Genomic DNA, 201,141 nt, shown 5'->3' with positions numbered 1-201,141 from the left:
GGCTCATGATGTCCCTCTGGGATGCGCTCCGGATGAATATGATGATCTCATATCAGGAACTTGTTCGCACCTTCCTTAGCAATTAAATATTAACTGGTATTAATCCTGTCGTGTTGGCGGGTTTTTAATGTTTTGTGCTACTAAAAATCGAGGGGTTAACAATTCGTGCCACATAGGGAGTACACACCAGTATAAACACCGGTGCGTAATCATCACGTATATAAATTATATTATTAAAACTACACACCGGTATAAAAACCGGTGTGTGATCATCACATCTATAAATTAATTATTAAACTGGCGAAATAACGCTTTGCCTTTTAACAGACGCGCGCCGAGCCATCCGCCGCATAATGAAAGTAATAATGCGCCGCAGACGGGCAAAATAATCCACACGCGCCAGTCCGGTTCCCACGGAAAATCGAACACCTGGCTTTGCAGCACCGCCAGCGCAGTTTCCGCGCCGATCGCCGCCACCAGCCCGGAGACCATACCCAGCATGGCAAATTCACACCAGAGCGTGGTGCGCAGCAGTTTTTTGCCCGCGCCTAAGGTGCGCCAGACCACCAGTTCCTGATGACGTTGACGCATTCCGACCTGAACCTGCGCCAGTAACAACAGCATGCCGCAGGCCGTGACCAGCACCACCATCACCTCCAGCGCCCGACTGACCTGCTCCAGCACCTGACCGACCTGTTTCAGGATCGCGCCGATATCCAGCAGGCTGATGGTCGGGAACTCGCGATTAAGCTGCGTCAGCATACCGTTGCCATTTTCCCAACGGAAGCTGGTAAGCCAGCTCTGCGGCTGCCCGTCCAGCGCGCCGGAGGGGAAGATAAAGAAGAAGTTAGGCCGCAGACTTTCCCAGTCTACTTTGCGCAGGCTGCTGACCGTCGCGCTAAAGTCCTGGGTATCGCCCATAAAGGTCACACGATCGCCGAGTTGTATATTCAGCCGCTTCGCCAGCCCTTCCTCTATCGAGACCTCTCCCGCTTTTGGCGGCCAGCTTCCGGCGGTAATCGGGTTATGATCCGGGCGCGTATCCTGCCACGTCAGATTCAGCTCACGGTTAAGCGCTTCGTCCTGATTTCCTTCGGTCGGCAGACCATTAATCTCCGTCAGTCGCGCCCGCACGATCGGGAAGAATGCCTCCGGGATCACCTGATGCTCAGACAGGAAGGCCTTCAGCGGCACCACCTGTTCAGAAGCGATATTGATGAGGAAATAGTTCGGACTTTCCGGCGGCAGTTGTTGTTGCCAGCGATCCAGCAGATCGCCGCGCAGCACCAGCAGAAGCGCCAGCAGCATAAAAGAGAGCGAAAAAGCCGAGAGCTGGCTTAACGTGGACCACGGCTGGCGCAGCAGTCGGCTTACGGCCAGGCGCAGAGGCAGCGATGTCAACGTCATACCGCGCAGCACGTTCAACAGCATCCAGCCCAGCACACCGCAAAGTAGCGCCAGCACCACCGCGCCGGACAGCACCGCCCACAGCAACATGCTGCCGCCCATCAACCCCGCAAGCAGCGCGACGACGACAACCGTGACCACCGGAAGATACACCTTCAGCGGCCAGACACGCGCAACCACATCACGCCGCAGCACACGCAACGGCTGCGTCGCCAGCAACAGACGATACGGACGCAGTCCAACCAGCAAAGAAATGATGATCATCGTTCCCAGCGCCCACAGCCACGGCCAGAGGCTGGCTGGCGGCAGAACGGCGGGTAACACCGGTTTAAGCAGCACCATTAGCACGTTCTCGAACAGTAACCCAATGGCGCCTCCCGTCACGGCGGAAAGAGCCAGCAGCATCCCCCACTGCCCGACGATCAGCCTGCGCAGTTGCGCCCTGCCCGCCCCCAGCGTTTTGAGGATCGCAATCAGATCGTAGCGGCTGCGGCAGTAGTGGCTCATCGCCACCGCCACGGCCGCTACTGCTAACAGCAACGTTAACAGCGCCGACAGCAGCAGGAACTGCTGCGAGCGTTCAAGCGATTTGCCCAGCGCGCCTTCATCTTGTTCCAGCCCGTACCAGCGATGTTCAGGCTTAAGCTGCGGCAATAGCCACTTTTCATAGCCGTCCAGCTGCTGCGGCGTACCGCCAAACTTATAGCGCCACGTCACGCGACTTCCCGGCTGTACTGCGCCCGTTTTTTCAACATCCGCAATGTGCATCATCAGGCGTGGAGCCATCTGGAAAGGGTTAAACCCGGAATCCGGCTCCTGTACCACCTCGCCAGCAATACGCAGCGTGGCGTCGCCGACGTCGATGCTGTCACCCGTTTTCAGGTTGAGGAGCGCCATCAGTCTTGGCGCCAGCAACACGGAACCCGGCTGCGGTTTTAACCCCGGCGGATTCGTTTGCAGCTCACCGTACATCGGATAAACGTCATCCACCGCTTTGACGCTGGCCAACTGCGGCGTATCGTCCGCGAAGGTCATGGTGGCGAAAGTCATCTGTTCGCCCACTTTCAGACCGCGTTTGCGCGCCTCATCGATCCACGCCAGCGGCACCTCGCGCGAACTGCGCAGCGCCCGGTCTCCGGCCATAAAATCACGGCTTTGCTGACTTAAACCCTTTTCCATGCGATCGCTGATATTGCCCAGCGCCAGCACGCAGGCCACCGCCAGACTCAGCGCCAGCCAGACAATCAGTAAGGAAGGTGAGCGCCATTCGCGCCAGAACCAGCGTGCAATCATGCCTCCTCCTGCAACTGCCCATCCACCAGGCGTAATCGTCGGTCGCAACGCGCCGCCAGCTGCGGGTCGTGCGTCACCAGAATCAGGGTGGTGCCATGTTCGCGATTAAGCGAAAACAGCAGGTCGGCGATTTTATCCCCGGTCTGCCGGTCAAGGTTTCCCGTCGGTTCATCGGCAAACAGCACGTCCGGCCGCCCGTTGAACGCTCTCGCCAGCGCCACACGCTGCTGCTCGCCGCCGGAAAGCTGGGCCGGAAGATGATCAAGACGTTTCCCCAGGCCTAACTGTTCCAGCAACGCTTTCGCGCCATCGCGGCTTTTCCCGCTGTTCTCTCCCCGCAGCAAGGCGGGCAGTTCAACGTTTTCCAGGGCATTCAGCGTGGGAATCAACATAAAAGACTGGAAAACAAAGCCGACATGCTGCGCGCGCAGCTGCGCCCGCGCCTCTTCATCCATCGTGTGCAGAGACTGCCCAACCAGATTCACCTCGCCGCTGCTGCCATCATCCAGCCCGGCCAGAATCGCCAGCAGCGTCGATTTCCCCGATCCTGACTCGCCGATCAGCGCAATAGTCTCGGCGCGTTTGACAACCAGTTCAACTCCGGTAAGGATGGAAAGCTCATGCTCACCCTGACCGACGGACTTCTTAAGACGATGAACTTCAACAATGTTTTCCGCTGGCATTTGCCCTTCCTGTTTCTGGTCCTGTTAACGTTCCGCGCCGCCGCAGCGGACACGTTATTAATTCTGGGTGACAGCCTGAGCGCCGGATACCGCATGTCCGCCAGCGCGGCCTGGCCTGCGCTGCTTAACGACAAATGGCAGGACAAAACGCCGGTCATCAATGCCAGCATTAGCGGCGACACCTCGCAGCAAGGCCTGGCGCGTCTGCCTGCGCTGCTGAAGCAGCATCAGCCCCGCTGGGTTCTGGTCGAGCTTGGCGGCAATGACGGCCTGCGCGGTTTTCAACCTCAGCAAACCGAGCAAACCCTGCGTAAAATTCTGCTGGATGTGAAGGCCGCAAACGCCGAGCCGTTGCTCATGCAAATTCGTCTGCCCGCAAACTATGGTCGCCGTTATAATGAAACCTTTAGCGCCATCTACCCACGGCTTGCTAAAGAGTTTGATATTCCGCTTCTGCCCTTTTTTATGGAAGAGGTTTATCTGAAACCACAATGGATGCAGGACGACGGTATTCATCCTAATCGCGACGCCCAGCCGTTTATTGCCGACTGGATGGCGCAACAACTGACCCCATTAGTTAACCACGACTCGTAAATCAACGGAGATCCTGACAGGTAAAGTTATGCAAAAATCGGTCTTAATTACAGGATGTTCCAGCGGAATCGGTCTGGAAAGCGCTCTTGAACTGAAACGTCAGGGTTTTCAAATTCTGGCAGGTTGCCGTAAACCCGATGACGTCACGCGGATGAACAGCATGGGATTCACCGGCGTGCTGATCGACCTCGACTCGCCGGAAAGCGTGGATCGCGCCGCAGACGACGTGATCGCCCTGACCGATAATCGTTTATATGGGATCTTTAACAATGCCGGATACGGCGTGTATGGCCCGCTTACCACTATCAGCCGCGCGCAGATGGAGCAGCAGTTTTCCGCCAATTTCTTTGGCGCGCACCAGCTCACTATGCGCCTGCTCCCTGCTATGCTGCCGTACGGCGAAGGGCGCATTGTGATGACCTCATCCGTGATGGGGCTGATCTCCACGCCAGGGCGCGGCGCCTATGCCGCCAGCAAATATGCGCTGGAAGCCTGGTCTGATGCGCTACGCATGGAGCTGCGCCACACGGGTATTAAGGTCAGCCTGATCGAACCCGGCCCGATTCGTACCCGGTTTACCGATAACGTCAACCAGACCCAGAGCGACAAACCGGTAGAAAATCCGGGGATTGCCGCGCGTTTTACGCTCGGGCCAGAAGCCGTTGTCGCTAAAGTCCGCCATGCTTTTGAGAGCGACAAACCGAAATTACGCTACCCGGTTACGATGGTGACGTGGGCAGTCACGCTGCTGAAGCGCGTGCTGCCGGGACGCGCGATGGACAAAATTTTGCAGGGTTGAGTTGAAGCGCGCGCGTCAGCCCCCATGTAAAAGAGAACCAGACATAAAGAGAGTGACTCCATGTCCGTACAAAATATTGTCAATATTAACGAATCTAACCTGCAACAGACCCTCGAACAGTCGATGACCACCCCGGTTCTGTTCTATTTTTGGTCTGAACGCAGCCAGCATTGTCTGCAACTGACGCCAGTGCTGGAAAGCCTTGCCGCACAGTACAACGGCCAGTTTATCCTCGCGAAACTCGACTGCGACGCCGAGCAGATGATCGCCTCCCAGTTTGGCTTGCGCGCTATTCCTACCGTGTATCTGTTCCAGAACGGTCAGCCGGTCGACGGCTTCCAGGGGCCGCAGCCGGAAGAAGCGATTCGCGCGCTGCTCGACAAAGTGCTGCCGCGTGAAGAAGAGCTGAAAGCGCAGCAGGCGATGCTACTGATGCAGGAAGGCAACTACATTGAAGCGCTGCCGCTGCTGAAAGACGCCTGGCAGCTCTCTCATCAGAACGGCGAGATCGGCCTGCTGCTGGCGGAAACCCAGATTGCCCTCAACCGTACGGAAGACGCCGAAGCCGTGCTGAAAACCATTCCGTTACAGGATCAGGACACCCGCTATCAGGGCCTGGTCGCGCAGATTGATTTACTGAAACAGGCGGCCGACACCCCGGAAATCCAGCAACTGCAACAGCAGGTTGCGGACAATCCAGAAGATGCGGCGCTGGCGGCGCAACTGGCGCTGCAACTGCATCAGGTCGGGCGTAACGAAGAGGCGCTGGAGTTATTGTTCAGCCATTTGAAGAAAGATCTCGCCGCCGCAGACGGTCAGGCGCGGAAAACGTTCCAGGAGATCCTCGCCGCGTTAGGCACCGGCGATTCTTTGGCGTCGAAATTCCGCCGCCAGCTGTACGCGCTGTTGTACTAATCCGCTGCATTTTGCCCGATGGCGCTACGCTTATCGGGCCTACAAACGCTAAAAATACCGATCCCCCCGGCATCACATCTTCTTTAAATGCGTCACCACCAGTTGGTGGCGCGAATTATAGAATTTCCGGTAGGTTAAATAGCAGGCGATAATGGTCGACAGGCTTGCTGTGGATAGCAGCATAAAAGTCACCATTATCTGATACTTAATCGCTTTTACCGGATCGATACCGGCAAAAATCAACCCGGACATCATCCCCGGTAAGCTCACCAGCCCAACCGTTTTTGCCGAATCAATGGTCGGGATCAGCGACGCGCGAATACTGTCGCGAATAAGCCCCGCAGACGCCGTTTTCGGCGTTGCGCCCAGACTGAGCTTCTCCTGAATTTGCTGCTGCTCGCTGCTGAATCGCTGGCCCAGATTGTTGTAGCACAGCCCTACCGCCACCATCGCGTTACCCGCAATCATGCCGGAAATCGGGATCACCTGCATCGGCGTAAACTCGATAGATCCTGACAATACCAGTACCGCCAGCGTCAGCCCCGCTCCGGTCGTAATCGCAATAAACGACGAGGTAAACGCTTTATCAATATATTTACTGCGTTTTTGCGCGTTATACGCCGCGTTAAAACAGATAAACAGCACCATCAATAATGTCAGGATGGCGTGATTGACGCCAAAAATGTATTTCAGAACATAGCCGACGATAACAAGCTGGATTACCGCACGGGCAACGCTCCAGAGAATATCTTTTTCCAGCGCCAGTTTCTCTTTGTGGCTAATCAGAATAGCCACAACCACCAGCATCATCGATAACGCCAGCGACTCATTCGTTATATTATGCTCGTTCATAGGTAGCTTCCTGCATTTCTCCGGCATGAGGCTGAAGCGTAATCACATTATCCGCATGATTAATTTCATCTTTATCGTGTGTTACCCACAGCACGGCAATATTTTTATCGCGAACATAGCGATGAATAATGTCATTCACATTCTCTTTATTGCGCTCATCCAGCGCACTGGTGATCTCATCCAGCAGCAGAACCTGCGGCAGAAACTGTAAATTACGGATCAATGAGATACGTTGTTTTTCCCCGCCGGAAAGCGCCGTAATGTTTTTCTGTAAAATGGTTTCCGGTAGCTCAAACTGCGCCAGATCGGCGAGAAAAGCCTTCGGTTCCGGCGTTTTGTTGCGAATCTGCCAGGGAAAAATCAGGTTGTCATACACCGTATCGCCAAACAGCACTGGCGTCTGGGCGCAATAAGAGACCTGCTGGCGGTAAGTTTCGGGCTTAAGCATGGCAATCTCTTCGCCTTCGAACAGGATATCCCCCGTATCCGGGCTGATTAATGACGCCACAATCTTTAGCAATGTGCTTTTACCGCACCCGGATGGGCCGGTAATCAGTTTAAATTCCCCGGCATTCAGCATGAAACTGATGTTATTGAGAATTTTCGTGGCGCCAGCCTGGTATCCCACCTTTCTTAGCTGGAGCAAAGGGCTGCTCTCTTTCATCTCACATCCATTTTTCACATCTTTAAAGTAAACAGTGTATCCCTGTAATTTATAAGAGGGGAACTCACTTTGATTAATCGGGTATAATTTGATTAAACAGACCGCAAAGACCGTTTTTTTACATGGACAGCACGACAGGAGGTTTATCAATGCTTATTTTTATCCCTATTCTCATTTTCGTGGCGTTGGTGATAGTCGGCGCAGGCGTCAAAATTGTCCCACAGGGATACCAGTGGACCGTGGAGCGTTTTGGCCGTTACACCAAAACCCTGCAACCAGGCCTGAGCCTGGTAGTGCCGTTTATGGACAGAATTGGTCGCAAGATCAACATGATGGAACAGGTACTCGATATCCCGTCGCAGGAGGTTATCTCAAAAGATAACGCCAACGTCACCATTGACGCGGTGTGCTTTATTCAGGTTATCGACGCTCCGCGCGCGGCCTATGAAGTCAGCAATCTTGAGCTGGCCATTATCAACCTCACCATGACCAACATCCGTACCGTACTGGGGTCAATGGAGCTGGATGAAATGCTTTCCCAGCGCGACAGCATCAACACGCGCCTGCTGCACATTGTCGATGAGGCCACCAATCCCTGGGGCGTCAAGGTTACGCGTATTGAGATCCGCGATGTCCGTCCACCGGCGGAATTGATTTCATCCATGAACGCCCAGATGAAAGCAGAACGTACCAAACGCGCCTACATTCTGGAGGCGGAAGGGGTGCGCCAGGCTGAAATTCTGAAAGCTGAGGGTGAAAAACAGTCGCAGATCCTGAAAGCGGAAGGCGAACGCCAGTCTGCCTTCTTACAGGCTGAAGCGCGTGAACGTTCCGCTGAAGCGGAAGCCCGCGCCACCCAGATGGTCTCTGAAGCGATCGCCGCCGGGGATATTCAGGCGGTGAACTACTTCGTGGCGCAGAAATACACCGAAGCGTTGCAGCAGATTGGTTCGTCAGGCAACAGTAAGGTTGTCATGATGCCGCTGGACGCCAGCAGTCTGATGGGCTCCATTGCCGGGATCACCGAACTTATCAAGGACAGCACCAGCGAACGGAACAAATCATGATAGCGATGATTCTGGTTCACCCGCATATTTTCTGGCTGAGTCTTGGTGGGCTACTGCTGGCCGCCGAGATGCTGGGAGGGAACGGCTACCTGCTGTGGAGCGGTGTCGCCGCCGTGATTACTGGCCTGGTGGTCTGGCTGGTGCCGCTCGGCTGGGAGTGGCAAGGCGTTATGTTCGCCGTATTGACGCTGCTGGCGGCCTGGCTGTGGTGGAAGTGGCTGGCACGGCGCGTGCGTGAGCAAAAACCGGCTGACAGTCACCTTAATCAACGCGGGAAACAGCTGGTAGGCCACCGCTTTATTCTGGAAACCGCGCTGGTCAACGGACGCGGCCACATGCGCGTCGGCGACAGCTCCTGGCCCGTCAGCGCCGACGCGGATCTGAGCGCCGGAACGCAGGTGGAGGTGATTGCCATCGAAGGGATAACGTTGCGCATTAAGGCCGTGTGATCAACGGCGGGCTTTACCTTTGTGATGACAGCAGCCGGAAAGATTATCAATGATCGGGCAATCGGCGCTGTCATCACCCGGGCATGACTCCGCCAGGGTCAGTAATTGCGTGCGCATAGCCTGCAATTCGCTGATGTGGCGTTCAATCTCAGCGACCTTTTCCAGCGTACGTTTTTTCACATCTGCGCTATGGCGCCCCGGATCGTTAAACAAATTCACCAGTTCACCGCACTCTTCCAGGTTAAAACCGACCTGACGCGCCTGACGCAACAGCGTTAACTCGTTTAAATGCTGCTGGCTGTAAGTGCGGTATCCGTTTTCACTGCGCAGCGGCGGCGTCACCAGCCCTTTCTCTTCATAAAATCGAATAGCCTTGCTGGTTAAGCCTGTTTTTTTCGCAACATCGCTAATATTCACATCTCCCCCCGCAGAGCATGTTGATGCCGAAGCTCATTATAACCCACATCGCCCCCATGCTATCACGGGGTGGAATGCCCCTGGCGCCTGTGCAATAAATCCTTAACAATCCTACTGTTATGTGCGATCTCGCTCACACTTATGGCTGTCTTGCTTGCAACATATTGATACAGATCAAAGGTGCATTAATTATACATCTTTCAACCTTGAACTTGTGGATACATCTTCTATATAAACGCGAATGATAATGATGATCATTTACATACTCATAAAGGTTCTCACATGTTGCCACGGATTAGCCAACGGCCATTTATTCTTTCGGCCCTGACATTATGCGTTTCAGGTGCTGTTTCAGCAGCCACGACAACTACAGCACAACATCATAAAGTATCGGATGACGACACGTTAATCGTCACCGCTAACCGCTCAGAAAGTAGCCTTTGGGAAAGCCCGGCCACGATTCAGGTTATCGACCGCCAGGCCATACAGAACTCCACCAGCGTGTCGATTGCGGACGATCTACAGGACATCCCCGGCGTTGAAGTTACTGATAACTCTCTGGCAGGACGCAAACAGATCCGCATTCGCGGCGAAGCCTCTTCACGCGTATTAATTTTGATTGACGGCCAGGTCGTCAGCTATCAGCGCGCCGGGCAAAACTACGGCGCCGGCTTGCTCATTGATGAATCGTCGCTTGAGCGTATTGAAATCGTTAAAGGCCCCTACTCGGTGCTCTATGGCTCGCAGGCCATCGGCGGCGTGGTGAACTTTATTACGAAAAAAGGCGGCGATAAGCCGCTCGGCGGAAGCGTCAAAGCCGTTTACAACTCCGCGACCGCAGGCTGGGAGGAGTCGGCCGCCGCCTGGGGCAGCATCGGCAACTTTGACTACCGCATTAACGGCAGTTATTCCGATCAGGGCAACCGCGACACGCCTGACGGCAGATTGCCCAACACCAATTTCCGCAACAACAGCCAGGGCGTCTGGCTTGGCTACAATCTCGATCGACATAAATTTGGACTATCACTCGATCGCTACAAAACGTCTACCCAAACCTGGATTAGCGATGCGGATAACCAGTATGACGAATTCAGCGTCCGTATTCCGAAACTGGAACGCGAAAAGGTCGGCGTTTTCTATGACTATGATGCCGATGGCGATTACCTGAAAAAAATCCACCTCGACGCTTACAGCCAGACCATTGAGCGTAAATTTGAGAATCGGGTAAAAACCACCCAGGTCATCCCAAGCCCGATGATTCAGGCGCTGACAGTCAGCAATCAGACCAACACCAATGATAAACAGTACACGCAGGGTGTGACGTTACAGAGCAACTTCTCACTGCCAGCGAACAACGAGCTGGTTATCGGGACGCAGTATCAGCACGACAAAGTGAAGCAGGACACCAATAGCAGCACGCGTCAGACAGCGGCAACCGGCGTCTTCGATATCCAGACCAATACCCTGTCACATATTGAGGCTGAACAAGGTAACGCCTCAATATTTGCGCAAAACGACTGGCGTTTTGCCGATGACTGGACCTGGACCGTCGGCGCACGTCAGTACTGGCTCTCTTCTAAACTGAACCGTAGCGACAGTCTGAGCGGCACAACCTGGCAGTCATCCGGTGGAAAGTCAGCGCATGACGATGAGTTAGTCACCTCAACCAGCCTGCGTTACTCCGGTTTTGATAATCTTGAGCTACGCGCAGCCTATGCTCAGGGATATGTCTTCCCGACGCTGGTTCAGTTGTTTATGCAAACGTCTGCGGGCGGCAGAATCACCTATGGCAATCCTGACCTGAAGGCTGAGCACTCCAATAACTATGAACTGGGTGCGCGTTACAAAGGCAATATGTGGCTGATTGACGGGGCGATTTACTACTCCGAAGCCAAAGACTATATCGCCAGTCTCGCCTGTTCAGGGCAAGCAATTTGTAATGGCAGCAGCACCTCATCCTACTACTACGACAACATTGACCGCGCCAAAACCTGGGGGATGGAGCTGACGGCGGAATACAACGCCTGGGCCGTATCGCCTTATCTGAGCGGCAACCTGATTCGTCGTCAGTATGAAGGCGACGTGCAGAAAACCTGGGATACCGGCGAACCGATGCTGACAGGCCGCGCAGGTCTGAAACACACGCTGCTGCTCAATGCCGCGAATATCACTTCCGATCTCTTCATCCGTGCGGCATCCAGCGCCAAAGACAACACGGGAGAGACTGAAATTCGCTATCCGGGCTGGGCGACGCTTAACCTCGCCTTTAATACTGAGTTTGGTCCGCAGGATCAGTATCAGGTCAATCTGGCGCTGAACAACCTGACCGATAAACGTTACCAGACCGCTCATGAATCTATTCCAGCGGCGGGCTTTAACGCAGCGATTGGTTTTGCGTGGAATTTCTGACGATGAAGAGACTTGTCATTGGCTTGCTGGCGCTGGTTAGCGCCTTCAGCGTGCAGGCGGCCGAACGACTGGTGGTGGCGGGCGGTTCTCTCAGTGAGCTTATTTTTGCAATGGGCATCGGCGATCGCGTTGTCGGGGTGGATGAAACCACCTCTTATCCCCCCGAAACCGCTGCACTGCCGCATATTGGCTACTGGAAGCAACTGAACAGTGAGGGCATTTTATCGCTGCGCCCGGACAGCTTTATCACCTGGCAGGACGCGGGCCCGCATATTGTGCTGGAGCAGTTGCGCACCCAGAAAGTCAACGTTGTCACCCTGCCGCGCGTTCCGGCCACCGTTGACCAGATGTACGCCAATATTCATGCCCTGGCGAACACGCTCCAGGTTCCTGAACAGGGCGACGCGCTGGTTAACCGCATTCGCCAGCGGCTGGATCGTGTGCAGGACAGCGTGAAGGCGAAAGGCGCGCCGGTTAAGGCGATGTTTATTCTTTCTGCGGGGGGCAGCGCCCCGCAGATCGCCGGTAAGGGCAGCGTCGCTGACGCGATTCTGACCCTCGCTGGCGCGCAGAATGTCGCCCAACATGCGCAATATAAAAGTTACAGCGCGGAATCGCTGATTGCGGCAAACCCGCAGGTGATTGTTGTGACATCACAGATGGTCGAGGGCGACATCAATCGCCTGCGCGCCATTGCCGGTATCACCCATACCTCCGCCTGGAAAAATCAGCGGATCGTCGCCATTGATCAGGCGTTGATTCTGGGGATGGGTCCCCGCGTCGCTGACGCCGTTGAAACTCTGCACCAGCAACTCTGGCCTCATTAAATGGATTTGGCATTACAATTATGAATACTCAACACACGCTGGATCTCACTCCACATTTCGCGCTGGAGGGGAACCAGCCCTTTAAGGATCGTCGGGCCACGATGCCATGGCGTGGTGCGATTCCTGTTGCAAAAGAGCAATTGTCGCAAACCTGGCAGAACGTCATCAGCCAGACCGTTCCACCGCGCAAAAGACTGGTGTATTTACATATCCCTTTTTGCGCAACCCACTGTACTTTCTGCGGTTTTTATCAGAACCGCTTTGAAGAGGATCACTGCGCACGCTATACCGACGCCCTGCTACGTGAAATAGAGATGGAAGCCGACAGCACGCTGCACCAGTCAGCGCCCATTCATGCGGTGTATTTCGGCGGTGGAACGCCGTCTGCGCTGTCGGCCAGGGATCTGGCCAGGATCATCACCACGCTGCGTGAAAAACTGCCGCTGGCGCCGGATTGCGAAATCACTATCGAAGGTCGGGTACTCAACTTTGATGATGCCCGCGTTGATGCCTGTCTTGATGCGGGCGCCAATCGGTTTTCTATCGGCATTCAGTCTTTCAACAGCAAGATCCGCAAGAAAATGGCGCGCACCTCGGACGGCCCAACCGCCATCGCCTTTATGAACGGTCTGGTGCGGCGGGATCGCGCCGCCGTGGTGTGCGATCTGCTGTTCGGTCTGCCCGGTCAGGATGCCGCCCTGTGGGGCGAAGATCTGGCGATAGCCCGCGATATCGGGCTGGATGGGATCGATCTGTATGCGCTGAATTTGCTTCCCAATACGCCGCTCGGTAAAGCGGTTGAAAGTGGCCGGACGACCGTTCCTTCCCCCTCAGCGCGTCGCGACCTCTACCTTCAGGGCTGCGATTTTATGGATAGCGCGGGCTGGCGTTGCATCAGCAACAGCCACTGGGCGCGTACCACCCGAGAACGCAACCTGTACAACCTGCTGATCAAGCAAGGCGCTGACTGCCTCGCATTCGGCTCCGGCGCAGGCGGTTCGGTCAACGGCTATTCCTGGATGGTGGAGAGAAACCTTTCCACCTGGCATGAAACTATCGCCGCCGGGAAAAAACCGTTAATGATGATGATGCGTACCGCCGAACGCGGCTTTCAGTGGCGCCATACGTTACAGGCGGGGATTGAAACGGCGCGCGTACCGCTTGATGAACTGACGCCTCACGCGGAGCAACTGATTCCATTACTGACCCAATGGCACAACGCGGGGCTGACCCGCGATGCGTCAACCTGCCTGCGTCTGACCAACGAAGGACGCTTCTGGGCAAGCAATATTTTGCAGTCTCTTGACGAGCTGATTCAGGAACTTAACGCACCGCGCATCGCGGTAGATAAACCATAAAAGGAGTAACTTATGAGCCATGTCTCTTTACAGGATTTTTTGCGCACTGAGCCGGACGGAACGCTGGAAGCGATCGCCGCACAGTACAACACCACGCTTTTAGACGTAGTCAAAAACCTGCCCTCTCATACCCTGGTCAGCGGCGATAAATTCGATACCGTCTGGGACACCGTCAGCGAATGGGGCAAAGTCACAACCCTGGTGCACACCGCCGATGTCATTCTCGAATTTACCGGTGAACTGCCCTCCGGCTTCCATCGTCACGGTTATTTCAATCTGCGCGGTAAAAAAGGCATGACCGGCCATATCAAAGCGGAAAACTGCACGCACATCGCCTTAGTGGAGCGCAAATTTATGGGCATGGACACCGCGTCTATTCTGTTCCTCAACCAGGCGGGCAGCGCCATGTTTAAAGTCTTCCTCGGTCGCGACGAGCATCGCCAGCTACTGGGCGAACAGGTTGACGCCTTCCGCACCCTGGCCTCCTCTCTGAAGGAAAACGCCTGATGACGCCGTGGTTACTTTTCGGTGCCGGCGGTACAGGCGTGGGTGCCAGAACGCTTGAACTCGCGCTGGCGCAACAGCGCCCGGTCGTTGCCGTGATTCGTCACCCGGAAACCGCGGCCCTTTTGCAAAGCAAAGGCGTTCAGGTATTTATTGGCGATGCCTGCGACGCAAGCGTCGTGTCCTGCGCCTGCCATGCCGCAGGGCCGGAGGCGCTTGTCATTTCATCAATGGGGGGAAACCAGGATTATCTGGCGCACAGAACCGTTATTGATGAAGCGGAAAAAGTGGGCATCAAACGCATGATTCTGGTGACGTCGCTGGGATGCGGCGACAGTTGGGCATTTTTATCCCCTCGCGCGAAAGCCGCATTCGGCCAGGCCGTGCGGGAAAAAACGCTGGCGGAAAGTTGGCTGCAAACCAGTCAACTGGATTATGCCATCCTGCGGCCTGGCGGTTTACTGAATGGCGATGCAACAGGTAAAGCGCAGCGCTACCAGGGACAGGAGTGCCACGGGTTTGTGATGCGTGCGGATGTCGCCGCCCATATTCATGAACTGGCCTGCGCACCTGCGCTTAACAATCAGATCTACAGTCTGGTTGAGCCTGAACTAAAGCCGGTGTGATCCCCTCGCGGCGCGGACATCCGCGCCGCAATGACGTTATGGAGATTCGAGTGTTCAAGGATTCACTCTCTTCCCTCAGTGTATTGACGGGGCTTTCACTCTTGCTGATCGCACTGGTGCTGTTCGGCGCCAGCCAGGGCGCGCTGAACATCAGCTTCAGCTCGCTGTTTAACCAAGAGTACCGGGATATCTGGCTGAACATCCGTTTGCCCCGCGTTCTGTTGGCCGTGCTGGTTGGCGGCGCGCTGGCGACGGCGGGCGTGATCATGCAGGGACTTTTTCGCAACCCGATGGCCGATCCGGGGTTGCTCGGCGTCAGCAGCGGCTCTGCGTTAATGGTCGGCGTCGCGATCGTTTTCCCTCTTTCGTTTCCCGTCGTTCTGGCGCTCTATGAACAGATGATCTTTGCCGTCGCCGGCAGCGTGGTGGTCTGCGCGGTTATTTTTCTGATCAGCCTGCGCCACGCTCACGGCGGCATGATGCAACTGCTGCTGGCCGGGATTGCGATTAATGCGCTGTGCGGGGCGGCTATCGGCATACTGAGCTATGTTGGCGACGAACAGCAATTACGTCAGTTGACGCTATGGATGATGGGCAGCCTCGGTCAGGCGCAGTGGCCGACGCTACTGGTGGCCAGTTCGTTCGCGCTGCCCGCCATCGCCGCCACCGCCTGTCTTTCCGGGACGCTGAACCTGCTGCAATTAGGGGATGAAGAGGCGCACTATTTGGGGGTAAACGTAAAGCGTAAACGTCAGCAGCTGTTGTTGCTCAGCTCCCTGCTGGTGGGCGCTGCCGTTTCGGTAAGCGGCGTGATTGGCTTTATCGGTCTGGTGGTTCCCCATTTAATTCGCATGATCATCGGCGCAGACCATCGCTGGCTCATTCCCTGCTCTACACTTGCAGGGGCATGTTTGCTCCTGGTTGCCGACACGCTGGCACGCACGCTGGTACAGCCTGCGGAGATGCCGGTCGGCCTTCTGACCAGCCTGATTGGCGGCCCCTGGTTCCTGTGGCTCATTCTGAACAGCCGGAGGGTGGTATGATTGATGCCCAAAATCTGGTTTACAGCATTCATGGACGCCGTTTAACGGACAATGTTTCGCTGACTCTGCCTGGTGGTGAAATCGTCGCTATTTTAGGGCCGAATGGCGCCGGGAAATCCACGCTGCTGCGCCAGCTTACCGGGTATCTGAAGCCCGACTCTGGTCGCTGTACGCTTCTGGGCAAGCCGCTGACCGAATGGCCGCTGACGGAACTGGCGAAGACCCGCGCGGTAATGCGCCAGAACAGCCACATGGCGTTTCCGTTCAGCGTTCGGGAAGTCATTCGCATGGGCAGGCATCCTCATCGGACGCATAATCCACGCGATGAAACCGAGCACATCATGGCGTTGTGCGATTGCAGCCAGCTGGCCTCGCGTGATTACCGGCAGTTGTCGGGCGGCGAACAGCAGCGGGTACAGCTGGCGCGCCTGCTGGTTCAGCTCTGGGAACCCGAGCCCTCGCCCAAATGGCTGTTTCTGGATGAACCCACCTCCGCGCTGGATATTCACCACCAGCAGCATCTTTTCCGTCTGCTGCGCCAACTGGTGCGTGAACGGCAGTTCAACGTCTGCTGCGTGCTGCACGATCTCAATCTTGCCGCACGCTATGCCGACCGGGTGGTGCTGATGGCAAATGGCCGCCTTATTGATAACGGCAGGCCGCTGGAGGTGCTGAAACAACAGGCGCTGAAAACGCTTTACGGCGCGGATATCACGGTTTTAAACGATCCATCAAATCTCTCACCGCTGATCGTCCTCGATCGGTAAAACTTGCGGAGCATCGAATGCTGATGCTCCATTTTCTGTAACAATTGCCTGTTATAAGTGATCGCTTTCTCAATTCTGACTCTTTCAACTGGTAATTCTACGCGGGTAGATTTATTAATCTGCGGTAAAAATATAATATCTACGCGAGTAGAACGTGAAGAGTATAAACCTGCGACTTATGTCGACAGCTAACTTCAAGGAGTTCTTATGAACACGCATTCATCCTCTGTTCCCCTGACGGACGGCCAACAGGCAGCTCAGGAACGACTGGAAACCCCCGAGGGGCGCCGCGAATTCTGGCGAGCGACATTTTCCTGCTGGTTAGGCACGACAATGGAATATGCCGATTTTGCGCTGTATGGCCTCGCCGCAGGCATTATCTTTGGCGACGTCTTTTTTCCTGAAGCCACACCAGTTATGGCGCTACTTTCCGGCTTCGCCGCCTATTCCGTCGGGTTTATAGCACGCCCCATCGGCGCGCTGTTGTTCGGCTGGATAGGCGACCGTCATGGCCGGAAGACTGTCATGGTTATCACTATCGGGTTAATGGGCATGTCGACCATGTTGATCGGTTTAATTCCCAGCTACGCCCAGATTGGCGTTTGGGCGCCGGTATGCCTGGTCATCTTACGATTTTCCCAGGGGCTGGGCGCCGGGGCAGAGCTTTCAGGCGGCACCGTCATGCTCGGTGAATATGCCCCAGTTAAGCATCGCGGACTGGTCTCCTCGATTATCGCTCTGGGCTCAAATAGCGGAACATTGCTGGCTTCTTTAGTCTGGCTCATCGTACTGCAAATGGATAAAGACGCCTTGCTAAGCTGGGGATGGCGCATCCCTTTTCTTTGCAGCTTCCTCATCGCCGCCGCAGCACTGTTTATTCGCCGCCATATGCGTGAAACGCCCGTCTTTGAGCGTCAAAAAGCACTCCTGCAAGCCGAGCGAGAGAATGCGCTTCGCCAGGGTCAGGAGATGCAACAGTATGACACCCGTAGCTTCTGGCAACGCACCAGAGCGTTCTGGACCATGGTCGGATTACGCATCGGCGAAAATGGCCCCTCCTATCTGGCCCAGGGATTCATCATTGGCTATGTTGCCAAAGTGCTGATGGTTGATAAATCTGTCCCCACTGTTGCGGTATTTATCGCCTCTATTCTGGGATTTGCCATTATTCCGCTGGCGGGTTGGCTTTCTGACCGATTTGGCAGACGTATCACTTACCGTTGGTTCTGTCTGCTACTGATTCTGTACGCATTTCCGGCATTCATGCTGCTGGATTCTCGTGAACCGTGGATTGTTATCCCGACGATCATTACCGGAATGGGGCTCGCTTCGCTGGGCATTTTCGGTGTTCAGGCTGCATGGGGCGTTGAGCTTTTCGGTGTGACCAACCGTTATACTAAAATGGCTTTCGCAAAAGAGCTGGGGTCCATTATGTCTGGCGGTACGGCGCCACTTGTCGCCTCGGCGCTGCTCTCATTTTACGGACACTGGTGGCCTATCGCCGTCTATTTCACCCTGATGGCCGCAATTGGGCTGGTGACGACTTTCTTCGCGCCAGAGACTCGTGGGCGGGATCTCAACTTGCCCGAGGATGCAATTTGAGGCCAGAGAACGTGAGGTGCGCGTTCTTTACCAAAGATTTTTGGGTCATAACGCCTTATGCTGTCTGGAAAAAAGATCACTCTGAACTCAATCAGGTAGGTGCCTTGTGACCCAATCACATTCACAACGCGTAACACGTTCTGATGTTGCAAAAGAAGCGGGAACATCTGTCGCTGTTGTCAGTTACGTTATTAATAACGGTCCGCGCCCCGTCGCCGAAGCGACCCGACAGCGCGTATTGCAGGCCATAAAAAAAACCGGTTATCGACCTAATGGTATAGCGCGCGCCCTGGCTTCAGGCAGCACGCAAACCTATGGACTCATTGCGCCAGACATCTCTAACCCGTTTATCGCCTCAATGGCGCATGCCCTGCAACGTGAAGCATTTTCTGATGGGAAAGTGCTCCTGCTGGGCGATGCGGGCGACAACAGCGGACGTGAGCGTGAACTGATTAACAATATGCTACACCGTCAGGTCGACGGGCTTATCTATACCAGTGTTGACCGGCATCCCTATATTGAGCTGATTCAGGAGAGCGGAACCCCCTGCGTCATGCTGGATCGCGTGGACACTGGGTTGAATGTCAGTGTTATTCAGGTAGATGAACAACTGGCGGCCTGGCAGGTGACGAAGCATCTGATTGATCACGGTTACCGCGATATTGGCATTATTTGTGGTCCGCGTGAAATGTTGAACACCCAGGATCGTATCCGGGGATGGCAGCTAGCGCTGGAAGAGTCATCGCTAATTATCAACCCCTCCTGGATCTTTTCGACTAACTATACCCGCGCCGGAGGTTACGAGGCGACAAAACGCATGTTGCAAGGTAAACCACCGCGCGCGCTGTTCGCAACCAATGAACAGCAGGCGCTTGGCTGTTTACGCGCTCTGGCAGAACAAGGATTACGCGTTCCACAGGATGTGGCGCTGGTCTGCTTTAACGCAACACAAGAATCGGCTTACAACGTACCTTCCCTGACCGCCGTCCGACAGCCTGTCGATAAAATGGCTCGTGCGGCAATTGATATGTTGAAAAACTGGGATGGAGAAGTTCGCCGCGTTGAATTTGAGTTTTTTTTACGAGTGGGAGAGTCGTGTGGCTGCCAGGGACATGAAGTACAACCTGAAACCAGATAAAAATAAATCTATGCGCGTGATTATCGACTGCGATCCGGGTAATGGTATTCCCGGCGCCAATATCGATGACGGCCTCGCGCTGGCACTCGCCATTGCCGCGCCGCAAATCTCTCTGGAGATGATCACAACGGTGGCTGGTAATACACCGGTAGAAATCGGATATGCAGTAGCCAAAGATTTCGTTCAACAATTAGGTGTACCCGTTTCTGTCTACCGTGGCGCCGCACGCGCGCTCAGAGAAGATCCGCAGCCCTGGCGGGAAAAGCTTGATCATGGTGTAGACCAATATGGCTTACGCCAACTCTGGGCTGACGTCCCCGTTCCGCAGACATACCAGACCACGAAGCCTCTTGCGCCTGAGGCGATAGGTGAGCTGATATGCAATAACCCCGGTGAGATAACGTTGGTCGCAACAGGCCCACTCACCAACGTCGCCATTGCTCTACAGCTCTATCCGCAGCTCGTTCATGCGGTGAAGAATATCGTGATCATGGGCGGAGTATTCAATGTTCCTGGCTACCTGAAAGACACTAATTTTGGCCTTGATCCAGAAGCAGCTCATGCCGTACTCACCAGCGGTGCGCCGGTCACATTGGTTCCGATGGATGTCACGACAAAAACCCAAATGCTTCATACCGATTTGGATCGTCTGGCTGCGGCAGAAAACGTTCTTGGTCGCTATCTGGAGAAAACCATTCGCCCGTGGATCACCTACTCTATGCAGACCCGCAATCTGCCTGGCTGCTGGATCCACGATGTTCTGACGATCGCCTGGTTGCTTGATCCCTCGCTCGCCGCAACGACAGAAGATTTTCTGGACGTCTCGCTTGAAGGCCTTACTCGTGGTATGACCTGTCGTTATGGACGTGACACATTACGCCTGGACGTGGGAATACCCGAGCCCAAAGGCGCGATGATAAAAATTCTACAGACTATCGATAACCATCAACTTCTTTCGCTGATTGAACACTACATCCATCGCTACGGCGCATAGCGATGCTGCACAGAAAAAGAAGATATTCGCGCAGTGTGTAAGGTTATGTTTTTCTGGAGGAAAAATGAATACGTTAGCACTCATCCTCTCTGGTGAAGGAGAACCAATTTTAATTACATTATGCAAAATTTGCGTCGCTTTTTTCCTGGGAGGAATCATCGGGCTTGAAAGAGAATCAAAGGGAAAGCCTGTCGGGTTTAAAACATGTGTGATTATTTCAGTAGCCAGTTGTGCCCTGACCATTGTTTCGATTCAATCAGCGGAGTATTACGCTGAGATTTCAATGAATATCCGTAGCGATCCTATGCGCCTGGCCGCACAAATCATCAGTGGCGTGGGTTTTCTCGGTGCCGGGGTTATCCTCCATCGCCATGATGATGCGATATCCGGGCTAACAACCGCAGCCATCGTCTGGGCTTCTGCTGGCATAGGAATTACCAGCGGAGCCGGTTTTTATCTTCATGCCCTGCTTGCCACAGGGTTATTTCTGCTGGCTATAAAGCTCAGTTATTTTGTGATCTTTTTACAAACAAAAAACCAGCTCCCCGGCAAAGTAAAAATCCGCATTATTCTTGACGAAAAATCAGGGCTACAAACGCTGGTAGAAAGTATTAATCAGCAAAAAAGCATTATTGAGACCATTACTATCCGCGATGTAAAAAAGGGAAAAATAGAGGTCAACCTTAAGGTTGTGATCAGAAAAAAAATAACCTTGCCCGAACTGTACAGCAACCTTTCTACGCTCGAACACGTCTGCGCTATCGCGCTGGAACACTGAAAAACACGAGTATAAAACAAACTTCTTGACCTTCCCCTTGATGGAAGGTTTACCCTTTATCACAGTCAGTTAATCCTGTCATAAAGGAGTGTGTTATGTCTCAAACTATCGACCTGACCCTGGACGGTCTGTCCTGTGGTCACTGCGTCAAACGCGTGAAAGAAAGTCTTGAACAACGTCCTGACGTTGAACAGGCGGACGTCACGGTAACCGAAGCGCACGTTACCGGCAGCGCCAGCGCCGAAGCGCTTATTGAAACCATTAAACAAGCCGGTTACGGCGCGGAGTTAAGCCACCCAAAGGCTAAACCGCTGGCGGAGTCATCAATCCCGTCGGAAGCACTGACAGCGGTTCCCCCTGAGCTTCCGGCAGCGACGGCCGATGATGAAAGCCAACAGCTGCTGTTAAGCGGCATGAGCTGCGCCAGCTGTGTTTCCCGGGTGCAAAACGCATTGCAAAGCGTACCGGGCGTCACACAGGCACGGGTAAACCTGGTGGAACGCACTGCGCTGGTAATGGGCAGCGCGTCCGCCGCAGATTTAGTGCAGGCGGTAGAGAAAGCTGGCTACGGCGCAGAAGCGATCGAAGATGACGTTAAACGCCGCGAACGCCAGCAGGAAACCGCACTCGCTACCATGAAACGCTTCCGCTGGCAGGCGATTGTCGCGCTGCTGGTCGGCGTGCCGGTGATGGTCTGGGGGATGCTCGGCGACAACATGATGGTCACCGCCGATAACCGTAGCCTGTGGCTGGCAATCGGCCTGGCGACCCTTGCCGTGATGGTTTTTGCGGGCGGACACTTCTACCGCAGCGCATGGAAAAGCCTGATGAACGGCACCGCCACGATGGATACGCTGGTGGCGCTCGGCACCGGGGTGGCCTGGCTCTACTCGATGAGCGTCAACCTGTGGCCGCAGTGGTTCCCGATGGAAGCGCGCCATCTCTATTATGAAGCCAGTGCGATGATCATCGGTCTGATCAACCTCGGACACATGCTGGAAGCCCGCGCGCGCCAGCGCTCTTCTAAGGCGCTGGAAAAATTGCTCGACTTAACCCCGCCGACGGCGCGCGTGGTCACTGATGACGGTGAAAAAAGCGTACCTCTGGCGGATGTACAGCCGGGCATGTTGCTGCGTCTGACCACCGGCGACCGTGTGCCGGTAGACGGTGAAATCACTCAGGGCGAAGCCTGGCTGGATGAAGCGATGCTCACCGGCGAACCGATCCCGCAGCAGAAAGGCGAAGGCGACAGCGTTCACGCCGGAACCGTGGTGCAGGACGGCAGCGTGCTGTTTCGCGCAAGCGCAGTCGGCAGCCATACCACCCTGTCGCGCATTATTCGCATGGTGCGCCAGGCACAGAGCAGCAAACCGGAAATCGGTCAGCTTGCCGATAAAATCTCCTCGGTGTTCGTGCCAGTCGTGGTGGTGATTGCCCTGGTGAGCGCAGGTATCTGGTATGTCTTTGGGCCGGCGCCGCAAATTGTTTACACGCTGGTGATCGCCACCACCGTCCTGATTATCGCCTGTCCGTGTGCGCTGGGTCTGGCGACACCGATGTCGATTATCTCGGGCGTGGGGCGAGCAGCTGAATTTGGCGTCCTGGTACGCGACGCCGACGCGCTGCAACGCGCCAGCACGCTGGACACCGTGATATTTGATAAAACCGGTACGCTGACGGAAGGTAAACCGCAGGTCGTCGCCATCAGGACATTTGGCGATACCGATGAGGCGGGCGCCTTACGTCTGGCGGCCGCGCTGGAACAAGGCTCCAGCCACCCGCTGGCGCACGCTATCCTGGAAAAAGCCGCCGACGCCGCCCTGCCTCAGGTGAATAACTTTCGGACGTTACGTGGCTTAGGCGTTAGCGGCGAAGCGGACGGGCATACGTTGCTGTTAGGCAATCAGGCGCTGCTGAATGAACAACAGGTTGTCACGACCGCAATGGACGCTGAAATTTCAGCACAGGCTTCTCAGGGGGCAACGCCCGTATTGCTGGCGATTGACGGAAAAGCCGCGGCGCTGCTGGCGATCCGCGATCCGCTGCGCAGCGACAGCGTCGCAGCGCTTCAGCGCCTGCACCGCGCCGGGTATCGTCTGGTGATGTTAACCGGGGATAACCCGACCACCGCCAACGCCATTGCCAAAGAAGCCGGGATTGATGAGGTGATCGCGGGCGTGCTGCCGGACGGTAAAGCCGATGCGATTAAGCGTCTGCAAAGTCAGGGACGTCAGGTCGCAATGGTCGGCGATGGCATCAACGACGCACCGGCGCTGGCGCAGGCGGATGTCGGCATCGCGATGGGCGGCGGCAGCGACGTGGCGATTGAAACTGCGGCGATAACCCTGATGCGCCATAGCCTGATGGGCGTGGCGGACGCGCTGGCCATCTCACGGGCGACCCTGCGAAACATGAAGCAGAACCTGCTCGGCGCGTTTATCTATAACAGCATCGGCATCCCCGTTGCCGCCGGGATTCTGTGGCCGTTCACCGGCACGCTGCTTAACCCGGTTGTGGCAGGCGCGGCAATGGCGCTTTCCTCAATTACCGTGGTGAGCAACGCCAACCGGTTGTTGCGCTTTAAACCAAAAGAGTAAGGCGCCTTATCGCCGGGTGGCGCTAACGCTTATCCGGCCTACGCAGCACTCTCATCGTAGGCCGGATAAGATGCTTTTGCGTCGCCATCCGGCATTTCACGCATTGCACCTTCCAGAGCCACACGCTAGCATGGTTTTCCACTAAGGGAGGGCGTATGGATCTGTTATACCGGGTAAAAGCGTTATGGGCTGCACTGCGCGGCAACCATTATACCTGGCCTGCCATCGACATCATGTTACCCGGCGATCGCTGTTTTCATCTTGTGGGCAGTATTCACATGGGAACGCGCGATATGGCCCCCCTTCCGGCAAAACTGCTTAAAAAGCTCAGGCAGGCGGACGCGCTGATTGTTGAAGCCGATGTTTCAGGCAACGATTCGCCTTTTACCGACCTGCCTGCCTTTGCCGACCTGGATGAGCGAATTAGCGACGAGTTACGTCAGCGCCTGCATAAAATCACCCATGAACTGGGCATTTCCCCTTCTCTCTTTTCGACCCAGCCGTTATGGCAAATCGCCATGATATTGCAGGCGACTCAGGCGCAACAACTGGGGCTGCGACCGGAATACGGTATTGATTACCAGTTGCTGAAAACGGCAAAACAGGCGCAAAAACCGATCATCGAACTGGAAGGCGCTTCCAGCCAGATCGATCTGCTGTGCCAGCTCCCTGATAACGGACTGGCGCTACTGGATGATACCCTGACGCACTGGCATACCAACGCCAGACTGCTGCAACAGATGATGAGCTGGTGGCTGAAATCGCCCCCGCAGAATAATGCTATTTCATTGCCGAATACCTTCAGTCAGTCGCTGTATGATGTGCTGATGCATCAGCGAAATGTCGCCTGGCGGGAGCGTCTGCATGCCATGCCGCCGGGTCGGTATGTCGTGGCGGTCGGCGCGCTTCATCTTTACGGGGAAGGCAATTTGCCTGCGCTAATGCGTTAAAAAAATGGCCAATATTTCTATTGGCCCGTCAAAGAGGAATTTCATCGTTATTATTATGCCAGGACGTAGCGCCCTAGTTATGTCGATTGTCGCTCAAAGTCACCATCCTGCCAATACTATTGCGCAAGATGGTACTATTTTTTAGACCACCATCAGGCGTATGCTTTAAGGGTATTTTGTCTGGGCCAGGAATAATTGCTATGACACCCGCCGTAAAATTACTCGAAAAAAACAACATTACTTTTCAGATCCACGCCTACGATCACGATCCGTCAGAAACCAATTTTGGCGATGAAGTGGTGCGCAAATTAGGCCTGAATCCTGATCAGGTTTACAAGACGCTGCTGGTTGCCGTAAACGGCGATATGAAGCACCTGGCGGTCGCGGTAACGCCCGTTGCCGGACAGCTGGATCTGAAAAAAGTAGCGAAAGCGCTGGGGGCTAAAAAGGTCGATATGGCCGATCCGATGGTCGCCCAACGGACGACAGGTTATCTGGTCGGCGGCATCAGCCCGCTGGGGCAGAAAAAACGGCTGCCGACGCTGATTGACGCACCGGCCCAAACGTTCGCCACCATTTATGTTTCCGGCGGCAAACGCGGGCTGGACATCGAGCTGGCGGCGGGCGATTTAGCCAAAATTCTGGATGCGAAATTCGCCGATATCGCTCGCCGGGATTAAGCGATTTTAGAATGATTGCCTGATGGCGCTACGCTTATCAGGCCTACAAACCGCATTGACCCGTACCGGCACTACGCCCTGTTACTGCCAGCTGACTTCGCCCTTCGGCTCATACGCGCTGGCATCCAGCGGTGAGTTCTTCTGCACGTACTCTTTCAGCACTTCCGCATCAATAAACCCGGTATTCACGTATCCCGGTTTATTATCAATTTGCGGATACCCGTCGCCGCCCGTCGCATTGAAGCTCAGCGTCGCCATCCGGTAGGTTTTCGCCGGATCAACAGGCTCGCCTTTAATTTTCAGGTCATGAAGTTTGCCGTCTTTCGCCACAAAACTGACGTTCGCAAACTGCGGATACGCCCCGGAATCCGGCTTCATCTGCGCGACGGCGGTCAGGTAATCAATTACCTCTTTACCGCTCATGTCGACATAGACCACAACGTTGCCAAACGGCTGCACCTTGAGCACGCTTTTATAGGTAATGTTGCCGCCTTCAATGGAGTCGCGAATCCCCCCGCCGCTCATCACGCCGAAATCGGCGCTGGTGCGCGCGATTTGCGCGGCCAGAATCAGATGGCCCATATTAGTCTGCACAAAGCGAACTTTGTTGCGATCCCCTTCAAGACGACCATTGACGCTGCCAATCTTCACGTCCAGCTGCGCTTTACCTTTGTTCTGGAATGGCGTCAGAAGCGAGAGCATTTGCTGATTTTCTGAAATTTCCGGGGTGTAAAGTACGCGCTCACTTTTCCCGTTATCCCAGGTGACTTTCTTCTTCAGGTTTACCGGAATGAGCTGATAGTTGACCATTTTCATCTCGCCGTTACGGAACTCAAAGTCCGCGCGGCCAACGTATTTCCCCCACTCATGCGCCTGCACAATCCAGATGCCGTTCTGCTTATCCGGCGCGCAAGGCGTACCCGGCACATAATCAACCTGCTTTTTGTTTTCGGACGCCATGCACACCGGGTCCTGTGAGTGACCACCCACAATCATCGCCAGCGAGCCTTTTGGCAGACTACGCGCCATTTCAACATCGCCCGGCGCGTTCGAACCGTGATCGCCGTTGTCATAGTGCCCCATGTGGGTAGTGGCGATAATGATGTCCGGCTTTTCATTCACTTGCAGTTCCTGAATCACCACCTTCGCCTCTTCGGCCGGTTTACGGAACTCGATATCGGTGAAGAATTCCGGGTTACCGATCTTCGCGGTGTCGTCCGTCGTCAATCCGAGGACGGCGATTTTCAGATCCTGGCGTTTAAAAATAGCCCAGGGCTTGAACAGACGTTCTCCGGTACTCTTTTGGTAGATATTGGCGGAGAGGAAGGGGAATTTGGCCCACTTTTCCTGCTGACGCAGCACGCTGAGCGGATTATCAAACTCATGATTACCGACGGCCATCGCATCGTAGCCAATCAGGTTCATACCACGAAAGTCAGGTTCCGCGTCCTGCAAGTCGGACTCCGGTACGCCAGTGTTAATGTCACCGCCGGAAAGCAGAAGCACGCTGCCGCCTTCAGCCGCAACCTCTTTGCGAATGCCGTCCACCAGCGTTTTTTGCGCCGATAAACCGTACTCGCCGTATTCGCTGCGCCAGAAATGGCCGTGGTGATCGTTAGTATGCAGGATGGTGATTTTATAGGTTTTATCTTTTTCATAAGCCTGAACAGGCTGGCTTGCCAGCGTAAACGCGGCAAACAATGCCAGCGCCACACCCCGTTTCAAAAATTTCATGCTTCTCTCCCTGACTCAATATCAACCGCTGAAATTACAATGATCTGAAATAATAGTCGAAAATGTTTTCAGAATTGAGACTTCCTTCAAACACCGTCCACAGGTATGTTAGTCGAGTAATAATTACAAATTCGATTATCCCCAACATCGCAAACAAAACAGAAGTGACATTCTATGGCAATGAGTGAACCAACCCAGCCGTTAGCGGGCGCCTCTGCTGCGGCGACTAAAGCACGCACCTCGTTTGGCATCTTAGGCGCGATCAGCCTGTCTCATTTGTTGAACGATATGATCCAGTCGCTAATTTTAGCGATTTACCCGCTGCTGCAATCAGAGTTTTCCCTGACCTTTATGCAGATAGGGATGATTACCCTGACCTTCCAGCTCGCCTCCTCCCTGCTCCAGCCGGTCGTCGGATACTGGACGGATAAATATCCCATGCCGTGGTCGCTCCCCATTGGGATGTGCTTTACGCTGAGCGGTCTGGTACTGCTGGCGCTGGCGGGCAGTTTTGGCGCCGTGCTGCTGGCGGCGGCGCTGGTCGGCACCGGTTCTTCGGTATTTCATCCAGAATCTTCCCGCGTGGCGCGTATGGCCTCCGGCGGACGCCACGGGCTGGCGCAATCCATCTTCCAGGTTGGCGGCAACTTCGGCAGTTCGCTGGGGCCGCTACTGGCTGCTGTCATCATCGCGCCATATGGCAAAGGTAATGTGGCCTGGTTTGTATTGGCCGCGTTGCTGGCCATTATTGTGCTGGCGCAGATCAGCCGCTGGTATGCCGCGCAACACCGGATAAGTAAAGGAAAACCGAAGGCGACCATCGTCAATCCGCTGCCGCGCAATAAAGTGATACTCGCCGTTAGCGTGCTGTTAGTCCTGATTTTCTCCAAATACTTCTATATGGCGAGCATCAGCAGCTATTACACCTTTTATCTGATGCAAAAATTCGGATTATCGGTACAAAACGCACAGTTTCATCTGTTTGCCTTCCTGTTTGCCGTTGCGGCTGGAACGGTAATCGGCGGGCCTCTGGGTGATAAAATAGGCCGAAAATATGTTATTTGGGGCTCAATTCTGGGTGTAGCGCCGTTTACTCTCGTTTTACCCTATGCAACCCTGCACTGGACGGGGATTTTAACCGTGATAATTGGTTTTATCCTCGCATCGGCCTTTTCTGCCATCCTGGTGTATGCGCAGGAACTGCTTCCGGGGCGTATCGGTATGGTTTCTGGGCTCTTTTTCGGTTTCGCGTTCGGTATGGGAGGCCTTGGCGCTGCGGTATTAGGCCTGCTCGCCGACCACACCAGTATTGATTTGGTCTACAAAATATGTGCTTTCCTGCCACTTCTGGGGATACTGACCATATTCTTGCCTGACAACCGACATAAAGCCTGATTTTCCTGCGGCCAAAGGTAAACTTTGGTCGCACTCTCTTCCAGTCACCGTAAGCCTTTAGCTCACAGACACCCCGCCAGTTTTCCAATCCGTGCCTTTTTTATTCTAAATTCCACTTTTCATCAAATTTCAACAATTATTCATAAACATAAACATCGAAATTGTCATAAACTATTACCTGGAATTTTGGTTTCTCTGGCGCCATCGTTTGTGAGGCTGTGCGAGCGATGACGCCAGGGCGACCAAAAATGGATCAACATAACGACCAAAGGAGACGGAATGCATCACGCCACCCCGCTTATTACCACCATTGTTGGCGGCCTCGTGCTCGCTTTTATACTCGGCATGCTTGCCAATAAACTGCGTATTTCTCCTCTGGTGGGATATCTGTTAGCGGGCGTTCTTGCGGGGCCATTTACTCCGGGTTTTGTCGCGGATACCAAACTTGCGCCTGAACTGGCGGAGCTTGGCGTAATCCTGCTGATGTTCGGCGTCGGGTTGCACTTTTCATTGAAGGATCTGATGGCGGTAAAGGCCATCGCCATTCCCGGCGCGATCGCCCAGATAGCCGTGGCGACGTTGCTGGGTATGGCGCTTTCAGCGGTGTTGGGCTGGTCGCTCATGACCGGTATCGTCTTCGGGTTATGTCTTTCAACCGCCAGTACCGTGGTGCTGCTGCGCGCGCTTGAAGAGAGACAGCTTATTGACAGTCAGCGCGGGCAAATCGCCATCGGCTGGCTGATTGTGGAAGATCTGGTGATGGTTCTGACGCTGGTTCTTCTGCCCGCCGTGGCGGGAATGCTGGAAAAAGGCGATGTCGGTTTCGCGTCGCTGGCGGTCGATATGGGTATCACCATCGGTAAAGTGGTGGCGTTTATCGCCATTATGATGCTGGTTGGGCGCCGTCTGGTGCCGTGGATTATGGCACGCAGCGCCGCCACCGGCTCCCGTGAACTGTTTACCCTTTCCGTGCTGGCGCTGGCGCTGGGCATCGCCTTTGGCGCCGTCGAGCTGTTCGATGTCTCCTTTGCGCTGGGCGCTTTCTTTGCCGGGATGGTGTTAAACGAATCAGAATTGAGCCACCGCGCCGCGCACGATACGCTGCCGCTTCGCGACGCCTTTGCGGTCCTGTTCTTTGTCTCCGTCGGGATGCTGTTTGACCCGTTAATCCTGATTCAACAGCCGATGGCGGTACTGGCTACGCTGGCCATTATTATCTTTGGTAAATCGGTTGCCGCTTTCTTCCTGGTTCGCCTGTTCGGGCACTCGCCGCGCACCGCGCTGACCATCGCCGCCAGCCTGGCGCAGATTGGTGAATTTGCCTTTATTCTGGCAGGTCTGGGCATGGCGTTGGATCTGCTGCCGCAGGCAGGGCAGAACCTGGTGCTGGCGGGCGCGATTCTGTCGATTATGCTCAACCCGGTGCTGTTTGCGCTGTTAGAGAAATACCTCGCCAAAACGGAAACGCTGGAAGAGCAGACGCTGGAAGAAGCGATCGAAGAAGAGAAGCAGATTCCGGTGGATATCTGCAACCACGCGCTGCTGGTCGGTTTTGGCCGCGTCGGTAGCCTGCTGGGCGAAAAACTGATGGCGGCAGGCATTCCGCTGGTGGTCATTGAAACTTCACGTACCCGCGTGGATGAGCTGCGTGAGCGCGGTATTCGCGCCGTACTGGGGAATGCCGCTAACGAAGAGATCATGAACCTGGCGCATCTGGACTGCGCTCGCTGGCTGTTGCTGACCATTCCGAACGGTTACGAGGCCGGTGAAATCGTGGCCTCCGCCCGCGAGAAATGCCCGCATATTGAGATTATCGCGCGCGCGCATTATGACGATGAGGTGGAATACATCACCGAGCGCGGAGCGAATCAGGTGGTGATGGGCGAGCGTGAAATTGCCCGCACCATGCTGGAGCTGCTGGAAACCCCACCCGCAGGCGAAGTGGTGACGGGTTAAACGGCGTGATGCCGGATGGCGGTGTAATCACCTTATCCGGCCTACGATTTTCTTGTAGGCCCGATAAGCGCAGCGCCATCCGGAAATAACTCAGCGATCCCAGTAAGACTCTTCGAGGCTGTCTTCCCGTTCCGGCAGACCGCGCGTCAACCGCGGGGAATGCTGGTTCAATACCTGATAACTCACACGGTTCGCATACTTACACACCTGCGCCAAAGACGAATAGGTCAGCCAGGTGAATTTATGCTTGCTGGAGTTAGGCACATTGGTGCGGTGATAATTATTGGCGGTAATATCATGTAACAGCGCCGCCAGCGCGCCGTCTCCCGCGCCATTGGTGTTCATAATTTTTTCCGGCCCGCCCATGTACGGGGCGATGTGCGAGTAGACCCGCAGCGGATGGAGACAATCTTTATGCCGCATCGCACGGCTGAACTCATACTGATTAAACTCGGCAATCGCTCCCGGCAGCAGCGGGTGCTGGGTTTTGCGTTTCGCTTCATCTTCGGTAAAGCCCGCCATATACAACCCAATCGGCCCGGCGGTACACAGCACCAGATCCACCCAGTCCAGCGCCTTATCAGACGCCAGCAGCGGATCGTTCTCGCCGGTTAACGCTTCCGCCTCTTCTTCATTCATCGCCAGAATGGAGACATGCTCTTTGAGGAACGCCTGCCACCACTGCGGATTATCGGCGATAACAAACTTCGTCCCCAGGGTCAGCACCACCGGCACATTATGCTTTTTCGCGTACTCAATGGCTTTCATGGTCGCTTCCGGCATCGGCTCGCCCGGTTTACAGCGCACCAGATAGGAGGTCAGCACCAGCGCAGATGCGCCCGCAATCACCGATTCCGGGATGCTCTCCGCCCGAAGCTGGTTCATGTGGCCGGGACTGATGGCGAAAGTACGCTCGCCGGATTCGCCAATCAGCGTAAAGCAGCGGCCAATGGGGCCATCAACCCCTTGCAGGTGGTTGAGGTCGGTACGGCTCGATGTGTTACATAAATAGCGATAGGCGTAGCTGCCAATCTCAATGTTGCTGCACATCACGCCCAGCAGAACGGAGCGATCGTCCGCCAGCACCGAGTAGTTGTGCATGGTGTTACCAATGGTGCCACCGGCAAACTGGTGGGTGATCAGGTTTTCACGCACCAGCTCCTGATACAACGCTTCTGCGACATCATCCTCAATCACCAGAGAATGCCCGGCGCTCAATCCATAACGTTTCACAAAGTCATCATCGACTTTCGCTTCAATATCCACCAGCGTCTGATCGATACCAACCACCCATGACGCGCTGGTTTCATTTTCAGCCTGAATTTGTTGCAACAGCGGGTCACGGGCATTAACGGGGAAATAGTGTTTGGATTTACGTTTACCGGGAAATTTCATGATTGTGTTTACAGGTGGATAACTGAGCGGTGCATGGTAGCACATTCCCCCCTGCCCGCGCGACGAGGCGCGGAGTTTCAATATCGGACGGTGAGATCGCAGTTTATTGGCGATCGCTTTCTACAATGGAGGCATTTCACAAGGAGAGCGTTATGAAGCCAGAAAACAAAATTCCCGTTATCGATCTTATTTCTGCGCAGATGAGGGCCGTCATCAACGTTCATCAGGCGGAGCTGCCGCCGTGGCCTGCGGATGACATTGCGGCGCAGCGCCAGCACTACACCCGCGAGCGCCGGTTCTGGAACGCCGGAGCGCCGCAGATGGCAACGCGGGCGGCGGCGGTTCCCACATCCTACGGCGAGGTCGCCGCGCGTCTGTATTATCCACAGCACAACAACAGGGCAACGCTGTTTTATCTGCACGGCGGCGGATTTATTCTCGGCAATCTGGATACCCATGACCGCATTATGCGGCTGCTGGCGAGCTATACGCGGTGTACGGTCGTCGGCATCGACTATACGCTCTCTCCCGAGGCGCGTTTCCCACAGGCGATTGAGGAGACCGTCGCGGCATGTCGGTTCTTTCATCAACGCGCCGATGAATACGCATTGAACATGGCGCAAATCGGTTTTGCCGGGGATTCCGCAGGCGCTATGCTGGCACTCGCCAGCGCGCTGTGGCTGCGCGATAAGCAGATTGTATGCGGGAACGTGGTCGCCACGCTGCTGTGGTATGGTCTCTACGGGTTACAGGATTCGCCCAGTCGCCGTTTGTTTGGCGGAGAATGGGACGGCTTAACCCGTCAGGATCTGGAGGGGTATGAAAACGCCTATCTGCGTGACGAGCAGGATCGCGAATCCCCCTGGTATTGCCTGTTCAATAACGATCTGACCCGCAATGTGCCGCCCTGTTTTATTGCCGGCGCGGAGTTCGATCCGTTACTTGATGACAGCCGTCTGCTGCACCAGACGCTCCAGGCGCATAATCAGCCCAGTGAGTACCGGATGTACCCCGGCACGCTGCACGCCTTCCTGCACTATTCACGCATGATGAAAACCGCTGACGATGCGCTACAGGATGGCGCGCGTTTCTTTATGGCGCAGTTAAAATAGCCTCAGAGGTACGGTTCGGTCAGCTTCAGCATCATATCGATGTGTTCCGGCGCGGCATTGAGCGCCGGAATGTATTCGTATTTTTTACCACCCGCCTCAAGGAAGATTTCCCGGTTTTGCAACGCGATCTCCTCCAGCGTTTCCAGACAATCCGCCGCAAAACCCGGACACATCACCTGAATATGCCCGGTGCCTTTTTCGCCCAGCATTTTCAGCGTTTCGTCAGTATACGGCGTCAGCCACGGCTCGCGGCCAAAGCGCGACTGGAAGGTCATCATCACTTTTTCTGGCGCCAGACCAAGCGCGGAGACCAGTTCACGGGTAGTATCGCGACAGCGTTGCGGGTAGTCGTCGCCTTCGTCAGCGTAACGCTGCGGGATGCCGTGATACGAGAGCAGCAGCAAGTCCGGCTCGCCATGTTGGGCAAACGAGGCACGGGCGCTATTTGCCAGGGCGGTGATATAGCTATTGTCATCAGCGTAGTCACGAATAAACGAGACGCCTGGAATACTGCGTTTACGCGCCAGAATACGCGCCAGTTCGTCCCAGACGGCCGCCACCGTCGAACAGGAGTATTGTGGGTAGAGTGGCAGCACCACGATGTGATCGACGTGGTTCGCCAGCAGTTCATCGACCGCGCTTTCCAGCGACGGCGAACCGTAGCTCATCCCCAGCGCAACGGGCGTATCCGGGAGACGCTCTGCCAGCGCCTGCTGTTGTTCCCTGCTGTAAACCAGCAACGGCGATCCGCCTTCCTGCCAGATAGACTGGTACAGTTTTGCGACACGCGGCGCGCGCAGCGGCAAAATTACACCACGCAAAAGCGGCCACCACAGCAGGCGAGAAGTATCCACCACGCGCTCATCGCTTAAAAATTGCTTCAGATAGCGTTTAACCGCTTCAGGAGTTGGGGCATCGGGAGTGCCGAGGTTAGCCAGCAGGATACCGGTTTTCGTCTGACGCATTACCGCCTCTTATTGATTCAAATTGTTGATAATTGTAGCGGAAAAGCGAGGAAGAAGAACTAATTGCTGTGAGAGGTAAGATGAGAATTTGCCTGATGGCGCTGCGCTTATCAGGCCTACAAGTCCGTAGGCCCGATAAGCGCAGCGCCATCGGGCAATTTACGGATTAACCGAGGATTTTTTCAAGGTCGGCACGCACATCGGCAACGGCCTGAGTACCGTCCACTTTCGCGTATTTAGTGTTACCCGCTTCCGCTTCTTTCTGGTAGTAACCAATCAGCGGCGCAGTCATCTGATGGTATTCCACCAGACGCTTACGAACGGTCTCTTCCTGATCGTCTTTACGGGTGGTCAGCTCTTCGCCGGTCACATCGTCCTTGCCTTCCACTTTCGGCGGATTGAATTTGATGTGATAAACACGGCCAGACGCCGCGTGCACGCGACGGCCCACGATGCGGTCAACGATCAGCTCGTCCGGTACGTCGAATTCGAGAACATAGTCAACCGCAATGCCCGCTTCTTTCATGGCGTCAGCCTGCGGAATTGTACGCGGGAAGCCGTCCAGCAGGAAACCGTTGCGGCAATCGTCCTGCGCGATACGCTCTTTTACCAGCGCAATCACCAGCTCATCGGTCACCAGCTTGCCGGCGTCCATGATGTCTTTCGCTTGTTTACCCAGCTCGGAGCCAGATTTCACGGCGGCACGCAGCATGTCGCCAGTGGAGATTTGCACAATACCATATTTCTCCATGATGAACTGAGCCTGAGTTCCTTTACCCGCGCCCGGAGCGCCAAGCAGAATGATACGCATTACGAAAATCCCCTTAAAGGTTGTCGATATTTTTTAAAAAAGCGCTAAACGATACCACCATCACGCAATTCGCTCAAGGAAGGCGCCCTGCGCTGAAACGGTTAACGGCGGGAAAATGAAGAAAAAGAGAGGATAAAATAAAAAATGCCCGATGGCGCTGCGCTTATCGGGCCTACATAAGCAACCTGCTCGTAGGCCGGATAAGCATTAGCGCCATCCGGCATGACGCGGTGCCGATTAAGACACCAGCAACTGGTTCATACGACGGATAAACTGGTTCGGATCTTCCAGCGTACCGCGTTCGGCAAACAGCGCCTGATCCAACAGCAGCTCTACCCACTCGTTAAACTGCGCTTCGTCCTGGGTATCCGCCGTGCGTTTCACCAGTACGTGATCCGGGTTGAGTTCAAAGATGTATTTCACTTCCGGCACGGCCTGACCGGCAGCGGCAAACAGCTTCGCCATCTGGGTACTCATCTCGTCAGCGTCGGTGGTGACAATGGCCGGAGTATCGGTCAGACGATGCGTCAGACGCACCTCTTTCACACGATCGCCCAGCAGGGTTTTCACGCGCTCAACGAACGGCGTCAGCGCTTTTTCCGCTTCTTTTGCGCTTTCATCGACTTCATCCGCCAGTTTTTCCAGCGATTCGTCAACTTTAGATACGGACTGGAACGCCTTACCGTCGAACTCGGTCAGGTAATTCATCATCCACTCATCAATGCGATCGGAAAGCAGCAGCACTTCGATGCCTTTCTTACGCAGCAGCTCCAGGTGCGGGCTGCTCTTCGCCGCCGCGTAGCTGTCTGCCGTGATGTAGTAGATCTTCTCCTGCCCTTCTTTCATGCGGGAGATATAATCTTCCAGAGAGACGGTTTGTGCGGAAGAGTCTGTATGCGTTGAGGCAAAGCGCATCAGTTTCGCGATGGCTTCCTGGTTGGCATGATCTTCCGCCGGGCCTTCTTTCAGCACCAGACCAAACTGTTTCCAGAAGGTCTGGTATTTTTCCGCATCGTCTTTCGCCAGTTTTTCCAGCATTTGCAGAACACGTTTGGTCAACGCGCTGCGCAGGTTGCGGGTAACGGTGCTGTCCTGAAGGATTTCGCGGGAAACGTTCAGCGGCAGATCGTTGGAATCAATCAGACCACGCACGAAGCGCAGGTAGTTCGGCATAAACTGCTCGGCGTCGTCCATGATAAAGACGCGCTGTACGTACAGTTTCAGCCCATGCTTGTGATCGCGGTTCCACATATCCCACGGCGCCTGAGACGGGATGTACAGCAGGCTGGTGTACTCCTGCTTACCTTCCACACGGTTGTGGCTCCAGGTCAGCGGGTCGGTGAAGTCGTGAGCAATGTGCTTGTAGAACTCGTTATACTCGTCGTCTTTGATTTCTGACTTGTTACGCGTCCACAGCGCCTGCGCCTTGTTGATTTTCTCCCAGGAGACGATCGTTTCACCGTCTTTTTCTTCCTGTTTTTCAATCTCTACCGGCAGTGCGATATGGTCGGAATATTTACTGATGATGGAGCGTACGCGCCAGTCATCAAGGAACTCGTCTTCGCCTTCACGCAGGTGCAGGGTGATTTCCGTACCGCGATCGTCTTTAGTGATATCCGCGACGGTGTACTCACCTTCGCCCGCCGATTCCCAGAACACGCCGTTTTCCGGCTTATCGCCCGCCGCGCGGGTACGCACGGTCACTTTATCCGCGACGATAAACGCAGAGTAGAAGCCGACCCCGAACTGGCCGATCAACTGGCTGTCTTTCGCCTGATCGGAACCCATGGATTCGAGGAAAGATTTAGTGCCGGATTTCGCAATGGTTCCCAGATGATCGATAACGTCATCACGGTTCATCCCCACGCCATTATCGGCGATGGTCAGCGTACGCTTATCTTTATCGAAGGAGACACGCACACGCAGCTCGCCGTCGCCTTCATACAGATCCGGGTTCGACAGCGCGCGAAAACGCAGCTTGTCCGCCGCATCTGAGGCGTTAGAGATAAGCTCACGCAGGAAAATTTCTTTATTGGAGTACAGAGAATGGATCATCAGGTGCAGAAGCTGTTTTACTTCTGACTGAAAACCACGAGTTTCTTGTCCTTTCATTGGATAAATACCTCAACAATGCCATTTACAAGGTCAAAATGCGTTGAGGGAGAGATGGGGACGGGAAATGAGTTTTCAAGCGGGAGAACGCGAATGTTCTCCCGATTGATTAAAAACGAATCTTATGACGCCCGGCAAGCGAGTGGGACAGCGTGGTGCCGTCGACCATTTCCAGTTCGCCGCCCACCGGTACGCCGTGGGCGATACGGCTGGCTTCAACGCCATATTGCGCGCAAAGTTCGGCAATATAGTTCGCGGTAGCCTCCCCTTCGACCGTCGGGTTGGTCGCGAGGATCACTTCGCTGAGCTGTTCTGACGCCAGACGCTGCTCCAGACGATCGAGACCGATATCGTCCGGCCCGATACCATCGAGCGGCGACAGATGCCCCATCAGCACGAAGTAGCGGCCAGAGAATTGCCCGGTCTGCTCAATGGCGTAGATGTCCGCCGGACTCTCCACCACGCAGATTTGACCGTTTTCCTGACGACGCGGATTCGAACAGATATTGCACACGTCCTGCTCAGTGAAGGTGCGGCAATCGGCACAGTGGCCGATTTCCGACATCGCCCGGGTGAGCGCTTGCGCCAGACGCATCCCGCCGCTGCGGTCACGCTGAAGCAGCGTAAACGCCATGCGCTGCGCTGACTTCGGGCCAACGCCCGGCAGACAGCGCAGTGCTTCCATAAGCTGAGTTAACAGCGGGCTGGTTTGCATCAGAACGGCATCTTAAAGCCAGGCGGCAGTTGCATACCGGAGGAGACAGACGCCATCTTCTCTTTCTGGGTCTCTTCAATGCGACGCGCCGCATCGTTGAACGCCGCAGCGACCAGATCTTCCAGCATCTCTTTGTCGTCTTCCAGCAGGCTTGGGTCGATTTCCACGCGACGGCAGTTGTGCGCACCGTTAATGGTCACTTTCACCAGACCTGCGCCAGACTCGCCGGTGACTTCCAGTTTGGCGATTTCTTCCTGCATCTGCTGCATTTTTTCTTGCATCTGCTGGGCTTGCTTCATCAGGTTGCCCAGACCGCCTTTTCCAAACATAAGCTCTCTCTCTTGATGGTTTACAATCGCAAGCCGGGCTTACGATCAAATGGGGCGAATACTCTCTTCATCCAGATCCGCGTCAAAGAATCGACGCAGCGTCTGAATGTTGTTATCCGCAATAATCGACTCACGCGCCTGCGCAAGTTTCTCTTCATAAATCGCCTGACGCCACTCCAGCGGCGTTCGCACCGCCGGATTATCATCTTCAACGATGGTCAGTTCAACTGTCGTTCCCGTCAGGGCGCTCAATGCTTCCGCCAGCTTTTGCTGCGCGCCAGTGGAGTTAAGGTGTCGCTGCGTGGAGCGCAGATGCAGGCAAATGGTATTGCCGTTCTCCTCTTTCCAGGCGTTTAACGCCACCTGTTCCACCAGCTTCGGCAGGAAGAGCTGGCTAATTTGTGCCGCCCACGGATCGCGTTCAGTCGCTTCCGCGGCCAGTTTGGTCGCCAGTTCCGGTGTTTTTTCATGCTCCAGCGCCTTTTTCAGCGCTTTCGGCGTGGCCACAACCTCTTTTACTTCCACCACCGGATTGGTCGCCTTCCAACGGTAGGCTTCTTTCTTCGTCGGCGTCTGTTCCAGCGCAGACGGCGCCGGACGCGCCTGAACGCGTTCAGAGACAGAGGCTAATCTTTCCAGCGCAGCGTTATTTACCGGCCGCGCGCGGGAAGCGGCTGCCGGTTCACTCTTTTTTGTTTTGGTTGCTCCCTGAGCACGCTGAAGCTGGTTGCGCGCCGCCAGCACCTGGCTGGTGGCATCTGGCAACGGCACCTCCTGGCGTACCGGAGCGGATTGTTGCGAAGGCACCTGCGTCGGCGTCATCACCGCCGTTGGCGCGACCGGCGCAAAAGATTGCTGCGGTCTTTCCGGTTCCGGCAGCGGCATACGTGGGTGGAATGCCAGCGCGCGTAATAGCGTCATTTCAACGCCCATCCGTCTGTCCGGCGCGTAAGGCAATTCTTTGCGACCAATCAACAGCGTCTGGTAATAGAGCTGTATGTCCGCTGGCGGCACGGTTCGTGCCAGTTCACGCATGCGCTGCTCAATCGCCGCCATATCGTTACCCAGCGCGGCAGGCGACAGCTGCACCATCGCAATGCGGTGCAACAGCCCCAGCATTTCGATCAGCAGCGATTCCCACTCAATACCGCGCGCGGCGGCATCATTCACCAGCGACATCACGCGCTCGCCATTGGCGGCAACCACCGCCTCGACCAGCGAAAGCGCCTGGTCATCATCCAGCGTGCCGAGCATCGTGCTCACCGCCTGGGTGGAGACCTGCCCGTCACCGCTGGCGATCGCCTGGTCGGTCAGGCTGAGCGCATCGCGCAGGCTGCCGTCCGCTGCGCGGGAGAGCAGTTGCAGCGCGCGCGGCTCATGCGCGATATGTTCTTCATTAAGGATATGCTCAAGCTGATGGCGAATTTGTTCGACATCCAGCGCCTTGAGATGGAATTGCAGGCAGCGCGACAAAATCGTCACCGGCAGCTTCTGCGGATCGGTGGTCGCCAGCAGGAATTTGACGTGCGCGGGCGGTTCTTCGAGCGTTTTAAGCAACGCGTTGAAGCTGTGCCGCGAGAGCATATGCACTTCGTCGATCAGATAGACCTTAAAGCGGCCGCGCGCGGGTGCGTACTGGACGTTATCCAGCAGGTCGCGGGTATCTTCCACTTTGGTGCGCGACGCGGCGTCGATCTCAATCAGATCGACAAAACGCCCCTGCTCGATTTCCCGGCAGTTGTCACATACGCCGCACGGCGTGGCGGTGATGCCGGTTTCACAGTTCAGTCCCTTCGCCAGCAGACGGGCGATGGAGGTTTTACCGACGCCACGGGTGCCGGAAAAAAGATATGCGTGATGAATACGCCCTAACGACAAGCCGTTCGCCAGTGCGGTCAGCACATGTTCCTGGCCGACGACGTCAGCAAAGGTTTGTGGGCGCCATTTTCGGGCTAAGACCTGATAACTCATTGGCTGGCTCTGAAACGCTGGAAGGTGGATTCATGGGGGGAATGCTAACACAACCTCGCAAATACAGCGAGGTTGTGAGGCTTTATTCGCGACGCTCACCCTTTTGGGCCGCCGCAAGCGGCGTTCAAAACGCAAATGCGTTTTGTCGGGCACTGGCCGGAACCAAAGTGGCGAATAAGATAGCCTGAATCAGTGCCCCGGGAAGGGAACCAGGCTATAACAGGTAATCCCCTGTTTTGCCAGACGCTGCTCACCACCCAGATCGAACAGATTGATGATGAAAGCGGCATCGGTCACTTCCCCACCCAGACGACGGATCAGCTTCACAGTCGCTTCGATTGTGCCGCCGGTCGCCAGGAGATCGTCCACCACCAGCACTTTATCGCCCGGTTTGATGGCATCAACGTGGATTTCAAGCTGATCGGTGCCGTACTCCAGCTCATAGCTTTCAGCGATCGTTTCACGCGGCAGTTTGCGCGGTTTACGCACCGGAACAAACCCGACGCCCAGGCCCAGCGCGACCGGCGCGCCAAACAGGAAGCCACGCGCTTCGGTGCCGACAACTTTGGTGATGCCTGCATTTTTGTATCGTTCAACCAGCAATTCAATGCTGAGCGCATAGGCTTTCGGGTCTTCCAGCAAGCTGGTGACATCACGGAAAAGAATGCCCGGTTTCGGGTAGTCGTGAATGCTTTTAATGCTATTTTTGAGAAACTCAAGCTGCTGTGCAGTCGCGGTCATGGATATATGCCTGCTATTACGGTGTTACTCACGGCGCGAATTAAGGGGGTCAAAGTAACGATTGTTTAACCTTTAACCGTCTGCGCCTGTGCTCGAAAACGGTCGAATTTACTGGCTGCGTAAGACAATTGCAACAGCGATTATTGCGCTTCAGTGCTTTTGTTGCTTTTCATCAATCACCGGTATCCGCCACATAAAAATCAACAGGCAGGCCAGGATCGCCAGCAGCAGTATTCGTACCCACATCATATGCACCAGCCAAAGCGAGATACCGAATGTAATCAATATCAATGCAATAGCGCGTGGTTTCGCCCCCGGCGGCATCGCGCGATGCTTTTGCCAGTGACGCAAATAGCCGCCAAACCAGGAGCGGTAAAGCAGCCAGTCATGAAAGCGCGGCGACGAACGGGCAAAACACCAGGCCGCCAGTAAAATAAACGGCGTAGTAGGCAATAGCGGCAACACGACGCCCAGCGTCCCTAACACTACCGCCAGCCAGCCAATGATGATTAAAATAGTACGTTTCATAATGACAGTACGTAGCACACAAGGCTGCTACTGTAGCATAACAGTTATCATTTTCATCGGAGTGTTACATTGAAAACCGCCATGCTGTTACACAGGCTGGAAAGCCAGCTCGCCAGTCTGCGCCAGCAGAGCGCGCCGCTGGCACAGCATGCGACGCTCAGCGCACGCTTTGACAGGCATCTTTTTCGCACCCGCAGCACGCTATTGAAGGCGTATCTGGATGAAGCCAGAACCAACCTTGACGCGTTGCGCCATGCGGTTGAACAACAGACGCTGCCGCAGATTGCCTGGCTGGCGGAACGCCTGGTGTCACAGATTGAGGCGATAACACGAGAAACCGCGACCTGGTCGCTCAGGGAGTGGGACAGCGCCTCCCCGGGGCTGGCGCGCTGGCAACGTAAACGCGTAAAGCATCAGGAGTTTGAGCGTCGTCTGCTGGAAATGACCGAGGAGCGTAAAGCCCGTCTGGCGCAGGTCACCGGCTTCACCGAGCAGCAGACGCTGCACCGGGAAATCGAGGCGTTTGAAGGCCGTCTGGCGCGCTGTCGTCATGCGCTGGAAAAAATAGAGCGCGTACTGGCGCGCCTGACCCGTTAACCACTGGAGAAAATATGTCGCTTGAGAATGCCCCGGACGACGTCAAACTGGCCGTCGATCTGATCGTCCTGCTTGAAGAGAATCAGCTGCCCGCGCAAACCGTGCTACGCGCGCTGGAAATTGTGAAGCGTGATTATGAAAACAAACTAAAAAACGCGGAAGACGCCTCGCAAAGCGATTAAAAGGGAGCTGGTGCGTCCTCACCGTCAATGTCAGAGTCTGCGTCGGGACACAATGACGACGGACAGTTCATGGAACGACTTTCAACCACGCCGCATGATGCGGTATTTCGGCAACTGCTGACGCAAAAAGCGATCGCGCGGGATTTTTTACAGATCCATTTACCTGACACCTTTCTTCGCATCTGCAATCTGGATTCCCTGACGCTGGAGTCAGGAAGTTTTGTCGAAGAGAACTTACGGGCCAGCTATTCAGACATCCTCTACTCCCTGCAAACTACGCATGGACCAGGCTACGTTTATGCGCTGATTGAGCATCAAAGCAAACCCGATAAATTCATGGCGTTTCGCCTGATGCGTTATGCCATCGCCGCCATGCAGCGGCATCTTGATGCCGGGCACGACACGCTGCCGTTAGTGGTTCCCTTACTGTTCTACCACGGGTCAATTAGCCCGTGGCCCTACAGCCTGAACTGGCAGAATATGTTTTGTGAGCCCGCGCTTGCCAATAGCCTTTACAGCAATGAATTTGCGCTGGTGGACCTGACCGTAATGCCGGATAATCAGATCATGCGGCATCGGCGAATGGCGATGCTGGAGTTACTGCAAAAGCATATACGTCGACGCGATCTGGCCGAATTACAGGATCAATTAATCACGCTATTAACGCAGGAACACCTGACCCGTAGCCAAATCAGCGTGCTGATACACTATATGTTGCAGGTTGGGAATACCACGGACCCCGGCGCGTTGATCCGCAAACTGGCCAGCTGCGCCCCCCAGTATAAGGAGCAACTGATGAGCATTGCCGAATGGCTGGAAGAGAAAGGCAGAGCAGACGGCCTGCAAAAAGGAATGCAACAGGGAATGCAGCAAGGACGGCAAAAGGGCTTAGAAGAAGGTCGTCAGGCCGAAGCGCGCAGCATCGCTCTCAAAATGCTCGACAGCGGTCTGGCCCCCGATCTGATCACCCACCTAACCGGACTCTCGCCAGAAGAGCTGTCTGCGCTCTCCCATTAGAGACACTCAGGGCGGCCTGGCCGCCCTGAACAGAACTTAGCCCACCGATGGCGTCGGATCGTCGCCTTTGATTTCGCGTTTAACTTCCGTCACTTCGTCACCTTTCTCATTGCGCAGATGCACTTCCAGCTGGTTAAAAGCGATGTCGATGTTATTTTCACGGCACAAACGATCGATGGTCCGGTTCAGCTCATCCACCGTATGGCTGCGATCGCGCAGTTCACGCACGTACAGACGCAGTTCATGATCGAGCGTACTGGCGCCAAACGTGGTAAAGAACACCGCAGGTTCTGGCTCACGCATCACTTTCGGGTGCTCCGTCGCCGCCTGCAACAGCACTTTTTTCACTTTGTCCAGATCCGAGCCATAGGCGACGCCAAGGCGGATCACCAGCCGGGTGGTGGTGTCGGACAGCGACCAGTTGATCAATCGTTCGGTCACGAAGGCTTTGTTCGGAATGATCACCTCTTTACGATCGAAGTCGGTAATGGTGGTCGCACGAATACGGATCTTGCTGACCGTCCCGGAGAAGGTGCCGATAGTCACCGTATCGCCAATGCGTACCGGGCGTTCAAACAGGATAATAATGCCAGAGACGAAGTTACCGAAAATCTCCTGCAAGCCGAAACCAAGACCAACCGATAACGCCGCCGCCAGCCACTGTAGTTTGTCCCACGATACGCCAAGCGATCCGAATACCGTCATCGCGCCAACAGCAATGATGATGTAGTTGAGGATCGTGGTGATCGCATACGAAGCCCCCTGGCGCATTTTCAGTCTGGAAAGTACCAGAACTTCCAGCAGGCCAGGTAAGTTACGGATCAGCGCCCAGGCCACCATTGACACAATAATGGCAAACAGCAGGCTGCCCATCGTAACGTTTTTAACCACCGCAGCGCCCGCTTCTGTGCCGTTGTAGTGCCAGAGCGTGATGCTGTCGAGATAGCTGAACACGGTGATCAGATCGGACCAAATCGCCCAGAACATCACCCCGAACAGGGCAATCATCAGCAGCATGGTGATGCGCAGCGTTTGCTGGTTAACCTGTTCCAGCGCAATGGTCGGTTCTTCCTGCGGCTCCGCGCCTTCTGCCCCCTCTTTCACCAGATTCTGACGACGCGCCAGCGCACGGCGCCAGGCAATACGACGCGCCGCGACGCTCAGGCCGCGTAACACGGTCTGATACAGCAGGTTCCAGATAATCACCAGATAGACGGTTTCAATCCAGCGCCCGGACAGGCGTAGCGTGGTATAGAAATAGCCCGTCGCGGTCAACACCATCAACGCGACGGGAATGATGGAGAGCACGGTAATCGTGATCAGACGTAAACCATGCGACTCCTTATCACGCCAGCTATCGCGGCACATTGGCCACACCAGCAGAGTAATAAGCAGAAGGTTGAGGAAAATCACCACCTGCCCCAGCACATCATCCATCAGGTGCAGCGGAGAAAGTTCAGCGACCACCGACCAGAAATGCAGCGGCAGTAGCGCCAGACTGATGCGCACAATCTGACGGCGCCAGTGGCTGGTCAATTTCGCCGGCATGCCGAAGTGCCGAATGGCAACGCCCTCTTTCTCCAGCACCTTCCAGCACAGACCGAATACCAGCCAGAACAACGCCAGCTTTTTACTGAACGCCCATAACAGGTCGCTAATATTCAATTGCATGGTGAGGAGGATCAGCCCCACCGCAAGGATTATCAGACAAACCGGCAAGGCGCGAATCAGATCGATGAAAATCGCTTTCGGCGTATTGAGCTGGCTGTCGTTACGCAATGATCCCACCGCGGCCGCCAGCTTCTCCTGGTACGCTTTAAGCCATTTCAGTCGCCAGCGAATCACTCCGGCGATCAGCAGCAAAGGCAGCCCCGCGAGGAATGCGATGAATACCGCAGGCCAGGCCTTTTCCCAGTTCACCGTAATTTTCATCGACCTGAACTGATCTTTCAGCGTTTGCGGGAAGGCTTTAATCCAGTCCCAGTCCATCGGGCGGTTACTGTTAACCCAAAAGATTTGCTGAGTCAGGATCTCTTTAAGGTTTTTCGAGACGCTCATTAGCTGCTGTTGATTGATTTGCAGGTTAATGGCCATCATCAGCTGATTGCCCAGTTGCTTATTCAACTGATCCAGTAATTCCCTGCGCATATCAACCACTTGCAGCAGCGCATCATGCACTTCGTCATTAACCTCGTCAGTGTGCCCTTCTTCCAGTTTGGCCACAAAGGCGTCGTTCTGGAACAAAGCGTCACGCTGCTGGTTAACTTCAAACTGCTCCAGACGCAAATCCGCAATCCGGTTGGTCATATCGACAAGTTCATCTGCCGACGGCAGCGTTTGCTGCTGCTGATACAAGATACGCGACAACAGCAAACTGCCTCTCAGCACCGCAATCTGCTCTTTGATATTGCGCTCTGATTGCAGCGCGCGATCAAGCCAGTTTTTGACTTTGATGTTCTGCTGCATGAGCGCGTTACCGTTTTCGGTTGCCGTGATCAAGCGCTGGCTCAGTTGATGATTGACATCCAGCTCCTGCTTCACAAGAGGGTTAGCCTGAATACGCGCCGTTTCATCCGGCGAGATCGCCTCCTGCGCCGTCTTCTCGGTTAGCGTCAGACGTTTGCTGTTGACCGCTTCCTGCAAAAGCTGGAGCTGGTGTTCCAGTCGATTGGTGTTCGCCGTGACGTAATCGCGCTGCTTTTGCAGGGTATCCTGCAAAACCGTATTGCCTTCCAGACTTTTGCGCTGCTGATCGATTTGCGCGTTAAGCAACGCCTGTTGCGCCTGTAGCAGAGCCTGTTGACTCGGGCGCAATGCGCCGTCCCCGACACTGGTGCCGTCCAGTCGATTACGGATTTGCTGCATTTGCTGCGACGCGGTATACATCGCGTTTTGTACACGCTCAGGCTGCGTCTGGAGCGAAACCAGCTGACTATTGTAAGTCGCCAGATCGTTTTGCGAGTTCTGCAAATCGTCCAGCACCTGCGCAACCCGAAGTTCCAGCTGGCGCAGCGAAAGCGTGCTCAACGTTTTTCGCGTTTCGTCGTCATTATCCACATCGCTGAGGGCATTCATCGCGTCCGTCGCCTGACGCATTTTTTCCGGCGCCTGCGCGACTTTCTGACGTAATTGCGTGGTATCCTCTTTTACCCGATCGATTTTATCAAGCGTGGCGAGCGTATCGATGAGATCCTGCTGAACCAGTTTATCCAGCGCCGAGAGGTCTTTCTGTTTACCCAGCGCATCCAGCTGGCTTTGCACGTCCGCTTTCGACGGCAGATCGCCATTCGTTTGCGCACGGGCAAACGCCGACGACTGACCGCACAGCAATAACACAAAGAAAATGATTGAGATAAAAACAAGATGCGATGAACGTTTATAGAGCTGCAACATAGTCATGGGAGTGAAGGTTTCTGAACCGGAAGAATGACCGGAAATAGTCAAGCCGCAAGAATATCACGGCGGTGACGGACAGAATAGCGGAACGGAAAATGTCCAGGATAATTCCTGGAATGATATCAGGGGCTTTCGAGGGCAGGCGCCGCTCTCAGCGTCGGGCAAAGCAGATACATTTCCAACAAGATGGCGACGTAATCTCGCGCTTCTTTTTTCAGATCAAAGGATTGCGGCGCAAAGAGCCAGTTTTCCATGATGCCGGAAATATAGCCGCGCATTAATATTGCCGCACGACGCGTCATCAGGTTTCCCGGGAGCATTTTTGCTTTAATACAATGTATTAGCGTTTGTTCAATGCGGTCATAGCTTTCCACGCAGATGCTTCGCTGCGCCTGTTGCACTACCGCCATTTCACCCACGAATTCGCATTTGTGGAATATAATTTCCATCAATAAACGTCGGCGCTCTTCCGTCACGGTTGCTTCAAGAAGATGGACTAAAATTTCTCTTAATACTGATAGTGGATCGTCGGGGAATTTTGCCTGATACTCAATCTCAAGCTCACCAATATTGGATTCTGATAGCTCCCAGATTTCACTGAATAAATCCGACTTGTTTTTGAAGTGCCAATAGATTGCACCGCGTGTGACGCCAGCGGCTTTTGCAATCTCCGCGAGCGAAGTGGATGATACCCCTTGCCGCGAGAACAAACGCAGAGCTACATCCAGGATGTGTTGCCGAGTTTCCTGTGCTTGTTGTTTGGTTTTTCGTGCCATATGTCGGTGAATTTACAGGCGTTAGATTTACATACATTTGTGGATGTATGTACCATAGCACGACGATAATATAAACGCAGCAATGGGTTTGTGGACTTTTGACCATTGATCAATTTGAAATCGGACACTCGAGGTTTACATATGAACAAAAACAGAGGGTTTACGCCTCTGGCGGTCGTTCTGATGCTCTCAGGCAGCTTAGCGCTAACAGGATGTGACGACAAACAGGCCCAACAAGGTGGTCAGCAGATGCCAGAAGTTGGGGTTGTGACGCTCAAAACTGAACCTCTACAGATCACTACTGAACTCCCGGGTCGCACCAATGCATACCGTATTGCGGAAGTTCGTCCTCAGGTAAGCGGAATTATCCTGAAACGTAACTTTACGGAAGGCGGCGACATTGAAGCGGGTGTGTCTCTCTATCAGATTGATCCTGCGACTTACCAGGCGGCTTACGAAAGCGCCAAAGGCGATCTCGCTAAAGCGCAGGCGGCTGCAAATATCGCTCAGTTAACGGTTAAACGTTATCAGAAACTGTTGGGTACGAAATACATCAGCCAACAAGACTACGATAGCGCGCTGGCAGATGCGCAACAGGCGAATGCGTCTGTTGTGGCGGCAAAAGCGGCCGTTGAAACCGCACGCATTAATCTGGCGTATACCAAAGTGACCTCCCCGATTAACGGCCGGATCGGTAAATCATCCATAACGGAAGGCGCGCTGGTACAAAACGGCCAGGCTACCGCCCTCGCGACAGTACAGCAACTCGACCCGATCTATGTGGATGTAACGCAGTCAAGCAACGACTTCCTGCGCCTGAAACAGGATCTGGCGAGCGGCAAACTGAAGCAAGAGAACGGCAAAGCGAAAGTCGAGCTGGTCACCAGCGACGGCATTACCTATCCGCAATCCGGTACGCTTGAGTTTTCTGACGTCACCGTCGACCAAACCACCGGTTCGATTACGTTACGCGCAATCTTCCCTAACCCGGACCATACCTTACTGCCTGGTATGTTTGTTCGCGCACGTCTGGAAGAAGGCACCAATCCTGATGCATTGCTGGTTCCCCAGCAGGGCGTTACCCGTACGCCACGCGGTGATGCCAGTGCATTGGTTGTCGGCGCCGATGACAAAGTGGAAACCCGTCAGATCGTCGCAAACCAGGCGATTGGCGATAAGTGGTTAGTCACTGATGGACTCAAATCGGGCGATCGCGTGATTGTTACCGGGCTGCAAAAAGTGCGTCCTGGCGCGCAGGTTAAAGCGCAGGAAGTCACCGCGGATAATGAACAGCAAGCCGCAAGCGCTAACCCGTCTGAACAGTCTAAGTCTTAACTTAAACAGGAGCCGTTAAGACATGCCTAATTTCTTTATCGATCGCCCTATATTTGCGTGGGTGATCGCCATTATCATCATGTTGGCAGGGGGCCTCGCGATCCTCAAACTGCCGGTAGCGCAATATCCAACGATTGCGCCGCCCGCAGTGACGATCTCCGCGACTTACCCTGGCGCTGATGCGAAAACCGTGCAGGACACGGTGACGCAGGTTATCGAACAGAACATGAACGGTATCGATAACCTGATGTACATGTCCTCAAACAGTGACTCCACGGGTACCGTGCAGATCACCCTGACCTTCGAATCCGGTACGGATGCAGATATCGCGCAGGTTCAGGTGCAGAACAAACTGCAACTGGCCATGCCGCTGCTTCCTCAGGAGGTTCAACAGCAGGGTGTGAGCGTTGAGAAATCATCCAGCAGCTTCCTGATGGTTGTGGGCGTCATTAACACCGACGGCACCATGACCCAGGAGGATATTTCTGACTACGTTGCGGCGAACATGAAAGACGCCATCAGCCGTACGTCAGGTGTGGGTGACGTGCAGCTGTTTGGTTCGCAGTACGCGATGCGTATCTGGATGGACCCAACGAAGCTGAACAACTTCCAGCTCACGCCAGTAGATGTGATTAACGCGATCAAAGCACAAAACGCCCAGGTTGCGGCCGGTCAGCTTGGCGGTACGCCGCCGGTGAAAGGCCAGCAACTGAACGCCTCCATCATCGCACAAACGCGTCTGACCTCTACGGAAGAGTTCGGTAAAATTCTGCTGAAAGTGAACCAGGACGGCTCCCAGGTTCGCCTGCGCGATGTAGCAAGAATTGAACTGGGCGGTGAGAACTACGACATCATTGCGAAGTTCAACGGACAGCCTGCGTCTGGTCTGGGGATCAAGCTGGCGACCGGTGCGAACGCGCTGGATACCGCAAACGCCATCCGTGCAGAACTGAAGAAGATGGAACCGTTCTTCCCGTCAGGGATGAAAATCGTTTACCCGTATGACACCACCCCGTTCGTGACGATCTCCATTCACGAAGTGGTGAAAACGCTGGTAGAAGCCATCATCCTCGTGTTCCTGGTCATGTACCTGTTCCTGCAAAACTTCCGTGCGACGTTGATTCCGACAATCGCGGTGCCGGTGGTGCTGTTAGGGACATTCGCCGTGCTTTCGGCGTTCGGTTTCTCGATAAACACGCTAACAATGTTCGGGATGGTGCTCGCCATCGGCCTGTTGGTGGATGACGCCATCGTGGTAGTAGAGAACGTCGAGCGTGTAATGTCCGAAGAAGGATTGCCGCCGAAAGAAGCCACGCGAAAATCAATGGGCCAGATTCAGGGCGCGCTGGTGGGGATCGCGATGGTGCTGTCAGCGGTATTTATCCCGATGGCCTTCTTCGGCGGGTCTACAGGGGCTATTTATCGTCAGTTCTCCATCACCATTGTGTCCGCAATGGCGCTGTCAGTGCTGGTGGCACTGATCCTGACGCCAGCCCTGTGCGCCACCATGCTTAAGCCGGTTGCCAAAGGCAGCCACGGGTCAACCAAAGGTTTCTTTGGCTGGTTCAACAACATGTTCGAGAAGAGCACGCACCACTACACCGACAGCGTAGGCAACATCCTGCGCAGCACCGGTCGTTATCTGCTGCTCTATCTGATCATCGTTGTCGGCATGGCTTACCTGTTCGTTCGTCTGCCAAGCTCCTTCTTGCCGGACGAGGACCAGGGGGTCTTCCTGAGCATGGCGCAGCTGCCAGCGGGCGCAACCCAGGAGCGTACGCAGAAAGTTCTCGATGAGATGACCGACTATTATCTCACCAAAGAGAAAGATAACGTTGAATCCGTCTTTGCGGTTAACGGCTTTGGTTTTGCTGGTCGTGGTCAGAACACCGGTATCGCGTTCGTCTCGTTGAAAGACTGGGCCGACCGTCCGGGGGATGAGAATAAAGTCGATGCGATCACCGGTCGCGCGATGGGCGCATTCTCCCAGATTAAAGATGCGATGGTGTTCGCCTTTAACCTGCCAGCGATTGTCGAACTGGGTACGGCAACGGGCTTCGACTTCCAGTTGATTGACCAGGGCGGCCTCGGTCATGAAAAACTGACGCAGGCGCGTAACCAGCTGTTTGGCGAAGTTGCAAAACACCCGGATCTGCTGGTCGGCGTTCGTCCGAACGGTCTGGAAGATACGCCGCAGTTCAAGGTCGATATCGATCAGGAAAAAGCGCAGGCGTTGGGTGTTTCCATTAGCGATATTAACACGACGCTAGGCGCAGCATGGGGCGGTAGCTATGTGAACGACTTCATCGACCGTGGTCGTGTGAAGAAAGTTTACGTCATGTCTGAAGCGAAATACCGTATGTTGCCGGAAGATATCGGAAACTGGTATGTGCGCGGTAGCGATGGTCAGATGGTGCCGTTCTCAGCCTTCTCCTCCTCGCGCTGGGAATACGGTTCACCGCGTCTGGAACGCTATAACGGTCTGCCTTCAATGGAAATCCTCGGCCAGGCGGCACCAGGTAAGAGTACCGGTGAAGCAATGGCGATGATGGAAGAGCTGGCAAGCAAACTGCCATCCGGCATCGGCTATGACTGGACCGGGATGTCTTATCAGGAACGACTGTCCGGCAACCAGGCGCCTGCCCTGTACGCCATTTCACTGATCGTGGTCTTCCTGTGTCTGGCGGCGCTGTATGAAAGCTGGTCTATTCCGTTCTCCGTTATGCTGGTGGTGCCGCTCGGGGTTATCGGCGCGCTGTTGGCGGCAACCTTCCGTGGCCTGACCAACGACGTTTACTTCCAGGTGGGCTTGCTCACAACCATTGGGCTGTCGGCGAAGAACGCGATACTTATCGTCGAATTCGCCAAAGACTTGATGGATAAAGAAGGCAAAGGTCTGATAGAAGCAACGCTGGAAGCGGTACGTATGCGTTTACGCCCGATCCTGATGACGTCTCTGGCGTTTATCCTCGGTGTTATGCCGCTGGTTATCAGCTCTGGCGCAGGTTCCGGCGCGCAGAACGCTGTGGGCACCGGCGTAATGGGCGGGATGGTCACCGCAACGGTTCTGGCTATCTTCTTCGTTCCGGTCTTCTTTGTGGTGGTACGCCGCCGCTTTAGCCGCAAGAGCGAAGACATTGAGCACAGCCATTCGGTAGAGCATCATTGATTCATCTCCTGTGAAAAGGCCGCGCAAGCGGCCTTTTTTCTGGATAAAAATCATAAAAAGCGCTTATTGTTAGTTTGTTTATTCACCGTAGAATAAATAAGACATATAATCCCCAGCGTGCTAAAGGCTATTCTTAGAGAGTCTGATCATTTCTTATTTTTTCCGTTAATTAAGAAATCATTAAGATTATTCCTGGTATATCGTGAGTGTAACAGCCTTCTTAACAATCGTTGTTAGCACAAATGACGATAACTCAATGATTGCAAAAACAATAAAAAGATCGCCTCATTTCAGGCATCGTCTTTTACGGTTAAAATGTAAAATTGCGTTGGGGCAACATACTTTTACCTAATTGTAATTTTTCGTAATAGGACGATGAAATCTTTTTTAGAGTGGATTATAGTTAAAACATCAGGAGAAGAGCGCAAGTTCCAGGTCAGTTAGTTGTATCCATCCCGAAAGGTGTTCGGTTAGTTCAAGCCACTAAGAAGGGGATGCGTTATGGATGAGTACTCACCCAAAAGACATGATATCGCACAGCTTAAATTTCTCTGTGAAACCCTGTATCATGACTGTCTTGCAAACCTTGAAGAAAGCAACCACGGTTGGGTTAATGACCCTACTTCGGCAATCAATCTTCAGCTCAATGAACTGATAGAGCATATTGCAACCTTCGCACTTAATTATAAAATTAAGTATAATGAGGACAATAAGCTGATTGCACAGATAGATGAATATCTGGATGACACCTTTATGTTGTTCAGCAGTTACGGCATTAATGCGCAGGATCTGCAAAAATGGCGAAAATCAGGAAACCGCCTGTTTCGCTGCTTCGTCAATGCCACCAGGGCGAATCCTGTTAGCTTGTCATGTTAAAAATTATTACAATCATAGGTAAGATTTATGTCCGATAAACCATTAACGAAAACAGATTATTTGATGCGTTTACGACGCTGCCAGACAATAGACACGCTGGAACGTGTAATAGAGAAAAATAAATATGAATTGTCTGACAATGAATTGGCTGTATTTTACTCAGCAGCAGATCACCGTCTTGCAGAATTGACGATGAATAAGCTCTACGACAAGATTCCCACCTCCGTGTGGAAATTCATTCGCTAATTTTTGCATAACGCTATGGAGAATACGTTCGTTCTGCCTGACCGAGGGTTTCCCTGTATTTACCGTTAATTCCTATTTTTCGTCTCGTGATTTAGATCACATCAAGGTAACGGGAACGTTCCCTTAAAAGGCGTTGCGCTTTACTGTACTGCGGCAGTTAATCCACAAACAGAAGAGTGCATAATGAGCGAAGAAAAGCAGAAGATGATTGCCGGTGAGTTATATTGCCCGGCCGATGAGACATTGCGCAACGACCGCCTGCGGGCGCGCCAGTTGCTTCATCGATACAACCACTCCGCACCGGACGAGAAGAATGCGCGACAGGCTATTCTGAGCGACCTGCTAGGCCAGAGCGACGGTGCGTATATTGAGCCCTCCTTCCGCTGTGATTACGGTTACAATATTTACCTCGGCAAAGCATTTTACGCTAACTTCGACTGTGTGATGCTGGATGTCTGCCCAATTCATATCGGCGACAATTGTATGCTCGCGCCTGGCGTGCATATCTATACGGCGACGCACCCGCTGGATGCCACAGAACGCAACAGCGGTAGGGAACTGGGTAAACCTGTAACCATCGGGAATAATGTCTGGATCGGCGGTCGCGCCGTGATTAACCCTGGCGTCACCATTGGCGACAACGCCGTTGTCGCATCGGGCGCCGTCGTGACCAAAAGCGTTCCGGCCAACGTTGTGGTCGGTGGAAATCCCGCGCGAATCATTAAAACGCTGTAAAGCGAATTGTAACTGTTATGATAAATTGTGGTTAATCTGTTACTTTTTTCATGAAGTTCGCCCTTCTAAAATGGGCTGTTCCCTGAATGTTACAGAAATCACAAAGGCAAATGATGACAGAAATACAGCGCCTGCTGACGGAAACGATTGACGATCTCAATGCTCGCGAGAAACGCGACAACAGACCGCGTTTCAGTATTAGTTTTATTCGCAAACATCCGGGGCTGTTTATTGGCATGTATATCGCCTGGTTTGCCACGCTGGCCGTCATGCTGCAATCAGACACGCTGGTGGATTCAGTGTGGCTGCTGGTCGTATTATTCGTCCTGTTGAATGGTTTTTTCTTTTTTGATGTCGCCCCGCGTTATCGCTACGAGGATATCGACGTGCTGGATTTCAGGGTTTGCTATAACGGAGAATGGTATAACACGCGCTTCGTTCCCCCTGCGCTGATCCACGCTATTCTTCAGTCACCGCATGTTGGCAGCGACCAGAAAGCACAATTACAGAAGATGATAACGCGTAAAGGCGAACTCTCTTTCTACGATGTTTTCACGCTCACTCGCACAGAGGCAAGCCGTTAGTTTTCTCACTGTTGCAGATGTAAAAAGTGCGTACCGTCCCTGGCACGCACTGTAGTCCCTGCAATGTTGGCAAATCATTAACGTCTTTTTTTACGACCCTGCACCGCTTTAAAACGTGGATTGGATTTGCAGATCACATATAAACGCCCTTTGCGTTTAACTATCTGGCAGTCCGGGTGCCGCTGCTTTGCGCTACGCAATGAATTCAGTACCTGCATCTTATCCTCGCTTAGCGCCAATAAAATTTCCGAAACGTTTCTGGAAACGTGCTGCGCTGCCTTCGTTATCAAAGGTTTTTTGTTTTCCGGTGTAATAAGGGTGTGATTTAGAAGACACCTCAATGGTGACATACGGATAGGTCACGCCCTCAAGCTCAATCTCACGCTCGGTTTTGATCGTTGACCCCACCTTAAAGTATTCATTCGCACTGGTATCGTGGAACACCACGGTGCGATAGGCAGGATGGATATTCGGTTTCATGACAGCCTCAATATTATGTTATAACGTAACAATAAAATACGCCGCAAATTGCCGCTTTTCAACCCTCATAATGATGTGGTTATCCTTCAATATTGTACATTTTAAGTCGAAACAAGCCCTTATTGAGCCAGAAAGAGCAAAAGCAGTTAGAATAACGTGATTAAACGAAGGGCTTTTTTACGTTCAGATATACTCGCCATATGCTGCATCAATAAGGATATCACCGTGACAACACGACATTTGGTCAGCCTGGTCACAGGGGTGCTCATTCTGTCTGTCCTTGCCCCTGTGGGATTAAGCCTCTGGCTCGCTCATCGCCAGGTTGAAAAGAAATTTATTGAGGAACTTAACGTCTATTCATCACGCGTAGCCTTACGCGCTGACAAAGTTGCCTCCCAGAGCAAACTGGCGTTAGACCAGCTAAACGCCTTTCGCGGTACGCCTTGTAGTAATGCGCATTTACTGACAATGCGCCGAATATCTTACAGTCTGCGCTACATTCAGGAAGTGCTATACCTCGACCAAAATATGCCTGTTTGCTCATCGCTGGAGCAAAAAAGCGCCCCCTTCGTTTTCCCCAAACCGGAAAAAATCACCCAGGACGGCTACCGCATATGGCTTACCTCGCAAAATGATTTAGGGCTCAAGCGCTTTATGGTCGCTGTGGGTAAAGAACACTATGTGGTCATGATGGACCCCGCCTCCTTCATTGATGTGATCCCATTTAGTTCATGGCATATTGATGCCGCTATTATTGGCGAAGCAAATAACATCGTGGCCGCCAGTAGCAATCGGCTCGATCCCGACATTATTCGACAATTGCAGCAGTCGCCCGGTCAATACCGGGAAGATCGCAACAGTGTCTACACAATTCAGCGCTCTCCTGAAATGAACATCGCCATCGTGACCTGGGCCTCCACGCTGCCGCTACAAAAGAACTGGTATCGCCAGGCTTTTACCTGGCTGCCGCTGGGGATGATGGCGAGCCTGCTGGCGGCGGCGTTTATTCTGCGCATTCTTCGCCGCTTACAATCACCACGCCACCGTTTACTGGACGCCATCCATAACCGTGATATTAAGGTGCATTATCAGCCGATTATTTCGCTGAGTAGCGGGAAGATAGCAGGCGCGGAAGCGCTGGCTCGCTGGCCGCAAACCGACGGCAGCTACCTTTCGCCGGAAATGTTTATTCCCCTCGCAGAACAAACGGGGCTTTCCGAACCGCTCACCCACCTGATTTTAGAGACCGTTTTTGAGGAGATGGGAACATGGCTGCGACAACACCCTGAGCAGCACATTTCTATCAATATTGAGGCAACGACCCTTGCGTCAGAGAAACTTCCGGTACATCTCAGCCAGTTGCTTAACCGGAGTCAGATTTCACCGTCGCAAATCGCGCTGGAGCTGACCGAGCGTGAGTTTGCCGATCCCAAAACCAGCGCGCCAGTCATTGCCAGATACCGCAAAGTCGGTCACGCGATTTATCTTGATGACTTTGGCACCGGCTATTCCAGTCTTTGCTACTTACAGAATCTGGACGTGGATATTCTGAAAATCGACAAGTCCTTTGTTGATGCACTGGCCTACAAAAATGTGACGCCGCATATTATTGAAATGGCGAAAACGCTGAAGCTGAAAATGGTGGCGGAAGGTATTGAAACGGCGCATCAGGAGGACTGGTTACGCCAGCACGGCGTGCAGTATGGTCAGGGATGGCTTTACAGCAAAGCGCTGCCCGCCGCAGAATTTATTTTGTGGGCGGAAAAACGGATTTAGAATGGGGACGGCTGGCGGCACGCCGCACAGCCTGTCGCTTCAGTCATCCAGAATGGGAGAGAATCCGCCGTAAATCATGCGCTTGCCATCAAAAGGCATGGCATCGCCAAACTCTTTCATTCGTGGGTCTGACATCATTTTCTGATTCGCCGCGTCGCGAACCTCTTTCGAAGGGTATTCAATCCAGCTAAACACCACCTCTTCGTGATCTTCCGCTTTCACCGCCATGCGAAAGTCGGTCAATTTGCCGTCCGGCACATCATCAGCCCAACACTCAACGACGCGTAACGCCCCAAACTCTTTAAAGAGAGGAGCCGCTTTTGCCGCCATTTCCCGATACGCCTCCTTGTTTTCAGCAGGTACGGCAACCACAAAACCATCAACATACTTCATGAGAAAAACCTCCGAAGCGTACTGCGCGGCAAGCCAATTCTGGCCGCGTCAGTCGTTGTTAAGTCTAGTCGCCATCGCGTTACTCTGCTGTGGGCGAATGACGAACCCGAATGCGTGCCGGGGTTGATAGCGAAACCACGGCAAGCAGATCTGAATCAGCGGCCCGATAGCCAGCGCATACAATACAGTACCGACGCCCAGCGTCCCCCCCAGCAACCAGCCGCTCAGCAATACCGAAATTTCAATCGCCGTGCGGATGGCGCGTATCGACCAACCGGTGCGCGCGTGAATCCCGGTCATCAGGCCATCTCGCGGGCCTGCGCCGAAACCGGCCCCAATATACATGCTGGTCGCCAGCGCGTTGACCACTACAGCGGAGATCAACAGAACACTGCGGACCAGCAACGACTCAAAAGCGGGCAGTACGGCCAGCGCAACATCCGCCGCCAGCCCAATAACGATCACGTTGCTGATGGTGCCAAGGCCCGGGCGTTGACGCAGCGGAATCCACAGTAATAACACCAGCACGCCAACGGCAATAATCACCATGCCAATGTTCATTGACAGCAAATTCGCCACGCCAAGGTGGAAAACGTTCCACGAATCGGCCCCTAAGTCCGCACGCACAAACATTGCGGTCGATACGCCATAAAGAGCCAGACCGGTATACAGTTGAATCAGACGACGCAGCATTCTTCCATTCTCCCCGTTCAGATACCTTTCATCTTCACCGCAATTGGCACTATGATTAATGTCCAGTTTTAAAAAAGTGGACTGCTATGTCATCACGCCGCTATGGAAGCCAGTCTCTTCAGCGCCTGCTTGGGCACTGGCAGGAGACCCCCTCACGTACTCCTGTCTGGCGTCAGCTGGCGGAGGCCCTGCGTCTGCTGATTCTTGATGGCCGACTGGCGCTCGATAGCCGACTGCCCGGCGAACGCGAACTGGCCGCCGTATTGAAGATCAGCCGAACCACCGTCGCCAGCGCAATGGCGCAACTTCGGGAAGAAGGTTATCTGGAAAGCCGTCAGGGTAGCGGCTCGCGGGTGATCTTACCGGATGCCATTCACCCTGTGCCCACGCGCGGTGGAGCCAATATGGCATTGGATCTCTCTACCGCCGCGCTCAGCGCAGGCCCTGAAATTCACCAGGCTTACCAGCAGGCGCTTTGCGCAATGCCGCAGCATCTGCTGAGTTCCGGGTATCTGCCGCAAGGCCTGCTCTCTTTACGTGAATCTATCGCCCGGCACTATTGCGAGCGCGGCTTGCCAACCCGCCCTGATGAAATCATGGTGGTCAATGGCGCCGTGAGCGGGCTGGCGCTGCTCCTGCGACTCCTGACGGGCCCGGGCGATCGCGTGGTGGTGGATCACCCGACCTACCCGCTCGCAATCGCCGCGATTCAGGGAGCCTCCTGTCGCCCCGTTGGCGTCTCATTGCCCGAACAGGGTTGGGACACCGCCGGTCTGATGGCGACCATTGCGCAAACCGCGCCGAGAATGGCTTATCTGATGCCGGATTTCCATAATCCCACCGGGCGCTGTATGGATGCCGCCACGCGGCAAGCGGTCGCGGATATTGCCGCCAGAACGCATACCACGCTGGTTGTGGACGAGACGATGGTTAATTTGTGGTACAACGCCCCGCCGCCGCCCCCACTCGCGCATTACAATGCCGACGCGCCGATTATTATGCTGGGATCGGCAGGAAAAAGTTTCTGGGGCGGGTTGCGTCTGGGGTGGGTTCGCGCCTCATCACGGACAATCGCCGCGCTGGTACAAACCCGGGATACGTTTGATTTAGGATCGCCGGTACTGGAGCAGTTAGCGACCGGCTGGCTGCTTGATAATGCCGCCAGCTTTCTTCCTGACAGACGGCAGTTGCTGTCCCAACGACGCGACCTGTGTTGTGAACTGATGCACGCGCATTTTCCTGAATGGCGCTTCAGGCAGCCGCAGGGCGGGCTCTCTTTTTGGGTGGAGTTACCCGACACGCTGGCCACGCTCTTTGCAACGCGCGCCGAAAGCGAAGGGATTCAACTGGGCACCGGTACGCGTTTTGGCCTCGCGGGTGCGTTTGATCGTTTCTTACGTATGCCGTTCACCCTGCCGGATGAAACACTGCGATCGGCTTTTCAGACATTACAGCCGATATGGGACAACCTGCGCTCACAAAACAGCGCAGGGAAAATACGCAAAATTATCTAATATGGCCTGTCATCGTCGTTTTATTGCTGGCGTGGGACGGGGAAACCTTTCAGGGAAATAATGAAGTTCTCGCCGTCTTTCTTTATTTTTGCCCCGGCATCGCACCAGTCGGAGGCAATACGAAAGAATTCATCACTACCAACATTCCAGTTAAGACGAACATGCTTCACATAGCCGGAACGCAGTAATTCGCAGGCTTCGCCATAATTACTGGCGATTGAGAGTTGTTGTTTCATTTTTTCTTCTTGAGTAATCTGCGTAATGCTTTGATTTCTTTAGGAGTAAGCGGATCATCCACGGATTCTTCCGTATGCTGACTGTCGATATCACTCGCCGAGACTCCCGCCTCTTCTGCGGCCTCAAATGCAATCAGCAGCAGTTTTTCTGTGGTGATACTTAAGTTCTCATTATTTGCTTCGGCATAATGGCGAAGCTTCTCTTTTAACGTCTCATCGATTTTGACATTTAGTACAGCAGTAGCCATCGTAAAGAGTCCTTGTAAACAGGCAAAACACGTCGTGTGCGACACAGCTATCGTCACCGCGTGAATATCAGGGCACAAACTGATTAATAACGTCCCGATAACACTCTGCCAGCATTTGATGACAAAATAATGACGTTAATATGACAAGAGGAGGAAAATGAAGAGGTTGCCGGACGGCAGAATTGGGTGGGGGCCCTGCCAGCTACATCCCGGCACACACGTCATCTGCTCTGGCTGCTTCCTTCCGGACCTGACCTGGTAAACAGAGTAGCGTTGCGGGAGAACCAACAGAGCCCCCATTGAGAGCGTTGTTAACCAACGCGCAGGCGCATTATCACTGCTGGCCCCTGTAAATGCAACCCATCCAATATCGGATGCTGTTTTCTTGCGCAATGAGGCTTCACTCCCCGGCGATTCACGATTATGCTGGAAGATTATCGCAGGAATGAATGATGGACAGACAAGACACTTTCCCCCAACGCGTCTGGCAAATCGTGGCCTCAATCCCCGAAGGGTTTGTCACGACTTATGGCGACGTCGCCCGCCTCGCCGGTTCACCTCGTGCCGCGCGTCAGGTCGGCGGCGTATTAAAACGATTGCCGGAAGGCAGCACCCTCCCCTGGCATCGGGTCGTGAATCGTCATGGCGCCATCTCCCTGACCGGGCCAGACCTGCAACGCCAACGTCAGGCGTTACTGTCAGAAGGCGTGGTGGTCTCGGGGAGTGGGCAAATCGATATGCAACGATATCGCTGGATTTATTAACCCTCTCCGGCCGGAGAGGGTTGTCCTGTGAGAGCTTAGTACTGTGTCGGCGCCGGTACGGCGGAAGACGGGTTCACCTGCGTCGGCGACGTTGACGGTACGGTTGTCGCTGCGCCGCCGCTGGCCTGAACAGGCACTGCCGTTTGCTGAACCGGCACCAGCGTCAGATCCGCTTTCGTGCCGCCCTGATTAATGACCGGCTGTACGGTATCGGTAATAAAGACCAGTTTGTCATTAATCGTCACGGCAGCGCTCAACAGAATCCGCGCATTTGGCTGGATGTCAGCCGGGTTAAACGGCAGTACAAAGCTAAATGGCGACTGTTTCCCCTCGGTGCGCACCGCTTTCTGCGACAGCACTTTCGACGGCGCATCCGCCAGTGAGGCATCAGACAGCGTCACAGTCAGTACGGCATCCGGTGGCAGAGCCACTTTCTGACGGATCCAGACGGTACCGGAGACATTAGGTTGCTGAATCGTTGACTGTGTAGCCACGCCAGAAGTATTTGGGTCAGGCGCAGGCGTCTGGATATCTGCGCTTCTGTCTGCGCAGGCTGCCAGAGCAACCGCAACCGCTAAACCACTTACCATGTGCACGAGTTTCATTAAATTCTCCTTATCATCAATGCATCAGCGGGAGGTGCTTTACCCGCCGGAAGAGTGGTTAACAAAGACATAACGTGACTAAGTGTGGCATATCTCACTTATTTTTGCCTGGAATTAGTCCGTAATTCAGACTATTGCACCCATCGGACCACTTTCAAAATTGCGTTATACTCTGCCTACCTCGCTTCGGCGCCGTTGTTACCTGGAGAGCACGTATGAGTCAGGCACTGAATAATTTGCTGTCATTGTTAGATCTGGAAAAAATTGAAGAAGGACTCTTTCGGGGCCAAAGTGAAGACTTAGGATTACGTCAGGTTTTTGGTGGTCAGGTGGTCGGTCAGGCGCTGTATGCCGCCAAAGAGACCGTACCTGAACAACGTCTGGTTCACTCTTTTCACAGCTACTTTCTGCGCCCCGGCGACAGCCTGAAGCCCATTATTTACGATGTGGAAGTTCTGCGCGACGGCAACAGTTTCAGCGCGCGTCGCGTCGCCGCCATCCAGAACGGGAAGCCTATTTTCTATATGACAGCCTCCTTCCAGGCGCCGGAAGAGGGATTTGAGCATCAGAAAACCATGCCAGACGCCCCTGCGCCGGAAACGCTGCAATCGGAGACGGAGATCGCCCGTTCATTGGCGCATCTGCTGCCGCCCGTGCTGAAAGAGAAATTTATCAGCGACCGCCCGCTGGAGATCCGCCCGGTAGAGTTCCACAACCCGTTAAAAGGCCACGTTGCGAACCCGACGCGCCAGGTCTGGATCCGCGCCAACGGTACGATACCGGATGATATCCGCATTCATCAGTATCTGCTGGGTTATGCTTCCGATCTGAATTTCCTGCCCGTCGCGCTGCAACCCTACGGCATCGGCTTCCTGGAGAAAGGTCTGCAAATTGCCACGATCGACCATTCAATGTGGTTCCATCGCCCTTTCAACATGAACGAATGGTTGCTGTACAGCGTAGAGAGCACCTCGGCTTCCAGCGCCCGTGGTTTTGTTCGTGGGGAGTTTTACACGCGGGATGGCGTGATGGTCGCGTCGACCGTTCAGGAAGGCGTGATGCGCAATCGCAATTGAAAATGGCCGAATGGCGACGCACAAGCGTCGCCTCCGGCCTGTTGATGATCAGGCGTTATACGCATTCTCGCCGTGGCTGTTGACGTCCAGACCTTCGCGCTCCTGCTCTTCCGGTACGCGCAGCCCAACGGTGATATCCGCCAGTTTGTAGCCGATAAACGCCACTACGCCAGACCAGACGATGGTGATAGCGATACTCTCCAGCTGTACCAGCAGCTGATGCCCCATCGTTACGCCTTCGGCAAACCCTACACCGCCGAGCGTGGTGGATGCAAAGATCCCGGTCAGGATACACCCAACGATGCCGCAAACGCCGTGGATGCCAAACACATCGCAAGGATCGTCCACACGCAGCAGACGTTTAAGCATCGTCACGCCCCACAGACCCGCCAGCCCCGCAACGACACCGAGAATCAACGCGCCGCCAACGCCAATGTAACCACAGGCTGGCGTTATGCCGACCAGTCCCGCGATAGCGCCGGAGCAGGCGCCCAGCAGAGACGGTTTACCGCGCAGCGCCCACTCGCCGAAAATCCACCCCAGAATAGCGGCAGCCGTTGCCACCACGGTATTAACAAAGGCCAGTGCAGCAATCTCGTTCGCCATGCCCGCCGACCCGGCGTTAAAGCCAAACCAGCCGATATAGAGGATCGCGGTGCCGGTGAAAACCATCGGCAGGTTATGGGGTTTGAACGCCTCTTTACCAAAGCCGACACGCTTGCCAATCAGATAAGCGCCCACAAGACCAGCAATCGCCGCATTGATATGCACGACCGTACCGCCCGCAAAATCCAGCGCGCCGTGAGAAGCCAGCAAACCGCCGCCCCAGACCATATGCGCAATCGGGATATAGGAGAGCGTCAGCCACACCACCACGAAAATCAGTACCGCAGAGAAGCGGATACGTTCAGCCAGCGCCCCCACGATCAGCCCGACGGTAATGCAGGCGAAAGAGCCCTGGAAAGCAACGTGAATATACTGGTAGAAACTGCCCATCACTGCCGTGAGCTCAATATTTTTCAGCATCACCCAGTTGAAGTCGCCAAAGAAGTTGTTCCCCTCGCCAAAGGCCAGCGAATAGCCGTAAACAACCCACAAAATACAGACCAGCGCGAAGGTGACGGCAACCTGCGTCAACATCGACAGCACGTTCTTTCCACGGATCAATCCGCCATAGAACAGAGCAATGCCCGGAATGGTCATGAACAGCACCAGCGCGGTGCAAATCATCATAAAGGCATTGTCGGCTTTATCCACAACCGCCGGAGCCGCCATTGCCAGACCTGGAAGCAAAGCCAGTGAAGCAAGGCCAGTTTTCATCGTTGCTATCTTCATCTTTTCGTTCCCTATCACTGTGTGCCAGGAGTTACAGTGCCGCTTCGTCGGCTTCGCCGGTACGAATACGAATGACACGTTGCAGCTCAGCGACAAAAATTTTGCCGTCGCCAATTTTTCCGGTGTAGGCCGCCTTGCTGATGACCTCAATGACTTCATCAAGCTGGTCGTCGGCAATCGCCACATCAATCTTCACTTTGGGCAGGAAGTTGACGCTGTATTCCGCACCGCGGTACAGCTCGGCATGACCTTTCTGACGCCCGAAGCCTTTCACTTCGGTGACTGTCAGCCCTTGAATACCAATCGAAGACAGTGCTTCACGGACGTCTTCCAGTTTGAACGGTTTGATTACCACGGTAACCAGCTTCATAGATCCCCTCCTGTCAGAATTCGATAATGTCTGCCGCTTCACGATAGGGATATTGCAAGGGGTGTGCCAGAAATGAAAAACGCGGGATAATTCAGGCTTGTAGGGTGCGGCCGGGGAAGGAAAAGAAAAAACGCACTATAACGGTGCATGGTACGTTACATTTTTGCACCAGATTGTTGATTGCCGGATGGCGGCGTAAGCACCTTATCCGGCCTACAAGAACGCATTGTCCGTAGGCCTGATAAGCGCAGCGCCATCAGGCGCTGAGCGATTCCTCACGCGCGCTGGCCGCCAGCTCTTCACCGGCAAGCTGTAGTTGGTACATCTGCCAGTAACGCCCTTGCGCTTCAAGCAGTTGTTGATGCGTACCGCGCTCGACCGCCTGCCCGCGATGCAGCACCAGAATGGTGTCCGCATCGACAATGGTTGACAGGCGGTGTGCAATCACCACCAGCGTGGTGTGTTCACGCACTGCCGCCAGCGCTTGCTGAATCGCCTGCTCAGTACCGGAGTCAATGCTGGCGGTGGCTTCATCCAGAATCAGAACCTGCGGCGTATCAACCAGCACCCGCGCCAGCGCCAGCAGTTGTTTCTGCCCGACGGACAGATTATTGCCCTGCTCGCCCAGCCGGGTGTGGATACCCTCGCTCAGACTACGCGCCAGCTCCGCCAGTTGCACGGTTTCCAGCGCCTGCCAGACCTGTTCCTCAGAAATATCGCGCCCCAGCGTGACGTTTGCCAGGAACGTATCCGCCATCACCACCGGGTCCTGCTGCACCATCGCGACTCCCTGACGTAAAACCCCGTGGCTCAGCGTTGACAGCGAACGACCGTCAAGGCGAATGTCTCCCTGTGTAAGCGGATAATACCCCATCAGCAGGCTGGCGAGGGTACTCTTGCCGCTGCCGGTATGCCCGACCAGCGCCACAAAGCTGCGCGACGGAACGGAGAGCGTAATGTTTTGCAGCACCAGATTGTCGTCACGGTAGGCGAAGGAGACATCATCAACGTCAATCCTGCCCGACTGCAACGGACGCTCATCCCGACCATAATCCTGGCGTGGGCCGTCCATCAGTTCGAATACGCGCTCCCCCGCCACCGCAGCCTGTTGCAACATCGACTGTTGGGTCGTCAGTTCAATCAATGGCTCGTTCAGACGCCCCAGATAGCTGATAAAAGCGTACAACACCCCGACTTCAATGGTGCCGCGCGAGGTAAAGCTAAACAGCATCAGTAATCCGCAGAGGATCAGCGCGGAAAAAAGGCTGAGCAGCGGGCGCAATAAAAAGCCGTCCAGTCGCAGGGTCTGCATCCGCGCCATATAGTGCGAGCGGCTGGCCTCCCCCATTCTCTCGCCGAACCGCGCCTGCTGGCGGAACTGCTGAATGACGCTCATGCCGTTAATGACTTCATTGAAGCCATCATTGATGTCCGCCAGATATGCCCGCACGCGGCGCACAATCGGCGTGCTATAGCGCTGGTAAATCACCATCACCACCAGCACCGCCGGGAAAATCGCCATCGCGACCAGCGCCATCCGCCAGTCGAGGCTGAACATGGCGACCAGCATCGCGCCAATTAACGCCGCGCTACGCAGCACCGTCGCCACGACCGTAACGTAAAGGTCGCGGATGACTTCCGTATCATTGGTCACGCGAGAGATCAGTTGCCCCACCGGCTGCGTGTCAAAGGCGCTCAGTGGCTGGCGCAAAGCGGCATCCATCACATCAGTACGCAGCTGTTGCACTACGCCGACGGCCGCCTGATTAAACAACAGCGACTGCGCATAATGCAGCCCCGCCGCCAGAAACTGTAAGCCAATGTACGCCGCCACCAGCCCCGCGACCGTGCCCAGCGGCAGGTGGCTCTTCGCGACCATATTGTCGATAAAGTAGCTGATAAGTAACGGGCCGCTGACTTCCGCCGCCGCCGCGATCCACAGCATCACCACGGCGATGGCAAGCGGTTTACGCCACGGCGAACCATACGCCAGCAGCCTTTTCAGGGTCGGCCATAACTGTCCAAAACTACGCATCTGCCGTCTCCTCGTTGATTTCAGGAGCGTCAGTCAGCGCCGCCTCCAGTTGCTGATAGCGATACATATCGCGATACCAGCCCGTTTGCAGCACTAATTCATCGTGATCGCCACGCTGGGCGATATGGCCATGCTGCATCACGATAATCTCGTTGGCTTCCGTCAGAGCGGATAAGCGGTGCGCGCTAATAATCACGGTGCGCCCCTCTCCCCACTGGCGTAAATTATGCAGAATCTGGTGTTCGGTACGGCCATCCACCGCCGACAGCGCATCATCCAGAATCAGGATTTCCGCATTGAGCAGTAACGCGCGCGCAATAGAAATGCGCTGTTTTTGCCCGCCGGACAGCATGACGCCGCGTTCGCCCACTTCGGTGTCATATCCTTGAGGCAGACGCAAAATATCCTCATGCACGCTGGCCAGCCGCGCCACCTGTTCAATCTCTTCCTGCGTCGCGTTTGGGCGCCCCAGCGCGATGTTATTGCCGACCGTGTCGGAGAACAGGAACGGCGTCTGGCTGACGACCGCCAGGCGACTGCGCCAGCTATCAAGCTGCAAGCGCGTCAGCGGAATATCATGAAAACGGATATCCCCCTGCGTAATATCGAAATGGCGCTGAATAAGCGAAAGAAGAGTGCTTTTCCCCGCGCCCGTCGGCCCGCAGATCCCCAGCATCTGCCCTGGCTCAAGCTGGAATTGTACATTTTCCAGCGCCGGATGCGCGGTTTGCGGGTAGCTGAATTCACGAATGGAGACCGTCAGCGCTCCCCGACCTTCCGGCACCGTCTCCGTTCCGTCGTTGACGACCGGCGCTTCCGCCAGCATCGCGCGGATACGGCTGTACGCTGCGCTACCGCGTTCCACAATGTTAAACATCCAGGCCAGCGCTAACATAGGCCAGATCATCAGCCCGAGGTACATCATAAAGCTGGTCAGTTCCCCAAGCGTCAGCGTACCGTGCACTACCATCCAGCTTCCGCCGCCGATGGCGAGCAGATTAGCCATGCCGATGGCAATATAAATCGTGGGATCAAAACGGGCGTCGATACGCGCTACCCGCATGTTTTTCTTCCCGGTATCTTCCGCGTCCGCCGCAAACAGCGACGACTGTCGATCTTCAAGGCCAAAAGCTTTGATCATGCGAATGCTGGTCAGGCTCTCCTGGGTACGATCGTTCAGACTGGAAAACGCCGCCTGCGCCAGTTTGAAGCGGTTATGCAGACGGTCGCCGTAGCGCTTGATCATCAGCGCCATAATCGGCATAGGCAGCAGCGCGAACAGCGTCAGTTGCCAACTGAGCTGCGTTGACATCACGATCAGCACGGCGCAGCCCATCACCAGCGAATCCACCAGCGTGAGCACCCCTTCCCCGGCGGCAAAGACGACACGATCGACGTCGTTAGTCGCGCGCGCCATTAAGTCGCCGGTGCGGTGTCGCAGATAAAATTCCGGGTGCTGGCGACTGAGCTGGCGGTAGTAATCTTCACGCAGTTCAACCGCCAGTTGATAAGAGGCGCCGAACAGCAGCACGCGCCAGACATAGCGCAACAAATAGACGATTACCGCAATCATGGCCATCGTGCCCACCCACATCAATACCTGACCGGTAGTGAAATGTTGCGCAGTGACGCCATCCACAACGATCCCGACCACTTTGGGCGGGATCAACTGAAGGACAGCGATAATGATAAGCAAGGCCACGGCGCCGAGATAGCGACGCCACTCCCGACGGAAGTACCAGCTTAATTGAGCAAATAATCGCACGCGTTATATCCTGACATGATTTCCGGCAATATTTTCCGGGAGAATTATTCAATAGGCAGAGCGGTTGTGTACTTAATCTGTTCCATCGCAAAGCTCGACGTTACGTCTGACAATCCCGGAACACTGTTCACCAGACGTTTGTAGAAGTCGTCATAACGCTTCATATCTGCTACCTGAACCCGCATCAGATAGTCGTATTCCCCGGCCATACGCCAGAACCCCAGCACTTCCGGCATTTCGGTGACCACCGTCACGAAGCGGCTGTACCATTCACTGCTGTGATGCTGGGTTTTGATCAGTACGAACGCCGTTAACCCCAGGCCCAATTTCTCTGGGTCCAGCAGCGCGACTTTACCGAGGAGAATGCCGTCGTCTTCCAGACGTTTCAGCCGTTTCCAGCAGGGTGTGGTGGTCAGATTAACGGCATCGGCCAGCGCCTGCAAAGAGAGGGTGCAGTCCTGCTGCAACAAAAGCAGCAGCTTACGGTCAATTTTATCTAACATACCCACCCCACAGAGAAGATTTTTCTCCCTACATTCTATTTTAAAGGTGAAATGGCAACAATTTTTTCCGTGCTTTTCGCTAATCTGGGCACAAAATGACAAATGGAAATTAATGATGAATAGCACCTGGGTTAAAAACGCCATTAATGAAATTAACGCTGACTATCAGCGTTCAGCCGACACGCATCTGATCCGGTTGTCGCTACCGGCGTTTCCGGGCATCCAGATCTACCTGAAGGATGAAAGCACCCATCCGACCGGCAGCCTGAAGCACCGTCTGGCGCGTTCATTGTTCCTGTATGGGTTGTGTAACGGCTGGATTAAAGAAAACACGACCATTATTGAATCCTCCTCCGGTTCAACGGCGGTTTCCGAAGCCTGGTTCGCCCGACTGCTCGGCCTGCCGTTTATCGCGGTAATGCCTTCCTGCACGGCAAAACGCAAAATCGAACAAATTGCGTTTTATGGCGGTCGCTGCCACTTTGTCGAAAGCGCCTGCGAGATTTACGCCGCCTCTGAGCAACTGGCGCACGAACTGAACGGTCACTATATGGATCAGTTCACCTATGCCGAACGCGCCACCGACTGGCGCGGCAATAATAATATCGCCGACAGTATTTTCCATCAGATGCAGCGTGAGCCGAATCCGGTGCCGAAGCATATCGTGATGAGCGCGGGGACGGGCGGCACGTCAGCGACAATTGGCCGCTATATTCGCTGTCATGGGTATGACACGCGCCTGATGGTGGTTGACCCGGAAAACTCGGTCTTCCTGCCCTACTGGCAGAATCGCGACGCTACATTGCGCAGCCCGGTGGGCAGCAAAATTGAAGGGATTGGCCGCCCGCGCGTGGAACCTTCCTTCATCCCGGATGTGGTGGACGAAATGCTGCGCGTACCCGACGCCGCCAGCGTCGCGACCGCGCACTGGCTGGAAACGCAATTGGGCCGTAAAGTGGGCGCCTCCACCGGCACTAATATGTGGGGAACGTTGCAGATCGCGGCCAGAATGCGCGACGCCGGAGAGACCGGTTCTCTCGTCACGCTGCTGTGTGACAGCGGCGAACGCTATCTCGACACCTATTACAATCCCCAGTGGGTTAACGATCACATTGGCGATTTAGCGCCGTGGCAGGCGGAAATAGCCCAACTGCTGAACGTCCGTTAAGCGGCATAAAAAAAGCCAGGCTTTACGGGCCTGGCTTGCTGGAAAGGATCGCTCATTCGGGGGAATAAGGTAGATGCGGATTATCCAGCCAATGCGTTAAAAAGTGAGAGACCGCCTGATTACGACAATGGCCAATCACTGAAAGATGAGGCAGTTCAGCGATCAGTTGCGGCATCGCGTTGCCCATAATCAAACCACGTCCCACGCTCTCCAGCATTTCGCGATCGTTCATCGCATCGCCAAACGCCATGCATTCCGTCAGCGACAGCCCCAAATGGTCGCTTAATACCGCCAGCGCGGAACCTTTATTACAGCCGAGCGGCAGCACTTCCAGGCAATCCACAGCGGAAAAGCAGAGATTCGCCCGCTCGCCCAGCGCCTCATTCAGTTGAATACGCAGCCGGATCAGATCATCGTGATCGCCACAAAAACAGATCTTAGTGACCTGGTGGGCCGGGATACGTTTGACATCCACGATCTGATAGTGGAACCCGCTGTAGACATGCGCCTGTAATAGCGCGGGGATCGCGCTCCCCGTAAACCAGCCGTTATCGTTGAATACGTGCATACTGGCCCGGGTATCCCACGCCTGGTGCAATACGCGATCGGCAATGGCGGGGTCCAGATCCTGGCGATGCAGCATATCGCCTTCCTGCGAGTGAATGCGCGTCCCGTTGCCGGTTATCAAAAACGCATCCATTGAGATGGCCCCCAGAATATGCCGCATTTCCAGCACATGCCGACCGGTCGCAAACGTCAAAGTGATATCGCGTTCACGCAGACGCGCCAGCGTTGCAAGGGTCTCATGACCCAGATGGTGGTTTGGCATCAAAAGCGTGCCATCCATATCAAATGCAGCCAGACGAGCCATCTCTTTCTCCACACTGTGACGCAATTAACTTGTGATTGAGTATCACCTGAGATATACGGAAGTAATAGTGAATAGATAAAATGAATTGTTCCGGGTTTCAATGCGACTTCTCAACCGTTTAAAACAATATCAACGTCTCTGGCAGCCCTCGGCCGGAGAACCTCAGTCGGTCACCGTTGGGGAACTGGCGGAGCGCTGTTTTTGTAGCGAACGCCACGTCCGTACGCTACTACGTCAGGCGCAGGAAGCTGGCTGGTTAACATGGGAGGCGCAATCCGGGCGGGGTAAGCGCGGTAAACTGCAATTTCTGGTCACGCCGGAGTCACTGCGCAATACCATGATGGAACAAGCGCTGGAAAAAGGTCAGCAGCTTAATGTGCTGGAGCTGGCACAGCTGGCGCCAGGCGAACTGCGTACCATGCTGCAACCGTTTATGGGCGGGCAGTGGCAAAACGACACGCCGACCCTGCGTATTCCCTACTATCGTCCGCTGGACCCGTTGCATCCGGGATTTCTGCCCGGTCGCGCAGAACAGCATCTTGCAGGACAAATTTTCTCCGGCCTCACCCGCTTTGACAACGCCAGCCAGCGCCCCTGCGGGGATTTAGCACATCACTGGGATATCTCCGCCGACGGTATGCGCTGGGATTTTTATATTCGCTCTACCCTGCACTGGCATAATGGCGATACGGTAGAAACTGCGCAACTGCACGCGCGCCTGCTGATGCTGCTTGACCTGCCAGCCCTCAATAAATTGTTTATCAGCGTCAAGCGTATTGAAGTCACCCATCCGCAATGCCTGACGTTCATTCTCCATCGCCCTGATTACTGGCTGGCGCACCGTCTGGCAAGCTACTGTAGCCACCTGGCGCACCCGCATCAGCCGCTGTCAGGCACCGGACCTTTTCGGCTGACGTTATTTACGCCGGAGCTGGTACGCCTGGAAAGCCACGACAATTATCACCTTTGCCACCCGCTGCTAAAGGCGATTGAATACTGGATCACGCCTCAGCTTTTTGACCAGGATTTAGGCACCAGTTGCCGTCATCCGGTACAGATTGCCATCGGCAACCCTGAGGAGCTGGCCTCACTTAGTCAGGTGAGCAGCGGTATTAGCCTGGGATTTTGCTACCTGACGCTTAAAAAAGGCTCGAAACTCAGCCTGCAACAGGCGCGTCGCCTGGTAGACATCATTCATCATACGTCGTTATTACAGACGCTGCCGGTAGATGAAAATCTGATCACGCCCAGCAACGCGCTGCTGCCAGGCTGGGTAATGCCGCAATGGAAGGGGCTGGAATCCGTTGAATTACCGAAAAAACTGACGCTGGTCTACCACCTTCCCGTTGAGTTGCACACCATGGCGGAGCAACTCCAGCAATATCTGGCAACGCTCGGCTGTGAATTAACGTTGATTTTCCACAACGCGAAAAACTGGGATAACTGCCCTTCGCTGGCAAAAGCGGATCTCATGATGGGCGACAGACTGATTGGCGAAGCGCCGGAATATACGCTTGAGCAGTGGCTACGCTGCGATCAACTCTGGCCGCATGTGCTGGATGCCCCTGCTTTCGCCCATCTTCAGGCCACGCTGGATGCCTTACAAACGCAGCCCGGTGAAGACGACCGCTATACTGCGTTACAACAGGTATTCACGAGTCTGATGAATGACGCCACGCTTACGCCGCTTTTTAACTATCACTACCGTATTAGCGCGCCGCCGGGCGTCAATGGTGTTCAACTCAATCCACGCGGCTGGTTTGAGTTTGAGAAAGCATGGCTTCCACCGCCGCGCGGTGAAGAAGCTGGTCGCGGCCATCCGCAGGCGCTACCATAGCGTTTTTCGTTTTTGTCAGGATAAGTTATGAAACGTGCCGTCGTTGTATTCAGTGGAGGCCAGGACTCCACAACCTGTCTGGCGCAAGCGCTGCATCAGTATGATGAAGTGCACTGCGTCACCTTTGATTATGGTCAGCGCCATCGCGCTGAGATTGATGTCGCACGTGATCTGGCCTTAAAACTCGGCGCGCGTGCGCATAAGGTGCTGGACGTAACGCTGCTGAGCGAACTGGCGGTCAGTAGCCTGACGCGCGATAACATTCCCGTACCGGACTATGAACCGGATGCCGACGGTATTCCGAATACGTTTGTCCCTGGGCGTAATATTCTGTTTCTGACTCTGGCGGCGATTTATGCCTATCAGGTGAAAGCCGAAGCGGTGATCACCGGCGTTTGCGAGACGGATTTCTCCGGCTACCCGGACTGCCGCGATGAGTTTGTCAAAGCGCTGAATCATGCCGTCACCCTGGGTATGGCGAAGGATATTCGCTTTGAAACCCCGCTGATGTGGATTGATAAAGCCGAAACCTGGGCACTCGCCGATTACTGGGGCAAGCTGGATCTGGTGCGCGAAGAGACGCTGACCTGTTATAACGGCATCAAAGGTGACGGTTGCGGGCAGTGCGCCGCCTGTAATCTGCGCGCCAACGGCCTGAAGCATTATCTGACGGATAAACCGGCAGTGATGGCGGCAATGAAGCAGAAAACAGGGTTAAAGTGATCGTTTTGCCGGATGGCGGTGCACGCACCTTATCCGGCCTGGCGACATTCACCGTGGTCAATGTCGCCCGTAGGCCTGATAAGCGAAGCGCCATCAGGCAACTTTCCGTTACTTCACCATCTGCTCCAGTTTCTCGCGTAACTCACCTTCCAGCGGCAATGCTTTCTGCGTTTTCAAATCAATACAGACAAAAGTAATCTGCGCGTCCACCACAACCTGCCCTTCCGGCTCAAGCGTAATGACCTGGCTTAAAATGCCGCTCTTCCCGTTTAACTGCTGCACCTGACTGGTGACGGTCAGCAGATCGCTCAGCACGGCGGGGCGACGGTAGTTAATATTAATATTCACCACCACAAAAGCGATGTTGCGGGCCGTCATCCATTGAAAGCTGTCACTGTTTTCCAGCCCATCCCAGCGTGCTTCTTCAAGAAACTCAAGATAGCGGGCATTATTAACGTGCTGATAAACATCAAGGTGATAACCACGGACTTTGATTTGTGTTTGCATAGCGCAATAACCTTACGTTGTTGTTATAGGAACAGAGGCCATAACTGGTATGACCTCATTATCCTGGCAAACTTTTGCCACAGTGCAAGTTATTACAGCGTCAACACCGCCAGATTGCGTTCCACCAGCGAACTCCCCATCCCCGGAACCTGCTTTAAATCATCCACCGTTTTAAACGGCCCATACTCTTCCCGATAGTTGACTATCGCCTGCGCTTTTTTCAGCCCGACGCCATTCATCACCCGCGCCAGATCTTCCGCTGAAGCCGTGTTGATACTGACCCTCGCGCCTTCATCATCACTGTCCTTTGCAGGTACGGAGGCTTTAGTCTGCGCGGACGCAGACGAATCCGCCTTTGTTTGTACCGCCTGATTTTTCTCTACCGTTCCGGCAGCCAGCGCGTTGTGCGTCATGCCTGCGCAGGCCAGAGTCATCGTGACCAGCAGTGCGTTGATTCCATGTTTCATACTGTTTTCTCCTTGTGTGTTAACAGTGGCATCACGATAGCGGGGTGGCGAAAGGCAAACAAATAGCAAATATCAGAAATGGAAAAGGCCGCGAAGGCGGCCTTTGAGGGTTACAACTTTTTGCAGTTTTTTGCGAAGCGTCTCGGTGATTACTGCTGTTCCAGCGCATCGCCGACTTTGATTTTCGCCGCTTTACGCAGGTTACTCATCAGCGCTTCAAAGGTAATCTGCGCGTTATTCTGGGTAATACCCTGAACCATCGCTTTTTTCTGCTCTTCCGGCATAGAGCCCGCTTTCACGTCGTCCAGCGCCAGCAGCACAACGTTGCCCTGCATATCGTTAGCGACGCCATAGCTCGGCTTATCTTTCTCTGGCAGACCCAGCGCAAACGCAGCCTGGCTTACCGGGTCCTGCCCGGTACGGCTCAGCGTTTTCGCTTCGCCAAAGCTCAGACCGGCCGCTTTCATCGCTTCTGCGCCTTTACCCGCTTTCAGCTCAACCAGCAGTTTGTCAGCATCCAGTTTTGCCTGCTGCTCTGCTTTATTGTGCTTAACGAGCGCAGCCACCTGCTCTTTCACGTCAGCCAGAGGCTTAACCGCTTCAGGTTTATGCTCGCTGATGCGCAGCACGAATGCGCGGTCGCCATCCACGGTGATGATATCGGAGTTGCTGCCCGGCGTACCGTTCTCGCCAACCAGACCACCGTTGAAGATAGCATCGGCAACCGGTTTAAAATTCAGCTCTTCTGGCAGGTTGTCATGGCTGAACCAGCCGGTTTCAACCGCTTTCACGCCAGCGGCCTGTTCAGCGCCCGCCAGAGATTCGGTATCGTTGCTCGCCGCATCGCTGACTTTTTGTTGCAGCGCGTAATAGGCATCCAGCGCTTTTTCCTGCTTCACTTTCGCGGCAATGTCATCACGCGCTTCGCTCAGCGGTTTCACTTTCGCAGGCTGAACATCATCCAGACGCGCGACCAGGAAGCCAACAGAGGATTTAATCACGCCAGACAGCTGGCCTTTTTCTTTCAGACCGGCATTTTTCAGTTCGTCCGGCGTGGTGGCGTCTTCCAGCCAGCCCATATCGCCGCCGTTGCGCGCAGAGATAATATCTGCGGATTTCTCTTTCGCCAGCGCGGCAAAATCACCGCCTTTGTTCAACGCGTCCAGCACCGCTTTCGCTTCATCTTCCGTTTTGGTCTGAATGACGCTGTAACGGTTACGCTGCGGCTGGGTGAACTGATCCTGATGCTGGTCATAGTAAGACTGGATATCCGCATCGTTGACCGTTTCCTGCATAGCAGCCGCATCCAGCTTGATGTAGCTCACGCGGAACTGCTCCGGGGTCATAAAGCGGTTCTTGTTCTGCTCGTAGTAGCTGGACACTTCCTGATCGGTAGCCTGCTGCTTCGCAGCCAGTGCGTTCACGTCAATCGTCGCTTCACGCACCACACGCTGCTGCGCGACTAACGCCGCCAGCTCGTCCGTTTCACCTTTCAGCATGAAATCAGTACCGGCAACGCCAGCAATCAGTTGTTGGGTGGTGAGCTGGTTACGCAATGCCTGAGCATACTGATCGGCGGTCATCCCCATCTGATTCACAATCGCGTTGTAGCGGTTGTTATCAAATTTGCCGTCAACCTGGAAAGCCGCCGTTGAAAAGATGGCCTGCTTAACCTGTTCGTCGCTGATGCTGAGTTTAAGCTCATGCGCGTATTGATCCAGCAAGGCTTCATCGATAAGACGATTCAGTACCTGCTGACGCAGCGTTTTCATGTAGCCTTCATTCGCCGCCAGTTCAGAATACTGATCGCCCAGCTGCTGCTGCATACGATTACGTTCGCTGTTAAACGCATTCTCAAACTGCGAGCGGCTGATTTCCTGGTCATTCACTTTTGCGGCGTAGTTATTGCTTCCGCCAATCAGGTAACCACTCACGCCGGTCAAAATGAACGACACGATAATGATACCGAAAATAATCTTGAGCACGAGACTGTTAGCAGCCGTGCGTAAGCTGTCCATCATGGTGTAACCACACTCCGCTGTAGGTGACTGTTTTGCGTATTCATACTTCACGCAGCATAGCGTTTTCTGAACGCTGCGCGGAAAGCTGTATTGTGACAAGAAACCGGGGTAATTGTCAGCCCACAACCAGCATAAACTCAAATAAAGTAGTACTGGACAAATAAAAAAGGCACATCAGATGATGCGCCCTTGTACTTTGTCACATCCCCAGGGGGAGAAGCTCTTAGTTTACCGCGTCTTTCAGCGCTTTACCTGCACGGAAACCCGGCACTTTAGCGGCGGCGATGGTGATCTCTTTACCTGTTTGCGGGTTGCGACCAGTACGGGCAGCACGCTCTTTAACAGCAAAAGTACCAAAACCTACCAGCGCTACATCATCACCTTCTTTCAGTGATTCAGTGACAGAAGCAATAATTGCATCTAACGCACGTCCAGCCGCAGCCTTAGAGATATCAGCCCCTGCAGCAATTTTGTCGATCAGTTGAGATTTATTCACTCTTCTCTTCCTCTTTTATAATTTATATCGCACCGGAATCCTTCAAAGTGCGACCGCGCAGCAGTTATATCAGGCCTGCCATGCCCTTACAACACCCGTTAATGATGGCAAGCCCGATCCGTCATCTAAATTAGCTATACAAAAAAAGGCTGGCAAGCACGAAATGCCCTGCCAGCCCTGTTTTTCTTAGCGCTATTTGCGCGAGGTCACTATTTTGCGGTGACAACCTGTATGCCGGACGGCTCATTTTGCAACGCAAGAGTCAGAACTTCCTCAATGCGTTTCACCGGATGAATGTCCAGATCGGCAATAACGTTGTCTGGAATCTCTTCCAGATCGCGTTTATTCTCAAACGGAATTAACACGGTTTTGATCCCGCCACGGTGCGCCGCCAGCAGTTTCTCTTTCAGGCCGCCGATAGGCAGTACCTGGCCTCGCAGGGTAATTTCCCCGGTCATCGCCACATCAGCGCGAACAGGATTACCCGTCAGGCAGGAGACCAGCGCGGTACACATCGCAATACCGGCGCTCGGGCCGTCTTTCGGCGTCGCCCCTTCCGGTACGTGAACGTGGATGTCACGTTTTTCGTAAAAGTCTGGATTAATACCCAGTTTTTCCGCACGCGCACGCACCACGGTCAGCGCAGCCTGAATAGATTCCTGCATAACCTCACCGAGAGAACCGGTGTAAGTCAGTTTGCCTTTACCCGGCACACAGGCGGTTTCGATGGTCAGCAGGTCGCCGCCCACTTCCGTCCATGCCAGACCCGTTACCTGACCCACACGGTTTTCGTTGTCCGCACGGCCATAGTCAAAGCGCTGTACGCCGAGGTAGTCATGCAGATTATCGCCATCGATCACAATGTGTTTCAGCGACTTATCCAGCAGCAGCTGTTTCACGGCTTTGCGGCACAGTTTGGAGATTTCACGCTCCAGGCTACGCACGCCCGCTTCACGGGTGTAGTAACGGATAATGCCGATAATGGCGCTATCCTCAACCGTCAGCTCGCCTTTCTTCAGCGCGTTACGCTCGATCTGTTTCGGCAGCAGGTGCTGTTTAGCAATGTTCAGCTTCTCGTCTTCGGTATAACCGGACAGACGAATCACTTCCATACGATCCAGCAGTGGCGCCGGAATGTTCATGGAGTTGGAGGTGGCAACGAACATCACGTCGCTGAGATCGTAATCCACTTCCAGGTAGTGATCGCTGAACGCCACGTTCTGCTCAGGGTCCAGCACCTCAAGCAGCGCAGAGGCCGGATCGCCACGCATATCGGAAGACATTTTGTCGATCTCATCGAGCAGGAACAGCGGGTTTTTAACGCCCACTTTGGCCATTTTCTGGATCAGTTTACCCGGCATAGAGCCGATGTATGTCCGGCGGTGGCCGCGGATTTCTGCTTCATCACGCACGCCGCCGAGCGCCATACGGATATATTTACGCCCGGTCGCCTTGGCGATGGACTGGCCCAGAGAGGTTTTACCTACCCCCGGCGGCCCAACCAGACACAGGATCGGCCCTTTGATTTTGTTTACACGGCTTTGTACCGCGAGATACTCAAGGATGCGATCTTTCACACGCTCCAGACCGTAATGGTCTGTGTCGAGAATTTCCTGTGCCTGACGCAGGTCTTTTTTGACCTTGCTACGCGCGTTCCACGGCACCTGCACCATCCAGTCGATGTAGCCGCGTACAACCGTCGCTTCCGCCGACATCGGAGACATCATTTTCAGCTTCTGCAATTCTGCTTCCGCTTTCTCTTTTGCCTCTTTCGGCATTTTCGCCGCATCGATTTTACGCTTCAGCGCTTCGTTTTCATCCGGCGCGTCGTCCATCTCGCCCAGTTCTTTCTGAATGGCTTTCATTTGCTCATTCAGATAGTACTCACGCTGAGATTTCTCCATCTGCTTTTTAACGCGGTTGCGAATACGCTTCTCAACCTGCAACAGATCGATTTCAGATTCCATCATCGCCATCAGATATTCCAGACGTTCGTTAACGTCGGACATCTCCAGCACGGACTGCTTATCCGCCAGTTTCAGCGGCATATGGGCTGCGATGGTGTCCGCCAGACGCGCAGGATCGTCAATGCTATTGAGCGACGTCAGCACTTCCGGTGGGATTTTTTTGTTCAGCTTGATGTAGCCTTCGAACTGACTGATGGCAGTGCGCACCAGCACTTCCTGCTCGCGCTCATCAATCGCTGGCGATTCAAGGTATTCCGCCTTAGCGGAAAAGTGTTCGCCGTTATCTGACAGCGCAGAAATACGCGCGCGCTGCAACCCCTCAACCAGCACTTTGACAGTACCGTCAGGCAGTTTCAGCATTTGCAAAATTGAGGCCACGGTCCCGACGGTGAAAAGATCGTTTACACCCGGCTCATCCGTTGATGCTTCTTTCTGGGCGACCAGCATGATTTTTTTATCATGGTCCATAGCCGCTTCCAGACAACGGATAGATTTTTCCCGCCCTACAAATAAGGGTATGACCATGTGCGGATAAACCACCACATCGCGCAACGGCAATACGGGGATTTCAATGCGTTCAGAACGCTCAGGATTCATAGAGCTCTCTCTTAGTTTAGTGTCCGCCAGGTAATCAGACTGCGCGACTGTGCTTCACGCAGCCATTAACATGTATGTCAGTATATGGGGATGTTTCCCACACATTCAACGCCATGTTTACGGAAAAATAAAAGGGGGGATAAAATCCCCCCTTTTTCGTTAACTGATTGTATGAGTTGGTTAATTATTCACCAGATGCCTGCTGCGCTTCCGGCTTGCCGTAAATCAGCAACGGCTTGCTCTGACCGCCAATGACGGACTCGTCGATAACCACTTTTTCGACGTCTTCCATAGAAGGCAGATCGTACATGGTATCAAGCAGCGCCGCTTCAACGATGGAACGCAGACCACGGGCGCCGGTTTTACGCGCCATCGCTTTCTTCGCGATAGCATCCAGCGCTTCGTCACGAAATTCCAGATCGACGCCTTCCAGGTTAAACAGCGCCTGATACTGTTTGGTCAGGGCGTTTTTCGGCTCTTTCAGGATCTGGATCAGCGCTTCTTCACTCAGCTCATTCAGCGTCGCCACAACCGGCAGACGACCAATGAACTCAGGAATCAGACCAAATTTGATCAGATCTTCCGGCTCAACCTGCGCCAGCAGTTCGCCTTCGCTGGCCTTGTCGGATTTCGCTTTAACCGTTGCGCCAAAACCAATGCCGGAGCCGGTTTCAACACGGTTAGCAATCACTTTATCCAGACCGGCGAACGCGCCGCCGCAGATAAACAGGATCTTAGAGGTATCAACCTGCAAGAACTCCTGCTGCGGATGCTTGCGTCCTCCCTGCGGCGGAACGGCGGCAACCGTCCCTTCGATCAGTTTCAACAGCGCCTGCTGTACGCCTTCACCGGAAACGTCACGGGTAATGGACGGGTTGTCAGACTTACGGGAAATCTTGTCGATTTCATCGATGTAGACAATACCGCGCTGCGCTTTCTGCACATCGTAATCGCATTTTTGCAACAGCTTCTGAATGATGTTCTCAACATCTTCGCCCACATAACCGGCTTCGGTCAGGGTGGTGGCATCCGCCATGGTGAACGGTACGTCCAGCAGACGCGCCAGCGTTTCGGCCAGCAGCGTTTTACCGGAACCGGTCGGCCCGATCAGCAGAATGTTACTTTTGCCCAACTCAACGCCATTGCTGGTGTCGCCATTGCGCAGACGTTTGTAGTGGTTGTATACCGCGACCGCCAGCACTTTTTTCGCCTGCTCCTGGCCGATAACATAATCGTCCAGATGGTTGCGAATTTCATGTGGCGTCGGCAGCGCACTGCGTTCACGGTGCGGTGCCACTTCCTTAATCTCTTCGCGAATAATGTCGTTACATAGATCAACACATTCGTCGCAGATATACACGGATGGACCGGCAATCAGCTTGCGCACTTCATGCTGGCTTTTGCCGCAAAAAGAGCAGTACAACAATTTGCCCGAGCCATCTTTGCGTTTATCTGTCATGAGTCAAAACCTCTTCTTTGTTCTTTGTGCCGCACACGACGACGCAAATGCCATTCTCAGGCGCAAGTCGCTTGTCAGCGTTGTGCCGCCCCTGGATAGTATTATAGCGGCACACCTGCGCCCTGGGCATCAATTACGATGGGTCAAAATCGAGTCGACCAGACCGTACTCCACCGCTTCAGACGCGGAGAGGAAGCGGTCGCGCTCGGTATCACGTTCAATCTGCTCAAGAGACTGACCCGTATGGTGCGCCATAAGTTCATTCATGCGCCCTTTCACCTTCAGGATTTCACGGGCATGAATTTCAATATCTGTCGCCTGGCCCTGATAACCGCCGAGAGGCTGGTGAATCATGACGCGAGAGTTAGGCAGGCAGAAACGTTTGCCTTTTGCGCCAGCAGTCAGCAGGAACGCGCCCATAGAAGCCGCCTGGCCCATACAAATCGTGCTAACGTCCGGCTTAATAAACTGCATGGTGTCGTAGATAGACATCCCTGCGGTGATAACCCCGCCTGGGGAGTTAATGTACAGGTAGATATCTTTTTCCGGGTTTTCCGCTTCCAGGAACAGCATCTGCGCCACAATCAGGTTAGCCATATGGTCTTCGACCTGGCCAGTCAGAAAAATGACACGTTCCTTAAGTAGACGAGAATAGATATCAAAAGAGCGCTCACCACGTGAGGTCTGTTCAATGACCATCGGCACCAGCGCCATATGGGGTGCAAAGTTATCTCGTTCGCCGCTGTATGACATTTCCGTCTCCTGGATAAAAATTGAAAAAACCTGCTGTACCGATTGTAACCTTATGGACGGATTATCAGCTAGTCCCTCTGTTATGGGTACGGCATCGCCATAATTCAAGCATAACAATCTTTTGTTGTAACGCTAACACTGAAACGCTGTTTTCGCACTCTTCCATGCAAAATGCGTGACAAAAAAAAGCCCGCCACCTGGAGGTGACGGGCTCTTGTGCGAATTTCGTGCTAATTAAGCGACGAATTACGCCTGCTGGTTCATCAGTTCGTTGAAGGAAGTGGCTTTTTCAGTCACTTTCGCTTTCGCCAGAACGGCTTCAACAGCCTGCTCTTCCAGAGCGACGTTACGCATGTTGTCCATCAGCTCTTTGTTTTTGCTGTAGAACTCGATAACTTCTTTCGGATCTTCGTACGCAGAAGCCATCTCTTCGATCAGACCTTTAACGCGCTCTTCGTCAGCTTTCAGCTCCTGAGTGCGAATCACTTCGCCCAGCAGCAGGCCGACAACAACGCGACGCTTAGCCTGTTCTTCGAACAGTTCACGCGGCAGTTCCAGCGCTTGCTTCTCGTTGCCGCCGAAACGCTGTGCAGCCTGACGACGCAGAACGTCAACTTCGCTGTCGATCAGCGCAGATGGAACGTCGATGTCGTTCGCTTTCACCAGGCCTTCAATCGCCTGAGACTTCACGCGGTTACGCACCGCGCCTTTCAGCTCGCGTTCCATGTTTTTACGCACTTCAGTACGCAGACCGGCAACAGAACCATCTTCAACGCCGAAACGCTTGATGAATTCTTCGGTCAGTTCCGGCAGCTCGCGCTCTTCAACTTTCTTCAGGTTGATAGCGAATTTAGCGGCTTTACCTTTCAGGTTTTCAGCGTGATATTCTTCCGGGAAGGTCACGTCGATAGTGAACTCTTCGCCTGCTTTATGACCTTTGATACCGTCTTCAAAGCCCGGGATCATACGACCCTGGCCCATCGCCAGTACGAAGTCAGACGCTTTGCCGCCTTCGAACTCTTCACCGTCAACAGAACCGGTGAAGTCGATGGTTACACGGTCTTCTGCATCAGCAGCGCCGTCTTTGTCTTTCCAGGTTGCCTGCTGTTTACGCAGGGTGTCCAGCATCACGTCAACATCGGCGTCGGTCACTTCAACAACCGGTTTTTCAACTTCGATGGATTCCAGACCGGTCAGTTCAACTTCCGGGTAGACTTCAAATTCTACAGCGTAGGTGAAGTCTTCACCCAGTTTGTATTCGCCCGGAACATAGTTCGGTGCGCCAGCCGGGTTGATTTTTTCTTTGATGATCGCGTCAACGAAGTTACGGCTCATCAGGTCACCCAGAACGTCCTGGCGAACAGAAGCGCCATAACGCTGAGCAACAACATTCATCGGTACTTTGCCCTTGCGGAAGCCGTCAATACGCACTTTCTTCGCTACGTTGACCAGCTCGCTTTTCACAGCGGTCTCGATGCTGTCAGCAGCGATAGTAATCGTTACACGGCGGCCAAGGCCTTGAGTGGTTTCAACTGAAACTTGCATCTTGTTACCTCAAAAAATCACAGTGCTCGGTCAACTCTACTCCGCAAGCACAGGTTGTTGGCTTCGCGGAACCGGGATGTTCTCATAATCAATCACATTCCCTGTCGTCAGAATCATCCCGAAGACATTCCGAAAAATAAGACGCCGCATTATAGCGGCATCACTTTTATGAGTCGAGAACGGTTATCGCGCGTTGCTGCGGCTTTTTTCACAATTCCCGGCTAATTTTGGTCTGAATACTGTACATCTCGCTCAAAATTCAGACAAAACAAAACGGCCCGCAGGCCGTTTTCACATAATCTGTAGCAACATACTGGAAAAGCGCCAACAGTTGCAAATGCGTTTTTCTACGCGATGCTTCCTGCGCCACGGCAAGGAGGCGATGCGAAGATCGTATCCTGCAATCCTTCCCACTCCTTAATGGTATAGGTATGCAGGGCCAGCGCATGTACGGTTGTGGAGAGTTCTGCCGTTAACGTACCGTAAATCATCCGGTGGCGATTAAGAAAACGTTCGCCAGTGAAGCGATCGCTGACCAGCACAACCTTAAAGTGGCTCTCAGAGCCTGCCGGAACATTGTGACGATAGCTTTCATCCACAACTTCGAGGAACACGGGTTCGAACGCTGCCCTTAATTTTTCTTCTATTTGCTCACGTATCATCATGAAATATCTCCTCCGACAACGCTGAGATGTCACCCATCCCTTTAAATACTAGCCGCTTTTACCGTTTACATTACATCATGACAACAAAAATTTAGCGTTCGTCTGATATTTTCATTCAAACGTATGAAGTTTACTGACTTATCCATTCATTTGGTTGCGAAAACCCGAAGTAAGGTGTACCGAGGGTCAGAAAACAGACAACGCGATGAATTTACATGCGTTGACCACTTCCCCTCGCCGTTGGCAATGTTATGATGGCGGGAATTTTTATCTATCACGCTTAAGAGTCACTGAGAGCCCGAATATGTTAAAGAAAATCCTCTTTCCATTAATTGCTCTGGTTATGCTGGCAGGGTGCGCAACACCGCCGACAACCATTGACGTATCGCCGAAAATCACACTGCCGCAACAAGATCCAAGCCTGATGGGCGTTACTGTGAGCATCAACGGCGCCGACCAGCGTCAGGATCAGGCGCTGGCGAAAGTTACGCGTAATAACCAACTGGTTACTCTGACCGCTTCCCGCGATCTGCGCTTCCTGCTGCAAGAAGTGCTGGAAAAACAGATGACCGCACGCGGTTATATGGTGGGGCCGAACGGCGCTGTGAACCTGCAAATCATCGTAAATCAGCTGTATGCCGATGTATCTCAGGGTAACGTTCGCTACAACATCGCCACCAAAGCGGATATCGCCATCATCGCGACGGCGGCAAACGGCAACAAGATGACGAAAAACTACCGTGCGAGCTACTCTGTTGAAGGCGCATTCCAGGCGTCCAACCAGAATATCGCCAACGCGGTTAACAGCGTCCTGACCGACACCATCGCTGATATGTCTCAGGACACCAGCATTCACGAATTCATTAAGCAGAACGCACGTTAATTTCTGTCCAGATGGCCCGGCGCTTGTCGGGCCTGTAGATGCCCATGCCCAACCAATATTTACGTATTTTTCAGCAACCGCGTTCAGCTATCCTGTTGATTCTGGGGTTTGCATCAGGTTTACCCCTCGCGCTCACCTCCGGCACGCTACAAGCCTGGATGACCGTTGAGAATATCGATCTCAAAACCATTGGTTTCTTCTCTCTGGTGGGCCAGGCCTACGTCTTTAAATTCCTCTGGTCTCCGGTCATGGACCGTTACACGCCGCCTTTTTTAGGTCGTCGTCGCGGTTGGCTGATTACCACGCAGATTCTGCTGCTGCTCGCCATTGCGGCGATGGGTTTTCTGGAACCCGGCACGCAGTTGCGCTGGATGGCGGCGCTGGCGGTTATCATTGCCTTCTGTTCCGCATCTCAGGACATTGTCTTTGACGCGTGGAAAACGGATGTTCTGCCTGCGGAAGAACGCGGCACCGGGGCGGCGATTAGCGTACTGGGCTATCGGCTAGGAATGCTGGTCTCCGGTGGGCTGGCGCTGTGGCTGGCGGATCGCTGGCTCGGCTGGCAGGGGATGTACTGGCTGATGGCGGCGCTGCTTGTGCCCTGTATTATCGCCACGCTCCTGGCCCCTGAACCTGAAGATTCCATTCCAGTGCCTAAAACGCTGGAACAGGCGGTCGCCGCTCCGCTGCGCGACTTTTTTGGCCGCAACAACGCCTGGCTGATCTTGTTGTTAATCGTGCTGTATAAGCTGGGCGACGCGTTCGCCATGAGTCTGACCACCACCTTTTTGATTCGCGGCGTTGGTTTTGATGCCGGTGAAGTCGGCGTGGTCAATAAAACGCTGGGACTGCTGGCGACGATTGTCGGCGCGCTGTACGGCGGCATCCTGATGCAGCGCCTTTCCCTTTTCCGCGCGCTGCTGATTTTCGGCATTCTGCAAGGCGTTTCCAACGCCGGTTACTGGCTGCTTTCCGTGACGGACAAGCATATGTTCAGCATGGCCGCAGCGGTCTTCTTCGAGAACCTGTGCGGCGGAATGGGAACAGCGGCCTTTGTCGCATTGTTAATGACGCTGTGCAACAAATCGTTTTCCGCCACCCAGTTTGCCCTGCTCTCCGCGCTCTCTGCGGTGGGACGCGTGTATGTCGGCCCCGTTGCCGGATGGTTTGTCGAAGCGCATGGCTGGCCCACGTTTTATCTCTTTTCTGTCGCAGCGGCCGTGCCTGGCCTTCTGCTTCTGCTGGTTTGTCGTCAAACCCTTGAACACAGTTGGGAAAGCGAAAGCTTCATCCCCCGTACGGAATTTCGCGGGGCGTATGGTCTGGCGCTGCTGACGCTAATGATCGGTTGCGGCCTGCTGGCGGTATGGCTGTTGCTGCTGACGATGAACGCCGTGGACTACACTCGCTTCTCCTTCCTGCCCGAACTGCTTGAGGCGGGAGTCATGGTGGCGATATGCGGCATTTTGTTCGGCGGGGTGCTGGATTATCTGGCGCTACGCAAAACACGTCTTGTGTAAGCGGGCAACGTTATTTGCCGTTGTAATAACAGAGCGAAATTATAACGGCTAAATAAGCAGCAGTTGCGAAAAATAATATTTGTTGTTTTGTGCGCAATAGCATCTGGAAATTATTGACGCCTTTTATAGATTTTATTTTCCTTACTCGATTCAGCCAATATAGTTTTATTTTTTGTTTTTCATTTGTCTCTTTGTTGATAATTAATTGTTAAACAATTGTTTTAATTTTACATTGGTTATACCAATTACCCTGCAAGTCCTGCCTTCCTGCCCTCTTTCGTTATAACGTGATGTTGCAACAGGTTCTTAAAGTCAACGCGACATATCCTGCAACATATGTGACATGCCCGGCAGAACCCAGTAACACAGATCCAATCATGTTTACAGTAATGTAACCTTCCCGTAAAATGCCCACACACTTTAAACGCCACCAGGTCCCGTGGAATTGAGGTCGTTAAATGAGACTCAGGAAATACAATAAAAGTTTGGGATGGTTGTCATTAATTGCAGGCACTGCATTACTCAGTGGCTGTAATTCTGCACTTCTTGACCCCAAAGGACAGATTGGACTGGAACAACGTTCACTGATACTGACGGCTTTTGGCCTGATGTTGATTGTCGTGATTCCCGCCATCTTGATGGCTGTTGGTTTCGCCTGGAAGTACCGTGCGAGCAATAAAGATGCGAAGTACAGCCCGAACTGGTCACACTCCAATAAAGTGGAAGCTGTGGTCTGGACGGTGCCGATTCTGATCATCATTTTCCTTGCTGTACTTACCTGGAAAACCACTCACGCTCTTGAGCCAAGCAAGCCGCTGGCGCATGACGAGAAGCCCATTACCATCGAAGTGGTTTCCATGGACTGGAAATGGTTCTTCATCTACCCGGAACAGGGCATCGCAACCGTGAATGAAATCGCCTTCCCGGCGAACACTCCGGTTTATTTCAAAGTGACCTCCAACTCCGTGATGAACTCCTTCTTTATCCCGCGTCTGGGTAGCCAGATTTATGCCATGGCCGGTATGCAGACTCGACTGCATCTGATTGCCAACGAAGCCGGTACCTATGATGGTATTTCCGCAAGCTATAGCGGCCCTGGTTTCTCCGGTATGAAGTTCAAAGCTATCGCCACGCCGGACCGCGCCACATTCGACCAGTGGGTTGCTAAAGCTAAACAGTCACCGAACACCATGAGCGACATGGCTGCGTTCGAGAAAGTGGCTGCGCCAAGCGAATACAACCAGGTGGAATATTTCTCCAACGTGAAACCGGATTTGTTTAAAGACGTCATTAACAAATTTATGGCTCACGGTAAGAGCATGGACATGACCCAACCGGAAGGTGAGCACAGCTCGCATGAAGGCATGGAAGGCATGGACATGAGCCACGCGGAATCCGCTCACTAAGGGGCCGAGGAAGAAAACGATGTTCGGAAAATTGACACTGGATGCAGTCCCGTTCCATGAACCTATCGTCATGGTTACGATCGCTGCCATTATCGTCGGGGGTCTGGCGCTTTTAGCCTTGATCACTTACTTCGGTAAGTGGACCTACCTATGGAAAGAGTGGCTTACTTCGGTTGACCACAAGCGTCTTGGCATCATGTATGTCATCGTCGCAATTGTTATGTTGATACGCGGCTTTGCCGACGCCATCATGATGCGTAGCCAGCAGGCGCTGGCTTCTGCGGGTGAAGCGGGCTTCCTGCCGCCGCATCACTACGATCAGATCTTCACCGCTCACGGCGTGATCATGATCTTCTTCGTGGCAATGCCATTCGTTATCGGTCTGATGAACCTGGTGGTTCCGTTGCAGATCGGCGCGCGTGACGTTGCGTTCCCGTTCCTGAACAACCTGAGCTTCTGGTTCACCGTTGTCGGCGTTATCCTGGTTAACCTGTCTCTGGGCGTTGGTGAGTTCGCGCAGACCGGCTGGCTGGCTTATCCGCCGCTCTCGGGAATAGAGTACAGTCCGAGTGTCGGGGTCGATTACTGGATCTGGAGTCTCCAGCTATCCGGTATCGGTACGACGCTGACCGGTATCAACTTCTTCGTGACGATTCTGAAGATGCGTGCGCCGGGCATGACCATGTTCAAGATGCCGGTATTTACCTGGGCATCGCTGTGCGCGAACATCCTGATTATCGCCTCCTTCCCAATTCTGACTGTCACCGTCGCGCTGCTGACCCTGGATCGCTATCTGGGCACCCATTTCTTTACCAACGATATGGGCGGCAACATGATGATGTACATCAACCTGATTTGGGCCTGGGGCCACCCGGAAGTGTACATCCTGGTTCTGCCGGTCTTCGGGGTGTTCTCCGAAATCGCTGCAACCTTCTCGCGTAAACGCCTGTTTGGTTACACCTCGCTGGTTTGGGCGACCGTGTGTATCACCGTTCTGTCGTTCATCGTTTGGCTGCACCACTTCTTCACCATGGGTGCGGGCGCGAACGTAAACGCCTTCTTCGGTATTACCACGATGATTATCGCAATCCCGACCGGGGTTAAGATCTTCAACTGGCTGTTCACCATGTACCAGGGGCGTATTGTCTTCCACTCAGCGATGCTGTGGACGATCGGCTTTATCGTGACCTTCTCGGTCGGCGGTATGACTGGCGTTCTGCTGGCGGTTCCGGGCGCGGACTTCGTTCTGCACAACAGCCTGTTCCTGATTGCGCACTTCCATAACGTTATCATCGGCGGTGTGGTCTTCGGGTGCTTCGCCGGTATGACCTACTGGTGGCCGAAAGCGTTCGGCTTCACGCTGAACGAGACCTGGGGTAAACGCGCATTCTGGTTCTGGATCATCGGCTTCTTCGTGGCGTTTATGCCGCTGTACGTGCTGGGCTTCATGGGGATGACCCGTCGTCTCAGCCAGCAGATTGACCCGCAGTTCCATCCAATGCTGCTGATTGCCGCCTGTGGCGCCGCGCTGATTGCACTGGGCATCCTGTGCCAGCTGATTCAGATCTTCGTTTCTATTCGCGACCGCGAGCAGAACCGCGACCTGACCGGCGACCCGTGGGGCGCGCGTACGCTGGAGTGGGCAACCTCTTCTCCGCCTCCGTTCTATAACTTTGCCGTCGTGCCGCACGTTCACGAACGTGATGCCTTCTGGGAAATGAAAGAAAAAGGCGAAGCGTACAAACAGCCTGCGCATTATGAAGAAATTCATATGCCGAAAAACAGCGGTGCGGGCATCGTTATCGCCGCCTTCTCCACTATTTTTGGTTTCGCCATGATCTGGCATATCTGGTGGCTGGCGATTGCAAGCTTCGCAGGCATGATCATCAGCTGGATTGTTAAGAGCTTTGACGAGGACGTGGACTACTACGTACCAGTCCCGGAAGTCGAAAAACTGGAAAACCAGCATTTCGATGAGATTTCTAAGGCAGGGCTGAAAAATGGCAACTGATACTTTAGCGCAAACGCACGCGACTGCCCACGCGCACGAACACGGGCACCACGATGCAGGCCAGACCAAAATCTTCGGATTTTGGATCTACCTGATGAGCGACTGCATTCTGTTCTCTATTCTGTTCGCAACCTATGCCGTTCTGGTGAACGGCACCGCAGGCGGCCCGACAGGTAAGGACATTTTTGAACTGCCGTTCGTTCTGGTTGAAACTTTCCTGCTGTTGTTCAGCTCCATCACCTACGGCATGGCGGCTATCGCCATGCACAAGGATAACAAGAGCCAGGTTGTCTCCTGGCTGGCGTTGACCTTCTTGTTCGGTGCCGGATTTATCGGGATGGAAATCTACGAATTCCATCACCTGATTGTTGAAGGCATGGGCCCGGATCGCAGCGGCTTCCTGTCTGCGTTCTTCGCGCTGGTCGGTACGCACGGTCTGCACGTCACCTCCGGTCTTATCTGGATGGCGGTGCTGATGGTGCAGATCGCCCGTCGCGGCCTGACCAGCACTAACCGTACCCGCATCATGTGCCTGAGCCTGTTCTGGCACTTCCTGGATGTGGTGTGGATCTGTGTGTTCACTGTTGTTTATCTGATGGGGGCGATGTAATGAGTCATTCTACCGATCACAGCGGCGCGTCCCACGGCAGCGTAAAAACCTACATGACAGGTTTTATTCTGTCGATCATCCTGACGGTCATTCCGTTCTGGATGGTGATGACGGGTACAGGTTCCCCGGCCGTGATTCTGGGGACTATCCTGGCGATGGCAGTGGTGCAGATTCTGGTGCATCTGGTGTGCTTCCTGCACATGAATACGAAATCTGACGAAGGCTGGAACATGACGGCCTTTGTCTTTACCGTGCTGATCATTGCCATTCTGGTGGTGGGCTCCATCTGGATTATGTGGAACCTGAACTACAATATGATGATGCACTAAGAGCGGCGGTTATGATGTTTAAGCAATACCTGCAAGTAACGAAACCAGGCATCATCTTTGGCAACCTGATCTCGGTGATTGGGGGATTCCTGCTGGCTTCTAAAGGCAGCATCGACTATCCCCTGTTTATCTATACGCTGGTCGGGGTGTCACTGGTTGTGGCGTCGGGTTGTGTATTTAACAACTACATCGACAGGGATATCGACAGGAAGATGGAAAGGACCAAGAATCGGGTGCTGGTCAAAGGCCTGATTTCTCCTGCTGTCTCGCTGGTGTACGCCACCTTGCTGGGTATTGCTGGCTTTATGCTGCTGTGGTTTGGCGCAAATCCTCTGGCCTGCTGGCTGGGGGTGATGGGCTTCGTGGTGTATGTCGGCATTTATAGTCTGTACATGAAACGCCACTCCGTTTACGGCACGCTGATTGGTTCTCTCTCCGGCGCTGCGCCGCCGGTGATTGGCTACTGCGCCGTAACGGGCGAGTTCGACAGCGGCGCGCTGATTCTGCTGGCGATCTTTAGCCTGTGGCAGATGCCGCACTCTTACGCTATCGCGATTTTCCGCTTCAAGGATTATCAGGCTGCCAACATTCCGGTTCTGCCGGTGGTGAAAGGCATCTCGGTGGCGAAGAACCATATCACGCTGTACATCATCGCCTTTGCCGTTGCGACGCTGATGCTCTCCCTGGGCGGCTATGCCGGATATAAATATCTGGTGGTCGCGGCAGCCGTGAGCGTCTGGTGGCTCGGAATGGCCCTGCGCGGTTACAAAGTGGAAGATGACAAAGTCTGGGCGCGTAAGCTGTTCGGCTTTTCCATCATCGCCATCACTGCGTTAAGCGTGATGATGTCCGTCGACTTTATGGTGCCGGACTCACACAGCCTGCTGGCTTCGGTCTGGTAACACCCGCCCCGCAACAAATCTTCTGCCGGATGGAGGCTTACGCCTTATCCGGCCTACGGAAACCGCATAGCGCCATCGGGCATTACGCAACGCGCTCAACAAGTAGGCCGGATAAAACGCTTTCGCGTTGCCATCCGGCATTTTATTGCCTGATAAAATCCCCCTCACAAACGCAACATTTGTTCATTAAGCACGTATTTACCCCACCCGTTTACCGCTTTACACTAGTCGCGGATTTTATACAGAGGTGGGAATGAACGATTACAAAATGACGCCGGGTGAGTTGCGCGCCACCTGGGGTTTAGGGACTGTATTTTCTTTGCGCATGCTTGGCATGTTTATGGTCCTGCCGGTTCTGACCACCTATGGTATGGCGCTTCAGGGCGCCAGCGAAGCCTTGATCGGCATTGCTATCGGTATTTACGGCCTGGCGCAAGCCGTTTTCCAGATCCCCTTTGGGTTACTCTCAGACCGCGTCGGGCGTAAGCCGTTAATTATCGGCGGTCTGGCCGTGTTCGTGCTGGGTAGCGTGATCGCCGCGCTGTCTGACTCCATCTGGGGGATTATTCTTGGCCGCGCGCTACAAGGTTCTGGCGCAATCGCCGCCGCCGTCATGGCGCTGCTGTCTGACTTAACCCGCGAGCAAAACCGAACCAAAGCGATGGCGTTTATCGGCGTCAGTTTTGGTATTACCTTCGCTATTGCGATGGTGCTTGGGCCGATCGTCACCCACAAACTGGGGCTGAACGCCCTGTTCTGGATGATTGCCGCACTCGCCGCGCTCGGCATCGCCCTGACCATTTGGGTTGTCCCCAACAGCACAACCCACGTATTGAACCGTGAATCCGGCATGGTGAAAGGCAGTTTCAGCAAAGTGCTGGCCGAACCTAAGCTGTTGAAGCTTAACTTCGGCATCATGTGTCTGCATATTCTGCTGATGTCGACCTTCGTCGCCCTCCCCGGCCAGCTTGCCGCTGCCGGTTTCCCCGCCGCCGAACACTGGAAGATTTATCTGGTCACAATGCTGATCTCATTTGGCTCCGTAGTCCCGTTCATTATCTACGCCGAAGTCAAACGCCGGATGAAGCGGGTCTTTCTGCTGTGCGTCGCGTTGATACTGATTGCCGAAGTCGTGCTGTGGGGCGCAGGCGTGCACTTCTGGGGGTTAATTGCCGGGGTACAGCTGTTCTTCCTCGCTTTTAACCTGATGGAAGCCCTCCTCCCCTCGCTGATCAGCAAAGAGTCTCCTGCCGGTTATAAGGGCACTGCGATGGGCGTTTACTCCACCAGCCAGTTCCTCGGCGTCGCGATTGGCGGCTCGCTGGGCGGCTGGGTGAATGGTCTGTTCGGCGGTCAGGCGGTATTTCTGGCTGGCGCATTGCTGACCGTCGTCTGGCTGGCGGTAGCAAGTACGATGAAAGAACCGCCGTATGTCAGCAGCTTACGCGTGGAAATTCCGCCGGAGATTGCCGCCGATGACGCGCTGAAACAGCGTCTGCTGGCGACTGAAGGTGTGAGTGAGGTGCTGATCGCAGAGAAAGAGCATTCCGCCTATGTGAAGATCGACAGCAAAGTGACCAACCGTTTTGAGGTTGAGCAGGCGATCAGGCTGGCGTGAGAAGTGCCGGATGGCGGCTACCGCCTTATCCGGCCTACAGAGCACGCACGTTGTAGGCCCGGTAAGCATCGCGCCACCGGGCATAATGCTGGATGGCGGCTGCGCCTTATCCGGCCTACAAGACCGCATTGTCCGTAGGCCGGATAAGCGCAGCGCCATCAGACATCACAACTTAATCGCGGAAGTTTTTGAACTGGAACGGCTGTCCCAAATCCCCGCCGCGCACCAGCGCCATGACGGATTGCAGATCGTCACGGGATTTTCCGGTCACACGGATCTCTTCCCCCTGAATTTGCGCCTGCACTTTCAGCTTGCTGTCTTTAATCAGCTTCACGATCTTCTTCTGAACCGCGCTTTCAATGCCCTGCTTCAGCTTCGCTTCCACAAACCAGGTTTTACCGCTGTGGACAAATGCTTCCGGCACATCCAGCGAACTGCCTTCAATGCCGCGCTTGAGCAGCTTCGCGCGCAGAATATCCAGCAGCTGATTCACCTGGAAATCCGATTCGCTCAGTACTTTGATGGTTTTGTTCGCGTCGTTTAATTCAAACGTGGCCTCAACGCCACGAAAATCAAAGCGTGATTCGACTTCGCGAGTCGCATTATCTACTGCGTTACGCGCTTCCTGAAGATCGACTTCAGAGACAATATCGAAAGATGGCATCTTTTCCTCTCCCTTCGTTTTTGATGCGAAGCATAATACCCGTAACGAGACATAACGAGAAGCTTAGCTGATGGCGCTATACTTAGGCCATAACACCTGGCGCTGTTGCAGGTGAGGAGGAACAATGAAAATTACCGTACTGGGATGCGGAGCCTTAGGGCAACTTTGGCTTACAGCGCTGTGCAAACATGGACATGAAGTACAGGGTTGGCTGCGCGTACCGCAACCCTATTGCAGCGTGAATCTGATAGAGACGGACGGTTCAATATTTAACGAATCCCTGACGGCGAACGATCCTGATTTTCTGGCCAACAGCGATCTGCTGCTGGTCACGCTGAAAGCCTGGCAGGTCTACGATGCCGTAAGAGGTCTGGTCGCCATTCTGCCTGAAACCACGCCGATCCTGCTGATTCACAACGGGATGGGCACAATCGAAGAGTTGCAAAACATCCCGCAGCCGTTACTGATGGGTACCACGACGCATGCCGCCAGACGCGACGGGAATGTCATCATTCATGTCGCCAACGGCACTACCCATATTGGCCCGGCGCGTGAGCAGGACGGGGACTACAGCTATCTGGCCGATATTTTGCAGGGCGTGCTGCCTGACGTCGCCTGGCACAACAACATTCGCGCAGAGATGTGGCGCAAACTGGCGGTAAACTGTGTGATTAATCCCCTTACCGCGCTATGGGACTGCCCCAACGGCGAATTACGCCACCACCCGGAAGCGGTAATGGCGATATGTCAGGAGGTCGCTGTGGTTATCGAGCGCGAAGGACACCATACGTCGGCGGATGATTTACGTTATTATGTCGATCAAGTGATTGAGAGTACGGCAGAAAATATCTCGTCTATGTTGCAGGACATGCGTGCCCTGCGTCATACCGAGATCGACTATATTACGGGTTACTTGTTAAAACGCGCCCGCGCGCATGGCATCGCCGTCCCGGAAAATGCCCGTCTGTTTGAAATGGTAAAGCGAAAGGAGAGTGAGTATGAGCGCATCGGCACTGGTATGCCTCGCCCCTGGTAGTGAAGAGACCGAAGCGGTCACCACTATCGATCTGCTGGTTCGTGGCGGTATTCAGGTCACGACCGCGAGCGTCGCCAGCGACGGAAATCTCACCATAGTCTGTTCGCGTGGCGTAAAACTGCTGGCGGATGCGCCGCTGGTCGAGGTGGCCGACGGCGATTACGACATCATTGTATTGCCTGGCGGCATTAAGGGCGCGGAGTGTTTTCGCGACAGCCCGTTGCTGGTCGAAACCGTTAAGCAGTTCCACCGTTCCGGGCGTATTGTCGCCGCGATTTGCGCAGCGGCCGCCACGGTTCTCGTTCCGCACGATATCTTTCCCATCGGCAACATGACCGGCTTCCCGGCGTTGAAAGACAACATTCCCGCCGAACAGTGGCAGGATAAACGTGTGGTGTGGGACCCGCGCGTGAAGCTGCTGACCAGCCAGGCGCCAGGGACGTCGATTGACTTCGGACTGAAAATTATCGATCTGCTGGTTGGCCGTGAAAAAGCCCATGAAGTGGCGTCACAGCTGGTGATGGCGGCGGGAATTTATAATTACTACGAATAGCGCCGGATGGCGGTGCGTAGGCCGGATAAGGCGGTTACGCCGTCATCCGGCAATACGTTGCGCCTGATAGCGCGATGCATATCAGGCCTGCAATCATGCTAACAATTACGGACGATACACCTTCACATTCTGGAAGCCCTGTTCACGCAGATAGAGCGCCTGCAAACGGCTCATCACGCCGCGCTCACACCACAGCAGCCAGGTTTTGTTCTGGTCGAGATCGCCAAACTTCGTACTCAGCTTGTAGAACGGCAGAGAAACCACATCCACGCCTTCGATTTTCAGCGGTTTGTCATCCTGCTCATCAACGGAGCGAATATCCAGAATCACGTCGTTCGGGCCAAAGCCGCTGACGGTTTCCACTTCCACCACGTCCTGCCCGGTCTGTTGGGCGATTTCGCGAATATCGACATTGCTCGCTTCCTCAACCACTTTATCGAGAATGCTAAAGTCGAAGTGCTCTTCTTCCGCTTCAATCTTCGCCTTGATCGCTTTCACCGTCGGGCTTTTCGAGATAACGCCGCAGTATTCCGGCATCGTGCGGGCAAAATCTTCCGTACCAATCTGGCGCGCCAGGTTGATGATGTGCTCTTTGTCGTAAGAGATCAGCGGGCGCAGGATCAGCGTATCGGAAACGTTGTCGATAAGACGCAGGTTAGTCAGCGTCTGGCTGGAAACCTGCCCCAGCGCTTCACCCGTCACCAGCGCCTGTACGCCGTAGCGCTCCGCCACTTTCGACGCCGCGCGCACCATCATGCGCTTCAGCACCACGCCCATCTGACCGTCATCGACTTTTTCGAGGATCTCGCCGACCACCGGTTCAAAGTTGATGGCGACAAAACGCACGCGATGCGAACTGCCAAAGCGGTTCCACAGGTAATGCGCCACCTGACGAACGCCGATTTCATGCGCCGCGCCGCCGAGGTTAAAGAAGCAGTAGTGTACGCGGCAGCCGCGACGCATCAGCATATAGCTGGAAACGCCGGAGTCAAAACCGCCGGAGATCAGCGACAGGACATCTTCCTGGGTGCCGATCGGGAAACCGCCGATACCTTCGTAACGGCCTTTAATCAGCAGCAGACGATCGTCTTCCACTTCCAGATGTACCGTCACATCCGGGTTGGTCAGCTTCACGCGCGCCGATTCAATATGCTGATTTAAACCGCCGCCGACGTAACGTTCCACCTCAATGGAGCTAAACTCATGCTTACCACGACGTTTAACGCGCACACAGAAGGTTTTGCCCTCAAGCCGATCGCGATACTGCACCAGCGCTTTCTCAAAGATATCGTGCATATCAGTGAACGGCACATCTTCGACTTCGAGAATATGGTGGATGCCCGGAATACGGGTCAGCGCGTCGCGAATCGCCAGGCGTTGATTTTCATCTTTGGCGCGAACTTCAATGTTATCCCAGTGGCGAACAACGGCGAGGGTCTCATCGTAATGCTTTAACACGTTACGGATGTTCCCGGTCAGAATTTTTATAAAGCGCAAACGCACAGATTGGCTTTTGATAGTGATTTCCGGGAACAATTTAATGATAAACTTCATGGCGGCAATGGTTCTTAAGCAAGCATCAAGGCTTGTCGTGGAGAAAAGAGTACAGCAGCCCATACATGGAGCTGCATCCAGGCGCGGAAGTATACCACCATCATGGTCGTCCTGTGCACATTGCGCGTTATTTGATAATTGCTCTGAGTCCGTTACCATATCAGAGCTGAAAATATTGAGAGTCAGATATTCATTATGCCGAAGAAAAATGAGGCGCCCGCCAGCTTTGAAACAGCGCTGAGCGAGCTGGAACAGATTGTTACCCGTCTGGAAAGCGGCGACCTGCCGCTGGAAGAGGCGCTGAACGAATTTGAACGTGGCGTGCAGCTGGCGCGTCAGGGGCAAGCAAAGTTGCAACAGGCCGAGCAGCGTGTGCAGATTCTGCTGTCTGACAATGAAGATGCATCTCCTGAGCCTTTTACACCGGATAATGAGTAAATGGATTTTTCGCAGCAGCTACAGGCCTGCGTCGAGCAGGCCAACCAGGCGCTGAGCCGTTTTATCGCACCACTGCCCTTTCAGAACACTCCCGTGGTCGAAACCATGCAGTATGGCGCATTATTAGGCGGTAAACGTCTGCGCCCGTTCCTGGTTTACGCAACGGGCAGGATGTTTGGCGTAAGCCTGCCCACGCTGGATGCCCCGGCAGCCGCCGTTGAGTGCATTCACGCTTATTCGTTGATTCATGACGATTTACCCGCGATGGACGACGACGACCTGCGTCGCGGTCTGCCGACCTGCCACGTCAAATTTGGCGAAGCGAATGCCATTCTGGCCGGAGATGCCCTGCAAACGCTGGCGTTTTCTATCATCAGCGATGCCCCGATGCCGGAAGTGGCCGACCGCGACCGCATTGCTATGATTTCTGAACTGGCGAACGCCAGCGGCATCGCCGGAATGTGCGGTGGCCAGGCGTTGGATCTTGATGCCGAAGGGAAACAGGTGCCGCTGGAGGCGCTGGAGCGTATCCATCGTCATAAAACGGGCGCCCTGATTCGCGCTGCGGTTCGTCTTGGCGCGCTAAGTGCCGGAGAAATCGGACGAAACGCCTTGCCGATACTCGATAAGTACGCAGAAAGTATCGGCCTTGCCTTCCAGGTCCAGGATGACATTCTGGATGTGGTGGGCGATACTGCAACGTTGGGTAAACGTCAGGGGGCTGACCAGCAACTTGGCAAAAGTACCTACCCTGCACTTCTGGGCCTTGAGCAAGCCCGGAATAAAGCCCGGGATCTGATCGAAGACGCCCGCCAGTCGTTAACGCAGCTGGCAGACCTCTCACTCGATACCTCGGCACTGGAAGCGCTAGCGGACTACATAATCCAGCGTGATAAATAAACAAACAACAAGTCTTACTTAATAGGCCTCTGATGAGTTTTGATATAGCCAAATACCCGACCCTGGCACTGGTCGACTCCACTTCGGAGTTACGCCTGCTACCAAAAGAGAGTCTGCCGAAACTCTGCGACGAACTGCGCCGCTATTTACTCGACAGCGTCAGTCGTTCCAGCGGACATTTCGCCTCCGGGCTGGGCACGGTGGAGCTCACCGTGGCGCTGCACTATGTCTATAACACTCCGTTTGACCAGTTAATCTGGGATGTGGGGCATCAGGCTTATCCGCACAAAATTCTCACCGGGCGTCGGGATAAAATAGGCACCATTCGCCAGAAAGGCGGTTTGCACCCCTTCCCGTGGCGCGGTGAAAGCGAATACGACGTACTGAGCGTCGGCCACTCCTCTACCTCCATTAGCGCAGGCATTGGCATTGCGGTCGCCGCAGAAAAAGAAGGCAAAGACCGCCGCACCGTTTGCGTCATTGGCGACGGGGCGATCACCGCCGGGATGGCGTTCGAAGCGATGAACCACGCGGGCGATATCAAGCCGGACATGCTGGTCATTCTCAACGACAACGAAATGTCGATCTCGGAAAACGTCGGCGCGCTGAACAACCACCTGGCGCAGCTGCTTTCCGGCAAGCTCTACTCGTCCCTGCGTGAAGGCGGGAAGAAAGTGTTCTCCGGCGTGCCGCCAATCAAAGAGCTACTCAAACGTACCGAAGAACATATCAAAGGCATGGTCGTGCCAGGCACGCTGTTTGAAGAGCTGGGCTTTAACTATATCGGCCCGGTCGATGGTCACGACGTGCTGGGGCTGATTACCACGCTGAAGAACATGCGCGATCTGAAAGGCCCGCAGTTCCTGCATATCATGACCAAAAAAGGTCGTGGCTATGAACCGGCGGAAAAAGATCCAATCACCTTCCACGCGGTGCCAAAATTCGATCCGTCCAGCGGCTGCCTGCCAAAAAGCAGCGGCGGCCTGCCGAGCTATTCAAAGATCTTTGGCGACTGGCTGTGCGAAACCGCCGCCAAAGACAGCAAGCTGATGGCAATCACCCCGGCAATGCGCGAAGGTTCCGGCATGGTGGAGTTTTCACGTAAATTCCCCGACCGCTACTTTGACGTGGCGATTGCCGAGCAGCATGCAGTGACCTTTGCCGCCGGTCTGGCGATCGGTGGTTATAAGCCGATCGTGGCGATCTACTCCACCTTCCTGCAACGCGCCTACGATCAGGTGCTGCATGACGTCGCGATCCAAAAACTGCCGGTAATGTTTGCTATCGACCGCGCCGGTATCGTCGGCGCTGACGGGCAGACGCACCAGGGCGCGTTCGATCTCTCTTACCTGCGCTGCATCCCGGAAATGGTCATTATGACGCCGAGCGATGAAAACGAGTGCCGCCAGATGCTGTACACCGGCTATCACTATAACGATGGCCCAACGGCAGTGCGTTATCCGCGTGGCAACGCCGTTGGCGTGGAACTGACGCCGCTGGAAAAACTGCCGATCGGCAAAGGACTCGTCAAACGTCAGGGTGAAAAACTAGCAATTCTGAACTTTGGTACGCTACTGCCGGAAGCGGCAAAAGTCGCCGAATCCCTGAACGCGACCTTAGTCGATATGCGCTTTGTGAAGCCGCTGGATGAAACGCTGATTCTGGAGATGGCTGAACGTCACGAAGCGCTGATCACGCTTGAAGAGAACGCCATTATGGGCGGCGCAGGCAGCGGCGTTAACGAAGTGCTGATGGCGCATCGTAAAGTCGTTCCGGTACTGAATATCGGCCTGCCGGACTTCTTTATCCCGCAGGGTACACAGGACGAGGCCCGCGCGGAACTCGGTCTGGATGCCGCCGGGATTGAGGCCAAAATCAAGGACTGGCTGGCATAATCCCCTCCCCGCTCCTGCTATGCTTAATCAATAACGGGTATAACAGGAGCGGAACAATGCAATACAACACCTTAGGAAAAACAGATCTACGGGTTTCTCGCCTTTGTCTGGGCTGCATGACGTTCGGTGAACCGGATCGCGGCAATCACGCCTGGACGCTACCGGAAGAAAGCAGCCGCCCCATCATTAAGCGCGCGCTTGAAGGCGGTATTAACTTTTTTGATACCGCCAATAGCTATTCCGCAGGCAGCAGCGAAGAGATTGTGGGTCGCGCGCTGCGTGATTTCGCCCGCCGCGAAGAGGTGGTGGTCGCCACCAAAGTTTTTCATCGCGTCGGCGACCTGCCAGAAGGATTATCCCGCGCGCAAATCCTGCGTTCCATTGATGACAGCCTGAAACGTCTGGGTATGGACTATGTGGATATCCTGCAAATTCACCGCTGGGATTACAACACGCCGATAGAAGAGACGCTGGAAGCGCTGAATGATGTGGTGAAGGCCGGTAAGGCGCGCTATATCGGCGCCTCCTCCATGCACGCCGCGCAGTTTGCCCAGGCGCTGGCGCTGCAAAAACAGCACGGCTGGGCGCAGTTTGTCAGTATGCAGGATCATTACAATCTCATCTATCGCGAAGAAGAGCGCGAGATGCTGCCGCTGTGCTATCACGAAGGGATCGCGGTGATTCCGTGGAGCCCGCTGGCACGAGGACGACTGACGCGCCCGTGGGGAGAAACCACCGCACGTTCGGTATCCGATGAGTTCGGCAAGACGCTGTACAGTGAGAGCGATGAGAATGACGCACGGATTGCAGAGCGTCTGACGGGCGTCAGTGAGGATCTTGGCGCAACGCGTGCGCAGGTGGCGCTGGCATGGCTATTGAGTAAACCAGGCATCGCTGCGCCGATTATCGGTACATCACGGGAAGAACAACTGGATGAGTTGCTCAGCGCGGTGGATTTGACGTTGAAGCCAGAGCAGATTGCCGAGCTGGAAACGCCATATAAACAGCACCCGGTGGTCGGATTTAAATAATATTGCCCGATGAGCATGTAGGCCGGATAAGGCATGTATGCCGCCATCCGGCCATACCACGCCTGATGGCGCTACGCTTATCGGGCCTACAGGTTTAAAACAACCCGATGGGCCAATGGTGCCCGATGAAATAAAGCAGACCGGCGGAAATAACCCCTGCGACGATATCGTCAACCATTATCCCCATTCCGCCGTGTACGTTACGGTCGAACCAGCGAATCGGCCAGGGTTTCCACATATCCAGAATACGGAAAATCACAAATCCGGCGGCGACCCACTGCCAGTCCATCGTAGGGAGCGCCATCAGGGTGATCCACATCCCGATAAACTCATCCCAGACAATGCTGCCGTGATCGTGAACGCCCATATCCTTCGCCGTTCGGTGGCAAAGATAAACGCCAATACAGATCCCCAACATCACCACCAGCGAGTAGAGCTGCCAGGGCAGAAATGTCATCAGATACCAGAATGGGATCGCCGCTAACGACCCCATTGTTCCCGGAATAATCGGGCTGAGGCCGCTGCCAAACCCGGTAGCCAGCAAGTGCCACGGGTTACGCAGGCTTAGCCGACTTTTGGCAACATCTTTATGGCGTGGCAAAATGGTCATATCCTTTCCAGTCAAAAGTGACAGGCTTTCCGTCACGCATGAAGCTGATGCCTTCCACATCCGCACTCATTTGTCCGATGCAGGTAAACGATACGCCAAGATTCCCCAGCGCCACATCCAGCGCGCCACGGTTCAACTCCGGTACAGTGAAGCATAATTCATAATCTTCACCGCCGGAAAGCGCCCAGCGCAGCGCCTGCCCGGGATCAACATGACGGGTAACCGCCTCAGAATACCGCAGCGCATCCACATCCACCCGCGCGCCACAGCCGCTGGCGTTAACGATATGCCGCAAATCAGAAATCAGGCCATCGGAAAGATCGATCGCCGCATTCGCCAGGTCGCGCAGGGCTTGCCCCTGCAAAATACGCGGCGTCGGGCGCAGGTGCCGCTTAATCAAGTAGTCTGCGTCTTTCGCATCCGCCACCTGTAAGCGATGCTGTAAAATCGCCAGCCCAGCGGCGCTGTCCCCCGGCGTGCCGGTGATGTAAATCCTGTCGCCAGGTTTTGCCCCGGAACGCTTGAGCGCGCGTCCCACGGGCACATAGCCATGAATACCCAGCGTCATCGACAGCGGCCCACGCGTGGTGTCGCCGCCAATCAGCTGCATATCGTAGTAATTCAGCAGGTCAAACAGGCTGTCGCTAAACGCTTCCAGCCACGCTTCGTCAACGTCCGGCAACGTCAGGGCCAGCGTCAGCCAGGCCGGATCGGCCCCCATCGCCGCCAGATCGCTTAAGTTAACCGCCAGCGCTTTCCAGGCCAGATCGGCAGGATCGATATCAGCCAGGAAATGGTTGCCCGCCACCAGCGTATCGGTACTGATCGCCAGCGTCTGTTTTTCAGGAATATTCAGGAGAGCGCAATCGTCACCGATACCGGTTTCGACGTCGAGACGAGAGCTTCTAACACGGTCAAAATAACGGGCAATCAGGGAGAACTCGCCGCATGCCATACGTTATGCCTCAGCAGAAAAAAAGAAAAGGCCGGAGATAGCGGGAATACATCCCGCCACCAGCCGACCTGGAGATTACTTTTTGTTGGGGCGAATCACAGGTGCTGCTTTGTCCAGTACGCCGTTGACGAACTTGTGGCTGTCTTCGGCGCCGAAGGTCTTCGCCAGTTCAATCGCTTCGTTGATGGCCACTTTATATGGCACATCGCTACGTTTAGACAGTTCAAACAACGCAATACGCAGCACAGCTTTTTCTACCTGACCCAGCTCTTCCAGCAGACGAGACAGGTACGGTTTCATCAATCCGTCCAGGTACGCGCTGTTAGTCGCCACCCCGGACAGCAGTTCACGGAAATACAGAACGTCGACATCTTTTACGTCCTGTTCCGCCAGGAACTGGTATTCAACATCAGCGATGTCGTTCTGGGACAACTGCCAGGAGTAGAGCGCCTGAACGGCACACTCACGAGCGCGGCGACGAGCAGCAGGTTTCACGGATTTCCCCTTACAAAAATCAGGCCTTGATGGCTTTCAATACATTAATCATTTCAAGCGCGGTCAGTGCGGCTTCCGCACCTTTGTTGCCAGCTTTAGTGCCAGCACGTTCGATGGCTTGTTCAATACTTTCAGTGGTCAGAACACCAAAGGCTACCGGGATTTCGCTGTCCTGGGCGACGTGCGCCAGGCCGTTGCTTGCACCGCCAGCCACATATTCAAAGTGCGCGGTACCGCCACGAATCACTGTACCCAGCGCAATCACCGCGTCATATTTACCGGTTTTTGCCAATGCGCCAGCCGCCAGCGGCAGTTCATACGCGCCAGGAACCCAAACCACGGTAATATTTTCATCTTTTACCTGACCAATACGCTTCAGGGCGTCAATCGCGCCTTCCAGCAGGCTGTCATTGATAAAATTGTTGAAACGCGCAATGGTGATGGCGACGCGAGCGTCCGGGGTAGCAACGTTAGCTTCAATAATGTTCATATTCTTCCTTCGGGTTCGATATGGCCCCGCAGGGGGGCGGATTTTATCATAATACTCGACGCGCCGCTTCTCTATTTCGAAGCCTTTACGCGGGAATCAAATGCAGGCAAACATCCGGGCCTACATGGCGTATCTCGTTGAATTTAAAATGGGGTGCCTCGCTCAGTTTCTCAAGCCCCGGCAGCACACATAATCCTCGCGCATCACTTCCTAACAGTTTAGGCGCAACATAGACGATAAGCTCGTCCACCACGCCCGCCTGCAACAGCGCGCCCGCAAGCACCGGCCCGGCCTCCACCCAGATGCTGTTAATCTGCTGTTTACCCAACAGCATCATCAGCACCACCAGATCCAGATGACCGTTATGCTCCGGCACCCGCAGGCTGCGAACCGTCTCAGGCCAGATGCGGGAATCGTCCTGTGTACGGGCAAACCAGGTTTCTCCCGGCTGCTGTACAATACGGTGCTCCGGCGTCACGCGGTTTTGGCTGTCGAGGACAATGCGAATCGGCTGACGCAGGTTTTCCTGCGGATAGAGAGTCTGGGTTGAGGCATCCAGTTCAGGCCAGCGAACCGTTAACGCCGGGTCGTCGGCCAGCACCGTCGCGCTGCTGGTCAGAATCGCATGGCTTTGCGCCCGTAAACGCTGCACATCGCGCCGCGCCTGCGGGGAGGTAATCCACTGGCTTTCACCGCTGGCCATCGCCGTGCGGCCATCCAGCGATGCGCCGAGCTTGAGCTGCACATACGGGAAGCCGGTGCGCATCCGCTTGAGGAAACCTTTGTTCAACTGTTCCGTTTCGCTCATCATCAGCCCGTGGCTGACGTCGATCCCCGCCTGCTGCAAACGGTACAGCCCACGTCCCGCGACCTGCGGATTGGGGTCCTGCATCGCCGCAACGACCCGCGTCACGCCAGCGGCAATCAACGCATCGCAGCACGGCGGCGTACGGCCATGATGGCTACACGGTTCAAGCGTGACATACGCGGTCGCGCCTTTGGCTTTGTCTCCCGCCATACGCAGCGCATGGACTTCAGCATGCGGTTCACCCGCGCGATGATGGTAGCCTTCGCCAACGATTTCGCCATCTTTGACGATCACACAGCCTACATTCGGGTTCGGGTGCGTGGTGAAACGCCCGCGCTGCGCCAGCTTCAGCGCACGCGCCATGTAAAACTCATCCAGCATGGCTTAATCCTGTAGGCGAGCAATCTCTTCGCCGAATTCTTTGATGTCTTCGAAACTCCGATAGACGGAGGCAAAGCGGATGTAAGCCACTTTATCGAGCTTTTTCAGTTGCTCCATCACCAGGTTGCCAATCATTTTGCTGGGAACTTCGCGTTCCCCGGTGGCTCGCAGCTGTGATTTGATGTGATTCAACGCCATTTCGACGTCATCAGAGCTGACAGGGCGTTTTTCCAGCGCTCTTAGCATACCGCTGCGCAACTTCTCTTCGTTGAAAGGTTCACGCACATCGTTACTTTTCACTACGCGCGGCATAACAAGCTCTGCCACTTCAAAGGTAGTGAAACGTTCATTACAGACCAGACACTGCCGACGGCGGCGTACGGAAGAGCCCTCACCCACGAGACGAGAGTCAATAACCTTAGTGTCTACGGCGAAACAGAATGGGCAATGCATACGGCGTCCTGACCAGGTGGTTAACAGAAATCTATTTTACCCTGAACTGGCGCGACAACAAAGGCGGAGCACTTTTGAGACAAAGGATCGATACCTTACGCCCCTTTGCGATCTACCATTAGGGTATCGCGACCATGAAGGAAATAATCTACATGACAAGACGTTACCTAAGAATTCTCCTGGTGGGAAGCCTCTTTAGCCTGAGCGCCTGCGCGCAGCAGAGCGAAGTTCGCCAGATGAACCAAAGCGTCAGCACGCTGAATACGGAAATGGCGCAGTTAAACCGGGAAACCGTGAAGATTACTCAGCAAAATATGTTGAATGCGAAATCCACCAGCGGGGTCTATCTGCTGCCGGGTTCAAAAACGCCTGCCCGCCTGAACAGTCAGATCGGTACGCTGCGTATGTCCCTGGTGAATATTGCGCCCAATGCCGACGGCACACGCGTGACGCTGCGCATTCAGGGTGAGTCCAACGATCCGTTACCGGCGTTTAGCGGTACTGTCGAATACGGGCAGATTCAGGGCACCACGGATAACTATCAGGAAGTGAATGTCCAGAATCAACTGATTAACGCTCCGGCCAGCATCCTGGCGCCGAGCGATGTGGATATCCCGTTACAATTAAACGGATTGACGCCCGACCAGTTAGGTTTTGTCCGCGTTCACGATATCCAGCCTGTTAATCAATAAACTTCCGGCGGAGCGTTTTGTGCGTTCCGCAACATCCCTCCCCGGCTTTTTGTTACTCCTCTGACATCACCGCAATTTTTGCTAAAAGTTGGCAACATTCATGAAAGTCAGTACAATCGCCGCGCTTAAAGTACGCAAACGTGAACGCAATCGATTACGTAGATGATAGATCTGTGAAACAAGACATATTTTTGTGAGCAATGATTTCTATAATAGGCTCCGCAGAAACACGAAATATTTAGAAACGCAAATTGCGCCTTTTTCATTCCCTTCAAGGGATTTCAACAGTGGCATACAATATGAAAAAAACATTACTTGCAGCCGGTGCAGTGCTGGCGCTCTCATCGTCCTTTACTGTTAACGCAGCAGAAAATGACAAACCGCAATACCTTTCAGACTGGTGGCACCAGAGCGTTAACGTTGTAGGCAGCTACCATACCCGTTTCGGGCCTCAGCTCCGTAACGATACCTATCTGGAATATGAAGCATTCGCGAAAAAAGACTGGTTCGATTTCTACGGCTATATGGATGCGCCGGTATTCTTCGGCGGTAACACCAACGCGAAGGGTATCTGGAACCACGGTTCCCCGCTGTTCATGGAAATTGAACCGCGTTTCTCTATCGACAAACTGACCGGAGCCGACCTGAGCTTTGGCCCGTTCAAAGAGTGGTATTTCGCTAACAACTACATCTATGACATGGGTCGTAACAAGTCTGGCCGTCAGAGCACCTGGTACATGGGTCTGGGTACTGACATCGAAACCGGTCTGCCGATGAGCCTGTCCCTGAACGTCTATGCGAAGTACCAGTGGCAGAACTACCTGGCTGATAACGAAAACGAGTGGGATGGCTACCGTTTCAAAGTGAAATACTTCGTGCCACTCACCGAGCTGTGGGGCGGCAACCTGAGCTACATCGGTTTCACTAACTTTGACTGGGGCTCCGATCTGGGCGACTCTCAGTACCGTACCAGCAACTCTATCGCATCCAGCCACATCCTGGCGCTGAACTACGATCACTGGCACTACTCTGTAGTGGCTCGTTACTTCCATAACGGCGGACAGTGGGAAAACGGCGCTCAGCCGGTATGGCAATCCGAAACGGTTAAAGCTACCGGTTGGGGTGGCTACCTGGTTGTCGGTTACAACTTCTAAGCTGTTTACGCCCGGCCAGCACAACGCCGGGCACAGAAAGAGCACCGAACGCGCAACGCGCCGGTGCTTTTTTATTTCTTCTGATCCATCATCGCTTTCAAATTAGCGAAAGGGTTATGCATCGCAGCGCCGACATCTTTCTGCGCATCCTCCCCGGCAATAACGGTTGAGCCATACTGATCGGCTTCGGTATATTTCGAATGCTCATGATCGTGACAGTACAGACACAGCAACTCCCAGTTACTGCCGTCTTCCGGGTTATTGGTGTGGTCGTGATCGATATGATGGACGGTTAATTCGCGCAGGTTAGAGTAAACAAATTCGCGAGAGCATCGCCCGCATACCCACGGAAATAATTTGAGCGCCTTTTCACGATAGCCGTTTTCCAGCCGCGTATAGTTTTTAGGGATAATCGCCATAGTGACTCTGTATCTGCGTTGAATGTAGGGTTATGAGCAAGTTTAACACTCTGCGTACCCCATTGCCCGTGAAGGATGCAGAAGCCCGCTTAACCGCAGGCTTTTTTAGCGATAAAAAAATCCCGGCCATGCGACCGGGATTCCAGTAATAACGTGACTGCGTGATTAAGGCAGAATAGACGGCTGATCCGCCCCTTCTTTCTCAACTTTCTGCTGCAACATATGCTCGCGCTTCATACCCAGCTTCAGCGCCAGCGCCGAGGCCACGTAGATCGACGATGCCGTACCGATAGAAACACCGATCAGCATGGTCAGAGAGAAGCCTTCCAGTACCGGCCCGCCGAAGAGGTACAGCATCAGAATCACCACTAACGTCGTCCCGGAGGTGATCAACGTACGGTGCAGCGTCTGGGTCAACGACACGTTAAAGATTTCGTAAGGCGTCCCGCGACGAATTTTGCGGAAGTTTTCACGAATACGGTCAGATACCACGATACTGTCGTTCAGCGAGTAACCGATAACCGACATCAACGATGCAACGATCGTCAGGTCGATCTCAATATGGAACAACGACAGAATCCCTAAGGTGATAATCACGTCGTGCGCCAGCGCGATAACCACCCCCGCAGCCAGTCGCCACTCAAAGCGGAAACCGACATAAATGAGGATAGAGATCAGCGCGACAATCAGCGCCATCGCACCGGTTTGCGCCAGATCGGCGCCCACGCTCGGCCCGACAAACTCAATACGCTTCACGGCGGCGTTCTGGCTGGTGGCTTCGTTAATGACACTCAGCACCTTGCTACCCAGCACCTGACCGCCGTCTTCACCTTCCGTCGGCGGCATACGCACCATAATGTCGTGGCTGCTACCGAAGTTCTGCAACAGCGGCTCGGCAAAGCCCGCTTTTTCCAGCGCATCGCGCATCACGTCCATTTCGGCCGGTTTTTCCAGCGTGATTTCGATAACCGTACCACCGGTAAAATCGAGACCCCAGTTAAAACCGCGCACGCCCATCACCACGATGGCCGCAATCAGCAGGAAGCCAGAGATGCCGAAAGCCCAGTAGTCCCAGCGCATAAAGTCATAGACTTTACGGCCGTGGTTCAATTGTTCAACAGTATATTCCTGTGCCACATCGCACTCCTCAGATTGACAGCTTGTTGATGCGTTTGCCGCCATACAACAGGTTTACGATGGCACGCGTACCGACAATCGCGGTAAACATCGACGTCGCCACACCGATACCGGTAGTAATCGCGAACCCTTTAATTGCCCCGGTGCCGACTGCGTACAGGATGATGACTTTAATCAGCGTGGTGATGTTCGCATCGAAGATGGAACTGAACGCGCCTTTATAACCTTCATCAATCGCCTGCTGAACCGTACGCCCGTTGCTCAACTCTTCTTTAATACGTTCGTTGATCAGTACGTTGGCGTCGACCGCCACCGCAAGGGTTAGCACGATACCGGCAATCCCCGGCATACTCAGCGTGGCCCCCGGCAGCAGCGACATGATACCGACAATCAATACCAGGTTGGCCACCAGCGCGCTTGTCGCAATCAGACCGAACTTCTTGTAGAAGAAGATCATGAACAGGATGGAGACCACCAGACCGGCCAGACACGCTTCCAGGCCCTGTTTGATGTTCTGCATACCCAGCGTCGGGCCGATAGTCCGTTCTTCAACAATCTGAATCGGCGCAATCAGCGCACCGGCGCGCAGCAGCAGAGAGAGCTGGCGGGCTTCGTTCGGGTTGTTGATACCGGTAATACGGAAGCTGTTGCCCAGGCGAGACTGGATGTTGGCGATGTTAATCACCTCTTCCTGCTTCACCAGTACCGCACGACCATTGGCATCTTTCTTACCGCTGTCTTTGTACTCCACAAACAAGGTCGCCATCGGCTTGCCGATATTGTCTTTGGTGAAGTTAGACATGATGTTGCCACCTGCGCTATCCAGCGAGATGTTAACCTGCGGTTGGTTGTATTCGTCCTGGCTGGAAGTGGAGTCGGTGATATGGTCACCGGTCAGGATCACGCGTTTGTACAGCACAACCGGCTGGCCTTCGCGCGTCTGTTTCACTTCCGAGTCACCCGGTACGCGCCCGGATGCCGCCGCAGACTGGTCAACGTTGGTGTTTACCAGACGGAATTCGAGGGTCGCGGTAGCGCCCAGAATCTCTTTCGCACGCGCGGTATCCTGAATACCCGGCAGCTCAACGACGATGCGATCCGCACCCTGACGCTGGACAACCGGCTCAGCCACGCCCAATTGGTTTACACGGTTACGCAGAATGTTGATGTTCTGCTGAACGGCATATTCACGCGCTTCGCTCAGACGCGCATCAGACATGACCGCACGCAGCACCGTATTGCCCTGGCTGGTAATCACCAGATCGCGGTGACGCCCGCTCAGATAAGAGATCGCTTCATCACGCGCTTTGTTATCGCGGAACGTGATGCTCAGACCGTAGTTATCTTCTTTGCGAACAGTGGTATAAGGAATGCCTTTTTCACGCAGGTCGCTGCGCAGGCTATCGATATTTTGCTCCTGAAGCTTACCTAACGCGGTGTCCATATCCACTTCCATCAGGAAGTGAACGCCGCCACGCAGGTCAAGGCCAAGTTTCATCGGCTCGGCTTTAATGGCCGCCAGCCAACGAGGCGTTGCCGGAGCAAGGTTAAGCGCCACGACGTATTTATCACCCAGCACGCCAACCAGCGCTTCACGGGCGCGCAGCTGGATGTCGGTGGTGTCGAAGCGCGCAAGAATAGCGCCCTCTTCCAGAGCCACAGACTTAGCGGTAATTTTTTCTTCTTGTAACGTTTTCTGGACCTGGATCAGCGTTTGCTCACTGGCGGCGACGCCGCGCGCGCCAGTGATTTGAACAGCCGGATCCTCACCATACAGGTTGGGAAGTGCGTAAAGCAGGCCGACGACAATCACGACGACCAGCATGATGTACTTCCACAAAGGATAACGGTTTAACACGGCAGTTCCCTTTGGGAAAACAATAGATTACAGCGCCTTCATAGTGCCTTTCGGCAGAACGGCAGCTACGAAGTCACGTTTGATAACCACTTCAGTGGTGTCATTCAGCGCGATAACGATGTAGCCGGATTCCGCTACTTTCGTTACACGACCCACCAGGCCACCGTTAGTCAGCACTTCATCGCCTTTTGCGATGGAGCTCATCAGGTTTTTGTGTTCTTTGGTGCGCTTCTGCTGTGGACGCAGGATCATGAAGTAAAAAATCAGACCAAACACCACCAGCATCAAAATCAGAGACATCGGGCTGCCCTGCGCCGGAGCACCTGTTGCCGCTACCGCATCAGAAATAAAAAAGCTCATTAAATTTCCCTCATTATTAAAATTAATCAACGTTCAAAGGTGGAACAGGTCGACCCTGACGTTGGTAAAAATCGGTCACGAAGCTCTCTAATTTACCCTCTTCAATAGCCTTGCGTAAACCCGCCATCAAACGCTGGTAGTAACGCAGGTTATGAATCGTGTTGAGTCGCGCGCCCAATATTTCGTTGCAACGGTCGAGATGATGCAAGTAGGCACGCGAATAATTGCGACAGGTGTAGCAATCACACTCGGCATCGAGCGGGCTGGTGTCGCTTTTATGCTTCGCATTACGAATTTTCACCACGCCGTCAGTCACGAACAGGTGACCATTACGGGCATTGCGTGTTGGCATAACGCAGTCAAACATATCGATACCGCGACGCACGCCTTCCACCAGATCTTCCGGTTTGCCGACGCCCATCAGGTAACGAGGTTTGTCCGCCGGGATTTGCGGGCAAACATGCTCCAGAATGCGGTGCATGTCTTCCTTCGGCTCACCCACAGCCAGACCGCCGACAGCGTAGCCATCAAAGCCAATCTCTACCAGACCTTTGACGGAGATATCGCGTAAATCTTCGTAAACGCTGCCCTGAATGATGCCAAAAAGCGCATTTTTGTTGCCCAAACCATCAAAACGGTCGCGGCTACGCTTCGCCCAGCGTAAAGACATCTCCATAGAGCGTTTAGCATAGTCCCAGTCCGCCGGATACGGCGTACATTCGTCGAAAATCATGACGATATCGGAACCGAGATCGTACTGAATCTCCATAGATTTTTCAGGATCGAGGAAAATCGGATCGCCGTTGATCGGGTTGCGGAAATGCACGCCCTGCTCGGTGATCTTGCGAATATCGCCGAGGCTGAACACCTGGAAACCGCCGGAGTCCGTCAGGATCGGGCCTTTCCACTGCATGAAATCATGCAGATCGCCATGCAGTTTCATGATTTCCTGACCCGGGCGCAGCCACAGGTGGAAGGTGTTACCGAGAATAATTTGTGCGCCGGTGGCTTCAACTTCTTCCGGCGTCATACCTTTAACGGTGCCATACGTACCGACAGGCATAAAAGCAGGCGTTTCCACTACGCCACGATCAAACACCAGGCGGCCACGGCGAGCGCGCCCGTCGGTAGTATCCAGTTCGAATTTCATTTTCTCTCCATACGCCAGAAAAACAGTCTGACGTTTAAACCTGTGCCGCGAACCTACTTCCCGACACGCTCATTCAAAGCCTGCGGATTGTACGTGATAAACATCGCGTCCCCGTAGCTAAAAAAGCGATAATTTTGTTCTACCGCAGCCTTGTACGCATTCATCGTGTGCTGATAACCCGCAAAAGCGGACACCAGCATAATCAGCGTCGATTCCGGCAGGTGAAAATTGGTCACCAGCGCATCAATCACTTTGTATTGATAACCTGGGTAGATGAAGATTTGCGTATCGCCGAAGAACGGTTCGATCAGGTCGTTTTTCGCCGCCTGCGCCGCACTCTCCAGCGAGCGTACCGAGGTGGTGCCCACCGCGATGATCCGATTGCCCCGCGCTTTTGCCGCCAGCACCGCATCAACCACCTCCTGCGGGACTTCGGCGTACTCCGAGTGCATGATGTGATCTTCAATGGTCTCCACACGCACCGGCTGGAACGTCCCCGCGCCGACGTGCAGCGTCACAAACGCCATCTCAATGCCTTTTTCGCGCAGCGCGGCCAGCAGCGGATCGTCAAAGTGCAAACCTGCGGTTGGCGCGGCAACGGCCCCCGGTTTTTCACTGTAGACCGTCTGATACAACTCACGGTCGGCGTCTTCATCCGGGCGGTCGATGTACGGCGGCAGCGGCATATGGCCGATCGCGTTGAGAATCTCCAGAACCGGGCGCGCGTCGTTGAACTCAACTTCAAACAGCGCGCCATGACGTGCGGTCATGGTGGCGTTAATGCTTTCGTCATCGCCCAACAGCAGTTCCGCGCCCGGTTTCGGCGCTTTGGAAGCGCGAATATGCGCCAGAATACGTTTGTCATCCAGCATCCGCTCAACCAGCACTTCAATCTTGCCGCCGCTGGCTTTACGGCCAAACAGACGCGCCGGGATGACGCGGGTATTATTAAAGACCAGCAGATCGCCAGGCTTGAGCTTATCGAGCAGATCGGTGAAAGTACCGTGCGTCAGCGCGCCCGTCGACCCGTCCAGTGACAGCAAGCGGCAACGACTGCGCTCAGGCTGCGGATAGTGGGCAATCAGGGATTCAGGTAATTCAAAGGAAAAATCGGTAACGCGCATGACACTGACTCAGACTAAAATAAGAGGCGGGTAGTCTAGTGCCGGGGCGCGCTCCCTGCAACCGTTACCCCTCAAGTTAAGAAATATAAGCTATAGACAAAATCATTCAGGATGCATCGAGGCGGCAACTGAATGACAAATTCGTCAGGAACGAATTTGAACGCTGCTTGCAGCGGCCCCGCAGGGGTGAGGCCCGGGGATGGGCCGAGTAACTCGCAGCCAACAAAGAGGCAGTTTGAAGGATGAAGTGGATATGAATTTTCTTGCACACCTGCACTTAGCGCATCTCGCCGACAGCTCGCTTTCCGGCAATTTACTAGCCGATTTTGTTCGGGGAAACCCGGAGGCTAATTTTCCCCCTGACGTGGTGGAAGGGATTTATATGCATCGGCGGATTGACGTCATGACCGATAATCTGCCGGAAGTGCGTGAAGCGCGGGAATGGTTTCGCAGCGAAACCCGTCGTGTAGCCCCCATCACTCTGGATGTGATGTGGGACCACTTCCTGTCGCGCCACTGGGCGACAATATCTCCCGATTTCCCGTTGCAGGCGTTCGTGGGCTACGCCCATGCGCAGGTCAGCACTATTTTGCCCGACTCGCCGCCGCGTTTTGTGAATCTGAACGATTATCTGTGGTCGGAAAAGTGGCTGGAGCGTTATCGCGATATGGATTTTATCCAGAATGTCCTCAACGGGATGGCGAATCGCCGCCCACGCCTCGATGCCCTGCGCGACTCCTGGTACGATCTGGATGCGCACTACGATGCGTTAGAAGCGCGCTTCTGGCGCTTCTACCCGCGCATGATGGCGCAGGCGCGTCAGAAGTCGCTTTAGCTGCCTGATAAGCGTAACGCCATCAGGCAAAAAATTGATAGGTGAAACCTGTCTCATTGATTGTCAGCACCGCGTTGAGTTGCCCTCTTCCCCTCCCTATACTTGCCCGCGTTGCGTTCCAAACCCCTTAACTTTGCAGGAGTATTTATATGGTACTGGTTACTCGTCAGGCCCCGGACTTCACAGCAGCCGCCGTACTGGGTAGCGGTGAGATCGTTGAAAACTTCAACTTCAAACAGCACACCAACGGCAAAGCAACCGTTCTGTTCTTCTGGCCGATGGATTTCACCTTCGTTTGCCCGTCTGAACTGATTGCTTTCGACAAACGTTATGAAGAGTTCCAGGCGCGTGGCGTAGAAGTTGTCGGCGTTTCTTTTGACTCTGAATTCGTCCACAACGCATGGCGTAACACCCCTGTCGATAAAGGCGGCATCGGTGCAGTGAAATACGCAATGGTTGCTGACGTGAAGCGTGAAATCCAGAAAGCCTACGGTATCGAACACCCGGAAGCGGGCGTTGCCCTGCGCGGTTCTTTCCTGATCGACGCCAACGGCGTGGTTCGTCACCAGGTAGTTAACGATCTGCCGCTGGGCCGTAACATCGACGAAATGCTGCGTATGGTTGACGCGTTGCAGTTCCACGAAGAGCACGGTGAAGTGTGCCCGGCACAGTGGGAAAAAGGCAAAGAAGGGATGAACGCCTCTCCAGACGGCGTGGCAAAATACCTGACTGAAAACGTCGCCAGCCTGTAATCGGCTCGAATTGAAAAAAGCTCGCTATGGCGAGCTTTTTTATTGCGCTTATCAGGCCTACGGATTTTTGTAGCCCGGATAAGGCGTTCCGCCGTCATCCGGCGTAGTGCCCGGTGGCACGCCGTTTACCGGGCCTACAAACATGTCGCGTTTACGCCGCGCCGTCCTTTTTCACCTCGCGCCAGATTCGCCACGCCATCACCAACAGTACCGCGACGCCAGCAATCAACGCCCCCCACACCAGTAACGTTTTCCAGCGGCTTTGCTGCTCCGCAGCCGACGTTGCCGTCAGCCGCGCCTCACCGCCCAGCGTTACGCGCTGCTGCGTCATCGCCCAGGGCAGGTCGTTAACATCCTGCGTTTTGCGCAGCGACGCCGGGATCAGCATATCCAGCTCAACATCGGCTTTTTCTGCCGCCCGGTTTCCCCAGGCCAGCATATACGGGCCTTTCCCCTGCGTATTGAACACCAGTTGATAACTGTCCCGCGCGCCGCTCAGCGCAGGCAGCGTCTCCGGCAATCGGGCGTTGATGGTGGTCATACGGATAGCTTCAACCTGTTGACCTGAAAGAAGAATATCCTCCGAACGCTTCCCGTCGAGGCGGTACAGGATCGTTTTCGTCAGCGGACGCCACGCCTCTTTTTCCCCGCCGCGCCATGCCAGCTCAACCGGTAAAACGCCCTCGTTTTCCAGCGCAATTCTGAGCGACGTCAGCGGCTGCGGCTGATTCCAGCGCCATACGGCTTCTGTTTCCGACACTTTCTTTGCGTGGGCCTCCAGCGCAATACGCTCCGATGCCGGTTCTCCGCTGTCCGCAATGGCGCTTACGCTATTTAAGGTCAGCGGCGGACTTTGCGAATCGAGAATCACCAGCAGGTAGCGACGGCCTTCCGCAGAGAGCGTCAGGCTGGCGCTGATGGTGTCCATTTTCAGCCGATCGTTATCGCGCGTCAGATCCATCAGCGGCGCGTCTTCTTGCACGGGTTGCCAGTAACGTAAATCACGGCTGGCATAAACGGACGCCTTCCCCTGCCAGTTGCCCGCAGGCGTGTTCCAGTTCAGGCGCAGTTGCGCCAGCGAAAAGGCCGCCGTCATCTCTTCCGGCAGAGTCAGTAAATAGCTCTGCCCAACCGCGTTAACATCATCGCTTTCCAGATGAATTTCCACGCCGGTCTTTGAACGCAAGACAAAGGATTCGCTTCCACGGCGCTCCCCTTCCCGCGGTGATACTGGCGACATATCCAGAGGAAAAAGCCGCAGCGCCACCGTCTCTGGCGTGACAGACGGCGTTTTCTGCGCCGTCAGCGCAAAGGGCACCGTATCGCCCTGGCGGTTAAAAACCCGCACATCGCGTAAATCCGGCCAGGCGCTTTGTTGGTAAAGCGCCAGCGGCAGCGAAACGCGATACCACGGCGATGAACCCGTCGCTTCCAGCATCATGCCGGTGGCGTAATCCTGCGGCGTTTCCGGGGCTTCATCACGGCTGAACGCCGGCCACGCCGTACTCAGCAACGCGCTCCAGACTACCGCTTTCATCCATTTCATTTTTCTTCTCCTGCTTTGGGCGGTAACGGTGAGAAATACCCGACGATAAGTACCAGGATCGCCACGCCGATAAAAGCGATGGCACGCGCCAGCCCGCCGCCGCGCGCGCTATCCACCAGCATCAGCTTAACAATGACGATCCCCAAAAGCACCGCGCCGCATAACCATTCCCGCCGCGAACGGCGACGGGTCGCGAGCAACATCATAATTAACGCCGTCAGCATCCAGAACAGGGCGAAGCAGGTCTGGATCAACCGCGAATGCCACAATGTCTCCATGCTCCACGCCACCTCGCCATACCACGCCAGCGCCCGCATCAGCCCTCCGTTCAACCACCAGAATGCGAGCGTCGCGAGCACCACAGGCGCCCATGCGCGATATTTCGCTAACGGCGACGGCAGAAAACGACGAGAGAAACGCGCAAGGAGGAACAATCCCAGCAAGGCGAAAGCGGCTCCCTCCTCAAGCGGGTTCACCACTGGCAGATAGCGCTGTTGGAAAACCACGCCATCCTGTAAATTCGCCAGCACCAGAAGCAGCAGCAGGATCGCTGCCACGGGCGCCAGCGCCAGCGCGCCGTACAACGCAGGCCAGCATTTGAACGGCCACAAATCGCGGCGCAGCGCGGCGTGTACCAGCAGTATGACGATTCCGCCCGCCGCCATCATCAACCCGCTGCGCCAGGCGTCCATTCCCCACGGCAACGACTGCACAAACCAGAACAGCTCCATCCCGAGCGCTAAAAGCACCATCCAGAACAAGGATAAATGCAGCGTCCGGGAGATGCGCGGCGGCAGATGCGCATCATCACGATAAAGCATGAGCACCGCACAAGGCAGCGCCACGCACCACGCCAGATTTTGCCAGCCTGCGGCGAAAATCTGGCGTTCTTCAATCTGGTACAGCAATGCCAGCAGCATCGCAGGCCACAGCAGCCAGGGGCTGTAACCTAACGCCTGCCAGGCGAGCCGCCCGCTCAGATAACGCCAGAGCCAGGCGGACGCGGCGAGTAGCGCCAGCACGCCAGACCATTCGGCAGCATAACGCGCCAGCGCCAGTTGCGAGGCGCCCGTCAGCGCGACGATCCAGAAGGCGATGCCGCCCGCCAGCAGCGCCCAACTGACCTCCTTCTTCTCGCTGCGCCACAGCCACGCGCCGCCCAGCCAGCACAAACTCAGCACGGCGAAGATCATCATCACCGTCAGCGGCGCGGCGTCATCGGCCAGCGCCCACAGCGCGCTGCCCACAGCCAGTAGCATGAGCGCAGTGCCGCTATAGCTCATCCGCCGCTGCTGTTGCTGCATACCCAGCCACAATACGCCAAGCCCCTCCAGCGCCCAGGCCATTGCCGTCCAGCGCGCCGAAAGCGCCAGCGGGATGGCGAGGGTGGTAAACGCGCCGCCCAACGCGAGCGCCGCCAGCACCAGCGGCCTTCCCATCGACGGGTAGCGGCGCAGCGCCAGCCACGCCAGCGCCATATAGAACGCGCCGTAGCCCAGCGCACTGAGCGCTGGACCATAATCCATATGTTGGGTAATGGCGTACTGCATGCCAAACCCAACCAGCGGCGGCGCAAACAACAGCACGCCATCAACAATATGTTTGCCTTTTTCCTGCGCCCGCAGCGACAGCGCCACGCTCAGCACGCCGAAAATAATGATATTGGCAATCAGGAAAAGCTGGCAGTTGAGCCAGTATTCAGGCCGGTAGTCGCTGACGCCCCACAGGCCGCCGACCCCGAAAGTGAATAATAACCCCAGCAGATTAAGCTCACGCCAGTGCTGCCAGACGCTTATGGCAAGAATGCCTGCCGACAGCAGGAGATAGAACGAGAACAGCGCCACATAGTTCCCGCCGCCCGTCGACAGCAGCAGCGGCGCAAGATAGCCGCCCAGGCTGGCCAGCATCGCCAGGCTAAGCGCTTTTTGCAAAATAGCCAGCCCTACGCTTGCGGCGCAAATCAGCACCAGCAGCGCAAACGCCAGCGTCATCGGCAGCATTTGCCACAGCCGGAATGCGCCAAAGACGGTCAGATAGAGCGCGCCTGTCGCGCCGCCTTGCAGGATCAACGCATAAACCGGCTGTTTGCGTCGCAAACGCCAGCCTGTCGCGAGCAGCACTACGGCACACAGCGCCGCAGTGACAAGACGCAGTTCAAGCGGAAACAGCGCGTGTTCAACCGTATAACGCAACAGGAAAGATAAACCGAAAAAGAGGAGCAGGATGCCCAGCTTCGCCAGCGGATTTCCCTGCATAAACCAGCGCACCAGCGAGGTGAAAACGCCGCCGAACGCGGAAGGTTTTGTCGTTTTCGCAGGCGCCGGAAGCGGTTTTGCGAGGGTTTCCTGCGCAGCCCAGGGATTTTCCGGCTCAGGTATGGCCGCTTCGATGGCATCAGGCGGCGATGGCGCGACACGCTCTTTCGCAGATAGCGAGGGTTCCGCCGTCACCTGTACCGCAGGCGCTTCTTCCGCACGCAGCTGTTCAAGTTGCTCAACCCGTCGGCGCAACACCGCCAGCTCAAAGCGAACCGCCGCGCTGCGGTTGAGCGCGACAATCGCGAGAATGGGAACCACCACCAGCGCGAAGAATAAAACAATGCAGCCAAGGATTAAAAGCTCATCCATGTTTCCACCTTCACTGTACAAGGACAGACCAGAATGACACAGATTATTACATTTGTGCCATCCCTGAAGGTGAAAATGCCGGATCGCAGCGTAAACCAGAACGCGGCTTCGGGGCGAATAGAGCCGACCATGTTTAATGCATTATTGAGGAAATGAACCATGCTAATAACGTGGTTATTTCATCTTATTTTGCATAACAGACACCCTCAAAAAAATGCCATGCTTTGGTCTAAATTATTCACTGGCATTGTTTTTCGACAGTCTGTACAACGTACTTATTTCATTTTCAGGATATTTTCAGATCATGCGAATCAATCTGGACGTTCTGCTCATTCTTGATGCTATCGACAAACACGGCTCGTTTGCCGCTGCGGCCGGGTCGCTGTTTAAAACCCCCGCGGCGCTTAGCTATATGATTCAGAAACTGGAAAACGATCTCGATATTGAGCTTCTCGATCGCTCCGGCCACCGGGCGAAATTTACCGATACCGGACGGATGATGCTGGAAAAAGGACGTCTGCTGCTCAACGCCGCAAAAGACCTGGAGAAACAAGCCGTGCAGTTAAGCTCTGGCTGGGAAAAAGAACTGGCGATAGCGCTGGATGATTCCTTCCCTTTCGAGACGCTGCTGCCCGTTATTGATGCGTTTTATGCGCTGAATAAGCAAACGCGCCTCAATTTTACACACCATACGCTGGCGGGATCGTGGGAAGAGCTGACGCACAACGGCGCGGACATCATTCTCGGCGCAATTAACGAGCCTCCGACCTCCGCCGCCTGGTCATATAAAATGCTCGGCACCCTGGACAACGTATTTGTGGTCGCGCCTTCGCACCCGCTGGCCGCCGCCACGGACGGCCTGACCAATGAGCAACTCTGTCTGCACCGGGCGGTGGTGATCAGCGACAGCGCCCGCTTCTGCCATCCCCTGCAATCCAATTTAATGGATGAGCAGCCGCAAATTCGCGTGGATGACTTCGACAGCAAAGTGACGCTGCTGCGCGCCGGTTTAGGGTGCGGATTCCTCCCCCGCCATATCGTCAGACCGTGGCTTGCCACCGGCGAGCTGGTGGAAAAATCCGTCATCTCTTTTCGGCAGAAAGATGTCGCCTATATGGCATGGCGCAACCACAGCGACGGTCTGGCGCAGCGCTGGTGGCGAGAAGCCCTGCTCGCCAGCCCGGAAGTCGCGCAGCTCTATCAGTGATTCACCCAGACCGTAGCGGAAATGGCGGGCAGGCTGAGAACACCCTCAGCCAGTTGGCCTTTCCCCTCTTTGCCTCGCCATTCGCTGACGTTAAGCAACGGTGAGGCAGGCAATACGACCTCACAGGCCTCGCCCCGGTTGATCGCCACCAGTACGCGCTGCTGGTGATAGACTCGCACAAAGACCACCACATCTTCTTCGGCATAAATCACCTGGCAACCGCCGTGACGTAGCGCCTGCGTGCGCTGGCGAAGTTTCCCCAGACGCTGGTACAGCGCCAACAGCGTGGCATCCTGTTTTTCAACCTGCCACGGGAACGGCTTACGACAGAACGGATCGTTATTACCGTCCAGCCCCACTTCATCGCCGTAATAGATGCAGGGAACGCCAGGCCAGGTAAACAGCCAGACGACCGCCAGCGGCAAACGCGCCACGTCTTTGCCCAGCAGCGATTTGAAACGGGCGGTATCGTGGCTGTCCAGTTGGTTAAACATCCGTAACTGCTGCTGATGCGACAGGCCAGCACGGTAGTTATCCATCCAGGCGATGCAGGTTTGCGCGTCAATGTGCTGCGGATCGTAAGAGATATCGGTATTGGCGAGAAATCCCCACAGCGGGAAAGTAAAGCCGCGATAGTTCATGGCGGCGTCTTCCGCATCCGCCTGGAGCCATTGCCGCGCATCGCCAAAATGCTCGCCAACGATATAGGCGTCAGGCTGCGTCTCTTTTGCCGCCTGCGTAATGCCGGCAACGTGTTGCAGGTTATTGCGCGCGCCTCCGGCCTCGCCCAGCATATGCACCACATCAAGCCGCCAGCCGTCCATATGCCACGGCGCTTTCAGCCAGTGACGCACAATGCTGTCTTCACCACGGTAGATTTCATTGACCAGGCTTTCCGACTGGAAATCCAGCTTGGGCAGACTCGGATACCCCAGCCAGTCCAGCGCCACGCCCTCCGGGGAGAAAGAGTACCAGTCACGCCAGGGCGAATCCGGGTTGTGGCATGCGCCGCTGCTTCCCCGATTGTGCCTGTCAAACCAGGCGTGCGAGTCGCCGCTATGGTTAAAGACGCCGTCCAGCACCAGGCGCATTCCCTGCTGCTGCGTATGCTGCCGCAGGCGCAGCAGCGCCCGATCGCCGCCAAACTGCGGATCAACGTGACGATAATCTTCCGTATCGTATTTATGGACGCTTGGCGCGCTAAAGACCGGGTTCAGGTACAGCGCCGTCACCCCCAGTTTTTTCAGGTACGGCAGTTTCTCGCTGATCCCGTCCAGATCGCCGCCGTAGAACGTCGATCCCCCGGCATGCGCAGTCACCGGATCGTCCCAGTCGTGCAAGACGATATCCTGACCGGCGGCATGATGGTAATAGACATTATCCTGTTCCGCTTCGCGCGGCTGGCTGCGGGCAAAGCGATCCGGGAAGATTTGATAGAAAATCTGATCGGCGACCCATTGCGGGCCATTGTCCGGCACATCGACGGCAAACTGCTCCAGCCGCGCGGGCGGGAAACGGCTAAATCCCTGCGGCGTGAACCACAGCTGGCGATCGTGCCAGAGCAGCTTAAAGCTGTAGCGACGGCGCGGCTGTCCGCTGGCGAGATCGATCGCCGCCCGCCACGCCGTGACGCCCGGTTGCGGTTGACTGCGCAGCCGATGCATCGCCAGCGAGATTTCTTCATTATCGTTCTCAGCGCGTAGCGTCACACGCTGGGGTGGGTTTTCCCCGCTCAGCCATAACGTAATGGTCAGTTGTTCTTTGTTTTGCTTAACAAATGGGGCAACCGGAAGGTGCCAGGCGTTCAACATCACGTATCCCCTTTGATGAAAATGAAGCCACCTTGCCATAGCGACATCAAGGATAACTCATCATCTTAATGTTTATTGGGGGAGGAGTCCGGGGGAGGATATTGTTTGATACTGCCGGGCGGCGACTTCGCCTGACCCGGCCTACGGTTGCCTGTAGGCCGGATAAGCGTTAGCGCCATCCGGCGGGGAATCACCCCACTTCAGCCAGTTGGCGGTCGCGGCGGCGTTTAAACATCCAGCCGACCAGCAGCAGTGCGATCCAGGCGAAACCGACGTACAGCGAAATACGGGTATCTGGATGGTAGCCGATAAGCGCGATAATAAAGACCAGGAAGATCAGGCCCGTAACGGTTGTCGCCACGCCGCCCGGCACTTTAAATTTCAGCGCCTTCACCTCATCCGCCGGCAGACGACGGCGGAACGCAATCTGCGACAGCAGGATCATAATCCATACCCATACCGTGGCGAAGGTCGCCAGCGAAGCAATCACCAGGAAGACGTTTTCCGGCATGATGTAGTTCAGGTAAACCGCGAACAGCAGCGCAATGGTCATCACCATAACCGTCACCCACGGAATACCGCGACGCGACGTTTTAGCGAACACTTTCGGCGCACTGCCCTGCTCCGCCATACCGTGCAGCATACGTCCCACGCCGAACACGTCGGAGTTAATCGCCGACAGCGAAGCGGTCAGCACCACAAAGTTCAGGATGCTGGCGGCAAACGTAATGCCAAGATGCTGGAAGGTCAGGACGAACGGGCTGCCGTTGGTGCCAACCTGGTTCCACGGGTAGATAGACATGATGACGAACAGCGTGCCCACGTAGAACACCAGAATACGCATCGGCACGGAATTGATGGCGCGCGGAATAGATTTCTCCGGGTCTTTCGCTTCTCCGGCGGTGATGCCGATAATTTCAATCCCGCCGTAAGCGAACATCACCATTTGCAGCGACATCACCATCCCCAGCCAGCCGTTACTGAAGAACCCGCCGTTGCTCCACAGGTTGTGGACCCCGGTCGGCTGCCCGCCGTTGCCAATCCCCCAGATAATGATGCCGAAGCCGGCGACAATCATGATGATGATAGTGGCGACTTTAAAGAACGAGAACCAGAATTCCAGCTCGCCGAATACCTTCACGCTCATCAAGTTGATGGCGCAGATAAGCAGCACCACGCTCAGCACCCAGATCCAGTGCGGCACCGCAGGGAACCAGACTCCCATATAGATACCGAAGGCGGTCACGTCGGCAATGGCGACAATCAGAATTTCAAAACAGTAAGTCCAGCCGGTAATGTAACCCGCGAGCGGGCCGAGGTTTTCCTGCGCATAGCGCGAGAACGAGCTGGCGGCGGGGTTATGCACGGACATTTCGCCCAGCGCGCGCATAATAATGTACGCCGCGACCCCGCCGATAATGTAGGCCAGCAACACGCTTGGCCCGGCCATTTTGATGGCGTCTGCCGAGCCATAAAATAATCCGGTGCCAATTGCCGAGCCCAATGCCATAAAGCGAATGTGCCGGGTGCTCAGCCCACGCTTTAGCTTGTTATTGCTTTCCATCAATTCCGAACCCATCAAAATAATAAAAAAACCACGGGGCCTGTAGCCCCGTGGTTAAAACATACTGTCAGTGATCTTAGTGAGCGCTGGAGGTCACTTGTCGACCTGCGGCGCGATCCCAGATAATTGCCAGAACAACCATCACCACTGTTGGCATCAACCACGCCAGCCCCTGTTCCGCCAGCGGTAAACGCTGGGTCCAGGCCGGTAAGATGTCACCAATCGCAGAGGCTTTAATCCCGTCAAGGATACCAAAAACCAGGCTGATAAACATCGCCGGAGCAATGACGCGGGAAGAATTATGCCACCATGAGCGGGTAAAGCTTAATACAACCAGTGCGATACACGGCGGATAGATGGCTGTCAGCACCGGAATAGAAATCTGAATCAGATGGCTCAGACCCAGATTCGATACCACCATTGAGAAGCCGCCCAGAATAAACACCAGCGTGCGATAAGAGAGTGGGACGTACTGCGCAAAGAACTCCGCACATGCGCAGGTCAGGCCAACCGCCGTCACCAGACAGGCGATGAAAATCAGCGCCGCCAGCAGCAGGCTACCCGCGCCGCCGAAGGTATGCTGAACGTAAGCGTGCAGGATTGCCGCGCCGTTAGCAGACTGATCGACCAGCGTCGCGCTATCCGATCCCAGACGGAACAGCGCAAGGTACAGCAGCGTCAAACCCACACCCGCCATCAGGCCCGCCCAGACGGTATAACGGGTCAGCAGACGCGCTTCTTTAACGCCGCGCGAGCGCGCCGCATTGACGATAACGATACCAAACACCATTGCGCCCAGCGTATCCATCGTCAGATAGCCATTCACAAAGCCATTAGAGAACGCCGCGTTCTGGTAGGCATCCATCGCGTCGCTAATCGGGCCGGCAGGCCAGATGATTGCCGCAACGGAGAGAATAATCAGCGCGATGATTTTCAGCGGCGCCAGGAAGTTACCCACCGTGTCCAGCAGTTTGCCCGGATAGAGCGATACCAGAATCACAATGGCGAAATACACCAGGCTGTAGATAAACAGCGGCAGTGCGGAATCGCCGGTCAGCGGCGCAATCCCGACTTCAAAGGAGACGGTCGCCGTACGCGGCGTTGCGAATAACGGCCCCACCGCCAGATAACAGACGGTCGCCAGCAGAACGCCAGCCACTTTACCAATCGGGGTGCTCAGGCTATCAACGCCGCCGCCGACTTTCGCCAGCGCCACAACGGTAAGTACCGGAAGACCAACGGCAGTAATCAGAAAGCCGAACGCCGCAGTCCAGACGTGTTCACCTGCCTGCAAACCGACCATCGGCGGAAAGATAATATTGCCTGCGCCAACGAACAGCGCAAATGTCATAAAGCCCAGAGCGATAATATCGCGCGATTTTAACTGATGGGTCATAAAGTTTTACTGCCTGTGGATGTGGTGTTGAAAACGTTAAATTTTCTGCCCTTCCCTGCGGGACGATACAGCGGCATTTTTAAGCAATTCCAGCGGGATATGCTCCTGGGCTGGCGCGGCGAAGAATAGTTTTTCGATTTACCGCGTAAATGCAGTCGGTATGACAGCATCTGGAGCGCAATTTAAACGCTTATAACGTTTTAAAGCAAGGTGAGATCCAAAAACCAGAAGAATATAGCGATATGAAATTAGCAACCAGTACAAAACGCTATCCATAAGAAAAAGTCATGGCTAATCATGCGAACAAAAAAGCATCAGACGTTGAAAAATTCAGCAGAGTCTTCTTTACTGCAAAGAAAATAAGCCAGCATCCGCTGGCTTATGGAAAGCTAACCTTACGAACCACAATTAAGCGCAATTTTTGGCAATTAATCGTTCCGGCAGCACAAAGCTGAAGCGCGTCCCTTTACCCGGCGAACTGTCGATAATCAATCGACTCTCGTGATGATTCAGCGCATGTTTCACAATCGCCAGACCTAATCCGCTTCCCCCGGTTTGCCGCGACCGCGCTTTGTCCACACGGTAGAAACGCTCCGTCAGACGCGGAATATGCTCAGGCGCAATCCCCGGCCCGTTATCTTCCACGCTGAACTCCGCACCGTGGGTCACATGCTGCCAGCGCACGGTAATATGCGTTCCCGCAGGCGTATGATTTACCGCGTTATAGACCAGGTTCGAAATCGCGCTGCGCAACTGTTCTTCGTTGCCCAATACGCTCAGCCGGGCATCCACTTCAAACGTAAAGGTGTGTTTCTGCTGGCTGAGCGCCTGCGCCTCACGCTCAACAACACGCAGCATCATCGGCACGTCCACCCTTTCGTTCAACAGCAGCGCGGGCGCCGCCTCAATTTTCGACAGCGTCAGCAGTTGTTTCACCAGCCCTTCCATCCGGTGCGTTTGCTCACGCATCGTATGCAGCGCCTTCTCCCGCGTCGCGCCTTCCAGAGGCTGCTCCTGCATCATCTCCAGATAGCCCTGCAAGACGGTAAGCGGCGTGCGTAGTTCATGGCTGACGTTCGCGAAGAAATTGCGCCGCGCGCCCTCAAGCTGGTGCATCTGCGTCACGTCGCGTGCGACCATCAATAGTTGCTGATCGGTATAAGGCATCACGCGGATCTCCAGATGCCGCCCGGTGTTGAGCACCAGATTGAGCGGCCGGATAAAATCGCGTGTTTTGAGATACTGCGTAAATTCCGGGTAGCGCAGCAGGTTCAGAATGTTTTGCCCGTTGTCGTCCGGCCAGCGCAGCCCAAGCACCTGTTGCGCCAGTCCGTTACACCAGAAAATCCCGCCGTCTTCGGTTGTCAGCACCACCGCGTCGGGGAGGGATTCCGCCCCGCTGCGAAAGCGTTTAATCAGGTTTCCCAGTTCGCGACGCCGCTTTTTATTACGCAACTGCATCTGGTGCAGACCGTACAGCAGCGGCTCCCAGCTCCCGCGTCCCGGCGGCGGCGTCATACTCATATCGACCCACAGCCACCAGGAGAGGCGCAATAAATTCCAGAAATGCCAGATCAGCAATCCCGTTACCGACGCCAGTAAAAACCAGGGCAGATAACCAAAAAAAGCACTGAGGATAAAAGCGGGGATGCAGCAGAGGATCAGCTCCAGCACCAGCCTTTTCCATGACAGCCGTTCCAGCACGCGTCACACTCCCTTCAGAATAGTAAACCCGCCCGCCACACCGAGATGCCGGTCTGGCGGCAAGGTATTAAAAACGGGTCGAAAAGCGATACCCGGTTCCGCGTACCGTTTGCACCATACGATCGTGACCGCTGTGCTCCAGCGCTTTACGCAAACGACGAATATGCACATCGACCGTACGGTCTTCAACATACACATTCGTTCCCCAGACATGGTTGAGGAGCTGCTCGCGACTGTAGACGCGCTCAGGGTGCGTCATAAAGAAGTGTAACAATTTAAATTCGGTCGGCCCCATATCGAGCGGATTTTCCCCGGTCATCACGCGGTGCGAAGTTGGATCGAGGCTAAGCCCCTGCATCTCAATCACCTCTTCTACCGCCATCGGCGAAATGCGGCGCATCACAGCTTTGATACGCGCCACCAGCTCTTTAGGGGAAAACGGCTTGGTGACATAGTCATCCGCCCCGGTTTCCAGCCCGCGCACGCGGTCTTCCTCTTCGCCTCTTGCCGTCAGCATAACCACAGGGATATCCCGGGTCATCGCTTCACGCTTGAGGTGTTTAATAAACTGAAGGCCCGACCCGCCGGGCAACATCCAGTCAAGGAGGATTAAATCCGGCCAGGGTTCATTCAGTTGGTTCACAGCACTGTCATAATCTTCGGCTTCTACTGGCTGAAAGCCATTTTGCTCGAGCACGAAGCAGACCATTTCACGAATTGGAGCTTCATCTTCTACGACCAGAATACGTCTCGCCATGATTTGCCCTGTTTAAATAAGTCGTTGTCATCAATGCGGCGCCATTATGCGTCAGATTTATGACAGATTTATGAAAAAGATAGTCGACATTCGGCTCAGGTTATTGATTTATGACAGTCACGAAACAAGATATTACCGTTCCCGACGGGTTATAATCCTGCCCACGCTTTTTCGTCATGGAACCGTTATGCGCATCCTTCACACCTCTGACTGGCATCTGGGACAAAACTTCTACAGCAAAAGCCGCGCCGCCGAGCACCAGGCGTTTCTCGACTGGCTGCTGGAAACCGCGCAATCTCACCAGGTGGATGCGATTATTGTCGCGGGTGACATTTTTGATACAGGATCGCCGCCAAGCTATGCCCGCGAGTTGTATAACCGGTTTGTTGTCAATTTACAGCAAACCGGCTGTCATCTGGTGGTGCTGGCCGGAAACCATGACTCCGTCGCCACGCTCAACGAATCCCGCGATATTCTGGCGTTTCTCAACACCACCGTGGTCGCCAGCGCAGGCCACGCGCCGCAGTACCTTTACCGTCGCGACGGCACGCCGGGCGCCGTGCTTTGCCCGATTCCGTTTTTACGCCCGCGCGACATCATCACCAGCCAGGCGGGGCTTTCGGGTAATGAAAAACAGCAGCATCTGCTCGGGGCGATCACTGATTATTACCAACAACAGTATCAGGAAGCCTGTAAGCTGCGCGGCGACGGCGATCAAACTCTGCCGGTTATCGCCACCGGGCACCTCACCACCGTCGGCGCCAGTAAAAGTGACGCGGTACGTGACATCTATATTGGCACGCTAGATGCCTTCCCGGCGCAAAACTTCCCTCCTGCCGATTATATCGCTCTGGGACACATTCACCGGGCGCAGATCATTGGCGGCACGGAACACATCCGCTACTGCGGCTCTCCGATCGCGCTGAGCTTTGATGAGTGCGGCAAAAGCAAATGCGTCCATCTGGTCAGTTTTGCAAACGGCAAATTACATCAAGTAGAGAACCTCACCGTTCCCGTCACTCAACCGCTGGCGGTGCTGAAAGGCGATCTGGCCTCCATCACCGAACAACTTGAGCAATGGCGCGATGCTCACCAGGAGCCTCCCGTCTGGCTGGATATTGAAATCACCACCGACGAATACCTTCACGATATGCAGCGCAAAATTCAGGCATTAACGGAGTCGCTGCCCGTTGAGGTTTTACTGGTGCGCCGCAGTCGGGAAAATCGCGAACGCATTATGGCTAACGAACGACGTGAAACCCTGAGCGAACTGCGCGTGGAAGACGTTTTTACCCGCCGTCTGGCGCTGGAAGAGCTGGATGAGCCCCAGCGTGAACGTCTGACGCAGCTTTTTACCACCACCCTACATTCGCTGGCCGGGGAGCATGACGCATGAAGATTCTCAGTCTGCGCCTGAAAAATCTCAACTCCCTGAAGGGAGAATGGAAAGTCGATTTCACGGCAGAACCTTTTGCCAGCAACGGGCTGTTTGCCATCACCGGGCCGACCGGCGCGGGGAAAACCACGCTGCTCGACGCCATCTGTCTTGCGCTCTATCACGAGACGCCGCGCCTGAGCACCGTTTCGCAATCGCAAAACGATCTGATGACCCGCGATACGGCCGAATGCCTTGCTGAAGTGGAGTTTGAGGTTAAAGGCGAGTCTTACCGCGCTTTCTGGAGCCAGAACCGCGCCCGCAATCAGCCGGACGGAAACCTGCAAGTGCCGCGCGTGGAGCTGGCGCGCTGCGCCGACGGAAAAATCCTCGCCGATAAGGTCAAAGATAAGCTGGAGATGACGGCATCGCTTACCGGGCTGGATTACGGACGCTTTACCCGCTCCATGCTGCTGTCGCAGGGGCAGTTCGCTGCGTTTCTCAATGCGAAGCCAAAAGAGCGCGCCGAGCTTCTGGAAGAGCTGACCGGAACAGAAATCTATGGGCAGATCTCCGCGCTGGTGTTTGAAAAGCACAAGACCGCCCGCACTGACCTGGAAAAGCTTCAGGCGCAGGCCAGCGGCGTCTCGCTGTTAGCGCCGGAGCAGCAGCATTCCCTCAATGAAAGTTTGCAGGCGCTCACTGACGAAGAAAAACAGCTGCTCGCCCGCCAGCAGCTTCACCAGCAACATCTGCACTGGCTGACCCGTCAGAATGAGTTGCAGGCTGAAATGAATCGCCGCCAGCAGGCGCTGCGGGTTGCCCAGGAAGAACAGGAAAACGCGCAGCCGCAGCTGGCCGCGCTGAACCTGGCGCATCCTGCCCGGCAGTTACGTCCACACTGGGAACGCATTGAGGAACAAACCGCTGCCGCCGGGCGCACACGCCAGCAAATTCAGGAAGTAAATACTCGCTTACAAAGCGTATTACACCTGCGCAGCCGCATTCGACACAGCGCTCAACAACAATCCGCCGAACTGCACGCCACCATGCAGACGCTGACCGGATGGCTCACCGAACATGAACGCTTCCGCTTGTGGAGCAGTGAACTGGCAGGCTGGCGTGCGCTGTTTGCTCAACAGTCCAGCGATAAAGCGCAGTTGCTTAAATGGCAGCAGCAGTGTGCAAGCGATATCCGCAAGCGTGACGCGCTTCCACCGAATCCTCTGACGCTTACGCCAGAAGAGGCCACGGCAGCGCTGGCGCAGCATACGCAGCAGCAGCCGCTGCGTCAGCGGCTCGCCAGCCTGCATGGGCAGATAGCGCCTAAGCAAAAACGACGGGAACAACTGCAAACCGCGATCCAGAATAGTCAGCAGGAGTTGGCCCGACGCAATGCGGCGCTGGAGGATAAGCGACAGAAATATAAAGAAAAAAATCAGCAGTTCATGGATGTAAAAACGATTTGCGAGCAGGAGGCGCGCATCAAAGATCTGGAAAGCCAGCGAGCGCTGCTGCAATCCGGCCAGCCATGCCCGCTCTGCGGCTCGACCTCGCATCCGGCGATTGCATCCTATCAGGCACTCGAACCCGGCGTGAATCAGGCGCGGCGCGATGCACTGGAAAAAGAGGTCAAGACGCTGGCGGAAGAAGGCGCCGCCTTACGCGGGCAACTGGAAACATTAACGCAGCAGCTACACCGCGACGAAAGCGAAGTGCAGGCACTGGTAAAAGAGGAGCAAGCGCTCACTCAAGAATGGCAAACGCTGTGTGACGCGCTGAAAGTTACGCTGCACCCTCAGGACGATATTTCACCGTGGCTTACCGCCCGGCAGGACTATGAACAACAGCTGTATCAGCTCAGCCAGCGCCATATGTTGCAGGCGCAGATCGCCGCCCATACCGGGCAGGTTACGCAATTTCAGCAGCAAATCGACCAGCGTCAAACCACGCTGCTGTCTGAACTGCGCCGCTACGGGTTATCCCTGCCCGCCGACGGAGAAGAAGCATCGTGGTTAAACGCCCGCGCGGATGACGCGCAAACATGGCAACAGCGCCAGACGGAACTGGGCGAGCTACAAACGCGCATCGCGCAGTTGGTTCCCCTGCTGGAGACACTACCGGAAACAGATATTCTCCCGGAGAGCGACGAGCGCATAGCGCTGGATAACTGGCGGCAGGTACATGATGATTACGTTTCGCTACAGAGCCAGTGGCAGACCTTGCAGCAGCAGGAAGCGCAGGAAATGCAGCGGGTAGCACAGGCGCAGGCGCACTTTGACGCCGCGCTCAAGGCCAGCGTATTTAACGATCGCGCCGCCTTCCTTGCCGCGCTGCTGGATGATGAGACCATCGCCCGCCTCGAACAATATCGCCAGGCGCTGGAAAACCAGTTACAGCAGGCGCAGGCCTTAGCCGCCCAGGCGAGCCAGGCGCTGGCAGAACATCAACAACATCCGCCCGAGGGGCTGGATCTCACGCTCACACCTGAACACATTCAGCAGGCCGTGACGCAATTAACCGGACAACTGCGGGACAATACGACGCGTCAGGGGGAGATCCGCCAGCAGCTCAAACAGGATGCGGATAACCGCCAACAGCAGCAGTCTCTGATGCTGGAGATTGAAAACGCCTCGCAGCAGGTGGAGGACTGGGGTTATCTGAACGCGTTAATCGGCTCTAAAGAGGGCGATAAATTCCGCAAGTTTGCTCAGGGGCTGACGCTGGATAACCTGGTCTGGCTGGCGAACAATCAGCTGACTCGCCTGCATGGTCGTTACCTGCTCCAGCGCAAGGCCAGCGAAGCGCTGGAACTGGAGGTGGTCGATACCTGGCAAGCGGATGCCGTTCGCGATACCCGCACGCTATCCGGCGGCGAAAGTTTCCTGGTCAGTCTGGCGCTGGCGCTGGCGTTGTCCGACCTGGTCAGCCACAAAACGCGCATCGACTCCCTGTTCCTTGATGAAGGGTTCGGCACGCTGGACAGCGAGACGCTGGATACCGCGCTGGATGCCCTGGACGCGCTGAATGCCACCGGTAAGACGATTGGCGTAATAAGCCATGTGGAAGCGATGAAAGAACGCATTCCTGTGCAAATTAAGGTGAAGAAAATCAACGGGCTGGGTTACAGCAAACTGGATAAGATGTTTGCTGTGGAATGACGGTTGTTCTGCCGGATGGCGGCGTAAACGCCTTATCCGGCCTACAGGGAGCACATTGTAGGCCCGGTAAGCGTAGCGCCACCGGGCATTACGCCGGATAGCGGCGTCACCGCCTTGTCCGGCCTACAGGAAGCACATTGTAGGCCCGGTAAGCATAGCTCCACCGGGCACTATGCCGGATGGCGGCGTAACCGCCTTATCCGGCCTACAGGAAGCACGTTGTAGGCCCGGTAAGCGTAGCGCCACCGGGCACTATGCCGGATGGCGGCGTAAACGCCTTATCCGGCCTACAGGGAGAACGTTGTAGGCCCGGTAAGCGTAGCGCCACCGGGCATTACGCCGGATGGCGGCGTGAACGCCTTATCCGGCCTACAGGGAGCACGTTGTAGGCCCGGTAAGCGTAGCGCCACCGGGCATTACGCCTTATCCGGCAAAAAACGATTTACTCCTGCGGCCACAACCATGCCGCGCCGCGAACGCCGCTGGAATCGCCATGTAACGCCTTACGAACCGGCGTTTCGCATTCGCCGCCAAAAACAAACTGTTTAATCAATGATGGCACGGTGTTGTACAACCGATCGACATTGCTCATTCCGCCGCCTAACACGATAACGTCCGGGTCGAGGATGTTGACCACATGGGCTAACGATTTCGCCAGGCGCAGTTCATAACGGCTAAGCGCCCGTTCCGCCAGCGCGTCCTGCTCGTTAACCAGACGGATAATGTCATTCCCTTTCAGCGGATGACCACTCAGACGATGGTAATCCGTGGCAAACCCGGTTCCTGAGATAAAGGTTTCAATGCAGCCTTGTTTGCCACAATAGCAGGGCACTTCTTCACGGTAGCGCAGTTCATCTTCATCCATCCACGGCAAGGGATTGTGCCCCCACTCGCCTGCCGTACCGTTGCCGCCGGTATGCGCCCGACCGTTCAGCGCCACGCCAGCCCCGCACCCGGTGCCGATGATCACCGCAAAAACGGTCTGCGCTCCGGCCGCCGCGCCATCCACCGCTTCGGACACCGCCAGACAGTTGGCGTCGTTCGCCAGGCGCACTTCCCGCTGCAAACGCGCACTCAAATCTTTATCGAACGGCTGACCGTTAAGCCAGGTTGAGTTAGCGTTCTTTACCACGCCGGTATAAGGCGAGATCGAACCGGGAATACCCATCCCTACCGTACCCGTCTGGCCCGTCGCCTTTTCCGCCATCTCGACCAGCGAAGCGATGGTCTCTATCGTTTGTCGATAATCATCCCGCGGCGTAGGCAGACGATGGCGAAACAGCTGTTCCCCCGCATCGCCGAGCGCAATCACTTCCGTTTTCGTGCCGCCTAAATCGATACCTATACGCACACATCGCTCCTCATTTTTAGGGAATATCAACAGAGTAGAGGCGGGTGTTCTGGTTGGCAATGCAAGCCCGCCGACAATTCGTTATTATACCCGCTGGATTTAACGACAAGGCCGTGGAAATTATCATGCTGTGGTTCAAAAATTTAATGGTTTACCGTCTTAGCCGCGATATTTCGTTGCGCGCCGAGGAGATGGAAAAACAGCTAGCCTCGATGACGTTTACCCCTTGCGGCAGCCAGGATATGGCAAAAATGGGCTGGGTTCCTCCAATGGGCTCGCACAGCGATGCGTTAACGCATACCGCCAATGGCCAAATTATTATCTGCGCGCGCAAAGAAGAGAAGATTCTGCCGTCGCCGGTGATCAAGCAAGCGCTGGAAGCGAAAATCGCCAAACTGGAAGCTGACCAGGGGCGCAAGCTGAAAAAAACGGAAAAAGACTCGCTGAAAGATGAAGTGCTGCACTCACTGTTGCCGCGCGCCTTTAGCCGTTTTAGTCAGACAATGATGTGGATCGACACCGTTAACGGTCTGATCATGGTCGATTGCGCAAGCGCTAAAAAAGCGGAAGACACGCTGGCGCTGCTGCGTAAAAGCCTCGGCTCGCTGCCGGTGGTTCCGCTGGCGCTGGAAAATCCTATCGAGCTGACGCTCACCGAATGGGTGCGTTCCGGTACGGTGGCGCAGGGATTCCAGTTGCTGGACGAAGCAGAGCTGAAAGCAATGCTGGAAGACGGCGGCGTGATCCGCGCGAAGAAACAGGATCTGGTCAGCGACGAGATCGCCGTGCACATTGAAGCGGGTAAAGTGGTCACGAAACTGGCGCTCGACTGGCAGCAGCGCATTCAGTTTTTGATCTGCGATGACGGTTCGATCAAACGCCTGAAGTTCAGCGATGAACTGCGCGATCAAAACGAAGATATCGATCGCGAAGACTACGCTCAGCGTTTTGATGCCGATTTCATTCTGATGACGGGTGAGCTGGCGGCGTTAATTCAAAGCCTGGTTGAAGGTCTGGGCGGCGAAGCGCAACGCTAAGTGAATATTCCCTCTCCGCCGGGAGAGGGAAGCGCCATTATAAATAGCGGCAAAGATAGGACGTCGGTTCAGCCACCTGCAAATGGAACTCACTTTGGCCAGGGACGTTAAACACCTCGCCCGCCGCGTAGACTTTCCACTCGGTTTCCCCCGGAAGCAGTACGTTCAACGCGCCACTGACCACCGTCATCTCCTCCGGCGCGGCAGTGCTAAAGGCATATTCGCCTTCCGCCATCACGCCGACACTGGCGCGACCAGTACTGCTGCTGGTAAAGCCGATCGATTTCACTTTGCCGGAAAAGTATTCGTTACTTTGTAGCATAAACTGGCCCTTTCTCATGGTTACGTTAAGCACCAATATAGGGTCGCGACCTTCTGCCTGTCACGCAAAATTAACCGAGTAACTCCGAAGCCAGCCGTGCAATCAATACATTAGAGAGCAAGACCGGAACATCCAGCGCTCTTTGCAATAAATCACGATGACGCTGATTAAATCCAATGGAATCCAGCATGATCACATCCGCGCCCTGTTCCAGCAAATCTTTACCGGCATCAATCAGTTGTTGTTCCGATCCCTGCACGGGATTCGCCAAAGAAAAGACCGGAGGACGTTGTAAGACCTGCCATTTTCTCGCCTGCACATCCAGTAACTCTTCAACCGGCACAATCACGCCCACCTGGTGGCCATCAACAATCGACGCCACTAACGGCGGGATAATACGCAACGGCTCCAGCAGGATCGTGTTACGCGCGGTCATACTGTTAATCGCGGCGGTATTCATCAATAAAATGACATCGTAGCCCTGGTTATCCAGCACTTCGATAATACTTTGCAGGTCGCGCTCCACTTTCTGGCGCGAAACATGGACGATTTGGTTATCACTGAGCAACGTTAATAGCGGATCGTCTCCGGCCTCGACGGCGTACTCCGCCAACACCTCTTCACGGCTGATCTCACCCAACAGACTATGATGGGTAATATGTTGCTCATCGATATACTCCGTCAGAAGCGGCAGCACTTCGCTCATTGGCACAACGCCGATCGTGAGGATAGCCAACGACGCACTCATTTTCTGTTCCACCTTCTTTTTACTTCGTCGTTAATTCCCGGGTAAATGCCTGAACACTTACCTGCCCTGCGCTACAAATGCAGAAAAGCGTAGCAGGAGATCGGCAATGCATTGTGTAAAGATTCCAAATCACTCCAGTAGTATATTGTTATCGTTTAATTTTCAGTTTTAGCAGAATGCGGCAATGAGTGAAAAGTGTGATGCAAGTACGTTGTGACGTGACTCAGGCGCCTTGCCGGGCGTTCCACACGTCAGGATTTATCAGCTTTTATCGGGATCTTCATAGCGCGTTTTGGCATCCATCGCTTCCTGCGCGGAAGGATGCTCGCTGATCAGTGCGTTGGGTTCGGGATAGTCGGCGCGAAGCTGGTACCAGGTCACCGTCTGACCTGGCGTTCCTTTCTCAACGGTGACGATATACGCTTCCCGGGGATAAGGCGGTTTTGTTGGCATAGTTCTTCCTTTTTACTGGATGAACTTTAATTATAGACGCCGCCCTGCAATCGTTGCGCCGCCTGCGACAACGCGGTAAGAATTTCAGAAACAACCTGGTCAGGGGCATGGCTCGCATCGATGATGTAATGCGCGGCTTCACGATACAGCGCGTCGCGCTGTTCGAGCACTTCCTGCACCTCTTCACTTAAGGGCTTGCCGGTTAGCGTCGGGCGCAGTCCCTCTTCTGGCGCGGCCTCCAGCCGGTTCACCAGCGTGGACACTGGCGCGCTTAAATAAATCACAATGCCATTTTCGCGCATATAGCGACGATTGTATTCGGTGAGGATGATCCCTCCCCCCGTCGCAACCACCGTTGACGGCGCGGTAACCGCCTTCAGCGCTGCTGTTTCTCTGGCGCGAAAGCTGTCCCACCCTTCCCGGTCAACAATCTCCGCAACCGTCATCTGGACGTGCGATTGCAACCACCGATCGGTATCAACAAACTGGAAATCCACTGCCTGCGCAAGCGCCATACCGGTTGTTGTTTTACCACAGCCGCGAGGGCCAACAAGAAAGAGAGGTTGCGTCATAGCGGGCTTTCCCCAGAGAGCCGCAAAGGTGCGGGATCTGATGTCATCAAAGTAATAATCATACCACCAAACTAGTACATCGTTAAATGTAAATAAATCATTCCACAAAAACCGTGAAAGATTGTACGCGCTTACTATAACAAGAAATCATCAGCAGCAAAGTGTAAAAATAACATTACATTTAGCGCGTTCTGCGCTGGACTTCCAGCCACCACTTATCCAGCTCGGCGGCGAAATGCTGGCGATCGCGCGGAGAAAGGCTGTCCGGCCCGCCCGTCTGAATCCCGCTGGCGCGCAGGGTATCCATAAAGTCACGCATTGTCAGGCGTTCGCGGATCGTTGACTCCGTATAGCGTTCACCGCGTGGATTCAGCGCCGCCGCCCCTTTTTCCAGCACTTCAGAGGCCAGCGGGATATCCGCCGTAATAACCAAATCTCCGGCTTCGCACTGACGCACAATCTCGTTGTCAGCGACATCAAATCCGGCGGGTACGCGCAGTGTGCGGATAAAACGCGAAGGCGGTACGCGTAAATTCTGGTTTGCCACCAGAATAAGCGGCATCTGCATACGTTCAGACGCACGGTACAGAATCTCTTTAATCACATTCGGACACGCATCCGCATCCACCCATATTGTCATAACCGCTCCAGGCTCATGTGCAATCGTCTATTGTCTCGTGCTTTTGTCTTCCGTCAAAGTGCTGTTTCTCCTTCATGAGACTTTCAATCCACGTTAAGCTAATAACCCCAACTAAAAATACGCATAGGGAGTGACGAAATGGAGAAGAAAATCGGTTTTATCGGTTGCGGTAATATGGGAAAAGCCATTCTGGGCGGCCTGATTGCCAGCGGTCAGGTTCTCCCCGGGCAAATCTGGGTCTATACCCCGTCCCCGGATAACGTCGCCGCGCTGCACGATCGGTACGGCATCAATGCGGCGCAGAGTGCGCAGGACGTCGCGCAGGTTGCGGATATCGTTTTCGGCGCCGTGAAGCCGGGCATCATGATTAAAGTGCTGAGCGAAATCAGCTCCAGCCTGAATAAGGACTCATTAGTCGTCTCTATCGCTGCGGGGGTCACGCTCGATCAGCTGGCGCGCGCGCTGGGGCACGATCGCAAAATTGTTCGCGCGATGCCAAACACGCCGTCTTTAGTCAACGCGGGCATGACCTCCATAACGCCAAATGCGCTGGTCACGCCGGAAGATACCGCTGACGTGCTGAACATTTTCCGCTGCTTTGGCGAAGCGGAAGTGATTGCCGAGTCGATGATCCACCCCGTCGTTGGGGTCAGCGGTTCCGCTCCGGCTTACGTCTTCATGTTTATTGAGGCGATGGCCGATGCCGCGGTGCTGGGCGGAATGCCTCGCGCGCAGGCCTATAAATTCGCCGCGCAGGCCGTAATGGGCTCCGCCAAAATGGTGCTCGAAACGGGTAAACATCCGGGTGAACTGAAAGATATGGTGTGCTCGCCTGGCGGGACGACCATTGAAGCCGTTCGCGTGCTGGAGGAGCGAGGGTTCCGGGCGTCGATTATCGAAGCGATGGCGAAGTGTATGGAAAAATCAGAGAAACTCAGTAAGTCCTGAGCCAGTTGCCGGACGTCAGGCCGCCACTTCTGTACGGTTACGTCCGGCGTTCTTTGCTTTATAAAGCGCCATATCCGCCGATTTCAGCCATTCCCGGTAGTGTCCGATTTGCGTGGTCAATGGCGCAACGCCCACGCTGATGCGCAAAATAACCTGTGGCGCGCACGGCAGGCGTAACGCGTTTAATCGCTCATGAACCCGCGACATCGCGGCAATCGCGTTATCCGCTGGCGTACCGCACATGATCACCGCAAACTCGTCGCCGCCAAAACGTCCTATCACATCGCTGCCGCGCAGCGTCATCTGCAACTGGCGCGTCAGGGCAATAATCGCCTCATCTCCGACATCGTGCCCCCAGGTATCGTTAATGCTCTTAAAGTGATCGATATCGATGATGAGCAACGTGGCGTCCCGGTGGTAGCGGCGACAGTTATCAAATTCATTACGCAACAATATTTCCCAGTGACGCCGGTTATAGACGCCGGTCATGCCATCCCGCATGCTCATCACCTGTAGCCTGCGTTTATGTTCCGCCAGCTTAGTCGCCGTCTGGTAACTCACCCAGGCAAACAGCAAGGGATAAATCACAATCACCGGCAGGGAGAACCACCACTCCAGCGGCGCGCTGCGAAAAGCCACGGTAATTCCGGTCAGCTGTAACGTCACCAGACATGACACAACCATTAACACCATACCGGCAATAAAGAGCCGCAGCCCTCCCGCGCCCATCAAATTCATACACATCATCATCAGCAGAGCCGTGGAGGGCAGCACGTTGACGCCCATCACCCCAACCCAGACGCCAGCAAGAATGGCGTCCGCCTTTAAGTTGTATATTTCCCGGCTTAAGGGATCGATGGCTTTACTCGCCAGTTGCCACGCCAGGTGCGGCCAGACGAAAGACCAGCCGACCAGAAACAACCACCATCCTCCCGCAATCGGTTGTGAAGCCAGTACGGCGGCGATCGGGAGAAACATCCATCCCAGTCCTACCGCACGCGGCAGTCTCACCCGCCTGGCGAATCGCAGCCCGGAGCGTTGATGGTCATTTTGAGGAGAGTGAGGTGGCTCACTCTGTGCGACCGCTTTTTTGTAAAAGTTTTCATCATTCATTATTTTTTGGGAACATTCTGAAACAATTTTCCCAAATTATAGAGAGGGGGATTGTGAAGGAAGTATGAAATTTCGGGTGAGTGATTTTCTCAGCTCACCCGTTAGCACTATGCGGATTTTTTCAGACAGGCACTCATAAACTTGCTGCGATCGTCGCCTTTCAGCGACTGGTCCGTCGCCTGCTGGTTGCACTCACGCATTCTCTGTTGCTGCGGCGTCAGGCTTTTCTCACCTGGGGCGGATTTACTGTTTTTCAGGCAATCGCTCATGTAGGTCTTACGCGCATCCCCTTTTAACGCCTGCGCCGTCGCCTGCTGATTGCAGCTCGTCATACGCTGTTGTTGCGGGGTTAATGTCTTCTCGGCAGCGCCGACGGCGGTTAAAAAAACCAGCCCAAACAGCAGGGTAACCAGTAATGTTATTTTCATAGCACCATCCTTCTGTGAGTGTTGACACTACACGTCATCCTTCTGGTTACGTGCGCCGTAACCGAAGGAGGCTAACTCTAAGTCTGGCTGCTGACGACGAAAATACCACCTGACGGCAAAAGTATTGCCGTCAGGAGTCCGTTTACTTCAGTCCCAACGCCGCTTTCATGGTGTAAAACAGATCGGTCTGGTCCGTTAATCCGACGACATTCGCCGCATGCGGGCCGTATGCGGCAATACGCAACTGGCTGCCGGTATGTTCCTGCGACTCCTCTTCTGAGTTGCCGTAGCTGATGACCATCACCGCGCCATCTTTGGTATTTAACGCCTGCGTCAGTCCCGGCGCTTTGCTTTCCGGCGCGATAATCTGGCTGGAATGCGCATGATCGGCAGTCACCACAACCAGGGTATTGCCCTCTTTTTTAGCGAATGCGAGCGCACGCTGTACGGCTTCGTCCAGATCGACCGTTTCGCCGATCTGCCCGCATGGGTTGGCGGCGTGATCCTGTTTATCGATGGATGCGCCTTCAACCTGCAAGAAGAAGCCTTTTTCATTCTTACTCAACAGCTCAATCGCTTTGTCCGTCATTTGCGCCAGCGTAGGCACGGTATCATCGCGCTGCGGGTTTGCCTTGCAGGTCACCGCAGGTTGTTCAAGGTTGCCGTGATAAGAGGCTTTCGGGCCTTCCCAGCGAACCGGCATGTTGCCGTCGGAGAACAAGCCCAGCAGCGGCTTATCCTGATTTGCCGCCGTTACCGCCTTCAGCGAGGCGGCATCGTTCACCAGCTGATATCCCCGCGCCAGCGCCTGCTCACGCAGCGTTTTCCCCTGCCATTCGCCTGCTGTCGCCATTTCAGCAAAGGTGGCCGCACCGCCGCCAAGCGTAACGTCCGCCCGCGCATTCAGCAGTTGCTCGGTGATCGACCCTTTTCCACCCTTCTCCAGCGCGTTTGTCGGGCAAAGAGTGCTGGTAAGGCTGGGGCCGTAGCATTTGCGTGAGGTTACATGGGAGACTAACGCGGCGGGTGTCGCATCCTGTAATTCTGCGGTCGAGACGTTGCCCGTCGCCAGACCTGCCGCTTTGGCCATCTCCAGGATCGTGGTGTGATCTTTTTCGTGGATATCGACGCCTAACGCGCCGTTATAGGTTTTAACTCCCGTCGACCACGCCGTTGCCGACGCGGCGGAATCTGTGACGTAATCCGGTTTACCCGTTTCTTTATCCAGCGCGTAATGGGTGTATTGCCCGGTCAACGGTAAAGCATCAATTCCTTTAAAAAAGCCGCCGGCCCCTTGCGCATAATTTCGCGCCGCAGTGATTTCAGAATCCCCCATACCATCGCCGATCAACAGGATAATATTTTTGGCCGGTTTATCGCTCAACGAATCTCGCAGCGCCGCCGTTTGATCGCCCGCTAATCGGCGCGCCCCGCCCGGCGTGGTAATATCTCCCTGTGCGGCACGATTATCCAGCACCGTCATCGTGGACGTCCTGGCATGCGTAATGGGGGTAAACAGCAGAGGTAACAGGGCAATAGCAATAGCGCTTTGTTTCACTTTATTTTCTCCATGTGCCTACCCTAAATAATTCGGGTTACAGAAAGCCAATACATATGCAACCTGAAGTACGACGGGTATAAATACAGTAAAATAAAAACAAAGCGACTATAGGTAACTGACGTGACAAGGTTATGACAGTGTTTACTCTGAATACGATCAGCTACGAGGATGCCTCAGTAACTTTTTTACATACTGGCGCAGCAATTCCGTATCGTAATCTGGAACGCTGGCATCCGGCTTTACGCCGTCGAGCGCATCCTCAACCTGATGAATGAGCTTCTGCTGCTCATTTTGCGCCATATTACGCAGCATCGCCGTGACAATAATCTCTAACGCTTCTACCTGAGCAACCAGTTCTTTCGACTCTTCTTCTTTTTGGGCGAGCCTCAGCAACAACTCTGAAATGAGATTTTTCATGACCGTATTTCCTTATCCGAGGAATGCTGACGTTATCATTATGGTTCACGACTGCCTAGAGGGTAAAAGTAGTATTTTTATGATAAAGGAAAGACTTTCTGTAAATAATGCGCTGACAAAATGGAGCGAAACGTTTCTCGCGAGAAAATAATTCAACCGTAAAAAATCAGGGTATAAATAGTCACGCCATTGCATAAATTAAAGTTATGGTAAATACGCCAGAATTTAACTTAAAGCGTATCGCCATAATATATTTGATATCCCAGATTGACCCTGTCCAGCGTCTCTTTTCCGCCCAGACGTTTAATCAGCATATCTGCGGCTACGCTTCCCATATCGTAGCGGGGGGTAATCACGCTCGCTATTTTTTGCAAACGTGCGCGGCCGATTTCCAGGCCATGAAATCCGGCAATAGCAACCTGTTGCGGAACGGGGATCTGCTGCGACTGACACTCCAGCAGCGCGCCAACGGCTAAGTCGTCATTGGTGCAAAAAATCGCGTTAATATCCGGTCTGTCGCGCATCGTCTGCAAAAACAACTGACGACCTAAGGCCAGTGACGAAATGGCTTTTGGCACCACATGGTAAGGCTGTAACCCCTGCTCGCTCAGCGCACGCTCAACGCCGCGATAGCGACTGACATCACGCGGGTCGTCCATTGAGCCGAAAAACGCCACGGCGCGTTTTCCCGCCTCCAGAAACGCCTGAGTCATATCCCACGCGGCTTTTTCGTTATCAATACCAACCTGCATATCCAGACAATGCTCGGTGATATCCATTAACTCCGCCACGGGGATACCGCTGGCGCGCACATACTGCACCATACGTTCAGTATGTTGTTTTCCGGTCAGAATCAGCGCATCAATGTTGTAGGAGAGCAGGTTAAGCACTTCGCGTTCTTCCCGCTCCGGGTCATATTCATAGTTAGCGATCAGCGTCTGGTATTGATGAGCGGAAGTCACCGACTCAATCCCCGCCAGGACATCGGCAAAAATCTGGTTGCGAAAGGAGGGAATCAGCACCCCGATCGTTTTACTACGCGCATTAAGCAAAATCTCGGGGGCGCGATTGGGAATATAATTATTCTCCTCCATGATCTTCGAAATCAGCTCGCGGCTACGCTGCGAGACCTGATTGGGATCGCGAAGATAACGGCTTACCGTCATCTTATTTAGCCCAGCCAGCGTGGCGATATCCTGCAAGGTCATCCGATTGTTTTTCATGAAGTTCTCTGCGAAAGACAGCGTGATCAATTCGCAGAGAACCTTAACACAGCCAGCGAGGGACTGCATCTTATCCGACCGGATTAGCCCACCGCTTTCCCGGTTTGTAAGGATGTGGACGACGGCGCCTGATTAGCGCGCACGTTATACATCAATACCACCGAGGCCAGCAGGGAAATCGCCATAAAGGTGTACGAAACGCCCGGCCCGCCCGTCAGGCCATTGAGATACCCCACCAGCCATGCGCCGAGGAATGCCCCTAACGCGCCGAAACTGTTGATTAAGCCCATCGACACGCCCGCCACATTGCGCGGCAACAGTTCAGGAATTAAGGCAAAAAACGGGCCGTAAGGCGCGTACATGCAGGCTGCGGCAACCACCAGCAATCCATAAGAGAGCCAGAAAGCGTTGCTCCCCAACAGCCAGGAACATAAGAAAGCGATGGCGGCAATCAGCAGCAACGGCCAGATAAACAGCTTACGGTTCTGAAACTTATCCGATAACCACGACACGGTAAGCATCAGACAGATCGCCGCCAGATAAGGCACGGCGGCCAGCCAGCCGACGGATACGATATCCATTTGGGCCGCTGATTTCAGGATGGATGGCATCCACATCATGAATCCGTACACGCCGATACTCCACAAAGCATGTACCGCGCACAGCATGACAACGTTACGCGAGCGCATGGCTTCGCCGTAGTTACGTACCGGTTTAATATGGGTTTGCTCACGATCCATCGCCTGTTGCAGCGTCTCTTTTTCCTCCGCCGTCAGCCAGCTGGCATCGGCCGGTTTATCACGAACCAGCACCCACCAACAAAATGCCCACAGTACCGCCGGGATGCCCTCAATAATGAACATCTCGCGCCATCCCCAGGCCTGAATCAGATAACCGGAGACAATCGACATCCACAACACGGTGACCGGATTACCCAGAATCAAAAAGGTATTCGCCCGCGAGCGCTCGGTTTTCGTAAACCAGTTGCTGATATAAATCAGCATGGCTGGCATCACCGCCGCCTCAACCACGCCAAGAGTAAAACGGATCGCCATCAGCATGGGAATATTACTGACAAACCCCGTCGCGGCGGCACATATTCCCCACAGGATCAGGCTGAAAAAGATCATTTTCCGTACGCTGCGTTTAACGGCGTACAAAGCTCCCGGCACCTGAAAAAAGAAATACCCAAGGAAAAAAAGCGCGCCAATTAAGGATGCGGTTCCTTTCGTAATACCCAGATCGGTTTCAATACCTGCCGCGGCGGCAAAACCATAATTGGCGCGATCGAGATACGCTAAGCTGTAAGTAATAAAAATAATCGGCATTAAATACCACCAGCGCCGGGCTGGTAATTTAGCAAGAGCGTTCATACACATTCCTTTTGATAATGAGTCTATACCGCAGCTAACATTCCGCCGTCGACGAAGAGAATATGACCGTTAACAAAATTCGAGGCCGGGGCCGCAAGATAAACCGCCGCGCCAATCAACTCCTCCGGCTTTCCCCAGCGCGCGGCAGGCGTGCGCTGGTACAGCCAGGCGGAAAAGGCGTCGTCGTTCACCAGCGCTTCCGTCATCTCTGTGGCAAAATAGCCAGGTGCAATACCGTTAACCTGAATATTATATTCCGCCAGTTCCACGCACATTCCTCGCGTCAACATTTTCACCGCGCCTTTTGAGGCAGCGTAGGGTGTAATTGTTTTCCGGCCTAATTCACTCTGCATGGAACAAATATTAATAATCTTCCCTTCCCGGCGCGCCATCATATATTTGGCCACCTGTTGAGAAACAAGGAAGACGGATTTCTGATTGACATCAATAACGCGATCCCACTCTGCTTCAGGAAATTCCGTCAGGGGGTAACGACGCTGGATACCGGCATTATTGATGAGAATATCAATCGCCCCAATTTCCTGCTCAATATGCGCAATCGCTTTTTCCACCTCCGCTGCGTGAGTGACATCAAACCCATAACCCACGGCGTCATAACCCAGAGCCGTCAGTGTGCTCGCGGCCTGTTCCGCCCGCTGCTGCGTAATGTCGTTAATCACCAGGCTGGCGCCATGCTCTGCCAGCCCCCTTGCCAGCAAATTACCGATTCCCTGCGCTGACCCCGTAATCAATGCGCGTTTACCTGCAAGACTAAAAATACTTTTCATCAAAAACCTCTTTTTCGATAGCTGTTACGCGTAACTGTATACGCGTAACAGTAGAAAAAAGAAGTTCTCTTACACAACTAATGGTCAATTTGTGATCTACATTGGATTTGGCAGCAAAGAAAGGATCATGTACAGAATGCTTTCTGCACATGATCACGATTAGCAGCGGATCTCAGGCAGCGTGACGGCGGCGCAACGCAATCGCCAGTTGCCAGATATTCACCAGCACAATGAGCGCCGTCGCGACAAATACCCAGCGAAAGCCCGCCATCGCCGATACGGACGCCCCCATCAGCGGCCCGGCCACATTTCCGAGATACATAAACGACTGGTTATAACCAAAGATACGGCCGGTTATTCGATCGCTGGAATACTTCACCAATAAGGTCTGTACGGCAGGCAGCATCGCGCCATCGGCAAAACCTAACAGAAAACGCAGAACCCCCAACTGGAACGGCGTCGTCACCCACGACATGGCGAAAAACAGCACCACGGCACAGACCAGCGTCGCCATCAGAATCCTTTCCGTCCCGATCCTGTCGCCAAGTTTGCCAAGGCGGGGAGCGGAAATGAGCGCTGAAACGCCGGGCACCGACGCAATTAATCCGCTCAAAAAGGCAATGTTCGTGCTGTCCGGCAGCATGGATTTGATAAACAGCGCCAGGATGGGGCTGATCGAACCGTTACAGAGCTGGATCACCATCGTCGTGAAAAACAGGCTAATCACCAGACCCGGATAGGGCAATGAGGCAAAAACCGCTTTGCCGCTCAGTCGTTCACTCTTTTTGAGAGTCGGACGAACGCCCTCTTTAATTAAAAACAGCGTTACCAGAAAGCTCACCATCAACAGCGTGGCGGTAATAAAAAAGACCGCCCGCAGCCCGATATGATCGGCAATAACTCCGCCCATTAACGGCCCGCCGATCACCCCGCTGATCTGGGCGGTGGAAAGCGTGCTGAGCGCCCAGCCGCTACGCTCTCTCGGCACCTGCGAAGCCACCAGCGCCATCGCGTTAGGAATGTACCCGGAGGTAAGCCCCATGACGCCGCGCAAAAGAAACAGTTGCCAGACATTGGTCGCAAACGCCTGAAGTAAAATCGCGATCGCCATGCCGAGCGATGCGCGCAGTAGCATCAGTTTGCGGCCTTTACGGTCAGCCAGACTGCCCCACATGGGCGAAACAATCGCGGAGATGAGAAAGGTAATACTGAAGGTTAAGCCAGACCACATGGAGAGCGCTTCATGCGAAGTGACGCCCATTTGCGAGATATACAGCGGTAAAAATGGCAGGATCTGACTGATCGCCAGCCCGGTAAAAAAGCAGCCGAACCAGACGGAGATAAGATTAACCTTCCAGGATTCCATAAGTGCTCATAACGATAAATAGCTGAAAACGCTCACCAGCTTAGCAAGTTGCGCCAGCAGAAGCGGTTCCAGAGATGCGGTAACCTCTATTTTGCTATTTTATCTCCCCGTTCATCAGATTTGTGAAATATGTCACATTATATACCCGCTCAGAACAGGGATTTATGCTTCAACGACAAAGCCCGTATCCGCGCATACCGAGATGGAAATGGTTGGCGTGCGCGGCGTTGTACTCCGGCCCCAGTCCATTGCCATAATAAGTGCAACTGCCGTTAAGCATCGCGCGCAGCCAGGGGGCGGTTTTCTCATCCTTCCATCCCCGCAGAACCGTAACTTTTCGACCGTCCGCCAGTTGAAAACCGCTGATATCCCACGCCTGCGCGCTGGCATGTTCACTGCGACGCGCATCCGCCCGGTGATAGATATTGCGACAGGCATAGCTGCCAAGGTGCTCAATACGGATCAGTTGACTGCCCATAAACGACTGGGTTAGCGGTTTCGCCTGGCGCGCCACAAACAGCGCAGAACTCAGCGCCAGCGGGCAAGAGGCCAGGAAACTGCTGCTCAACGCCACGGAGCCAAAATGCCTGACCCGTACCACGTCTGACAGCGGACATTCGCCCGCGCTGTCGGCAACGGGTTGCGACGAGATCATTCCCTGGCGATTGGCCTGCTCAAGTAATCCCTGGCACTGTTGCGGCGTCAGACGCTGTAGTTTGAATTTGGTGAGCCAGCCCAGAGGATCGGACAGTTGCAGGGGAACAAAAGGATTGTAATGCGACGGAAGAGAGCGGTAACCCACCACACCCACGGCCCCCAGCAGCACAATCGCAAGCCAACCCTTACCTTTCACGCCCCCTCCTCTCTGATTCCCTTAAACATTATGGCAGAAGCCCGCGAATCCGACGTTTTGTCGTGGTAATGTATACGCTTTGCGTTCGATGGAATGGGTTTTTAAGATGGCAAAATTGCGGGTAGGTATCGTATTTGGTGGTAAATCAGCGGAACATGAAGTGTCTTTGCAATCGGCAAAAAATATTGTCGATGCCATCGACAAAGCCCGCTTTGACGTTGTGCTGTTAGGCATTGATAAACAAGGGCAATGGCATGTCAGCGATGCCGAAAACTATCTGCTGAATGCAAACGACCCCGCGCACATTACGCTGCGCCCCTCTTCTACCAGCCTGGCGCAGGTTCCGGGCAAACACGAACACCAGTTAATTGACGCACAGAACGGCCAGCCGTTGCCGACGGTGGACGTCATTTTCCCGATCGTACACGGCACGCTGGGGGAAGACGGCTCGCTGCAAGGGATGCTGCGCGTAGCGAATTTACCGTTTGTCGGCTCCGATGTGCTGGGTTCCGCCGCCTGCATGGATAAAGACGTTACCAAACGTCTGCTGCGCGATGCCGGGCTGAACATCGCGCCGTTTATTACGCTGACTCGCGCGAATCGCGATGCGATCCGTTTTGCGGAAGTGGCGTCCCGGCTGGGTCTGCCGCTGTTTGTGAAACCCGCAAATCAGGGCTCCTCTGTAGGCGTCAGCAAAGTCACCAGCGAAGCGCAATATGAACAGGCCGTCGCGCTGGCGTTCGAATTCGATCACAAAGTGGTTGTTGAGCAAGGGATCAAAGGCCGTGAGATCGAGTGCGCCGTGCTGGGTAACGATCACCCGCAGGCCAGCACCTGCGGCGAGATCGTCCTGAACAGCGATTTTTACGCTTACGACACCAAATATATCGACGACAACGGGGCGCAGGTCGTGGTTCCCGCCCAAATCCCGCAAGAGGTGAACGACAAGATCCGCCAGATCGCCATTCAGGCGTACCAGACGTTAGGTTGCGCGGGAATGGCGCGCGTGGACGTCTTCTTAACGGCGGAAAACGAGGTGGTGATTAACGAGATCAATACGCTGCCGGGATTCACCAACATTAGCATGTACCCGAAACTCTGGCAGGCAAGTGGCTTAGGGTATACCGATTTGATTACCCGTCTGATTGAACTGGCGCTGGAACGTCATGCGGCGGATAACGCCCTGAAAACCAGCATGTCATGATGACGATGCGCCATCTGGTGTTGATCGCCTGATGGCGCTTTGGCTTATCAGGCCTACGACGTTTTACGCTCGTAGGCCGATGCCGCCATCCGGCACACTACCGCATTAAGCTTCTTCGGTTTTATCATCCTCACGGCGACGAATAATCAGCCCGGCAAGCCAGAAACTGAATGCCCACGTCACCAGGCCTACCGCGTAGGTTTGCCATCCTTTTGCTTCAAAGCCCAACAACCCCACCACGCCATTCAAAATAAAGATCAGCCCAATGGCGAAAGCATAATAGTGCCAGTCACGGCGAATTTTTACAGGCAGGTTCATGACAGCTCCGACGCTAAAACAATAAAAAATCATCCTCGCACATTTCTGCCTGAGCGTCTGTGGCCTGTGCGGAATTTCTCAAATGTTAATCAATTTAGATCAAGGTAACAAAATTGTGACATCAGACAAAAAATCCGCAATCCAGGAGTCATCCCTGAGTGAAATTACCATCATTCTGATATTGACAAACACGATGACCTGTCAGACTTCACGATAAGCCGCTGGCATGACGCCAGATTCGTGCAGAAGACTATCCCGGAGGTCTTTATGGCTGACTTTACCCTCTCAAAATCCCTGTTTAGCGGGAAACATCGAGATACCTCCTCCACGCCAGGTAATATCGCCTATGCCGTGTTTGTGCTGTTTTGCTTTTGGGCAGGGGCGCAGATCCTGAACCTTCTGGTTCACGCGCCTGGCGTTTATGAACATCTGATGCAGATGCAAGAGACCGGACGCCCCCGCGTGGAAATTGGATTAGGCGTCGGCACCATTTTCGGACTGGTGCCTTTCCTGACAGGTTGCCTGATTTTTGGCGTCATTGCCGTAATTTTGCGCTGGCGTCACCGTCATCAGTAACCCTCCCTGTGCCGGATGACGCCAAGTTTATCCGGCCTACAAATTCATACAACGCGCCCGACGCTCATCCACACGTTTAGCAAACCACGCGGTAGTGAGATTACGGGTGATCTTCGGACTTTCCAGCTGAATACCTGGCAACATCTCGCGCGGTAATGCCTTACCGGTTTTGGCTTCCGCCAGCTTATACACTTTCTCGTACAACGCCGTCTCCTCAAAAGCGAGGCTGTCTCCCTTTTCCAGTTGACGTCGAATCGCGCTGTCGCTCATGTCCAGCTTGCCCGCCAGCTTACGGATTGCCTGTTCCGTTTTCCCGGCCGCTTTGCTGTCATAACGAATCAAGTCGCCGTCCAGCGCCAGCTTAACGCCGCTGGCTTTACTGACCGCATTCTGAAATGCCGCATTACGACTGGCGTACCAACCGGCATTAAAATCAGCAAAACGGAATACAGGCGCGCTGTAATTCGCCGGATAGTTCAACAGATGCCAGGTTCCAAACCACAGTCCGCCACGGCGGCTAAAGACCTCCTGGCGAACCGTCCCGTTCATGGTCCACGGATAACCTTTTGTGTGCCGTTCGGCAAAGGCGATGCTGACCTGCATCGGCCCGCCGGTATGCACCGGATTAAGCGAACCGAACAGCGTCTGCCCCATCGGCACCATATTAATAAAATCATCAAAAATCGCGCTGAGCTGTTTTTCCGTTTTCACCGCGTCCAGACGTTCGCTGTAGCTTTTTCCGTTCGGGGAGTTAATTTTCAGCGCGGTATGCACCAGAAAAACAGGGATATGCATCCGCTCAGCACGCCTGTCGATCTCCTGCCAGGCGATTTTGCTCAACCCCGGCACCACCGGGTCCGCCTGATAGTTAGACTCCTGCTGCGCCACCGCCAGCACCGAGCAGACATTCTCAACCGTTGGCGCCAGCCCCTGGCTTTCGAAGGTCTTTGCGATGTCCTGCGCCCACGCGTCCCTGTCTTTTACGCTGGCGGGCATTTTCTGGCGCACCACGCTTGCCACATCGACAGGTTTTTCCCCTTTTTTCAGCGGTTGCGAAGGCTGGCTACTACACCCTGCCAGCACCAACGCAGCCAGGAATGACAAAGGGTAAAGACGGGACGCCGCCGACATAACGTTTCCTTTTTTTTGTTAGCTAAATGTATTCGTCACTTCCTGGATATCCTGCCCATCCAGTTCGCGCTCAAAGCTGCGCAGACGTTTGTAGATGGACATCAGTTCCACCAGCGTGGTCCAGGAATTAATCAGATACTGGAAGGAACCGCGCACCTGACCAAACACGTTGGTAATCTGCGTCATCAGGCCCAGCGTAATCGTACCGGCAACAATCGACGGAAACAGCAGGAACAGACCGAAAACGTTATCCACCTGTAGATAGAGAATGCGCGCAATGTTGAAGTACATATAGTGGAAGTAGAGGCGGAAATAGTTCTGGCGCACCGCGCTGAACAACTCACGCACGGTGGGCGGCGTAGCGCGGCTGGCGTCGTCTTCACCGTAGACCAGCTCCTTACGGTAAGCGGCCTCAACCCGCTGGTTTTTAAACTCCAGCCCCGGCAGTTTGATCCCCACCACGGCCAGCAATCCTGTTCCCATCAGCGACCAGATGATAGCCGCGATAACCAGCCCATAAGGAATATGCCCGACGATCGGCAGATCCGGTACGTGCGCAGACAGCGTAACCAGTACGGGTAAAAAGGCGATCAACGTCATGATGGCATTGATAAAGCTTACGCCCATATTCTCCAGCGTAGAGGCAAAACGCATCGTATCTTCCTGCACACGCTGCGCGGCGCCTTCAATATGGCGCAAATGCTGCCAGTGCGCCATGTAGTGTTCGTTCATCGCGGTACGCCAGCGAAACACATAATGGCTGACGAAGAAATTGTTCATCACGCCAATCACTACGGCAATCAGCGCTATCCCGAGGAACACGCCGACTTCACGGTAAAACTGTTCGATAGTGACCTTATGCGGCGAGCTAAGCGCCGTCTGGATCAGGTCGTAAAACGGCGCGTACCAGGCGTTGACCGCCACGCCTACTTCCACCAAAAACCAGGTCACAAAGATGATCAACGAGGTGCCCAGAATCGACCAGTATTGCCAGCGATGCGGGCTATAAATAAACCAGAACATCGCAAACAACCCGACGCAAAGGACGTAATACGCGTAGAAAATCAGGTAGTCCAGCGACCAGAAGCGTGCGGCACTGATGGGAACATCACCGGAAGCGCCAGTAAGATGCGCAACCCAGGCGCCTCCGCCCGCTTGCCAGAAAATGACGGCGACAAGCGCCCAAAAAAACGCCGAGATAAAAAACGGCCCCGGCTTTGGGAAAAAAGACTTAAACATGATGCTCTCCTGCTAACTTCTTATCGTTATGACGACTGCTGTGCTTTTGCCGCAGCGCTGAGCGCGACAAGACGGGCCTGACCCAACAAAACCGCGACGGAAACCGAGCATTGTGACCCGTATTCGCCAGCTTAGTTCGCACATCGTTTTTTCAGAATTGTTTCAGCGAGTTTCGGCTCCCTTCAACGGCAACAGGAAGGCGAAACCCAAAAACCGACCAAGGTTACCACAAGCGCGGGATCACAAAAGCGGACATTCGCGATTGGGAAAAAATGCCCTGTTTACTCGTCGTTACGTTTTTCACACTATTATTGTCTTTTTAGCGCTTTGCAACGCGCCGCCAGGTAGTATAAATACGCATAGTTTTTTCATTTAACTGATGGACACAACCGTTGAAACGTAGTCTGCTTTTTTCTGCCGTGCTGTGCACGGCGTCATTGACATCTGTCCAGGCGGCACAGCCAATCACCGATCCGGTTTTCGCTTCCGATATCGTTGATCGTTATGCCAACCATATCTTTTACGGCAGCGGCGCGACGGGAATGGCGCTGGTGGTGATTGATGGTAATCAACGCGTGTTCCGCAGTTTCGGGGAGACTCGCCCCGGCAATAACGTACATCCTCAACTGGACTCCGTTATTCGCATTGCGTCTATCACGAAACTCATGACCAGCGAGATGCTGGTCAAACTGCTCGATCAGGGGACGGTGAAATTACACGACCCGCTGAGCAAGTATGCCCCGCCTGGGGCGCGCGTACCGACCTACAACGGAACGCCTATCACCCTGGTGAATCTGGCGACCCATACCAGCGCCCTGCCGCGTGAGCAACCCGGCGGCGCGCCGCATCGCCCGGTATTTGTCTGGCCAACCCGCGAACAGCGCTGGAGCTACCTCTCTACCGCAACGCTAAAAGCGGCTCCTGGCTCGCAGGCGTCTTATTCCAACCTTGCGTTTGACCTGCTGGCTGACGCGCTGGCAACCGCATCCGGCAAACCCTACACGCAGTTATTTGAAGAACAGATTACGCGCCCATTGGGGATGAAAGACACAACCTTTACCCCCTCCCCCGATCAGTGCAAGCGCCTGATGGTGGCGGAGAAAGGGGCCAGTCCCTGTAACAACACGCTGGCGGCAATTGGCAGCGGCGGCGTCTATTCCACGCCGGGAGATATGATGCGCTGGATGCAGCAATATCTCTCATCCGACTTTTATCATCGCAGTAATCAGGCCGATCGTATGCAAACGCTGATTTATCAGCGAACTCAGCTCACACGGGTGACAGGTATGGACGTGCCGGGCAAAGCCGATGCGCTGGGCTTAGGCTGGGTCTATATGGCGCCTAAAAACGGACGTCCGGGGATTATTCAAAAAACCGGCGGCGGCGGTGGTTTCATCACCTATATGGCGATGATTCCGCAACACAACGTTGGCGCTTTTGTGGTCGTCACTCGCTCACCGCTTACGCGATTTACTAATATGAGCGATGGCATCAACGACCTGGTAACAGAATTGAGCGGAAATAAACCGCTGATCGTGCCCGCATCCTGATCAATACTCTGAAGGCAAATGGTTGATATTGACCAGTTTGCCTTTTTTCATTTCGATGTAGTTCCCTTTGCGTAACGCGGCGAGCACTTCAGCCACTACGGAACGGGAAATTCGCGTTCTCTGATGAATGTAGTTCATCACGCCAATACGCGCTCGCAGGCCCTCATCCCAGTCAACCATCGCGATCAACGTCGCCCGAATTTGATCATACGAGTTGTTGCCAATTAATTGCAGATCGCGCAGTTCCAGAGTTCTGTTTTCCCATGCCAGCCAGCAAAAGGCTTCACGCCATAACTGGTGTTGCTCAAGGATTTTTATCGCGTGGGAAGAAGGAAGAAAATAACCGGTACAACGACTTTCCGTGACTAATTTATATTCGATATCATTTTTCATCACGCCATCAGCAATCCCCATAATAAAGGGAGCCTGCGTTATCCCCATAAGCACGTTCTCCCCTCTGCGCAAAGAGATGAGACCGTCTAAAATGACAAACGTATCGCCTTGATTGGCATCATTCGAATAGACAACCTGCTTTTCATCGGCGTATTCAAAGTACGTGCCGTATTTAGACAGGCACTTATCGAGCTTACTAAATTCCTGAAGTGGTTTATTCAGAGACAGCATATGCGCATCCTTGCATTAATGCCCGCCATATCCATGACGGGCATTTCCTTTGATTAAATCACCTGCGTTTTCATCATGAAAAACAATTACCAGGTATATTTAACGCCCACATTCGCGGACCAGTCTTGATCGACATCACCACCACCGAGGTAGTTGGCATCGGTATAAGCGCTGAAGTTTTTGGTGAAGCTGAACTGAGTGCCCAGACCAACACGTACCGCAGAACCTTCTACGCCGTTATCGATGGAATCGCCATTTACGTCGGCGTCGTTATTCGCGTCGTCATAAACATAGGCCAGTTTGAAGTAAGGCGTCAGCGCCTGATCTTCGCTGTAGGTGAAGGTATAACCTGCATCAACACCCAGTTCATAACGCATGCTGTCATAAGACTGACCGTCAACTTTCATGTCGTTGCTGAGCTGATAATCGTCGCCGGACTGGAACAGGCCGGATACGCTACCGTACGGCGTGACATAGCCAGCGTCGCCCAGTTTCCAGTCATAACCCAGTTTCAGACCAAAGCCCCACGCATCCGCAGAGGTGTTGCCATCAACGTACTGGCCGTTGCTCATGTTGGCAGACAGATCGTTGTTGAAGTGAGAATAGCTCAGGCTACCATCAACAAAGACATTGTTGGCAAAGCGAGCGGAAGAGTAGATATAGGCAGACTGGCTGTCCTGATCCACCTGACCGGTACGGTCGCTCATGTCACCTTTCGCAAAGCCAGCCGCCGCACCGACAATCCATTTAGCATTGTTACCGTCAATTTTGGTATCAACACCGACCATGATGCCGTTCACATCCTGATCGTAGTTAATGGTGCCGTTGTCGCCATCGAAGCTACCGCCAAAGTAGCTCACCCATGCGCCGCCGTTATCAGCCAGACCATGACGAGAGTTGGTCAGACGAGTACCAACGGTGTCTTGTTCCAGGTTCCAGATATTGGTGTTTGCAGACGGGATGCTCAGCGCCATGTTCGCGTAGTCGGTCAGTTCCATCTGTTGCATAACAACAGTGTTGCCTTCCTGCTGAGCCTGATAGGTGTATGCCCCCAGGTCAGCTTTGTTCGCTGCGGAGAAGGTAGCTTTGCTGTTCTTGTCGTTAACGTAGATCAGCTCTTTGCCTTTGTAATCAGCGACAGAACCTTCACCGGTCGCGTTATCGATACGCACTTTGTAGTTACCGGTTGCCGCAGCAACGTTATCACCCGCGTTATCGACTTCAGATTGATCGCCAGTCCAGGCATCGCCATTACCGTTGATGGTCAGGTGGCCATCAGAGTTCATCGCGATCACACCGTAGCCGTAGTTAGACTTAGTGATGTCATTAGTACGATCGTTAGTCAGATCGGCATCCAGCACAAAGCTGTTGCTGTGAACGTTGAAGACACCGGCATTCACGTTACCGTTAGCATCGGTGTAGCTGGTCAGATTCAGGGTATCAGCTTGCAGCGCATACGCGGTGCTGTTGCCCACATCCAGAACGCCGTTGTTGGTGACGTTGATGGTGTTTGCATACAGTGCGGCATCGTACACGCCCCAGCCAGCAGACACATCATCAGCAATCGTGACGGTACTGTTGTTGATTGTCAGTTCATCAGTTGCAACATGACCATCTTCATTGATATTCAGGGCCGCGCCGCCGGTCAGGGAGATGCTGTCAGAAACCAGATCAGAGTCTGCCACATTCACGACGGAACCGCTGTTGATGCTCAGCGTATCAATCAGCGAGGTTTTCGTGGTATCCCACTGTGAACCACCGTTCAGCGTCACATTGAACAGGCCGCTTTGATAGACTTCGTTACCAACAACATGACCATCTTCGCCATACGCGGTGTCATTATTGTCAATGCCGTAAGTAGAGGAAGGCCACAGGCTGTTAGCCGCAATGTCGATCAGCGTCGCAGTGGCATCGGTGCCCGCAGCAAAGCTGTCGTACACGCCGTCACCATCAGAATCGACCTGATGTACGGACATTGCCGCGCCAACCCACTTGCTGCCGTTGTTCAGCGTAACATCCATACGGTCAGTACCATCCCAGCCGTTGGTGTCCAGGTCAGCGTCCGTATCGCGATAAGTATCCGCCCCGTTCGGGAAGAAGTTTTCGTCAAAGTTGCTGGAGAAAACGACGTCGCCCATCAGGGTAGAATTGCTGAGGTTAACAGTGGTCTGCATTGCGTTATCCGCATTCGGATGCGCAATCGCCGCAATCGCCACGTCATCAGCAGTATAAGAATCGCTGTAATCGCTCGCGTTGTTGGTGTTACCGAACCAACCGGAAGTCCCTTCATCTGACCATGAGCCAGAGGTCACCGTAGAGTCAGTCACCGTGACGGTGTTGTTGAACACTTCAGCGCTGTTGACGCCGGTGCTAACGGTATTATCGTCAATGTCTTCCCACTCATAACCCTGAGTCAGCGTAATACCCGCAACGTGGGAATTATTTTTGATGACCAGGTCAACTTCCTGATCCAGCGTAATCGCAGTACCCAGGTTGTAAACGTCAACAACATGCGTATCCGCCGTACCATCAGTGTACGTGCCATTATAGGTATAATGCTCGTAGTTATCATCGATGGTTGAGTTATCAACAGTCAGCGCCAGACGGTCATAAACATAACCGGTCGCATCGCGACCCACGCAATCGGTGGTCATGCACTCAGAGGTGATCATCCCGTGAATGGTGCTGTTTTTGATTGTCAGACTATTACTGTTGGTGTTGGTAGAAAGACCATCATCCAGATAGTAGGTTGAGATTACGCCGTTAACGGTAGCGTTGTTGATAACCGGATAAATATCACCGTTATAAACGCTATCGGTCGCGTAGTTGTTCCAGCCTACGTAACCATCATAATAAACACCATCAGCGTAGGTTGCGTCGTTATAGTGGTTGAATGTTGTGTAGGTGGTTCCAGAAATATCCGTAGAAGCATTTGCCTGAGAGGTGATTGCCAGAGTGCAGGCCAGTGCTAATTGTGAGACTACAAGTTTCTTTTTCCAGGAGTGCATTTGTCATCCCTCCTCAGGGACGTAAATATAGTTGATCCATCAATTATCAATGCATAGAAAACATTTTATGTTTCGCAGGTCGATTATGCGGCGTCAGCATTGAAAGGTTCAATTATTCTTTGTTTAATGTCCGAAAGCGGACAATTAAAAAATCACCAGCAAAATCACAGATATTTTTTAAATCGCCACTTTTCAATAAATTAGAAAGAAAAATAAAAGTCACTTATTTAATTGAATGATATATGATGAAGAAATAAAGAAATCACCAATCAATAAAGGACAGAAGAGCTTAAAACAACATTTAATAAAATTAAAACCAGAAATAAATGTATCACTAACAAAAATAATCTTATTCATAGAAATACTAATTGCGAATATTTAATCGCTTCATTAACAGCAACCCGCAATACTTCACATAAGGACAACTTTCGTAAAACACCTCGCGGCAGGTTCAGGTATACTCGACGTTTCGATTCCACAAACATCAGGCATACCATGACAGACCTAATCCAACGCCCCCGTCGCCTGCGCAAATCCGCTGCGCTGCGCGCCATGTTTGAAGAGACAACACTCAGTTTAAACGACCTGGTGTTGCCGATTTTTGTTGAAGAAGAACTCGACGACTACAAAGCGATCGACGCCATGCCTGGCGTCATGCGCATTCCTGAAAAACACCTGGCGCGCGAGATTGAACGCATCGCCAACGCCGGCATTCGGTCAGTGATGACCTTCGGCATTTCCCACCATACCGACGACACCGGCAGCGATGCCTGGAAAGAAGACGGCCTGGTGGCGCGCATGTCGCGCATCTGCAAGCAAACCGTGCCAGAAATGATCGTGATGTCTGACACCTGTTTCTGTGAGTACACCTCCCACGGTCACTGCGGCGTGCTGTGCGAACACGGCGTCGACAACGATGCAACCCTGGCGAACCTCGGTAAACAAGCGGTGGTCGCCGCCGCTGCGGGCGCTGATTTTATTGCCCCTTCCGCCGCGATGGACGGTCAGGTGCAGGCGATTCGCCAGGCGCTGGATGCCGCCGGGTTTACGGATACGGCCATCATGTCCTACTCCACCAAGTTCGCCTCCTCTTTCTACGGCCCGTTCCGTGAAGCGGCCGGTACGGCACTGAAAGGCGATCGTAAGACCTATCAAATGAATCCGATGAACCGCCGTGAAGCGATTCGCGAGTCGTTGCTCGACGAAGCGCAGGGCGCGGACTGCCTGATGGTGAAACCCGCTGGCGCTTATCTGGATATTCTGCGTGATATCCGCGATCGTACCGAATTACCGCTCGGCGCGTATCAGGTCAGCGGCGAATACGCCATGATCAAATTCGCCGCGATGGCGGGCGCGATCGACGAAGAGAAAGTGGTGCTGGAAAGCTTAGGCTCGATCAAACGCGCGGGCGCGGATCTGATCTTCAGCTACTTCGCGCTGGATCTGGCGGAGAAAAAAATCCTGCGTTAATCCTTTCTGAGATGCAGTGCCTGCTGGTACTGCGCTTATCCGGCCTACGGGATTGACATCTGTAGGCCGGGTGCCGCCATCCGGCACTGTCACAAAACGTCACCTCATCGTCATACAAACGACATTTGTACCTTCTACTGTCAGCACAGGACGGGAGGAGGAGCCGCTATGTTTAGTCTCGATAACGTACTCGACGACCTGTGGCCTCAAGCGAGGCCGACACCCTGGCAAAAAAATCTGCTCAGGCGGTTGCTGCATGAAGAAGAATTTCAGCAATTTGCATCCCGCCATCCCCATCTGAAAGGGGTGGACATGGTGGAACAGGTTCTCGAACACCTTGAAATACGCTGCGATATCCCCGCACACGACCTCGAAAACATCCCCGCACATGGCCCGCTGGTCATCATTGCCAACCACCCGACAGGCACGCTTGATGGGCTGGCCCTGCTGTATGCCATCTCGCGTGTGCGCCGTGACGTGAAAGTAGTGACCAACCGCCTGCTCTCGCATCTGCAACCGCTCAGCTCACTTTTCATTCCCGTGGACAACATCGGCGGGCGCACGCCAAAATCATCGCTACAACAGATAGATGCGCATTTACAAGCTGGCGGAGCGTTAATTTTCTTTCCGGCGGGCGAAGTAGCGCGCTTCACATCGCAGGGAATCAGGGAAGGCCGATGGCATTCCGGGTTTATCCGGGTGGCGGAGAAATACCGCACGCCGCTGCTTCCCGTACATATCAACGCGCGCAACAGCTCGCTGTTTTACGCCAGCAGCCTGGTGTCCCCCACCTTCGTATTGCTGCTCCTGATGCAGCAGATGTTTCGTCGGCGTCGCAGCAGCCTGCCGCTCCGCATCGGCCAACAAATCGCCTGGACACAGTGGTCCGCCACGAAAACCAACGTCCGCGAGCAGGCCGAAAAATGCCGTCAGCACGTCGTGGCATTAGGTAAAGGACGCCCTGGGTTATTCACCACCGAAAGTACGATAGCCCGCGCAGAAGACAGAGCGCACCTCAAACGCGATCTCGCCCAGACGGAATGCCTTGGGCACACCGCCGACGGGAAGCACATTTACCTCTGGCAGCGCAACGGCAAAGAGGATGTCCCCATCCTGCGGGAACTGGGGCGGCTGCGTGAAATCGCCTTTCGCGCGGTTGGCGAAGGCAGCGGAAAGCGTCGGGACACCGACCGCTATGATGACGACTATCTGCACCTGATTTTATGGGATGAAGACGATCTGGAAATTGTTGGCGCCTATCGGTTCATTCCCTGCGCGCAGCAGCAGGAAAAACGCGGCATAGAAGGGCTTTACAGCTACAGTTTGTTCCATTACGACGAGCAGATGGCGCAAGTGATGCAGCACGGCATTGAGCTGGGTCGCAGTTTTATCCAGCCGCGTTACTGGGGACGTCGCGGGCTGGACTATCTCTGGTCTGGCATTGGCGCTTATCTGGCGCGCTATCCGCAATACCGATACCTGTTCGGCCCGGTGTCTATTTCCGGCGGTCTGCCTGCGGATGCGCGGGATTTACTGGTGGCCTTTTATCGCCTGTGGTTCCCGCCGACGCACCCGCTGGCGATATCACGCCAGCCCTACCCCGCGTCATTGCCGGACGTACTGGCGCAGTTTGAAGGCAAAAGCTACAACGACGATCTGACGCGGCTGAAATCGCTGCTCGGCAATCTGGGCTGCGGTATTCCCCCGCTCTACAAACAGTACTCCGAACTTTGCGACCCCGGCGGCGTACAGTTTATTGATTTCGGTAACGATCCGGCGTTCAGCAACTGCGTGGATGGTCTGGTGCTGGTCGATTTAACCTATCTGAAGGCAAACAGGTATCAGCGCTATATTGGCGCGCATTTGGGTTTCCAGGCAGGATAAGGCGTTTACGCCGCCATCCGGCGCGGTGCCACATCGTGCCTGATGGCGCTACTCTTACCAGGCCTGAATTTCCCTAACCGTTCCCTAACCGAATAGTGTGGTTATCTATTACGGTGCGCGATAAAACGGCTTATCTCCCAGAATCGTCGCCCGGTGCATAATGCGCCGCTGCGGCAGGTAATCAGCGTTGGCATAATGCTGGGTGACGCGGTTATCCCAGATGGCTACGTCATCAGGCTGCCAGCGCCAGCGCACCTGAAACTCCGGTTTTGTGATGTGCGCAAACAAGAATCCAAGCAGCGCCTCGCTCTCTTTCTCCGTCACATCGACAATCCGCGTAGTAAAGCCTTCATTCACAAACAGCGCCTGTTTGCCGCTCACCGGATGGGTACGCACCACCGGATGCAGCAAAGGCGGATGTTTTGCTACCGCCTCAAGCCAGCGCTGATGCTCCTCGTCAGTTTTGCGGTATTTGTATTCCGGGAACGATTTACGGAAATCATGCTCCGCTCGCAAACCGCTCAGCAACTGGCGAAACGGTTCGGAAAGCGCGTCATATGCGGCAATGCCGCTGGTCCATAGCGTATCCCCGCCGGTAGAGGGCAGTTCCTTTGCCGCCAGAATCGCCCCTGCTGGCGGCGTCTCAATAAAGGTCACATCGGTGTGCCAGTTATCGTTATCCGGCGGGTTATCGTTATGGGTATCCAGCACGATAATCTCTTCGACGCCTTCGGCGTGGGGATAGACCGGATGAATATGCAGATCGCCAAAACGCTGTGCCAGCGCGCGCTGTTGCTGCGGCGTAATGGCTTGTTCACGCAGAAAAACCACCTGGTGGCGCAGCACCGCGTGATACAGCTGTTCGAATTGATTATCGCTCAGCGGGCGGGTCAGATCCGCGCCGGAAACCAGCGCGCCAATATACGGCCCCAGCGGGGTAATGCTCAGACGTTCACTCATTGTACTTCTCCATGCCAGGGCGTCAGGCGGCGCTGAAGCGCACGCAGACCCAGTTCTAAAATAAACGCGATCACCGCAATCACCGCGATCCCCGCCAGCACCACGTCGGTTGCCAGAAATTCCCCGGCGGACTGCACCATAAACCCTAAACCCCGGGTGGCGGCAATCAGCTCAGCCGCCACCAGCGTCGACCAGCCCACGCCCAGGCCAATGCGTAACCCGGTGAGGATCTCCGGCAGCGCGCCGGGCAGAATCACAAACCACAATACCTGTACTCGTCCGGCGCCTAACGACTGCGCCGCACGAATGCGAACCTGCTGCGCGCTTTTGACGCCCGCCAGCGCCGACATGGCGACCGGGGCGAAAATCGCCAGATAGATCAGCAGGATCTTGGAGGTCTCACCAATCCCGAACCAGATCACCATCAGCGGTAAATACGCAAGCGGCGGAACAGGTCGGTAGAGTTCAATGATCGGATCGAGAATGCCGCGTATCGTTGGGCTTAGCCCCATCGCAATGCCCACCGGAATGCCGATAATCACGGCAGCCAGCAGCGCCAGCAGAATGCGCGTCAGGCTCGCCGCCAGATGCTGCCACAGCGTGGCGTCCATAAACCCTTGCGGCCCGGCGATGGCGATCAGTTTTTGCAGCACCTGCCCCGGCGGCGGCAGAAACAGCGGGCTGATTAACTGCAACGCCGCTACGCTCCACCACACGGCCAGAATCACCGCTAATGTGCTGATACTCAGGGTAATGCGACGAGAGAACGGCCAGCGCCATTTCAACCCGCGTTGACGCAGCTTATCGTTGATGACCACGCTCATGAGAAGGCCTCCCGTTGTTCAAAGACGCGGCTTAACACATACTCCCGCGTCTCGATAAACTGCGGATCGGATTTAATGCTGCGGCAGGATTCGCCCCCCACAAAGCGGCGGGCGAAATCAAGCGACAGCCGTTCCTGCACGCGACCGGGGCCAGGAGAAAGCAGCACCAGCTCCGTCGCCATAAACACAGCCTCTTCAATATCATGCGTAATGAGCAACACCTGTTTGCCGGTCTCATGCCAGAGTTTCAGCAGCAGCGTTTGCATCTGCTCACGGGTGAAAGCATCCAGCGCGCCGAAAGGCTCATCCAGCAGCAGAAGTTGAGGATTGGCCGCCAGCGCGCGGGCGATGCCGACACGCTGGCGCTGCCCGCCGGAAAGCTGCCAGATAAAGCGTTTTCCCGCCCCTTCCAGCCCGACTTTTTTCAGCATCTGCTGCGCAACGTGCTGACGCCGGGTTTTGTCTGCTCCTGCCAGTTGCAGGCCAAACCCAACGTTATCCTGCACGTTGCGCCAGGGCAGCAGCCCTTCGTTCTGAAAGACGACGCCGCGCTCCGCACCCGGCCCATCGACCCGTTTGCCCGCCAGTTGGATCGTGCCGTGCTGATAAGGCAGAAAACCGGCGATCAGATTCAGCAACGTGGTTTTCCCGCACCCTGACGGGCCCAGCACCACTAACAGCTCACCGCTGTCGAGCGTCAGATTGATATCTTCCAGCGCCGGTTTACCAGCGTAATCGGCAAAGAGATGGGAAACTTGCAGCATCCGCGCCTCCTTATTGCACAAAGCGATCGGTGACGTACTGGCTGTAATCCGTCGCGACGGCGGGCACTTTGCCCTGCTCTTTCAGGAACTGCGCGGTGTCGATAATCGCTTTATTGACCGGCCCGTTCAGCTCAACGGCCTGCTGTTGCGCCGTCAGGTAGGTATTGCCTTTCACCAGCCCCGGCACGTCCGTTTCCGGCACGCCGCTTAAGCGCGACAGTTTGCTGATGTTATCCGGCTGCTGAAGCCACGCCTCAGGATTGGCGATATAGGGTTGCTGCGCGTCGATGGCGCTTTTCGCGAATGCTTTGACCACCTCTGGATGTTTTTCCGCGAAGTCTTTACGCACCACCCACACATCCAGCGTCGGCGAGCCCCATTCGCCGACTTTCCCTGAGTCTGTCAGCACGTTCCCGTCTTTTTCCAGCGCGTTAACGGCGGGTGCCCAGACGTAAGCGCCGTCAATATCGCCACGCTGCCATGCGGCAATGATCGCCGGTGGTTGCAGATTGATGATTTCGACCTGCCCGGGCTTAATGCCCCAGTGTTTCAGCGCGGCCAGCAGGCTGTAATGAGTGGTGGAGATAAACGGCACCGCAATGCGTTTGCCGATGAGATCCTCCGGCTTAGCGATCGTTTTCTTCACCACCAGCGCTTCGGATTCCCCCAGTTTTGACGCCAGCAGGAAAACCTCAATCGGCACCTGTTGGCTGGCGGCGACCGCCAGTGGGCTGGAGCCAAGGTTGCCGATCTGTACATCGCCGGAAGCCAGCGCGCGCACGATGCTCGCGCCGCTGTCGAATTTACGCCAGTCAACGGTCGCCCCGCTCTCTTTGGCGAAGGTGTTATCCGCCTGCGCCACTTTCGCCGGTTCGGCGGATGTCTGGTACGCGACGGTGACGTTAACCGCCTGCGCCTGAAATGCAATAAACGCCAGTGCGGCGAGAAGTGTGTTACGCGATGAAATACCCATTATTGTCTGCTCCCCTGTCTTGTTATGGGGGCAGTATTTCGTTGCGGCCGAGTTTGATAAAGGAATTAAAAATTCTTGCTAATAGCAAAGCGTTTTTAGAAAAAAAACGGGAATGGTTAGTGTGGAAATGTATTTAGCATTGAGTTGTAGGCCGGATCAGGCGCTTGCGCCGCCATCCGGCAATCCATGCCTGATGGCGCTACGCTTATCCGGCCTACCACGACAACAACACCCTGCAAATTATTGCGATTTTGTTACATTCATTCCATAACCACACCCGGATGATTGCCAGCGCAGCGGGGGCAGGCATCATAGAGGCATTATTCGGCAAGAGAGTAAGCATATGATTCGTGTGGTGCTGGTTGATGACCATGTGGTGGTGCGTTCCGGCTTTGCGCAATTATTAAGTCTTGAAGACGATCTGGACGTAGCAGGCCAGTACAGCAGCGCGGCGGAAGCCTGGCCCGCATTATTGCGCGATGACGTTAACGTCGCGGTGCTGGATATCGCGATGCCGGACGAAAACGGGCTGAGTCTGTTAAAGCGGCTACGCGCGCAAAAACCCACGTTTCGCGCCATCGTCCTCAGCATTTACGACACGCCAGCGTTTGTGCAAAGCGCGCTGGATGCAGGCGCCAGCGGCTATCTGACCAAACGCTGCGGGCCGGAAGAGCTGGTTCAGGCGGTGCGTTCCGTCGGTATGGGCGGCCACTATCTGTGCGCCGATGCGTTGCGGGCGCTGCGCGGCGGCGAACAGCCGGCGCAGGTGCTGGAGGTGTTAACCCCCCGTGAGCGAGAAGTTTTTGATTTACTGGTCAAAGGCGACAGCGTCAAAGAGATCGCATTTAAGCTCGACCTCAGCCATAAAACCGTTCACGTCCACCGTGCTAACGTACTGGGTAAATTGCAGTGCCACAGTACCATCGAACTGGTGCATTTCGCCCTCGACCACCAGCTGCTGACGGGGCACTGATGTCTCGCGGCGTGCGTTACTGGGTGATCTCACTGTTTATCCTGCTGGCCTGGGGAACAGGTTGGCTGATGCTATGGACGCTGGGCTTTTACCTGACCCATAACGGCCAACAGGCGGCGCTCTTTTTGCCGCACGGCGTTTATCTTGCGCTGTTGATTTTACTCTCCCGCCGTTACTGGCCTGCGCTGATACTGCCGCCGGTGCTGATGCCGTTATGGCTCCATAGCGAGCAACTGATCAGCGGCTACGTCCTGCTGGCGGCGCCGCTGATCTGCCTGATCCCGGCCAGCATCGGACAAAAATTCTGGCACCGTTTTCCCCTGTACTGGCAGCGTCTCACGCTGCTGCTGGCCGCCGTCACGCTGGCCTCGCTGCTGAATACCGCCCTGCTGTCGCCCTTTATAAAAAGCCCGGCAATGCTGACTGGCCTGGCGTCGTTTACCGGCGGCGTGCTGCTCACCCCCTTTGTTTATCTGGTATTTGAATTTTTACGCCAGCAGCACCGTTATCATCTGTTGGGGCTGGATACCAACAACCCGCCGCTGCGCACTTCGCTGATCATCTGGTGCAGCCTGTTCTTTATTATCGGCATCGGCACGCAAATGGTGCTGTCGCCGGAAATTGAACGCCTGCTGCTGATCGTGGTGTTCCTGCCTAACGTGGTGATGGCGTGGAAGTTTGGCTGGCAGGGCGGCGTGCTCTCCGGGCTGCTGGGCAGCATGATGATCACCATCGCTCGCCAGGTCGGCGTCGGGTTTAACAACCTGGTCGAGCTGGAGATTTTCCTCGCTACCCAGGCGCTACTTGGCATAGGTCTTGGGATCGCCATCAGCCGCCAGCAGCATCTGGCGCAAAACCTGCATCACTATCGCCAGCGTCTGGAGGCGGAGCTGGCGGCGCGCCGGGCGCTGACCGAAAAGCTGATCCATACCGAAGAGGATACGCGCAAAAACCTGGCGCGCGAGCTGCACGACGAGATCGGGCAGAACATCACTGCCATTCAGATCCAGTCACAGCTCGTGAAACGCGCGCGCGATCCGGCGCAGACGCAGGCCGCCGCCAGCCAGATAAACGATCTCGCCCGCCGTATTCACCACTCTACCCGCCAGCTGTTACGCCAGCTACGTCCCCCCGCGCTGGATGAGCTGTCGTTTAAAGAGGCGCTGCATCATCTGGTCAACGAATTCGCGTTCCCCGAACGTGGGATTCGCTGCCAGTTTGAGTATCGCCTTACGCTTACCCCGGAAAATGAAACCGTCAGGTTTACCCTCTACCGCCTGTTGCAGGAACTGCTGAACAACGTCTGTAAACATGCCGAAGCCAGCGAGGTCACGATTCTGTTAAGCCAGCAGAAACAGACCCTCCATCTGGAAGTTCGGGACAACGGCACCGGCATCCAGCCTGAAAAAATGCCGGGATTCGGTATTCAGGGGATGCGCGAACGGGTCAGCGCGCTGGGCGGCGAACTGACGCTCGAATCGCTGCACGGCACGCGGGTAATTGTTAACTTGCCCACAATTTTGCAACAAACCACGTCCTGACCAGGAAAAAGTCTTAGTCACTGCGGACTTTCTCTCATCCCCTTTGGTTTTCACTTTCCTATAGTCAGCACAAACGGAGACGGCCATGCACCCACGCCCAGTAAACGAAACAGACCAACGATACCGGGCGCTACGCCTGCGGTTGCTGATGTGCATGGTCATTGGGTACGCCGCGTTTTACCTGACGCGAAAAAGCGTGAATTACGTACTTCCGGCGCTGCAAACGGATCTGGGACTCGATAAAGGCGATATCGGCCTGTTGGGTTCACTGTTTTACCTGACCTACGGCCTGTCGAAGTTTACCGCCGGGCTGTGGCACGACAGCCACGGGCAGCGCTGGTTTATGGGCGTCGGCCTGTTCGCCACCGGCCTGCTGAATGTGGTGTTCGCCTTTGGCGAGTCGCTGACGCTGCTGCTGGCGGTCTGGACGCTGAACGGTTTCTTTCAGGGCTGGGGATGGCCGCCCTGCGCCCGACTGCTGACCCACTGGTACTCGCGCAACGAGCGCGGCTTCTGGTGGGGCTGCTGGAATATGTCGATCAACATCGGCGGGGCGATTATCCCGCTGATTAGCGCTTTCGCCGCCCACTGGTGGGGCTGGCAGGCGGCGATGCTGGCGCCGGGGATCATCAGCATGGCATTAGGTATCTGGCTCACGCTACAGCTGAAAGGCACGCCGCAGGAAGAGGGATTGCCAACGGTCGGCGCATGGCGTCATGACCCGCTGGAGCTGCGCCAGGAGCAGCAAAGCCCGCCGATGGGGCTGTGGCAGATGTTGCGCGCCACGATGCTGAAAAACCCGATGATCTGGCTGCTGGGCGTCTCATATGTGCTGGTCTATCTGATCCGCATCGCCCTCAACGACTGGGGCAACATCTGGCTCACGGAAAGCCACGGCGTCAATCTGCTCAGCGCCAACGCCACGGTGATGCTGTTTGAAGTCGGCGGCCTGCTCGGCGCGTTGTTCGCCGGTTGGGGGTCGGATTTGCTGTTCAGCGGCCAGCGCGCGCCGATGATTTTGCTGTTCACGCTGGGGCTGATGGTGTCCGTCGCCGCGTTGTGGTTAGCGCCGGTACACCATTACGCACTGCTGGCGGTCTGTTTCTTCACGGTGGGCTTTTTCGTTTTTGGCCCACAAATGTTGATTGGCCTTGCCGCCGTCGAGTGCGGGCACAAAGCAGCGGCCGGTTCCATCACCGGGTTTCTCGGCCTGTTCGCCTATCTGGGGGCAGCGCTGGCGGGCTGGCCTCTGTCGCTGGTCATTGAACGCTACGGCTGGTCGGGCATGTTCAGTCTGCTCTCGGTCGCCGCGGTACTTATGGGTTTATTGCTGATGCCGCTGCTGATGGCGGGCATCACCACCTCGCTCAGTCAAAGGATAAAACAATGAAATTGACGCTTACCTCTACTCTGATTGCATCCGGCATTGCGCTGGCAACCTTAACCGGCGCCGCGCAGGCCAAAGGCCGCCTGGTGGTTTATTGCAGCGCCACCAACGAAATGTGCGAAGCAGAAACCAAAGCGTTTGGCGACAAATATGACGTCAAAACCTCGTTCATCCGCAACGGCTCCGGCAGTACGCTGGCGAAAGTGGATGCCGAGAAGAAAAACCCGCAGGCGGACGTCTGGTACGGCGGGACGCTGGACCCTCAGTCTCAGGCGGGTGAAATGGGGCTGCTGCAACCCTACAAGTCTCCCAATCTTGAGCAGGTCATGGAGAAATTCCGCGATCCAGCGAAAGTAAAAGGCAACCTCTCTTCAGCGGTGTATGTCGGTATTCTCGGCTTTGGCGTCAACACCCAGCGCCTGAAAGAGAAAAATCTACCGGTGCCAAAATGCTGGAAGGATCTGACCAAACCGGAATACAAAGGCGAGATTCAGATTGCCGACCCGCAAAGTTCAGGCACCGCGTATACCGCACTGGCGACCTTCGCCCAGCTGTGGGGAGAAGATCAGGCCTTTGATTACCTGAAACAGCTCAACGCCAACGTGTCTCAGTACACCAAATCCGGTATTGCCCCGGCACGTAACGCCGCCCGTGGCGAAACCGCTATCGGCATTGGCTTCCTGCACGACTATTCGCTGGAAAAAGAACAGGGCGCGCCGCTGGAGCTGATCTCTCCGTGTGAAGGCACCGGCTATGAAATTGGCGGCGTCAGCATCCTGAAAGGCGCGCGCAATCTCGACAACGCCAAACTGTTCGTGGACTGGGTGCTGTCAAAAGAAGCACAAGAACTGGCGTGGAAGAAAGGCAAGTCTTATCAGATCCTGACCAACACCACAGCAGAAACGTCACCGAACTCGCTGAAGCTCGACGACCTGAAGCTCATCAATTACGACATGGATAAATACGGTTCTACCGACGTCCGTAAGCAGCTTATCAATAAGTGGGTTAGCGAAGTGAAGATGGGTAAATAAGCCCACATTGCGTTCATTTGCCGGGTGGCGGCGTAACGCCGTACCCGGCCCACAATACCGGAACCGCTATGTCACACACACTTGCACACCATCCCGTGAAAAAACGGGATGCGATATTCTTTTGGGTTCTGCTGGGCTGGCTGGCGTTTGCCCTGCTGCCGAGCTGGAGCCTGGATTACGGCCTGCTGGAGTCCACGGGCGATGAAATCCTTGAGTCCTACGGCTGGTCACAGCGCAATATCAGTTGGCTGTGGTATCTGCTGCCAAGCCTGCTGCTGATTCGCCCGTTCCATGAAGCCAGGCGCGAACAGCGCAGCCGCCATTACCTTGATGCGGGCTGGGCGCTGTTGTGTATGGCCTTTATCGTCGTCAGCGCCACCGTTGAAGGCCGTGGTTTAGGCTACGCCACTATCGTGCTGTTCGTCGCGCTGGGCGCGATCATGACGCTGGCGTTGACCCGTCTGGAATGGCTGGGCGGCGACCGCTTCGTGATCGGCTCACTTACCGCCATTATGGCGCTGATCGGCATCTTTATCGTCTGGCCGAGTATCGCGATTTTCATCCCGATGTTCACCAACGACGCCGGGGAATTCGCGCCGCTGGCGTTTATGACGGTGCTGTCGCAGGCGCATATCATCCAGGTGATCCTCAACTCCATCGCCCTGTCGATTGCAGTGGGCGTGGGCTGTACCTTCTTCGGCCTGGTACTGGCGATTTACACCACCCGCATTGCCAAACGCAGCGCCATTATTGGCCGCATCTTCTCGATTTTGCCAATCGTCACGCCGCCGTTCGTAGTGGGTTTAGGCGTTACGCTGATGATGGGACGCTCCGGCTACGTCACCGAATTTATGGTCGAGTGGTTTGGCTTAACCAACACCAACTGGCTGTACGGGTTTACCGGCATCTGGCTGGCGCAGGTGCTGGCATTCACCCCGATGGCGTTTATGATCCTCGACGGGGCGATCAAAACTATCCATCCATCGCTGGAGGAAGCCTCGTACACCCTGCGCGCCAGCCGCTGGCAGACCTTTAACGGTGTGTTTGTCCCGCTGCTGAAACCGGCGCTGGCGAACGCCTTTTTAATTGTGGTGGTGCAGTCGCTGGCCGACTTCAGTAACCCGTTAGTGCTCGGCGGTAACTTCGACGTGCTGGCGACGCAGATCTATTTCTATATCACCGGTTCGCAGCTTGATTATCAGGCCGCCAGTACGCTGGGCGCGTTCCTGCTGCTGTTCTCGCTGCTGGTGTTCTGTGTGCAGTATATGTGGATCGGTAAGCGCTCTTACGTCACGGTCTCCGGGAAATCGTACCGTGGCGACGTCCAGCCGCTGCCTGTCACCCTGGTGTGGAGCGTCATCGCCATTCTGGCCGTGTGGATAGCCTTCAACGCCCTGCTCTACGGCAGCATTTTCTACGGTAGCTTCACCGTCAACTGGGGCGTGGATTACACCCTGACGCTGGCGAACTTTATCAAGCTGTTCGGCCAGGGAATGAGCGACGGCGCGTGGCCTTCCCTGCTTGATACGTTGCTCTACGCCGGAATTGCCGCGCCGATCACCGCCATCTTCGGTCTGCTGATCGCCTGGATTGTGGTACGCCAGCAGTTCAAAGGCAAAAAGACTATCGAGTTCACCACCATGCTGTGCTTCGCCGTACCGGGCACCGTGGCGGGCGTGTCGTACATCCTCGCCTTTAACAGCGCCCCGGTGTACCTCACCGGAACGGCGGCGATTGTGATTATTTCGATGGTGATGCGTAACGTGCCGGTTGGGATTCGCGCCGGGATCGCCGGATTAGGCCAGATCGATAAATCGCTGGATGAAGCGTCGCTCAGCCTGCGCGCCGGGAGCTTACGCACCATTACGCACATCCTGCTGCCGCTGCTGCGCCCGGCGATCCTCTCGGCGCTGATCTACAGCTTTGTGCGCGCCATTACCACCGTCAGCGCCATTGTATTCCTCGTCACGCCAGACACCCGCGTGGCGACGGCCTACATCCTCAACCGCGTGGAAGACGGCGAATACGGCGTGGCGATCGCCTACGGCTCGATTCTGATCGTGGTGATGCTGGCGATTATTTTCATCTTTGACTGGCTGATCGGGGAAGCGCGTATCTCCCGTTCAAAAGCCAAAAACCAGGCGTAATGGAGCGCACTATGAGTCAGAAAAATTTTGTTGAACTGCGCAACGTCACCAAACGATTCGGCAGCAACACGGTTATCGATAATATCAATCTCACCATCCCGCAGGGGCAAATGGTGACGCTGCTCGGCCCTTCCGGCTGCGGCAAAACGACCATTTTGCGTCTGGTGGCCGGGCTGGAAAAACCGAGCGAAGGACAGATTTTCATTGATGGCGAAGACGTCACCCATCGCTCTATTCAGCAGCGTGATATCTGTATGGTCTTTCAGTCTTATGCCCTGTTCCCGCACATGTCGCTGGGGGAAAACGTCGGCTACGGTCTGAAGATGCTTGGCGTATCGCGCAGCGAAGTGAAAGCCCGTGTGCAAGAGGCGCTGGCGATGGTGGATCTGGAAGGATTCGAAGACCGCTATGTTGATCAGATCTCCGGCGGTCAGCAGCAGCGCGTGGCGCTGGCGCGCGCGCTGATCCTCAAGCCGAAGGTGCTGCTGTTTGATGAGCCGTTAAGTAACCTCGACGCCAACCTGCGCCGCAGCATGCGCGACAAGATCCGCGAACTGCAAAAGCAGTTTGATATCACCTCGCTGTACGTTACCCACGATCAGAGCGAAGCCTTTGCGGTTTCCGATACCGTGCTGGTGATGAACAAGGGGCATATTATGCAGATCGGTTCGCCGCAGGATCTCTACCGTCAACCTGCGTCACGCTTTATGGCGAGCTTTATGGGCGATGCCAACCTGTTCCCGGCGACGTTCAGTCAGGAGTATGTGGATATCTACGGCTATCGGCTGCCGCGCCCGGCGCACTTTGCCGCCCAGGGTTCCGGCACCGTTGGCGTGCGCCCGGAAGCGATTACCTTGAGCGATCGCGGCGAAGAGAGCCAGCGCTGTGTGATTCAGCATGTCGCCTATATGGGGCCGCAGTATGAGGTGACGGTGGCGTGGCACGGACAGGAGATTTTATTGCAGGTTAACGCCACCCGATTGCAGCCGGACGTGGGGGAAAATTATTACCTCGAAATCCACCCGTACGGGATGTTTGTTTTAGCAGACGCAGTGTAATTGATGCCGGGTGGCGCTACGCTTACCCGGCCTACGGTTCGTGCACGTTGTAGGCCGGGTAAGGCATCAGCCCACACACTCAACGTTGCGCGTTCAATTCAGCAATATCCTTCGGCGTCGTCCGGCAACAGCCGCCAATCAGCTTCGCACCCGCCGCCAGCCACTGCGGTAAATACTCCGCCAGCGTGGCGCACGCTTCGCCGTGATGATGCCAGGTTTTGCTTACCGCATCGTACCGCTCGCCCGAATTGGGATAAACCACCAGCGGCAGCGCGGTCAGCCCGTGCAAATGCTGCAATGCGGCGGTGACGTTTTCCAGCGCGATACAGTTTACGCCAGTCGCCACAACCTGCGGGCAGGCGTTGAGGAACGCCGCCACGTCACGCAGCGGCGTACCGTCGCTCAGATGCTCACTGTCGCGCAGCGTAAACGAAAACCATGCCCGCGCCCGTGGATATTCGGTTAACAACTCAGCCAGCGCTTTAATCTCAATAAAATTCGGCAGCGTTTCGCAGGCCAGCAGGTCAACGCCCGCATCCAGCAGCGCTTCCACACGCGGGCGATGAAAAGCCTGGAACGCTTCGGGAGTACATACGTAATCCCCGCGATATTCCGCACCGTCGGCCAGATACGCGCCATATGGCCCGACGGAACCCGCCACCAGCAGCGTGCCCGCCTGCGGGTTCTCAGCCAGATACGCTTCCCGCGCTTTGCGCGCCAGTTCCACGCTCTTGCCGATCAGCGCTTTCGACTGCGCTTCATCAAACCCACGCGCGGCAAGTCCTGCGAGCGTTGCCTGGTAGCTGGCGGTAATCGCGCATTGCGCCCCCGCCCGGTAGTAATCAAGGTGGACTTCGCGGATCAGCGCCGGGTTTTCTACCAGCACCTTCGCTGACCACAGGCTATCGGCTAAATCACAGCCGCGCGCTTCCAGTTCCGTCGCCATCGCCCCGTCCAGCAACAGGAAATCCTGTTTATCGAGGATGGCGCTCAACGGATTATGTTGCGACATAGTCTGGCTCCTGTTTCTGCTTATGAAATCGGCAATGAAACAAGCACCATAACACAGCGCGCCGGGCGGTAATCGGGAGCGCTACGCAATTATTAAAGACCCGTCAGCCTTGTACCAGCCGCAAACGCGCGCGCCGGGCGCTCAGCACCGGGTGAGGAGTAACAATGAGATAAAGAAAGGGTCGCCAGCTCATAATGCCTCCGCTGCCAGAATCTCTTACAACTCTGGCAACAAGGCGGCGCACCGGCGCTCAGACAGAAGTGGGAACATACCGTCCCCACTCATACGACGGAATGAGGACAACGTCAGGAACCGGGGTCGATATCAGCCAACAAACTGACGTCAGACCGGCAGAATGGCGAAAAACCTTCAGGGTGTGGCATCATAACGCGCAGATAACAACAAATTCAGGGTGATGAATGTGAAACCGGTAACGCTCTATGATGTTGCAGACCGTGCAGGCGTCTCTTATCAGACCGTCTCTCGCGTGGTGAATCAGGCCAGCCACGTTTCCGCCAAAACCCGTGAAAAAGTCGAAGCCGCGATGGCGGAGCTGAATTACATTCCCAATCGCGTCGCGCAGCAGCTGGCGGGTAAACAAACCCCGCTCATCGGTGTCGCCACCGCTAACCTCGCGCTGCACGCGCCGTCGCAAATTGTCGCGGCGATTAAATCCCGCGCCGACAGGTCAGGCGCCAGCGTGGTGATCGCGATGGTGGAGCGCAACGGAGTAGACGCCTGCAAAGCGGCGGTACATAACCTGCTGGCGCAGCGGGTAAGCGGGTAAGCGGGTTGATCATCAACTACCCGCTTGATGAGAACGATGCCATTGCCGTTGCCGCCGCCTGCGGCAACGTGCCGGTACTGTTTCTCGACGTGTCCGATCGGTTCCCCGTTAACAGCATTATTTTTTCCCATGACGACGGCGCGCGTCTGGGCGTTGAGCATCTGGTAGAACACGGGCACCAGCGCATCGCGCTGTTGACAGGGCCGCGCTCGTCCGTCTCTGCACGGCTAAGACTGGCGGGCTGGCATAAATATCTGACCCACTATCAGCTGCGACCGGTGGCAGAAACGGAAGGCGACTGGAGCGCGATGTCCGGCTTCCAGCAAACCATGCAGATGCTCAATGACGGAACGATGCCCACCGCAATACTGGTGGCTAACGATCAGATGGCGCTGGGCGCCATGCGGGCGATCGCCGAGTTTGGCCTGCGCATCCCGCAGGATATCTCGGTGATAGGCTACGATGACACCGAAGACAGCGCCTGCTACATCCCACCGCTGACCACCATCAGACAGAATTTCCCCCTGCTTGGCGCAACCAGCGTCGACAAACTGCTGCAACTCTCCCGTGGCGAACCCGCCACCGATAACCAGCGACTCCCCGTTTCATTGGTTCAGCGTAAAACCGTGCAGCCCCCCAATGCTCAGGTCACTTCTCCGCAGGCGTTGGCCGACTCCCTGCTCCAACTGGCTCGGCAGGTTTCGCTGTTAGCGCCGAAAATGTGAACGCATAACAATTGTGTGAGTCAGTTCACTCATTGAACCTCCTGTCCTTTACAGCAGGAATCCCTTCTTCGTATTTTGACTGAAATTGTGAGCGAATAACAAACCCAATCAGGATACCGCTATGCCCCAGAATGCAGATTCACTCGCCGTCGTTCTGAAACGTCGCGACTGGGAAAACCCTGGCGTAACGCAACTTAATCGCCTGGAGGCGCACCCTCCTTTTTGCAGCTGGCGTAATGCCGATGACGCCCGCGCGAACCGTGACTCCGCACAAAAGCGCAGCCTGAACGGTGAATGGACGTTTGCCTGGTTTTCAGCGCCTGAAGCAGTACCAGAGAGCTGGCGGACAAGCGATCTGCAACAGGCGAATAGCGTGCGCGTGCCATCTAACTGGCAAATGGACGGTTACGACGCCCCCATTTATACCAACGTCACCTATCCCATTCCGGTTAACCCGCCGTTCGTTCCGGCAGATAACCCAACCGGATGTTACTCGCTCACATTCAGTATTGACGCAGACTGGCTACAGGCAGGCCAGACGCGGATCATTTTTGATGGCGTGAACTCCGCCTTCCATTTGTGGTGCAACGGTCGCTGGGTCGGATACGGTCAGGACAGCCGTCTGCCGTCTGAATTCGATCTCACGCATTTTTTGCTTAAGGGTGAAAACCGCCTCGCGGTAATGGTGCTGCGCTGGAGTGACGGCAGCTATCTGGAAGATCAGGATATGTGGCGGATGAGCGGCATCTTTCGCGACGTCTCGCTGCTGCATAAACCGGCAACGCAAATCCGTGACCTGCGCATCAACACCCGCTTCAACGATGATTTCAGCCGCGCAGTGCTGGAAGCGGAGGTCAGAACAACGGGGGAACGACGCGATGATTTACGCGTGACGGTGCAACTGTGGGATAGCGAAACATTCGTCGGAGAAAAAACCGCCCCGCTCGGCAGCGGGATCATTGATGAGCGCGGCGCTTACCCTGATCGCACAACCCTTCGTCTGAATGTCGAACACCCGGCGCTGTGGAGCGCGGAGACCCCGCATCTGTATCGTGCCGTTGTACAGCTACACGCCGCCGATGGCACGCTGATTGAAGCCGAAGCCTGCGACGTCGGTTTCCGTCAGGTCAGCATTGAAAACGGTCTGCTGCTGTTAAACGGTAAGCCGCTGCTGATCCGCGGCGCCAACCGCCATGAACATCACCCGGAAAACGGCCAGGTGATGGATAAAGAGACCATGATTAAAGACATTCTGCTGATGAAGCAGAACAATTTTAACGCCGTGCGCTGCTCCCATTATCCGAATCACCCGCTGTGGTACACCCTGTGCGATCGCTACGGCCTGTACGTGGTGGATGAGGCCAATATCGAAACCCACGGCATGGTGCCGATGAATCGCCTGAGCGACGATCCGGTCTGGCTGCCCGCCATGAGCCAGCGCGTGACGCGGATGGTACAGCGCGACCGCAACCATCCGAGCATTATTATCTGGTCACTGGGCAACGAGTCCGGGCACGGCGCCAACCACGACGCGCTGTACCGCTGGATTAAGTCGGAAGATCCCTCCCGTCCCGTGCAGTATGAAGGCGGCGGCGCGAATACGGCGGCAACCGACATCATTTGCCCGATGTACGCCCGCGTCGATCAGGATCAGCCCTTCCCCGCCGTACCGAAATGGTCGATCAAAAAATGGCTGTCGATGCCGGGCGAGCAGCGCCCGCTGATCCTGTGTGAATACGCCCACGCGATGGGCAACAGCCTCGGCGGTTACGCGAAATACTGGCAGGCGTTTCGCCAGTATCCACGCCTGCAAGGCGGTTTTGTCTGGGATTGGGTGGATCAGTCGCTTATCAAATACGACGACGACGGTCGGCCGTGGTCAGCCTACGGCGGCGACTTTGGCGACGCGCCTAACGACCGTCAGTTCTGTATGAACGGCCTGGTGTTCGCCGACCGTACGCCGCATCCGTCACTGTATGAAGCCAAACACGCGCAGCAGTTTTTCCAGTTTACGCTGCTGCCGGGAGCCGAATGCCAGATTGAAGTGACCAGCGAATACCTGTTCCGCCATAGCGATAACGAGGTGCTCCACTGGTCACTGGCGCTGGATGGCAACCCGCTGACCGCAGGCGTTGTGACGCTGGATATCCCGCCGCAGGGACGCCAGATCATCGCGCTGCCAGCGCTCCCGGAAGCGGAAACCGCAGGCCAGCTGTGGCTGACGGTACGCGTTGAACAACCGCAGGCAACCGCGTGGTCGCAAGCCGGACATATCAGCGCCTGGCAACAGTGGAAGCTCGGCGAAAAACTCGCTACGCAGTGGCCGCAGCACGCTGGCAACGCGCCACAGCTCACCAGCAGCGGGACGGCATTCCGTATTGTCGCAGGCGAGAAACGCTGGGAGTTCAGCCGCCAGCAGGGCGTATTGACGCAATTCTGGATTGGCGAAGAGGCACAGTTGCTGACTCCGCTTGTCGATCAGTTCACCCGCGCGCCGCTGGACAACGACATCGGCGTGAGCGAGGCAACCCGCATCGACCCTAACGCCTGGGTTGAACGCTGGAAGGCCGCCGGCCATTACCAGGCTAAAGCGGTATTACTGCAATGCGATGCCGATACGCTTGCCAGCGCGGTACTGATTACCACCGCCCACGCCTGGCAGTATCAGGGCGAGACGCTGTTCATCAGCCGGAAAACCTACCGTATCGACGGCAACGGTGAAATGCAGATAACGGTAGATGTTGATGTCGCCAGCGGGACACCGCATCCGGCGCGCATCGGCTTGAGCTGCCAGCTTGCGCAGGTGGCGGAGCGGGTCAACTGGCTGGGGTTAGGCCCGCACGAGAACTACCCGGATCGTCTCTCTGCCGCCTGCTTTGATCGCTGGGATCTGCCGCTGGAAGAGATGTACACCCCGTATGTTTTCCCGAGCGAAAACGGCCTGCGCTGCGGAACGCGTGAATTGCGCTATGGCGCGCATCAGTGGCGCGGCGATTTTCAGTTCAACATCGGTCGCTACGGCCAGAAACAGCTGATGGAAACCAGCCACCGCCATCTGCTCCAGCCGGAAGCGGGCACCTGGCTCAATATTGACGGTTTCCATATGGGCGTAGGCGGCGATGACTCCTGGAGCCCCTCCGTTTCAGCGGAATATCAGCTCAGCGCCGGGCGCTACCACTACCAGATAAGCTGGCGGTAAAAGGGAAATTGCCGGATGGCGGTGCAAGCACCGTATCCGGCCTGCGATACATTTTCTTCCTGGCCCGATAAGCGATAACGCCATCGGGTACCTCGGTTACTCCTCAATCACCTGACGGATTTGTTGCAACGAAGCGGGATCGTCAAGCGTGGACAAATCGCCCGGATCGCGGCCTTCGCAAATCGCCTGGATCGTACGACGCAGCATTTTGCCAGAACGTGTTTTCGGCAACTGTGAAACAAACCAGACGTGCGCCGGGCGGCCAAAATTACCGATCTGACTGTCCACCAGCGACATAATCGCCTTCTCTTCCGTTTGCGCCACGTCCCTGTCCTCCAGCGTGTCGCTCTGTTTCGGGATCACAAACGCTACCGCCACCTGCCCCTTCAGCGCATCTTTCACCCCCACCACCGCCACTTCAGCCACGTTCGGGTAACTGGAAATGCTTTCCTCGATCTCGCGCGTGCCCAGACGGTGTCCGGCGACGTTGATCACATCATCAGTGCGCCCGAGGATGAAATAATAGCCGTCCGCGTCGCGAATCCCCCAGTCGAAAGTGGCGTACACCTGACGTGAGAACAGCGACCAGTAGGTATTCACAAAACGCGCATCGTCCCCCCAGATAGTCTGAACGCAGCCAGGCGGCAGCGGCCCCTCGATGACCAGCATCCCCTTCTCGTTCACCTCGCAAGGTTCGCCAGTGACCTCGTTGAGCAACTGCACGTTATAGCCGTACATCGGTACGCCAGGGCTGCCCAGCCGTGAAGGCCGGTCGTCCAGCGCGCGGGCGATCGCCATAATCGGCCAGCCGGACTCGGTCTGCCAGTAGTTGTCGATAACCGGCACATCCAGCGTCTCCGTCACCCAGGCGGCCGTCGGCTCATCCAGCGGCTCTCCGGCCAGATAGAGCACCTCCAGCGAGGAGAGATCGTGATTGCGGATCTGCGCCGTCGGGAACTTTTTCAACACGCGGATGGCGGTTGGCGCAGAGAACATCCGACTGACGCGGTATTTCTCTACGATCTTCCACCAGACGCCGCAGTCCGGGTACGTCGGCAATCCTTCATAAACGATGGTTGCCATGCCTGCCAGCAACGGCGCGTAGACAATATAGGAGTGCCCCACAACCCAGCCGATATCCGACGCGCAAAAGAACACGCCGCCCGCTTTGCCGCCGAAGATAGTGTCCATCGAGGTTGCCAGCGCCACCGCATAGCCGCCGACGTCGCGCTGTACGCCTTTCGGTTTTCCGGTCGTGCCGGAGGTATAGAGAATGCAGGAGATCTCATTGGATTCCAGCCAGGCCACCGGCACCCGCGCCCCGAGATGCTGTTGACGCAGCGACGCAAAATCGAGATCGCGCGCCGGTACTCGCGCCATTTTCGCCAGCCCGCGATCCACCAGCAAAACGTGGCGCGGCTGATGCTGCGCCTGCGCGATGGCATCATCCAGCAGCTTTTTATACGGCAGAATCTTACCGCCGCGCGCCCCGGCGTCTGCCGAGACAATCAGCACCGGCTTAGCGTCGTCGATTCGCGCCGCTACGCTGTGCGAGGCAAAACCGCCGAACACCACCGAATGAATCGCGCCAATCCGCGCGCAGGCCAGCAGCGTAATGTGCGCCTCGGCAATCATCGGCATATAAACCAGCACCCGGTCGCCGCGCTGCACGCCCAGCGACAACAGCATCGACGCCACCACGTTCACTTCGTCATACAACTGGCTGAAGGTAAACGTGCGCTCCTCTTCCGTTTCAGAGGAGACGGCAATCAGCGCCAGCGCATCCGGCTGCTTGTCCAGCCAGCGGTCGATAGCGTTATGGCACAAATTAGTGGTTCCGCCGCAAAACCAGCGGGCAAACGGCGGATCGCTGTAATCCAGCGTTTGGGTAAACGGCTGCTGCCAGTCGATACGTCGGGCCTGCTCGGCCCAGAACGACGCCGGCTGCGTAATGGAACGCTGATAAAACTCGCTAAAAGACATGAAGCTCTCCTGTTGAACTTACTGCCTGCTGGCTCAGATGACAAATAAGTCGAGGTATTCATTGACCGGCATCTGCTCCAGGCGAGTTCTGTCCAGGGAGACATCCAGAATGCGCTGCTGCTGACGAGTCGGGAACTGACGCGCCAGGTTGATTTTGAATTTATCGATAAGCTTCGGAATGCCGTCGGTACGGCGGCGAGCGTGGCCAATCGGGTACTCCACGACCACCTCGGCAAACTGTGAACCATCGGTAAATTCAAGGGTGATAGCGTTGGCGATGGCGCGTTTTTCCGGGTCGTGGTAGTCGGCGGTAAACGCCGGGTCTTCAAAGCAGGTTATCTTCTCGCGCAGGGCGTCAATGCGTTTGTCCTGCGCTACGCCGTCCTCATAATCCGCCGCCGTTAAGCGCCCGAACAGTAGCGGGATCGCCACCATGTACTGAATGCAGTGGTCGCGGTCGGCCGGGTTATTCAACGGCCCTTTTTTGTCGATGATGCGAATGCAGGCTTCATGGGTGCGAATCGTCACTTTCTCAATATCCGCCGCCGTTTTGCCCGCCGCCTGCATCTGTTCAAAGAGGGTCATGGCGGCTTCAACCGCCGTCTGCGAGTGGAACTCCGCCGGGAAGGAGATTTTGAACAGCACGTTTTCCATGACGTAAGAACCATACGGACGCTGGAAGCGGAACGGCTCGCCGTTGAAAGAGACGTCATAAAAGCCCCAGGTTTTCGCCGTCAGCGCCGACGGATAGCCCATCTCGCCGGTTTTTGCCATCAGCGCCAGACGCACCGCGCGGGAGGTGGCATCGCCCGCCGCCCAGGACTTACGTGTACCGGTGTTTGGCGCATGGCGATAGGTGCGCAGCGACTGACCATCCACCCACGCCAGCGACACCGCGTTGAGGATCTCATCACGCGTCAGCCCCAGCATTTCGGCGACAACCGCTGTCGAAGCCACTTTGACCAGCAGTACGTGATCCAGGCCGACGCGGTTGAAGGAGTTTTCCAGCGCGATGCAGCCCTGAATCTCATGGGCTTTGATCATCCCGGCCAGCACCTGCTTCATGGTCAGCGGCGCTTTGCCTGCGGCAACCGCATTACGCGACAGCCAGTCCGCGGTTGCCAGAATCCCGCCGAGGTTATCAGAGGGGTGGCCCCACTCTGCCGCCAGCCAGGTATCGTTGAAGTCGAGCCAGCGGATCATCGCGCCGATATTAAACGCCGCCTGCACCGGATCGAGCTGAAACTGGGTGCCCGGTACGCGTACGCCGTTCGGCACGACGGTGCCCGGAACGATCGGCCCCAGCAGTTTTTTACAGGCCGGATATTCCAGCGCTTCCAGACCGCAGCCCAGCGTGTCGAGCAAGCAGTAGTGGGCGGTGTCCCAGGCCACTTTAGAGGTGATGTCGTAGTTCATGACGTAATCGACGATATCCACGATTTCACGGTCAAATTCCGGGCGAATGTTCATTATTTGTGCGGACATAGGGTACATTTCCTGCGTTTTATCGTTAGAGAAATAAAATTATTGGCGCTGATCCAGCGGAATAAATTCGCGATCTTCCGGGCCGGTATAATTGGCGGAAGGTCGGATAATTTTGTTGTCCTGACGCTGTTCGATGATGTGCGCCGCCCAGCCGGTGACGCGGGCGATCACAAACAGCGGGGTGAACATTTCGGTGGGGACGCCCATCATGTTGTAGGAGACCGCCGAGAACCAGTCGAGGTTGGGGAACATCTTTTTCGATTCCCACATCACGTTTTCCAGACGGTCGGCGATGTTGTACATCTTCAGCGAACCACCGGCCTCCGAAAGCTGTTTCGCCACGCGTTTGATCACCTGATGGCGCGGATCGGCAATGGTGTAGACCGGATGGCCGAAACCAATGATCACCTCTTTATTTTCAATGCGTTTGCGGATATCCGCCTCGGCTTCCTCCGGCGTTTCGTAACGCTGCTGAATTTCCAGCGATACCTCATTCGCCCCGCCGTGCTTCGGGCCGCGCAGCGCGCCAATCGCGCCGATGATGGCGGAGTAGACATCGGAGCCCGTCCCTGCAATCACCCGGCTGGTGAAAGTGGACGCGTTGAATTCATGCTCGGCATACAGCACCAGCGAGATGTGCATCGCCTTTTCCCAGCTTTGCGACGGCTTCTCGCCGTGCAGCAGATGCAGGAAATGGCTACCGACGGAGTCGTCGTCAGTTTCCGGCTGAATACGTTCGCCGTTATGGCTGTAGTGATACCAGTAAAGCAGGATGGAACTGAGCGAGGCCAGCAGTTTGTCGGCGATATCGCGCGCGCCGGAAACGGTATGCCCCTCTTTTTCCGGCAGCGTACAGCCGAGCGCCGACACGCCGGTGCGCATGACGTCCATCGGGTGCGACGCCGCAGGCAATGCTTCCAGCACGGTGCGTACATTGGCCGGTAATCCACGCAATGCTTTCAGCTTATTTTTATAGGCATGGAGTTCATCGCTATTGGGCAATTTGCCGTGAATTAACAGATGCGCAACTTCTTCAAATTCACAATGCTCCGCGAGATCGAGAATATCGTACCCGCGATAGTGTAAGTCGTTGCCGCTTTTTCCCACGGTACACAACGCGGTATTTCCGGCCGGAACGCCCGATAATGCGACAGATTTCTTGGGCTTAATGACATGGGTGTTGTTTTGCAGGATCGTCGTATCGCTCATGTTGTCCTCGTCATTGTTATATGTAGGGTATTGAGGGTGTACGTTTCGCCGCCGTAGGCCTGATAAGGCGCAGCCGCCATCGGGCATTGCCGGATGGCACTTCGTTTATCCGGCCTACGGGTCTACTTCAGGTTCAGCGCATCCAGCTTCTCTTCGTACTGGTAATAATTGATGCTTTCGTACAGCTCGTTGCGGGTCTGCATGATGTCGATAACGTTTTTTTGCGTGCCTTCCTGGCGCAGCACGTTATAGACACGCTCGGCAGCGCGATTCATGGCGCGAAATGCCGACAGCGGATAGAGCGCCATCGCCACGTTAGCGCTGCGCAGTTCGTCAGTGGTAAACAGCGGCGTCGCGCCAAACTCCGTGATATTCGCCAGGATCGGCACCGGTACGGCATCGGCGAACTGGCGATACATTGACAGCTCGGTAATCGCTTCCGGGAACAGCATGTCGGCCCCCGCCTCCACATAAGCCCGCGCGCGATCGATCGCCGCCTCTAATCCCTCCACCGCCAGCGCATCGGTACGCGCCATGATCACGAAGTCAGGATCGGTACGCGCATCCACCGCCGCACGAATTCTGTCCACCATCTCCTCTTTAGACACGATCGCCTTATTCGGGCGATGGCCGCAGCGTTTCGCGCCGATCTGATCTTCGATATGCAGCGCAGCGGCGCCGGCTTTGATCATCGACTTCACCGTACGCGCCACGTTAAAGGCGGAGGAACCAAAGCCGATGTCGGCATCCACCAGCAGCGGCAGCGGGCAGACGTCGGTAATACGGCGGATGTCGGTCAACACATCATCCAGCGTGGAGATCCCCAGATCCGGCAGACCCAGCGATCCCGCCGCCACGCCGCCGCCGGAAAGGTAAATCGCCTGATAGCCTGCGCGCTGGGCCAGCAATGCGTGATTGGCATTGATGGCGCCGACGATCTGTAAGGGGTTTTCTTTGGTGAGCGCAGCGCGAAACGCCTGGCCCGGAGAGTGTAGAGACATATCCCGTCCTCTTGTTATCAACTTGTTATTTAATGTTGATTCACATAAAGCAAAGGGAATGCCAGAGCGGTCGCTGAAAAAGAGAGAATTTTGTTTTTTCTTATAATTCAAATAAATAACAAAAAACACAAACTTAACCATACCTTTCATCAGGACAAAAGCGTGTCAGCTAACGTTTCATGAAACGGTTCGCGCTGTTTCATTGCAACATTTATGAAACACGACTAAAACAAAATCTCGGCCCCTCAATACAACATCAACTGCTATGGCTGACACGCACCTTCCCGCTCGCGATAATCATGACAAGCCGGTGATCTGGACGGTCTCGGTAACGCGTCTGTTCGAGTTGTTTCGCGACATCAGCCTGGAGTTCGACCATCTGGCGACCATCACCCCCATCCAGCTTGGGTTTGAAAAAGCGGTGAACTATATCCGTAAAAAACTGGCGACCGAGCGCTGTGACGCCATTATCGCGGCGGGTTCCAACGGCGCTTATTTAAAAAGCCGCCTCTCCATACCGGTGATCCTGATTAAACCCAGCGGATTCGACGTGCTCCAGGCGCTGGCGAAAGCCGGCAAACTGACCTCGTCCATTGGCGTTATCACCTACCAGGAGACGATCCCCGCGCTGATCGCCTTTCAAAAAACGTTTAATTTGCGTCTGGAACAGCGCAGCTACATCACCGAAGAGGATGCCCGTGGGCAAATTAATGAACTGAAAGCCAACGGCATTGAGGCGGTAGTCGGCGCAGGGCTAATTACCGATCTGGCGGAAGAAGCCGGGATGACCGGCATTTTTATCTATTCTGCGGCCACCGTGCGTCAGGCGTTTAGCGATGCGCTGGATATGACCCGGCTGACGCTGCAACATGGCGGCCAATATGCCTCCGGCAACGGGCTACGCACCCGCTACGATCTGGGAGATATGCGCGGCCATTCCGCGCAAATGGAGCAGGTTCGCCATACGATCATGCTGTACGCCCGCTCCAGCGCGGCGGTGTTGATTCAGGGTGAGACCGGCACCGGTAAAGAGCTGGCGGCGCAGGCGATTCACCGCGAGTTTTTTGCCCGTCGGGGCCAGCGCAGCGGTAAAAAAACGCCTCCGTTTGTGGCCATTAACTGCGGCGCAATTACCGAATCGCTGCTTGAAGCAGAGTTATTCGGTTATGAGGAGGGGGCATTTACCGGTTCCCGACGCGGCGGACGCGCCGGTCTGTTTGAAATCGCCCACGGCGGGACGCTGTTTCTGGATGAGATCGGGGAAATGCCCCTGCCCTTACAGACCCGTCTGCTGCGCGTACTGGAAGAGAAAGAGGTGACGCGCGTTGGCGGGCATCAGCCTGTCCCGGTGGATGTACGGGTCATCAGCGCCACGCACTGCAATCTGGAACAGGCGATAAAGCTGGGGCAATTTCGCACCGATCTGTTTTATCGTCTCAGCATTCTGCGCCTGACGCTTCCGCCCCTTCGGGAGCGCCCGTCAGATATCGTGCCGCTGGCGGAGGGATTTTTGAAACAGTCCCTGGCGGCATTAGATGCGCCGTTTGGCGAATCGGTGCGCGAGGGGCTGGCGCAAAGCCAGACCATTCTTCTGCGCTATGCCTGGCCCGGCAATATTCGCGAGTTGCGTAATATGATGGAGCGCCTGGCGCTTTTTTTAAGCGTCGAGCCGCAGCCCAGTCTGGATAGCCAGTTTTTACAGCAGTTTTTACCCGAGCTGGCGACAATTCCCGAAGCGCCATCAGCGCTTACGCCGCAGCAGGTTCTGGCGCAGTTTAACGGCGATAAAACCGCGGCGGCGCGATATCTGGGTATTAGCCGGACGACATTCTGGCGACGATTAAAAGAGTGAAGGTTTATCGCCGGATGGCGCTGACGCTTATCCGGCCTACGAGCAGAGTGAGGACTTATCGCCGGATGGCGCTAACGCTTATCCGGCCTACGAGCAGAGTGAGAACTTATTGCCGGATGGCGCTGACGCTTATCCGGCCTACGAGCAGAGAGAGAACTTATCGCCGGATGGCGCTGACGCTTATCCGGCCTACGAGCTACGAGCAGCACTGAACCGTAGGCCGGATAAGACGTTTTACGTCGCCATCCGGCACAATGACAGCTTATTTTTTCTTGTAGATATCCGCAGTACCATGAATTTTATTATCGGTTTGCCCGGAGGTCAGTACGACCACATCAGCCCCTTTTTCATCGGCCTTTTTAAGCAGATCCTCTTTTGCCTCCATAGTTGACGTCTCATTGCTGGTATTAATGGTGCCTATCTTCGTGTATTGCGACTCCACTTTCTCAAACTCGACCTTTGTCAACAGCTCCGCGGCATAGACGTTGGTTACGACAAACGCTAACGCACCAATCAATACTTTATATCCTGTCTTCATATAAAAGCTCCGGTTGTGTTATTACGCTATCATCGCCTTCTCGGAACGGATGCTCTGTTCTGAGTGATTAAATAACTAGTTGAGATTAGCGGAAAAATCCAGTCAGCCGGATGTATCATAATTTGTGATCTTTCTCTCACCCCTGCACTTTTACTATAAATAGTATGGCGTTAACTATCAGGCCCTGGAAATCTCACTATGGAACCTCTGCACGCGGTTGTCCTGACCGTCAGCCTGTTCGTCTTAACCTTCTTTAACCCCGGCGCAAACCTCTTTGTGGTGGTACAAACCAGCCTCGCCTCCGGGCGTCGGGCCGGTGTATTAACGGGGCTGGGCGTGGCGCTTGGCGATGCGATTTATTCCGGGCTGGGACTGTTTGGCATGGCGACCCTGATTACCCAGTGCGAAGAAATTTTCTCGCTGATCAAAATCGTCGGCGGCGCATATTTGTTATGGTTTGCCTGGAACAGCATCCGCCATCAGGCCACCCCGCAAATGCCGACTCTGCAACAGCCCATTCCCGCCCCCTGGAGCGTGTTCTTCCGCCGGGGACTGTTAACCGATCTGTCAAATCCGCAGACGGTGCTGTTTTTCATCAGTATTTTCTCGGTCACGCTCAGCGCGGAAACCCCGACATGGGCAAGACTGATGGCCTGGGCCGGCATCGTGCTCTCTTCCGTCATCTGGCGCATCTTCCTGAGCCAGGCCTTTTCCCTACCGGCGGTACGCCGCGCTTACGGGCGAATTCAGCGCATTGCCAGCAGGGTGATTGGCGCGATCATCGGCGTGTTCGCCCTCAGGCTGATTTACGAAGGCGTGAACCACCGCTAGCCAGTAGCAGAGCGGCCACATAACAGAGCGCCACCGCCAGACTCATTTTCAGCATGGTTTCGCCACCCAGCCCTGACAACGGCGCGGCGATGCCACCGAAAACAAACATGCTCATCCCCATCAGCGCGGAGGCGGTTCCTGACTCCTGAACGTCCACCACGCTCATCGCCTCTGCGCCCGCCACGGTGCCAATTCCGCTGCAAAAGGCGACGGTAAAAAAGAGCGCCACCAGCGCCAGAACCGGCTGCTGTAGCCAGGCACAGAGCAAGGTGGTTAACGCGCAGATGACGGCCAACAGCAAGCCGCCGCGCAGCAGCGTCATTGCCGTGATTCGACGCGCAAGACGGGAAAAAATCAGCGAGGCGACGATCAGCCCGATCCCATTAAGACCAAACAGCAGGCTGAACTGCATCGGGCTTAAGCCATACTCGCTTTGCAGCACAAATGACGAAGAGCCGATATAAGCAAACAACCCCGCCAGCATGAAGGCCTGCATCAGGCAAAAGCGCATAAAGAGACGATTTTTCACCACGCTGCGCCCGGTCGAAAATAACGATGCGCCGCGCGTTCGCTGCGGCAGCGTCTCACTGATAAACAGGATGCAGCAGAGCAAAAGCAGTGTCGCAATACCCGCCATTACCCAAAACAACATACGCCAGTCAAACGCGGTGGCAATGTAGCCGCCCAGAACCGGAGAAAGCACTGGGGCGATGCCGTTCACCGTCATGAGCAGCGCGAAGAACTGGGTCAGGGTCACACCCTGATATTTGTCCCGCGCAATAGAGCGCGAGAGCACCGAACCACCGGCCCCCGCCGCGCCCTGCACAAAACGCCAGACGATCAGCCAGTGAATATCCTGAGTTGTCGCGCACAGTACCGAAGAGGCAATAAACAGCAACAGCGACAGGATCAACGGAACCTTACGACCAATCCGGTCGCTGAGCGGGCCAAACAGCAGTTGCCCAAGCCCAAGACCGATCAGCGAAGACGTCAGCGTCAGTTGCGTCAGGGTGGTCGTCGTTGCCAGCTGTTCGGACATCTCCGGCAGAGCGGGCAGATAAAGATCGGTACACAGCGGCCCGATCCCGGTTAACAAACCGAGGATCAGCACCCACGAAAGCGACACGCGCGCCATAAAAACACCTCCCTCTGATTACCGGGCCCCGCCGCCGAGCGACTGCCAGAGCGTTATGCGGTTTTCATTGTCCGTCAGTTGCAGGGCGATAAGCGTCTGCTGCGCCGACCACAGCGTGCGTTGCGCCGTCAGTACGGTCAGATAATCCCCGACCCCGGCGCGATAACGACGCATCCCGACATCCAGCGTTTTTTGTTCTGCGGCGACATACTGGCGCTGGGCATCCAGCTGTTCATCCAGTGTCGCACGCCGGGCAAGCGCATCAGCCACATCTTTGAACGCGCTTTGCACCGTTTTTTCATAGGTAGCAATGAGTCCCCGTTTTTGCGCTTCGGCATAGCGGAGCTGCGCCAGGTTGCTGCCGCCGGTAAACAGCGGCAGCGTAATGGAAGGCGCAAACGACCACACCTTCATGCCATGACTGAACAAGGACGAGAGCGCATCGCTGCCAACACCGGCGCTTGCCGTCAGGGAGATGGTCGGGAAGAAATTCGCTCGCGCCGCGCCAATATCGGCATTGGCGCTTTTCAGGTTATGTTCCGCTTCCTGAATATCCGGCCGACGCAACAGCACGGAAGAAGAGACGCCAGCGGGCACCAGCGTAATCACCTGCGCATCAAGGCTTTCCAGCGTACCGGGCAGCACGCTTTCCGGCAGCGTTGTGCCCGCCAGCAGGTTCAGGGCGTTGATATCCTGCGCCACCTGAGTCTGATAGCTGGCTACGCTGGCGCGCGCCTGCTGGTAAACGCTCATCGCTTCACTGACATCCGTTGCGGCGGCTGTCCCGACCTGCTGCTGACGTTGAACAATTTTCAGCGAGTTTTCCGCACTGGCCATCGTCTCCCTGGCCAGCGCCAGATTGCTGTTATCTGCCGCCAGGGTCAGCCACGCGGTGCTGATCTCGGCAATTAACGTCAAACGGGTGTTCTGCGCGGTAAATTCGCTGGCAAGCCAGGTTTCTCGCGCCGCCCGTGACAGGCTCTGATTGCGGCCAAACAGATCCAGCTCAAAGCTGGACACCGCGCCATCGGCTTCAGCGCTCGTTCCGGTTCCGTTCGCCAGCGTACGGCTGCGTGTAGAACTGAGTGAAGCATTCACCGTCGGGAACAACGAGGCACGCGCTTCGCCATACAACGCCCGTGCGGAGTCGATATCGGCAATCGCTTTCTGGACATCACGGTTACTGTTAAGGGCGGTGTTCACCACCTGTTGCAGCCGCGCGTCATTAACAATCTGCTGCCAGTCGCGGCTGACAGCGTTCCCCTGCCCCTGCGCGCCCGGTAAACTTGCCGGAACCGGCGCATCGGGCGTGCTGTAGTGCGGATCAAGCGACACACACCCTGCGCTCAGGAGAGCGAAAACAAAGAGAAAAATACGCAACATAACTTACTCCTGACGACGGGACTTGCGGGTAAACAGATGCCTAACCAGCACGAAGAACAGCGGGACGAAGAAGATAGCCAACAGCGTGGCGGTTAATGTCCCACCGATGATTCCGGTCCCGATCGCCACACGGCTGTTCGCCCCGGCCCCTGTGGCGATAGCCAGCGGCGTAACCCCGGCAATAAAGGCCAGAGAGGTCATAATGATTGGGCGCAAACGGGTCTGCGCCGCTCGCAGCGCAGCCCGGCTCAGGGAATAGCCTTCCGCAACCGCAGCTTCGGCAAATTCGACGATCAGAATGGCGTTTTTCGACGACAGGCCGATGGTGGTCAGCAGCGCGACCTGGAAGTAAACATCATTATTTAAATCACGCATCCAGGCCGCCAGCGCTGCACCTAACAGCCCCAGAGGGATGACCAGAATCACCGAAAACGGTACCGACCAGCTTTCATACAGCGCCGCCAGGCAGAGGAAAACCACCAGAATAGATATGGCGTACAAGCTCATAGCCTGACCGCTGGCCAGCTTTTCCTGCAATGACAACCCGCTCCACGCCCATGTGGTGCCAGCAGGCAAGCTGTTTGCCAGCGCTTCCATTTTGTCCATCGCGGCGCCGGAGCTGAAACCGCTGGCGTTTTCTCCCTGAATCTCATAGGCGGCAGAGCCGTTGTAGCGCACCAGACTTTCCGGGCCGTACTCCCAACGGGTGGTGGCGAAGGCGGAAAAGGGCGTCATGCTGTTATCGCTGCCGCGCACGAACCATTTGCCCAGATCCGCAGGCGAAGAACGGAACTCGCTGTCGCCCTGAATGTAGACCTTCTTCACGCGACCGCGATCGATAAAGTCATTGACATAGGTTCCCCCCCAGGCGCTGGATAAGGTGCTGGTCACATCGCTTAAACCAAGCCCCAGCGAGACGGCCTTATTGCTGTCGATATCCACCTGAAGCTGCGGCATTTGCGGCAGGTCATTTGCGCGCACGGCGTGCAGAATATCGCTCTGGTTTGCCTGGGCGATCAGCTGATTACGCATCTGTAACAGGGTATCGCGATCGGTCGCCCCATTCGCCATCAGCTCAAAAGAGAAGCCGTTGCTTTGCCCCAGCCCCTCAACCGACGGCGGCGTCATCGCAAAAAGCGTCGCATCGCGAATAGCGCCCAGTTCTTTACTGGCACGCAGCGCAATAGCCTGTGCGGTATTTTCTTCGCCTTTACGCTCCGACCAGTTTTTCAGCGAAACGAACGCCATCCCGGCATTCTGCCCGCTGCCGCTGAAGCTAAAACCATCGACGGTAAAAATAACGTCCGTATTGGCCTTCTCTTTATTGAGAAACCAGTCTGTCACCTGACGATTGACCTCTGCGGTTCGCGACGCCGTCGCCCCTGCGGGCAGGGTGTACTGCACCATAATTTCACCCTGATCTTCGGTCGGTAAGAAGCTGCCGGGCAGCTTCCACATCGCCAGCGCCATCGCCCCGCATAACAGCGCATAAATGCCCATCACGCTGACGCTGCGACGCAGCACATGCAGGACGCCGCGCTGATAACCCTGTTCAGTTCGGCTATAGAATCGGTTGAATATCCCGAAGAAGCCCTTTTTATGCGGCGCGGTATGGCTAAGAATCGAACCGCACAGGGCTGGGGTCAGGGTCAACGCCACCACAACCGAGAGCAGCATTGCCGAGATAATCGTCACAGAGAACTGGCGATAAATGACGCCGGTAGAGCCGCCAAAGAACGCCATCGGCAGGAATACCGCAGACAAAACAAGAGCGATAGCCACCAGCGCACCAGCGATTTCCCCCATCGATTTTTCGGTAGCTTCGCGCGCGGGCAGCCCTTCATCGCGCATAATACGCTCGACGTTTTCCACCACCACAATGGCGTCATCGACCAGCAGGCCTATCGCCAGCACCATTGCAAACAGCGTCAGCGTATTGATGGAGTAGCCAAACAGCGCCAGCACGCCAAAAGTACCGAGCAGCACGACCGGAACCGCCAGCGCCGGAATCAGCGTGGCGCGAAGATTCTGCAAGAACAGGTACATCACGCAGACCACCAGAATGATGGCTTCAAACAGCGTCTGAACCACATCCTCTACGGAGATCTTAATAAATTCGGTGCTGTCTTTCGGATACGCCACGTCATAGCCCTGCGGCATATCCCGTTTAAATTCAGCGACTTTATCTTTTACCAGCGTGGCGGTATCCAGCGCGTTCGCCCCCGGCGCAAGCATGACCGCAACCCCCGCAGCCGGATGACCGTTGAGTTTAGCGATGGCGGTGTAGTCTTCACTGCCCATCTCCACGCGCGCCACATCCTGGATGCGTACCACGGCCCCGTCAGACTGGCTTTTGATAATGATCTTTTTGAATTGTTCTACCGTCTGCAAGCGCGACTGCGCGCGAACCGTAGCGGTCAATTGCTGTGTGTCAGGGGAAGGTAACGCACCGATTTTCCCGGCGGAAACCTGAACGTTTTGCGCTTCAATGGCGCTCTGCACATCCGACGGCATCAAAGAATAGGAGGCCAGTTTCGCCGGGTCCAGCCAGATACGCATGGCGTATTCCGCACCAAACACCTGTAGGCTCCCGACCCCTTCCACGCGTGCCAGCGGGTCCTGTACGTTACTCACCAGCCAGTCAGCGATATCTGAGCTGCTCGCCCGGTCGGACTTATCATACACGGCGGCAATCAGCAGGAAGTTACTTTGCGATTTCACCACCGTGACGCCGGATTGTTGAACCTCGCTCGGCAAGCGGGATTCCGCCTGCTGCACCTTGTTCTGTACCTGCACCTGCGCGGTGTCAGGGTCGGTGCCCTGTTCAAAGGTGACATCAATACTGACCGAACCATCGGAACTGCTGGTCGAGGTAAAATAGAGCAGGTTATCCAGCCCGGTAAGCTGCTGTTCAATCACCTGAGTCACGCTGTTTTCCAGCGTTTCGGCGGAAGCGCCGGTATAGGTCGCCGAGATTTTCACCGACGGCGGCGCCACGTCAGGATACTGCGCAACCGGCAGCGTTTTAATCGCCAGAATACCGGCCAGCATGATCAGAATGGCGATAACCCAGGCGAAAACGGGTCTGCGCACAAAGAAACGGGAGAACATCAGCCTTTGCCTCCGTTCAGTTGTACATCAACGGCGTTAACCTGCTGACCCGGCGTGACCTTACTTGATCCCTCAACGATCAACCGGTCGCCGCTACGCAAACCGTCCAGCACCAGCCATTTATCCCCATAGGTATCGCCTGTTTCCAGGGTACGCTGCGCCACTTTATTGTCTTTAGTGACCACCAGCGCTGTCGCATTGCCTTTCGCATCGCGCGTGATCCCCTGCTGCGGCGCGAGGATCGCATCGTTCATGATCCCTTCATCAATGCGGGCGCGAACGAACATACCGGGTAACAGCTGCTGTTGAGGGTTGGGGAAAATCGCCCGCAGCGTGACTGAGCCTGTAGACTCATCTACCGCCACTTCCGTCAGCGCTAACTTTCCTTTTTCGCTATAGGTCGTGCCATCTTCAAGCGTCAGCGTCACGTTCAGGGTATCGCTGTTGGTCGCCAGAGACTGCTTACGCAGGCGCAGCAAATCCACGCTGGAGCGGGTAAGATCGACATACATGGTGTCGAGCCCACGAATGGTCGCCAGCGCCGTTTCCTGTGAAGCCGTCACCAGCGCGCCGGGCGTGACGGATGAGATACCAATGCGCCCGGAAACCGGGGCGGTAATGGTGGTCCAGTCCAGATTGATACGCGCGCTTTCTAATGCGGCTTTCTTTGCCTCCACGCTGGCTTTGTCCTGAGCACAGGTGGCCTGCGCATCATCGGCATCCTGGCGGGAAACACCGTCATCGTTAACCAGCCGCGCGTAACGTTGCGCCTTCTGGCAGTCGGCATTCACCAGCGCCTGCGCCTGTCTGAGCGAGGCATTCGCTTCGTTCCATGCGGCGCGATAGCTGGCGGGATCGATCTGATACAGCGCCTGCCCCACTTTGACGATATCGCCCTCATTAAACAGGCGTTTTTGAATAATGCCCCCCACCTGCGGGCGAACTTCGGCACTGAGCGCTGCGCTGGTGCGTCCGGTCAGTTCACTGACGACAGAAACGGGTTCTGTTTTAAGGGTCACGACGCCCACTTCCTGAGACGGAGAAGCGGTATTGTCGGTTTGCGTATTATCACAGCCGGATAATAACAATAGCGCGATAATTGATGTTGTTATGTATTTCATCTTTTTTCCAGGGTGAGAAACGCCTGCCCCGTTAAAATTAACAAGGTAGCACCAGGCGACTGAACGTTATTTCAGGTACAGCGGTATCGCGTCATGAGCTATTTCTCACAACGACAATAAGGGAAATAATTTATTTCCCTTTGATTATTAGATTCTTTATTCAGCCATTCACAAGCATGGTAACGATATCCCGATATATCTCCTGTAACGCATCAGGGTCACTTTTTTGCGGCGTCAGGCGACGGTAAACCGCCCCTTCCATCATGGTTGCAATCACTTCAACACAGCAACGGATGCGGGCCTCGCTGAGTTGCGGACACGTTTTTCTCAGGTGCGCGCAGGCGTTGTCGAACATCCGCGCATCCGCCTCTTCGAGCATCGCGGCAACATGAGGATTGCGGGTCGATTCAGCCGCCATCTCCAGCATCAGCGCATCATCATCCTCGCTCAGCGTTTGCCGCCAGGCCAGGATTCCGGGGATACGCTCCGTCTGGGTTTTATCTTCTATCTGCGTGATGCGATAGTCGATAATACGGCGGATCATCTCTTCGATAATGGCATCTTTACTGGCGAAGTAGCGATAGATTTGCCCCACGCTGAGACGGGCTTCAGCGGCGATCTGCGACATGCTGGCACCGTGAAATCCGCTTGCGCGAAAGCACTGGCGCGCGGCGTTGATGATCTCATCCTGTCGTTGTTTCTGGCGGATTTCCAGCTTGCTGCTCATCGCATCTCCTCGTCACCTCAAAAGTGAGAATGATCGTTCTCATTTTGGCTAATTATACGTCTCCTGCGCACATTGAAAAGGATTTTTTTGCTTATTATTTTCCTGCATTATTTGCCAGGAAAATAATGGAGAGATTATGGAGATTTAATGAAAAAAATCTGAAAATCAGATGGAGAGAATATTTAAATTTATTTCTTTGCCCCTGACTTTCCAATTCCCCGGTACAATTCATTGATGCGCTTAACGGACTTAATCGAACGCTGCGGGGCTGTCGAAGCGACAGACAACACGATCATTTCCAGGCAAACCAGCACCGTACCGTGCAGCGGCATTTTCCCGTTCTCACCGCCGCGCGGCACATTGATCACCACATCCGCCTCCTTGCTAAAACGTGATTCCAGCGCATTGGTCAGTAAAATCACCGGCACGCCCAACCGCTTCGCCTCGCGGATGGTCGTCAACCCTTCGCGATGCGGCGATTTCTGCGCCATCATAATCAGCACATCCCCCCGCTGTAGCGCAATCAGCTGTTCCGCCAGGTTAATCCCGGTACGATTAAACGCCACCGACGGTAAGCCAATACGGCTGAGCAGACGCGCCGTGTAGTCCGCAAGTATCCCGGATGCGCCAATGCCAAATATCCCCACCTGACGCGCCTCCACCAGCAGTGCGACCGCCTGCGCAATCGCGTAACGGTTTTGCGGCGTAGACAGCACGTCGCAGGTGCGCTGATGCCCTTGCAGAACAAAATCAATGCTCGAATTTACATCGCAGGAAAGCGTATTCACCGTGGTCGTCATTTTCTCTTCCGAGGTGATACCCGGGCCAAACCAGTGTTCGATGGTCTGTTTTAAATCGCGCAGCCCGGCAAACCCCAATGCCTGAATCGCCCGGACAACCGTCGCGTCAGAAGTTTGAGTGGCGGCCGCAATTTCTATCGCCGTAAATTCCAGTACCACTTCCCGGTTCTCATGGATATAACGCGCCACCGCCTGCATCCTCGGCGAAAGCAGATGCGCCCGCGCCCGGAAGCGATCGCCGTAGACATCAATACGATTTTTCACTTTCTTCGCCGTCAGCATGGTTATTTCCCCTCCGGTAAGTGGCGCCCGGCAATATGCGACTGTACCTGTGCAACCATCAGGCTGAGTGATGCAAAGGAGTTCGAAATCGCCTCTTCACGGGAGATCAAAACGTAATGCCCGCGCTGGCAAGCGGTAAGAAACTCGCACCAGCCCGGCAACACAGCATCCATCGCGGCAATTTCATCCTGCGGCTTACCACCGGTATCACCGCGCCAGGTGGCAAAAACAAAATCCGCGTCCATCTCCGGCAGACGCTCCGCGCTCACGTCAATCCGCCCTCCCGGCGGAATGCTGTCGATCAGTTTCGGGAAGGAAAACCCGGCATCGCGCAGGACGCGTCCTAACGAATGATAGGTGTGCAACGCATTGATTTTTCCCTGATTTGCCTGAATGACTGACACCGTAATGTGTTGGGTATCCACCGTGTGCTTCAACCGGTCAATCTCTTCCCGGTAGCGACGCTCCAGGATAGCCAGTCGAGCCTGAGTTCCGGTAAGCTGCGCGAGCTTGCGGTAAATTTCCGGCGCGCCGCCGTCGAGATGATCAATGCTCACCGTCGGGGCGATTTTCTCCAGTTGTTCGATGGGCGTATGGCGACTCGGCTCGGTGATGATCAAATCGGGTTTCGCGGCGACAATCGCTTCAATATCAATGTCCGCCGTACCAATAAACTTTATCGTTGAATGATCAAAATCGACGCCGGTCAGCAGCGCGCCCGAACGCAGGAAATAGCTGCCGTCAGGACGCGTTCTGCCGTGGCTGGCGACCGGCGGAACGCCCAGCTCAATCAGCGGAATGGTGATATCAAGATCGTGTAGCGACACAATGCGCTGCGGATGCAGCGGCACGTTCACCACGCGTCCGAGATCGTCGGTAAAAGGCCGGGTGGCAACCTCTGCCTGTACAGAGCACCCCAGCAGCAGCAACAGCGAAAAAAGTAAACGCATACACCCTCTTAAAAATTACAAACGATCCCGGCGACGCCAGAGCAACAGTAAAAAGAAAGGGCCGCCGACCAGCGCAATCACGATCCCCGCCGGTATTTGCAGCGGCGCAAAGGCCAGACGCCCGATGGTATCCGTGAGCAGCACCAGCAGAGCGCCAATGAGCGCACTGCCCCACAGCAGCGCCATTTGCCCTCCGCGCAGGCAAAAACGCGCCATATGCGGCGCCATCAGGCCGACAAACCCCAGGCTGCCCACGCAGGAGACGCTGGCGGCGGTCAGAAAGACCGGCGCCATAAAACGCAGCAGCGCCAGATGAGACAGACGCACCCCGAGCCCGGTCGCGGTGTGATTACCCAGCAGCGCCACATCCGATGCTCTCGCCGTCGCAAACAGCAGAACAGCCGCAGGCAACGCCCACCCCAGCGCCACCCACAGCAACGGCCAGGTGGCGGCGTGCAGGCTTCCGGCTAGCCAGACCAGCGCCGTTTGCACATCGCGGACATCGGCTGTCGTCATAAAAACGCCCATTCCCGCAGCAAAGAACCATGAGACGCCAATGCCGATCAGCACAAATCGCGGGCGGGAGAAATCACGGGCCAGCAGCATGACCAGCGCGGCGACCAGTAATCCGCCAGCAATACCCGCCAGCGGTCGCCAGACCAGGCTGACCGACGGGAAGAGCAGCACTAACGCCAGTACCACCACGCTACTCCCCTCTTTCACGCCGATAAGACCGGGGTCAGCCAGGCCGTTACGGGTAATCGACTGCATCGCCGCGCCAGCCAGCCCCAGCATTGCTCCACACAGCAGCGCCATCAGCAAACGCGGAAGACGGACATCCCAGACAACATACTGCTGCTGCTCCGTTAACGCCTGCGGAGAGAACAACGCACGCCCGATGGCGGAAGCCGGAACGGGAAGCGACCCCTGCAACACGCCCGAAACCAGCAGTACGGCGGCCAGCGTGGCAAACCCCAGCACACACCACACCGTTTTCAGCCGGACAAGGCGTGAGAATTTCCCCACCCGCCATGCGCGCAGCCCGGCACGCGCCAGAACAACGCTCATTTAAGAAATCTCGACGCAATGAAAATAAACACCGGCGCGCCGACCAGCGCGGTCATCACCCCTGTAGCCAGCTCCTGCGGGGCAAGCAGGGTTCGGGCAACGATATCCGCCAGTAGCAGCACTGCCGCCCCCAGCAGCGCCGCCAGCGGGAGCATCTGGCGAATGTCTTCCGTCACCAAGCGTCTGATGACGCCCGGAACCAACAGCCCGATAAAACCCAGCGGCCCGGCAACGGATACCGCCGCGCCGCACAGCAGCGCAATGGCGATCATCGCCATCAGACGAATGCGCAGAATATTAACGCCCAACCCACAGGCCATCCGGTCGCCTAGCGCCAGAATATTCAGCCCCGGCGCTATCGCTATCGCCAGTACAACGCCAACCAGCGACGGCAGGAGAGCCTGGCGTACTTTTTCCCAACTCATCCCCGCGAGATCGCCCACCAGCCAGGTGCGCATCGCCAGCAACGTCTGCTCATCCAGAATAAGGATTGCCGCCGTGAGCGACGACACCATCGCCGACAGCGCCACGCCGCAGAGCGTGACCTTCAGCGGCGTCAGTCCGCCACGCCCGGCGGAAGAGAGCGCCATCACCAGCGAAAAGAGTGCCGCTGCGCCCCCTGCCGCAACCAGTGACTGACTGAGCCCCGCGACGCCCAGCGCGGTACACAGCACCACGGAGAACGCGGCCCCCGCATTCAGCCCCAGAATGTGCGGTTCGCCCAGCGGGTTGCGAATCAATGCCTGTAACAGAACGCCGGCTATGCCCAAAGCCGCGCCAACCAGCATGGCCGCAGCCATACGCAACAGACGCAGAGAGATAACGATTCGGTGATCAAAGTTTTTGGCATCGAAGTGAAATAACGCTTGAATGACGGTCTGCGGACTGACGGCACGCGCCCCAACGCCCAGATGAATCACCGCCAGCATAAACAGCAGCAGTAGCAAGACAGGAAGCGCCAGCAGAAATCGACCACGACGGCGGCCTGATGCGATGACCATAGCCGTCATTCTTCCGCTCCAGCCTTGGCACGAAACGGCATGAAGAACGGCTTTCCGGTCAACGGATTCACCGACATCTGCACATCGACGTCAAACACCGATTTGATCAGCTCCGGCGTACAGTGTTCTCCTTCATGTACGATCCCCTCCAGCCGCCCCTGTCTGAGAAAGACCAGCATATCGCCGTAATTCACCGCGAAATTGAGATCATGTAACACCACCACCACGGTACGACCATGATGGCGGGTCAGGGAGTGCAGAAGCTCAAGGATCTCTACCTGATAACGCAGATCGAGAAAGGTTGTAGGCTCATCCAGCAAAATAAACGGCGTTTGCTGCGCCAGCGCCATCGCAATCCAGCACCGCTGCCGCTGCCCGCCGGAAAGACTCTCCACCGGCAAATGGGCGAAGTCGGTTGTTCCGGTGAGCTGTAACGCCTGCTCTACGGCCTGTGCGTCATCATCGGTCCATTGCTGGAGAAAATTCTGCCAGGGAAAACGCCCGCGCGAAACCAGTTCAAAAACCGTTAATCCCTCCGGCACCAGCGGGGATTGCGGCAGGATGCCAAGCTGACGCGAAACCGCTTTGGTCGGCTGTTGATGAATCGCTTTACCATCAAGCAGCACGCTGCCGCCCAACGGCTTCAGCATTCGGGCAATCGTACTTAATAAGGTGGATTTGCCTGAGCCGTTCGCCCCGGCCAGCACCGTCATTTTACCTTGCGGGATAGTGAGGCAGACGTCATGCACGATGGCGTGCTGACGATAGCCAGCAGAAAGCTGTTTCAGCTCAATGCCCGTTCTGTGGGCGGTGTTTTCCACATGCTGTGGCATGTTCACTCCTGCGCCGTCGCAGCCTGGCAAAGCCAGCGCGCGCAGCCTTTCAAATAAAAATAAAACTCATTCTCTTTAAGATCTTGCTGGGTTGCGCTGTAGTAGTCAAGCAATTACGCCCTGTAGTTACCTCACCGTACGCACGCAACAAAAACGCCGCAGAAAAAGACGAACAAACTTATAAAAACAGATAAATATCAATAAATTAAAGATTATCTTCCCACAATAACACTACGGTTTTATGACGTTACCCCCGCTGTAGTTTCTTTTTCATTTTTACGTTTACTACTACAAACGCCCATGATTGAATGATTCTCAATTACACATCTGACGCCGTTTACGTTGGTTAAAAGATGGATAAAACGCATGGCTAGCAAGCCGGGCAATGAACTGGATAAACCTGTTTCCCCTCCCGTTTTTGGCAGGGTATTTTGCGGAATAAATAAAAGATGGCTAAGTTAACTCCTTATTTTTCTGGGATGAAAGGGCGAGCGCTGTGCTCCGCTCTGTTTTTGGGTATCACGACGGCTCCTGCGGTCATGGCGGCGGAAAAAGAAAACTCGCCGCTCAAAAATGAAGAGACGATGACCGTGCGCGCAGACGCCTCTTCTGCCGATCAGGCCGTCACATCAGGTTATCAACCGCTGAGTTCGTCCACCGCCACGCTGACGTCGATGCCGCTGCTGGATATCCCGCAGGTGGTCAATACCGTCAGCGACAAAGTGCTGGAAGATCAGCACGCCACAACGCTCGATGAAGCGCTGTATAACGTCAGCAACGTCGTGCAAACCAACACGCTGGGCGGAACGCAGGATGCGTTTGTTCGCCGTGGTTTCGGCGCGAATCGTGACGGTTCCGTGATGACCAACGGTCTTAAAACCGTATTGCCGCGCAGTTTCAACGCGGCCACGTCGCGGGTGGAAGTGCTGAAAGGCCCGGCCTCCACGCTGTACGGTATTCTCGATCCCGGCGGCCTGATTAACGTCGTGACCAAACGTCCGCAAACGCAATTTGGCGGCTCGATTTCCGCTACCTCCTCCAGCTTCGGCGGCGGCACAGGCCAGTTTGACATCACCGGGCCGATTGAAGGCACCCAACTGGCGTATCGCCTGATCGGCGAGTATCAGCACGAGGACTACTGGCGCAACTATGGCACTAACCAGAGCAGCTTCATCTCCCCTTCCCTGACCTGGTTTGGCGACAACGCGACGGTCAGCGTGCTCTATTCGCACCGTAATTACAAAGCCCCGTTCGATCGCGGCACCATTTTCGATCTCAATACCAAACAGCCGGTTAACGTGGATCGGAAAACCCGCTTTGATGAGAAATTCAATATCACCGATGGCGAATCGGATCTGGCGCAGCTCAATGCCGAATATCGCTTCAACAGCGCGTGGACGGCGAAGTTTGATTACAGCTTCAGCCAGGATAAATACAGCGATAACCAGGCTCGCGTGATGGCTTATGATTCCGCTACCGGGAACCTGACCCGCCGCGTGGATGCGACGCAAGGCTCCACCCAACGGATGCACGCGACCCGCGCCGATTTACAAGGAAACGTGGATATCGCTGGTTTCTATAACGAGATCCTGACCGGCGTCTCTTATGAGAATTACGATCTGCTGCGCACGGATATGATTCGCTGTAAGAACGTGAAAGGCTTTAATATTTACAATCCGGTCTACGGTACGCTCGGCAAATGCACCAGCGTCTCGGCCTCCGACAGCGACCAGACGATTAAGCAGGAGAGCTATTCCGCTTACGTACAGGATGCGCTGTATCTGACCGATAAGTGGATCGCCGTCGCCGGGATGCGCTATCAGTACTACACCGAATATGCCGGAAAGGGCCGCCCGTTCAACGTCAACACCGACAGCACGGATCAGCAGTGGGTGCCGAAATTCGGCATGGTCTATAAGCTGACCCCTTCTGTGTCGCTGTTCGGCAACGTATCGCGCGCCTTTATGCCGCAATACTCTATTGCCAGCTACATTGGCGATCTGCCGCCGGAAACCTCTACCGCCTATGAAGTGGGGGCGAAATTCGATCTCTTTGACGGCATCACCGCCAATATCGCCCTGTTCAATATTGATAAGCGCAACGTGCTGTACAACGAAATCGTGGATGGCGAAACCGTGGCGAAAACCGCAGGGCGCGTACGCTCACAGGGGGTGGAAGTGGATGTCGCAGGCTCGCTGACGCCCAATACCAATATCATCGCCAGCTACGGTTATACCGCAGCAAAAGTCACGGAAGATCCCGATTACAAAGGGAAACCGCTGCCTAACGTACCGCGTCATACCGGTTCATTGTTCCTGACCTATGACATTCACAACGCCTTTATGGGCAATACGTTGACCATTGGCGGCGGCGGACATGGCGTAAGCCGTCGCTCCGCCACCAACGGCGCGGACTATTATCTGCCTGGTTATTTTGTGGCCGATGCCTTCGCAGCCTATAAGATGAAACTGCAATACCCGGTGACTCTGCAACTCAACGTGAAAAACGTGTTTGATAAAACGTATTACACCTCATCCATTGCCACCAATAATCTGGGTAATCAGATTGGCGACCCGCGTGAAGTTCAGTTCACGGTAAAAATGGAGTTCTGATCCTTCTCGTCCAAATACCCTGTCAATTCTGGCAGGGTATTCCCGCTATTCCCTCACATTAAGATGAATAAACTCACACCGCCCAATGAACGCAAAAATGCGCGCCTCATCAACTTTCTTAACTGAACTGTATCAGATTTAACATTTTGTGATTTTTATCGCGGATAAATTTTAATCTTCCGCTATTTTTAAATTCCCTTTCACTCATGGAGGACGATGTAATGAAACACAAATCGTTTTATCGCCTCATTGCCGCAGGCGGTCTGCACTTCTGGTATAACCTCGATCCGCGTATTTCTAACGACTTTCCGCGTTAATTCTCCTTAGCCGTTCAACATCAATAAAAAATTAACTGAACACTACGTTTGGTCGGTATTTCTTGCGCCTGTTAAAGGCACAAAAATAACGTTCACGTAGCGCGACATGCTATTGGAGAAATAATATGAAACGTATTCCTGAGCCGTTCCGCATTAAAATGGTAGAAAACATTCGTATGACCACCTGGGACGAC

At 55.0% G+C, this 201,141-nt stretch carries 176 protein-coding genes, 1 other RNA gene, 3 pseudogenes and 1 other annotated feature (1 of these 181 cut by a window edge); of the genes and pseudogenes, 79 read left to right on the top strand and 101 right to left on the bottom strand.

What is annotated here, in order from left to right; genetic code table 11:
* Positions 1–285 precede the first annotated feature (285 nt).
* Positions 286–2,700, bottom strand: coding sequence for a putative ABC transporter permease subunit YbbP (gene ybbP / locus OGV50_RS06685; protein ID WP_286488399.1), 2,415 nt, complete (start codon positions 2,698–2,700; stop codon positions 286–288).
* On the bottom strand, positions 2,697–3,383 hold the full coding sequence (gene ybbA, locus OGV50_RS06680; protein ID WP_012133471.1) for a putative ABC transporter ATP-binding protein YbbA: 687 nt from the start codon (positions 3,381–3,383) through the stop codon (positions 2,697–2,699). The genes ybbP and ybbA overlap by 4 nt, the downstream gene beginning before the upstream one ends.
* Here ybbA and tesA point away from each other — a divergent pair.
* The 3 genes from tesA to OGV50_RS06665 are packed head-to-tail and all read left to right on the top strand — an operon-like array spanning position 3,354 to position 5,691.
* Positions 3,354–3,977, top strand: coding sequence for a multifunctional acyl-CoA thioesterase I/protease I/lysophospholipase L1 (gene tesA / locus OGV50_RS06675; RefSeq protein ID WP_024130579.1), 624 nt, complete (start codon positions 3,354–3,356; stop codon positions 3,975–3,977). The genes ybbA and tesA overlap by 30 nt on opposite strands.
* A gap of 28 nt (positions 3,978–4,005) precedes the next feature.
* Positions 4,006–4,776, top strand: a complete 771-nt coding sequence (locus OGV50_RS06670) for an SDR family oxidoreductase (protein ID WP_286488398.1) — start codon at positions 4,006–4,008, stop codon at positions 4,774–4,776.
* A gap of 60 nt (positions 4,777–4,836) precedes the next feature.
* A complete protein-coding gene (locus OGV50_RS06665; RefSeq protein WP_286488397.1) occupies positions 4,837–5,691 on the top strand; it encodes a co-chaperone YbbN in 855 nt (284 codons plus the stop codon).
* 72 nt (positions 5,692–5,763) lie between these two features.
* On the opposite strand, the gene fetB is transcribed toward OGV50_RS06665, so the two are convergent.
* Both fetB and fetA read right to left on the bottom strand, forming a co-directional pair.
* Positions 5,764–6,543 (bottom strand): iron efflux ABC transporter permease subunit FetB, encoded by a 780-nt coding sequence (fetB, locus tag OGV50_RS06660; RefSeq protein ID WP_047458353.1) that lies wholly within the window; start codon positions 6,541–6,543, stop codon positions 5,764–5,766.
* The gene (fetA, locus tag OGV50_RS06655) at positions 6,530–7,207 is read right to left on the bottom strand and encodes an iron efflux ABC transporter ATP-binding subunit FetA (protein ID WP_275155400.1); all 678 of its coding nucleotides are present in this window, start codon (positions 7,205–7,207) and stop codon (positions 6,530–6,532) included. Before fetA ends, fetB begins: the two co-directional genes overlap by 14 nt.
* 149 nt (positions 7,208–7,356) lie before the next feature.
* Here fetA and OGV50_RS06650 point away from each other — a divergent pair, with 149 nt between their 5' ends.
* Together OGV50_RS06650 and OGV50_RS06645 are read left to right on the top strand one after the other, a co-directional pair.
* Complete coding sequence (locus OGV50_RS06650) at positions 7,357–8,274, top strand: SPFH domain-containing protein (protein ID WP_012133477.1); 918 nt, start codon at positions 7,357–7,359, stop codon at positions 8,272–8,274.
* Entirely contained in the window at positions 8,271–8,723 is a 453-nt protein-coding gene (locus tag OGV50_RS06645; protein ID WP_047458358.1) for an NfeD family protein, read from the top strand. The genes OGV50_RS06650 and OGV50_RS06645 overlap by 4 nt, the downstream gene beginning before the upstream one ends.
* Here the strand turns inward: OGV50_RS06645 and cueR are convergent, their stop codons facing one another.
* The gene (cueR, locus tag OGV50_RS06640) at positions 8,724–9,140 is read right to left on the bottom strand and encodes a Cu(I)-responsive transcriptional regulator (RefSeq protein WP_012133479.1); all 417 of its coding nucleotides are present in this window, start codon (positions 9,138–9,140) and stop codon (positions 8,724–8,726) included. It abuts the gene before it with no gap.
* Between the two features lie 282 nt (positions 9,141–9,422).
* On the opposite strand from cueR, the gene OGV50_RS06635 reads away from it, so the two are divergent.
* The 14 genes from OGV50_RS06635 (at position 9,423) to ybaK (ending at position 25,413) form a co-directional block, all read left to right on the top strand.
* Positions 9,423–11,549 (top strand): TonB-dependent receptor, encoded by a 2,127-nt coding sequence (locus OGV50_RS06635; protein ID WP_012133480.1) that lies wholly within the window; start codon positions 9,423–9,425, stop codon positions 11,547–11,549.
* A gap of 2 nt (positions 11,550–11,551) precedes the next feature.
* Positions 11,552–12,376, top strand: a complete 825-nt coding sequence (locus OGV50_RS06630; protein ID WP_012133481.1) for a heme/hemin ABC transporter substrate-binding protein — start codon at positions 11,552–11,554, stop codon at positions 12,374–12,376.
* Between the two features lie 20 nt (positions 12,377–12,396).
* Positions 12,397–13,734 (top strand): heme anaerobic degradation radical SAM methyltransferase ChuW/HutW, encoded by a 1,338-nt coding sequence (hutW, locus tag OGV50_RS06625; protein ID WP_047458361.1) that lies wholly within the window; start codon positions 12,397–12,399, stop codon positions 13,732–13,734.
* A gap of 12 nt (positions 13,735–13,746) precedes the next feature.
* Positions 13,747–14,241, top strand: a complete 495-nt coding sequence (gene hutX, locus OGV50_RS06620; protein ID WP_012133483.1) for a heme utilization cystosolic carrier protein HutX — start codon at positions 13,747–13,749, stop codon at positions 14,239–14,241.
* The gene (chuY, locus tag OGV50_RS06615) at positions 14,241–14,864 is read left to right on the top strand and encodes an anaerobilin reductase (RefSeq protein ID WP_012133484.1); all 624 of its coding nucleotides are present in this window, start codon (positions 14,241–14,243) and stop codon (positions 14,862–14,864) included. Before hutX ends, chuY begins: the two co-directional genes overlap by 1 nt.
* Positions 14,865–14,914: 50 nt before the next feature.
* Positions 14,915–15,907: a FecCD family ABC transporter permease gene (locus tag OGV50_RS06610; protein WP_286488396.1), complete on the top strand. Its 993-nt coding sequence runs from the start codon at positions 14,915–14,917 to the stop codon at positions 15,905–15,907.
* Positions 15,904–16,674, top strand: a complete 771-nt coding sequence (locus tag OGV50_RS06605) for a heme ABC transporter ATP-binding protein (RefSeq protein WP_115626449.1) — start codon at positions 15,904–15,906, stop codon at positions 16,672–16,674. Before OGV50_RS06610 ends, OGV50_RS06605 begins: the two co-directional genes overlap by 4 nt.
* Positions 16,675–16,881: 207 nt before the next feature.
* Entirely contained in the window at positions 16,882–18,276 is a 1,395-nt protein-coding gene (locus tag OGV50_RS06600) for an MFS transporter (RefSeq protein WP_286488395.1), read from the top strand.
* A gap of 106 nt (positions 18,277–18,382) precedes the next feature.
* Entirely contained in the window at positions 18,383–19,414 is a 1,032-nt protein-coding gene (locus OGV50_RS06595) for a LacI family DNA-binding transcriptional regulator (RefSeq protein ID WP_153258630.1), read from the top strand.
* Positions 19,415–19,424: 10 nt separating this feature from the next.
* Positions 19,425–20,408 carry a nucleoside hydrolase gene (locus tag OGV50_RS06590; RefSeq protein ID WP_410741243.1) on the top strand — a complete coding sequence of 328 codons (984 nt, stop codon included), beginning with the start codon at positions 19,425–19,427 and terminating at the stop codon, positions 20,406–20,408.
* 64 nt (positions 20,409–20,472) lie between these two features.
* A complete protein-coding gene (locus OGV50_RS06585) occupies positions 20,473–21,186 on the top strand; it encodes an MgtC/SapB family protein (RefSeq protein ID WP_047458375.1) in 714 nt (237 codons plus the stop codon).
* A gap of 95 nt (positions 21,187–21,281) precedes the next feature.
* Positions 21,282–23,783: a copper-exporting P-type ATPase CopA gene (gene copA, locus OGV50_RS06580; RefSeq protein WP_286488394.1), complete on the top strand. Its 2,502-nt coding sequence runs from the start codon at positions 21,282–21,284 to the stop codon at positions 23,781–23,783.
* Positions 23,784–23,938: 155 nt separating this feature from the next.
* A complete protein-coding gene (locus OGV50_RS06575; protein WP_047458383.1) occupies positions 23,939–24,733 on the top strand; it encodes a TraB/GumN family protein in 795 nt (264 codons plus the stop codon).
* A gap of 200 nt (positions 24,734–24,933) precedes the next feature.
* Complete coding sequence (gene ybaK, locus OGV50_RS06570) at positions 24,934–25,413, top strand: Cys-tRNA(Pro)/Cys-tRNA(Cys) deacylase YbaK (RefSeq protein WP_012133493.1); 480 nt, start codon at positions 24,934–24,936, stop codon at positions 25,411–25,413.
* An 81-nt stretch (positions 25,414–25,494) separates the two neighbouring features.
* On the opposite strand, the gene ushA is transcribed toward ybaK, so the two are convergent.
* Positions 25,495–27,147, bottom strand: coding sequence for a bifunctional UDP-sugar hydrolase/5'-nucleotidase UshA (gene ushA / locus OGV50_RS06565; protein ID WP_049008802.1), 1,653 nt, complete (start codon positions 27,145–27,147; stop codon positions 25,495–25,497).
* Positions 27,148–27,321: 174 nt separating this feature from the next.
* Between ushA and fsr the strand changes: the two genes are divergently transcribed.
* Both fsr and ybaL read left to right on the top strand, forming a co-directional pair.
* Positions 27,322–28,542 carry a fosmidomycin MFS transporter gene (gene fsr / locus OGV50_RS06560; protein ID WP_012133495.1) on the top strand — a complete coding sequence of 407 codons (1,221 nt, stop codon included), beginning with the start codon at positions 27,322–27,324 and terminating at the stop codon, positions 28,540–28,542.
* A 279-nt stretch (positions 28,543–28,821) separates the two neighbouring features.
* On the top strand, positions 28,822–30,498 hold the full coding sequence (ybaL, locus tag OGV50_RS06555; RefSeq protein WP_012133496.1) for a YbaL family putative K(+) efflux transporter: 1,677 nt from the start codon (positions 28,822–28,824) through the stop codon (positions 30,496–30,498).
* Positions 30,499–30,588: 90 nt separating this feature from the next.
* Here ybaL and gsk read toward each other — a convergent pair whose 3' ends face one another.
* Positions 30,589–31,893 carry an inosine/guanosine kinase gene (gene gsk / locus OGV50_RS06550; RefSeq protein ID WP_047458391.1) on the bottom strand — a complete coding sequence of 435 codons (1,305 nt, stop codon included), beginning with the start codon at positions 31,891–31,893 and terminating at the stop codon, positions 30,589–30,591.
* Positions 31,894–32,045: 152 nt separating this feature from the next.
* Here gsk and aes point away from each other — a divergent pair, with 152 nt between their 5' ends.
* Entirely contained in the window at positions 32,046–33,005 is a 960-nt protein-coding gene (aes, locus tag OGV50_RS06545) for an acetyl esterase (protein WP_200091575.1), read from the top strand.
* A gap of 2 nt (positions 33,006–33,007) precedes the next feature.
* Here the strand turns inward: aes and hemH are convergent, their stop codons facing one another.
* The 8 genes from hemH to OGV50_RS06505 all read right to left on the bottom strand — a co-directional run bounded on the left by hemH (position 33,008) and on the right by OGV50_RS06505 (position 41,177).
* Positions 33,008–33,970, bottom strand: a complete 963-nt coding sequence (gene hemH, locus OGV50_RS06540) for a ferrochelatase (RefSeq protein ID WP_200091571.1) — start codon at positions 33,968–33,970, stop codon at positions 33,008–33,010.
* Between the two features lie 166 nt (positions 33,971–34,136).
* On the bottom strand, positions 34,137–34,781 hold the full coding sequence (adk, locus tag OGV50_RS06535; protein WP_012133500.1) for an adenylate kinase: 645 nt from the start codon (positions 34,779–34,781) through the stop codon (positions 34,137–34,139).
* 237 nt (positions 34,782–35,018) lie between these two features.
* Positions 35,019–36,893 carry a molecular chaperone HtpG gene (gene htpG / locus OGV50_RS06530; protein ID WP_012133501.1) on the bottom strand — a complete coding sequence of 625 codons (1,875 nt, stop codon included), beginning with the start codon at positions 36,891–36,893 and terminating at the stop codon, positions 35,019–35,021.
* Between the two features lie 109 nt (positions 36,894–37,002).
* Positions 37,003–37,608: a recombination mediator RecR gene (gene recR, locus OGV50_RS06525; protein ID WP_012133502.1), complete on the bottom strand. Its 606-nt coding sequence runs from the start codon at positions 37,606–37,608 to the stop codon at positions 37,003–37,005.
* Positions 37,608–37,937 carry a YbaB/EbfC family nucleoid-associated protein gene (locus tag OGV50_RS06520; protein WP_001515903.1) on the bottom strand — a complete coding sequence of 110 codons (330 nt, stop codon included), beginning with the start codon at positions 37,935–37,937 and terminating at the stop codon, positions 37,608–37,610. The genes recR and OGV50_RS06520 overlap by 1 nt, the downstream gene beginning before the upstream one ends.
* Positions 37,938–37,982: 45 nt before the next feature.
* On the bottom strand, positions 37,983–39,908 hold the full coding sequence (gene dnaX / locus OGV50_RS06515; RefSeq protein WP_200091562.1) for a DNA polymerase III subunit gamma/tau: 1,926 nt from the start codon (positions 39,906–39,908) through the stop codon (positions 37,983–37,985).
* Positions 38,586–38,650, bottom strand: a sequence feature (DnaX frameshifting element). It overlaps the preceding gene by 65 nt.
* A 189-nt stretch (positions 39,909–40,097) precedes the next feature.
* On the bottom strand, positions 40,098–40,649 hold the full coding sequence (apt, locus tag OGV50_RS06510) for an adenine phosphoribosyltransferase (RefSeq protein ID WP_012133504.1): 552 nt from the start codon (positions 40,647–40,649) through the stop codon (positions 40,098–40,100).
* A 150-nt stretch (positions 40,650–40,799) separates the two neighbouring features.
* On the bottom strand, positions 40,800–41,177 hold the full coding sequence (locus tag OGV50_RS06505) for a DUF454 family protein (RefSeq protein WP_012133505.1): 378 nt from the start codon (positions 41,175–41,177) through the stop codon (positions 40,800–40,802).
* Positions 41,178–41,246: 69 nt separating this feature from the next.
* Between OGV50_RS06505 and priC the strand changes: the two genes are divergently transcribed.
* The 3 genes from priC (at position 41,247) to OGV50_RS06490 (ending at position 42,973) form a co-directional block, all read left to right on the top strand.
* The gene (gene priC, locus OGV50_RS06500) at positions 41,247–41,774 is read left to right on the top strand and encodes a primosomal replication protein N'' (RefSeq protein WP_200091554.1); all 528 of its coding nucleotides are present in this window, start codon (positions 41,247–41,249) and stop codon (positions 41,772–41,774) included.
* 14 nt (positions 41,775–41,788) lie between these two features.
* Complete coding sequence (rsmS, locus tag OGV50_RS06495) at positions 41,789–41,956, top strand: pleiotropic regulatory protein RsmS (RefSeq protein WP_012133507.1); 168 nt, start codon at positions 41,789–41,791, stop codon at positions 41,954–41,956.
* Between the two features lie 69 nt (positions 41,957–42,025).
* Positions 42,026–42,973: an Rpn family recombination-promoting nuclease/putative transposase gene (locus OGV50_RS06490; RefSeq protein ID WP_060815857.1), complete on the top strand. Its 948-nt coding sequence runs from the start codon at positions 42,026–42,028 to the stop codon at positions 42,971–42,973.
* Positions 42,974–43,009: 36 nt separating this feature from the next.
* On the opposite strand, the gene mscK is transcribed toward OGV50_RS06490, so the two are convergent.
* Positions 43,010–46,372 (bottom strand): mechanosensitive channel MscK, encoded by a 3,363-nt coding sequence (mscK, locus tag OGV50_RS06485; protein WP_286488393.1) that lies wholly within the window; start codon positions 46,370–46,372, stop codon positions 43,010–43,012.
* A 119-nt stretch (positions 46,373–46,491) separates the two neighbouring features.
* Positions 46,492–47,145 (bottom strand): multidrug efflux transporter transcriptional repressor AcrR, encoded by a 654-nt coding sequence (acrR, locus tag OGV50_RS06480; protein WP_286488392.1) that lies wholly within the window; start codon positions 47,143–47,145, stop codon positions 46,492–46,494.
* Positions 47,146–47,286: 141 nt separating this feature from the next.
* Here acrR and acrA point away from each other — a divergent pair, with 141 nt between their 5' ends.
* The 6 genes from acrA to OGV50_RS06450 all read left to right on the top strand — a co-directional run bounded on the left by acrA (position 47,287) and on the right by OGV50_RS06450 (position 54,090).
* Positions 47,287–48,480, top strand: coding sequence for a multidrug efflux RND transporter periplasmic adaptor subunit AcrA (gene acrA, locus OGV50_RS06475; RefSeq protein ID WP_286488391.1), 1,194 nt, complete (start codon positions 47,287–47,289; stop codon positions 48,478–48,480).
* Between the two features lie 22 nt (positions 48,481–48,502).
* Positions 48,503–51,649, top strand: coding sequence for an efflux RND transporter permease AcrB (gene acrB / locus OGV50_RS06470; protein WP_012133513.1), 3,147 nt, complete (start codon positions 48,503–48,505; stop codon positions 51,647–51,649).
* Positions 51,650–52,150: 501 nt separating this feature from the next.
* Complete coding sequence (gene tomB / locus OGV50_RS06465) at positions 52,151–52,525, top strand: Hha toxicity modulator TomB (RefSeq protein ID WP_012133514.1); 375 nt, start codon at positions 52,151–52,153, stop codon at positions 52,523–52,525.
* Between the two features lie 27 nt (positions 52,526–52,552).
* Positions 52,553–52,771: a hemolysin expression-modulating protein Hha gene (gene hha / locus OGV50_RS06460; protein ID WP_002892050.1), complete on the top strand. Its 219-nt coding sequence runs from the start codon at positions 52,553–52,555 to the stop codon at positions 52,769–52,771.
* A 183-nt stretch (positions 52,772–52,954) separates the two neighbouring features.
* Positions 52,955–53,506 (top strand): maltose O-acetyltransferase, encoded by a 552-nt coding sequence (gene maa / locus OGV50_RS06455; RefSeq protein WP_047458424.1) that lies wholly within the window; start codon positions 52,955–52,957, stop codon positions 53,504–53,506.
* Between the two features lie 113 nt (positions 53,507–53,619).
* Positions 53,620–54,090 carry a YlaC family protein gene (locus OGV50_RS06450; RefSeq protein WP_115615350.1) on the top strand — a complete coding sequence of 157 codons (471 nt, stop codon included), beginning with the start codon at positions 53,620–53,622 and terminating at the stop codon, positions 54,088–54,090.
* Between the two features lie 77 nt (positions 54,091–54,167).
* Here the strand turns inward: OGV50_RS06450 and ykgO are convergent, their stop codons facing one another.
* Positions 54,168–54,308 (bottom strand): type B 50S ribosomal protein L36, encoded by a 141-nt coding sequence (gene ykgO / locus OGV50_RS06445; protein ID WP_003859006.1) that lies wholly within the window; start codon positions 54,306–54,308, stop codon positions 54,168–54,170.
* A gap of 1 nt (position 54,309) precedes the next feature.
* Positions 54,310–54,570: a type B 50S ribosomal protein L31 gene (locus OGV50_RS06440; protein ID WP_012133519.1), complete on the bottom strand. Its 261-nt coding sequence runs from the start codon at positions 54,568–54,570 to the stop codon at positions 54,310–54,312.
* A gap of 225 nt (positions 54,571–54,795) precedes the next feature.
* On the opposite strand from OGV50_RS06440, the gene pdeB reads away from it, so the two are divergent.
* Positions 54,796–56,346 carry a cyclic di-3',5'-guanosine monophosphate phosphodiesterase PdeB gene (gene pdeB, locus OGV50_RS06435; protein ID WP_286488390.1) on the top strand — a complete coding sequence of 517 codons (1,551 nt, stop codon included), beginning with the start codon at positions 54,796–54,798 and terminating at the stop codon, positions 56,344–56,346.
* Between the two features lie 39 nt (positions 56,347–56,385).
* Here pdeB and OGV50_RS06430 read toward each other — a convergent pair whose 3' ends face one another.
* Positions 56,386–56,739 (bottom strand): DUF1428 domain-containing protein, encoded by a 354-nt coding sequence (locus tag OGV50_RS06430; RefSeq protein ID WP_012133521.1) that lies wholly within the window; start codon positions 56,737–56,739, stop codon positions 56,386–56,388.
* Positions 56,740–56,818: 79 nt separating this feature from the next.
* A pseudogene (yczE, locus tag OGV50_RS06425) lies at positions 56,819–57,432 on the bottom strand (membrane protein YczE).
* Positions 57,433–57,518: 86 nt separating this feature from the next.
* On the opposite strand from yczE, the gene yczR reads away from it, so the two are divergent.
* Positions 57,519–58,946, top strand: coding sequence for a MocR-like transcription factor YczR (yczR, locus tag OGV50_RS06420; RefSeq protein WP_104868984.1), 1,428 nt, complete (start codon positions 57,519–57,521; stop codon positions 58,944–58,946).
* Positions 58,947–58,966: 20 nt separating this feature from the next.
* Here the strand turns inward: yczR and OGV50_RS06415 are convergent, their stop codons facing one another.
* From OGV50_RS06415 to ffs, 3 genes are all read right to left on the bottom strand, one after another.
* Entirely contained in the window at positions 58,967–59,182 is a 216-nt protein-coding gene (locus tag OGV50_RS06415; protein ID WP_012133524.1) for a hypothetical protein, read from the bottom strand.
* Positions 59,179–59,430 carry a hypothetical protein gene (locus tag OGV50_RS06410; RefSeq protein ID WP_200091530.1) on the bottom strand — a complete coding sequence of 84 codons (252 nt, stop codon included), beginning with the start codon at positions 59,428–59,430 and terminating at the stop codon, positions 59,179–59,181. The genes OGV50_RS06415 and OGV50_RS06410 overlap by 4 nt, the downstream gene beginning before the upstream one ends.
* Before the next feature lie 193 nt (positions 59,431–59,623).
* An RNA gene (gene ffs, locus OGV50_RS06405) (signal recognition particle sRNA small type) lies at positions 59,624–59,720 on the bottom strand.
* An 84-nt stretch (positions 59,721–59,804) separates the two neighbouring features.
* Here ffs and OGV50_RS06400 point away from each other — a divergent pair.
* A pseudogene (locus OGV50_RS06400) lies at positions 59,805–60,194 on the top strand (MGMT family protein).
* Positions 60,195–60,229: 35 nt separating this feature from the next.
* On the opposite strand, the gene OGV50_RS06395 reads toward OGV50_RS06400, so the two are convergent.
* Entirely contained in the window at positions 60,230–60,799 is a 570-nt protein-coding gene (locus OGV50_RS06395) for a YbaY family lipoprotein (protein ID WP_012133527.1), read from the bottom strand.
* A 215-nt stretch (positions 60,800–61,014) separates the two neighbouring features.
* Here OGV50_RS06395 and tesB point away from each other — a divergent pair, with 215 nt between their 5' ends.
* Complete coding sequence (gene tesB / locus OGV50_RS06390; protein ID WP_012133528.1) at positions 61,015–61,875, top strand: acyl-CoA thioesterase II; 861 nt, start codon at positions 61,015–61,017, stop codon at positions 61,873–61,875.
* 48 nt (positions 61,876–61,923) lie between these two features.
* Here the strand turns inward: tesB and amtB are convergent, their stop codons facing one another.
* The 5 genes from amtB to decR all read right to left on the bottom strand — a co-directional run bounded on the left by amtB (position 61,924) and on the right by decR (position 67,883).
* Positions 61,924–63,210 (bottom strand): ammonium transporter AmtB, encoded by a 1,287-nt coding sequence (gene amtB, locus OGV50_RS06385; RefSeq protein WP_024130590.1) that lies wholly within the window; start codon positions 63,208–63,210, stop codon positions 61,924–61,926.
* 31 nt (positions 63,211–63,241) lie between these two features.
* The gene (gene glnK / locus OGV50_RS06380; RefSeq protein WP_012133530.1) at positions 63,242–63,580 is read right to left on the bottom strand and encodes a P-II family nitrogen regulator; all 339 of its coding nucleotides are present in this window, start codon (positions 63,578–63,580) and stop codon (positions 63,242–63,244) included.
* Between the two features lie 256 nt (positions 63,581–63,836).
* Entirely contained in the window at positions 63,837–65,615 is a 1,779-nt protein-coding gene (locus OGV50_RS06375; RefSeq protein WP_286488389.1) for a SmdB family multidrug efflux ABC transporter permease/ATP-binding protein, read from the bottom strand.
* Positions 65,608–67,380 (bottom strand): SmdA family multidrug ABC transporter permease/ATP-binding protein, encoded by a 1,773-nt coding sequence (locus OGV50_RS06370; RefSeq protein WP_112002128.1) that lies wholly within the window; start codon positions 67,378–67,380, stop codon positions 65,608–65,610. Before OGV50_RS06370 ends, OGV50_RS06375 begins: the two co-directional genes overlap by 8 nt.
* A 44-nt stretch (positions 67,381–67,424) precedes the next feature.
* On the bottom strand, positions 67,425–67,883 hold the full coding sequence (gene decR, locus OGV50_RS06365; RefSeq protein WP_012133534.1) for a DNA-binding transcriptional regulator DecR: 459 nt from the start codon (positions 67,881–67,883) through the stop codon (positions 67,425–67,427).
* Between the two features lie 112 nt (positions 67,884–67,995).
* Between decR and OGV50_RS06360 the strand changes: the two genes are divergently transcribed.
* A complete protein-coding gene (locus OGV50_RS06360) occupies positions 67,996–69,051 on the top strand; it encodes a PLP-dependent cysteine synthase family protein (RefSeq protein ID WP_101743911.1) in 1,056 nt (351 codons plus the stop codon).
* A gap of 52 nt (positions 69,052–69,103) precedes the next feature.
* Here OGV50_RS06360 and cof read toward each other — a convergent pair whose 3' ends face one another.
* A complete protein-coding gene (gene cof / locus OGV50_RS06355; protein WP_024130593.1) occupies positions 69,104–69,922 on the bottom strand; it encodes an HMP-PP phosphatase in 819 nt (272 codons plus the stop codon).
* Between the two features lie 100 nt (positions 69,923–70,022).
* Between cof and OGV50_RS06350 the strand changes: the two genes are divergently transcribed.
* Positions 70,023–71,759 (top strand): SgrR family transcriptional regulator, encoded by a 1,737-nt coding sequence (locus OGV50_RS06350; protein WP_104868990.1) that lies wholly within the window; start codon positions 70,023–70,025, stop codon positions 71,757–71,759.
* A gap of 27 nt (positions 71,760–71,786) precedes the next feature.
* Positions 71,787–72,482: a 7-cyano-7-deazaguanine synthase QueC gene (gene queC / locus OGV50_RS06345; RefSeq protein WP_286488388.1), complete on the top strand. Its 696-nt coding sequence runs from the start codon at positions 71,787–71,789 to the stop codon at positions 72,480–72,482.
* 108 nt (positions 72,483–72,590) lie between these two features.
* Here the strand turns inward: queC and fadM are convergent, their stop codons facing one another.
* From fadM to bolA, 9 genes are all read right to left on the bottom strand, one after another.
* Entirely contained in the window at positions 72,591–72,989 is a 399-nt protein-coding gene (gene fadM / locus OGV50_RS06340; RefSeq protein ID WP_012133539.1) for a long-chain acyl-CoA thioesterase FadM, read from the bottom strand.
* A 92-nt stretch (positions 72,990–73,081) separates the two neighbouring features.
* Positions 73,082–73,456, bottom strand: a complete 375-nt coding sequence (locus OGV50_RS06335) for a helix-hairpin-helix domain-containing protein (RefSeq protein ID WP_286488387.1) — start codon at positions 73,454–73,456, stop codon at positions 73,082–73,084.
* 149 nt (positions 73,457–73,605) lie between these two features.
* Positions 73,606–75,477 carry a peptidylprolyl isomerase gene (ppiD, locus tag OGV50_RS06330; RefSeq protein WP_012133541.1) on the bottom strand — a complete coding sequence of 624 codons (1,872 nt, stop codon included), beginning with the start codon at positions 75,475–75,477 and terminating at the stop codon, positions 73,606–73,608.
* A gap of 223 nt (positions 75,478–75,700) precedes the next feature.
* The gene (gene hupB, locus OGV50_RS06325; RefSeq protein ID WP_003021629.1) at positions 75,701–75,973 is read right to left on the bottom strand and encodes a nucleoid-associated protein HU-beta; all 273 of its coding nucleotides are present in this window, start codon (positions 75,971–75,973) and stop codon (positions 75,701–75,703) included.
* A gap of 209 nt (positions 75,974–76,182) precedes the next feature.
* Positions 76,183–78,537, bottom strand: a complete 2,355-nt coding sequence (lon, locus tag OGV50_RS06320) for an endopeptidase La (RefSeq protein WP_012133542.1) — start codon at positions 78,535–78,537, stop codon at positions 76,183–76,185.
* 184 nt (positions 78,538–78,721) lie between these two features.
* A complete protein-coding gene (gene clpX, locus OGV50_RS06315) occupies positions 78,722–79,996 on the bottom strand; it encodes an ATP-dependent protease ATP-binding subunit ClpX (protein WP_012133543.1) in 1,275 nt (424 codons plus the stop codon).
* Between the two features lie 129 nt (positions 79,997–80,125).
* A complete protein-coding gene (gene clpP, locus OGV50_RS06310; RefSeq protein WP_003021624.1) occupies positions 80,126–80,749 on the bottom strand; it encodes an ATP-dependent Clp endopeptidase proteolytic subunit ClpP in 624 nt (207 codons plus the stop codon).
* A 246-nt stretch (positions 80,750–80,995) separates the two neighbouring features.
* Positions 80,996–82,294 (bottom strand): trigger factor, encoded by a 1,299-nt coding sequence (gene tig, locus OGV50_RS06305; protein WP_012133545.1) that lies wholly within the window; start codon positions 82,292–82,294, stop codon positions 80,996–80,998.
* 347 nt (positions 82,295–82,641) lie between these two features.
* Entirely contained in the window at positions 82,642–82,959 is a 318-nt protein-coding gene (gene bolA, locus OGV50_RS06300) for a transcriptional regulator BolA (protein WP_012133546.1), read from the bottom strand.
* Between the two features lie 304 nt (positions 82,960–83,263).
* Between bolA and OGV50_RS06295 the strand changes: the two genes are divergently transcribed.
* From OGV50_RS06295 to OGV50_RS06260, 8 genes are all read left to right on the top strand, one after another.
* The gene (locus tag OGV50_RS06295; protein ID WP_012133548.1) at positions 83,264–83,842 is read left to right on the top strand and encodes a lipoprotein; all 579 of its coding nucleotides are present in this window, start codon (positions 83,264–83,266) and stop codon (positions 83,840–83,842) included.
* Positions 83,843–83,886: 44 nt separating this feature from the next.
* Positions 83,887–85,362, top strand: a complete 1,476-nt coding sequence (ampG, locus tag OGV50_RS06290) for a muropeptide MFS transporter AmpG (RefSeq protein WP_024130594.1) — start codon at positions 83,887–83,889, stop codon at positions 85,360–85,362.
* Positions 85,363–85,820: 458 nt separating this feature from the next.
* Entirely contained in the window at positions 85,821–86,768 is a 948-nt protein-coding gene (cyoA, locus tag OGV50_RS06285; protein WP_012133550.1) for a cytochrome o ubiquinol oxidase subunit II, read from the top strand.
* A 19-nt stretch (positions 86,769–86,787) separates the two neighbouring features.
* Positions 86,788–88,779 (top strand): cytochrome o ubiquinol oxidase subunit I, encoded by a 1,992-nt coding sequence (gene cyoB / locus OGV50_RS06280; protein ID WP_115181906.1) that lies wholly within the window; start codon positions 86,788–86,790, stop codon positions 88,777–88,779.
* Entirely contained in the window at positions 88,769–89,389 is a 621-nt protein-coding gene (locus OGV50_RS06275) for a cytochrome o ubiquinol oxidase subunit III (RefSeq protein ID WP_012133552.1), read from the top strand. The genes cyoB and OGV50_RS06275 overlap by 11 nt, the downstream gene beginning before the upstream one ends.
* Positions 89,389–89,718: a cytochrome o ubiquinol oxidase subunit IV gene (locus OGV50_RS06270; protein WP_012133553.1), complete on the top strand. Its 330-nt coding sequence runs from the start codon at positions 89,389–89,391 to the stop codon at positions 89,716–89,718. The genes OGV50_RS06275 and OGV50_RS06270 overlap by 1 nt, the downstream gene beginning before the upstream one ends.
* 11 nt (positions 89,719–89,729) lie before the next feature.
* Positions 89,730–90,620 (top strand): heme o synthase, encoded by an 891-nt coding sequence (gene cyoE, locus OGV50_RS06265; RefSeq protein WP_072025291.1) that lies wholly within the window; start codon positions 89,730–89,732, stop codon positions 90,618–90,620.
* 253 nt (positions 90,621–90,873) lie between these two features.
* Positions 90,874–92,238, top strand: a complete 1,365-nt coding sequence (locus tag OGV50_RS06260) for an MFS transporter (RefSeq protein ID WP_200093113.1) — start codon at positions 90,874–90,876, stop codon at positions 92,236–92,238.
* A 172-nt stretch (positions 92,239–92,410) separates the two neighbouring features.
* Here OGV50_RS06260 and OGV50_RS06255 read toward each other — a convergent pair whose 3' ends face one another.
* Positions 92,411–92,902 carry a YajQ family cyclic di-GMP-binding protein gene (locus tag OGV50_RS06255; protein ID WP_012133556.1) on the bottom strand — a complete coding sequence of 164 codons (492 nt, stop codon included), beginning with the start codon at positions 92,900–92,902 and terminating at the stop codon, positions 92,411–92,413.
* A gap of 124 nt (positions 92,903–93,026) precedes the next feature.
* On the opposite strand from OGV50_RS06255, the gene panE reads away from it, so the two are divergent.
* Both panE and yajL read left to right on the top strand, forming a co-directional pair.
* Positions 93,027–93,938, top strand: coding sequence for a 2-dehydropantoate 2-reductase (panE, locus tag OGV50_RS06250; RefSeq protein WP_200073856.1), 912 nt, complete (start codon positions 93,027–93,029; stop codon positions 93,936–93,938).
* Positions 93,901–94,491, top strand: a complete 591-nt coding sequence (gene yajL / locus OGV50_RS06245) for a protein deglycase YajL (protein WP_012133558.1) — start codon at positions 93,901–93,903, stop codon at positions 94,489–94,491. The genes panE and yajL overlap by 38 nt, the downstream gene beginning before the upstream one ends.
* A 105-nt stretch (positions 94,492–94,596) precedes the next feature.
* Here the strand turns inward: yajL and thiI are convergent, their stop codons facing one another.
* Positions 94,597–96,045 carry a tRNA uracil 4-sulfurtransferase ThiI gene (gene thiI, locus OGV50_RS06240; protein WP_047458480.1) on the bottom strand — a complete coding sequence of 483 codons (1,449 nt, stop codon included), beginning with the start codon at positions 96,043–96,045 and terminating at the stop codon, positions 94,597–94,599.
* 195 nt (positions 96,046–96,240) lie between these two features.
* Between thiI and xseB the strand changes: the two genes are divergently transcribed.
* Genes xseB through yajO form a run of 4 tightly spaced genes read left to right on the top strand, consistent with a single transcriptional unit; the run spans position 96,241 to position 100,309 of the window.
* Positions 96,241–96,483, top strand: a complete 243-nt coding sequence (gene xseB, locus OGV50_RS06235; protein ID WP_012133560.1) for an exodeoxyribonuclease VII small subunit — start codon at positions 96,241–96,243, stop codon at positions 96,481–96,483.
* Positions 96,484–97,383 (top strand): (2E,6E)-farnesyl diphosphate synthase, encoded by a 900-nt coding sequence (gene ispA, locus OGV50_RS06230; protein ID WP_049008396.1) that lies wholly within the window; start codon positions 96,484–96,486, stop codon positions 97,381–97,383.
* Between the two features lie 32 nt (positions 97,384–97,415).
* Positions 97,416–99,278: a 1-deoxy-D-xylulose-5-phosphate synthase gene (dxs, locus tag OGV50_RS06225; protein ID WP_047458486.1), complete on the top strand. Its 1,863-nt coding sequence runs from the start codon at positions 97,416–97,418 to the stop codon at positions 99,276–99,278.
* A 56-nt stretch (positions 99,279–99,334) separates the two neighbouring features.
* Positions 99,335–100,309, top strand: coding sequence for a 1-deoxyxylulose-5-phosphate synthase YajO (gene yajO, locus OGV50_RS06220; protein ID WP_200093111.1), 975 nt, complete (start codon positions 99,335–99,337; stop codon positions 100,307–100,309).
* Positions 100,310–100,403: 94 nt separating this feature from the next.
* Here the strand turns inward: yajO and pgpA are convergent, their stop codons facing one another.
* The 6 genes from pgpA to nrdR all read right to left on the bottom strand — a co-directional run bounded on the left by pgpA (position 100,404) and on the right by nrdR (position 104,501).
* Entirely contained in the window at positions 100,404–100,919 is a 516-nt protein-coding gene (pgpA, locus tag OGV50_RS06215; protein WP_012133564.1) for a phosphatidylglycerophosphatase A, read from the bottom strand.
* Positions 100,897–101,874: a thiamine-phosphate kinase gene (thiL, locus tag OGV50_RS06210; RefSeq protein ID WP_200093110.1), complete on the bottom strand. Its 978-nt coding sequence runs from the start codon at positions 101,872–101,874 to the stop codon at positions 100,897–100,899. The genes pgpA and thiL overlap by 23 nt, the downstream gene beginning before the upstream one ends.
* 75 nt (positions 101,875–101,949) lie before the next feature.
* Complete coding sequence (nusB, locus tag OGV50_RS06205) at positions 101,950–102,369, bottom strand: transcription antitermination factor NusB (RefSeq protein ID WP_000801129.1); 420 nt, start codon at positions 102,367–102,369, stop codon at positions 101,950–101,952.
* 19 nt (positions 102,370–102,388) lie between these two features.
* Positions 102,389–102,859 (bottom strand): 6,7-dimethyl-8-ribityllumazine synthase, encoded by a 471-nt coding sequence (ribH, locus tag OGV50_RS06200; protein WP_001021161.1) that lies wholly within the window; start codon positions 102,857–102,859, stop codon positions 102,389–102,391.
* A gap of 85 nt (positions 102,860–102,944) precedes the next feature.
* A complete protein-coding gene (gene ribD / locus OGV50_RS06195) occupies positions 102,945–104,048 on the bottom strand; it encodes a bifunctional diaminohydroxyphosphoribosylaminopyrimidine deaminase/5-amino-6-(5-phosphoribosylamino)uracil reductase RibD (protein WP_047458495.1) in 1,104 nt (367 codons plus the stop codon).
* A 3-nt stretch (positions 104,049–104,051) separates the two neighbouring features.
* Positions 104,052–104,501: a transcriptional regulator NrdR gene (gene nrdR, locus OGV50_RS06190; RefSeq protein ID WP_012904816.1), complete on the bottom strand. Its 450-nt coding sequence runs from the start codon at positions 104,499–104,501 to the stop codon at positions 104,052–104,054.
* Between the two features lie 152 nt (positions 104,502–104,653).
* On the opposite strand from nrdR, the gene OGV50_RS06185 reads away from it, so the two are divergent.
* Together OGV50_RS06185 and OGV50_RS06180 are read left to right on the top strand one after the other, a co-directional pair.
* Positions 104,654–105,193, top strand: coding sequence for a SadB/YajI family lipoprotein (locus OGV50_RS06185; protein ID WP_049008390.1), 540 nt, complete (start codon positions 104,654–104,656; stop codon positions 105,191–105,193).
* A 299-nt stretch (positions 105,194–105,492) separates the two neighbouring features.
* Positions 105,493–106,347 carry a nucleoside-specific channel-forming protein Tsx gene (locus tag OGV50_RS06180; protein ID WP_012133569.1) on the top strand — a complete coding sequence of 285 codons (855 nt, stop codon included), beginning with the start codon at positions 105,493–105,495 and terminating at the stop codon, positions 106,345–106,347.
* A gap of 71 nt (positions 106,348–106,418) precedes the next feature.
* Here OGV50_RS06180 and yajD read toward each other — a convergent pair whose 3' ends face one another.
* From yajD to queA, 6 genes are all read right to left on the bottom strand, one after another.
* Positions 106,419–106,766, bottom strand: coding sequence for an HNH nuclease YajD (gene yajD / locus OGV50_RS06175; RefSeq protein WP_047458501.1), 348 nt, complete (start codon positions 106,764–106,766; stop codon positions 106,419–106,421).
* Positions 106,767–106,931: 165 nt separating this feature from the next.
* Positions 106,932–107,903: a protein translocase subunit SecF gene (secF, locus tag OGV50_RS06170; protein ID WP_024130598.1), complete on the bottom strand. Its 972-nt coding sequence runs from the start codon at positions 107,901–107,903 to the stop codon at positions 106,932–106,934.
* Positions 107,904–107,913: 10 nt separating this feature from the next.
* On the bottom strand, positions 107,914–109,761 hold the full coding sequence (gene secD, locus OGV50_RS06165; protein WP_048902403.1) for a protein translocase subunit SecD: 1,848 nt from the start codon (positions 109,759–109,761) through the stop codon (positions 107,914–107,916).
* Between the two features lie 27 nt (positions 109,762–109,788).
* Positions 109,789–110,121, bottom strand: a complete 333-nt coding sequence (yajC, locus tag OGV50_RS06160) for a preprotein translocase subunit YajC (protein ID WP_012133573.1) — start codon at positions 110,119–110,121, stop codon at positions 109,789–109,791.
* Between the two features lie 22 nt (positions 110,122–110,143).
* The gene (tgt, locus tag OGV50_RS06155; protein ID WP_012133574.1) at positions 110,144–111,271 is read right to left on the bottom strand and encodes a tRNA guanosine(34) transglycosylase Tgt; all 1,128 of its coding nucleotides are present in this window, start codon (positions 111,269–111,271) and stop codon (positions 110,144–110,146) included.
* 53 nt (positions 111,272–111,324) lie between these two features.
* Positions 111,325–112,395: a tRNA preQ1(34) S-adenosylmethionine ribosyltransferase-isomerase QueA gene (gene queA, locus OGV50_RS06150; protein WP_286488386.1), complete on the bottom strand. Its 1,071-nt coding sequence runs from the start codon at positions 112,393–112,395 to the stop codon at positions 111,325–111,327.
* A gap of 253 nt (positions 112,396–112,648) precedes the next feature.
* Between queA and acpH the strand changes: the two genes are divergently transcribed.
* Complete coding sequence (gene acpH / locus OGV50_RS06145) at positions 112,649–113,230, top strand: ACP phosphodiesterase (protein ID WP_049009713.1); 582 nt, start codon at positions 112,649–112,651, stop codon at positions 113,228–113,230.
* A 149-nt stretch (positions 113,231–113,379) separates the two neighbouring features.
* A complete protein-coding gene (locus tag OGV50_RS06140) occupies positions 113,380–113,982 on the top strand; it encodes a peroxiredoxin (RefSeq protein ID WP_012133577.1) in 603 nt (200 codons plus the stop codon).
* A 151-nt stretch (positions 113,983–114,133) separates the two neighbouring features.
* On the opposite strand, the gene OGV50_RS06135 is transcribed toward OGV50_RS06140, so the two are convergent.
* Entirely contained in the window at positions 114,134–115,528 is a 1,395-nt protein-coding gene (locus OGV50_RS06135) for a DUF3999 domain-containing protein (protein ID WP_200093107.1), read from the bottom strand.
* Positions 115,525–118,155 (bottom strand): DUF2339 domain-containing protein, encoded by a 2,631-nt coding sequence (locus OGV50_RS06130; protein WP_200093100.1) that lies wholly within the window; start codon positions 118,153–118,155, stop codon positions 115,525–115,527. The genes OGV50_RS06135 and OGV50_RS06130 overlap by 4 nt, the downstream gene beginning before the upstream one ends.
* A gap of 304 nt (positions 118,156–118,459) precedes the next feature.
* Between OGV50_RS06130 and OGV50_RS06125 the strand changes: the two genes are divergently transcribed.
* Positions 118,460–119,362: a LysR family transcriptional regulator gene (locus OGV50_RS06125; RefSeq protein ID WP_024130600.1), complete on the top strand. Its 903-nt coding sequence runs from the start codon at positions 118,460–118,462 to the stop codon at positions 119,360–119,362.
* Here the strand turns inward: OGV50_RS06125 and malZ are convergent.
* The 5 genes from malZ to phoB form a co-directional block, all read right to left on the bottom strand.
* Positions 119,356–121,173, bottom strand: coding sequence for a maltodextrin glucosidase (gene malZ, locus OGV50_RS06120; protein ID WP_200093099.1), 1,818 nt, complete (start codon positions 121,171–121,173; stop codon positions 119,356–119,358). The genes OGV50_RS06125 and malZ overlap by 7 nt on opposite strands.
* Positions 121,174–121,363: 190 nt before the next feature.
* On the bottom strand, positions 121,364–122,737 hold the full coding sequence (gene proY, locus OGV50_RS06115; protein ID WP_200093098.1) for a proline-specific permease ProY: 1,374 nt from the start codon (positions 122,735–122,737) through the stop codon (positions 121,364–121,366).
* A 76-nt stretch (positions 122,738–122,813) separates the two neighbouring features.
* Positions 122,814–124,133, bottom strand: coding sequence for a branched-chain amino acid transporter carrier protein BrnQ (gene brnQ, locus OGV50_RS06110; RefSeq protein ID WP_012133587.1), 1,320 nt, complete (start codon positions 124,131–124,133; stop codon positions 122,814–122,816).
* Between the two features lie 408 nt (positions 124,134–124,541).
* Positions 124,542–125,837 carry a phosphate regulon sensor histidine kinase PhoR gene (gene phoR, locus OGV50_RS06105; protein WP_012133590.1) on the bottom strand — a complete coding sequence of 432 codons (1,296 nt, stop codon included), beginning with the start codon at positions 125,835–125,837 and terminating at the stop codon, positions 124,542–124,544.
* Between the two features lie 67 nt (positions 125,838–125,904).
* Entirely contained in the window at positions 125,905–126,594 is a 690-nt protein-coding gene (gene phoB, locus OGV50_RS06100) for a phosphate response regulator transcription factor PhoB (RefSeq protein ID WP_012133591.1), read from the bottom strand.
* Positions 126,595–126,781: 187 nt separating this feature from the next.
* On the opposite strand from phoB, the gene sbcD reads away from it, so the two are divergent.
* Entirely contained in the window at positions 126,782–127,990 is a 1,209-nt protein-coding gene (sbcD, locus tag OGV50_RS06095; RefSeq protein WP_058669151.1) for an exonuclease subunit SbcD, read from the top strand.
* On the top strand, positions 127,987–131,130 hold the full coding sequence (gene sbcC, locus OGV50_RS06090) for an exonuclease subunit SbcC (RefSeq protein WP_200093097.1): 3,144 nt from the start codon (positions 127,987–127,989) through the stop codon (positions 131,128–131,130). The genes sbcD and sbcC overlap by 4 nt, the downstream gene beginning before the upstream one ends.
* Positions 131,131–131,572: 442 nt before the next feature.
* Here the strand turns inward: sbcC and mak are convergent, their stop codons facing one another.
* Entirely contained in the window at positions 131,573–132,481 is a 909-nt protein-coding gene (gene mak / locus OGV50_RS06085; protein WP_199971313.1) for a fructokinase, read from the bottom strand.
* 125 nt (positions 132,482–132,606) lie between these two features.
* On the opposite strand from mak, the gene rdgC reads away from it, so the two are divergent.
* Complete coding sequence (rdgC, locus tag OGV50_RS06080; RefSeq protein WP_024130604.1) at positions 132,607–133,518, top strand: recombination-associated protein RdgC; 912 nt, start codon at positions 132,607–132,609, stop codon at positions 133,516–133,518.
* Between the two features lie 37 nt (positions 133,519–133,555).
* Here the strand turns inward: rdgC and ppnP are convergent, their stop codons facing one another.
* From ppnP to OGV50_RS06055, 5 genes are all read right to left on the bottom strand, one after another.
* Positions 133,556–133,840: a pyrimidine/purine nucleoside phosphorylase gene (gene ppnP / locus OGV50_RS06075; protein WP_024130605.1), complete on the bottom strand. Its 285-nt coding sequence runs from the start codon at positions 133,838–133,840 to the stop codon at positions 133,556–133,558.
* 70 nt (positions 133,841–133,910) lie between these two features.
* A complete protein-coding gene (locus OGV50_RS06070) occupies positions 133,911–134,588 on the bottom strand; it encodes an AroM family protein (RefSeq protein ID WP_012133600.1) in 678 nt (225 codons plus the stop codon).
* Between the two features lie 261 nt (positions 134,589–134,849).
* Positions 134,850–135,041 (bottom strand): protein YaiA, encoded by a 192-nt coding sequence (gene yaiA / locus OGV50_RS06065; protein WP_012133601.1) that lies wholly within the window; start codon positions 135,039–135,041, stop codon positions 134,850–134,852.
* A gap of 26 nt (positions 135,042–135,067) precedes the next feature.
* Positions 135,068–135,613 carry a shikimate kinase AroL gene (gene aroL, locus OGV50_RS06060; RefSeq protein ID WP_114847702.1) on the bottom strand — a complete coding sequence of 182 codons (546 nt, stop codon included), beginning with the start codon at positions 135,611–135,613 and terminating at the stop codon, positions 135,068–135,070.
* Between the two features lie 181 nt (positions 135,614–135,794).
* Positions 135,795–136,253 (bottom strand): YaiI/YqxD family protein, encoded by a 459-nt coding sequence (locus OGV50_RS06055; RefSeq protein ID WP_012133603.1) that lies wholly within the window; start codon positions 136,251–136,253, stop codon positions 135,795–135,797.
* Positions 136,254–136,391: 138 nt separating this feature from the next.
* Between OGV50_RS06055 and proC the strand changes: the two genes are divergently transcribed.
* Positions 136,392–137,201 carry a pyrroline-5-carboxylate reductase gene (proC, locus tag OGV50_RS06050; RefSeq protein WP_047458533.1) on the top strand — a complete coding sequence of 270 codons (810 nt, stop codon included), beginning with the start codon at positions 136,392–136,394 and terminating at the stop codon, positions 137,199–137,201.
* 15 nt (positions 137,202–137,216) lie between these two features.
* Here the strand turns inward: proC and adrA are convergent, their stop codons facing one another.
* From adrA to OGV50_RS06005, 9 genes are all read right to left on the bottom strand, one after another.
* Positions 137,217–138,314, bottom strand: a complete 1,098-nt coding sequence (gene adrA / locus OGV50_RS06045; RefSeq protein WP_012133605.1) for a diguanylate cyclase AdrA — start codon at positions 138,312–138,314, stop codon at positions 137,217–137,219.
* Positions 138,315–138,421: 107 nt separating this feature from the next.
* Entirely contained in the window at positions 138,422–138,742 is a 321-nt protein-coding gene (gene psiF, locus OGV50_RS06040; protein ID WP_012133606.1) for a phosphate starvation-inducible protein PsiF, read from the bottom strand.
* 142 nt (positions 138,743–138,884) lie between these two features.
* On the bottom strand, positions 138,885–140,300 hold the full coding sequence (gene phoA, locus OGV50_RS06035) for an alkaline phosphatase (protein ID WP_200030802.1): 1,416 nt from the start codon (positions 140,298–140,300) through the stop codon (positions 138,885–138,887).
* A gap of 159 nt (positions 140,301–140,459) precedes the next feature.
* Positions 140,460–140,720 (bottom strand): anti-adapter protein IraP, encoded by a 261-nt coding sequence (iraP, locus tag OGV50_RS06030; RefSeq protein ID WP_012133608.1) that lies wholly within the window; start codon positions 140,718–140,720, stop codon positions 140,460–140,462.
* A gap of 230 nt (positions 140,721–140,950) precedes the next feature.
* Entirely contained in the window at positions 140,951–141,943 is a 993-nt protein-coding gene (gene idnR / locus OGV50_RS06025; protein ID WP_058668690.1) for a DNA-binding transcriptional regulator IdnR, read from the bottom strand.
* Between the two features lie 83 nt (positions 141,944–142,026).
* Positions 142,027–143,316, bottom strand: coding sequence for an MFS transporter (locus OGV50_RS06020; protein ID WP_024130608.1), 1,290 nt, complete (start codon positions 143,314–143,316; stop codon positions 142,027–142,029).
* A gap of 23 nt (positions 143,317–143,339) precedes the next feature.
* Positions 143,340–144,104: a gluconate 5-dehydrogenase gene (idnO, locus tag OGV50_RS06015; protein ID WP_012133612.1), complete on the bottom strand. Its 765-nt coding sequence runs from the start codon at positions 144,102–144,104 to the stop codon at positions 143,340–143,342.
* Positions 144,105–144,276: 172 nt separating this feature from the next.
* Positions 144,277–145,470, bottom strand: coding sequence for a multidrug efflux MFS transporter (locus OGV50_RS06010; RefSeq protein WP_012133614.1), 1,194 nt, complete (start codon positions 145,468–145,470; stop codon positions 144,277–144,279).
* 169 nt (positions 145,471–145,639) lie between these two features.
* Positions 145,640–146,323, bottom strand: coding sequence for an extensin-like domain-containing protein (locus OGV50_RS06005; protein ID WP_200093096.1), 684 nt, complete (start codon positions 146,321–146,323; stop codon positions 145,640–145,642).
* A gap of 106 nt (positions 146,324–146,429) precedes the next feature.
* Here OGV50_RS06005 and ddlA point away from each other — a divergent pair, with 106 nt between their 5' ends.
* A complete protein-coding gene (ddlA, locus tag OGV50_RS06000) occupies positions 146,430–147,527 on the top strand; it encodes a D-alanine--D-alanine ligase (RefSeq protein ID WP_047458545.1) in 1,098 nt (365 codons plus the stop codon).
* Between the two features lie 105 nt (positions 147,528–147,632).
* Here ddlA and OGV50_RS05995 read toward each other — a convergent pair whose 3' ends face one another.
* Positions 147,633–147,845 (bottom strand): DUF2754 family protein, encoded by a 213-nt coding sequence (locus tag OGV50_RS05995; RefSeq protein WP_200093095.1) that lies wholly within the window; start codon positions 147,843–147,845, stop codon positions 147,633–147,635.
* Positions 147,846–148,112: 267 nt separating this feature from the next.
* On the opposite strand from OGV50_RS05995, the gene OGV50_RS05990 reads away from it, so the two are divergent.
* Positions 148,113–148,421, top strand: coding sequence for a YaiY family protein (locus OGV50_RS05990; protein WP_024130611.1), 309 nt, complete (start codon positions 148,113–148,115; stop codon positions 148,419–148,421).
* A 36-nt stretch (positions 148,422–148,457) separates the two neighbouring features.
* Here OGV50_RS05990 and OGV50_RS05985 read toward each other — a convergent pair whose 3' ends face one another.
* On the bottom strand, positions 148,458–149,552 hold the full coding sequence (locus tag OGV50_RS05985; RefSeq protein ID WP_200093094.1) for a DUF1615 domain-containing protein: 1,095 nt from the start codon (positions 149,550–149,552) through the stop codon (positions 148,458–148,460).
* An 18-nt stretch (positions 149,553–149,570) separates the two neighbouring features.
* Positions 149,571–150,791: a peptide antibiotic transporter SbmA gene (gene sbmA, locus OGV50_RS05980; RefSeq protein WP_047458548.1), complete on the bottom strand. Its 1,221-nt coding sequence runs from the start codon at positions 150,789–150,791 to the stop codon at positions 149,571–149,573.
* Between the two features lie 392 nt (positions 150,792–151,183).
* Here sbmA and ampH point away from each other — a divergent pair, with 392 nt between their 5' ends.
* Positions 151,184–152,341, top strand: coding sequence for a D-alanyl-D-alanine-carboxypeptidase/endopeptidase AmpH (gene ampH / locus OGV50_RS05975; RefSeq protein WP_115609558.1), 1,158 nt, complete (start codon positions 151,184–151,186; stop codon positions 152,339–152,341).
* Here ampH and iprA read toward each other — a convergent pair whose 3' ends face one another.
* Positions 152,342–152,965 (bottom strand): hydrogen peroxide resistance inhibitor IprA, encoded by a 624-nt coding sequence (gene iprA, locus OGV50_RS05970; protein ID WP_047458555.1) that lies wholly within the window; start codon positions 152,963–152,965, stop codon positions 152,342–152,344. It lies immediately after the preceding gene.
* 86 nt (positions 152,966–153,051) lie between these two features.
* Positions 153,052–155,973, bottom strand: coding sequence for an autotransporter adhesin EhaB (gene ehaB, locus OGV50_RS05965; RefSeq protein ID WP_012133624.1), 2,922 nt, complete (start codon positions 155,971–155,973; stop codon positions 153,052–153,054).
* A 495-nt stretch (positions 155,974–156,468) separates the two neighbouring features.
* On the opposite strand from ehaB, the gene hemB reads away from it, so the two are divergent.
* Both hemB and olsF read left to right on the top strand, forming a co-directional pair.
* Positions 156,469–157,443, top strand: a complete 975-nt coding sequence (hemB, locus tag OGV50_RS05960) for a porphobilinogen synthase (RefSeq protein WP_012133626.1) — start codon at positions 156,469–156,471, stop codon at positions 157,441–157,443.
* 168 nt (positions 157,444–157,611) lie between these two features.
* Positions 157,612–159,327, top strand: coding sequence for a bifunctional ornithine lipid synthase OlsF (gene olsF, locus OGV50_RS05955; RefSeq protein ID WP_200093087.1), 1,716 nt, complete (start codon positions 157,612–157,614; stop codon positions 159,325–159,327).
* Positions 159,328–159,435: 108 nt separating this feature from the next.
* Here the strand turns inward: olsF and tauD are convergent, their stop codons facing one another.
* From tauD to tauA, 4 genes are read right to left on the bottom strand one after another with little or no spacing between them, the layout of a single operon-like run.
* Positions 159,436–160,287, bottom strand: coding sequence for a taurine dioxygenase (tauD, locus tag OGV50_RS05950; RefSeq protein WP_112002459.1), 852 nt, complete (start codon positions 160,285–160,287; stop codon positions 159,436–159,438).
* The gene (gene tauC / locus OGV50_RS05945) at positions 160,284–161,111 is read right to left on the bottom strand and encodes a taurine ABC transporter permease TauC (protein WP_012133629.1); all 828 of its coding nucleotides are present in this window, start codon (positions 161,109–161,111) and stop codon (positions 160,284–160,286) included. Before tauC ends, tauD begins: the two co-directional genes overlap by 4 nt.
* On the bottom strand, positions 161,108–161,875 hold the full coding sequence (gene tauB / locus OGV50_RS05940) for a taurine ABC transporter ATP-binding subunit (protein WP_047458565.1): 768 nt from the start codon (positions 161,873–161,875) through the stop codon (positions 161,108–161,110). The genes tauC and tauB overlap by 4 nt, the downstream gene beginning before the upstream one ends.
* A gap of 10 nt (positions 161,876–161,885) precedes the next feature.
* Entirely contained in the window at positions 161,886–162,848 is a 963-nt protein-coding gene (tauA, locus tag OGV50_RS05935) for a taurine ABC transporter substrate-binding protein (protein WP_012133631.1), read from the bottom strand.
* 343 nt (positions 162,849–163,191) lie between these two features.
* Here tauA and OGV50_RS05930 point away from each other — a divergent pair, with 343 nt between their 5' ends.
* The 6 genes from OGV50_RS05930 to fbpC all read left to right on the top strand — a co-directional run bounded on the left by OGV50_RS05930 (position 163,192) and on the right by fbpC (position 170,985).
* Positions 163,192–163,821 carry a response regulator transcription factor gene (locus tag OGV50_RS05930; protein ID WP_047458568.1) on the top strand — a complete coding sequence of 210 codons (630 nt, stop codon included), beginning with the start codon at positions 163,192–163,194 and terminating at the stop codon, positions 163,819–163,821.
* Positions 163,821–165,362, top strand: a complete 1,542-nt coding sequence (locus tag OGV50_RS05925; protein WP_200093084.1) for an MASE1 domain-containing sensor histidine kinase — start codon at positions 163,821–163,823, stop codon at positions 165,360–165,362. The genes OGV50_RS05930 and OGV50_RS05925 overlap by 1 nt, the downstream gene beginning before the upstream one ends.
* Before the next feature lie 85 nt (positions 165,363–165,447).
* Complete coding sequence (uhpC, locus tag OGV50_RS05920; RefSeq protein WP_104869016.1) at positions 165,448–166,752, top strand: MFS transporter family glucose-6-phosphate receptor UhpC; 1,305 nt, start codon at positions 165,448–165,450, stop codon at positions 166,750–166,752.
* The gene (locus OGV50_RS05915; protein WP_012133638.1) at positions 166,749–167,780 is read left to right on the top strand and encodes an ABC transporter substrate-binding protein; all 1,032 of its coding nucleotides are present in this window, start codon (positions 166,749–166,751) and stop codon (positions 167,778–167,780) included. Before uhpC ends, OGV50_RS05915 begins: the two co-directional genes overlap by 4 nt.
* Positions 167,781–167,848: 68 nt before the next feature.
* Complete coding sequence (locus tag OGV50_RS05910) at positions 167,849–169,927, top strand: ABC transporter permease (RefSeq protein WP_286488385.1); 2,079 nt, start codon at positions 167,849–167,851, stop codon at positions 169,925–169,927.
* A gap of 11 nt (positions 169,928–169,938) precedes the next feature.
* Entirely contained in the window at positions 169,939–170,985 is a 1,047-nt protein-coding gene (gene fbpC, locus OGV50_RS05905) for a ferric ABC transporter ATP-binding protein (RefSeq protein WP_024130614.1), read from the top strand.
* 79 nt (positions 170,986–171,064) lie between these two features.
* On the opposite strand, the gene mmuM is transcribed toward fbpC, so the two are convergent.
* Entirely contained in the window at positions 171,065–171,997 is a 933-nt protein-coding gene (gene mmuM / locus OGV50_RS05900; protein WP_104869020.1) for a homocysteine S-methyltransferase, read from the bottom strand.
* 412 nt (positions 171,998–172,409) lie between these two features.
* Between mmuM and OGV50_RS05895 the strand changes: the two are divergent.
* Both OGV50_RS05895 and OGV50_RS05890 read left to right on the top strand, forming a co-directional pair.
* A pseudogene (locus OGV50_RS05895) lies at positions 172,410–173,509 on the top strand (LacI family DNA-binding transcriptional regulator).
* Between the two features lie 121 nt (positions 173,510–173,630).
* Positions 173,631–176,708: a beta-galactosidase gene (locus OGV50_RS05890; protein ID WP_286488384.1), complete on the top strand. Its 3,078-nt coding sequence runs from the start codon at positions 173,631–173,633 to the stop codon at positions 176,706–176,708.
* 96 nt (positions 176,709–176,804) lie between these two features.
* On the opposite strand, the gene prpE is transcribed toward OGV50_RS05890, so the two are convergent.
* From prpE to prpB, 4 genes are all read right to left on the bottom strand, one after another.
* Complete coding sequence (gene prpE, locus OGV50_RS05885; RefSeq protein WP_071259948.1) at positions 176,805–178,691, bottom strand: propionate--CoA ligase; 1,887 nt, start codon at positions 178,689–178,691, stop codon at positions 176,805–176,807.
* Between the two features lie 33 nt (positions 178,692–178,724).
* Positions 178,725–180,176 (bottom strand): bifunctional 2-methylcitrate dehydratase/aconitate hydratase, encoded by a 1,452-nt coding sequence (locus tag OGV50_RS05880; RefSeq protein ID WP_047458578.1) that lies wholly within the window; start codon positions 180,174–180,176, stop codon positions 178,725–178,727.
* Between the two features lie 39 nt (positions 180,177–180,215).
* Positions 180,216–181,385, bottom strand: coding sequence for a bifunctional 2-methylcitrate synthase/citrate synthase (prpC, locus tag OGV50_RS05875; RefSeq protein WP_047458582.1), 1,170 nt, complete (start codon positions 181,383–181,385; stop codon positions 180,216–180,218).
* Positions 181,386–181,507: 122 nt separating this feature from the next.
* Positions 181,508–182,386, bottom strand: coding sequence for a methylisocitrate lyase (gene prpB / locus OGV50_RS05870; protein WP_024130618.1), 879 nt, complete (start codon positions 182,384–182,386; stop codon positions 181,508–181,510).
* Between the two features lie 265 nt (positions 182,387–182,651).
* Here prpB and prpR point away from each other — a divergent pair, with 265 nt between their 5' ends.
* Complete coding sequence (gene prpR, locus OGV50_RS05865; RefSeq protein ID WP_286488383.1) at positions 182,652–184,238, top strand: propionate catabolism operon regulatory protein PrpR; 1,587 nt, start codon at positions 182,652–182,654, stop codon at positions 184,236–184,238.
* Positions 184,239–184,500: 262 nt separating this feature from the next.
* Here prpR and yahO read toward each other — a convergent pair whose 3' ends face one another.
* Entirely contained in the window at positions 184,501–184,776 is a 276-nt protein-coding gene (gene yahO / locus OGV50_RS05860; protein ID WP_012133651.1) for a DUF1471 family periplasmic protein YahO, read from the bottom strand.
* 198 nt (positions 184,777–184,974) lie between these two features.
* On the opposite strand from yahO, the gene OGV50_RS05855 reads away from it, so the two are divergent.
* Positions 184,975–185,607: a LysE family transporter gene (locus tag OGV50_RS05855; protein ID WP_115181929.1), complete on the top strand. Its 633-nt coding sequence runs from the start codon at positions 184,975–184,977 to the stop codon at positions 185,605–185,607.
* Here the strand turns inward: OGV50_RS05855 and OGV50_RS05850 are convergent.
* The 10 genes from OGV50_RS05850 to OGV50_RS05805 all read right to left on the bottom strand — a co-directional run bounded on the left by OGV50_RS05850 (position 185,573) and on the right by OGV50_RS05805 (position 198,018).
* Positions 185,573–186,742 (bottom strand): multidrug effflux MFS transporter, encoded by a 1,170-nt coding sequence (locus OGV50_RS05850; protein ID WP_134769694.1) that lies wholly within the window; start codon positions 186,740–186,742, stop codon positions 185,573–185,575. The genes OGV50_RS05855 and OGV50_RS05850 overlap by 35 nt on opposite strands.
* Before the next feature lie 18 nt (positions 186,743–186,760).
* Positions 186,761–188,125 carry an efflux transporter outer membrane subunit gene (locus OGV50_RS05845; RefSeq protein WP_012133654.1) on the bottom strand — a complete coding sequence of 455 codons (1,365 nt, stop codon included), beginning with the start codon at positions 188,123–188,125 and terminating at the stop codon, positions 186,761–186,763.
* Positions 188,126–188,128: 3 nt separating this feature from the next.
* Positions 188,129–191,236 (bottom strand): efflux RND transporter permease subunit, encoded by a 3,108-nt coding sequence (locus tag OGV50_RS05840; protein WP_200030815.1) that lies wholly within the window; start codon positions 191,234–191,236, stop codon positions 188,129–188,131.
* Positions 191,236–192,357 (bottom strand): efflux RND transporter periplasmic adaptor subunit, encoded by a 1,122-nt coding sequence (locus OGV50_RS05835; RefSeq protein ID WP_286488382.1) that lies wholly within the window; start codon positions 192,355–192,357, stop codon positions 191,236–191,238. Before OGV50_RS05835 ends, OGV50_RS05840 begins: the two co-directional genes overlap by 1 nt.
* Before the next feature lie 160 nt (positions 192,358–192,517).
* Entirely contained in the window at positions 192,518–193,084 is a 567-nt protein-coding gene (locus OGV50_RS05830) for a TetR/AcrR family transcriptional regulator (RefSeq protein ID WP_049009383.1), read from the bottom strand.
* A 188-nt stretch (positions 193,085–193,272) separates the two neighbouring features.
* Positions 193,273–194,166, bottom strand: a complete 894-nt coding sequence (locus OGV50_RS05825) for a MurR/RpiR family transcriptional regulator (RefSeq protein WP_012133660.1) — start codon at positions 194,164–194,166, stop codon at positions 193,273–193,275.
* Positions 194,167–194,168: 2 nt separating this feature from the next.
* Positions 194,169–195,116, bottom strand: coding sequence for an iron-siderophore ABC transporter substrate-binding protein (locus OGV50_RS05820; RefSeq protein ID WP_200093071.1), 948 nt, complete (start codon positions 195,114–195,116; stop codon positions 194,169–194,171).
* 15 nt (positions 195,117–195,131) lie between these two features.
* Positions 195,132–196,184 (bottom strand): FecCD family ABC transporter permease, encoded by a 1,053-nt coding sequence (locus OGV50_RS05815; RefSeq protein ID WP_047458603.1) that lies wholly within the window; start codon positions 196,182–196,184, stop codon positions 195,132–195,134.
* Complete coding sequence (locus tag OGV50_RS05810; protein WP_286488381.1) at positions 196,181–197,194, bottom strand: FecCD family ABC transporter permease; 1,014 nt, start codon at positions 197,192–197,194, stop codon at positions 196,181–196,183. Before OGV50_RS05810 ends, OGV50_RS05815 begins: the two co-directional genes overlap by 4 nt.
* Complete coding sequence (locus tag OGV50_RS05805) at positions 197,191–198,018, bottom strand: ABC transporter ATP-binding protein (protein ID WP_058668675.1); 828 nt, start codon at positions 198,016–198,018, stop codon at positions 197,191–197,193. Before OGV50_RS05805 ends, OGV50_RS05810 begins: the two co-directional genes overlap by 4 nt.
* A gap of 449 nt (positions 198,019–198,467) precedes the next feature.
* Here OGV50_RS05805 and OGV50_RS05800 point away from each other — a divergent pair, with 449 nt between their 5' ends.
* The 3 genes from OGV50_RS05800 to tnaA form a co-directional block, all read left to right on the top strand.
* The gene (locus OGV50_RS05800; RefSeq protein ID WP_060816139.1) at positions 198,468–200,630 is read left to right on the top strand and encodes a TonB-dependent siderophore receptor; all 2,163 of its coding nucleotides are present in this window, start codon (positions 198,468–198,470) and stop codon (positions 200,628–200,630) included.
* Between the two features lie 221 nt (positions 200,631–200,851).
* Positions 200,852–200,947 carry a tryptophanase leader peptide gene (gene tnaC / locus OGV50_RS05795; protein WP_024130621.1) on the top strand — a complete coding sequence of 32 codons (96 nt, stop codon included), beginning with the start codon at positions 200,852–200,854 and terminating at the stop codon, positions 200,945–200,947.
* A gap of 125 nt (positions 200,948–201,072) precedes the next feature.
* Positions 201,073–201,141: the beginning of a tryptophanase gene (gene tnaA, locus OGV50_RS05790; protein ID WP_200093067.1), read on the top strand. The gene runs 1,320 nt beyond the window's last position; only the first 69 of its 1,389 coding nucleotides appear in the window; its start codon is at positions 201,073–201,075; its stop codon lies off the right edge, out of view.

It is taken from the genome of Citrobacter sp. CK180 (genome assembly GCF_030333655.1).
Taxonomy (GTDB): Bacteria; Pseudomonadota; Gammaproteobacteria; order Enterobacterales; family Enterobacteriaceae; genus Citrobacter_B; species Citrobacter_B koseri.
This window is presented reverse-complemented; position numbering and strand designations above follow the sequence as displayed.

Bases quoted from the DNA above. Each gene is read 5' to 3' on its own strand.
- ybbP (WP_286488399.1), bottom strand. From the start codon at position 2,700: ATGATTGCACGCTGGTTCTGGCGCGAATGGCGCTCACCTTCCTTACTG.
- tesA (WP_024130579.1), top strand. From the start codon at position 3,354: ATGAACTTCAACAATGTTTTCCGCTGGCATTTGCCCTTCCTGTTTCTG.
- ybbA (WP_012133471.1), bottom strand. From the start codon at position 3,383: ATGCCAGCGGAAAACATTGTTGAAGTTCATCGTCTTAAGAAGTCCGTC.
- OGV50_RS06670 (WP_286488398.1), top strand. From the start codon at position 4,006: ATGCAAAAATCGGTCTTAATTACAGGATGTTCCAGCGGAATCGGTCTG.
- OGV50_RS06665 (WP_286488397.1), top strand. From the start codon at position 4,837: ATGTCCGTACAAAATATTGTCAATATTAACGAATCTAACCTGCAACAG.
- fetB (WP_047458353.1), bottom strand. From the start codon at position 6,543: ATGAACGAGCATAATATAACGAATGAGTCGCTGGCGTTATCGATGATG.
- fetA (WP_275155400.1), bottom strand. From the start codon at position 7,207: ATGAAAGAGAGCAGCCCTTTGCTCCAGCTAAGAAAGGTGGGATACCAG.
- OGV50_RS06650 (WP_012133477.1), top strand. From the start codon at position 7,357: ATGCTTATTTTTATCCCTATTCTCATTTTCGTGGCGTTGGTGATAGTC.
- OGV50_RS06645 (WP_047458358.1), top strand. From the start codon at position 8,271: ATGATAGCGATGATTCTGGTTCACCCGCATATTTTCTGGCTGAGTCTT.
- OGV50_RS06635 (WP_012133480.1), top strand. From the start codon at position 9,423: ATGTTGCCACGGATTAGCCAACGGCCATTTATTCTTTCGGCCCTGACA.
- OGV50_RS06630 (WP_012133481.1), top strand. From the start codon at position 11,552: ATGAAGAGACTTGTCATTGGCTTGCTGGCGCTGGTTAGCGCCTTCAGC.
- hutW (WP_047458361.1), top strand. From the start codon at position 12,397: ATGAATACTCAACACACGCTGGATCTCACTCCACATTTCGCGCTGGAG.
- hutX (WP_012133483.1), top strand. From the start codon at position 13,747: ATGAGCCATGTCTCTTTACAGGATTTTTTGCGCACTGAGCCGGACGGA.
- chuY (WP_012133484.1), top strand. From the start codon at position 14,241: ATGACGCCGTGGTTACTTTTCGGTGCCGGCGGTACAGGCGTGGGTGCC.
- OGV50_RS06605 (WP_115626449.1), top strand. From the start codon at position 15,904: ATGATTGATGCCCAAAATCTGGTTTACAGCATTCATGGACGCCGTTTA.
- OGV50_RS06600 (WP_286488395.1), top strand. From the start codon at position 16,882: ATGAACACGCATTCATCCTCTGTTCCCCTGACGGACGGCCAACAGGCA.
- OGV50_RS06590 (WP_410741243.1), top strand. From the start codon at position 19,425: ATGCGCGTGATTATCGACTGCGATCCGGGTAATGGTATTCCCGGCGCC.
- OGV50_RS06585 (WP_047458375.1), top strand. From the start codon at position 20,473: ATGAATACGTTAGCACTCATCCTCTCTGGTGAAGGAGAACCAATTTTA.
- copA (WP_286488394.1), top strand. From the start codon at position 21,282: ATGTCTCAAACTATCGACCTGACCCTGGACGGTCTGTCCTGTGGTCAC.
- OGV50_RS06575 (WP_047458383.1), top strand. From the start codon at position 23,939: ATGGATCTGTTATACCGGGTAAAAGCGTTATGGGCTGCACTGCGCGGC.
- ybaK (WP_012133493.1), top strand. From the start codon at position 24,934: ATGACACCCGCCGTAAAATTACTCGAAAAAAACAACATTACTTTTCAG.
- ushA (WP_049008802.1), bottom strand. From the start codon at position 27,147: ATGAAATTTTTGAAACGGGGTGTGGCGCTGGCATTGTTTGCCGCGTTT.
- fsr (WP_012133495.1), top strand. From the start codon at position 27,322: ATGGCAATGAGTGAACCAACCCAGCCGTTAGCGGGCGCCTCTGCTGCG.
- ybaL (WP_012133496.1), top strand. From the start codon at position 28,822: ATGCATCACGCCACCCCGCTTATTACCACCATTGTTGGCGGCCTCGTG.
- gsk (WP_047458391.1), bottom strand. From the start codon at position 31,893: ATGAAATTTCCCGGTAAACGTAAATCCAAACACTATTTCCCCGTTAAT.
- aes (WP_200091575.1), top strand. From the start codon at position 32,046: ATGAAGCCAGAAAACAAAATTCCCGTTATCGATCTTATTTCTGCGCAG.
- hemH (WP_200091571.1), bottom strand. From the start codon at position 33,970: ATGCGTCAGACGAAAACCGGTATCCTGCTGGCTAACCTCGGCACTCCC.
- adk (WP_012133500.1), bottom strand. From the start codon at position 34,781: ATGCGTATCATTCTGCTTGGCGCTCCGGGCGCGGGTAAAGGAACTCAG.
- htpG (WP_012133501.1), bottom strand. From the start codon at position 36,893: ATGAAAGGACAAGAAACTCGTGGTTTTCAGTCAGAAGTAAAACAGCTT.
- recR (WP_012133502.1), bottom strand. From the start codon at position 37,608: ATGCAAACCAGCCCGCTGTTAACTCAGCTTATGGAAGCACTGCGCTGT.
- OGV50_RS06520 (WP_001515903.1), bottom strand. From the start codon at position 37,937: ATGTTTGGAAAAGGCGGTCTGGGCAACCTGATGAAGCAAGCCCAGCAG.
- dnaX (WP_200091562.1), bottom strand. From the start codon at position 39,908: ATGAGTTATCAGGTCTTAGCCCGAAAATGGCGCCCACAAACCTTTGCT.
- apt (WP_012133504.1), bottom strand. From the start codon at position 40,649: ATGACCGCGACTGCACAGCAGCTTGAGTTTCTCAAAAATAGCATTAAA.
- OGV50_RS06505 (WP_012133505.1), bottom strand. From the start codon at position 41,177: ATGAAACGTACTATTTTAATCATCATTGGCTGGCTGGCGGTAGTGTTA.
- rsmS (WP_012133507.1), top strand. From the start codon at position 41,789: ATGTCGCTTGAGAATGCCCCGGACGACGTCAAACTGGCCGTCGATCTG.
- OGV50_RS06490 (WP_060815857.1), top strand. From the start codon at position 42,026: ATGGAACGACTTTCAACCACGCCGCATGATGCGGTATTTCGGCAACTG.
- mscK (WP_286488393.1), bottom strand. From the start codon at position 46,372: ATGACTATGTTGCAGCTCTATAAACGTTCATCGCATCTTGTTTTTATC.
- acrR (WP_286488392.1), bottom strand. From the start codon at position 47,145: ATGGCACGAAAAACCAAACAACAAGCACAGGAAACTCGGCAACACATC.
- acrA (WP_286488391.1), top strand. From the start codon at position 47,287: ATGAACAAAAACAGAGGGTTTACGCCTCTGGCGGTCGTTCTGATGCTC.
- acrB (WP_012133513.1), top strand. From the start codon at position 48,503: ATGCCTAATTTCTTTATCGATCGCCCTATATTTGCGTGGGTGATCGCC.
- tomB (WP_012133514.1), top strand. From the start codon at position 52,151: ATGGATGAGTACTCACCCAAAAGACATGATATCGCACAGCTTAAATTT.
- hha (WP_002892050.1), top strand. From the start codon at position 52,553: ATGTCCGATAAACCATTAACGAAAACAGATTATTTGATGCGTTTACGA.
- maa (WP_047458424.1), top strand. From the start codon at position 52,955: ATGAGCGAAGAAAAGCAGAAGATGATTGCCGGTGAGTTATATTGCCCG.
- OGV50_RS06450 (WP_115615350.1), top strand. From the start codon at position 53,620: ATGACAGAAATACAGCGCCTGCTGACGGAAACGATTGACGATCTCAAT.
- ykgO (WP_003859006.1), bottom strand. From the start codon at position 54,308: ATGCAGGTACTGAATTCATTGCGTAGCGCAAAGCAGCGGCACCCGGAC.
- OGV50_RS06440 (WP_012133519.1), bottom strand. From the start codon at position 54,570: ATGAAACCGAATATCCATCCTGCCTATCGCACCGTGGTGTTCCACGAT.
- OGV50_RS06430 (WP_012133521.1), bottom strand. From the start codon at position 56,739: ATGAAGTATGTTGATGGTTTTGTGGTTGCCGTACCTGCTGAAAACAAG.
- yczR (WP_104868984.1), top strand. From the start codon at position 57,519: ATGTCATCACGCCGCTATGGAAGCCAGTCTCTTCAGCGCCTGCTTGGG.
- OGV50_RS06415 (WP_012133524.1), bottom strand. From the start codon at position 59,182: ATGAAACAACAACTCTCAATCGCCAGTAATTATGGCGAAGCCTGCGAA.
- OGV50_RS06410 (WP_200091530.1), bottom strand. From the start codon at position 59,430: ATGGCTACTGCTGTACTAAATGTCAAAATCGATGAGACGTTAAAAGAG.
- OGV50_RS06395 (WP_012133527.1), bottom strand. From the start codon at position 60,799: ATGAAACTCGTGCACATGGTAAGTGGTTTAGCGGTTGCGGTTGCTCTG.
- tesB (WP_012133528.1), top strand. From the start codon at position 61,015: ATGAGTCAGGCACTGAATAATTTGCTGTCATTGTTAGATCTGGAAAAA.
- amtB (WP_024130590.1), bottom strand. From the start codon at position 63,210: ATGAAGATAGCAACGATGAAAACTGGCCTTGCTTCACTGGCTTTGCTT.
- glnK (WP_012133530.1), bottom strand. From the start codon at position 63,580: ATGAAGCTGGTTACCGTGGTAATCAAACCGTTCAAACTGGAAGACGTC.
- OGV50_RS06375 (WP_286488389.1), bottom strand. From the start codon at position 65,615: ATGCGTAGTTTTGGACAGTTATGGCCGACCCTGAAAAGGCTGCTGGCG.
- decR (WP_012133534.1), bottom strand. From the start codon at position 67,883: ATGTTAGATAAAATTGACCGTAAGCTGCTGCTTTTGTTGCAGCAGGAC.
- OGV50_RS06360 (WP_101743911.1), top strand. From the start codon at position 67,996: ATGATGAATAGCACCTGGGTTAAAAACGCCATTAATGAAATTAACGCT.
- cof (WP_024130593.1), bottom strand. From the start codon at position 69,922: ATGGCTCGTCTGGCTGCATTTGATATGGATGGCACGCTTTTGATGCCA.
- OGV50_RS06350 (WP_104868990.1), top strand. From the start codon at position 70,023: ATGCGACTTCTCAACCGTTTAAAACAATATCAACGTCTCTGGCAGCCC.
- queC (WP_286488388.1), top strand. From the start codon at position 71,787: ATGAAACGTGCCGTCGTTGTATTCAGTGGAGGCCAGGACTCCACAACC.
- fadM (WP_012133539.1), bottom strand. From the start codon at position 72,989: ATGCAAACACAAATCAAAGTCCGTGGTTATCACCTTGATGTTTATCAG.
- OGV50_RS06335 (WP_286488387.1), bottom strand. From the start codon at position 73,456: ATGAAACATGGAATCAACGCACTGCTGGTCACGATGACTCTGGCCTGC.
- ppiD (WP_012133541.1), bottom strand. From the start codon at position 75,477: ATGATGGACAGCTTACGCACGGCTGCTAACAGTCTCGTGCTCAAGATT.
- lon (WP_012133542.1), bottom strand. From the start codon at position 78,537: ATGAATCCTGAGCGTTCTGAACGCATTGAAATCCCCGTATTGCCGTTG.
- clpX (WP_012133543.1), bottom strand. From the start codon at position 79,996: ATGACAGATAAACGCAAAGATGGCTCGGGCAAATTGTTGTACTGCTCT.
- clpP (WP_003021624.1), bottom strand. From the start codon at position 80,749: ATGTCATACAGCGGCGAACGAGATAACTTTGCACCCCATATGGCGCTG.
- tig (WP_012133545.1), bottom strand. From the start codon at position 82,294: ATGCAAGTTTCAGTTGAAACCACTCAAGGCCTTGGCCGCCGTGTAACG.
- bolA (WP_012133546.1), bottom strand. From the start codon at position 82,959: ATGATGATACGTGAGCAAATAGAAGAAAAATTAAGGGCAGCGTTCGAA.
- OGV50_RS06295 (WP_012133548.1), top strand. From the start codon at position 83,264: ATGTTAAAGAAAATCCTCTTTCCATTAATTGCTCTGGTTATGCTGGCA.
- ampG (WP_024130594.1), top strand. From the start codon at position 83,887: ATGCCCAACCAATATTTACGTATTTTTCAGCAACCGCGTTCAGCTATC.
- cyoA (WP_012133550.1), top strand. From the start codon at position 85,821: ATGAGACTCAGGAAATACAATAAAAGTTTGGGATGGTTGTCATTAATT.
- cyoB (WP_115181906.1), top strand. From the start codon at position 86,788: ATGTTCGGAAAATTGACACTGGATGCAGTCCCGTTCCATGAACCTATC.
- OGV50_RS06275 (WP_012133552.1), top strand. From the start codon at position 88,769: ATGGCAACTGATACTTTAGCGCAAACGCACGCGACTGCCCACGCGCAC.
- OGV50_RS06270 (WP_012133553.1), top strand. From the start codon at position 89,389: ATGAGTCATTCTACCGATCACAGCGGCGCGTCCCACGGCAGCGTAAAA.
- cyoE (WP_072025291.1), top strand. From the start codon at position 89,730: ATGATGTTTAAGCAATACCTGCAAGTAACGAAACCAGGCATCATCTTT.
- OGV50_RS06260 (WP_200093113.1), top strand. From the start codon at position 90,874: ATGAACGATTACAAAATGACGCCGGGTGAGTTGCGCGCCACCTGGGGT.
- OGV50_RS06255 (WP_012133556.1), bottom strand. From the start codon at position 92,902: ATGCCATCTTTCGATATTGTCTCTGAAGTCGATCTTCAGGAAGCGCGT.
- panE (WP_200073856.1), top strand. From the start codon at position 93,027: ATGAAAATTACCGTACTGGGATGCGGAGCCTTAGGGCAACTTTGGCTT.
- yajL (WP_012133558.1), top strand. From the start codon at position 93,901: ATGAGCGCATCGGCACTGGTATGCCTCGCCCCTGGTAGTGAAGAGACC.
- thiI (WP_047458480.1), bottom strand. From the start codon at position 96,045: ATGAAGTTTATCATTAAATTGTTCCCGGAAATCACTATCAAAAGCCAA.
- xseB (WP_012133560.1), top strand. From the start codon at position 96,241: ATGCCGAAGAAAAATGAGGCGCCCGCCAGCTTTGAAACAGCGCTGAGC.
- ispA (WP_049008396.1), top strand. From the start codon at position 96,484: ATGGATTTTTCGCAGCAGCTACAGGCCTGCGTCGAGCAGGCCAACCAG.
- dxs (WP_047458486.1), top strand. From the start codon at position 97,416: ATGAGTTTTGATATAGCCAAATACCCGACCCTGGCACTGGTCGACTCC.
- yajO (WP_200093111.1), top strand. From the start codon at position 99,335: ATGCAATACAACACCTTAGGAAAAACAGATCTACGGGTTTCTCGCCTT.
- pgpA (WP_012133564.1), bottom strand. From the start codon at position 100,919: ATGACCATTTTGCCACGCCATAAAGATGTTGCCAAAAGTCGGCTAAGC.
- thiL (WP_200093110.1), bottom strand. From the start codon at position 101,874: ATGGCATGCGGCGAGTTCTCCCTGATTGCCCGTTATTTTGACCGTGTT.
- ribH (WP_001021161.1), bottom strand. From the start codon at position 102,859: ATGAACATTATTGAAGCTAACGTTGCTACCCCGGACGCTCGCGTCGCC.
- ribD (WP_047458495.1), bottom strand. From the start codon at position 104,048: ATGCTGGATGAGTTTTACATGGCGCGTGCGCTGAAGCTGGCGCAGCGC.
- nrdR (WP_012904816.1), bottom strand. From the start codon at position 104,501: ATGCATTGCCCATTCTGTTTCGCCGTAGACACTAAGGTTATTGACTCT.
- OGV50_RS06185 (WP_049008390.1), top strand. From the start codon at position 104,654: ATGACAAGACGTTACCTAAGAATTCTCCTGGTGGGAAGCCTCTTTAGC.
- OGV50_RS06180 (WP_012133569.1), top strand. From the start codon at position 105,493: ATGAAAAAAACATTACTTGCAGCCGGTGCAGTGCTGGCGCTCTCATCG.
- yajD (WP_047458501.1), bottom strand. From the start codon at position 106,766: ATGGCGATTATCCCTAAAAACTATACGCGGCTGGAAAACGGCTATCGT.
- yajC (WP_012133573.1), bottom strand. From the start codon at position 110,121: ATGAGCTTTTTTATTTCTGATGCGGTAGCGGCAACAGGTGCTCCGGCG.
- tgt (WP_012133574.1), bottom strand. From the start codon at position 111,271: ATGAAATTCGAACTGGATACTACCGACGGGCGCGCTCGCCGTGGCCGC.
- queA (WP_286488386.1), bottom strand. From the start codon at position 112,395: ATGCGCGTTACCGATTTTTCCTTTGAATTACCTGAATCCCTGATTGCC.
- acpH (WP_049009713.1), top strand. From the start codon at position 112,649: ATGAATTTTCTTGCACACCTGCACTTAGCGCATCTCGCCGACAGCTCG.
- OGV50_RS06140 (WP_012133577.1), top strand. From the start codon at position 113,380: ATGGTACTGGTTACTCGTCAGGCCCCGGACTTCACAGCAGCCGCCGTA.
- OGV50_RS06135 (WP_200093107.1), bottom strand. From the start codon at position 115,528: ATGAAATGGATGAAAGCGGTAGTCTGGAGCGCGTTGCTGAGTACGGCG.
- OGV50_RS06130 (WP_200093100.1), bottom strand. From the start codon at position 118,155: ATGGATGAGCTTTTAATCCTTGGCTGCATTGTTTTATTCTTCGCGCTG.
- OGV50_RS06125 (WP_024130600.1), top strand. From the start codon at position 118,460: ATGCGAATCAATCTGGACGTTCTGCTCATTCTTGATGCTATCGACAAA.
- malZ (WP_200093099.1), bottom strand. From the start codon at position 121,173: ATGTTGAACGCCTGGCACCTTCCGGTTGCCCCATTTGTTAAGCAAAAC.
- proY (WP_200093098.1), bottom strand. From the start codon at position 122,737: ATGGAAAGCAATAACAAGCTAAAGCGTGGGCTGAGCACCCGGCACATT.
- brnQ (WP_012133587.1), bottom strand. From the start codon at position 124,133: ATGACCCATCAGTTAAAATCGCGCGATATTATCGCTCTGGGCTTTATG.
- phoB (WP_012133591.1), bottom strand. From the start codon at position 126,594: ATGGCGAGACGTATTCTGGTCGTAGAAGATGAAGCTCCAATTCGTGAA.
- sbcD (WP_058669151.1), top strand. From the start codon at position 126,782: ATGCGCATCCTTCACACCTCTGACTGGCATCTGGGACAAAACTTCTAC.
- sbcC (WP_200093097.1), top strand. From the start codon at position 127,987: ATGAAGATTCTCAGTCTGCGCCTGAAAAATCTCAACTCCCTGAAGGGA.
- rdgC (WP_024130604.1), top strand. From the start codon at position 132,607: ATGCTGTGGTTCAAAAATTTAATGGTTTACCGTCTTAGCCGCGATATT.
- ppnP (WP_024130605.1), bottom strand. From the start codon at position 133,840: ATGCTACAAAGTAACGAATACTTTTCCGGCAAAGTGAAATCGATCGGC.
- OGV50_RS06070 (WP_012133600.1), bottom strand. From the start codon at position 134,588: ATGAGTGCGTCGTTGGCTATCCTCACGATCGGCGTTGTGCCAATGAGC.
- yaiA (WP_012133601.1), bottom strand. From the start codon at position 135,041: ATGCCAACAAAACCGCCTTATCCCCGGGAAGCGTATATCGTCACCGTT.
- aroL (WP_114847702.1), bottom strand. From the start codon at position 135,613: ATGACGCAACCTCTCTTTCTTGTTGGCCCTCGCGGCTGTGGTAAAACA.
- OGV50_RS06055 (WP_012133603.1), bottom strand. From the start codon at position 136,253: ATGACAATATGGGTGGATGCGGATGCGTGTCCGAATGTGATTAAAGAG.
- proC (WP_047458533.1), top strand. From the start codon at position 136,392: ATGGAGAAGAAAATCGGTTTTATCGGTTGCGGTAATATGGGAAAAGCC.
- adrA (WP_012133605.1), bottom strand. From the start codon at position 138,314: ATGAATGATGAAAACTTTTACAAAAAAGCGGTCGCACAGAGTGAGCCA.
- psiF (WP_012133606.1), bottom strand. From the start codon at position 138,742: ATGAAAATAACATTACTGGTTACCCTGCTGTTTGGGCTGGTTTTTTTA.
- iraP (WP_012133608.1), bottom strand. From the start codon at position 140,720: ATGAAAAATCTCATTTCAGAGTTGTTGCTGAGGCTCGCCCAAAAAGAA.
- idnR (WP_058668690.1), bottom strand. From the start codon at position 141,943: ATGAAAAACAATCGGATGACCTTGCAGGATATCGCCACGCTGGCTGGG.
- OGV50_RS06020 (WP_024130608.1), bottom strand. From the start codon at position 143,316: ATGAACGCTCTTGCTAAATTACCAGCCCGGCGCTGGTGGTATTTAATG.
- idnO (WP_012133612.1), bottom strand. From the start codon at position 144,104: ATGAAAAGTATTTTTAGTCTTGCAGGTAAACGCGCATTGATTACGGGG.
- OGV50_RS06010 (WP_012133614.1), bottom strand. From the start codon at position 145,470: ATGGAATCCTGGAAGGTTAATCTTATCTCCGTCTGGTTCGGCTGCTTT.
- ddlA (WP_047458545.1), top strand. From the start codon at position 146,430: ATGGCAAAATTGCGGGTAGGTATCGTATTTGGTGGTAAATCAGCGGAA.
- OGV50_RS05995 (WP_200093095.1), bottom strand. From the start codon at position 147,845: ATGAACCTGCCTGTAAAAATTCGCCGTGACTGGCACTATTATGCTTTC.
- OGV50_RS05990 (WP_024130611.1), top strand. From the start codon at position 148,113: ATGGCTGACTTTACCCTCTCAAAATCCCTGTTTAGCGGGAAACATCGA.
- OGV50_RS05985 (WP_200093094.1), bottom strand. From the start codon at position 149,552: ATGTCGGCGGCGTCCCGTCTTTACCCTTTGTCATTCCTGGCTGCGTTG.
- sbmA (WP_047458548.1), bottom strand. From the start codon at position 150,791: ATGTTTAAGTCTTTTTTCCCAAAGCCGGGGCCGTTTTTTATCTCGGCG.
- iprA (WP_047458555.1), bottom strand. From the start codon at position 152,965: ATGCTGTCTCTGAATAAACCACTTCAGGAATTTAGTAAGCTCGATAAG.
- ehaB (WP_012133624.1), bottom strand. From the start codon at position 155,973: ATGCACTCCTGGAAAAAGAAACTTGTAGTCTCACAATTAGCACTGGCC.
- hemB (WP_012133626.1), top strand. From the start codon at position 156,469: ATGACAGACCTAATCCAACGCCCCCGTCGCCTGCGCAAATCCGCTGCG.
- olsF (WP_200093087.1), top strand. From the start codon at position 157,612: ATGTTTAGTCTCGATAACGTACTCGACGACCTGTGGCCTCAAGCGAGG.
- tauD (WP_112002459.1), bottom strand. From the start codon at position 160,287: ATGAGTGAACGTCTGAGCATTACCCCGCTGGGGCCGTATATTGGCGCG.
- tauC (WP_012133629.1), bottom strand. From the start codon at position 161,111: ATGAGCGTGGTCATCAACGATAAGCTGCGTCAACGCGGGTTGAAATGG.
- tauB (WP_047458565.1), bottom strand. From the start codon at position 161,875: ATGCTGCAAGTTTCCCATCTCTTTGCCGATTACGCTGGTAAACCGGCG.
- tauA (WP_012133631.1), bottom strand. From the start codon at position 162,848: ATGGGTATTTCATCGCGTAACACACTTCTCGCCGCACTGGCGTTTATT.
- OGV50_RS05930 (WP_047458568.1), top strand. From the start codon at position 163,192: ATGATTCGTGTGGTGCTGGTTGATGACCATGTGGTGGTGCGTTCCGGC.
- OGV50_RS05925 (WP_200093084.1), top strand. From the start codon at position 163,821: ATGTCTCGCGGCGTGCGTTACTGGGTGATCTCACTGTTTATCCTGCTG.
- uhpC (WP_104869016.1), top strand. From the start codon at position 165,448: ATGCACCCACGCCCAGTAAACGAAACAGACCAACGATACCGGGCGCTA.
- OGV50_RS05915 (WP_012133638.1), top strand. From the start codon at position 166,749: ATGAAATTGACGCTTACCTCTACTCTGATTGCATCCGGCATTGCGCTG.
- OGV50_RS05910 (WP_286488385.1), top strand. From the start codon at position 167,849: ATGTCACACACACTTGCACACCATCCCGTGAAAAAACGGGATGCGATA.
- fbpC (WP_024130614.1), top strand. From the start codon at position 169,939: ATGAGTCAGAAAAATTTTGTTGAACTGCGCAACGTCACCAAACGATTC.
- mmuM (WP_104869020.1), bottom strand. From the start codon at position 171,997: ATGTCGCAACATAATCCGTTGAGCGCCATCCTCGATAAACAGGATTTC.
- OGV50_RS05890 (WP_286488384.1), top strand. From the start codon at position 173,631: ATGCCCCAGAATGCAGATTCACTCGCCGTCGTTCTGAAACGTCGCGAC.
- prpE (WP_071259948.1), bottom strand. From the start codon at position 178,691: ATGTCTTTTAGCGAGTTTTATCAGCGTTCCATTACGCAGCCGGCGTCG.
- OGV50_RS05880 (WP_047458578.1), bottom strand. From the start codon at position 180,176: ATGTCCGCACAAATAATGAACATTCGCCCGGAATTTGACCGTGAAATC.
- prpC (WP_047458582.1), bottom strand. From the start codon at position 181,385: ATGAGCGATACGACGATCCTGCAAAACAACACCCATGTCATTAAGCCC.
- prpB (WP_024130618.1), bottom strand. From the start codon at position 182,386: ATGTCTCTACACTCTCCGGGCCAGGCGTTTCGCGCTGCGCTCACCAAA.
- prpR (WP_286488383.1), top strand. From the start codon at position 182,652: ATGGCTGACACGCACCTTCCCGCTCGCGATAATCATGACAAGCCGGTG.
- yahO (WP_012133651.1), bottom strand. From the start codon at position 184,776: ATGAAGACAGGATATAAAGTATTGATTGGTGCGTTAGCGTTTGTCGTA.
- OGV50_RS05855 (WP_115181929.1), top strand. From the start codon at position 184,975: ATGGAACCTCTGCACGCGGTTGTCCTGACCGTCAGCCTGTTCGTCTTA.
- OGV50_RS05850 (WP_134769694.1), bottom strand. From the start codon at position 186,742: ATGGCGCGCGTGTCGCTTTCGTGGGTGCTGATCCTCGGTTTGTTAACC.
- OGV50_RS05845 (WP_012133654.1), bottom strand. From the start codon at position 188,125: ATGTTGCGTATTTTTCTCTTTGTTTTCGCTCTCCTGAGCGCAGGGTGT.
- OGV50_RS05840 (WP_200030815.1), bottom strand. From the start codon at position 191,236: ATGTTCTCCCGTTTCTTTGTGCGCAGACCCGTTTTCGCCTGGGTTATC.
- OGV50_RS05835 (WP_286488382.1), bottom strand. From the start codon at position 192,357: ATGAAATACATAACAACATCAATTATCGCGCTATTGTTATTATCCGGC.
- OGV50_RS05830 (WP_049009383.1), bottom strand. From the start codon at position 193,084: ATGAGCAGCAAGCTGGAAATCCGCCAGAAACAACGACAGGATGAGATC.
- OGV50_RS05825 (WP_012133660.1), bottom strand. From the start codon at position 194,166: ATGCTGACGGCGAAGAAAGTGAAAAATCGTATTGATGTCTACGGCGAT.
- OGV50_RS05820 (WP_200093071.1), bottom strand. From the start codon at position 195,116: ATGCGTTTACTTTTTTCGCTGTTGCTGCTGCTGGGGTGCTCTGTACAG.
- OGV50_RS05815 (WP_047458603.1), bottom strand. From the start codon at position 196,184: ATGAGCGTTGTTCTGGCGCGTGCCGGGCTGCGCGCATGGCGGGTGGGG.
- OGV50_RS05810 (WP_286488381.1), bottom strand. From the start codon at position 197,194: ATGACGGCTATGGTCATCGCATCAGGCCGCCGTCGTGGTCGATTTCTG.
- OGV50_RS05805 (WP_058668675.1), bottom strand. From the start codon at position 198,018: ATGCCACAGCATGTGGAAAACACCGCCCACAGAACGGGCATTGAGCTG.
- OGV50_RS05800 (WP_060816139.1), top strand. From the start codon at position 198,468: ATGGCTAAGTTAACTCCTTATTTTTCTGGGATGAAAGGGCGAGCGCTG.
- tnaC (WP_024130621.1), top strand. From the start codon at position 200,852: ATGAAACACAAATCGTTTTATCGCCTCATTGCCGCAGGCGGTCTGCAC.